This is a genomic window from Shewanella sp. AS1 (assembly GCF_021412565.1).
GTDB lineage: Bacteria > Pseudomonadota > Gammaproteobacteria > Enterobacterales > Shewanellaceae > Shewanella.
In genome coordinates, this window is sequence record NZ_JAKCLJ010000001.1 from 1 (window position 1) to 230,686 (window position 230,686).

At 50.1% G+C, this 230,686-nt stretch carries 197 protein-coding genes, 4 tRNA genes and 1 pseudogene (1 of these 202 cut by a window edge); 108 read left to right on the forward strand and 94 right to left on the reverse strand.

Features of this window, described 5'->3' with window-relative positions; all coding sequences use genetic code 11:
• Positions 1–238: transposase (locus LZP69_RS00005; protein WP_234198009.1), on the reverse strand; the 238-nt coding region annotated here is incomplete at its 3' end.
• A 441-nt stretch (positions 239–679) separates the two neighbouring features.
• Between LZP69_RS00005 and LZP69_RS00010 the strand changes: the two genes are divergently transcribed.
• Positions 680–982, forward strand: a complete 303-nt coding sequence (locus tag LZP69_RS00010; RefSeq protein WP_234198010.1) for a hypothetical protein — start codon at positions 680–682, stop codon at positions 980–982.
• 1,020 nt (positions 983–2,002) lie between these two features.
• On the opposite strand, the gene LZP69_RS00015 is transcribed toward LZP69_RS00010, so the two are convergent.
• Positions 2,003–2,746, reverse strand: a complete 744-nt coding sequence (locus LZP69_RS00015; protein ID WP_234198011.1) for a DUF481 domain-containing protein — start codon at positions 2,744–2,746, stop codon at positions 2,003–2,005.
• Between the two features lie 253 nt (positions 2,747–2,999).
• Between LZP69_RS00015 and rpsF the strand changes: the two genes are divergently transcribed.
• The 4 genes from rpsF to rplI are packed head-to-tail and all read left to right on the forward strand — an operon-like array spanning position 3,000 to position 4,446.
• Positions 3,000–3,413 carry a 30S ribosomal protein S6 gene (gene rpsF / locus LZP69_RS00020; protein WP_234198920.1) on the forward strand — a complete coding sequence of 138 codons (414 nt, stop codon included), beginning with the start codon at positions 3,000–3,002 and terminating at the stop codon, positions 3,411–3,413.
• Positions 3,414–3,421: 8 nt separating this feature from the next.
• Positions 3,422–3,727 (forward strand): primosomal replication protein N, encoded by a 306-nt coding sequence (gene priB / locus LZP69_RS00025; RefSeq protein WP_234198012.1) that lies wholly within the window; start codon positions 3,422–3,424, stop codon positions 3,725–3,727.
• Between the two features lie 11 nt (positions 3,728–3,738).
• Entirely contained in the window at positions 3,739–3,966 is a 228-nt protein-coding gene (gene rpsR, locus LZP69_RS00030; RefSeq protein WP_011867078.1) for a 30S ribosomal protein S18, read from the forward strand.
• Between the two features lie 27 nt (positions 3,967–3,993).
• Positions 3,994–4,446, forward strand: coding sequence for a 50S ribosomal protein L9 (rplI, locus tag LZP69_RS00035; protein ID WP_234198013.1), 453 nt, complete (start codon positions 3,994–3,996; stop codon positions 4,444–4,446).
• A gap of 182 nt (positions 4,447–4,628) precedes the next feature.
• Here the strand turns inward: rplI and LZP69_RS00040 are convergent, their stop codons facing one another.
• Positions 4,629–6,833 (reverse strand): S46 family peptidase, encoded by a 2,205-nt coding sequence (locus tag LZP69_RS00040; protein WP_234198014.1) that lies wholly within the window; start codon positions 6,831–6,833, stop codon positions 4,629–4,631.
• A gap of 121 nt (positions 6,834–6,954) precedes the next feature.
• Here LZP69_RS00040 and dnaB point away from each other — a divergent pair, with 121 nt between their 5' ends.
• From dnaB to LZP69_RS00065, 5 genes are all read left to right on the forward strand, one after another.
• Positions 6,955–8,361, forward strand: coding sequence for a replicative DNA helicase (gene dnaB, locus LZP69_RS00045; protein ID WP_234198015.1), 1,407 nt, complete (start codon positions 6,955–6,957; stop codon positions 8,359–8,361).
• A gap of 99 nt (positions 8,362–8,460) precedes the next feature.
• Positions 8,461–9,543, forward strand: a complete 1,083-nt coding sequence (gene alr / locus LZP69_RS00050; RefSeq protein WP_234198016.1) for an alanine racemase — start codon at positions 8,461–8,463, stop codon at positions 9,541–9,543.
• 101 nt (positions 9,544–9,644) lie between these two features.
• The gene (gene dusA / locus LZP69_RS00055; RefSeq protein ID WP_234198017.1) at positions 9,645–10,670 is read left to right on the forward strand and encodes a tRNA dihydrouridine(20/20a) synthase DusA; all 1,026 of its coding nucleotides are present in this window, start codon (positions 9,645–9,647) and stop codon (positions 10,668–10,670) included.
• Positions 10,671–10,983: 313 nt separating this feature from the next.
• Positions 10,984–11,274, forward strand: a complete 291-nt coding sequence (locus LZP69_RS00060; RefSeq protein WP_234198018.1) for a hypothetical protein — start codon at positions 10,984–10,986, stop codon at positions 11,272–11,274.
• A 203-nt stretch (positions 11,275–11,477) separates the two neighbouring features.
• Positions 11,478–11,684 carry a PspC domain-containing protein gene (locus tag LZP69_RS00065; RefSeq protein WP_234198019.1) on the forward strand — a complete coding sequence of 69 codons (207 nt, stop codon included), beginning with the start codon at positions 11,478–11,480 and terminating at the stop codon, positions 11,682–11,684.
• 45 nt (positions 11,685–11,729) lie between these two features.
• On the opposite strand, the gene LZP69_RS00070 is transcribed toward LZP69_RS00065, so the two are convergent.
• On the reverse strand, positions 11,730–12,467 hold the full coding sequence (locus LZP69_RS00070; protein ID WP_234198020.1) for an enoyl-CoA hydratase-related protein: 738 nt from the start codon (positions 12,465–12,467) through the stop codon (positions 11,730–11,732).
• A gap of 51 nt (positions 12,468–12,518) precedes the next feature.
• Between LZP69_RS00070 and LZP69_RS00075 the strand changes: the two genes are divergently transcribed.
• Genes LZP69_RS00075 through LZP69_RS00085 form a run of 3 tightly spaced genes read left to right on the forward strand, consistent with a single transcriptional unit; the run spans position 12,519 to position 14,717 of the window.
• A complete protein-coding gene (locus tag LZP69_RS00075; RefSeq protein ID WP_234198021.1) occupies positions 12,519–12,986 on the forward strand; it encodes a copper chaperone PCu(A)C in 468 nt (155 codons plus the stop codon).
• 12 nt (positions 12,987–12,998) lie between these two features.
• Positions 12,999–13,970, forward strand: coding sequence for a DUF2333 family protein (locus tag LZP69_RS00080; RefSeq protein ID WP_234198022.1), 972 nt, complete (start codon positions 12,999–13,001; stop codon positions 13,968–13,970).
• Positions 13,971–13,973: 3 nt separating this feature from the next.
• Positions 13,974–14,717 carry a TIGR04219 family outer membrane beta-barrel protein gene (locus LZP69_RS00085; protein WP_234198023.1) on the forward strand — a complete coding sequence of 248 codons (744 nt, stop codon included), beginning with the start codon at positions 13,974–13,976 and terminating at the stop codon, positions 14,715–14,717.
• Between the two features lie 65 nt (positions 14,718–14,782).
• Here the strand turns inward: LZP69_RS00085 and tolC are convergent, their stop codons facing one another.
• Positions 14,783–16,108, reverse strand: coding sequence for an outer membrane channel protein TolC (tolC, locus tag LZP69_RS00090; protein WP_234198024.1), 1,326 nt, complete (start codon positions 16,106–16,108; stop codon positions 14,783–14,785).
• Between the two features lie 290 nt (positions 16,109–16,398).
• On the opposite strand from tolC, the gene nudF reads away from it, so the two are divergent.
• The 7 genes from nudF (at position 16,399) to parC (ending at position 24,516) form a co-directional block, all read left to right on the forward strand.
• Positions 16,399–17,001 (forward strand): ADP-ribose diphosphatase, encoded by a 603-nt coding sequence (nudF, locus tag LZP69_RS00095; RefSeq protein WP_234198025.1) that lies wholly within the window; start codon positions 16,399–16,401, stop codon positions 16,999–17,001.
• Between the two features lie 27 nt (positions 17,002–17,028).
• Positions 17,029–17,475, forward strand: a complete 447-nt coding sequence (locus LZP69_RS00100) for a DUF1249 domain-containing protein (RefSeq protein ID WP_442800647.1) — start codon at positions 17,029–17,031, stop codon at positions 17,473–17,475.
• Between the two features lie 9 nt (positions 17,476–17,484).
• Positions 17,485–18,324: a 3',5'-cyclic-AMP phosphodiesterase gene (cpdA, locus tag LZP69_RS00105; RefSeq protein WP_234198026.1), complete on the forward strand. Its 840-nt coding sequence runs from the start codon at positions 17,485–17,487 to the stop codon at positions 18,322–18,324.
• Between the two features lie 209 nt (positions 18,325–18,533).
• Positions 18,534–19,112: a YqiA/YcfP family alpha/beta fold hydrolase gene (locus LZP69_RS00110; protein ID WP_234198922.1), complete on the forward strand. Its 579-nt coding sequence runs from the start codon at positions 18,534–18,536 to the stop codon at positions 19,110–19,112.
• A 48-nt stretch (positions 19,113–19,160) separates the two neighbouring features.
• Positions 19,161–21,047 carry a DNA topoisomerase IV subunit B gene (gene parE / locus LZP69_RS00115; protein ID WP_234198027.1) on the forward strand — a complete coding sequence of 629 codons (1,887 nt, stop codon included), beginning with the start codon at positions 19,161–19,163 and terminating at the stop codon, positions 21,045–21,047.
• Positions 21,048–21,087: 40 nt separating this feature from the next.
• Positions 21,088–22,224 carry a PQQ-dependent sugar dehydrogenase gene (locus LZP69_RS00120; protein WP_442800648.1) on the forward strand — a complete coding sequence of 379 codons (1,137 nt, stop codon included), beginning with the start codon at positions 21,088–21,090 and terminating at the stop codon, positions 22,222–22,224.
• A gap of 24 nt (positions 22,225–22,248) precedes the next feature.
• Entirely contained in the window at positions 22,249–24,516 is a 2,268-nt protein-coding gene (gene parC, locus LZP69_RS00125) for a DNA topoisomerase IV subunit A (protein ID WP_234198029.1), read from the forward strand.
• Positions 24,517–24,635: 119 nt separating this feature from the next.
• On the opposite strand, the gene LZP69_RS00130 is transcribed toward parC, so the two are convergent.
• The 7 genes from LZP69_RS00130 to rsgA all read right to left on the reverse strand — a co-directional run bounded on the left by LZP69_RS00130 (position 24,636) and on the right by rsgA (position 33,031).
• The gene (locus tag LZP69_RS00130) at positions 24,636–24,827 is read right to left on the reverse strand and encodes a bacterioferritin-associated ferredoxin (RefSeq protein WP_234198030.1); all 192 of its coding nucleotides are present in this window, start codon (positions 24,825–24,827) and stop codon (positions 24,636–24,638) included.
• A 230-nt stretch (positions 24,828–25,057) separates the two neighbouring features.
• Entirely contained in the window at positions 25,058–25,984 is a 927-nt protein-coding gene (locus LZP69_RS00135) for a D-2-hydroxyacid dehydrogenase (protein ID WP_234198031.1), read from the reverse strand.
• Positions 25,985–26,151: 167 nt separating this feature from the next.
• Complete coding sequence (locus tag LZP69_RS00140; protein ID WP_234198032.1) at positions 26,152–26,844, reverse strand: glycerophosphodiester phosphodiesterase; 693 nt, start codon at positions 26,842–26,844, stop codon at positions 26,152–26,154.
• Positions 26,844–30,023, reverse strand: a complete 3,180-nt coding sequence (locus LZP69_RS00145) for a mechanosensitive ion channel domain-containing protein (protein ID WP_234198033.1) — start codon at positions 30,021–30,023, stop codon at positions 26,844–26,846. Before LZP69_RS00145 ends, LZP69_RS00140 begins: the two co-directional genes overlap by 1 nt.
• A 151-nt stretch (positions 30,024–30,174) precedes the next feature.
• Entirely contained in the window at positions 30,175–31,047 is an 873-nt protein-coding gene (locus tag LZP69_RS00150) for a DMT family transporter (RefSeq protein ID WP_234198034.1), read from the reverse strand.
• 46 nt (positions 31,048–31,093) lie between these two features.
• Complete coding sequence (gene asd, locus LZP69_RS00155; RefSeq protein ID WP_234198035.1) at positions 31,094–31,954, reverse strand: archaetidylserine decarboxylase; 861 nt, start codon at positions 31,952–31,954, stop codon at positions 31,094–31,096.
• Positions 31,955–31,975: 21 nt separating this feature from the next.
• Positions 31,976–33,031 (reverse strand): small ribosomal subunit biogenesis GTPase RsgA, encoded by a 1,056-nt coding sequence (rsgA, locus tag LZP69_RS00160; RefSeq protein ID WP_234198036.1) that lies wholly within the window; start codon positions 33,029–33,031, stop codon positions 31,976–31,978.
• A gap of 110 nt (positions 33,032–33,141) precedes the next feature.
• Here rsgA and orn point away from each other — a divergent pair, with 110 nt between their 5' ends.
• The 6 genes from orn (at position 33,142) to LZP69_RS00190 (ending at position 35,295) form a co-directional block, all read left to right on the forward strand.
• Positions 33,142–33,687 carry an oligoribonuclease gene (gene orn / locus LZP69_RS00165; protein WP_234198037.1) on the forward strand — a complete coding sequence of 182 codons (546 nt, stop codon included), beginning with the start codon at positions 33,142–33,144 and terminating at the stop codon, positions 33,685–33,687.
• Between the two features lie 185 nt (positions 33,688–33,872).
• Positions 33,873–33,948 (forward strand) — tRNA-Gly (locus tag LZP69_RS00170).
• Positions 33,949–34,064: 116 nt separating this feature from the next.
• Positions 34,065–34,140, forward strand: a tRNA-Gly gene (locus LZP69_RS00175).
• 16 nt (positions 34,141–34,156) lie between these two features.
• Positions 34,157–34,232 (forward strand) — tRNA-Gly (locus LZP69_RS00180).
• A gap of 52 nt (positions 34,233–34,284) precedes the next feature.
• Positions 34,285–34,387, forward strand: a tRNA-Gly gene (locus LZP69_RS00185).
• Positions 34,388–34,839: 452 nt separating this feature from the next.
• Entirely contained in the window at positions 34,840–35,295 is a 456-nt protein-coding gene (locus LZP69_RS00190; RefSeq protein WP_234198038.1) for a hypothetical protein, read from the forward strand.
• Positions 35,296–35,339: 44 nt separating this feature from the next.
• Here LZP69_RS00190 and LZP69_RS00195 read toward each other — a convergent pair whose 3' ends face one another.
• Positions 35,340–35,564, reverse strand: coding sequence for a hypothetical protein (locus LZP69_RS00195; protein WP_234198039.1), 225 nt, complete (start codon positions 35,562–35,564; stop codon positions 35,340–35,342).
• Between the two features lie 147 nt (positions 35,565–35,711).
• Between LZP69_RS00195 and LZP69_RS00200 the strand changes: the two genes are divergently transcribed.
• The 21 genes from LZP69_RS00200 to LZP69_RS00300 all read left to right on the forward strand — a co-directional run bounded on the left by LZP69_RS00200 (position 35,712) and on the right by LZP69_RS00300 (position 59,463).
• A complete protein-coding gene (locus LZP69_RS00200) occupies positions 35,712–37,190 on the forward strand; it encodes an NAD(P)H-hydrate dehydratase (protein ID WP_234198040.1) in 1,479 nt (492 codons plus the stop codon).
• A gap of 102 nt (positions 37,191–37,292) precedes the next feature.
• The gene (gene tsaE / locus LZP69_RS00205) at positions 37,293–37,766 is read left to right on the forward strand and encodes a tRNA (adenosine(37)-N6)-threonylcarbamoyltransferase complex ATPase subunit type 1 TsaE (protein WP_234198041.1); all 474 of its coding nucleotides are present in this window, start codon (positions 37,293–37,295) and stop codon (positions 37,764–37,766) included.
• Entirely contained in the window at positions 37,753–39,072 is a 1,320-nt protein-coding gene (locus tag LZP69_RS00210) for an N-acetylmuramoyl-L-alanine amidase (protein WP_234198042.1), read from the forward strand. Before tsaE ends, LZP69_RS00210 begins: the two co-directional genes overlap by 14 nt.
• A gap of 12 nt (positions 39,073–39,084) precedes the next feature.
• A complete protein-coding gene (gene mutL / locus LZP69_RS00215) occupies positions 39,085–41,025 on the forward strand; it encodes a DNA mismatch repair endonuclease MutL (RefSeq protein ID WP_234198043.1) in 1,941 nt (646 codons plus the stop codon).
• Positions 41,026–41,044: 19 nt separating this feature from the next.
• Positions 41,045–41,935, forward strand: coding sequence for a tRNA (adenosine(37)-N6)-dimethylallyltransferase MiaA (gene miaA, locus LZP69_RS00220; protein ID WP_267961964.1), 891 nt, complete (start codon positions 41,045–41,047; stop codon positions 41,933–41,935).
• 92 nt (positions 41,936–42,027) lie between these two features.
• Positions 42,028–42,300: an RNA chaperone Hfq gene (gene hfq / locus LZP69_RS00225; RefSeq protein ID WP_234198045.1), complete on the forward strand. Its 273-nt coding sequence runs from the start codon at positions 42,028–42,030 to the stop codon at positions 42,298–42,300.
• Between the two features lie 20 nt (positions 42,301–42,320).
• A complete protein-coding gene (gene hflX / locus LZP69_RS00230) occupies positions 42,321–43,619 on the forward strand; it encodes a ribosome rescue GTPase HflX (protein WP_234198046.1) in 1,299 nt (432 codons plus the stop codon).
• 41 nt (positions 43,620–43,660) lie between these two features.
• The gene (hflK, locus tag LZP69_RS00235) at positions 43,661–44,797 is read left to right on the forward strand and encodes an FtsH protease activity modulator HflK (RefSeq protein WP_234198047.1); all 1,137 of its coding nucleotides are present in this window, start codon (positions 43,661–43,663) and stop codon (positions 44,795–44,797) included.
• A 2-nt stretch (positions 44,798–44,799) separates the two neighbouring features.
• Positions 44,800–45,678: a protease modulator HflC gene (gene hflC / locus LZP69_RS00240; protein ID WP_234198048.1), complete on the forward strand. Its 879-nt coding sequence runs from the start codon at positions 44,800–44,802 to the stop codon at positions 45,676–45,678.
• Between the two features lie 334 nt (positions 45,679–46,012).
• Positions 46,013–46,603 carry a ubiquinol-cytochrome c reductase iron-sulfur subunit gene (gene petA, locus LZP69_RS00245; protein WP_234198049.1) on the forward strand — a complete coding sequence of 197 codons (591 nt, stop codon included), beginning with the start codon at positions 46,013–46,015 and terminating at the stop codon, positions 46,601–46,603.
• The gene (locus LZP69_RS00250) at positions 46,603–47,817 is read left to right on the forward strand and encodes a cytochrome b (RefSeq protein WP_234198050.1); all 1,215 of its coding nucleotides are present in this window, start codon (positions 46,603–46,605) and stop codon (positions 47,815–47,817) included. Before petA ends, LZP69_RS00250 begins: the two co-directional genes overlap by 1 nt.
• Positions 47,817–48,554 carry a cytochrome c1 gene (locus tag LZP69_RS00255; protein WP_234198051.1) on the forward strand — a complete coding sequence of 246 codons (738 nt, stop codon included), beginning with the start codon at positions 47,817–47,819 and terminating at the stop codon, positions 48,552–48,554. The genes LZP69_RS00250 and LZP69_RS00255 overlap by 1 nt, the downstream gene beginning before the upstream one ends.
• A gap of 106 nt (positions 48,555–48,660) precedes the next feature.
• Positions 48,661–49,290, forward strand: a complete 630-nt coding sequence (gene sspA / locus LZP69_RS00260) for a stringent starvation protein SspA (RefSeq protein ID WP_234198052.1) — start codon at positions 48,661–48,663, stop codon at positions 49,288–49,290.
• Complete coding sequence (locus LZP69_RS00265; RefSeq protein WP_234198053.1) at positions 49,290–49,733, forward strand: ClpXP protease specificity-enhancing factor; 444 nt, start codon at positions 49,290–49,292, stop codon at positions 49,731–49,733. Before sspA ends, LZP69_RS00265 begins: the two co-directional genes overlap by 1 nt.
• 172 nt (positions 49,734–49,905) lie before the next feature.
• Complete coding sequence (locus tag LZP69_RS00270) at positions 49,906–50,481, forward strand: anthranilate synthase component II (protein WP_234198923.1); 576 nt, start codon at positions 49,906–49,908, stop codon at positions 50,479–50,481.
• A gap of 127 nt (positions 50,482–50,608) precedes the next feature.
• Positions 50,609–53,086, forward strand: a complete 2,478-nt coding sequence (locus LZP69_RS00275) for a S9 family peptidase (RefSeq protein ID WP_234198054.1) — start codon at positions 50,609–50,611, stop codon at positions 53,084–53,086.
• Positions 53,087–53,223: 137 nt separating this feature from the next.
• The gene (locus LZP69_RS00280; RefSeq protein WP_234198055.1) at positions 53,224–54,369 is read left to right on the forward strand and encodes an HDOD domain-containing protein; all 1,146 of its coding nucleotides are present in this window, start codon (positions 53,224–53,226) and stop codon (positions 54,367–54,369) included.
• A gap of 447 nt (positions 54,370–54,816) precedes the next feature.
• A complete protein-coding gene (locus LZP69_RS00285; protein ID WP_234198056.1) occupies positions 54,817–56,034 on the forward strand; it encodes an aspartate aminotransferase family protein in 1,218 nt (405 codons plus the stop codon).
• 121 nt (positions 56,035–56,155) lie between these two features.
• Positions 56,156–57,175: an arginine N-succinyltransferase gene (astA, locus tag LZP69_RS00290; protein WP_234198057.1), complete on the forward strand. Its 1,020-nt coding sequence runs from the start codon at positions 56,156–56,158 to the stop codon at positions 57,173–57,175.
• 10 nt (positions 57,176–57,185) lie between these two features.
• Positions 57,186–58,646 carry a succinylglutamate-semialdehyde dehydrogenase gene (astD, locus tag LZP69_RS00295; RefSeq protein ID WP_234198058.1) on the forward strand — a complete coding sequence of 487 codons (1,461 nt, stop codon included), beginning with the start codon at positions 57,186–57,188 and terminating at the stop codon, positions 58,644–58,646.
• A 16-nt stretch (positions 58,647–58,662) separates the two neighbouring features.
• A complete protein-coding gene (locus LZP69_RS00300; protein ID WP_234198059.1) occupies positions 58,663–59,463 on the forward strand; it encodes a DUF1338 domain-containing protein in 801 nt (266 codons plus the stop codon).
• Positions 59,464–59,572: 109 nt separating this feature from the next.
• Here LZP69_RS00300 and LZP69_RS00305 read toward each other — a convergent pair whose 3' ends face one another.
• The 4 genes from LZP69_RS00305 to crp all read right to left on the reverse strand — a co-directional run bounded on the left by LZP69_RS00305 (position 59,573) and on the right by crp (position 62,750).
• Complete coding sequence (locus tag LZP69_RS00305; protein ID WP_234198060.1) at positions 59,573–60,904, reverse strand: ATP-binding protein; 1,332 nt, start codon at positions 60,902–60,904, stop codon at positions 59,573–59,575.
• Positions 60,901–61,575 carry a response regulator gene (locus LZP69_RS00310; protein ID WP_234198061.1) on the reverse strand — a complete coding sequence of 225 codons (675 nt, stop codon included), beginning with the start codon at positions 61,573–61,575 and terminating at the stop codon, positions 60,901–60,903. The genes LZP69_RS00305 and LZP69_RS00310 overlap by 4 nt, the downstream gene beginning before the upstream one ends.
• A gap of 114 nt (positions 61,576–61,689) precedes the next feature.
• Positions 61,690–62,034 carry a PepSY domain-containing protein gene (locus LZP69_RS00315; protein ID WP_234198062.1) on the reverse strand — a complete coding sequence of 115 codons (345 nt, stop codon included), beginning with the start codon at positions 62,032–62,034 and terminating at the stop codon, positions 61,690–61,692.
• 80 nt (positions 62,035–62,114) lie between these two features.
• Positions 62,115–62,750, reverse strand: a complete 636-nt coding sequence (crp, locus tag LZP69_RS00320) for a cAMP-activated global transcriptional regulator CRP (protein WP_011864391.1) — start codon at positions 62,748–62,750, stop codon at positions 62,115–62,117.
• Positions 62,751–63,266: 516 nt separating this feature from the next.
• Here crp and LZP69_RS00325 point away from each other — a divergent pair.
• On the forward strand, positions 63,267–64,046 hold the full coding sequence (locus tag LZP69_RS00325) for a tetratricopeptide repeat protein (RefSeq protein ID WP_442800649.1): 780 nt from the start codon (positions 63,267–63,269) through the stop codon (positions 64,044–64,046).
• A 265-nt stretch (positions 64,047–64,311) separates the two neighbouring features.
• On the opposite strand, the gene LZP69_RS00330 is transcribed toward LZP69_RS00325, so the two are convergent.
• The 3 genes from LZP69_RS00330 to LZP69_RS00340 all read right to left on the reverse strand — a co-directional run bounded on the left by LZP69_RS00330 (position 64,312) and on the right by LZP69_RS00340 (position 66,565).
• Positions 64,312–65,199, reverse strand: coding sequence for a phosphoribulokinase (locus tag LZP69_RS00330; protein ID WP_234198063.1), 888 nt, complete (start codon positions 65,197–65,199; stop codon positions 64,312–64,314).
• A 105-nt stretch (positions 65,200–65,304) separates the two neighbouring features.
• Positions 65,305–65,568: a YheU family protein gene (locus tag LZP69_RS00335; protein WP_234198064.1), complete on the reverse strand. Its 264-nt coding sequence runs from the start codon at positions 65,566–65,568 to the stop codon at positions 65,305–65,307.
• Positions 65,552–66,565 (reverse strand): hydrolase, encoded by a 1,014-nt coding sequence (locus tag LZP69_RS00340; protein WP_234198065.1) that lies wholly within the window; start codon positions 66,563–66,565, stop codon positions 65,552–65,554. The genes LZP69_RS00335 and LZP69_RS00340 overlap by 17 nt, the downstream gene beginning before the upstream one ends.
• A 144-nt stretch (positions 66,566–66,709) precedes the next feature.
• On the opposite strand from LZP69_RS00340, the gene LZP69_RS00345 reads away from it, so the two are divergent.
• Both LZP69_RS00345 and LZP69_RS00350 read left to right on the forward strand, forming a co-directional pair.
• Complete coding sequence (locus tag LZP69_RS00345; protein WP_234198066.1) at positions 66,710–67,213, forward strand: TAT leader-containing periplasmic protein; 504 nt, start codon at positions 66,710–66,712, stop codon at positions 67,211–67,213.
• Between the two features lie 96 nt (positions 67,214–67,309).
• Positions 67,310–68,902: a GMC family oxidoreductase gene (locus LZP69_RS00350; RefSeq protein WP_234198067.1), complete on the forward strand. Its 1,593-nt coding sequence runs from the start codon at positions 67,310–67,312 to the stop codon at positions 68,900–68,902.
• Between the two features lie 12 nt (positions 68,903–68,914).
• Here the strand turns inward: LZP69_RS00350 and LZP69_RS00355 are convergent, their stop codons facing one another.
• On the reverse strand, positions 68,915–69,364 hold the full coding sequence (locus LZP69_RS00355) for a TIGR02444 family protein (protein WP_234198068.1): 450 nt from the start codon (positions 69,362–69,364) through the stop codon (positions 68,915–68,917).
• A gap of 75 nt (positions 69,365–69,439) precedes the next feature.
• Complete coding sequence (locus LZP69_RS00360; RefSeq protein WP_234198069.1) at positions 69,440–71,353, reverse strand: ABC transporter ATP-binding protein; 1,914 nt, start codon at positions 71,351–71,353, stop codon at positions 69,440–69,442.
• A gap of 171 nt (positions 71,354–71,524) precedes the next feature.
• On the opposite strand from LZP69_RS00360, the gene LZP69_RS00365 reads away from it, so the two are divergent.
• Positions 71,525–71,719, forward strand: a complete 195-nt coding sequence (locus LZP69_RS00365; RefSeq protein WP_234198070.1) for a YheV family putative zinc ribbon protein — start codon at positions 71,525–71,527, stop codon at positions 71,717–71,719.
• 143 nt (positions 71,720–71,862) lie between these two features.
• Here the strand turns inward: LZP69_RS00365 and LZP69_RS00370 are convergent, their stop codons facing one another.
• Positions 71,863–72,174 carry a hypothetical protein gene (locus tag LZP69_RS00370; RefSeq protein ID WP_234198071.1) on the reverse strand — a complete coding sequence of 104 codons (312 nt, stop codon included), beginning with the start codon at positions 72,172–72,174 and terminating at the stop codon, positions 71,863–71,865.
• A gap of 219 nt (positions 72,175–72,393) precedes the next feature.
• Between LZP69_RS00370 and LZP69_RS00375 the strand changes: the two genes are divergently transcribed.
• Both LZP69_RS00375 and dbpA read left to right on the forward strand, forming a co-directional pair.
• The gene (locus tag LZP69_RS00375; protein ID WP_234198072.1) at positions 72,394–73,815 is read left to right on the forward strand and encodes an MFS transporter; all 1,422 of its coding nucleotides are present in this window, start codon (positions 72,394–72,396) and stop codon (positions 73,813–73,815) included.
• 202 nt (positions 73,816–74,017) lie between these two features.
• A complete protein-coding gene (gene dbpA, locus LZP69_RS00380) occupies positions 74,018–75,424 on the forward strand; it encodes an ATP-dependent RNA helicase DbpA (protein ID WP_234198073.1) in 1,407 nt (468 codons plus the stop codon).
• 193 nt (positions 75,425–75,617) lie between these two features.
• Here the strand turns inward: dbpA and LZP69_RS00385 are convergent, their stop codons facing one another.
• On the reverse strand, positions 75,618–77,126 hold the full coding sequence (locus LZP69_RS00385; protein WP_234198074.1) for a DEAD/DEAH box helicase: 1,509 nt from the start codon (positions 77,124–77,126) through the stop codon (positions 75,618–75,620).
• A gap of 353 nt (positions 77,127–77,479) precedes the next feature.
• Here LZP69_RS00385 and LZP69_RS00390 point away from each other — a divergent pair, with 353 nt between their 5' ends.
• A complete protein-coding gene (locus tag LZP69_RS00390) occupies positions 77,480–77,815 on the forward strand; it encodes a DUF3622 domain-containing protein (protein ID WP_234198075.1) in 336 nt (111 codons plus the stop codon).
• A gap of 118 nt (positions 77,816–77,933) precedes the next feature.
• Here the strand turns inward: LZP69_RS00390 and LZP69_RS00395 are convergent, their stop codons facing one another.
• From LZP69_RS00395 to LZP69_RS00405, 3 genes are all read right to left on the reverse strand, one after another.
• Positions 77,934–79,667, reverse strand: coding sequence for an amidase (locus tag LZP69_RS00395; protein WP_234198076.1), 1,734 nt, complete (start codon positions 79,665–79,667; stop codon positions 77,934–77,936).
• Positions 79,668–79,680: 13 nt separating this feature from the next.
• Positions 79,681–80,793, reverse strand: a complete 1,113-nt coding sequence (aguA, locus tag LZP69_RS00400; protein WP_234198077.1) for an agmatine deiminase — start codon at positions 80,791–80,793, stop codon at positions 79,681–79,683.
• Positions 80,794–81,259: 466 nt separating this feature from the next.
• Entirely contained in the window at positions 81,260–82,192 is a 933-nt protein-coding gene (locus LZP69_RS00405; RefSeq protein WP_234198078.1) for a hypothetical protein, read from the reverse strand.
• Positions 82,193–82,584: 392 nt separating this feature from the next.
• Here LZP69_RS00405 and LZP69_RS00410 point away from each other — a divergent pair, with 392 nt between their 5' ends.
• Both LZP69_RS00410 and LZP69_RS00415 read left to right on the forward strand, forming a co-directional pair.
• On the forward strand, positions 82,585–82,827 hold the full coding sequence (locus LZP69_RS00410; protein WP_234198079.1) for a type II toxin-antitoxin system Phd/YefM family antitoxin: 243 nt from the start codon (positions 82,585–82,587) through the stop codon (positions 82,825–82,827).
• A gap of 40 nt (positions 82,828–82,867) precedes the next feature.
• Positions 82,868–83,089 (forward strand): type II toxin-antitoxin system RelE/ParE family toxin, encoded by a 222-nt coding sequence (locus LZP69_RS00415; RefSeq protein WP_442800650.1) that lies wholly within the window; start codon positions 82,868–82,870, stop codon positions 83,087–83,089.
• A 110-nt stretch (positions 83,090–83,199) separates the two neighbouring features.
• Here LZP69_RS00415 and LZP69_RS00420 read toward each other — a convergent pair whose 3' ends face one another.
• On the reverse strand, positions 83,200–83,418 hold the full coding sequence (locus LZP69_RS00420) for a hypothetical protein (RefSeq protein WP_234198080.1): 219 nt from the start codon (positions 83,416–83,418) through the stop codon (positions 83,200–83,202).
• Between the two features lie 573 nt (positions 83,419–83,991).
• Here LZP69_RS00420 and cydD point away from each other — a divergent pair.
• The gene (gene cydD / locus LZP69_RS00430; RefSeq protein WP_234198081.1) at positions 83,992–85,791 is read left to right on the forward strand and encodes a heme ABC transporter permease/ATP-binding protein CydD; all 1,800 of its coding nucleotides are present in this window, start codon (positions 83,992–83,994) and stop codon (positions 85,789–85,791) included.
• Positions 85,788–87,608, forward strand: a complete 1,821-nt coding sequence (gene cydC, locus LZP69_RS00435) for a heme ABC transporter ATP-binding protein/permease CydC (protein ID WP_234198082.1) — start codon at positions 85,788–85,790, stop codon at positions 87,606–87,608. The genes cydD and cydC overlap by 4 nt, the downstream gene beginning before the upstream one ends.
• 113 nt (positions 87,609–87,721) lie before the next feature.
• Here the strand turns inward: cydC and putA are convergent, their stop codons facing one another.
• The 4 genes from putA to LZP69_RS00455 all read right to left on the reverse strand — a co-directional run bounded on the left by putA (position 87,722) and on the right by LZP69_RS00455 (position 93,981).
• Entirely contained in the window at positions 87,722–90,901 is a 3,180-nt protein-coding gene (gene putA, locus LZP69_RS00440; protein ID WP_234198083.1) for a bifunctional proline dehydrogenase/L-glutamate gamma-semialdehyde dehydrogenase PutA, read from the reverse strand.
• Between the two features lie 330 nt (positions 90,902–91,231).
• A complete protein-coding gene (locus LZP69_RS00445) occupies positions 91,232–91,807 on the reverse strand; it encodes a TIGR04211 family SH3 domain-containing protein (RefSeq protein ID WP_234198084.1) in 576 nt (191 codons plus the stop codon).
• 200 nt (positions 91,808–92,007) lie between these two features.
• Entirely contained in the window at positions 92,008–93,276 is a 1,269-nt protein-coding gene (locus LZP69_RS00450) for an inorganic phosphate transporter (protein ID WP_234198085.1), read from the reverse strand.
• 24 nt (positions 93,277–93,300) lie between these two features.
• Positions 93,301–93,981, reverse strand: a complete 681-nt coding sequence (locus LZP69_RS00455; RefSeq protein ID WP_234198086.1) for a TIGR00153 family protein — start codon at positions 93,979–93,981, stop codon at positions 93,301–93,303.
• A gap of 254 nt (positions 93,982–94,235) precedes the next feature.
• Between LZP69_RS00455 and LZP69_RS00460 the strand changes: the two genes are divergently transcribed.
• Complete coding sequence (locus LZP69_RS00460; protein WP_234198087.1) at positions 94,236–95,720, forward strand: CYTH domain-containing protein; 1,485 nt, start codon at positions 94,236–94,238, stop codon at positions 95,718–95,720.
• 16 nt (positions 95,721–95,736) lie between these two features.
• Here LZP69_RS00460 and LZP69_RS00465 read toward each other — a convergent pair whose 3' ends face one another.
• The 8 genes from LZP69_RS00465 to LZP69_RS00500 form a co-directional block, all read right to left on the reverse strand.
• The gene (locus LZP69_RS00465) at positions 95,737–96,561 is read right to left on the reverse strand and encodes an ion transporter (protein ID WP_234198088.1); all 825 of its coding nucleotides are present in this window, start codon (positions 96,559–96,561) and stop codon (positions 95,737–95,739) included.
• Positions 96,562–96,700: 139 nt separating this feature from the next.
• Complete coding sequence (locus tag LZP69_RS00470; protein WP_234198089.1) at positions 96,701–97,033, reverse strand: hypothetical protein; 333 nt, start codon at positions 97,031–97,033, stop codon at positions 96,701–96,703.
• 66 nt (positions 97,034–97,099) lie between these two features.
• Positions 97,100–97,747 carry a DUF4178 domain-containing protein gene (locus LZP69_RS00475; protein WP_234198090.1) on the reverse strand — a complete coding sequence of 216 codons (648 nt, stop codon included), beginning with the start codon at positions 97,745–97,747 and terminating at the stop codon, positions 97,100–97,102.
• A 72-nt stretch (positions 97,748–97,819) separates the two neighbouring features.
• Positions 97,820–98,506, reverse strand: coding sequence for a PspA/IM30 family protein (locus LZP69_RS00480; RefSeq protein ID WP_234198091.1), 687 nt, complete (start codon positions 98,504–98,506; stop codon positions 97,820–97,822).
• A 62-nt stretch (positions 98,507–98,568) separates the two neighbouring features.
• Positions 98,569–98,982 carry a YjfI family protein gene (locus LZP69_RS00485; protein WP_234198092.1) on the reverse strand — a complete coding sequence of 138 codons (414 nt, stop codon included), beginning with the start codon at positions 98,980–98,982 and terminating at the stop codon, positions 98,569–98,571.
• Positions 98,983–99,071: 89 nt separating this feature from the next.
• Entirely contained in the window at positions 99,072–100,799 is a 1,728-nt protein-coding gene (locus LZP69_RS00490; RefSeq protein WP_234198093.1) for a polyamine aminopropyltransferase, read from the reverse strand.
• A 44-nt stretch (positions 100,800–100,843) separates the two neighbouring features.
• Positions 100,844–101,743, reverse strand: a complete 900-nt coding sequence (locus LZP69_RS00495) for a DUF350 domain-containing protein (protein ID WP_234198094.1) — start codon at positions 101,741–101,743, stop codon at positions 100,844–100,846.
• An 11-nt stretch (positions 101,744–101,754) separates the two neighbouring features.
• Positions 101,755–102,711, reverse strand: a complete 957-nt coding sequence (locus tag LZP69_RS00500; RefSeq protein ID WP_234198095.1) for a hypothetical protein — start codon at positions 102,709–102,711, stop codon at positions 101,755–101,757.
• A gap of 253 nt (positions 102,712–102,964) precedes the next feature.
• On the opposite strand from LZP69_RS00500, the gene glnE reads away from it, so the two are divergent.
• The gene (gene glnE / locus LZP69_RS00505) at positions 102,965–105,829 is read left to right on the forward strand and encodes a bifunctional [glutamate--ammonia ligase]-adenylyl-L-tyrosine phosphorylase/[glutamate--ammonia-ligase] adenylyltransferase (protein WP_234198096.1); all 2,865 of its coding nucleotides are present in this window, start codon (positions 102,965–102,967) and stop codon (positions 105,827–105,829) included.
• Between the two features lie 56 nt (positions 105,830–105,885).
• Here glnE and norR read toward each other — a convergent pair whose 3' ends face one another.
• The 3 genes from norR to LZP69_RS00520 form a co-directional block, all read right to left on the reverse strand.
• A complete protein-coding gene (gene norR / locus LZP69_RS00510) occupies positions 105,886–107,421 on the reverse strand; it encodes a nitric oxide reductase transcriptional regulator NorR (protein ID WP_234198097.1) in 1,536 nt (511 codons plus the stop codon).
• A 175-nt stretch (positions 107,422–107,596) separates the two neighbouring features.
• Entirely contained in the window at positions 107,597–109,888 is a 2,292-nt protein-coding gene (locus LZP69_RS00515; protein ID WP_234198098.1) for a nitric-oxide reductase large subunit, read from the reverse strand.
• A gap of 273 nt (positions 109,889–110,161) precedes the next feature.
• Positions 110,162–111,088 carry an LpxL/LpxP family Kdo(2)-lipid IV(A) lauroyl/palmitoleoyl acyltransferase gene (locus LZP69_RS00520; protein ID WP_234198099.1) on the reverse strand — a complete coding sequence of 309 codons (927 nt, stop codon included), beginning with the start codon at positions 111,086–111,088 and terminating at the stop codon, positions 110,162–110,164.
• Positions 111,089–111,190: 102 nt separating this feature from the next.
• On the opposite strand from LZP69_RS00520, the gene hldE reads away from it, so the two are divergent.
• On the forward strand, positions 111,191–112,621 hold the full coding sequence (gene hldE / locus LZP69_RS00525; protein WP_234198100.1) for a bifunctional D-glycero-beta-D-manno-heptose-7-phosphate kinase/D-glycero-beta-D-manno-heptose 1-phosphate adenylyltransferase HldE: 1,431 nt from the start codon (positions 111,191–111,193) through the stop codon (positions 112,619–112,621).
• Positions 112,618–113,460, forward strand: coding sequence for a hypothetical protein (locus LZP69_RS00530; protein WP_234198101.1), 843 nt, complete (start codon positions 112,618–112,620; stop codon positions 113,458–113,460). The genes hldE and LZP69_RS00530 overlap by 4 nt, the downstream gene beginning before the upstream one ends.
• An 82-nt stretch (positions 113,461–113,542) precedes the next feature.
• On the opposite strand, the gene LZP69_RS00535 is transcribed toward LZP69_RS00530, so the two are convergent.
• The 3 genes from LZP69_RS00535 to LZP69_RS00545 form a co-directional block, all read right to left on the reverse strand.
• Complete coding sequence (locus tag LZP69_RS00535) at positions 113,543–113,827, reverse strand: hypothetical protein (RefSeq protein ID WP_234198102.1); 285 nt, start codon at positions 113,825–113,827, stop codon at positions 113,543–113,545.
• A 208-nt stretch (positions 113,828–114,035) separates the two neighbouring features.
• Complete coding sequence (gene pntB, locus LZP69_RS00540; RefSeq protein WP_234198103.1) at positions 114,036–115,412, reverse strand: Re/Si-specific NAD(P)(+) transhydrogenase subunit beta; 1,377 nt, start codon at positions 115,410–115,412, stop codon at positions 114,036–114,038.
• Between the two features lie 11 nt (positions 115,413–115,423).
• Positions 115,424–116,953 carry a Re/Si-specific NAD(P)(+) transhydrogenase subunit alpha gene (locus LZP69_RS00545; RefSeq protein WP_234198104.1) on the reverse strand — a complete coding sequence of 510 codons (1,530 nt, stop codon included), beginning with the start codon at positions 116,951–116,953 and terminating at the stop codon, positions 115,424–115,426.
• Positions 116,954–117,598: 645 nt separating this feature from the next.
• Here LZP69_RS00545 and LZP69_RS00550 point away from each other — a divergent pair.
• From LZP69_RS00550 to LZP69_RS00565, 4 genes are all read left to right on the forward strand, one after another.
• Complete coding sequence (locus LZP69_RS00550) at positions 117,599–119,398, forward strand: assimilatory sulfite reductase (NADPH) flavoprotein subunit (RefSeq protein ID WP_234198105.1); 1,800 nt, start codon at positions 117,599–117,601, stop codon at positions 119,396–119,398.
• 80 nt (positions 119,399–119,478) lie between these two features.
• Positions 119,479–121,176, forward strand: coding sequence for an assimilatory sulfite reductase (NADPH) hemoprotein subunit (gene cysI, locus LZP69_RS00555; RefSeq protein WP_234198106.1), 1,698 nt, complete (start codon positions 119,479–119,481; stop codon positions 121,174–121,176).
• On the forward strand, positions 121,169–121,921 hold the full coding sequence (locus tag LZP69_RS00560) for a phosphoadenylyl-sulfate reductase (RefSeq protein ID WP_234198107.1): 753 nt from the start codon (positions 121,169–121,171) through the stop codon (positions 121,919–121,921). Before cysI ends, LZP69_RS00560 begins: the two co-directional genes overlap by 8 nt.
• A gap of 548 nt (positions 121,922–122,469) precedes the next feature.
• Positions 122,470–124,173: a hypothetical protein gene (locus LZP69_RS00565; RefSeq protein ID WP_234198108.1), complete on the forward strand. Its 1,704-nt coding sequence runs from the start codon at positions 122,470–122,472 to the stop codon at positions 124,171–124,173.
• A 93-nt stretch (positions 124,174–124,266) separates the two neighbouring features.
• Here the strand turns inward: LZP69_RS00565 and LZP69_RS00570 are convergent, their stop codons facing one another.
• Both LZP69_RS00570 and LZP69_RS00575 read right to left on the reverse strand, forming a co-directional pair.
• On the reverse strand, positions 124,267–124,800 hold the full coding sequence (locus LZP69_RS00570) for a peroxiredoxin family protein (protein WP_234198109.1): 534 nt from the start codon (positions 124,798–124,800) through the stop codon (positions 124,267–124,269).
• A 119-nt stretch (positions 124,801–124,919) separates the two neighbouring features.
• Positions 124,920–125,891 (reverse strand): phospholipase A, encoded by a 972-nt coding sequence (locus tag LZP69_RS00575; protein ID WP_234198110.1) that lies wholly within the window; start codon positions 125,889–125,891, stop codon positions 124,920–124,922.
• A gap of 315 nt (positions 125,892–126,206) precedes the next feature.
• Between LZP69_RS00575 and cobA the strand changes: the two genes are divergently transcribed.
• Positions 126,207–127,019 carry a uroporphyrinogen-III C-methyltransferase gene (cobA, locus tag LZP69_RS00580; RefSeq protein WP_234198111.1) on the forward strand — a complete coding sequence of 271 codons (813 nt, stop codon included), beginning with the start codon at positions 126,207–126,209 and terminating at the stop codon, positions 127,017–127,019.
• Here cobA and LZP69_RS00585 read toward each other — a convergent pair.
• Positions 127,012–127,856: pseudogene (locus tag LZP69_RS00585) on the reverse strand (TIGR03899 family protein). The gene cobA and the pseudogene LZP69_RS00585 overlap by 8 nt on opposite strands.
• Before the next feature lie 215 nt (positions 127,857–128,071).
• Between LZP69_RS00585 and hemG the strand changes: the two are divergent.
• Together hemG and LZP69_RS00595 are read left to right on the forward strand one after the other, a co-directional pair.
• Positions 128,072–128,593 carry a menaquinone-dependent protoporphyrinogen IX dehydrogenase gene (hemG, locus tag LZP69_RS00590; RefSeq protein WP_234198112.1) on the forward strand — a complete coding sequence of 174 codons (522 nt, stop codon included), beginning with the start codon at positions 128,072–128,074 and terminating at the stop codon, positions 128,591–128,593.
• 23 nt (positions 128,594–128,616) lie between these two features.
• Positions 128,617–129,141 (forward strand): cytochrome b/b6 domain-containing protein, encoded by a 525-nt coding sequence (locus tag LZP69_RS00595; protein ID WP_234198113.1) that lies wholly within the window; start codon positions 128,617–128,619, stop codon positions 129,139–129,141.
• Between the two features lie 210 nt (positions 129,142–129,351).
• Here the strand turns inward: LZP69_RS00595 and LZP69_RS00600 are convergent, their stop codons facing one another.
• Positions 129,352–130,014: a thiol:disulfide interchange protein DsbA/DsbL gene (locus tag LZP69_RS00600; protein WP_234198114.1), complete on the reverse strand. Its 663-nt coding sequence runs from the start codon at positions 130,012–130,014 to the stop codon at positions 129,352–129,354.
• Positions 130,015–130,180: 166 nt separating this feature from the next.
• On the reverse strand, positions 130,181–130,834 hold the full coding sequence (gene nfsB / locus LZP69_RS00605; RefSeq protein WP_234198115.1) for an oxygen-insensitive NAD(P)H nitroreductase: 654 nt from the start codon (positions 130,832–130,834) through the stop codon (positions 130,181–130,183).
• A 380-nt stretch (positions 130,835–131,214) separates the two neighbouring features.
• Here nfsB and LZP69_RS00610 point away from each other — a divergent pair, with 380 nt between their 5' ends.
• Positions 131,215–132,153 (forward strand): hypothetical protein, encoded by a 939-nt coding sequence (locus LZP69_RS00610; RefSeq protein ID WP_234198116.1) that lies wholly within the window; start codon positions 131,215–131,217, stop codon positions 132,151–132,153.
• Positions 132,154–132,155: 2 nt separating this feature from the next.
• On the opposite strand, the gene LZP69_RS00615 is transcribed toward LZP69_RS00610, so the two are convergent.
• The 3 genes from LZP69_RS00615 to LZP69_RS00625 all read right to left on the reverse strand — a co-directional run bounded on the left by LZP69_RS00615 (position 132,156) and on the right by LZP69_RS00625 (position 135,973).
• Positions 132,156–133,094 (reverse strand): DMT family transporter, encoded by a 939-nt coding sequence (locus tag LZP69_RS00615; RefSeq protein ID WP_234198117.1) that lies wholly within the window; start codon positions 133,092–133,094, stop codon positions 132,156–132,158.
• A gap of 278 nt (positions 133,095–133,372) precedes the next feature.
• A complete protein-coding gene (gene nhaD, locus LZP69_RS00620; RefSeq protein WP_234198118.1) occupies positions 133,373–134,848 on the reverse strand; it encodes a sodium:proton antiporter NhaD in 1,476 nt (491 codons plus the stop codon).
• A 270-nt stretch (positions 134,849–135,118) separates the two neighbouring features.
• Entirely contained in the window at positions 135,119–135,973 is an 855-nt protein-coding gene (locus LZP69_RS00625; RefSeq protein ID WP_234198119.1) for a pirin family protein, read from the reverse strand.
• 318 nt (positions 135,974–136,291) lie between these two features.
• Between LZP69_RS00625 and LZP69_RS00630 the strand changes: the two genes are divergently transcribed.
• Both LZP69_RS00630 and LZP69_RS00635 read left to right on the forward strand, forming a co-directional pair.
• On the forward strand, positions 136,292–137,764 hold the full coding sequence (locus tag LZP69_RS00630) for a protein adenylyltransferase SelO (RefSeq protein WP_234198120.1): 1,473 nt from the start codon (positions 136,292–136,294) through the stop codon (positions 137,762–137,764).
• A 201-nt stretch (positions 137,765–137,965) separates the two neighbouring features.
• On the forward strand, positions 137,966–138,328 hold the full coding sequence (locus LZP69_RS00635; protein WP_234198121.1) for a response regulator: 363 nt from the start codon (positions 137,966–137,968) through the stop codon (positions 138,326–138,328).
• Positions 138,329–138,442: 114 nt separating this feature from the next.
• Here the strand turns inward: LZP69_RS00635 and LZP69_RS00640 are convergent, their stop codons facing one another.
• A complete protein-coding gene (locus tag LZP69_RS00640) occupies positions 138,443–140,467 on the reverse strand; it encodes a S9 family peptidase (protein WP_234198122.1) in 2,025 nt (674 codons plus the stop codon).
• 319 nt (positions 140,468–140,786) lie between these two features.
• On the opposite strand from LZP69_RS00640, the gene mpl reads away from it, so the two are divergent.
• From mpl to LZP69_RS00665, 5 genes are all read left to right on the forward strand, one after another.
• The gene (gene mpl / locus LZP69_RS00645) at positions 140,787–142,160 is read left to right on the forward strand and encodes a UDP-N-acetylmuramate:L-alanyl-gamma-D-glutamyl-meso-diaminopimelate ligase (RefSeq protein ID WP_234198123.1); all 1,374 of its coding nucleotides are present in this window, start codon (positions 140,787–140,789) and stop codon (positions 142,158–142,160) included.
• Positions 142,161–142,200: 40 nt separating this feature from the next.
• Positions 142,201–142,860, forward strand: a complete 660-nt coding sequence (locus LZP69_RS00650) for a flavin prenyltransferase UbiX (RefSeq protein WP_234198124.1) — start codon at positions 142,201–142,203, stop codon at positions 142,858–142,860.
• A gap of 17 nt (positions 142,861–142,877) precedes the next feature.
• On the forward strand, positions 142,878–143,408 hold the full coding sequence (gene hpt, locus LZP69_RS00655) for a hypoxanthine phosphoribosyltransferase (RefSeq protein ID WP_234198125.1): 531 nt from the start codon (positions 142,878–142,880) through the stop codon (positions 143,406–143,408).
• Positions 143,409–143,489: 81 nt separating this feature from the next.
• The gene (locus LZP69_RS00660; RefSeq protein WP_234198126.1) at positions 143,490–144,428 is read left to right on the forward strand and encodes an ABC transporter ATP-binding protein; all 939 of its coding nucleotides are present in this window, start codon (positions 143,490–143,492) and stop codon (positions 144,426–144,428) included.
• A 14-nt stretch (positions 144,429–144,442) separates the two neighbouring features.
• Positions 144,443–145,213, forward strand: a complete 771-nt coding sequence (locus LZP69_RS00665) for an ABC transporter permease (protein WP_234198925.1) — start codon at positions 144,443–144,445, stop codon at positions 145,211–145,213.
• Between the two features lie 84 nt (positions 145,214–145,297).
• Here LZP69_RS00665 and LZP69_RS00670 read toward each other — a convergent pair whose 3' ends face one another.
• The 11 genes from LZP69_RS00670 to sfsA all read right to left on the reverse strand — a co-directional run bounded on the left by LZP69_RS00670 (position 145,298) and on the right by sfsA (position 158,203).
• Positions 145,298–145,759: a hypothetical protein gene (locus LZP69_RS00670; protein ID WP_234198127.1), complete on the reverse strand. Its 462-nt coding sequence runs from the start codon at positions 145,757–145,759 to the stop codon at positions 145,298–145,300.
• A 53-nt stretch (positions 145,760–145,812) separates the two neighbouring features.
• Positions 145,813–146,370, reverse strand: coding sequence for a DUF4124 domain-containing protein (locus tag LZP69_RS00675; protein ID WP_234198128.1), 558 nt, complete (start codon positions 146,368–146,370; stop codon positions 145,813–145,815).
• Positions 146,371–146,715: 345 nt separating this feature from the next.
• Entirely contained in the window at positions 146,716–149,520 is a 2,805-nt protein-coding gene (locus LZP69_RS00680) for an FAD-binding and (Fe-S)-binding domain-containing protein (protein WP_234198129.1), read from the reverse strand.
• A 70-nt stretch (positions 149,521–149,590) separates the two neighbouring features.
• Positions 149,591–151,240: an L-lactate permease gene (locus LZP69_RS00685; RefSeq protein ID WP_234198130.1), complete on the reverse strand. Its 1,650-nt coding sequence runs from the start codon at positions 151,238–151,240 to the stop codon at positions 149,591–149,593.
• A gap of 746 nt (positions 151,241–151,986) precedes the next feature.
• On the reverse strand, positions 151,987–152,832 hold the full coding sequence (panC, locus tag LZP69_RS00690) for a pantoate--beta-alanine ligase (protein WP_234198131.1): 846 nt from the start codon (positions 152,830–152,832) through the stop codon (positions 151,987–151,989).
• Positions 152,833–152,992: 160 nt separating this feature from the next.
• Positions 152,993–153,787, reverse strand: a complete 795-nt coding sequence (panB, locus tag LZP69_RS00695; RefSeq protein WP_234198132.1) for a 3-methyl-2-oxobutanoate hydroxymethyltransferase — start codon at positions 153,785–153,787, stop codon at positions 152,993–152,995.
• A 70-nt stretch (positions 153,788–153,857) separates the two neighbouring features.
• Positions 153,858–154,346 (reverse strand): 2-amino-4-hydroxy-6-hydroxymethyldihydropteridine diphosphokinase, encoded by a 489-nt coding sequence (folK, locus tag LZP69_RS00700; protein ID WP_234198133.1) that lies wholly within the window; start codon positions 154,344–154,346, stop codon positions 153,858–153,860.
• Positions 154,343–155,728, reverse strand: a complete 1,386-nt coding sequence (gene pcnB / locus LZP69_RS00705; RefSeq protein ID WP_442800658.1) for a polynucleotide adenylyltransferase PcnB — start codon at positions 155,726–155,728, stop codon at positions 154,343–154,345. The genes folK and pcnB overlap by 4 nt, the downstream gene beginning before the upstream one ends.
• Positions 155,729–155,940: 212 nt before the next feature.
• Entirely contained in the window at positions 155,941–156,819 is an 879-nt protein-coding gene (gene gluQRS / locus LZP69_RS00710) for a tRNA glutamyl-Q(34) synthetase GluQRS (protein WP_234198134.1), read from the reverse strand.
• 75 nt (positions 156,820–156,894) lie between these two features.
• Entirely contained in the window at positions 156,895–157,338 is a 444-nt protein-coding gene (gene dksA / locus LZP69_RS00715; protein WP_234198135.1) for an RNA polymerase-binding protein DksA, read from the reverse strand.
• A 160-nt stretch (positions 157,339–157,498) separates the two neighbouring features.
• On the reverse strand, positions 157,499–158,203 hold the full coding sequence (gene sfsA, locus LZP69_RS00720) for a DNA/RNA nuclease SfsA (RefSeq protein ID WP_234198136.1): 705 nt from the start codon (positions 158,201–158,203) through the stop codon (positions 157,499–157,501).
• A 218-nt stretch (positions 158,204–158,421) separates the two neighbouring features.
• Here sfsA and pepB point away from each other — a divergent pair, with 218 nt between their 5' ends.
• Entirely contained in the window at positions 158,422–159,699 is a 1,278-nt protein-coding gene (gene pepB, locus LZP69_RS00725; RefSeq protein WP_234198137.1) for an aminopeptidase PepB, read from the forward strand.
• A gap of 57 nt (positions 159,700–159,756) precedes the next feature.
• Here pepB and thpR read toward each other — a convergent pair whose 3' ends face one another.
• Positions 159,757–160,323 (reverse strand): RNA 2',3'-cyclic phosphodiesterase, encoded by a 567-nt coding sequence (gene thpR / locus LZP69_RS00730; RefSeq protein ID WP_234198138.1) that lies wholly within the window; start codon positions 160,321–160,323, stop codon positions 159,757–159,759.
• A 135-nt stretch (positions 160,324–160,458) separates the two neighbouring features.
• Here thpR and hrpB point away from each other — a divergent pair, with 135 nt between their 5' ends.
• Positions 160,459–163,020, forward strand: coding sequence for an ATP-dependent helicase HrpB (gene hrpB, locus LZP69_RS00735; protein ID WP_234198139.1), 2,562 nt, complete (start codon positions 160,459–160,461; stop codon positions 163,018–163,020).
• Positions 163,021–163,049: 29 nt separating this feature from the next.
• The gene (gene mrcB, locus LZP69_RS00740; RefSeq protein ID WP_234198140.1) at positions 163,050–165,383 is read left to right on the forward strand and encodes a penicillin-binding protein 1B; all 2,334 of its coding nucleotides are present in this window, start codon (positions 163,050–163,052) and stop codon (positions 165,381–165,383) included.
• 156 nt (positions 165,384–165,539) lie between these two features.
• On the opposite strand, the gene LZP69_RS00745 is transcribed toward mrcB, so the two are convergent.
• The 3 genes from LZP69_RS00745 to LZP69_RS00755 all read right to left on the reverse strand — a co-directional run bounded on the left by LZP69_RS00745 (position 165,540) and on the right by LZP69_RS00755 (position 168,304).
• Positions 165,540–166,364 carry a PepSY-associated TM helix domain-containing protein gene (locus tag LZP69_RS00745; RefSeq protein WP_234198141.1) on the reverse strand — a complete coding sequence of 275 codons (825 nt, stop codon included), beginning with the start codon at positions 166,362–166,364 and terminating at the stop codon, positions 165,540–165,542.
• Between the two features lie 155 nt (positions 166,365–166,519).
• Positions 166,520–167,053, reverse strand: a complete 534-nt coding sequence (locus tag LZP69_RS00750; RefSeq protein ID WP_234198142.1) for an FMN-binding protein — start codon at positions 167,051–167,053, stop codon at positions 166,520–166,522.
• 81 nt (positions 167,054–167,134) lie between these two features.
• On the reverse strand, positions 167,135–168,304 hold the full coding sequence (locus tag LZP69_RS00755; protein WP_234198143.1) for a porin: 1,170 nt from the start codon (positions 168,302–168,304) through the stop codon (positions 167,135–167,137).
• Positions 168,305–168,651: 347 nt separating this feature from the next.
• Here LZP69_RS00755 and LZP69_RS00760 point away from each other — a divergent pair, with 347 nt between their 5' ends.
• The 8 genes from LZP69_RS00760 (at position 168,652) to LZP69_RS00795 (ending at position 177,379) form a co-directional block, all read left to right on the forward strand.
• Positions 168,652–169,362, forward strand: a complete 711-nt coding sequence (locus LZP69_RS00760; protein WP_234198144.1) for a DUF3581 domain-containing protein — start codon at positions 168,652–168,654, stop codon at positions 169,360–169,362.
• 353 nt (positions 169,363–169,715) lie between these two features.
• Complete coding sequence (locus LZP69_RS00765) at positions 169,716–170,978, forward strand: efflux RND transporter periplasmic adaptor subunit (RefSeq protein ID WP_234198145.1); 1,263 nt, start codon at positions 169,716–169,718, stop codon at positions 170,976–170,978.
• An 8-nt stretch (positions 170,979–170,986) separates the two neighbouring features.
• The gene (locus tag LZP69_RS00770; protein WP_234198146.1) at positions 170,987–171,226 is read left to right on the forward strand and encodes a hypothetical protein; all 240 of its coding nucleotides are present in this window, start codon (positions 170,987–170,989) and stop codon (positions 171,224–171,226) included.
• A gap of 36 nt (positions 171,227–171,262) precedes the next feature.
• Complete coding sequence (locus LZP69_RS00775; RefSeq protein WP_234198147.1) at positions 171,263–171,985, forward strand: ABC transporter ATP-binding protein; 723 nt, start codon at positions 171,263–171,265, stop codon at positions 171,983–171,985.
• Between the two features lie 11 nt (positions 171,986–171,996).
• Positions 171,997–173,307, forward strand: coding sequence for an ABC transporter permease (locus tag LZP69_RS00780; RefSeq protein ID WP_234198148.1), 1,311 nt, complete (start codon positions 171,997–171,999; stop codon positions 173,305–173,307).
• A 10-nt stretch (positions 173,308–173,317) separates the two neighbouring features.
• Positions 173,318–174,517 carry an ABC transporter permease gene (locus tag LZP69_RS00785; RefSeq protein ID WP_234198149.1) on the forward strand — a complete coding sequence of 400 codons (1,200 nt, stop codon included), beginning with the start codon at positions 173,318–173,320 and terminating at the stop codon, positions 174,515–174,517.
• Between the two features lie 89 nt (positions 174,518–174,606).
• Positions 174,607–175,995, forward strand: coding sequence for a sigma-54-dependent transcriptional regulator (locus LZP69_RS00790; RefSeq protein WP_234198150.1), 1,389 nt, complete (start codon positions 174,607–174,609; stop codon positions 175,993–175,995).
• A gap of 34 nt (positions 175,996–176,029) precedes the next feature.
• Positions 176,030–177,379 (forward strand): sensor histidine kinase, encoded by a 1,350-nt coding sequence (locus LZP69_RS00795; protein ID WP_234198151.1) that lies wholly within the window; start codon positions 176,030–176,032, stop codon positions 177,377–177,379.
• 72 nt (positions 177,380–177,451) lie between these two features.
• Here the strand turns inward: LZP69_RS00795 and pyrC are convergent, their stop codons facing one another.
• The gene (pyrC, locus tag LZP69_RS00800) at positions 177,452–178,480 is read right to left on the reverse strand and encodes a dihydroorotase (protein WP_234198152.1); all 1,029 of its coding nucleotides are present in this window, start codon (positions 178,478–178,480) and stop codon (positions 177,452–177,454) included.
• 278 nt (positions 178,481–178,758) lie between these two features.
• Between pyrC and LZP69_RS00805 the strand changes: the two genes are divergently transcribed.
• From LZP69_RS00805 to LZP69_RS00815, 3 genes are read left to right on the forward strand one after another with little or no spacing between them, the layout of a single operon-like run.
• The gene (locus LZP69_RS00805; protein ID WP_234198153.1) at positions 178,759–180,411 is read left to right on the forward strand and encodes an FAD-dependent oxidoreductase; all 1,653 of its coding nucleotides are present in this window, start codon (positions 178,759–178,761) and stop codon (positions 180,409–180,411) included.
• Between the two features lie 27 nt (positions 180,412–180,438).
• Positions 180,439–180,915, forward strand: coding sequence for a YeeE/YedE family protein (locus tag LZP69_RS00810; protein WP_234198154.1), 477 nt, complete (start codon positions 180,439–180,441; stop codon positions 180,913–180,915).
• Between the two features lie 9 nt (positions 180,916–180,924).
• Positions 180,925–181,389, forward strand: a complete 465-nt coding sequence (locus tag LZP69_RS00815; RefSeq protein WP_234198155.1) for a YeeE/YedE family protein — start codon at positions 180,925–180,927, stop codon at positions 181,387–181,389.
• Positions 181,390–181,480: 91 nt separating this feature from the next.
• Here the strand turns inward: LZP69_RS00815 and LZP69_RS00820 are convergent, their stop codons facing one another.
• The 6 genes from LZP69_RS00820 to LZP69_RS00845 all read right to left on the reverse strand — a co-directional run bounded on the left by LZP69_RS00820 (position 181,481) and on the right by LZP69_RS00845 (position 186,634).
• Positions 181,481–181,960 carry a SufE family protein gene (locus LZP69_RS00820; RefSeq protein WP_234198156.1) on the reverse strand — a complete coding sequence of 160 codons (480 nt, stop codon included), beginning with the start codon at positions 181,958–181,960 and terminating at the stop codon, positions 181,481–181,483.
• A gap of 28 nt (positions 181,961–181,988) precedes the next feature.
• On the reverse strand, positions 181,989–183,203 hold the full coding sequence (locus LZP69_RS00825; protein ID WP_234198157.1) for an aminotransferase class V-fold PLP-dependent enzyme: 1,215 nt from the start codon (positions 183,201–183,203) through the stop codon (positions 181,989–181,991).
• Positions 183,204–183,304: 101 nt separating this feature from the next.
• Positions 183,305–184,345, reverse strand: coding sequence for an NADP(H)-dependent aldo-keto reductase (locus LZP69_RS00830; protein WP_234198158.1), 1,041 nt, complete (start codon positions 184,343–184,345; stop codon positions 183,305–183,307).
• Between the two features lie 108 nt (positions 184,346–184,453).
• Positions 184,454–185,419 carry a bifunctional helix-turn-helix transcriptional regulator/GNAT family N-acetyltransferase gene (locus LZP69_RS00835; protein WP_234198159.1) on the reverse strand — a complete coding sequence of 322 codons (966 nt, stop codon included), beginning with the start codon at positions 185,417–185,419 and terminating at the stop codon, positions 184,454–184,456.
• A gap of 202 nt (positions 185,420–185,621) precedes the next feature.
• On the reverse strand, positions 185,622–186,188 hold the full coding sequence (gene yjjX / locus LZP69_RS00840) for an inosine/xanthosine triphosphatase (protein ID WP_234198160.1): 567 nt from the start codon (positions 186,186–186,188) through the stop codon (positions 185,622–185,624).
• A 2-nt stretch (positions 186,189–186,190) separates the two neighbouring features.
• Positions 186,191–186,634 (reverse strand): GNAT family N-acetyltransferase, encoded by a 444-nt coding sequence (locus LZP69_RS00845; protein ID WP_234198161.1) that lies wholly within the window; start codon positions 186,632–186,634, stop codon positions 186,191–186,193.
• Positions 186,635–186,801: 167 nt separating this feature from the next.
• On the opposite strand from LZP69_RS00845, the gene LZP69_RS00850 reads away from it, so the two are divergent.
• Entirely contained in the window at positions 186,802–187,140 is a 339-nt protein-coding gene (locus tag LZP69_RS00850; protein WP_234198162.1) for a hypothetical protein, read from the forward strand.
• 300 nt (positions 187,141–187,440) lie between these two features.
• Entirely contained in the window at positions 187,441–188,745 is a 1,305-nt protein-coding gene (locus LZP69_RS00855; protein WP_234198163.1) for a dicarboxylate/amino acid:cation symporter, read from the forward strand.
• A gap of 134 nt (positions 188,746–188,879) precedes the next feature.
• Here LZP69_RS00855 and LZP69_RS00860 read toward each other — a convergent pair whose 3' ends face one another.
• Both LZP69_RS00860 and LZP69_RS00865 read right to left on the reverse strand, forming a co-directional pair.
• On the reverse strand, positions 188,880–189,290 hold the full coding sequence (locus tag LZP69_RS00860) for an META domain-containing protein (RefSeq protein WP_234198164.1): 411 nt from the start codon (positions 189,288–189,290) through the stop codon (positions 188,880–188,882).
• A 195-nt stretch (positions 189,291–189,485) separates the two neighbouring features.
• Positions 189,486–190,445, reverse strand: coding sequence for a GGDEF domain-containing protein (locus tag LZP69_RS00865; protein WP_234198165.1), 960 nt, complete (start codon positions 190,443–190,445; stop codon positions 189,486–189,488).
• A 350-nt stretch (positions 190,446–190,795) separates the two neighbouring features.
• Here LZP69_RS00865 and LZP69_RS00870 point away from each other — a divergent pair, with 350 nt between their 5' ends.
• Together LZP69_RS00870 and LZP69_RS00875 are read left to right on the forward strand one after the other, a co-directional pair.
• Positions 190,796–191,338, forward strand: coding sequence for a GNAT family N-acetyltransferase (locus LZP69_RS00870; RefSeq protein ID WP_234198166.1), 543 nt, complete (start codon positions 190,796–190,798; stop codon positions 191,336–191,338).
• A 34-nt stretch (positions 191,339–191,372) separates the two neighbouring features.
• Entirely contained in the window at positions 191,373–191,753 is a 381-nt protein-coding gene (locus LZP69_RS00875; RefSeq protein WP_234198167.1) for a hypothetical protein, read from the forward strand.
• Positions 191,754–191,855: 102 nt separating this feature from the next.
• Here the strand turns inward: LZP69_RS00875 and metK are convergent, their stop codons facing one another.
• Positions 191,856–193,010, reverse strand: coding sequence for a methionine adenosyltransferase (metK, locus tag LZP69_RS00880; RefSeq protein ID WP_234198168.1), 1,155 nt, complete (start codon positions 193,008–193,010; stop codon positions 191,856–191,858).
• A gap of 373 nt (positions 193,011–193,383) precedes the next feature.
• Between metK and tkt the strand changes: the two genes are divergently transcribed.
• The 4 genes from tkt to fba all read left to right on the forward strand — a co-directional run bounded on the left by tkt (position 193,384) and on the right by fba (position 199,165).
• Positions 193,384–195,378: a transketolase gene (tkt, locus tag LZP69_RS00885; protein WP_234198169.1), complete on the forward strand. Its 1,995-nt coding sequence runs from the start codon at positions 193,384–193,386 to the stop codon at positions 195,376–195,378.
• 149 nt (positions 195,379–195,527) lie between these two features.
• Positions 195,528–196,544 (forward strand): erythrose-4-phosphate dehydrogenase, encoded by a 1,017-nt coding sequence (gene epd / locus LZP69_RS00890; protein ID WP_234198170.1) that lies wholly within the window; start codon positions 195,528–195,530, stop codon positions 196,542–196,544.
• A gap of 216 nt (positions 196,545–196,760) precedes the next feature.
• Entirely contained in the window at positions 196,761–197,936 is a 1,176-nt protein-coding gene (locus tag LZP69_RS00895; protein ID WP_234198171.1) for a phosphoglycerate kinase, read from the forward strand.
• A 164-nt stretch (positions 197,937–198,100) separates the two neighbouring features.
• Positions 198,101–199,165 carry a class II fructose-bisphosphate aldolase gene (gene fba / locus LZP69_RS00900; protein ID WP_234198172.1) on the forward strand — a complete coding sequence of 355 codons (1,065 nt, stop codon included), beginning with the start codon at positions 198,101–198,103 and terminating at the stop codon, positions 199,163–199,165.
• A gap of 288 nt (positions 199,166–199,453) precedes the next feature.
• Here fba and LZP69_RS00905 read toward each other — a convergent pair whose 3' ends face one another.
• From LZP69_RS00905 to LZP69_RS00915, 3 genes are all read right to left on the reverse strand, one after another.
• Positions 199,454–199,651: a cytoplasmic protein gene (locus LZP69_RS00905; protein WP_234198173.1), complete on the reverse strand. Its 198-nt coding sequence runs from the start codon at positions 199,649–199,651 to the stop codon at positions 199,454–199,456.
• A 137-nt stretch (positions 199,652–199,788) separates the two neighbouring features.
• Entirely contained in the window at positions 199,789–201,204 is a 1,416-nt protein-coding gene (locus LZP69_RS00910) for a cytochrome C biosynthesis protein (RefSeq protein WP_442800651.1), read from the reverse strand.
• A gap of 224 nt (positions 201,205–201,428) precedes the next feature.
• Positions 201,429–201,866, reverse strand: a complete 438-nt coding sequence (locus tag LZP69_RS00915; protein WP_234198174.1) for a hypothetical protein — start codon at positions 201,864–201,866, stop codon at positions 201,429–201,431.
• Positions 201,867–202,182: 316 nt separating this feature from the next.
• Between LZP69_RS00915 and LZP69_RS00920 the strand changes: the two genes are divergently transcribed.
• From LZP69_RS00920 to chrA, 4 genes are all read left to right on the forward strand, one after another.
• The gene (locus tag LZP69_RS00920) at positions 202,183–202,629 is read left to right on the forward strand and encodes a MarR family winged helix-turn-helix transcriptional regulator (protein WP_234198175.1); all 447 of its coding nucleotides are present in this window, start codon (positions 202,183–202,185) and stop codon (positions 202,627–202,629) included.
• A gap of 33 nt (positions 202,630–202,662) precedes the next feature.
• Complete coding sequence (locus tag LZP69_RS00925; protein WP_234198176.1) at positions 202,663–203,898, forward strand: glycerol-3-phosphate dehydrogenase/oxidase; 1,236 nt, start codon at positions 202,663–202,665, stop codon at positions 203,896–203,898.
• 47 nt (positions 203,899–203,945) lie between these two features.
• The gene (gene rlmC, locus LZP69_RS00930; RefSeq protein ID WP_234198928.1) at positions 203,946–205,085 is read left to right on the forward strand and encodes a 23S rRNA (uracil(747)-C(5))-methyltransferase RlmC; all 1,140 of its coding nucleotides are present in this window, start codon (positions 203,946–203,948) and stop codon (positions 205,083–205,085) included.
• A gap of 107 nt (positions 205,086–205,192) precedes the next feature.
• Complete coding sequence (chrA, locus tag LZP69_RS00935; RefSeq protein WP_234198177.1) at positions 205,193–206,350, forward strand: chromate efflux transporter; 1,158 nt, start codon at positions 205,193–205,195, stop codon at positions 206,348–206,350.
• 45 nt (positions 206,351–206,395) lie between these two features.
• Here the strand turns inward: chrA and LZP69_RS00940 are convergent, their stop codons facing one another.
• Genes LZP69_RS00940 through LZP69_RS00955 form a run of 4 tightly spaced genes read right to left on the reverse strand, consistent with a single transcriptional unit; the run spans position 206,396 to position 209,577 of the window.
• Positions 206,396–207,616, reverse strand: coding sequence for an ATP-binding protein (locus LZP69_RS00940; protein ID WP_234198178.1), 1,221 nt, complete (start codon positions 207,614–207,616; stop codon positions 206,396–206,398).
• The gene (locus LZP69_RS00945; protein WP_234198179.1) at positions 207,616–208,353 is read right to left on the reverse strand and encodes a response regulator transcription factor; all 738 of its coding nucleotides are present in this window, start codon (positions 208,351–208,353) and stop codon (positions 207,616–207,618) included. Before LZP69_RS00945 ends, LZP69_RS00940 begins: the two co-directional genes overlap by 1 nt.
• Complete coding sequence (locus LZP69_RS00950; protein WP_234198180.1) at positions 208,338–208,733, reverse strand: DUF3019 domain-containing protein; 396 nt, start codon at positions 208,731–208,733, stop codon at positions 208,338–208,340. Before LZP69_RS00950 ends, LZP69_RS00945 begins: the two co-directional genes overlap by 16 nt.
• Entirely contained in the window at positions 208,723–209,577 is an 855-nt protein-coding gene (locus tag LZP69_RS00955; RefSeq protein WP_234198181.1) for a MipA/OmpV family protein, read from the reverse strand. The genes LZP69_RS00950 and LZP69_RS00955 overlap by 11 nt, the downstream gene beginning before the upstream one ends.
• Positions 209,578–210,130: 553 nt before the next feature.
• Between LZP69_RS00955 and LZP69_RS00960 the strand changes: the two genes are divergently transcribed.
• Entirely contained in the window at positions 210,131–215,476 is a 5,346-nt protein-coding gene (locus tag LZP69_RS00960; protein ID WP_234198182.1) for a S8 family serine peptidase, read from the forward strand.
• 183 nt (positions 215,477–215,659) lie between these two features.
• Here the strand turns inward: LZP69_RS00960 and fdhF are convergent, their stop codons facing one another.
• Entirely contained in the window at positions 215,660–219,874 is a 4,215-nt protein-coding gene (fdhF, locus tag LZP69_RS00965) for a formate dehydrogenase subunit alpha (protein ID WP_234198183.1), read from the reverse strand.
• Positions 219,875–220,103: 229 nt separating this feature from the next.
• A complete protein-coding gene (locus tag LZP69_RS00970) occupies positions 220,104–221,087 on the reverse strand; it encodes an ion channel (RefSeq protein ID WP_234198184.1) in 984 nt (327 codons plus the stop codon).
• Positions 221,088–221,318: 231 nt separating this feature from the next.
• On the opposite strand from LZP69_RS00970, the gene prfB reads away from it, so the two are divergent.
• The 3 genes from prfB (at position 221,319) to LZP69_RS00985 (ending at position 225,650) form a co-directional block, all read left to right on the forward strand.
• Positions 221,319–222,417 (forward strand): peptide chain release factor 2 gene (prfB, locus tag LZP69_RS00975; RefSeq protein ID WP_234198185.1). Its coding sequence is split into 2 segments (ribosomal slippage): positions 221,319–221,393 and positions 221,395–222,417, totalling 1,098 coding nucleotides; the frame shifts between segments, so codons are not numbered across the junction.
• 12 nt (positions 222,418–222,429) lie between these two features.
• Positions 222,430–223,932 (forward strand): lysine--tRNA ligase, encoded by a 1,503-nt coding sequence (lysS, locus tag LZP69_RS00980; protein ID WP_234198186.1) that lies wholly within the window; start codon positions 222,430–222,432, stop codon positions 223,930–223,932.
• A 764-nt stretch (positions 223,933–224,696) separates the two neighbouring features.
• Entirely contained in the window at positions 224,697–225,650 is a 954-nt protein-coding gene (locus tag LZP69_RS00985) for an IS110 family transposase (protein WP_234198187.1), read from the forward strand.
• Between the two features lie 9 nt (positions 225,651–225,659).
• Here LZP69_RS00985 and LZP69_RS00990 read toward each other — a convergent pair whose 3' ends face one another.
• From LZP69_RS00990 to LZP69_RS01010, 5 genes are all read right to left on the reverse strand, one after another.
• Positions 225,660–226,520, reverse strand: coding sequence for an HNH endonuclease signature motif containing protein (locus tag LZP69_RS00990; RefSeq protein ID WP_234198188.1), 861 nt, complete (start codon positions 226,518–226,520; stop codon positions 225,660–225,662).
• A gap of 36 nt (positions 226,521–226,556) precedes the next feature.
• Positions 226,557–227,234 (reverse strand): HNH endonuclease, encoded by a 678-nt coding sequence (locus tag LZP69_RS00995; RefSeq protein WP_234198189.1) that lies wholly within the window; start codon positions 227,232–227,234, stop codon positions 226,557–226,559.
• Between the two features lie 918 nt (positions 227,235–228,152).
• Positions 228,153–228,548 (reverse strand): DUF4019 domain-containing protein, encoded by a 396-nt coding sequence (locus LZP69_RS01000; RefSeq protein ID WP_234198190.1) that lies wholly within the window; start codon positions 228,546–228,548, stop codon positions 228,153–228,155.
• Between the two features lie 211 nt (positions 228,549–228,759).
• Positions 228,760–229,539 (reverse strand): CPBP family intramembrane glutamic endopeptidase, encoded by a 780-nt coding sequence (locus tag LZP69_RS01005; RefSeq protein WP_234198191.1) that lies wholly within the window; start codon positions 229,537–229,539, stop codon positions 228,760–228,762.
• Positions 229,540–229,611: 72 nt separating this feature from the next.
• Complete coding sequence (locus tag LZP69_RS01010) at positions 229,612–229,950, reverse strand: DUF2956 domain-containing protein (RefSeq protein ID WP_234198192.1); 339 nt, start codon at positions 229,948–229,950, stop codon at positions 229,612–229,614.
• Positions 229,951–230,092: 142 nt separating this feature from the next.
• Here LZP69_RS01010 and LZP69_RS01015 point away from each other — a divergent pair, with 142 nt between their 5' ends.
• A protein-coding gene (locus tag LZP69_RS01015) for an ABC transporter transmembrane domain-containing protein (protein ID WP_234198929.1) crosses the window boundary here: on the forward strand, positions 230,093–230,686 show its beginning. 1,239 nt of this gene lie beyond the right edge of the window; the window shows 594 of its 1,833 coding nt (coding positions 1–594); the start codon lies at positions 230,093–230,095; the stop codon falls past the right edge of the window.

Here is a 230,686-nt window from a genome sequence, read left to right on the forward strand (position 1 = left end):
CAATGCGGCGGATTTTCTTCTCCAGCTCGCGGATCCGCTGTTGTTCGGGGGTGAGCGGTGCGCCTTTGGGGGATACGCCTTGCTGCTCCTGTCGAAGCTGGTTTACCCATTTACGCATGGCTGAATTACTGACGCCCATCGCGCTTGCAGCCTCAGCTATGCTGTATCCCTGTTTCGTTACCAGCTGCGCAGCTTCTAATTTGAACTCTGCACTGAATGTCGGTCTTGTGTTCTTCATTTCTACCACCTTTTTTCTGGAAGTGAGTCTATCACTTCGTCTATTCAGGTGGCCAAATTCACTATGCCACTACAATCAAGATTATGAATGAAGGCTTTATGGCGATCATGGAATCTAGTCAAAAAAGCTCTGGGAATGACATGAAAATGTATTTTTTTGGTGTAGAGTCGGGCTTTGTATCCGGACGCCTTCATGAACTAGAGCGTTTGCATGGAAAGGATTCTGTGACAAAGCTTGTTTTTCAAAAGATTGGCGAGTCTTGCATTAAAATATAGATTGTTAACATTACAAAGCAATCTACCGGACGTCCACTGCGTTACTTAAAATGTGCTCTAATAGCACACTTTAAGTAACTCCGTTCCCGCCCGTAATTGCGGCGTTATTCTTTTCCATCTGGAATGTGCAAAGTTGTCACATGAAATATGAGTACAGAAATCAGCTATGGAGCTATTTGATGTAGTTACCGCTATTGCAGCTCTACTTGGCTTAGCTGTGCTCGCTTCAGTATTTTATCATGCTAGGCATCTGATTCTGTTGGTAATCGGTATCGCACTTATTAATAAATACACAATATACGCTTTTGTCATTGTTCTAATTTTAAGCACAGCAATGTGCCTATATGATCCTTTTAGTAAAGGCAGGAGGGTCAATATAAGGCTAGTTGATGCGGTTTTAGAAGGTTTACAGGTTACTTTTGGGATCATTGTTGCTGCATGGTTTGTCGGAATGATCCTTTCTGGCTAGAAAACTCCTATTTGTTAAGACAACATAACGAGGCACTGCAGGCAGATTTAAACCAGCCTGGCTCTTGCTCGTCGTTCCTAGCAGATTGTAGCCAGCCAACTTGCTCCTGCTGAGTGGAGTGTTAGCCCATAGAAATAGTAATCTGAAACTCACATATATAGAGCTAAAGTTCTAACACGTTTATGTCCAAAATTATTTTGCTTATGATTATCAGAGTCATACTCGTAAGGCTTAATCGGAGTGATGGATAGCTGAGTGTAGTTGCGGCTGAGGCCTTCGATTTCAGGGATGAAATCGTGGAGCGCCCAGGAATGGGTTTACAGCGTGCCTCAGAAGTAACTACACGTAAGCTCACTAGAGGTAATGAGCTCACCATCAAATTAAAGTTCAGAACTGCTTTTGTCCATAAATTATTTTGCTTCTGATTATCGGAGTCATACTCGTAAGGCTTAATCGGTGTGATGGATAGCTGGGTGTAGGTGCGGCTGAGGCCTTCGATTTCAGGGATGAAATCGTGGAGTGCCCAGGGATGGGTTTACAGCGTGCCTCAGAAGTAACTACACGTAAGCTCACCACAGGTAATGAGCTCACCATCAAGTTAAAGTTCAAAACTGCTTTTGTCCATAAATGATTCTGTGTTGATTATCGGAGTCATACTTGTAAGGCTTAATCGGAGTGAGGGGAACTGAGCGTAGGTGCGGCTGAGGCCTTGGATTTCAGGGCCAAAAATATTCCCGATATTTTTTGGCATTCCCTACATCCATGTAGGTCAGATGAAACCGTAGAGCGGCCAGGGAAGTACTTGAACAACATCCCTGTTTAAAAGCCAGTTCGGCATCCTTGCCTCTCGTTCGTAAGCTAGAAGCTGCGCTTCACTCACCGTGCCTCAGCAGTACCTGCGCGAAAGGCCTGCGGCAGGTAATTCATACACAGTGGCGTTTGGGTATTAAGAGCTTGCGAGAATCTAGAATCTAGAATCTAGATTCTCGAAGTCCGAAGTCCGAAGCTCGAAGCCCAAGTTTACTGAAAGGTATAGAGCAGGTTAAAGGTCGAGACGGTATCGGTATTCTTGCTGCCTTCGGGTACTACATCTGTGTATTTAACGTTGACGCCAATTTTAAACGCCCAGTCCTGGAACAGGGTGTTCTTGTATCCCATGTCTAAGGTAAAGGTGTTGGTTACCTGGCCTATCTCTGAGGTGAGGTCGGCGTTGAAGCTGGTGTACTCGTGGATCTTCTGCTCAAATCTTGCCGCAGTACGTAAGATGACTTCGCGATCGGCTTCTGGAAAGGGCTCGGTATCACTGGCATGGGGCAGGTTGTAACGATAACCCGGACCGACTTCTAAACTGAGTTTGGTTCTGTCGTTGCTGATGGCGTCGAAACCATAACCTGTTGATACCGTGATGATTTCTGTATAGCTACCGAATCTGTCTTTGGTGTATTCGCCCCGGCCGAAGATATAGCCACTGTAGACTTTGTAGCTGGATTGCAGCTGTGCATCATACTTTTCCGAGGTGGTTTTTTCTGAATCGGCGGCGTAATAACCTTTAAATACCCCTTCCTGCCTAAAGATCTTGGTATCGTATACCAGCTTGGTGCGGCCGTTGAAGCTACTGGACTCAGTGTTACCTGTATTGATCTGTAGACCTGTTTCAATTTCGGCGGAGAAATCGCTGGGGGGTTCCTGGTAGTCGGGCGGCACCAGGGCCCAGGCATTCAAGCTTAAAGCGGATGTGAGGATTAAAAGGATACGTCTTAACATTTATTCTTATTCTTGAGTTTTTCTTCTTGAAAGAACTGAGTGAATGACACTTTTAACAGCGGCTTATCATACCGTTTCACATCCCATTGGGCAAAGCCGAATGGGTCATGCCGTTCACAAAAGATATGGCTTGAATTTTGGCCGCTTCCCGTGTAATATTCCGCGGCTTAATTCAGTCACTTTAATTAGTTCCTTGCCTCCATTTGGTCTGACTGAGCCAACAACGAGGCTAGATAACCGTAAGGAGCAAAAAATGCGTCATTATGAAATCGTATTTTTAGTTCACCCTGATCAGAGTGAACAAGTGCCAGGTATGATCGAACGTTACACGGGTATCCTTACCCAAGCTGGCGGTCAAATCCACCGTTTAGAAGACTGGGGCCGTCGTCAACTGGCTTACCCAATCATTGAATTGCATAAAGCTCACTATGTTCTGATGAACGTAGAAGCCACTGCAGAATCGGTTGAAGAGCTAGAAACAGCTTTCCGTTTCAACGACGCTGTTCTTCGTAGCATGGTTATGCGCACTAAAGGTGCCATCACTGAAGCTTCTCCAATGGCTAAAGCAAAAGACGAGCGTGATTCACGTCGTTCTAACGAAGGTGAGCGTCAAGCTGCCGACGTTGAAGCTGAAGCAGAAGAAGCTACTGAAAACACAGCAGAGTAAGTTTTTCTGTGACCACCAATCACTTGGTGTTGTCTGGAACCATAACCCGTTCTAGAAGCTTTACCAGCCCAGCAGGAATCGCACATTGTGTGTTAATGCTGGAACATAAATCTCAGGTATATGAAGCAGAAATGCTGAGAAACGTATACTGTCAGATACAAGTGGTACTGAGTGGTGATCGCTTTGAAAGCATTACAGACAAACTGAAAACCGGTGTGGATATTCAGGTACAAGGTTTTATTGCACTGCAACAGGGTCGAAATGGCCAAAACCGCCTGGTACTACACGCTGAAAATGTCGAATTGAAAACTTAGGAGACTGTCACATGGCACGTTATTTCCGTCGTCGCAAGTTCTGCCGTTTCACTGCAGAAGGCGTTACAGAGATCGATTACAAAGATATCGCTACTCTAAAGAACTACATCACTGAAAGTGGTAAAATTGTTCCTAGCCGTATCACTGGTACAAACGCTAAATATCAACGTCAACTAGCTCGCGCCATCAAGCGTGCTCGTTATCTTTCTCTACTGCCGTACACTGACTTACATCAGTAATACCGCACTAATTTAGAGGAATATATAATGAACGTTATTTTACTAGATAAGATCGCAAACCTTGGCAACTTGGGTGACCAAGTTTCTGTAAAAGCGGGTTACGCACGTAACTTCCTTTTACCACAAGGCAAAGCTGTTGTTGCTAACGCTGCTAACATCGAAGTATTCGAAGCACGTCGCGCCGAATTAGAAGCTAAGTTAGCTGCTGATTTAGCCGCTGCTAACGAGCGCGCTGAAAAGTTAAGCGCACTGGGTACTGTTGTTATCGCTTCTAAAGCAGGCGACGAAGGCAAGCTGTTCGGTTCAATTGGTAACCGTGACATTGCTGATGCAGTAACTGCAGCAGGTGTTGAACTGGCGAAGAGCGAAGTTCGTTTACCACTAGGCGCTATCCGCGTTGCTGGTGAGTACGAAATCGATGTTCAAGTTCACACTGAAGTTAAAGCGGTTGTTAAGCTATCTGTTGTTGCAGAAGCTTAATTTCTTAGCTTAAAAGCTTTAAAGAAAACACCGCACTAAGCAATTAGGGCGGTGTTTTTTTATGGCTGAAATCATCGAGATGCGAGATGCGAGATGCGAGATGCGAGTGTAGAGTTAATAGGGAATAAAAAAACGGCAGCGCAATCAATTGTGCTGCCGTTAAGCTAATTAAAAGTGGTGAGTTAGTTGGTCACTAGCTCCAGCTCTTTTATTAAGTTATCCGCATGATCAACTTCATCCATCATCCAGAGGATGTAGCGGATATCCACATGCACGGCGCGGGTGATGGTAGGGTTGAAGAACCAATCTTTAGTGATAGCTTCGTAAGTCGAATCGAAGTTAAGACCCACTAGTTCGCCTTTACCGTTGAACACAGGTGAACCTGAGTTACCGCCTGTGGTATCGACGCTAGAGAGGAAGTTCACCGGCACCGAGCCAAACTGCTCAGGTTTGTCCAAGCAAGAGAACAGACGACATAGCCAGGAGGCGGGATCGCGATAAACAGATTCGACAACATGAGTGCCATAACGCTTAGCCTCGATGGCATCGAGCACTTTTTGCGGCGCATTAAAAGGTTCTATGCCAGTATGCTTGGCCACTATGCCCTCTAAGCGGGTAAAAGGCTGCTTATAAAGGGCATCGGCAGACTGATAGCCATCGACCATACCGTAGCTGATCCGCAGCGTGCCGTTGGCATCCGGGTACACTGGCCAATCGTTAGCCTTATAGTAAGCGATGATCGCCTGCATATAATCGGGACGCGCCTTGGATAACTTACCCGCTAAGATTTTCTGTGCTTTCTCGTTCGCCATGTTGGTGTCATACAGAGCAACTGCCAGACGGATAAAAGGATCCTTACTGGTTTCAAATGCAGTGACATCGGCATCCATCCAGGCAATCCGCTTGGCTTGGTCTGTCAGGCCTGTGAGCGAGTAGAAACCCTCTATTTTGTCCCTCAGAGACACTTTTTCGTCGCCGCTTTGTAACTGTTGATCGAACAGGGCTACTCGTTGATCTTGAGCCTGATAAGCCTCGAGATCTTGCATCCAGAGGGTTTTATCCACGGCAACGTTAAAGCTGGAATCGATACGCTTAAGGCGCGCCATAAACATCTTCATGTCGCGCTCTTGATAGCCTTCTTCACGCTCGCTATCTGGCTTGGTCTTCTCTTTGGCGAGTCGATAGAGCTGATTGGCCGTCGATAGCAGGGTGCTGGATTGGGCATTGTCGAAGTAATAACTGCTTTGCAGGTCTTCTTGCTGCTCAAGTAGCAAGGCTTCGAGTTGCTCAAATTGCTGCTGATACCCCTGATATTGGCTGTCTTTGGCTAACCAGTTGTTGAAATCATTTTCACGGCTCTGCTTGATACCGACAATATCTGTGGCCTTAAAGCCATCGAGCAGGCCATTGAGCTTTTTCATCCGGTTGGCCATGGAAGCCAAGGTGCCAGCATATTTAATGGCGGTATCTTCATCATTCTTACCCATGGCTTCTATGGTGTCGATACGCAGTTGATAGCGTTTCGCCTGAGTCGGATAGAGCCAGTCGCTGGCAAACTTAAGCTCGCTGGTCAAACGATAACGGCTAGTAGAACCGGGATAACCGGCAACAAAGACACCGTCACCGGCTTTCACGCCATCGGCATTAATCTTCAGGTAGCTCTTAGGCTTAAAAGGAACGTTATCGGCAGAATAGGCCGCAGGCTTACCATCTTTACCAACGTAAGCACGCAGGAAGGTGAAATCGCCTGAATGACGCGGGTATTCGTAGTTGTCGATATCACCACCGAAGGCGCCAACGCTTTTGGGTGGTGCATAGACTAGACGTACATCACGGATGATCAGCTGTTTAATCAGGTAATATTCGAGGCCGTTGTGGAAACTGCGCACAGAGCAGCGATAGTTATCATCGCTTTCACACTCTTTGATCAGCGCCTTGCGGTTCGCCTGAATGGCTTCATAACGAGCCAGGGGATCATCGCTCAGGCCGCTTCTCACTTTATTGCTGACATCGGTCACGGCTTCGGTAATATAGAGGCGCTCGTTAGGACCGGCAGAGGGCTCATCACTGAGTTGCTTAGCGAGGAAACCATCGGCAATATAGTTATGTTCTTGCTTGCTGTTATATTGGATCGCTCGGTAAGCACAGTGATGATTCGTGACAACTAACCCTTGGGGCGATACGAAACTGGCGGTACAATAGCCCAGGCCGACAACGGCATTCATAGGGTATTGGGTTAGATCGGCAAGTTGTTTTGCAGGAATTTGAATACCGCGTTCGCTGAGCTTGTCGGCGATCGACGGCATCTGATATGGTTGCCATTGCCCTTCATCGGCAACGGCAACGCCCGATGACAGCATTAAGGCTGCGACCAATGCTTTGCGCATGTTTCTTCCTTAATTATTATTGATTATTTATGGGCTCCCAATCTCGGGAACCCTGTTTGAGCTCTGCTTGCGACGGGGTTTATATCATATTTTGCCCAATTGATGGAAATTTGGAGATTTAATGGCACAGAAAGGTGGTTTTCAGACCAAGAATAAGCCGAGAGATACACAGCTCGATTCATTGAAAATGCCGCCTCATTCTATCGAGGCTGAGCAGTCTGTGCTCGGCGGCCTGATGCTGGACTCCAATGCCTGGGACAGAGTTGCCGAGGCCGTGGTGAAGGAGGACTTTTACTCCCGTTCCCATAAGATGATCTTTACCGCCATGGAAGCCCTAGTGGCAGCCGGTCAACCTATCGACTTAGTCACAGTCTCTGAGCAACTTGAGCTGGAAGACTGTCTTGAAGATGCTGGCGGTTTTGCCTATTTAGGCGAGATTGCCAAAAACACCCCTAGCGCCGGTAACATTCTCTCCTATGCCGCGATTGTGCGCGAACGCGCTGTGGTGCGCGAGATGATCAAGGTCGCCAACGAAATCGCCGATGCGGGTTTTAACCCCGAAGGGCGTAACTCGGGTGAGCTGCTCGACCTGGCCGAGAGCAAAGTGTTTAAAATTGCCGAGCAGCGCGCCAATGCTAACGAAGGCCCTGAAGGCATAAAAACGATCCTGGAAAAAACCGTCGATAAGATCGAGCAGCTGTATAACAACCCCCACAACGGCGTGACAGGTGTGTCCAGTGGCTTTAGCGATCTCGATAAGATGACGGCCGGTTTCCAGTCCGGCGACCTGATTATTGTCGCGGCGCGTCCCTCTATGGGTAAGACCACCTTCGCCATGAACCTGTGTGAACAGGCGGCGCTCAATGAAGATAAGCCTGTGCTCATCTTCAGTTTGGAGATGCCTTCAGAGCAGATCATGATGCGTATGCTGGCCTCCCTTGGCCGGGTGGACCAGACCAAAATCCGTACTGGTCAGCTGGATGATGATGATTGGGCGCGGGTCAGTTCGACCATGGGGATCATGCTCGAGCAGGGTAAGATGTATATCGACGATGGCTCGGGCCTGACACCGACCGAGGTACGCAGCCGCGCTCGGCGTATCGCCCGTGAACACGGCGGCCTGTCGATGATCATGATCGATTACCTGCAGCTGATGCAGGTGCCGGCGCTGGCGGACAACCGTACCTTAGAGATCGCCGAGATCTCCCGCTCATTGAAGGCCTTAGCCAAAGAGCTGGAGATCCCGGTGATCGCCCTGTCACAGCTTAACCGCTCGCTGGAGCAACGTGCCGACAAGCGTCCGGTAAACTCAGACCTGCGTGAATCTGGCTCTATCGAGCAGGATGCGGACTTAATCATGTTTATCTATCGTGATGAGGTGTATCACGACGATTCCGAATACAAAGGCACCGCCGAGATCATTATCGGTAAGCAGCGTAACGGCCCTATTGGCCGGGTGCGTTTAGTGTTCCAGGGGCAATATTCCCGCTTCGATAACTATGCTGGCGCCCAGTTTGAAGAGGAGTAGGAGTTAAAGGGATTCATGCTAGAGTCCATTTTTCCTTCTACGCTTTCTAGTTGATGGCGCCTGTTTGGCCGTTCCGTTTTTAAAAATTAAGGTTATTGTTTGAAACCCTTTCCCAGAGCCGAAATCAGCGGTCATGCGCTGCAATCCAATTTAGCGCGCCTGCGCGAGCTTGCACCCAAGAGCAAGGTGATGGCTGTGGTCAAAGCCAACGGTTATGGCCATGGCTTACTGAATGTGGCCAAGTGTTTAACCACAGCCGATGGTTTTGGTCTGGCGCGTTTGGAAGAGGCGCTCGAACTACGAGCCGGTGGCGTCAAAACCAAATTGCTGCTGCTAGAAGGCTTCTTTCGCCAGAACGATCTCAATACCTTGGTCGAGCACGATATAGATACTGTGGTACATCATGAGTTTCAGATTGAGATGCTCGAATCGGCTAAGCTGAGCCAGCCTGTGACCGTGTGGATGAAAGTCGATTCCGGCATGCACAGGCTAGGTTTTAGCCTAGAGCAGTTTGCCGCTACCTATGCTCGCTTGCAGGCGTGTCCCAATGTGGCTAAGCCTATTAATCTAATGACCCATTTCGCCTGTGCCGATGAGCCGGATAATCCGGCCACTGCCGAGCAGACGGCGCGCTTTAACCGACTGACGGCTAACCTGCCTGGCGAGCGCACCTTGGCCAACTCGGCAGGGGCACTCTATTGGCAGGAGACTCAGGCCGATTGGATCCGTCCCGGTATCGCCCTCTATGGTGTATCGCCCGTGGCGGGGGATCTTGGCCGCAATCATGGCCTGATGCCGGCCATGCAACTGATGTCGCAGCTGATAGCGGTGCGCCCCCATAAGGCGGGGGACCCTGTGGGCTACGGCAGTTACTGGTATGCCAAGCAGGATACTCAGCTTGGGGTCGTGGCCATCGGCTATGGTGATGGTTATCCCCGTAATGCGCCGGAAGGCACGCCGGTATGGATCAACGGCCGTCTGGTGCCCGTGGTTGGCCGGGTGTCTATGGATATGTTAACCGTGGATCTGGGCGTGGATGCCACAGATGCCGTAGGCGACGATGTGATCTTGTGGGGCCAAGAGCTGCCCGTCGAAGAGGTGGCCGAACATATAGGCACCATAGCCTATGAGTTAGTCACTAAGCTTACCCCAAGGGTTGCCGTCTGTTTTGAGTCTGCCTGATTTTGTCGTTATCTCAGCCTTTGATTCCCACTCGGGGCGAAATTGCCTAAAATGCCTGTATGCCATTTTGAATCTCGCCCGCTAGACAAGTAGTTAAATTAATGAATGTTACTGAAACTGGCGCCGCTCAATTGAATCCGAGCCCGTCACTTAACCGCACTTTCTCCATCGCGCCCATGCTCGACTGGACGGACAGACACTATCGTTTCTTCGCCCGGCTTATGTCACGCGAGGCGCTGCTCTATACCGAGATGGTGACCACGGGCGCGATTATCCACGGTAAGGGCGATTATCTGGCCTATAACCAGGAGGAGCATCCGCTGGCGCTGCAACTGGGCGGTTCGAATCCGGCAGACTTGGCGACCTGCGCTAAGCTCGCCGCTGAGCGCGGTTATGATGAAGTGAATCTCAATGTGGGTTGCCCCTCAGATAGGGTGCAAAACGGTCGCTTCGGTGCCTGTTTGATGGCTGAGCCACAGCTGGTGGCTGAATGTGTCGATGCCATGAAGAGCGTGGTGGACATTCCTGTTACCGTTAAGACCCGTATCGGGATCGACGATCAGGACAGTTATCAGTTTTTAACTCAGTTTATCGATACCGTCAGCGCGGCAGGCTGCGATACCTTTATCGTCCATGCCCGTAAGGCCTGGCTGCAGGGGTTGAGCCCGAAAGAGAACCGTGAGATCCCAGATCTGGATTACGAGCGTGTGTATCAGTTAAAGCGCGACTATCCCAATCTTAGTATCTCTATCAATGGCGGAGTCAAGTCTCTGGATGAGTGTGTGACTCACCTTAAGCAGCTCGATGGTGTGATGGTGGGGCGTGAGGCTTATCAGAATCCCTATATTTTGGCCAGCGTCGATCAGCAGTTGTGTGGCAGTTCGGCTCCGCTACTGAGCCGGGATGCTGTTTTAGAGAAAATGCTTCCTTATATAGAGAAACACCTTGAGCAGGGCGGCAGACTTAATCATATTACCCGCCATATCACAGGTTTATATCAGGGTGAGGTGGGTTCAAGAGCCTGGCGGCGTTATATCAGTGAAAATGCCCATCGACCTGGAGCTGGTATAGAGGTGGTTCGTCAGGCAAGAGCCAGCATGACACCAGTGTACATGTCATCAGAGTAAATGTTTTTGAATCACGCTGTTGATTTATAAAGTGTTTATAACTGACTAAGCCTAAACAGAATAAGCCTTCATCTTAGATTGAGGGCTTTTTTTGTGATATTTTTTTGTACATTTACCTCAAAGTAGTGAAATTCACCAGTGGGTGGTGAAATCAGCTATCTCTGCTCTATTCTCTAGTCGCTAATTTCTCATTTTTTTACTGAGTTAAAATATTATCTAATATTAATCAATTACTTATAATTTTATTTATAAGTTGGCACGTCCTTTGTATTTACCTTAATTGTCTTGAATCGGAAATTTAAAGGACAACCTCATGAACAAGCTAGTTAAGGTATCTATGGTAGCCGCTTTGTTGTTAGGTAGTAGTGCAGGAGCGAATGCCGACGAATTTATTCCTTCGAATATCAGTGCCACCCTTGAGCGTCATTTAGCAGCGCAGATGCAGGAGATGTTGAAAACTGCGCAGCAGGAGCTGAGCCTGTCACTGCAAGCCCAATTGTCTGAGTCGCTGTTTGACAGCAATATGGAAGCCAGCATGATCGCAGCCGAAGAGGACACTTCGGTAGACAAGCAAGTGGTTAACAGCGCACTGGTAAAAGAGTAATGGCAGTTTATCTAATTGAATTGGCTGCAATATTATTACTCCCGGTACTGAGCTTCGCGCTGTTTGCGCTACTGGTCAGCTCCCTGAGACTGGATAAGGTACTGTGAATTGTACCGCCTTATTAGACTCGGGAGTGCAGAATGCTAACCCGGACTTTACCCTTGTAGCAGTAGATTAGATGATTATTTTGATAGGAGAGAGTCATGAAATTTGAGCAGATGAGTGCAAGATTAAAGCGTCGCCCGCGGATTGTCTGTGGTGTCGCCGCGACCATGGCCGACAAGTTTGACTGGTCATGCTTCTGGACTCGCATCGTGTGGGCGCTTGCTATCATAATGAACCCGGCGATGAGCCTGCTGGTTTATTTTGTGCTGGCACTGCTGTTGCCTAAATGGAACGCCCAATATTAGCAGCAAGCCGATTAACATCAGCTTGCTGCCAGGATTGAAATCAGTTTAGCGACTCAAGAAAGCATGGAATTTGGCTTTGGCTTCATCACTTTGCAAACGGACGGCAAACTCTTTTAATTCAGCCTGCATCTGGGCCCGCAACGCTTCTTTATCGTGTCGCATCAGGCGGCGACTGGCCTGCAAGGCTTGCGGTGCTTGTTTCGCCAATTTAATGGCTTGATTGAGCGCATAGGTTTCCAGCTTCTCAACTTCAATAATGCGATTGACCATGCGCATCTTATAGGCCTCATCGCTTGAGAACACCTCTCCTAACAGTAAGAGTTCGGCGGCCTTGTGGGGGCCGACTAAACGGCTGAGCAACATACTGGAGCCAGCTTCAGGCACTAAAGCCAGATTCACAAAGGGCAGCTGGAACTGAGCATCGGGCGCGGCATAAATTAGATCGCAATGGAAAAGTAAGGTTGTGCCTATGCCTATGGCGGGTCCGCTGACCGCTGCGACTATGGGTTTGTTAAGATCGAGTAAGGTAAAAAGAAACTGAAATGCAGGATGTTGCGGACCTAAATTACTATTTTTTAAAAAGTCAGAAACATCATTTCCAGAAGTAAAACAATCAGTTTGTCCTTTAATCACAAAGGCATGAATTCCGTTGTCCCTCTCACCCTGGATAAGGTATTCTGTCAGGTGTGAATACATCTCGAGGTTAAGTGCGTTGCGTTTTTCTGGTCGATTAAGGGTGATGATGCGTACGCCTTGGTGATCTCGAATTTGAATACTACTCATAGGTTAGCTGTCCTTACCAATGGCCGGTGAGAATAAAGGGAGTTTAAGACATTGAAACAAATATTCAAACATGTGTTTAATTTCGTATTGCTATCATGCACCTCATTCACTGCCTTGGCAAATGTGATGTTAGTGGATGGCTATGTCAGAGCCATGCCGCCAAGTGTCCCCAACACAGCTGCCTACTTTACCTTGATGAACCATGGCGCTGCACTAAAACTTATTGGCGTGAACACCTCAGTTGCCCGTGAGGCGCAGCTGCATACTGTGATTGAGGAAGACGGTGTGGTCAAAATGCGCCAGCAAGAGAGTTTTGCCATCGCCGAACATGGCAATTTACAACTGATGCCGGCTGGGGAGCATGTGATGCTGCTTGGCTTAAATAAGCCGCTTGAGATTGGCGCTAAAGTGGATTTAACCTTAAAGTTTGATGATGGCAGTCAACAAGTGATCAGTCTGCCAGTGAGCGCGCAAACCATGGCAAACCAAGATGAGAAGATGGAACATCATCAGCATTAATGGAGTAGATATATGCAGATAACCTGGAAGCGGGGCGCCCTTGTCGCCCTTATCGTGCTATTTATCGGCTATCTTGTCAGTGTCTGGTGGAGCGTCGAGCCGGATCAGCTTAAGCCGCAGCAGCTGGAGAGCAGTGCTGGCAAACAAGTGGTGGGTTATGCAACCACCAGCTCATTGATTCTAACGATAGAAACTCTGCTGGATAAAAACGGCGGCTGGCTATCCAACGACATCATGCCGCCCTCTCTGCTTATGGATAATATGCCGGCATTCGAATTTGGTGCAATTGAGCAGGCGCGGGATCTCGCCTTGATCATGCGTAAAGAGTTCAGCCGTTCCCAGTCACAGTCCACCGCAGACAAAGATCTGCTGGCGGCACATTCAAAGCTTAATATCGAGCACACCAGCTGGCTGGTGCCCAGCGCCGAGAGTGAATACCGTGATGCGATTAAGCTGCTCAAAGTGTATCGAGCAAAAATCGCCGACAGCAATAATCCAGATGCGCAGTTTTATGCCCGTGCCGATAACCTCAATGAGTGGCTTAAAGAGGTGCAGAAACGCTTGGGCAGTATGTCGCAACGTCTGTCGGCGAGTGTGGGGCAGGAGCGATTAAATACCGATCTGGCCGGTGAAACCGAAGCCAGTCAGTCAACCCCTGGTCTGAGAAGCACAGAGATCAAAACCGGCTGGTGGCAAATTGATGATGTCTTCTACGAAACCCGTGGTGCCACCTGGGCCTTGTTGAATTTTATGAAGGCAATCGAAGTCGATTTTGCCGATGTGCTGAAAAAGAAGAATGCTGAAGTGAGCCTGCAACAGATCATCCGTGAACTGGAAGAGACTCAACAAGCGGTCTGGAGCCCTATGATCTTAAATGGATCTGGATTTGGTATTGTGGCCAATCACTCTCTGGTGATGGCAAATTATATTTCTCGCGCGAATGCTGCGGTGATAGATCTTACTAACTTATTGACTCAAGGTTAACTTATGAAAAAAACACTACTTGTATGTGCAATGCTAGGTTCTCTGGCAGCGACGTCCGCTCAGGCAGCGACCTTAGTCGGATTCAAACTGGGTGGCGATTACTGGAATGCCGATACCAGTGGTACTTTTGCGGAAAAGGGACAGAGCCAGCAAGATTTTGATTATGATTCATCCTGGCAAGGCAGTATATGGGTTGCGGTTGAGCATCCTATCCCTTTCGTGCCTAATCTTAAGATCCGTGAAAACCGTATTGAGGCCGATGGCGATGCTACCCTGACAGGTGGTTGGGACTTCAATGGCAACACCTTCAGCGCTGGGGATATAAGCTCGTCGGTAGATCTGAGCAATACCGATTTTGTGTTGTATTACGAGATCTTAGACAATGATGTAGTGTCACTGGATATCGGTGCATCTTACAAGTTGTTCCATGGTTCATATCGCGTTGCCGATGCAGGTCATCCTGAAACCAAAGATCTTAGTAGTGGTGTGACTATGGCTTATGCCAACGCCGAAGTCGGCCTGCCTCTGACTGGCTTGTTTGGTTTTGCCGACGTGATGCTAGGCTTAGATGAGAGCAGTGTTTACGACTATTCATTGGGCTTAGGCTGGCAGTTTGATGGTCTGGCCTTAGATACTCGGGTACGTCTGGGCTACCGTGACTTTAACTTCGATGTGAACAACTTCGATGGCATTACAGCTAATAATGAATTCAAGGGCGTCTTCCTTGGTGCTGAAGTGGTATTTTAAGGGTTAACTTAGTAATAAAAAACCGCCATTAAGGCGGTTTTTTATTGTTTAATCAATAAAATAGGTTACTGAGTGACTTCCGGTGTTTTAAGGCCATTGTTGATGGCGATAACATCATCTTCGTTCAGGGTGCCGGCCGCTTGTTTCAGCGCCAGGATAGAGTTGATGTAGCCATAACGGGCATTAGACAGCTGACGCTTAGAGTCGTAGAGATCTCTTGTACGGTTAAGTACGTCAACGATAGTACGAGTACCCACTTCAAAACCAGCCTGAGTAGCCTTCAGTGCACTCTCAGATGAGATTACCGATTGCTCGTAAGCACGAATCGAACTGATAGATGCGCCGACGTTGTTGAAGTTGTTGCGTACATCCTTAACCACTTTGCGGTAGGTCTGCTCCATCTTCTCGCTGGCTTCAACATATTGGTATTGCGCCTGATTGACTTTTGAACTGACCTTAAAGCCTTCGAAGATAGGAATGCTGAGGGTCAGGCCAACATTGGCGTTATCGAAATCATCCAGGCTGCCAGTTTCATCTTGTTGCTGCAAGTTGGTGGTGTAACCTGCATTGAGATTCAGCGAAGGCATATGTCCCGCTTTATAGAGCGAGATGGTTTTCTGGGCAATATCTTTACCAATGCGAGTGGTCAACAGATCCACACTGTTGGTCTCTGCCATCTTGATCCACTCGGTTGGCTGGGCTGGCGCCGGTGTTGCCGCCGAGAAACGCTCAGTATCCAGTACGTTGAGCGAACTGTGCTCAAGCCCCGTGATCTCGCGCAGTGCTTCGTAGCTGTTGGTCAGCTCATTTTCAGCCAGAATCTCAGAGGCGCGTGCCAGGTCGTATTGAGCCTGTGCTTCATGCACATCTGTGATGGCGGTTAGTCCCACGGCAAAACGCTGTTTAGTCTGTTCCAATTGGCGTTCGATGGCGCGCTTTTCGGCGCCTTTAAATTCGTAATTATCTTTAGCAGATAACACATCGAAATAGGCATTGGTCACGCGGATGATCAATGCTTGCAGTGACGAGGCGTAAGTGGCATCGGCTTGAGAAGCGGCCAGTTCGGCTAAGTCTAAGCCGACCCAAGCACTGTGATCGTACACCACTTGATTAAGTGATACGCCAGCATTTAAGCCTTGGTTATAGGTATCCTGATCGACATTCGACCAGCTTTTGCCATAACCAACACTGGCACTGATAGTCGGTAGGAGTGGGGCGCGATTTTCTTCAATCTGCTCATAAAGTCTATCGCGTTGAGATTGCGCTTGCAGGGCAACGGGATCATTGGTGAGCGCTTGTTGGTATATCTGAAGTAGATCGTCGGCGTGAACGACTGAACTGGCGGCCGCAAGAGTCAAGGCTGCACAGAGCGTGCTGATCTTAAATTTCATTACCTGTCCTTTTTTAGACATAAATTCCCCCATGCGTGGAGCAATTTACTTAATAACATTAGTGATGCTTTACTGTTATTTTTCCGTAAAGCGGTTTGCGCTTCCCGACGCTTCCCGATACATCTAAACTTGTAGAGTTAAGATATTAAGAAATTAACCAATTTTAAGTCAACTCCGAAGTGTAACAGTTTTTGATTTTATGTCTGCAATTTTTAGCCACTAGCATGCTATATTTGATCGTTTCTATTCTTTAATCACTATCGGCCAATAGGGCTGCGAGAAATTAAGCTATGAAGCAAAAATTCACCCGTGCGGATGTTGAGATGCTCAGCCAACGCACCTTATATAAAGGCTTCTTCTGCTTGGATGAGTATCGCTTTAAGCATCGCCTGTTTGCCGGGGGCTGGAGCGAGGAGATCACCCGAGAGGTGTTTGAGCGTGGCCATGCCGTGGTGGTCTTGCCTTACGATCCTGTCACCGACCAAGTCGTGTTAATCGAGCAGATCCGTATTCCCGTGTTTGGCGCCGACCAGCATCCTTGGTTGCTGGAGCTAGTGGCAGGTATGATAGAAGAGAATGAAACAGCACAGCAGGTTGCCGAGCGTGAGCTTAAAGAGGAGGCGGGGCTGACTGCTCGGAAAATCGAGCATATCAGTCGTTATTTCTCCAGTCCCGGAGGGACCAGCGAGCGATTTGAGTTTTTCTGGGCGCAGGTGGATGCATCTGATGCCGGTGGTATTTATGGTTTAATTGATGAGCATGAAGATATCAAGGTGCATGTGGTGCCCAGAGAGGAAGCTTATCAGGCGGTATGTGATGGCGTGATAAATAATGCGTCCACTGTGATTGGCTTGCAGTGGTTACAACTCAACTACCCCAGGTTAAGAGTCTAGATGGTGAGTAACTTAAGAGCATAGATAGTGACAGCGACCCTTAATAGAAAAAATGACCAATACCGAGTGAATGTGAGTCAGTTTTTGGCTCTCTGTTCACGAAATTATGTCAATATCTTGCGCTGGTTACCCCTAGGATGCGAGCAGGGGCAGAGTTGGCAGATAAAAGGTGATTTTGGCTGTTTAGATGTGATTTTGCTTGAAAACACTCAATATACACAATTAATTGAGATCTCCAGAGCAGTAAATAGATCGCAATTCGTTGATACCCCTAAAGTTGTAGTTCGAGTTTACCATGACGCTAAATTAGCAGAAGTGTTAACCAGTCGACAGATTTACCGTCTTAAAGCAGTTTATGATTACCCTAATATACGTATGTATCATAGAGATGAAAAGTATCAGGTGAATGCTTTTCTTGAAGAGTTACTTAAGATTGACAACCATACTCGAGTCGTTTGTCAGTCAGAATACTAGGGATTTAATGTGCTAAAAGAGGCTATCTCTTATTCAATTGGAGACAATGAGAGCGTTAGGCTAGTGCAGCTGACAGATCCTCACTTGTTTGCCGATCCCGAAGCCCAACTTTTAGGCGTTAATACCGCCCATAGTCTGGAGGCAGTATTAAATACCCTCCAGGCCGTTAACTATCCTGCTCATTTTATGCTGGCCACAGGCGATATCAGCCAGGATTATTCTAACGAGTCTTATCACAACTTCGTTAAGGCCATCACACCTTTGCAACTGCCTTGTCATTACCTGCCGGGAAATCATGACGATCCTCGTATCATGCATCTGCATATGCAGGGGCCTCGGGTCTATGGCGATCGCCGAATTCTGGCGGGTAACTGGCAAATCATCATGCTCGATTCAACCGTGAGGGGAAAACCCGGCGGTCATCTCAGTGAGAAAGAGTTTGAGTTAATCGAGGCCGCGATTGTCGCCGAGCCGGACAGGCATCTGTTATTGGTGATGCATCACAATCCGATTCTGGTCGAATGTCAGTGGCTGGATCAGCACTGTATGGATAATGGTGCGGATTTTATTGCACGTATGAGTAAATACCCACAGGTTAAAGGCATGCTGTGGGGACATGTGCATCAGAGGCTGGATAAAACCCAGCAGACTGAGTATGGCCAGATAGCGCTGATGGCGACCCCCTCGACCTGCATTCAGTTTAAGCCTAAATCTGCCTATTTCGCCTTGGATGCTCAGCAGCCTGGCTACCGCTTGCTCGAATTGAAACCCGACGGCAGCATCTTAACCAATGTCTATCGTGTACCCGGTAATAAGTTTGCGCCGGATCATGACTCCAAAGGTTATTAACTCCACTCTTTACCCCTGTTACTTGTCAGCGCTTGGCCGAAATGTGATTTAATGTAAATGCTGTGAAAGCTTTATTTGGCGAATTGTGTCGCCGATGTTAGCATCAGGTCAGATAAGCTACTGTATCCCGTTTTTTTGGTGTGCAAGCTGCCCGCATGGTTCAGATGGTTGTGTCTGTGTTTAGGGAAAACAAGGGTGAACGAGGAAATATGCTGCTCTATATCCATGGTTTTAATAGCTCCCCTCAGTCAGATAAAGGGGTGATCACGGCCGAATATATCGCGCATCGATTTCCCCATCTCAACTTCATACAACCTCAGTTACCTTCGACGCCGAAAGCGGCCATGAATATGCTCATCGAGATAGTTGAGCAGGCTCAAGCTAAAGGAGAAACCTTGAACTATATAGGTTCCTCTCTGGGTGGCTATTTTTCCAGTTATTTGGCTGAACGTTACGGTGGACGGGCTGCGCTGGTGAATCCAGCGGTAAGACCCTTTGAGCTGTTTGATGAGTTTTTAGGGGAACAATATAATCCCTATACGGATGAAACCTATCAAGTACTGCCTGAGCATAAGCGGGAGGTGGCCTGTTATAACACTGAGGTCATTCTGCATCCCGACCGATTCCTAGTCTTGTTACAGTCTGGGGATGAAGTACTGGATTATAAGCAGGCGGTAAATAAGTACCATTGTTGCCAGATGCAGATCCACGCTGGTGGCGACCATAGCTTTGTGGGGTATGAGCAAGAGTTAGATAGGATCAGCCAGTTTCTGTTGCTTGACAACTAGACATGTAGGGCCGCAACATGGCCTGAATAACGATATAAAAAATGCGCTATGACAAATCAATACACCTCTGATGCAATTGAAGTCCTCAATGGACTCGACCCTGTAAAACGTCGGCCCGGCATGTATACCGACACCACGCGCCCTAATCACTTGGGCCAGGAGGTGATCGATAACAGTGTGGATGAAGCGCTCGCGGGCCACGCGACTAAGATAGATGTCATCCTACATAAAGATAACTCCCTGGAAGTGATCGACGATGGTCGTGGCATGCCCGTGGATATTCACCCGGAAGAGGGGATATCCGGTGTTGAGTTGATTTTAACTAAGCTGCACGCCGGTGGTAAATTCTCCAATGAAAACTACCAGTTTTCAGGTGGTCTACATGGGGTGGGGATCTCTGTGGTCAACGCCCTGTCGAGCCGGGTCGAGATCAGTGTCAGGCGCGATGGCCAGGTGCATGAGATAGCATTTGAACATGGCGATAAGGTTTCAGACCTGATAGTTACCGGCACCTGCGGACGGCGCAACACAGGCACCCGAGTGCATTTCTGGCCCACGGCCAGCTATTTCGATTCGCCCAACTTCTCCATCCCTAAACTGGTTTATTTACTGCGAGCAAAGGCAGTACTCTGCCCCGGTCTGCGGATTAAATTTGTTAATAAACAAACCGATGAAACCCAGGAATGGTTTTACGAAAGTGGGCTGACTGACTATCTACAAGCCTCGGTCGATGGCGCCGAGATGCTGCCTAAGGAACCCTTTATCGGCAGCATGGCGGGAAATACCGAAGCTGTGGATTGGGCGATCACCTGGTTACCCGAGGGCGGTAACTATCTTAATGAAAGCTATGTCAATTTAATTCCAACGCCTCTCGGTGGCACCCATGTTAACGGTTTCCGTCAGGGGCTGCTGGAGTCGATGCGTGAGTTTTGTGAATTTCGAAATCTCATCCCCCGCGGCGTTAAGCTAACCCCAGAAGATATCTGGGATCGCAGCAGTTTTATCCTCTCAATTAAGATGCAGGATCCTCAGTTTGCCGGCCAGACCAAGGAGAAACTCTCTAGTCGTCAGAGCGCCGCTTTTGTGTCGGGCGTGGTGCGTGATGCCTTCAGTCTCTGGCTCAATACCCATACAGAGCAGGCCGAAGCCCTAGCCGAGATGTGTATCAGCAATGCCCAGAAGCGGTTGAAATCAGCCAAGAAAGTGGCCCGTAAGAAGGTGACTTCCGGCCCGGCCCTGCCTGGCAAACTGACCGACTGCAGCGGCCAGGATCCTATGCGCGGTGAGCTCTTCTTAGTGGAAGGTGACTCGGCGGGTGGCAGTGCCAAGCAGGCAAGAGATCGTGAGTTTCAGGCGATCATGCCGCTTAGGGGGAAGATCTTAAATACCTGGGAAGTGGATGCTTCTCAGGTGCTGGCATCCCAGGAAGTGCATGATATTTCGGTGGCCATAGGCTGCGATCCCGACAGCGATGATATTTCTGAGCTGCGCTACGGTAAGATCTGTATTTTGGCCGATGCTGACTCGGATGGACTGCATATTGCCACTTTGCTATGTGCCCTGTTTATGAAGCACTACAAGGTACTGGTCGAGAAGGGACATATCTATGTGGCTATGCCGCCGCTGTTTCGTATCGATGTGGGTAAAGAGGTCTACTATGCCCTGGAAGAAGCGGAGAAACAGGGGATTTTAGATCGCATCACAGCCGAGAATAAGAAAGGTAAGGTGCAGGTAACCCGCTTTAAAGGTTTGGGTGAGATGAACCCACTGCAGCTGCGCGAGACGACCATGGACCCTAACACCCGTCGTTTGGTGCAGTTAACCATAGACGATGCCGATGATACTATGGCACTGATGGATATGCTATTGGCCAAGAAACGGTCGGGAGATCGGAAAACCTGGCTGGAAACTAAGGGTGATCTGGCCCAAATATAACAGACTTCATTTACTGAGATTAGGTTTGACTCAAGATAATATGAATAATAATACGATGAGTTTTAAAGTTTATTGTGCGCTAATTCCTCTGCTGGCCTTGTTTACATCGTCAGGAACTCGCGCAGATAACGAACCCATAATGATCACTGTGACTAAGGGATTCGGTTTGTCTTTGTATGCTTCGGATTTGGGCGATGCAAAGCAGATGGCGATAGGTGACGAAGGCACACTTTTTGTCGGTTCCTATAAGTCAGGCACCATTCAGGCGCTGGTTGACAGCAACAATGATGGTCGGGTAGACAAACGCTACATGATAGACAAAGGTCTGGACTACCCCGAAGCGATCGCCTTTTACAAGGGCGATCTCTATGTCGCAGAAAATGAACGTATTATTCGTTATCTGGATATCGAAAATCGTCTGCGCCGTCCGGGTCGGCCTAAAGAGGTTTATGAGCATCTGCCAGAGCAAGTCAACAAGAGCAGCCGAGCCATGCACTTCGGCCCAGATGGTAGACTCTATGTGGCTATCGGATCTCCTTGTAATGTGTGTGAGCCACAGGCACCTTTTGGCAGCATCATTGCCATAGACACGCAGACGGGCAGTAGCGAACAGATAGCCACAGGTATGCGCACAGTAACAGGCTTTGACTGGTCACCTGTGGATAACAAATTGTGGTTTGCCGATCAGGGGCGTGACTGGATGGGTGACAGATTGCCGCCAGATGAGATTAACCGCATCGATCGACAAGGCGCCCATTATGGCTTTCCTTATGTCCATGCGACCAGCGTGTTAGAGCCCGCCTATGAGAAACCCAAAGGGCTTAAGGTCACGCCGCCTGTGTTTGAGTTGCCCGCCCATGTGGCGCCCATGGGGCTGCTTTTTTACCGGGGAGATCAGTTTCCGCAGCGTTACCACGACCAGCTTTTTGTGGCCGAAAATGGCTCCTGGAACCGTTCCAGTAAGATAGGCTATCAGGTCACCATGCTAAGTCTCGAAGGGCAGCAGGTGACTAAGCGTCAGACTGTGGTCAGTTTCCTCGACGGTGAGTTTCCAGTGGCTAGACCCTACGGTCTTACCATGGCGCCCGATGGCGCGATTTATATATCCGATGATTTAAAAGGCAATATTTACCGCCTGTATTACAAAGGGGGAAATGATGCCGATGAAAACGAATAGAGTGAACAACAGGATCCAAACTAAATGAGTGACGCGATAGAGCTAAGCCTTGATGGGGTCGAGCAGATCCCGCTAAGACGTTTCACCGAAGATGCGTATCTGAATTACTCCATGTACGTCATCATGGATCGTGCATTGCCTCATATCGGCGATGGTCTCAAGCCTGTGCAGCGTCGTATCATCTACGCCATGAGCGAGCTGGGCCTGTCGGCGCAGTCTAAGCATAAGAAATCGGCTCGTACCGTGGGTGACGTATTGGGTAAGTATCATCCCCATGGCGACAGCGCCTGTTACGAAGCCATGGTCTTGATGGCACAGCCTTTCTCCTATCGCTATCCCTTAGTCGATGGTCAGGGCAACTGGGGTGCGCCGGATGATCCTAAGTCGTTCGCCGCGATGCGTTATACCGAGGCGCGCCTGTCTAAATTCTCCGAAGTTTTGCTGAGCGAACTGGGTCAGGGCACGGTCGACTGGGGTGCTAATTTCGACGGCACCATGAAAGAGCCTTTGGTGCTGCCTGCGCGCTTACCTCACATCTTACTTAATGGCATTACAGGTATTGCCGTGGGTATGGCCACAGATGTGCCGCCCCATAACGCGAAGGAGCTGGTGAACGCCTGTGTCGAGCTTATCGATAATCCTAAGGCGGATCTGGATCGTTTGATGGAGCTGGTGCCTGGACCCGATTATCCCACAGAAGCGGAGATCATCACCCCTAAGGATGAGATAGCCAAGATCTACAGCACGGGTCGCGGCTCTATCAAGGCGCGGGCGGTTTACACCATAGAGTCGGGCGAAATCGTGATCACTGCGTTGCCACATCAGGCCAGCGGCAGCAAGATCTTAGAACAGATAGCATCTCAGATGCAGGCCAAGAAGCTGCCTATGGTGGTGGATCTGCGTGATGAGTCGGATCATGAAAGCCCTGTGCGTATGGTCATTGTTCCGCGCTCGAACCGGGTCGATTGCGATCAGTTGATGGCGCACCTGTTTGCCACCACAGATCTGGAGAAGAATTTCCGCGTTAATCTTAACGTGTTGGGGCTGAATGGTCGCCCGCAAGTGAAAGGGCTTAAGCAGCTGCTGACCGAGTGGTTAGAGTTCCGTTTAACTACGGTGAGAAAACGTCTGGAACACAGACTGGACAAGGTTCTGGCTAGGCTGCATATTCTCGAAGCTTTGATGACAGCCTTCCTCAATATCGACGAAGTGATAGAGATCATTCGTTTTCATGACGATCCTAAAGCCGAGCTGATGGCGCGCTTTAACCTTAGCGATGAGCAGGCCAATGCGATCTTAGATCTGAAACTGCGCCACTTAGCTAAGCTCGAAGAGTTTAAGATCCAGGCGGAGCAGAGTGAGCTGGAAGCCGAGCGGGAAAAACTCGAGCTACTGTTAAGCTCTGATCGCCGCATGAAGACGCTGATCAAGAAAGAGCTGCTGCAAGATGGTGAAACTTATGGCGATGACAGACGCTCACCTCTTGTAGAGCGCAGTGAATCTAAAGCCCTAAGCGAGCAGGAGCTGGTGCCGGCAGAGGCAGTGACTGTGGTCTTGTCTGAAAAAGGCTGGGTGCGTTGTGCCAAGGGGCATGATATCGACCCTAAAGCCCTGTCCTATAAGGCGGGGGATAATTTCCTGTGCGCCACATCGGGGCGCAGTAACCAGCAAACTGTGTTTATAGGCAGTACCGGGCGGGCCTTTGCGACAGACAGCCATACCTTGCCCTCGGCCCGTAGCCAGGGTGAGCCGTTAACCACACGTTTTCAGCTTTCCCCGGGTGAAACCATAGATCACGCTTTGATGGGTGAAGAGGGGCAATGTTATCTGCTGGCCTCGGATGCAGGTTACGGCTTTATCGGCGATTACAAGGACATGGTATCCCGTAATAAGGCGGGTAAGGCGCTGCTGAGTTTGCCGCAAGATGCCAAAGTATTGCCGCCTAAGCGGGTAGCAAAAGCTCAGGATGAATCGATTCTGGCGATCACCAATGAGGGGCGCATGTTGCTGTTTTCTGTCGCCGCTTTGCCGCAGTTGGCAAAAGGGAAAGGCAATAAGATCATAGGTATTCCAAGTGAGCGTGCCAAGAGCCGGGATGAGTTGTTGCTGCACTTGGAAGTCGTGCCGGCCGATACCTCTGTCACCCTGTGGGCCGGTAAACGTAAATTGACATTGAAACCCAGCGATCTGGAACATTATCGCGGTGAGCGTGGTCGTCGTGGTGCCAAACTGCCAAGGGGCTTGCAACGGGTCGATAAGGTGGAACTGGGGGAGTCTGAGACTGTGCTTTAAGTAGCAGATGAAGGCTTAAGTTTAAGAAAATAAAAAAGCTGCTTTAAAGCAGCTTTTTTATTGAGAGAAAACTTGTTTCAAGAACATCTTGTTGCTCAGGCAGCAACTGATCCGGGAAATCAGGCTACTTCGTAGAAGTTTGGTGTCACATCGAGGCGAGCCTGAATGATCTGATTGGCCATACGGATACATTTACCACACTGGTCACCTACACCTAAACGCGTTTTCAGCGCATATAGCGTGGTATCACCTTGATCGACAGCCTGTTTGATCTGAGTGTCGGTAATGGCATGGCATAGACAAACGTACATATAGTTACTCTCTCTACTAAGATGTTTGAGAGTATAAGTGATAATGATTCGCAATACCAATAACTCTAAGTTATAAGTTGAAACCGAGGGCGCTAATCTCAGATATAAAAAAGTGTGATCGGCATTGCGCTTTGGTGAAATACCCAGTCCAGGCCGCGATATTTACCGCTTTTACGCTTACCCGCTTTTTCCGCTTAGTCGTCTCAGGCCGTTATTTGGAGCGAGGGGGTTTAATAACCCCGTTCGAAGTTGACTGGATTGCTTAGGGGTTCGTTGTTGAGCAGCTTGTGATAATTATCGGCAAAGATCTCTACCACCTGCTCCGGAAAACTGGGGGCGGCGATATGGGGAGTGATAATGACATTGCTCAATGACCAGATAGGGTGCTCTTGGGGCAGGGGCTCCTGATTAAACACATCTAATATTGCATGTTGCTGCGGGTGCATTGCCAGTTGCTGATAGAGCGCATCGAGGTCCAGCACATCCCCCCGGCCCAGATTAAATAGGGTGGCATCGGGTTTTATCAGACTCAATACCTGCTGGCTTAATACGCCACGGGTTTCGGCTGTGCTGGGCAAAATGGCAGCAATGGCATCAGCCTGGCTGATATGGCGCGGCAAATTGGCCAAGATATCGACTGTATCAAAACCGCTTGTGGGTCTGGCGCCGCGGTTGATCCCTGTAACCTGCATACCGAAATGTTTCGCGGTTTTGGCGATATGTTGGGCGATACTGCCTGTGCCTAGTAGCAGTAGATGCTGGCCCTGCAGTGTCTTAAAGCTGCCTGGCAGCCAGATTTTTTCCGCTTGCTGACTCTTGTACTTCTGATGTTCCCGCTTGTGGGCAAGCAGGTAGCCAAACAGGTATTCGCTCATCAGTGGGCCGAAGATGTTTTTGATATTGGTCAGTTGATAATCCCTGCGCATACGCGGCTTAGTCAGCAGTTCTACTCCGGCATAGGTCGATTGAAGCCACTTTAAATTGCGTGCATGGCCGATTAAGGGGGCGGCCAGGGGCGGCTCGGCCAGCCAGATATCGGCTGCTAATATACTGTTAGGATCGTCACCGAGTAAATTGAGTCTCGGAAGATGGCAGGAACTGAGTAGATCTCTGTATCTCTCGTTATTGCTAGTTAGAAGCAGTAGCTTGTGTTCCATCGCGACTCCTTGCGCTTTATATTTATTGCTAAACAAGGTTATTACTTAGCAGCGTAATTAATAAACAGTCTAATTGAAGATCTTAGCGATAAAAGCGGTTCTTGAAAAATTAGATTATCCAGAGAGGCTTTAGGGCTTTATGACTGTTTATATCATTTTTAGGCTGATCATGATTGAATATACTGCCAGCTGAGATCGGGATAGTTGCTGAAGATGCCATCGACTCCTAACTCCCTGAGATAGTCTATATCATCGTGGTGATCGACTGTATAGACATAGACCTTGGCGCCGCGTCTGTGGGCATCGACCACAAGCTCTGAGGTGATAAAGCTTAGGCTAAGGTGCAAAGAGTAAGCATTCAGTTGGGTCACTATCGCGGCATCATCTCTGGGGATCCCTTCCAATAGCGGCGCGATTAAGGCGGCAGGAAACCGCTGTTTAACCGCTGCGATAAAGTGATGGTTAAAGGAGGAGATTAGCAGCTGCTCAGGCCTGTAGTGAAGTTCAACGAGGATCTTAGGGTAGAGTTCAAGGAAAGGCGTGAGGCAGTTCATCCCCTTCAGCTCGATATTAAGCAGGCACGCTTTGCCCTGCAGAAAAGTGAGCAGATCCCAGAGTTTAGGAATAGGTTCACCCCCGACAGTCACAGTGGCCAGATAAGCTTCACTCACCTCTTCGATGAGCCCAGTGCCGGAGCTTTTACTGTCTAAGCGCCTGTCGTGAAACACATACAGCTCGCCCTCCACATTGTGGATATCTATCTCTATGGCCTTGATCCCGAGATCAAGCGCCTTTTTTATTGCGGCTAAGGTATTTTCCGGGGCGTATCCGCTGGCGCCGCGGTGTGCAAAAACGCGCATTAGCTTCTAATGATCCCTTGAGTTTCTTTGGCGTGCCCACTCTTAATATGGACTTCCAGTTGTGGGTAGGCCAGTTCCAGGTGATTCTCTTTCAGTTTCTTGCTGACCTTATTGTGCAGCGTGTGGCGCAGTGGCCAGCGGGCGCTCATATCCTTGGCGTAGGCACGGATCTCGTAGTCCTGGGTATGCTTGCCAAAACCGGCAAACCAGACTTCGGGCTCGGGTGTGGTTAATGCCTCATCACACTCTTTAACCGCCTGATAGAGCACGGCTTCCACCTTGGCCGGATCTGAGTCTCTGGCCACAGAGACATAGACTATCACCCGGGTGATGGGATCGGACAGAGACCAGTTGATCAGTTGTTCTGTAATAAAGGCCTTGTTAGGCACGATAATCTCTTTCCTGTCCCAGTCGACAATGGTAGTGGCGCGGATCTGTATCTTACTGACGGTGCCGGTTAGATCTCGAATGGTGACTGTATCGCCAATGCGTACAGGCTTTTCAAACAGTATGATGAGGCCGGAGATAAAGTTGGCGAAGATCTCCTGCAGGCCGAAGCCTAAACCGACTGAGAGTGCTGCTACTAGCCACTGGAGTTTCGACCACTCCATGCCCAAAGTTGAAAAACCACTGAGCATACCAAAGAACACCACTAAGTATCGGCTGACCGTGGTTAAGGCGAATCCTGTGCCGGGAGAGAGTTCCAATCTTTGTAGGATCATCAGCTCCAGCAAACCGGGCAGGTTGGTGGCGATCATGAGAGAGAAACCCACGATAATCAAGCCGAGCAGCAGGGATTTCAGAGTGATGGGCAGGGATTGATTGATGCCGTCCACTAGGGTTGAGCTGGTCCAGAGCGTGATGCCATCCAGAAACGAGAAGATGGCGCTGTGGGTCTGGGTCCACAGGCCGATCAAACTGATCAAGAACGCCAGTGTCAGCAGAGAGCGCACTAATCCTAAAGACTGACTGGCGATTGTTTCTAAGTCGACCTCTCTCTCTTCAAAGGTATCGCCTTGTTCTGGTGTCGCCTCATCCTCTTTTTCCCGCTGAGCCAGTATATCGGCGCGTTTGGCCTTGGCGCGGTTAAAGGCGATGCGTCTTCGCTCGATTAGCATCCAGCGTTTGATAAGCAGATAGAGCAACATAAAGCTTAAGGAGAGCAGCAAAGAGAGCTGCAGCTGCAGCAGCATCTGAAATGCCGTGTAGTAATAACCCCTGAAAGCGAGGATAGCGCAGGCCAGGGGCAGGATAAGCAGCACGGCCCAGAGGGCTTTCTGTAGTAGACGTTTGTTCTTGTCATTCTGATGATAGAGGCGATCGCGTCTCGATAGCTGTAGCACATCCTTATAAAATCCAAATAGCATGATGGCGAAGAGGATAAAGGCGCCGCGTCCTAGGCTGTTTCTGACAAGCGAGGTATCAAACACCTCAGTAAAGCCAATGATGCCGACTATGGGCATAGTGATCAGGATAAAGTGGCTTAAGCGTTCCTGTACTGCCTGGATAAGCTTGCCATCGCCTTTGAAGTGGCCGATAAGAATGCCGTTATCTAGGGTAAGTAGACGACCTATCTGGTAGAGCCAATAGAGAGATCCTATGGCGAGCAGAGCCATACCCACGGACGAGACCAGATTTTGCTGTGACAGATAGAAGATCATCCCAGCGACAATCACAGGCAGCGGTTTGATGGCACTGTAAAAGAGAGTGGTGATAAGAGCCCAGAAAGTATAGATAAATTTATCCAGAGTCACCTTGCCAACGAATCCCGCATTATGGGACATGGTGCGGTGAAATCTTGGAGTCAGCAGATCCTGAGTCACCAAACAGAGCACCAGCAGGATCACCCAGGCAGACCAGAGTGAGCTCTGAACCGAGAAGGAAGCGGAGATCTGCTCCCAGGGTGCTTGAGTTAGCAACCAGTGACCGCTTTGCAGCAGATCTTTGGCCCAGAACCTATCTATGCTGTTGGCGTTCGCCACCCAAAACAGATGCTCATTCAGCGTGGTCTTAAGGGTGCGATATTGTTGATTGAGCTGCTCATAGGTAACCCTCAGCTCCGCCAGCTCACCGATATAGAGATCAAAGTTTTCCAGCAGCTGCTTTTGCAGCGTCTGTTGTGACGCCAGCAGTTTTTCTCTCAGCTCATTGACAGTCGCCCCATTGAGGCTGGCATTGGCCAGCACCTGCTCCTGCTCAATCTGATAGCGAGCCAGCCGGGCGTTAGCGATTTCATTGGCAACTTCATCCTGATTCGGTGGCTTAGGCAGGGAGGACAAAATACGTAAAAAGCGCTCGCCAAACGCCGAGTTCAGTTTCACTAAGGCTATTTGTTGCTGAATATTGGTCAGCTGCTTGGCCTGAAACTGATACTGCTTCTCCGCCTGCTCCTGTTTACTGGCCAGCTGGGTCATATCCAGAGTCAGCTGACTTAACTGCTCGCTGTAACCCTGATTTTGCTGATTGAGCTGCAGGGCGAGCGCATCATCTGTGACTAAGGTTTCCATCGTGCTGGCGGCTATGGCGGCGACCGTGGCCTTGTGGCGCTGCAGCGCAATGGCATTATTGAGCTTTTCGATCAGCAGTTCCTGCTGCAAAAGCTGCTTACGCACCAGGTCCATCTGCAGCTGACTCAGGGCTATCTGCTTCTGGCTGCTGGCAAGTTCAGCCTCAAGGGACGAGAGGCTTTGGGCAGAGAGTCGCTTTTGGGTATCGACTAATGGATCTTTATTGGCGGCTGTTTTCTGATATTGAGTCAGAGCCAGATTAGCTTGGGTGATCAGGCTCGGCAGCTGCTGTTGACGTTTAATCAGATCGTTAATCTGTTGGTTTAGATTGGTTTCAACATCTTTGAGTTCTGATAGGCGTAAATAGGCTAAGGATGCCTGCTGAGTCAGGTTTTGCTCCTGCTGCCAGCTGAGGGGGTGGCCGGCTTGCTCTATTTGCTGCTGCAGAGCCTGTTTGCGCGCCTGATATTGATGGCTTATGGCCTCAAAGGCCTTTTGCAGCGCCAGTTGCTGCTCATATTGTTCATCTAGGCGCTGTAACTGTTCTTCTGTGGTGATCTCTGGTTGTGACTCAGTTGTCGTTATGCCCAGATGCTTGTTGAGGGACAGAGGATTATTTGCGCTGACATGGAGAGAAAAAAAGCACAAAAAAAGCAGAAAAATACGAGACATAGTGGCTTATTCGCATCGATGCGTGAACGGACGAATTACAGTATACCAAGATTCTGTTATTTGTGAGCAGATCCCTTACACACAGAGATAAATTCTCCGATTAAGAAACTTGGTGAGCGATATCAATATATTGCCGCTAAATCGCTATGGGTTATTTTGCCGCCTTGGCAGCTCTGTGACTTGACTGAGTCTCATAGATGGCGGTGATCACCACTAAGGCGCCGCCGATGACAGTTTTCAGGGCAAGGGCCTCCCCGAGCAGAAGCAGTGCCAGCACAGCGCCATAGAGGGGTTGCAGGCAGGAGACCAGACTGACAGTTTTGGCACTGAGCTGTCTCAGCGCCGAGGTAAACAGGGCGTGGGGCATGGCGGTAAATACTATGCCTAGCAGTATGATTAGCCACCAGATATGACTCTCTATACTGGCGATCTCGGTTTGATGCCAGGGAGCCAGTACCAGTGCGGCGATTGCAGTCTGATAATACATGGCTTTGGCGCCACTATAGCTGGCAAAATAGCGTTTGTGCAGCAGGTTGCGGGCGGTAAACAGCATGGCAGAGAGAATGCCGATCATTATGCCCAGGGTAACATCGTTGCCTAAGCTGGCTTCTGGGATTAAAAGACTGACACCACAAAGTACGGTCACGCCGCTAAGGAGATCGCGCCCTTTTAGCTTCTCGCCGGTAAAAAACGGCTCGACTAGGACTGTCATCACAGGATAGGTGAAGAAGGCTATCATTCCTATGGCGACAGAAGAGAGTTGCATGGAGGCGAAATAGGTCACCCAGTGCAGACTAACGATGACGCCCAGACCCAAAGCGACATAATAGTCCCGCTGGCTATTGAGGCGCAGCCGAGTGCCGGAGGCTTTGACTATCAGCGCCAGGATGACAGCCGCCACGCAGCAGCGTAGCAGAGTGATATCGAGCGCGCTCAAGGGGATAAGCTTAGAGAAAAGCGCCGTACCGCCAAATAGCAGTACGGCACTGTGTAGTTCGAGTAAACCTGAGCTCTGTCTATTCAATCTGTTTACTGTCTATTCAATCTGTTAATCAAGCTGCGGCGGGTGATTATTTGATTTTAGCGAAGGCCTGACCCATACGAGTCACGGCTTTGGCTTCCACACCTTGGGCAAACTCATCCAGTGCATCTTTGGCGAACAGCATGACAACTGTGCTGCCAAGCTTAAAGCGTCCCATCTCATCACCCTTGTCCAAGGTGATAGCATCCTGGCCTTCGGTCGGGTAATCCCAGGTAAAGACCTTCTTGCCTGTTGGCGGTGTAACTGTGCCTGCCCAGATGGTTTCGATACTGGCCACTATTGTTGCACCGACCAGCACCATGGCCATAGGGCCGATTTCGGTTTCAAAGATGGCGACTACCCGCTCGTTACGGGCAAACAGGCCGGGGACATTCTCTGCGGTGAGTGGATTGACTGAGAAGAGTTCACCAGGCACATAGGTCATCTTAGATAGGGTGCCTTTAATCGGCATGTGGATGCGGTGGTAATCTTTCGGCGCCAGGTAGATAGTGGCAAAGTCGCCCTCTTCGAAACGCGCTGCATCTTTTGCCTGATTGCCCAGCAGGGTGAGCGCCGAATAGTAGTGACCTTTGGCCTGGAAAATACGTCCTGCTTCGATGGGGCCACATTGACTCACGGCGCCATCGACCGGATGAACTATGTAGCCGTCATCTTCACACAGGGGGCGGATACCTGGCTTGAGTGCGCGGGTGAAGAAGGCGTTAAAGCTGGCATAGGCCTCGGGCTGACTCTGAGCCGCCTCGCTCATGTCTATCTTATACTGCTTGATAAACCACTTGATCACACTTGTGGTTACCGCGCCCAGTTCGGCGGCGGCCAATTTACCCACTAATCGCGAGAGCAAGTGTTTTGGCAGTATGTATTGCAGGGCGATTTTCAGTTTGTCCACGTCTTCTATCCTTAAAAATAATTAATCATGCTCATTTCTGAAATGGCGGGCATGACGCTGCTCATCGAGGCTGTCGATGATGCGATGATAATTGTTGTACCTGTCGGTGGCTATCTGACCCGCTTTTACGGCATCAGAGATGGCGCAGCCTGGGTCATCTTTATGTTTGCAGTCTCTGAACTTACAGGTGCCGATATAGTCTCTAAATTCGACAAAACACCAGCCGACCCGCTCGGCGGGCAGATGCCACAGGGCAAACTCCCGCACGCCAGGTGAATCCACTAAATCACCGCCACTGGGAAAATGTAGCAGTTTCGCCGTGGTTGTGGTGTGTTGGCCTAATCCTGAGTTTTCTGACACATCGCCGGTAAGTAGTTCGGCTTCTGGCAGCAAGGCATTAATTAAAGAGGACTTTCCTACACCAGACTGACCAACAAACACGCTGACCTTATCCTTGAGCAGGGATTTTACTGTGTCAACGCCGTGACCATCAAGGCTGCTGACCTGATAAACCTGATAGCCAATCGCCTCATAACGCTTAAGTGCGGCTTCTATCTCGGGGGCATCTTCATCGCTGAGCAGGTCGATTTTATTGAGTATGATAACTGGCTCGATGCCGGTATCCTCGGCGGCCACCAGATAGCGATCGATGATCTGAGTCGTGAAGCTGGGAACCACAGAGGAGACTATAAGGATCTGATCTATATTGGCGGCAATGATCTTAATCCCATCGTAAAGATCGGGACGGGAGAGGGATGAATGCCTGGGGTGTACGGCCTCGACAACGCCGGCAATGGTGGCACTGGTTTCATTGGCTAGACGTACAATGACCTTGTCACCCGTGACTAAGCTTTGGATGTTACGGCGAATATTGCAGCGAACCAGCTGACCATCATGGGTCTCAATATCGGCATGTTGACCGAAGCGGGAGATCACTGTGGCTTCGAGTTCAGGCCCTAATGAGCTATCCTGTATTTCAGGCAAGGATTCGCCTGCTTCCTTCCGCTGTAATCGCTTTTCGTGGTTAGCCCGCATCCGACGGCGCTGACCTTGACTTAGAGGTTTCTTCTTACTCACAGTGTGTCATCGTCACAATAGGTTATTTTGTGTCATCTAAAAAAGCAGTATGATACACGCTCTTAAATAAAAAAGCCTGAATTTAGGCAAACAGAGAAAAAGGCAGAGCGATGGCTGCAGATGAAACTAACCTGATTTGGGTCGATTTGGAGATGACGGGGCTAGAGCCCGAGGTCGATAGGATTATTGAGATAGCGACCATAGTGACAGATAAACAGCTAAATGTGCTGGCGCAGGGGCCGGTTATCGCGATTAAACAATCCGATGAGTTGCTGGCGGGGATGGATGATTGGAATCAACGGCATCACGGCGCCTCAGGTTTGATAGACAGGGTTAAGGCAAGTCAGGTAAGCGAGCAGCAGGCGATAGCTCAAACCATCGCATTTTTAGCGCAATATGTGCCTAAGGGCGTTTCGCCCATGTGTGGTAACAGCATAGGCCAGGACAGACGGTTTCTGAATCGCTACATGCCAGAACTGGAAGATTACTTCCATTATCGCAATATCGATGTCAGTACAATAAAAGAGCTGGTCAGACGCTGGCAGCCAGAGGTAATGGACGGTTTTAAGAAGCTGGGCACCCATCAGGCGCTGATGGATATCCAGGAATCTATCGCCGAACTGCAGTATTATCGTGATAAAGTATTTAAAATTTGACCAAACGGTATAATCTTTTTAAAAAGGGGTTGCAGCCGGGCGAAATTCTCCTATAATGCGGCCTCATCTTTTCGCTAGCGGCTTAAGTTAGCAAGAAAGATTTACGCGACATTAGCTCAGTTGATAAAGGCAAGAGACGATACCTTTGTTGATGGTTAGAGTTAAAATAGCAGACTCAGATTTACGCGACATTAGCTCAGTTGGTAGAGCGATACCTTGCCAAGGTATAGGTCATCGGTTCGAACCCGATATGTCGCTCCAAAATTTACAGTATCACCAAAGCTGTAATACAGATTATGCGACATTAGCTCAGTTGCTAAAGGTGAAAGACGATACCTTTAGTTGACGTATAGTTAAGCTTGCACAAATAGATTTAAGCGACATTAGCTCAGTTGGTAGAGCGATACCTTGCCAAGGTATAGGTCATCGGTTCGAACCCGATATGTCGCTCCAATTTGATTAAAAAGATGCGACATTAGCTCAGTTGGTAGAGCGATACCTTGCCAAGGTATAGGTCATCGGTTCGAACCCGATATGTCGCTCCAATTTCTTTGTTTCCCCTCTTGAATATCTGAATCCTGACTCGTTGCAAGATTTGCGACATTAGCTCAGTTGACTTTCTATTAAAAGCAAGAGGGCGATACCTTGCCAAGGTATAGGCATAGGTTCACTATTGCTTCGAGACGGATATGTCGCTCCAATCTCTTTATTTCCCCTCAAACTTATAATCAAGCCTGTACGACATTAGCTCAGTTGACTTTTTGCTTAGAGAAAATGGGCGATACCTTGCCAAGGTATAGGCATAGGTTCTCTATTGCTTCGAGACGGATATGTCATTCTCACTTCTGGTTAGTTTCCCCGATTTTTATTTATCTTTTTTAGCCATCCTTTTAGGTATTCAGCGTGGAGAATATGGGGTGGTTTGATGGCAGGATAATATCCCCAGTACCCATTTGGCTTCGGCTACAACAAGGTTTAGAGATGCTTTGGGTCAGTATTGGATTATGTGACTTGCCTTAAAATTGTTTAACATTCTCTAATGTAGCTATGGGTCAAATGCATAAAGTATGATTTTGTTCAAAAAACAAAGCGAAAAATACTTCCATAATGAAATCAAATTAGCGTAACGCATCATCAAGTGGAGAAGTTAAGATGAGATTTCAGCAGCTCAACGAACAGTTAGAATATGTCTCTAAGTGTCGCTTAGAAATGTCCAAGTTATATCGTCGTTTACATAGCGGAGTCGATTCATCCCGAGCTAAGTTGATGCTTGAGTATCTGCAGCAACATGAGAAGGATGTTGCGACAAAGATTGATAATTATATCGAAGAGGCTCCCCGTCGTTTGCTGGAACTTTGGTATAACGATATTGTTTTTGAAGATTTCGTAAAGCGTTGCCAAGACATAGTCGTTAAGGCCGATATGGATGAGGAAGCGCTGCTGGAACTGCATTTAGAGCTGGATAACTGCCTCATCGGCCTGTTAGAGAAGACAGAAAGATCCTCAGTGCCAGGTGAAGTGAAAAGTGCATTAGCTGATCTGGTTCGGGTCGAAAAAATTCAGCAGCAGAGACTAGTTCACAGCTGCATCCGTATGGATGATATCTAACTCTCTGCTTACCGGCTAAGGGAGAATAGAATGAAAAAGGCACATCAAGTGCCTTTTTTTGTACCTGTTTGCTGGGGAGATTCATGCTTCTCTTCGGCTGTGTCGTTGCCGTGTTGCAGGGGCTGGTGCGAATCAAACGCCTTGTACAAGTTAATCACCACCAAAGCCACACTGAGTAACATCAGTGCCTGAAGTAAGAGGGGGGAGTGCATCGGAGACATTACGATTAAAGCCACTATCCCTAGCAAGAATAAGGTTAACATCCTCATTAGCCCATCCTATTTTTTTGTGCCAGATCAAACTTATAACAATTAGTGTAGATCCCAAGGAAACTTATTTCGAGTTTAGTCTCAAAGATTAAATATGCTAAACCTTATCCTATGTGTTGATTGAACACTTTTGTCGAGGAGAGTTTCATGTTGTGTTCTGATGCCAAGCTTCCCCAGGCGCTTTATGGTGCAAAAATAATCAGAGAAGCTGAGGCCAGCTTTATCGCTTCCGGCGAGGTCTCCCTAGTGGAGCTGATCGAGCGAGCGGGTCAGGCGGCATTTGATCTGTTAACTCAGCAACAGCGGCTGGGCGCTCCTATCGCCGTCTTTGCCGGATATGGTAATAACGGCGCCGATGCCTATATCTGCGCCACCTTGTTACTCGAAGCGGGTTGCGAGGTAAGACTGTATGCCTTTGACAGAGCGGAGATGGGAGAGGGAATTAGCCATGCCAAGTCAGACTATATTGCCGCTGGCGGGCAGATTTTAGAGGATCTCAACAAGGTACTCGATGGTGCGGGTGTCATTGTGGAAGGTCTGCTCGGTACTGGTTTTCATGGCGAGGTGAAGGCAGATTTTGTCGAGGTGATTGAGGCGATCAATCACCATGATGCCTGGACTCTGGCCCTGGATATTCCCTCAGGTATCTGTGCCGATACAGGTGCGGGTAAGTTAGCAATTCAGGCTGATGCTACAGTGACCTTTGGCGCCATGAAACAGGGGTTATTGACCGGATATGCCCGGCACTGCGTGGGTCAACTATGGTTTGCCGATATCGGGCTGATGCCCTTTTTGCCAGAAACCAACAGTTTTAATATCGCATTCAGGCAAAGTAAACTCGGTCTGCCAATCCGCGCGAAAAACAGCCATAAGGGAGCCTGTGGCAAAGTGACCGTTGTTGGGGGAGACTCGGGTATGGCTGGTGCTCCCCGTATGGCTGCAGAGAGCTGTTTGCGCTCCGGTGCTGGACTAGTGGCCGTTATCTCCCGTCCACAGCATCTGCCTGTGATCAACTTTGGTCGACCCGAATTGATGTTTTGTGGTTGCGAGTTGGTGGATATGGAGGTGTATCAACGTTTGGGCTGGGCCGATGTGCTTCTGATTGGTCCAGGTCTGGGGAAATATGACTGGGGTTATAACCTGTTTAAAGCCGTGGGCTTGAGTGACAGACCCTGTGTCATGGATGCCGATGCGCTTAATTTTCTCTCCCAGGATCCTTATCGGCAGGAGAACTGGGTACTGACTCCTCACAGTGGCGAAGCGGCGCGGTTGTTGGGCGTGAGTGTCGAGGTGATTGAGCAGGATCGCTTCGACGCCGCAGCGCAGCTACAGAAAAAATATGGCGGCGTGGTGGTGTTAAAAGGAGCTGGAACACTTATCCATGATGGGAATTTGTGTCATGTCGCCCCTGTGGGTAATCCTGGACTTGCCAGCGGTGGCAGTGGGGATGTGCTCGGGGGGATCATTGCCGCGCTGATGGCGCAAGGGATGTCCAACATGGATGCGGCCAGTGCCGGGGTGGTGGTTCATGGCGTTGCGGCCGACATGGCGGCAAAAGAGGGGGAGCGGGGTATGTTGGCCTGTGATCTTTTCCCCTATATCCGATTACTGGTCGATCGGATTTAATCTCAGCAGTTGAAAAAGCGGCCCAGTCTGTTTAGCTGTGGCTCGCTTTGGGGTAAAGTATCGGGTTCTGAGTGTTTATCCTTTGAGGCTTAGCGAAAATAAATGGTGCCTGTAAAAGTTTATCTTGAAAATGAGTCTGAAACCGTTAGCTTAGGACAGCAGTTAGCTCAGGCTATTCAGCCGCCGCTGACTCTCTATTTAAGCGGTGAGTTAGGCGCAGGGAAAACCACATTCAGTCGGGGATTGATTCAGAGCCTGGGTCATAAGGGGGCGGTAAAAAGCCCAACTTATACCTTAGTGGAGCCCTATGAACTCAATGGTATCGATGTGTTTCATTTCGATCTGTACCGTTTAAGCGATCCCGAAGAGCTGGAGTTTATGGGGATACGGGATTATTTTGCAGACACGAGTTTGTGTATTGTTGAATGGCCGGATAAAGGCGCTGGTATTTTGCCAAAGGCTGATTTGCTCATTGATATTCAATATCTTAATCAGGCGCGAGAGGTGACCTTAACACCACAGACGCCTGCAGGTGAGAAGTTGTTAGTTACTATACATAATAATGATAAGACTTGATTCAATCCTAAAATCAATACTATTACTGCTCTTGCTCTGTCTGTCGACAGGGGCACAGAGTGCTACACATTTAGATGGCGTGCGTATCTGGGCGGCGCCCGATTCGACGCGGGTGGTGTTTGATCTTAGCCAGCAGCCTAATTACAGCCATTTTACCTTAACCAATCCCTATCGTTTGGTGGTGGATCTGCAAGGCGCATCGACCAAGCTGGATCTGAACAAGATAGAAAATAACAGTAAGTTGGTGAAGCGGGTACGTATCTCTAAGCCACCTAAGAAGGGCATCTTAAGATTGGTTATCGACCTGACTACACCGGCGAAAGCCAACCTGTTTGCGCTCACACCCACAGCTCCTTATGGCAATCGCCTAGTGGTGGATCTCGATGGCGTCAGTGGCAATATTCAGGAACCCAAGACGCCATCATCGAGCGCGCTTAGGGATGTGGTCGTGGCTATCGATGCGGGTCACGGTGGTGACGACCCTGGATCTATTGGGCCATCGGGTCTGTATGAGAAGAGAATTACCCTGCAGATTGCCAAGAAAATCGAGGCTAAAATCAATGCGACTCCGGGCATGAGAGCCGTTATGACCCGCTCGGGTGACTACTTCGTTAATCTCAATCGCCGCTCGGAGATCGCCCGTAAGAATAAGGCGGATCTGCTGGTGTCGATTCACGCTGATGCCTTTACCAGCCCGCAGCCGAATGGCGCCTCGGTTTGGGTATTGTCGATGCGCCGCGCTAACAGTGAGATTGGTCGCTGGCTGGAGCAGAAAGAGAAGCATTCCGAGCTGCTTGGTGGTGCGGGTGAGATCATCCAAAACAGCGATAACGAGCAGTATCTGGCGATGACACTCCTGGACATGTCCATGGATCACTCTATGGCTATTAGCCATAATATCGCCGATGATGTGTTGTCCAACTTAGGCAAAGTCACGCGGCTACATAAGCATAAGCCCGAGGCTGCCAGTTTTGCCGTACTTAAATCACCGGATATCCCATCTATTCTGGTCGAAACAGGTTTCATCTCTAACCATAGAGAAGAGAAGTTGCTTACTCAGCGCGAACATCAGAATCGTCTCGCCAATGCCGTCTATGCAGGGGTATTACGTTATTTCGAAAAGCATCCGCCAGTGAATACCCTGATGGCCAGCAAGCGCTCTATCAGTCATAAGGTTGCCAAAGGTGAGTCATTGTCTGTGATCGCCCATCGCTATCAGGTGTCTGTCTCCAGCCTCAAGAAAGCCAACAATCTCAAATCCAATAATCTACGTATTGGCCAGACATTAGTTATTCCTCGCGCTTAACAAGGAGTCGAAATGACCATTAAAATTTTGCCTCCCCAGTTGGCAAACCAGATTGCTGCCGGCGAGGTGGTCGAAAGACCCGCCTCTGTGATTAAGGAGCTGGTGGAAAACTGTCTGGATGCGGGAGCGACCCGGGTCGATATTGAGATAGATAAAGGCGGCAGCAAATTAATTAAGATCCAGGACAATGGCTCAGGCATAGCCAAAGATGAGCTGGCCCTTGCACTCTCGCGCCATGCGACTTCTAAGCTTGCGACCTTAGATGATCTGGATGCCATCTTAAGTTTTGGTTTTCGTGGTGAGGCCTTAGCCAGTATCAGCTCGGTATCGCGTTTAACCCTGACCTCACGCACCAAGGAGCAGAGTGAAGCCTGGCAAGCCTATGCCGAAGGCTCGCAGATGGCGGTGAAAATTGTTCCCGCGGCTCATCCTGTCGGCACCACGCTGGAAGTGATGGATCTGTTTTTTAACACGCCCGCCAGACGGCGATTCCTCAAGAGTGATAAAACCGAGTTTACCCATATCGATGAGTGGCTAAAGCGGATCGCCCTGGTGCGCCGCGACATCCATTTTACCTTAAAGCACAATGGCAAGATGGTACGTAATTACCGCCCGGCCATGCAAGAAACTCAGTATCTACAGCGTTTGGCCCAGGTGAGTGGCCGGCAGTTTGCCGAACAGGCATTGAGTGTCGATTGTCAGCACAATGGCTTGCAGTTAACTGGCTATATTCAGTCGCCCCATTTTGAGGTTAGCTCAACAGATACCCAGTATTTCTATGTGAATGGCCGCCTAGTGCGGGACCGCCTGGTCAATCATGCGGTGCGCCAGGCGTTTGCCGATCAGCTCGACGGGGTTCAAGTGGGCTATGTGTTGATGCTGAGCCTAGACCCCCATCAGGTGGATGTGAACGTGCATCCGGCCAAACATGAAGTGCGCTTCCATGAAAGCCGTTATGTGCATGATTTTATTCTGCAAGCGCTGCAATCCGCTCTGGAGCAGGCCGAGCAGCTACCACTATCTACCGCATCTGATACCGCGCCGAGGCAGGGTAAGCAGACTGCAGTAGAGCAGAGTGGATATACGGCTGAGCAGGGCTCAATCCATCAAATAGATGCAATGAGTTTCTCGGAAAAGCATTCTGGCCGAGAGGCTGCTCATTCCCAAACCGGGGAGGGGCTGGCATTGCTCTCATCTGCCTCGGCGAGCCAGAACAGGGTGAGTGATAGAGCGCCAGGTAGCTACTCTGGGCACAGCCGATATAGCGAAGGCCGATATAACGAAGGTGGGCATAGCGGAGGAAGTAAGGAGAGTTATCGAGGCACAAATTTACCCTCCCAAGCGGCGATTGACAGTTATGCACAGCTGTTGAGCACACCGGCTAGTCAGGGGCGAGATGTGCAGTACAAGGATGATCAAGATGCAATGCCACCTCTGCTGGATGGCAAATTCTGGGTATTGGTGAAACACGACAGCCTGAGCCTGTTAAGTTTGGATTCTGTAGCCAGTGCCATCGTCCGTGAGCAAATTCAAAACAAACTGCCTTCAGGCTTGATTAGTCAACCACTGCTGATGCCTGTGTCGATAAAAGCGGCCGAGGATTGGCATGATACTTTAGTAGAGCGCGAGCTGCTGTTCAGAAGATTAGGTCTGGAACTTTCGATTCGTTTAGGGCAGTTGATTATCAAAAAAGTGCCCCCATATCTGAGGCAGAGCCAGTTAGCCGATGTTATCCCAGAGCTACTGCAATGGATAAGATTCGATGAGCCCTCCGATGAGGCATTAGTGACCTGGCTGGTGGCTCAAAGCCGCACTCAGTTCAGCTCGGCGGTGACGCTCTGGGATGAGTTTTGTCAGTTACCGCAAGATAAGCAACAACAGATTATTCAGCAGGCCAAGGTGCTGCCTTGGCAAACATGGTTAAGTGAGCAGATAAGTGACGAGCGACAATAGGCCGACAATATTGACCTTGATGGGACCAACGGCGTCAGGAAAGACAGCGTTAGCCATTGAACTTGTCGAACAGCATGGCTGCGAAATCATCTCTGTCGACTCTGCATTGATATATCGAGGCATGGACATTGGCACGGCTAAACCCACGGCCCAGGAGCTCGCCCGTGCGCCCCATAGACTGATCGATATTCGCGATCCCAGTGAGAGTTATTCGGCGGCGGATTTTCGCAACGACGCCATCAAAGAAATTGAAGCCATCTTGGCAAAGGGAAAAACCCCTCTGCTGGTGGGTGGCACTATGCTCTATTTTAAGGCGCTGCTGGAAGGCTTATCGCCTCTGCCTGCAGCCGATGAAACGATACGCGCTGAGATAGCCAAACAAGCTCAAGCGCTGGGCTGGCAGGCGCTACATGATCAATTACGCGAGGTGGATCCCATATCGGCCGAGCGTATTCATCCAAACGATCCGCAAAGATTGTCGCGGGCGCTGGAGGTGTACCGTATTAGTGGTAAAAGCCTGACCGAGTTAACAGAAATTAAGTCGGAAGTATTACCTTATAAAGTAGAACAATTCGGTATAGCCCCTAAAGATCGTAAAGTGTTACATCAGGCTATAGCGCAAAGATTTGATTTGATGTTAAATCAAGGGTTTGTTGCAGAGGTCGAACAATTAAGAAAACGTGACGATCTCCATCTTGATTTGCCTTCTATGCGCTGTGTGGGTTATCGCCAGGTGTGGCAATATCTCGAAGGGGATTATGACCATGCTACTATGGTCGAAAAATCTGTTGCCGCCACTAGGCAATTGGCTAAGCGTCAATTAACATGGTTGCGGGGATGGGCCGATTTAAATTGGCTGGAGAGTGGTGATGCAACAAATTTGGCGCGACTAATACAAGTTTGTGGCTAGCTAATTCATTCACTCTATATAATACTAAAATCAAAGCAGAAATTGTGTCACTGTTTGGTTTTATTCAATTTTAATAAAAAGGAAATTACATAATGGCAAAGGGGCAATCTCTACAAGACCCATTTTTGAACGCATTGCGACGTGAACGCGTTCCCGTATCTATCTACCTAGTGAACGGTATTAAACTTCAAGGACAAGTTGAGTCATTCGATCAGTTTGTTATTTTATTGAAGAACACAGTCAGCCAAATGGTATACAAGCATGCCATTTCTACCGTGGTGCCTGCACGTCCATTTAACGTGAGCAACCATCATGCACCGAATCAAGGCGGTTATAACGCCTCGCAAGATGACAGTGCCGAATAATTTCCTAAGGAGTTTGCTTTTTGTTTGAACGCTATGAGGCGGGAGAGGCAGCGGTCCTCGTCCATATCGACTTTTCAGATGAAGACAGTAGAGAAGATATCACTGAACTTCGTCTATTAGTAGAGTCGGCAGGTGCCCAAACCGTAGGTGTGATCACGGGAAGTCGGCGGTCTCCAGATAGAAAGTTTTTTGTTGGTTCAGGAAAAGCAGAAGAGTTAGCGGCTTTAGTGGCAGCGACAGAAGCCAATGTGGTGATTTTTAATCATCCCTTGAGTCCTGCGCAAGAGCGTAACCTTGAACAGCTTTGTCAATGTCGTGTGTTAGATCGCACTACTTTGATTTTAGATATTTTTGCCCAGAGGGCACGTACCTATGAAGGTAAGTTGCAAGTGGAGCTAGCGCAATTGCGCCACATGTCAACACGCCTGATCCGGGGGTGGACCCACCTTGAAAGACAAAAAGGGGGGATAGGTTTGCGTGGTCCAGGTGAGACCCAACTTGAAACCGATAGACGTTTATTGCGTGGTCGTATCAAGACGATTAATAAACGCCTAGAAAAGGTTGATAAACAGCGCGAACAGAGTCGGCGAGCGAGGCAGCGAAGCGAACTGGCGACTGTGTCGTTAGTGGGTTATACCAACGCAGGTAAATCGACCCTGTTTAATTCGCTGACCGTATCTGAGGTCTATGCAGCTGATCAGCTGTTTGCCACCTTAGATCCAACCTTAAGAAAATTAGAGTTACAAGACGGACCGGTGATTTTAGCCGATACCGTTGGTTTTATCCGGCATCTGCCCCATGATCTTGTCGCCGCTTTTAAAGCGACGCTGCAGGAAACGAGGGAGGCCGATCTCTTATTGCATGTTGTCGATTGTGCCGATGGCAACATGGGTGATAACTTCGAACAAGTTCAGTTAGTGCTCAAAGAGATCGGTGCCGATGCGATTCCGCAACTGGTGGTCTGTAACAAGATTGACCTGTTGGAAGATGTAGGTCCTAAGATCGATTACGATAGTGAAGGGGTCCCTACGCGTGTGTGGGTTTCGGCTCAACAGCGCAACGGCTTGGAACAGCTCAAGGAGGCGATCAACAAGATAGTTGGTAATGCCATCGTTGAGTTTACCTTGCAAATCCCAGCGACGGCTGGACATTATCTTGGTCAGTTTTATCGACTGAATGTGATACAGCAGAAAGAGTATGATGATTTGGGGAACTGTATCTTGTCTGTACGTTTATTAGAGGCCGATTGGCGTCGATTAACTAAGCAGAGCCAAGGAGAGTTGGAAACCTTTATTGTTGAAGAAGCTGCAATAGAGTAGTTTATTAACCTATTTTATTTCATACACCTACGGAGTATTAAATGGCTTGGAATGAGCCCGGTAACAAGGGACAAGACCCTTGGGGAAATAAAAATGGCAATGACAAAGGGCCGCCAGATCTGGACGAAGTGTTTAAGAATCTTTCTAAACGCTTCGGGGGTAAAGGATCGGGTGGTGGATTCAGTGCATTAGGATTCGTCATTGTTTTAGGTATCGCCATTGTTGTGTGGGGACTTTCCGGTTTCTACACAATCAAAGAAGCCGAAAAAGGCGTGGCGTTACGCTTTGGTAAATATATTGGTCAGGTCGAACCTGGCCTGCAATGGAAGGCCACTTTTATCGATGAGGTGCATCCGGTAAACGTGAGTAATGTTCGTTCAATTCCAGCGTCGGGCAGCATGCTGACCGCCGATGAGAACGTCGTGCTGGTCGAGCTGGATGTGCAGTATATCGTGGTCGATCCTTATCGTTATCTTTTTAGCGCCGTTGATGCCAATTCGAGTCTGCGTGAAGCCACCGACAGCGCGCTGCGCTATGTGGTTGGTCACAACAAGATGGATGACATCTTAACCACGGGACGTGACCAAATTCGTCGCGATACCTGGGATGAAGTCAATCGTATTATCGAACGCTATAACTTAGGTATCGAGATCCGTGACGTGAACTTCTTGCCTGCCCGTCCACCGGAAGAGGTGAAAGATGCCTTCGATGACGCGATTGCCGCCCAAGAGGATGAGCAGCGCTTTATCCGTGAGGCTGAGGCCTATTCACGTGAGATAGAGCCTAAGGCTCGTGGTACAGTGCAGCGCATGGAGCAACAGGCTAACGCCTATAAAGAGCGTGAGATCTTAGAAGCGCGCGGTAAAGTCGCCCGTTTCGAGCGTTTGCTGCCTGAATACCAGGCCGCACCCGAAGTGACACGAAATCGTCTCTATATTGATGCCATGTCTAAAGTTTATTCAGGTGCGAATAAGGTATTAGTGGATGCGAAAAGTAACGGCAATATGATGTATTTGCCGCTAGACAAGTTGATGGAACAGAATAAGACGCCGAAACAAACTAATGTGACTTCTCAAGACTCATCCAATGATGCAAAAAACAGCGTCGTGAATAGTGTTGGGATTCCCATGGATGGACGTCCTTCGCGTAGCGATAACATTCGCCAGGGGAGAAACTAATCATGGGTAGATTATCAGTAATTATTGCGGCTATCCTGATCGCAATCGGCCTATCGTCACTGTTAGTGGTGAAAGAGGGTGAGCGAGCCATAGTGTCTCGTTTTGGTAAGATCTTGAAAGATGATGGCGTGACCCGCATCTATAAACCGGGTCTGCACCTGAAAATGCCTCTGATCGACAACATTAAGTTCCTGGATTCTCGTATTCAGACTATGGATGGCGCGGCGGATCGTTTTGTGACCTCAGAGAAGAAAGACCTGATGGTCGATTCCTATGTGAAATGGCGTATCTTCGACCATGAAAAATATTACTTAGCGACAAATGGCGGTAATAAAATTCAGGCCGAATCTCTGTTGCAACGTAAGATAAACAATGATCTTCGCACCGAGTTTGGTCGTCGCACCATTAAAGATATCGTCTCGGGCAGCCGTGATGAACTGCAACAAGATGCACTTAAAAATGCATCCGAAAGTGCCAAAGACCTTGGTATCGAAGTGGTTGATGTGCGCGTTAAGCAGATTAACCTGCCCGCAAACGTGAGCTCCAGTATCTATCAGCGTATGCGCGCCGAGCGTACCGCGGTTGCCAAAGAGCATCGCGCTCAGGGTAAAGAGCAATCTGAAATCATTCGTGCGAAAACCGATGCCAGCGTCGAGATCCAGATCGCCGAAGCCGAGCGTAAAGCCCTGGCGGTACGAGGCGAAGGGGATGCTATCGCGGCTAAGATTTACGCCGATGCCTACAATAAAGATCCGGAGTTTTACTCTTTCTTGCGTAGTTTAGAGGCGTATAAGGCCAGCTTCGAAGGCGGCTCGAACGTCATGGTGATTGAGCCCGATAGTGATTTCTTCAAATATATGAAGCAAGCTAAAGGTAAATAACGCTTATCAAGCATTAAGGAAAAAGCCCGACTAGTTCGGGCTTTTTTGTATTTGATAAATCTAAGGTGCTAATTTAGCACGAGTTGTTATTGTCTTTTTTTCAGCTTTCGCTGTTAAATTGAGATTTATTTTCGACTTTTCCTTTAGGAATTATCTCCTTAATTGTAGAAATTAACGTCATAGTTAACTTTGTGCCTAGTTTTACTATGATCTGCATCTAGTTTTTGGATATAATGAGCCCCGCCTCAAATTTGAATTTTTGCGTTTTGGGGTAAACCCCCTTTATTTTTAAAAATTTAAAACAAAAATTCCAACACTCTCTGGAGATAAGTGGATGAGCAATGCGCCAGTCGATACCGGACGTCGCAGATTTCTGACCGCAGCCACCGCCGTAGTTGGTGGTGCTGGTGCCGTCGCTGTAGCGGTTCCTTTTATAAAGTCATGGAATCCGAGTGCCAAAGCGAAAGCTGCAGGTGCGCCGGTTGAAGTAAATATAAGTAAATTAGAGCCGGGTCAATTGATCCGCGTTGAGTGGCGTGGAAAGCCTGTTTGGGTTGTCCGCCGCACCGAAGCTGTATTAAAAGAGCTTGCAACGCACGACGATAAATTACGTGATCCAGCATCCAAAGAAGAACAACAGCCTGCTTATGCGCAGAATGACGTTCGTTCAATTAAGCCTGAATATTTCATTGCCGTAGGTCTATGTACTCACCTAGGGTGTTCACCAACTTATCTACCCGATAGTTTTGGTGAGCAGGTTGAAGGTGTCGCGTCTGGTTTCTTCTGCCCATGTCACGGTTCTAAGTTTGATATGGCTGGACGAGTATTCCAGGGCGTACCAGCACCATTGAACCTGGTTGTTCCACCGCATCAATATATCGATGACGGCAACGTGATCATCGGTGTCGACCAAGGGGCTGCGTAATGGTTAAGAATATTATTGATTGGATTGATGCCCGTATTCCAATGACGGCCACCTATAACCGTCATGTTGGGCAATATGCTACGCCAACCAACTTCAACTTCTGGTACTTTTTCGGTTCGCTAGCCATGCTGGTTTTGGTTAACCAGTTACTGACAGGTATCTGGCTGACAATGAACTACGTACCAACGGCAGAAGGAGCGTTTGCGTCTGTTGAGTACATTATGCGTGATGTCGAATATGGCTGGTTGCTGCGTTATATGCACTCCACCGGCGCATCGGCATTTTTCGTGGTGATCTATCTGCACATGTTCCGTGGCTTGCTCTACGGTTCCTATCAGAAGCCAAGAGAGCTGTTATGGCTGTTTGGTATGTTGATCTTCCTAGTGCTGATGGCTGAAGCCTTTATGGGTTACCTACTGCCTTGGGGACAGATGTCTTACTGGGGTGCTCAGGTAATTATCTCTCTGTTTGGTGCCATTCCTGTGATTGGTGACGATTTGACACTTTGGATCCGTGGTGATTTCGTCGTGTCAGGCGCAACCTTGAACCGTTTCTTCGCCCTGCACGTGATTGCGCTGCCACTGGTCTTAGTGGTTCTGGTGTTCCTGCATCTGATTGCACTGCATGAAGTGGGCTCAAATAACCCAGATGGTATCGAGATCAAGAAGAATAAAGATGAGAATGGCTGGCCAAAAGATGGTATTCCATTCCACCCTTACTACACAGTGAAAGATATCATGGGTGTCGCTGGCTTCCTGATCGTCTTCTGTTACGTCTTGTTCTTCATGCCTGAGGGCGGTGGTTACTTCCTTGAGAAGCCAAACTTCGAAGCCGCTAACCCGATGAAGACACCTGAGCATATCGCGCCTGTGTGGTACTTCACTCCATTCTATGCGATTTTGCGTGCAATTCCTGACAAGCTGTTAGGTGTCGTGGGTATGGGGCTGGCAATTGCCGTTCTCTTTGTTCTGCCTTGGTTGGATCGTTGTAAGGTTAAGTCGATTCGCTACCGCAGCGCGATTCATAAGCTGAATATTGCTCAGTTCGCCGTGTCTTTCGTTGTACTAGGTTACTTAGGTGCTGTCCCTGCGACACCAAGCTTAACGATAGCGGCACGTATCTTTACTCTGACTTACTTCGGCTTCTTCCTTGTGCTATGGATATACAGCAAAAATGAGAAGACTAAGCCTGTACCAGAGAGGTTGACCCACTAATGAAGAGATTACTAATTGCATTAGCCGCATTGGTTCCTACCCTGGCGTTCGCTGCCGGTGGAGCACATGTGCACTTAGAAAGTGCTAACGTTGACCTGCATGATAAGGCATCACTGGAGCGTGGTCTGGCAACATTCCAGCAGTACTGCTCAGGTTGTCATAGCACTCAGTACCAGCGCTACAACCGCGTTGCGGAAGACTTAGGTATTTCACTCGATGATATGCGTAATAAGTATATGCCTATCGGCGGTGCTAAAGTCGGCGACCTGATGGAAAACTCTATTCCTGATGCGGATGCAGCCAAATGGTTTGGTGCTGCGCCACCGGATCTGACTCTGGTTGCCCGTGTTCGTGGTGAAGATTGGGTATACACTTACCTCAAGAGCTTCTATCAAGATGATAGCCGTCCTTTTGGTGTGAACAATACTGTTTTCCCATCGGTTGGTATGCCTCATGTTTTGCAAGAGCTGCAAGGTCTAGCTACAGCTAAACTTGATGAAGCAGGTCGTCCAGTCATTCTTAAGGATGAACATGGTAATACAGTAACCACAGGTGGTAAGCTGACTGCTGAAGAGTATAATCAAGTCGTGCGTGACATCACAGGCTTCCTCGCCTATTCGGCGGAGCCAGTAAAACTTGAGCGTCAACGCTTAGGTTGGTGGGTCATGGGCTTCCTGTTTATTTTCTTCATCGTGGCTTATCTCTTGAAGAAAGAGTACTGGAAAGATGTACACTAACCCCCAATAAAGGTTAGAATGTATTATCCGCATATTCTAAACGGGGGGCTTTGCCCCTCGTTTGTTTATGCTTTTTCGCTTTTGATTTAAATTCTGGAGGGTATCAATGGCTGTTGCTGCCAATAAACGCTCAATCATGACCCTGTTTTCAGGTGCTGACGATCTATATAGCCACCAAGTGCGTATTGTCTTGGCTGAGAAGGGAGTGACTGTTGATGTTCTGCAAGTTGACCCTAACGAAATGCCTGAGGATCTCATTGAGCTAAATCCATACAACACAGTACCAACCCTGGTTGACCGTGAACTGGTTCTTTACAATTCACGTATCATTATGGAGTACCTGGATGAGCGTTTCCCTCACCCGCCTTTGATGCCGGTTTACCCTGTGTCTCGTGGGCAGGCGCGTTTGATGATGCACCGTATTGAAAACGACTGGTACACTCTGGTTGATCGTATCCGCAATGGCGATCGTGCCGATGCTGCCCGTAAAGAGTTGCAAGAGAGCCTGACCGCAATCGCACCTATCTTCAATGAGATGCCTTATTTTATGGCTGAAGAGTTTGGTCTGGCCGATTGTTATCTAGGTCCGCTATTATGGCGTCTACCTGTATTGGGTATTGAGTTAGACAGCCGCACGGCTAAAGAAGTGAAAGCCTATATGACACGCATCTTCGATCGTGATTCATTTAAAGCCTCACTGACTGAGGCTGAGCGCGAAATGCGCATGGGTATCTAATGAAATCTATGACACCTAATCGTCCCTATCTATTGCAAGCCTACTATGATTGGCTGATGGATAATGAATTGACCCCTCATGTAGTGGTCGATGCCTTTGTGCCAGGCACTCAGGTTCCACAGCAATATGTGAAAGATGGACAGATAGTGCTGAACATTGCCAGTGGCGCAGTCGGTAATCTTCAAATTGGTCATGATTTTATTGAATTCAATGCTCGTTTCGGCGGTGTGCCTCAACAAGTGATCTTACCTATGGCGTCTATCATCGCCATCTATGCCCGTGAAAATGGTGCAGGTACAGTGTTTGATCAGGAGGAAGCCTACGAGACTGAGCCGCAAGATGTTGGTCTTAGTGTGGTCGAGGATACTCCGGCCGCTGAGGAAGAGGCCGCAGCCGAAGAAGATAAGCCTAAACGCCGCGGTCATTTGACCCTGATTAAATAAATCAGAGCCAATCGGCGTCAATGCTACCAATATAGCCAGTCTATGACTGGCTATTTTTTTGCCTGGAAAGCGTGCTTTTACCTCTCGTCTGGGGCGACTTATGGGTGAATCCAACCCCGCTTTTGTGGTAGCATCGCGCCACCCATTTATCTCAGTTCGGATCCTAAGCCGCATGATCTTGATGATCGATAACTACGACTCCTTTACTTTTAACCTGGTGCAATATTTTCAGCAACTGGGGCAAGAGGTCATGGTTAAACGCAACGATGAGATAAGCCTAGATGAGATAGCGGCCTTGCAGCCAAATTTATTGGTTATCTCTCCTGGTCCTTGTACGCCCAATGAAGCTGGGATCTCCTTGTCGGCCATAGAACACTTTGCCGGTAAACTGCCGATTTTAGGTGTCTGTTTGGGGCATCAGGCCATAGCACAGGTATTCGGTGCTAGGGTGGTTAGGGCTCAACGTGTTATGCATGGTAAAACCAGCCTAATTGAACATAACAATGCTGGATTGTTCGCAGGTTTAAATCATCCGCTACGGGTCACTCGCTACCATTCCTTGCTTGTTGAGCAGCTTCCAGAGGGGTTTATCTTGGATGCCTGGTTTGACGATCCGCTGCACGGGCGCGAGATCATGGCGATGAGTCATAAAACCCTGCCTATTTATGGGGTGCAGTTTCATCCCGAGTCGATCCTGACCGAACAGGGGCTGGATCTGTTGAAGCATTTTTCTCAGCTCCACTGCTAAATATTCTCCTTTTCAATCTGTTACAAGATTATCCCAGAACATTTTCCGATCTATCGGTTTTATATGGTATAAAAGGCGCTGCTCTGCAGCACTTGCTGCCCCGAAAGGATAACGAGAAGGAAAAATGATGACGGGTAAGATTCGTGGTTTCGGTCTAAGTATATTGACCTTAGCTGTATTAAGCGGCTGTAGCACTACGCCTCAAGATACGACTGCGCAAGTAACTCAGACTGCGCCGACAGTACCTTTGGCAACCCCGCCGAGTGTCGATCAGGCGCTGACTCTTAACCAGGTGATGGCCGATCCAGACTGGATGGGGATTTTTGCCAAAGGGGAATATTGGAGTGATGACAGCAAATCTGTCTACTTTGCCCGTCAGTCTCACAGCGCTGCGATTCGTGATTACTACCAGCAGTCGCTGGATGCGACTAGCGCGACTCAGCTAGAGCTGGCCCAGCTGCATCTTGCCGATCAGCAGCGTGGTGTATATGACAAAGATCACAAGCGCAAAGCTTACATTTATCAGGGCAATCTGTTTGTTAAAGATCTGGCTACGGGGCAGGTTCGCCAGTTAACCCGTCAAAACAGCCGTATCGATGGGATTCGTTTCTTAGTCAACGGCGATCTTGCCTTCTGGCAGGGTGAGCAGGTTTTCAGGATCCATCAGGACAGTGGCATGGTGGAGCAGCTGGCCGATATCAAGATGGTCAAGGCGCCCGAGGGCGTGCAGCAACCTAAGAGCTATATCGCCAAACAGCAACACAGATTGATGGCCTATGTCGCGCTGCAGCAAAAAAATGCCGAGGATAAAGAGCAGTATCAGGAATCTCTGACTCGGGTCGATCCGACTTTCGCGCCCCAGGCCTGGTATTTAGGTGACAGTGAAAGAGTCTCAGAGATGAGCCTCTCTCCCGATGGGCGCTATCTCTTACTCTCGTTAATCGACAAGAATTATAGCTGGCGCAGCGAGCATGACATCATGCCTAACTACCTTGGCAGCCAGGGTTATGTGGATGCTGTGCCTGCCCGTGCTCGCGTGGCTGAGGATAATCATCCCGGTGAACGTTTTGTGTTGCTGGATTTGGCTCAGCATCAGCAGCGTGATATCAGCATCGAAGGCCTGACAGGTTTCGATGAAGATGTCCTGGCGGACGTTAAAGCGGAAAATGCCAAGGCGAAAGGTGAGTCTTACAAGAGCGAGAAAGCGGCCCGTAAGATTCAACTTATCCAGGATTGGGGCTGGTCTCAGAGCGCGATTCAGTGGCAGGACGATGCCGGTAAGCTCGCCCTCATGATTGAAGCTATGGATAACAAAGATCGCTGGTTAGCGACTGTGGATCTAAGCTCGGGTAGATTAACCACTCAGCATCGCCTGCACGATGATGCCTGGGTTAACTATGACTATAACCAGTTCGGTTGGTTGCCAGGCTCTGACACCCTCTATTATCTCTCAGAAGAGACAGGTTTTTCCCACATCTACCTTAAAGCTCAAGGCGAGAAAGCCAAGGCGCTGACTCAGGGTAAGTATGTGGTCAGCAATATCACCTTAGGCCCTAAGGCCCAGTATATTTATTACAAAGCCAATAAGGCCCATCCCGGTATAGACAATGTTTACCGGGTCGAGATTGCCAGCGGTAAGAGTGAGCAACTGACAAACTGGGATGGTCAGCTCGATTATACCCTCAGCCCTGATGGCACTAAGCTGCTGTTAAATGCTTCCCGCCGCACTCAGCCTAATGAGCTGTTTGTGCAGCCCATAGGTGGCGAGCTCAAGCAGTTGACTCACTATACCAGCGAGGCCTTTGCTAACTATCCCTGGCAAGCGCCGGAAGTGGTTAAAGTGCCATCCAGCTATGGTGCTGGGGATATCTATGCCCGCGTCTATCTGCCTCAAGGCTTCGATAAGAGCAAGGCTGATAAATACCCTGCGGTGATCTTTAACCATGGCGCTGGATACCTTCAGAATGCCCACTATGGTTTTTCTGCCTATTTCCGTGAGTTTATGTTCCATAACCTGCTGACCCAGCAAGGTTATGTGGTAATGGACATGGATTATCGTGGCTCTAAAGGCTATGGCCGCGACTGGCGTACCGCTATCTATCGCAACATGGGGCATCCCGAGGTTGAAGATTTAAAAGATGGCGTGAACTGGATGGCAAATAACGCCAATGTGGACGTAAGCCGTGTCGGGACCTATGGCGGTTCTTACGGTGGCTTCCTCACCTTTATGTCTATGTTTACTGAGCCCGAGTTGTTCCAGGCTGGTGCGGCCCTGCGCCCTGTGACGGATTGGGCTCATTACAATGCGCCTTACACATCTAACATTCTCAATACGCCGGATGTGGATGCGATAGCCTATGAGCGTAGCTCGCCGATTGAACACGCCCAGGGTTTGCAAAAGCCACTGCTGATTATGAGTGGTGTGCTCGATGATAACGTCTTCTTCCAGGATAGCGTTCGCATGGTGCAGCGTTTAATCGAGTTGGAAAAGCCTATGTTTGAAACGGCCATCTATCCGGTTGAGCCCCATGGCTTCCGCCAGCCATCGAGCTGGTTGGATGAATACCGCCGTATCTTCAAGCTGTTCGAGCAGGAATTAAAGTAATAGCTTAAAAAGACAACAAAAAGGGCTCACTATGAGCCCTTTTTTATGGGTAAAACCTTATTCACTGGTGGCCTTGCAGCAGATTTGTGTAATATAGGTGCATCTAACGAAAGGAAATTTTATGGGGAAGATTTTCTGTGGGCAATGCGAGTTGGGGCAGTGTGCGTCCCGGTATTATTATTGAGCTCGAACAAAGGTGCTTAAAACAGATGATAGTCGGCAAGCGCAAGGTCGCGCCGACCGCCTTTGATGAGATAGATAACGGGCTCGAAGAGGATGCCCATAAGCTGGCTGTTGAGCGTGAAGCCGCCCGCGAGCGTCTGGCAAAACAGCGTGAGGCCAGGGAGCTGTTCTCTTCAATTTCTGCCCAGCTGAGTGCGACTATTCATTCCACCTTAGATCATCAACTCGCGTCCCCTGAGCAGCTGCTAGCACAATCCGGGCTCAATGAGACTCAGTTTCTGCTACTGGATATACTGTACAAGCCGGATGTCGCCTTAGAGCGGCTTAGATTATTGATCACAGATCTGCCCTGGCTGAGCCGCGATCTCCTTAATGTGGTGAACAGCAGTGCCTTTCGGCATAGACGGCAAAATAGCGCCGAGATTAAAGTGACCGAGAGTAAACTCGTGCTTAATTTTATCGGTCTGGCTAACCTGCAAACCTTGATCCCCTATTTTTGTCTGCGTCACTGGTTACCCCAGGGGCAGGCGCACCTCTCTTGGACGACGCGCAAGGTATGGCGTTACACCCAGCAAAGTGGCATAGCCGCTAAGGCGTTAGCCGAACTCAATGGGCTGAATCCGGCGCTAGCCTTCAGTTGCACTCTGCTTAATCAACTCGGTCTAATCCAGGTGCTTAAAGCCAGTGCAAAGGTGTATGAGCAGGTCTGGTCAAACTGGCTTAAAGAGGCGAATCAGAGCCAGGACAGAGCTTTGTACGACGCGGTATTGGCGACTGAGTTTCCTGCCGAATATGTATACCAGCAGGTCGTCACCCATGGCGGTGGCTTAAATTGGCAACTGCCGCGGCTGCTGAACTTTGAGACAAGCCCTCTAACCCAAACCTTGGCCGAACTGGATAACAGCCTAAGTTACAAGGATCTTTCAGCCTATGCCGCTCTGGTAGCGCGGGCCAGTTGCTATGCCAAGGTCAGCTTGCTCGATGAGATGGAGGCTATATCTTTCAAAGAGAAGCGATTAATGTACGACTATCATGGGTTAACCGAGCAGGAGCTATTTCATCTGCAAAAGCAAAATTATCGCAAACTTCAGCTGATTTAACTTCAGCTGATTTCACTTCCGTTATCTCATTTCACTTTAATCATCCCACTTTCGTCATTTAAATTGGGCGTTTCGCAGTGATATGTAGAGTATAAAAAGTCAGCGCATTTCACAAAACTCTTTCAATATTCACAATCTGCTAATGTTTATATATGCAATATTGATGCATAGCTAATAAAAATGGTTGCAAATAAACTTTTTTATGACTAAATATGCCAGAAACCACTAGAGTAAACGCTTGTATAACTCTTAATCACAAATCTTTATGCATTAATCGTGCTTTCAACCTGAGGCTTGATTGTAAGAAACTGGTATTTTGATCACGTTTTCGCTATTAATGTCATTTAAGGTAACAAAATAACCGTCGTTCGCTAAGATGCCAACTGAGGTAATGAGCGGGCGGATAGGCATTCAAGCCTATCGAGTTTAATTGAAAGGATAACAGGAATGAGTGTGAATAATCAGCTAACCCGTGCCCAGTTTGATCAAGTTATGGTGCCTAATTATGCACCTTCTGCAGTGATCCCCGTTCGAGGGGAAGGAAGCCGCGTCTGGGATCAAGAAGGCAAAGAATATATCGATTTTGCCGGTGGGATAGCCGTTAACTGTTTAGGCCATTGTCATCCTGCATTAGTCGAAGCATTAAAAGCCCAGGGCGAGAAGTTATGGCACCTGTCCAATGTGATGACTAACGAACCCGCGCTGGCTCTGGCCACTAAACTGGTGAATGCCACTTTCGCCGATAAAGTGTATTTTGCCAACTCGGGTGCCGAGGCCAACGAGGCGGCATTAAAGCTGGCCCGTCGTTATGCCTTGGAAAAGTATGGCGCAGAGAAAGACCAAATAATCGCTTTCGACCAGGCTTTCCATGGTCGCACCTTCTTTACCGTCAGTGTCGGTGGTCAGGCGGCCTATTCCGATGGTTTCGGTCCTAAGCCTCAGAGCATCACCCATCTTCCATACAACGATATCGCCGCACTGGAAGCCGAAATATCCGATAAAACTTGTGCCATTATGCTCGAACCGCTACAGGGTGAAGGTGGCATTATTGATGCCGATATCGAGTTTCTCAAAGCGGTACGCGCCCTGGCCGATAAGCATAATGCTCTGGTGATTTTCGATGAGGTGCAAACCGGCGTGGGTCGTTTAGGTAAGCTTTATGCTTACATGCGCAGCGATGTCGTGCCCGATATCTTAACGACGGCCAAATCTTTAGGCGGCGGTTTTCCTATCGCCGCTATGCTGACCACTAACGAGATCGCCGAGCATCTTAAGGTGGGAACCCACGGTTCGACTTACGGTGGTAACCCATTAGCCTGTGCCATTGGTAATGCCGTACTCGATGTGGTTAACACCCCAGAAGTGCTCGATGGTGTAAAGCAGCGCGAGCAGTTATTCCGCGAGGGTTTGAATGAGATTAATGAAAAATATCATGTATTTGAGACAGTTCGTGGCCAAGGTTTACTGCTGGGCGCCGTGCTCAATGAGCAGTATAAAGGCCGCGCTAAAGAGTTTTTAGCTGCATCCGTCGATGAGGGGCTAATGACCTTAGTTGCTGGGGCCAACGTGGTCCGTTTTGCGCCTTCCCTGGTGATCCCAGAAGCCGACATTGCTGAAGGTCTGGTACGTTTTGAGCGTGCCGTTGCCAAGGTAATTGCTGGCTAAGGGGCAGATTAAGCATAACCCTCAAGGTTATGCTTTTTTGTCAGGAGACATATTTAATCTGCGAAGGCGGCTTGAGTGAAAGCAAGCCTTTGCAGCTTGAGTAAAACTAAGGAGAGCCAAGATGTTAGTTATCCGTCCTATCCGCTCAAGCGATTACGATGCCCTGTATCAGATCGCTGTCGAGTCGGGGCATGGATTCACTTCTTTACCCGTCAACGAAACCTTGCTTCGCAGCAAAATTGCCCGCGCCGAAGCCTCATTTGCTAAGTCGGTTGAAAAGCCTCTGGATGAGGGCTATTTGATGGTGATGGAGGATACGCTGATAGGGGAGGTGGTCGGCACTTGTGGTATTGAGGCCGCCGTTGGCATGGTGGATGCGTTTTACCATTACCGACTCGGTACAGAGGTCTACTACTCTGAGCAGATAGGGGTGCGCAACGAGGTGGAAACCTTGACGCTCTGCCATGACTACACTGGCTCTGCCGAGTTGTGCAGTCTGTTTCTGCGTGAGCCTTTTCGCAAAAACAATAACGGGCGCATCTTATCCCGCAGCCGTTTTCTTTTCCTCGCCCAGCACAGCGAACGTTTCGGGCAGACGGTTATCGCCGAGATGCGAGGCCGCTGCGACAGCGAAGGGAACTCTCCCTTCTACGGCTGGCTGCAACAACACTTTTTAGGGATCGACTTTACCCAGGCCGATTATCTCTCAGGGCTTGGACAGAAGGCTTTTATGGCGGAAATGATGCCTAAAAATGCCGTCTACGTTTGTCTCTTGCCCCAGGCGGCACAGAAAGTGATAGGCGAGGTGCATACCAACACCCGTCCAGCCTTGAGTCTGTTGCAGGCCGAAGGGTTTCGTTGTCGTGGTTATGTGGATATTTTCGACGGCGGCCCGACAGTTGAATGCAATCTGGAGGATATTCGCGGTGTCAGAGAGAGCCGCCTGCTGACGGTCAAAATAGGCGACATGCAGCCTTCAAAAAGCTGTTTTATTATCTCAAACACACACATAGCGGATTACCGTGCAACCTCTGCTTATCTTGCCATCGAAGAGGGGCAGACAGAGGTTTACCTGTCGGCGGAATATGCCGATGCGCTCAAGGTGGCGCAAGGTGATCAAATCCGCGTATTAGCCATGTAGGGACTGAGCTATGAGTCAATTAATCAACGGCCAATGGGTTGCCGGAGCAGGTCACGAGGTGATCTCAAAAAATCCAGCCAATAATGAGATCATCTGGCGTAGCCAAAGTGCCACGGCCGAGCAGGTCAATGAGGCGGTTAACGCCGCTCGCCATGCACAGTTTGATTGGTTCATGCTGGGATTCGAGGGCAGACTCGCTGTTGTCGAAGCCTACCGGGAACAGCTGGAAGCGAGCAAGGCTGAGCTGGCGGAAACCATAGCCCAGGAGACAGGTAAGCCCCAGTGGGAAACCGCTACAGAGGCGGCCGCCATGATAGGCAAGATAGGCCTGTCTGTGAGCGCCTATCAGAAACGTACCGGCGTGAGTGAGAATGAACTCCCCGCTGGCCGCGCTGTGCTGCGTCATAAACCTCATGGCGTGGTTGCCGTATTTGGTCCCTATAACTTCCCTGGTCATCTGCCAAATGGTCATATAGTGCCTGCACTGCTGGCGGGTAATACTGTGGTATTCAAGCCATCGGAACTCACCCCAAAAACAGCCGAGCTGATGCTCAAACTCTGGATACAGGCCGGTCTGCCTGCCGGGGTGATCAATCTGGTGCAGGGGGAAGTGGAAACTGGTAAGGCGCTGGCCTCCCACCCCCAGATAGACGGGCTTTTCTTTACCGGTAGTTCTCGCACTGGCCACCTGCTGCACCAGCAATATGCGGGTCATCCAGGCAAGATCTTAGCCCTTGAGATGGGCGGTAATAATCCGCTGATCGTTAAAGATGTTCAGGACATTCGTGCGGCGGTGCATGAGATAGTGCAGTCGGCTTATATCTCTTCGGGTCAGCGTTGTACTTGCGCCCGTCGCCTCTATGTCGCTCAAGGCGCTGATGGCGATGCCTTGTTGTCACAACTCACCGAGGCGGTGAAACAGATCAAGGTTGGCCCCTGGAACCAGGAACCTCAGCCCTTTATGGGGTCGATGATCTCTGTCGCTGCGGCCAAGGGGATGCTAGATGCACAGGCAAATCTCCTTGAGCTAGGGGCGAATATGCTGGTTGAGCTTAAGCATCTGGATAGCGAGACAGGTTTGGTTTCCCCAGGCCTTATCGATGTGACCTCTGTGAGCGAACTGCCCGACGAGGAGTATTTCGGCCCGCTGTTACAGGTGATCCGTTACCAGAACTTCGATCAAGCTATCACGCTTGCCAATGCGACCCGTTATGGCTTATCGGCAGGGCTTTTGGCCGACAGCCGTGAAGATTATGACTACTTCCTTGCCCGTATTCGCGCAGGGATTGTCAATTGGAATAAGCAGATCACAGGCGCTTCGGGCGCGGCACCATTTGGTGGCGTCGGCGCATCGGGTAATCACAGGGCGAGCGCCTTCTATGCAGCCGATTACTGTGCTTATCCTGTGGCGTCGGTCGAGGCGGATCAGGTGAGTATGCCGGGTAGTCTAAGCCCCGGATTAACCCTTTAATATGTCGAGGTAAAGAATGCATAAAGATATCAACGCACTGTTCGATGCTCTGTGGCAAGACTATGTGGCTATGACCCCCTCGGCGGCCAAGATCCATCAGTTGCTCTCTAAAGGAGAGCCCATAATCAATGACCATATTGCGCTTCGTACCTTTAATCTGGCTAAGGTGAATCTAAGCGTATTGGCTAAACATTTTGAGTCTTTGGGGTATGTCGCCTGCGGCGATTATTATTTTGAGGCGAAAAAGTTAAAGGCGAAACATTTCGAGCATCCGGACAGCATTCAGCCTAAGGTGTTTATCTCTGAACTCTTAGTCGAGGAGTTCAGTCCCGAGCTACAAACCATAGTCAAGCAGATGGTGGAGCAGGTGGATAGTGCTAGTACCACGGCCGATAACTTCCTCTATTCGGGGCGTCACTGGCAGATGGATCTGGCCACTTATGAGACTTTACTGGCCGAGAGTGAATATGCCGCTTGGGTCGCCGCCTTTGGTTATCGGGCGAATCACTTTACCGTTTCCATCAATCATCTGCCGGGCTTTGATACCTTGGCAGAGGTGAATGACACGCTCAAGCAAGCTGGGTTTGCACTCAATACCTCCGGCGGCGAGATAAAGGGCTCTGCGGCGGTATTGCTGGAGCAATCGTCGACCCTGGCCGACAGAGTGGAGGTGAGCTTTAGTGATGCTGTCGTGGCGATCCCAAGCTGTTTTTACGAGTTTGCCCTGCGCTACCCTAAGCCCAATGGTGACTTGTATACCGGCTTTGTCGCGGCCTCGGCGGATAAGATCTTTGAGAGTACCAATAATGCTATGTAATGGCTGAGGGCTCGAATTTACTTGATAGGCTAATCTTAAGCCTAATCTTTTCCCATAACGAAAAAGCCGATGTCATCATCGGCTTTTTGATTATGGGAAAGGTGTCAGATTAAACCTTGTTAAATTCAAGGCTCACCTTTAAGCCGCCTAATTCGCTGTGATTAAAATGCAGCGCTATCTCATACTGCTCGGCGATATCTTTGACTATCGACAGACCTAAACCATGCCCCATAGTGTCTTCATCCAGACGTTTGCCACGGTTGGTCAGTTGCGAAAGCTCTTCACTGGCTACCCCCGGACCATCATCTTCTATGATGAGGTGGATCTGTTTGTCATGATTGACCGCGCTGACCAAAACTCGGGTGCTGGCCCACTTGAAGGCGTTATCCAGCAGGTTTCCTATCAGCTCCATACCATCTTCGCGATGGATAGGCAGACGTGAGATGGACTCAGGCAGATTGAATTGGCAGTCAATCTGTTTGGCACCATGCACTTTTTCTAGGGTATGGGTCAGATCCTGCAGATCCTTTGGAAATTGCATCTGAGCCGCCGGTAGCATATCCCCTGTAATACGGGCTGCGGCCAGCTTACGCTCGATCATCTTATGAACCTGGTCCAACTGTTTCTGCATGGCGATGGCGGCGTCAGGATCCTTCAGGCCTAAGGCTTCCACCTGTTGCTGCATCACGGCCAGTGGTGTTTTTAGGCCGTGACTCAGGTTGCCAAGGTTATTGCGGCTACGCTCCATCTGCTTACTGGCGTACTGCAGCAGCTCATTGTAGGTGGTGGCCAATGGCGCCAGCTCTTCTGGGATACGGTTTACATCCAGATCTGTGATCTCGCCTTCTCTGAGTTTGACCAAGGCTTGTTGCATATCACTGATGGGTTTGAAAGATTGCCTGAGTACAATATAGATGCCGCAGACCATGGCTAGTAACATGGCTAGGTTTACCCCGAGTTTAGTGCCATACACCTGAGTAAATACCTGGCGGCCGATACTCAAATCCTGGGCGACGGTCAGGGTGGCATTGACCTGGGGATTTTCGCTGCTCAGCCCGACAGAGAGCAGTTGAATATCGTGGTTTTGTGGTCCTTTCGCCTGCCAGACGCGGGTTTGGCCCTTGTTCAGTGGTTTGATATTGAGTTTTTTGTCCCACAGTGAACGGGATCTGATCTCAAAATCGTTAACGTTTAGCTGATAGTAGCGGCCGGAGTACACCGGCTTATAGAAGTTAGACAGTTGGGTTGAATCGATATCAATCTCACCATTTCCGAAGGTCACAGCCAGCATGACTTGTTGTAAATCCTCTTCCAAACGGTCGATGATTGAGTCGTGAAAGGCCTGCCTTAACATAGACTCGAAGATGACAATCGCCACAACTGTTGTGATGATCACTAAGCCTGTAAGCCAGAGGTTAAGCTTAGTGCGGATCGATATCATTTTTGGATCCCGTGGAAAATATAGCCTTGGCCACGGCGGGTTTCGATCGCGGTTTTACCTAGCTTCTTACGCAGGTGAGTCACATAGACTTCAACCACATTGCTCTCTTTCTCATCGTCAAACTGATAGAGCTTATCTGTCAGTTGGGCTTTGGAGAGCAGTTTCTTGGGCGACATAAGGAAGATTTTTAACAGGCGAAACTCCATTGCGGTCAGCTCGAAATACTGATCGCCCACTGTCACGCTCTGTTGCCCCTCATCTAAGGTGACTCCCTCGAAGCTTAGCTCCTTGTTGGGGGTGCTGGCCTTACCATGGGCGCGATTAATCAGGGCGTGAATACGTGCGAGTAATTCTTGGGTATGGAAGGGTTTGCCCAGATAATCGTCGGCACCGGCATTGAACCCTTCGACTTTTTCATGCCACTGGCTGCGAGCCGTCAGCATAATGACAGGGGTATTTAACCCTTGGGTACGCCATTTTTCCAGCAGAGTGAGGCCATTGCCATCGGGGAGACCAATATCCAGAATGATACAGTCATAATTGGTCTCTTTTATCAGATAATCTGCTTCATTGGCCTTGTCGGTAATATCGGTGACATAGCCAGCTTGTTTAAGCTGTTTTTCCAGCTCTTCAACTAAAAGCGTGTTGTCTTCAACGAGCAGCAATTTCATAGCGTATTCTGCCTCTAATGGATTGTTAGTAGTGGTGCAGCAATCCAGCAAGATGCCAGATCAGTATTTATACCTGATATAACATAATACATGCTTTCATTTAGCTGATGTAGTTTAAGGCTGGATTTTGTCGACTAGGCAGGTTTTTGGCTGTATTTCATGCTGTTTTGGCTTGCCTGTGGTAGCATCGATCGTCAAAGAGATCAGGTCACCAAAGTCATTACGGATCTGCAGCGCGTAGAGCCATTGCCCCTCTTTATGATAGAGGTTGGCATCGAGCAGTTTACCCGGGCAATATTCATTAAGATTGTCTAGGGTAAAATCGAGGGAGAGAATTTTGCCTTCATCGACTAACTTTTGCGCCTGATAGTGCTCAAGTTCAATCAATGTAGAGGCATGAGTGACCGACGTCAATATAGGAATGAGCGATAATGCGCAAACAAGGTGTATCGGTTTCACAAACGCTGTCCTAAAAAAGTGGCCTGATATTACGTCAGGCCACTTTATAGAATAACTATTAAATCTAACTTAAAGTTAGATTATCTTGTACCGTATACAACAATAGTTTTACCGTGTGCTTGAATAAGATTCTGTTCTTCAAGCATTTTCAAAATACGGCCAACAGTTTCACGAGAACAGCCCACGATTTGCCCAATCTCTTGACGCGTAATCTTGATCTGCATACCGTCAGGATGAGTCATAGCATCAGGCTGTTTAGCTAGGTGCAGCAGGGTCTGTGCGATACGACCTGCAACATCGAGGAAAGCCAAGTCACCTACCTTCTGGCTGGTGCTTTGCAGGCGGTAAGCCATCTGTGAAGAAAGCTTCATTAAGATCTCTGGGTTAACCTGGATAAGTTGCTTGAACTTCTTGTAAGAGATCTCAGCGATTTCACAAGCCTGCTTAGCACGAACCCAAGCAGTACGCTCGGCTTGCTCTTCAAACAGACCTAATTCGCCGATAAAGTCGCCCTGGTTGAGGTAAGAAAGAATCATCTCTTTGCCTTCCTCATCTTTAATCAGGACGGCAACTGAGCCCTTGACTATGTAATACAAAGTATCTGAGTCTTCACCAGCATGGATCAGAGTGCTTTTGGCTGGATATTTGTGAATGTGACAGTGTGATAAAAACCATTCCAACGTTGGATCCGGTTTTGGCTTACCAATCAGAGCCATGCCTTTGTTCCTCAACTGATTTAATGTAAATACAAGAATATCCTAAATAAGCAGAATACGTCAATTGAGTGAAATGGCTTATTGGAGAACGCCATGCATGAAAGGTGGGCTGTCACGCAGCGACACTCAATATTGCTGCTTTTTAACTATGAAACAGTCGCTCGGATCTGTTTCAAATATGAAACTTTATTTTGATACAATAGTGCTGTATGTCAACAAATACTGTAAAAACCATACGTTATTTGCTTAACAATGTTGGCTAAATCACAACTCGATTAAATTATAGTGATTCGATGATCACGGCCTGCTTGACCTTGATGGCAATCGACTGCGCCTTGCCCACCCATAGCGCCTTTTCTAGGCAGTTCTCTCGCATTTTTATCGACATTTTTCTCGACATACTAGCCAAAATATTGCTAACGTTGTGCGATGCAAATTTGTACTCTGGCTAATCTGGCTAGGTAATATTTGCCCTGTTTAGGGGATTAAGGTTTTTTGGGTGTAGGAGCGTCGATAGTGAGATTAAATGCTTTAGTTGTTGTATTTGGATTATTGGTTGCCTCAACCATGAGCCAGAATGTGCAGGCATTTTCGCTTCCTCAGACACCAGAGGCAGTGACTGCCAGTAAGCTGGCTTATATTCAGTTAAAAGCGGCGCAAGGGGAGTCTGAAGCGGAGTTTTTACTGGGGCTTATGCACCTTTCAGGTCGTTTTGTTGAGACTGATGTTGAGCAAGGTGTGCTCTGGGTGCAAAAGTCGGCAGAGCAGGGACATGAGAAAGCGGCGAAAACCCTGGCAGATCTGGCATTCGACGGCAAGCTGATCCCCCGCAATCTGGCGTTAGCCGAGCACTGGTATCGCCAACTTGCGATTAAAGAGGATAAATGGGCTCAGTTTCGCTTAGGCTTTATCTATGCGGCCGGCGGACAAGGTGTGGTACGTAATTGCGGCAAGGCGGTTGATTACTTCACCTCTGTCGGCGATCAGGTTTCCCTTGGCAATGTGGTGTGGATCCTCTCCACTTGTCCTGAGTCTGAATATCGTAACGGCGATCTTGCCCTTGAGATTGGCAAAGGATTGGTGGCGGCAAATATACAAGACCCAACCTCTCTGGATAATCTTGCGGCCGCTTATGCCGAGGTAGGGGATTACACTGCGGCTGTCGATACACAGCAGAGGGCTATCGAGGCGTTAAAACAGACCGCCGAACAGAACAGGTTCGATGAGTTTGAGTCTAGGTTGCATAACTATCAGCAGCAGAAACCTTACCGAGAGGCTTTGTCTCTTAACGAATAAGCTGGGGATGACGAATAGATAAAGCTGACTTAGGTCGGCTTTTTTGTTAGCCAGCGGATGGAATATGATTGTGAGCGATAGGCTTGTGTAGATAGTTGGCTAACCGCCGGATGGAAGAAGTTAGGGACGCTAGCATACTCAAGGAAGCAAACAGATCAAGATGGGGGAATTCACTTCCAAGAGCATGCTAACTATCAGTCTTTCGCCTGAAATCCCGATGCCAAGAAGTCTACTTAGTTTGACTTAAATCAAACTTAACTCTCTCTTATTCGTTATCCAAATCGAGTAAATGCTGTCTTTTTTCCAAGAGATCGCGGATCAGTGGGGTCAGGATCAGCTCCATCGCCAGGGACATCTTGCCGCCTGGCACCACTAAGGTATTAATCCGTGACATAAAAGATCCATCTATCATCTTTAAATAATAGGGAAAGTCGACATTGTTGATGCCGCGAAAACGGATCACCACGAAGCTTTCGTCTAGGCTGGGGATCGTCTTGGCACTGAAGGGGTTAGAGGTGTCCACTGTCGGAACCCGCTGAAAGTTGATATGGGTGCGGGAAAACTGTGGCGTCATATGATTAATATAATCATCCATGCTGCGCACGATTGAGCCCATCACCTTCTCGCGGCTGTGGCCTCGCTCCGAGGTATCGCGGATGATCTTCTGGATCCACTCCAGATTGACTATGGGCACCATGCCGATCAGCAGATCCACATGCTGGGCCACATTACAATCCTCGGTCACCACTCCGCCGTGCAGCCCTTCGTAATAGAGCATATCTGTGTTTTCAGGCAATGGACGCCACTGAGTGAAGGTGCCTGGCATCTGGTTAAAAGGCACGGCCTCATCGAAGGTGTGCAGGTAGGAGCGGATCTCTCCTTTACCTGTGGCGCTATAGTCGCGAAAACATTGTTCTAAGCGGGCAAAGTCATTGGCCTCGGGCCCAAAATAACTGATATTACGATTCTCATTCTGCGCCTGACGTATCTTCAGCTCCATCTCGGGACGGGTATAGTGATGAAAGCTGTCTCCCTCAATCACAGCGGCATTGATCCCCAACTGACGGAAGATATGGCTAAAGGCTGTGGTCGTTGTTGTGGTACCGGCTCCAGAGGAACCCGTAACGGCAATAATCGGGTGTTTGGCTGACATTTTTTTACCTAAAAACGCTAAAAATAGAGGCCGTTACACAGACAGAGTCAAGCATTTACTGAGTATCGGTGGAGCAATAGTTATACGGCACAGACACCTGAAAGGTCAATCCCGCTCTTGTTGATAAGCATCAAATGAGAGTGTGTTGTTCTTGTGTCTGATGGCGATAGACTCATCATTTTCGCTGTACTCCACCACTAGCTCGCCCCTCGCCAGCGCCTGTTTACACTGCTTAATCGCCAGGGGGAAGCTATGGCTATCGAGTTCCTCGAAACTGCCATCCTCCATCTGAGTTAGCAGAAACTCTTTAATTAGGTTTTCAACTGTCGCCTCGGGTAGTTGCTGCAGGGCTTCATAGGGGACTAGCATAAGGCGCTTCCTGAGATGGTGATTCTCCCTGCTGGTCAAGCAGGAAATGGATAATGCGTTTTTCCAGATAGTATTGCGGCTTAAATGGGGTGCCGCCCTCGATAAAGCCCACGTGGCCGCCATAATTATGCAGCTCATAGGTGACCTGAGCCGAGAGTTGATCCAGAGTTGGTATCACCTCGTTATTCATAAAAGGATCGTCCTTGGCATGCATCACTAAGGTGGGCTTGGTGATATGGCGCAGATAGGGCAGGCCGCTGGCGCGATGATAATAATCTTCGACTCCGTTAAAACCATGCAGCGGTGCCGTGACCATGTCATCGAACAGATGAAAGGTGGTCAATTGTTTCACCTGTACCTGGGTGACTGGCATCTGGGCGCTTAGCGCAGGGATCGCTAACTTGTCATAGACCTTCTGTTGCAGCTGTTTAATCAGATAGCTCTGATAGACCTTAGAGAAGCCGTTTCTCAGCCGGGTAGCGCAGGCGGCTAATTGCAGCGGTGCCGACACCACAACGGCTTTCTCAATCAAGCTGTTATCGTTTTTTTCACCCAAGTATTTAGTCAGTACATTACCGCCAAGGCTGTAGCCGACCGCCAGTAGTGGGCTGCCAGGATACTGTGCGGCGATTGCGCTTAAGCTGGTGTGCAAATCCTGGGTGTCGCCGCTGTGGTAGCTGCGGGCGAGGCGATTGGTCACCCCGGAGCAGCTGCGATGATGATGCACCACGGCGCAGGTTTGTCTCAGGGATAAACTGTGCAGCAGACGCCGGGCATAATGGGATTCGGCGCTGCCCTCCAGGCCATGCACCAGCACGACTATAGGCTGATTCGCTGCGGGCTTACCGAGCCAGTCCAGATCGATAAAGTCACCATCATCCAATTCGAGACGCTGACGTTGCAGCTTTGGCGCGTTTACCTTAGTCAGTACGGGGAGTATGGTTTGGATATGGGGATTTCTGGCCCACCAGGGTGGGGAAAAAGGCGCTTGAGTCATGAAAGAGGCTGCTGAATTACTTATGTAGGTTAAGTTTATATTTTAGCGAATATCAAAGATATTTTAATTGAAATCTTTGTCGCTTGGCTTCAATGTAATACTGAATATTTATCTTTAGCCCGTCCGTTCGATTGAGGGAGGAGCATGAAAAGACGTACTTTTTTAATGACGGCACTGGCAGGAACCGGTGCGCTGGCCCTGGGGGTTAAGCTTTATACGCCGCCCCATGTGGGCATAGTCAAGTCATTGGATACAGAGCACAGGTTGCTCTTTAGTCTGCTCCTGCCCGTGTTTCTCGATGGTGCCCTGCCTCAGACCGAAGCGCTGCGAGTCGCGGCGCAAAACCGTACCTTAGATGCTATCGCCCTCACGCTACAGCAACTGCCCCGTGATGCCCGTGACGAGCTTGAACAACTGGTTGAGCTGTTAGAGTCTCGTTTGAGCCTACTGATCCTGACCGGCAGCATGACCCCTTTATTGCTGCGAACGCCAGTTCAGTTGGCTCAGATGCTGGAGCACTGGCGCCGCGGCTATCTCGATTTGATGGTGGCAGCCTATCAGGGCTTAAGAGAGCTGGTGATGAGCAGCTACTATGGCTGCCCGGATCACTGGAGCCAACTCAATTACGAAAGGCCTCTGATAGCTTAATTTTTACTTTCACCTTATGAGGAAATGGTCATTTATGGCAAGGATTTTCCAGTCGCTTTCTGCTTGTGTCACAGCTCCTGTACGGGAGAGTAAAACATGGCAATAGCCGATCCTATCGCAGAGGGCCTGGCGCGAGGCTGGAAACATATCAATGGCAGTCAATTAGATGCGCCCATTAGCCTAGAAGCCGATGTGGTGATTGTGGGCAGCGGCGCCGGCGGCGGTGTGGCGGCTGAGATCCTGGCGCAGGCGGGTTTGTCTGTGATTATCGTCGAAGGCGGGCCGCTTAAATCCTCCAGTAGTTTCGATATGGAGGAGCGTCACGCCTATCCTAACCTCTATCAACAGGCTGGCGCTTTAAAGACCAAAGACAAGGCGATCGGCATATTCCAGGGGCGTGCCGTGGGAGGCTCGACCACGATTAACTGGACCACGGCGATTCGCACCCCTGAGCCCACCTTGGCCTACTGGCAGGCAGAAAGATCAGTCTCTGGCCTCACGGCAGAAAGTTTATCGCCCTGGTTCGACAAGATGGAGCAGCGGCTCAATATCAGCCCCTGGGCTATAGCGCCTAATCGCAACAATCAGGCGCTGCTTCATGGCTGTCAATCTTTGGGGTGGCAATACAGCCAGGTCAGTCGCAATGTAAAGGGCTGCTGGAATACCGGCTATTGCGGCATGGGCTGCCCGGTTAATGCCAAGCAATCCATGCTGGTGACTAGCATTCCTGCCGCGCTGGATCTGGGCGCGACTCTGGTCAGCCATGTTAGAGTGACTAAGATAGAGCATCATAAGGATAAAATTTATGCCCTCAAGGGACAGACCCTGAACGAGTCGCTCAACTGGACGGGTGTCGAATGCTTGTTTAAGGCCAAACACTATATCTTAAGCGCCGGATCGATCCACACCCCTGTGCTGATGCTGCAATCCAAGCTGCCTGATCCTCATCAAATCATAGGGAAAGGGATATGTCTGCACCCCACCTTGCTCAGCGGCGGTCTGTTTAATGACGCCATCAATGCCCACAGTGGCGCGCCGCAGACAGTCTATAGCGATCAGTTTGTCTGGCAGGACGGAGCCGAGGGTGAGCTGGGTTATAAGCTGGAAGTCCCGCCAGTCCATCCTGTGCTTCTGGCCTCAAAAACTTTGGGTTTTGGCCTTAGTCATGCCGAGTTGATGGCGCAGTTTAATCAGCTGCAGGTAACTATCGCCTTGATTCGAGATGGGTTTCATCCCGACTCCCCAGGCGGACAGGTACACTTGACCGATCATGGTTTTGTCTTGGATTACCCCTTGGATTCCTTATTCTGGCGGGCGGCGAGACGCGCCTTCGCTAGCATGGCTGAACTGCAGTTTGCCGCCGGGGCGCAGAAAGTGCTGCCTATGAGTGACGGCGTGCCCTTTTTATCCAGCTGGAGTGAGGCAAAAAGGGCTATCGAGGAGATGAGTCTGGCACCGCTGAAAACTATTGTGGCCAGCGCCCATGTGATGGGCGGTTGTCCCATGGGGGATGACCCCAAAAAAGCCATGGTAGATGATAAGGGGCGCAGCCACTATTTCGAGAACCTGTCTGTGATGGATGGCTCGATATTTCCCACCAGTTTAGGAGCCAATCCACAGCTGTCCATCTATGGGATCACCGCCAGAAACGCCACTTTGCTGGCACAGGAGTTGACCCAGAACCCTTAAGCCTGCCCTTGGTTAAATAGGAGAGGGGTAATGGCCGCTATCGACCCCAAACAGGCTCAGGTAAAGGCGGGTGTTTTCCCCCTGGGAGCCTGATGCTTGGGGAGCAAGGGTTAACTGATTGAGTTTGTGTAGTATAAGCGCCTGGGATTTGCGCTCCAGCATTAACTCGACCTCTAGCATCTGTTGATATTCAGTATCGGCCAGATTGTATTTACTCAGCTTTCGCAGGCGGCGATAGGGGTGCAATAGCTTCTGTTCCCACACCTCCAGCTCGCTGGCCAGGTATTGCCAGTTCTCGTCGCTGAGCCCTTGCTGCTTTTGGTCGAGCCAGAGGGCGAGCAGAAGCAGATTGACATTGACCCCATACTCATCCTGCAGCATGAGAAAGTTCGCCTGCTGCTGGTGATAGAAGTTATCGCACTCTTGCCATAATGTATTGTCGAGCAATATCTTGCTTGTCATAGACACATCCTTGTTATTGATACCAACACTTATCTTATAGGGGCTTGCAGGCTGAGATTGAGCCTGCACTTTTTATCATCCCTGCTGGTTTTTGACACTCAGCTCAATGGCCTCAATCTCTTCTTGCAGGGTTAGCCACTCAAGCTCACTCTCTTCCAGCGCCTGTGAAAGCTGAGTACGCTCAGAGAGGATTTGAGTTAGTTTGGCTTTATTATCAGCTTCATACAAGCTGGTGTCAGCGAGCAGGTTCTCAATTTCGCTCAGGCGTTCGCCATGTTTTTCCTGATTGGCTTCCAGTTTGCTCTGAGCCTTTTTCAATGGTGACAGCTTCTGCCTGAGCTCGGCTTCGAGGCGCTTTTGCAGCTTCTTATCCTGTGCCGGGGTTGCCTCACTTGGGGCGTCGCTCTTGTTGTCGCTCTTGGCCGCATCCAGCAGCCATTGATGATAATCGTCCAGATCGCCATCGAAACTGCGTACTTCGCCCTGATCCACCAGGTAGTAATCGCTGCAGCTTAAGCGCAATAAATGTCTGTCGTGAGAGACGATGATCATTGCGCCCTCGAACGACTGCAGCGCCATGGTCAGGGCATGACGCATCTCGAGATCCAGGTGGTTGGTCGGCTCATCAAGCAGTAAGAGGTTAGGGCGCTGCCATACCAAGAGTGCCAGCACCAGCCGGGCTTTTTCGCCGCCGGAGAAAGGGCGCACCGGGGCAAGGGCCATATCGCCGTGAAAACCATAGCCGCCGAGAAAATCCCTCAACTCCTGTTCTCTGCGATCCGGCGCTAGGCGGGTCAGATGTTGCAGCGGCGATTCATCCAGGCGCAGAAACTCAATTTGATGCTGGGCAAAATAGCCGATATTCAGCCCAGGATTGGTCTCATAGTGGCCGCTCATGGGTTTAAGCTGCTCAGATAACAGTTTGATTAAGGTAGACTTACCCGCGCCGTTACGCCCCAGTAGTCCGATACGGGCACCGGGCACTAGATTGAGGTGTACATGGTTGAGGATCGCCTTATCGCCATAGCCGACAGAGACCTTCTCCATGGTGACCAGGGGATTGGGCAGTGCCTCGGGGGCACGAAACTCCATATAAAACGGGCTGTCGGCCTTGGATGGCAGCAGCTCTGTCATCCGCTCCAGCGCCTTTAAGCGGCTCTGAGCCTGCTTGGCTTTACTCGCCTTGTAGCGGAAGCGATCCACAAAAGATTGCATGTGGGCGCGCTCTTTCTGTTGGCGCTCGAAAGCCACCTGCTGCTGGGCCATCCGCTCGGCGCGAATACGTTCAAAGGCGCTGTAGTTGCCCTTGTAGTAGTTGAGTTTTTGGTGCTCCACATGGACGATTTCATCGACAATCCCATCGATAAAGTCCCTGTCGTGGCTGATTAAAATCAGTGTGCCCTGATAGGCTTTAATCCAGCCCTCCAGCCAGTACATGGTATCTAAGTCCAGGTGGTTGGTGGGCTCATCGAGCAGCAGAAGATCCGAGCGGCACAGTAGGGCCTGCGCCAGGTTAAGGCGCATACGCCAGCCACCGGAGAAACTCCTGACAGGATTTTGCTGCTCCGCCTCGCTAAAGCCCAGACCTGCCAGCAGGCTGGCGGCGCGAGACTGAATGCTGTAACCGCCTATGGCATCGAGCTTGCCGTGCAGCAGGGCGATGGCGTTGCCGTTGTCCTCAAGCTGGGCCTGATGCAACTCGGTTTCTAACTGACGATATTCGAGATCGCCGTCGATCACATACTCAATCGCGCTGGTATCCAGCGCAGGGGTCTCCTGCTTGACTGTGGCAATCTGCCAGCCGCCGGGTACATTGATCTCACCTTTATCTAGGCTTATCTGACCTAAGATCAACGCCAGCAACGAAGATTTTCCCGTGCCGTTGGCGCCGACTAACCCCACCTTATGGCCGGGATAGATGGTCAGTGAGGTCTCATCCAGTAAGGTCTTAGCGCCACGGATAAGCTGTGCTTGAGTAATGGTGATCATGAAAAATCGACTTGAGGTTTGCTTAGATAATGGCTGGGGATAATACCTTATTTTCGGTCATTCTCGCCATGAGATTTTTGCCACAGACAGGCCAAACAAATAGCCATTTTCGGCCTGTCTGTGGCAAAATGGTGTCATCATTAAGTAAAAGCGACACAGGTTAATCCCAAGGTGCAAAGAGTAAAGAAGCGTTTCGTAGCAGGCGCCAAATGTCCTAAGTGTCATGCCCAGGACAGTATTGTGCTATTTAAGGAGCAAGGCATTGAGACAGTCGAGTGTGTCGAATGTGATTATCGCGAGCAGCAGACTGAGCAGAAAGTGGCCGCCAAGGCCGGCGGCGAAGTGATAGGTGTCTTTAAGCCCTAAGTGGGTAGCTACGAGCTACGGGTTTCGAGCTACGGGTTTCGAGCTACGGGTTTCGAGCTACGGGTTTCGAGCTACGAGCTACGAGCTACAAGCTACAAGCTACAAGTTACAAGTTACAAGCTACGAACCTCGTTCCCCGAGCCTCAGTCCTTAAAACCTTGCTGCAAAAACAGGTGGCGGGTCTGGTTGAAACGCGACTCTTCACACTCGATAAAATCGATGGCCAACTGGGCATTTTCCTGACGAAACTTATCCAGCTTGGCAATCTCATACTCATTCATCACTATATTCATCGCTTCCACAGTCCACTCGCCTTCGCCGCGCCCAATATCCACCTCATCCGGGTCGTAATGGGTCACCATCCAGTCCTGTAACTGTTCGTTATCTATCTTGGCCTGCTGCCAGGCGCTGAGTTGCTCGATGAGTTGCTGTTTGCTGATGTTGGCTTTGGTCATCTTAATCACTCTGTCTTAGATGAAAGGAAAACTGGCGCAAGCATAGCGATAAAGCCGGATAAAAGCGATCTTCTCCGTGGAAAGCGCAGGTTCTTGAACTGGCGATTGGTATGTCGGTCAGAGGCTTTTGATAAAAAGAGATCTGCATCACCACATCCATATTGCGTTACGAGGCGGCTCAGGGTAGCTTGAGATGTTTTTTCGTCTGGAATAATAAAAATGAATAATAATACTCACTCTACCGCTGGGGCTGGCGCAACGTCAGGTTTCCCCAGAATTTTCTGGATCGCCAATGGTGTCGAACTGCTCGAACGCGCCGCCTATTATGGTGTATTCATCGTTATCACTCTCTACCTGTCACGTATCTTAGGTTTCAGCGATGTTGAAGCCGCCTGGCTTGCGGGTTCATTCTCCGCCGGTCTCTACTTCCTGCCCACCTTCAGTGGTGCCCTGGCCGATAAGATAGGTTTTCGTGGCGCCCTGTTGCTCGCTTTTGGTCTGCTGACCATAGGTTATGCGGCCCTTGCCGTCTTCCCGCTGCTGATTGAGACTCAGGGGCTGGTGGAATATGGCCGCGAGACTGTCTATCACGGCCTGAAAGAGGCTGACATCCGCTGGGCGATTGTGCCTATCCTTATTGTTATCATGATAGGCGGCTCGTTTATCAAGGCGGTGATCACAGGCACTGTGGCGCTGTCGACCACCACAGAGACTCGCGCCAAGGGCTTCTCCATCTTCTACATGATGGTCAATATCGGCGCCTTCTCGGGTAAGACAGTGGTGAAACCGCTGCGTGAGTCCATGGGGGATCTGGGGCTGATTAACCTCAATTACTTTGCCGCGGCCATGACGCTTATCGCGTTTTTCAGTATTTTGCTCTTCTTCAAGAGCACAGAGGAGAGCCGCTCTAGCAAGAGTATGGGGGAGATCTGGCAGGCCTTAGTTAAAGTGATCTGCAATGCGCGTCTTATCATGCTTATTCTTATCATCACAGGTTTCTGGATGGTGCAGCATCAGCTATACGCCACCATGCCGAAATATGTGCTGCGTATGGCCGGTGAAGGCTCATCGCCCTCCTGGTATGCGAACGTCAATCCGCTGGTGGTCTTCCTCTGCGTCAGCCTGGTGACTGGCATGATGGCCAAGCGCAGTGCGCTGAGCTCCATGACTGTGGGTATGTTTATCATGCCGGTATCGGCACTTTTGATGGCATCGGGCAACATGTTTGCTGGCACTGATACCATCTTGGGGATGCACCCAATCGCGGCCATGATGATCATAGGTATCGTCTTCCAAGGCCTAGCCGAGTGTTTCATCTCGCCGCGCTTCTTAGAGTATTTCTCCTTGCAAGCTCCTAAGGGCGAAGAGGGGATGTACCTTGGCTTCTCGCATCTGCACTCCTTTATCAGTTCCTTGCTAGGTTTTGGTCTGTCGGGCTACTTGCTAGAGGCCTATTGTCCCGATCCGCGCCTCTTTAGCGACCACGCCGCCTGGGTTGAGGCCTCATCCAATGCACACTATATCTGGTATGTGTTTGCCGCCATTGCCAGCATCTCGGCTCTTGCCCTGATTGTCTATGGCGCCGTGATCAAGCGTCTCGATGCCAAGAAAGAGACAGACGCCGAACTGGCTCCGGCTTAAGGCTCGACATCCTTGCCGCCGCAGTCGTTTGCGGCGGCAAGGATTAAACTTCCTCACCCTTAGCAGCATAGCCCTGCAATAACTGCTATAATCGCCGCCATATCCATGTAAGCCTTGATTCATCTTTATCTGGGCTGCCATCACACTGCATAAAGTGCGCCCTCAGGTCTGCAACCCTTGTGCGTATCATTAGGAAAATACCGTGAGTCAATCTGACAAGAATACCCCAAGTGCGGCTTTTGACAGCCTGTCATTAAAACCGGCTCTGCTCGATACCCTTAGAACCATAGGGTTTGAGACCATGACGCCCATTCAGGCTGCCAGTCTGCCCGCCATTTTAAATGGCGAGGATGTGATAGGTCAGGGTAAGACAGGCTCAGGCAAAACTGCCGCCTTTGGTCTTGGATTGCTCAATAAACTTGATGTAAAACGCTTTCGTATTCAATCCTTAGTGATGTGCCCCACAAGAGAGCTGGCGGATCAAGTGGCTGCCGATCTGCGCACCCTGGCGCGCGGTATCCACAACATTAAAATTTTGACTCTGTGTGGCGGCGTGCCCATGGGGCCGCAAATTGGCTCATTGGAACATGGCGCCCATATTATTGTGGGGACACCCGGGCGTATTATCGATCACCTGGACAGAGGCCGTTTAGATTTAGAAAACGTCAATATGCTGGTGCTTGATGAAGCGGATCGCATGCTGGAGATGGGCTTTCAAAAAGAGCTGGATGCCATCATGCTGGAAGTGCCCCGCGAGCGCCAGACTCTGCTGTTCAGCGCCACTTTCCCCGAGCAGATTAAGGTCATCAGCCAGCAGTTTATGATAGATCCTGTCATGGTGAAGGTGGAGCAGAAACATGATGGCAGCAGCATAGCCCAGCATTTCTACGAGTGCGGCAATAATAACGATCGCTTCAAGGCATTGCAGCTGTTATTGCTGGCCCATCGCCCCGAGAGCGCCGTGGTGTTTTGTAATACCAAGCGCGAGACCAAGGATGTGGCCGCCAAATTAGCCAATGCCGGTTTCAGTGTGGTCGCCCTGCACGGGGATCTGGAGCAGAGAGACCGCGACCAGATGCTGCTTCAGTTTGCCAATAAGAGTGCCAGCGTCATGGTGGCTACCGATGTGGCGGCTCGCGGTCTGGATATCGACGCCTTGGATATGGTGGTCAACTATCATCTGGCCCACGACACTGAGGTGCATATTCACCGTATCGGCCGAACAGGACGCGCGGGCAGTCAGGGCGCGGCCCATACCTTCTTTAATCAGGAAGAGATGCAAAAAATCCTGCTGCTGGAGGATGAGCTTGGCCGCGAGATTATCGCTGAGCCCTTGCCCGATGAGAGTCTGCTGCAAACTGCGCCGCCTCAACCTACCATGGTCACGATTCAGATTGACGGCGGTAAGAAGCAGAAGGTGCGCCCCGGTGACATCTTAGGCTGTCTTACCGGAGATAACGGCATTGCGGGCACTGAGGTGGGTAAGATCAAGATCACCGAGTTTCGCTCCTATGTGGCTGTGGATCGCAAGGTGCTGAAGAAGGCGCTCAATAAAATCGTTAAAGGTAAGCTCAAAGGCAAAAACTATCGCGCCTGGGAGCTAAAATAGCCTTAATCTAAGATCGCCGCCGCTATTAGAATCAGCCGTTATTGCAATCAGCCGCTATTCCAATCTGTCGCTATTAGAACCAGCCGAAATAACAAGAAAAAGGGAGCCAACCTAGGTTAGCTCCCTTTTGTTATTTAAGCCCACGGGGCTGGTGGGCTGGGGGGCAGAGGGCAAAGGCCTGAGGACTTATGCGTTAGCTCTTGGCCGTGGCTCCAGGCTTGGCGCGACGAGAACGACGACGAGCGGGCGCGTTGCCATCTCTGTGCTCACTCTTACCTTGGTGTGGTCGGCGAGCCTTATTCGGTTTAGATTTATCTGCCTGACCCTGTTTATCTTTCTCAGCCGCTTTTTGAGGCTCGATTTTGTCTGTTTTAGTGCCTGCTTTATTGCCAGCCTTGTTGCCCGATTTATTGCCCGTGTTATTGCCCGCTTTATTGTGATTGGCTTTGTCTGTGCTGGTTTGATTCGAGCGCGAAGCTGCACGGCGATTGCCTTGTTTAGCTGCGGCGTTGCGCGGGCCTTTATGTTGTCCGTGACGTTTAGGCGTCAGCTGGGTTTCGGGTAGGCTGTGAGTCGGCTCGAAACCTTCGACTTCACTGCGGGGCAGATTCTTACCTATCAGACGTTCGATATCGGCGAGCAATTTAGTTTCTTCGCTGCTCACCAAAGAGATAGCCTTACCATTGGCGCCGGCGCGGCCAGTGCGGCCAATACGATGGACATAATCTTCTGGCACATTGGGCAGATCGAAATTAACCACTTGGGGAAGCTGGTCGATATCTAGGCCACGGGCGGCAATATCGGTTGCCACCAAAACACGCACTTCGCCACTTTTGAAATTCGCCAGTGCTTTGGTGCGCGCGCCTTGGCTTTTATTGCCATGAATCGCTGCGGCTGTGATCCCTTTATCGTCCAGGCTTTTTGCCAGACGGTTGGCGCCATGTTTAGTGCGACTAAATACCAATACCTGTTGCCAGTCGTGCGCCTTGATCAACTTGATCAAGGCTGCCGATTTACGGGTTTTATCCACCGGGCAGATCAGTTGCTCGACACTGTTAGCCGTGGTGTTACGCGGCGTCACAGATATTTCAACGGGATGATTCACTAAGCTTTTTGCTAAGGTGCGGATCTCATCTGAAAAAGTGGCCGAGAACATCAGGTTTTGACGTTTGGGCGGTAAAATTTTCAAGACTTTTTTGATGTCATGGATAAAGCCCATATCCAGCATACGGTCGGCTTCGTCAAGGACTAAAATTTCTAGCTGGCTAAAACTTAAGGCGTTTTGGTTATAGAGATCTAACAAACGTCCCGGCGTTGCCACCAAAATATCGACGCCGCGACTGAGCTGTTTAATTTGCGGCACTATCCCCACACCACCAAATACCACGGCGCTGCGAAGGGGCAGATGCTTCCCATAAGTTGTTACACTTTCGGCAATTTGCGCCGCTAGCTCCCGTGTCGGTGTTAATACCAAGGCGCGAACCTGCTTGGTTCGGGCGCGTTCACCCCGGCTGAGCAGTTCGAGTAATGGCAAGGTAAAACCTGCGGTTTTTCCTGTTCCGGTTTGCGCTGCGGCCATCACATCTTTGCCTGCCAATACCGCCGGGATAGCCTGGGCTTGGATAGGCGAAGGGGTTTGGTAACCTTTTTGCTCGACAGCTTTTAAAATAGGAGCAGATAAACCTAGGGAGGAAAAACTCATAGATGGGTCTCTTGAGGCTGCTTAAACAGCGAAATTCAGGGGCCAAGTACCTTGGCGGGCGTGCAGCTTACAGGATCTGCCTGCTGAGCGCTAATTATTCGCGATTTCAGAGAATAAAACCGACACCAACCTATGCAGTTTAGCTTAAGCTTTACGGGTGGATCACATGATGTGAGCCACAGTTTTTGGGCTTGAGTAGCGATAATGTAATTTAATCACGTTATTCGCGCTATCATGATTGAGTTTTGTGCAAATGGGACTACAATAGCCGCCTTTCTCAGATTGGCAGCCAAAGTTCTGTCGATTGAGGCAATTAGCTACATTCCCACTCGAAGATCGAATTAGGAAACAAGATGACACAACAAAAGAAATACGGTCTTCGTGTGAGCGAAGATAACGGCAGCTGGACGGCGCAGATCATTCGTCGCATGACGGCCCGCAAAAACGTGGTGACTAAGACCCAGGCGGGCTTTGCCAGCGAAGCGGAAGCGACAAGCTGGGGCGAACAGGCGCTAAAGGAGCTGCTGGAAAACCTGATGGTGCGTAACGAGCGCCGTGCCAAGCAGCGTGCCGAGCGTACTCAGGCCACAGCCGATAAAGAAGCCGCCGCCCAGAAATGGCGCGACGAGCGTGACAGTCGCAGCGACAGCGATGACTTTGACTTCGATGATGATTTTGATGACGAATAGTCGTTAATCTTTGCAGTCATCAACAAGACGAATAAAAAGCCCGAATGTTACAAATAACATTCGGGCTTTTTTACGCTTATCGCTTATCGCTTATCGCTTATCGCTTATCGCTTACGGCTTATGGCTTAAGACGACTCAGCTGCGGGGTGCGCGGCGGAACCATGCGTCTATTACCCGTTGCCTCGAAGGCACTGGCAAATTTCAGCAGGTGATTGTCGTCATAGGCGCGGCCAGCGAAGGTCAGCCCTACCGGCATGCCGATATCGGCCATCACGCCCATAGGAACCGTTACCGTTGGCACACCTAAGTGGCGAATCGCCAGGTTACCGTTGGCGACCCAAACACCGTTGCTCCAGGCGATATCGGCAGAGGCCGGATTCACATGGGCATCGGCCGGCCCCACATCCGCCACAGTCGGGAAGAGCACGGCGTCGAGTTTAAGCTCATCCATCCAGTCTTCCAGATCCAGCTTGCGGGTCTTTTCTAAACCGCGCAGGCCATCGGGGATGCTGTCGATTTCGTCATAGGCTTTCAGGCCGCGTTTGGCCATATTGACATACTCTTCCATGCCCGCCGCCAGATCGCCCTCACGATTAGGCAGGGTGCCGAGATCGTGGGGGAAGATATGATAGCCGTTCACATCTTCCAATTTATTAAGCTTAGGGTCGTTGTTGGCGCGCAAAAACTCATCGAACGCCCAGCCAGACAGCTCCCACAGCTCATCTTCGAGAAACTCTGGCGTGACTATGCCTCGGTTGAACACTGTCGGCGCGCCAGGGCGGTCGCCTTCACAGTTAGATACCAGCGGGAAGTCCACTTCAATCACTTCTGCGCCAGCCGCTTCCAATGCTTCACGAGCTGTTTGCCAGAGATCGATCACTGACTCTCGGGTATGGATACGCTGCCCCGTCGGTCCGCCAATTCCTGGGTTCTCGCTGGTGCCCGCCAGTTCATCCTTATTGATGTACATGCGCGGCACGCCGAAACGCTTACCCTTGAGGCTGTCAGCTTGGGCTGCTAGCTCAAGATAAGACTCTGGGCGCACCTCGGAGGCTTTGGGGATACTCACCCAAGGTTGTAAGCGCCATAGATCGCCGCGGGTCACTGGGTCATCGGCCACGATCACATCCAGCACTTCGAGCAGATCGGTCATGGTGCGGGTATAGGGCACGACTACATCCATGGTTGGGGTCAGTGGCCAGTTGCCACGCACCGAGATCACCCCACGTGATGGCGTATAGGCGCACAGACCATTGTTGGATGCGGGCCCGCGGCCGCTCGACCAGGTCTCTTCGGCTAGGCCGAATGCCGAGTAGCTGGCGGCCGTGCCTGTGCCCGCGCCGTTGGATGAGCCGGACGCGAAAGGCGCGGTCAGGTAGTCGGCGTTGTAGGGGCTCTCGGCGCGGCCATAATGACCACGCTGCATGCCGCCATTGGCCATGGGGGGCATATTGGTCTTGCCTAAACAGATGGCACCGCCAGCGCGCAAACGCTCGACGGCGAAGGCATCATACTGGGCGACTAAGTCTTTAAAGGCCGGACTGCCGGAGGCCGCCGTCAATCCCTTCACCAGATAGCTGTCCTTGGCGGTATAGGGAATACCGTCCAGTGGGCTTAAGGTTTTACCGGCCGCGCGGCGCGCATCAGACGCCTTGGCTTCCTCTATTGCATCGGGATTAGGCACCACAAGCGCATTAAGCTTGGTTTGTGTCGCTGGGCCATCATAGGCTTCAATCCGCGCCAGATACGACTGCACCAGTTCGACTGCAGTGGTGCGACCCGATTCGAGGGCGGCGCGCAGCTCGGCAATAGACACTTCGGTCACTTCAAACGCTTTAGTCACTTCAATCATGAGTCGCTCCTGGTTACTTGCCTGCGGGGATCTGCTGGGTAATGCAGTGGATATTGCCGCCGCCCAATAAAATCTCCCGCGCAGGCACGCCGACTATCTCATAGTCCGGGAAGATGGCTTGTAACTTGTCTGCGGCAATCTCGTCGGTCGCCGGATCCAGCAGTGGGAATACGATGCGATTGTTAGTGATTAAAAAGTTCACATAGGAGCCGGCCAGACGCTCACCTGCGCTGCGTGGCACACCTGTGCCTTCGCTAACGCCTTTGGACTCCTCTTCGCTGCAATAGAGCGGCCCAGGTTGTGGCATCAGGTGTACCTTTAACTTACGCCCCTTGGCATCGACGCTGTTTTCTAAAATCTCTAAGGCGGCTTTTGAGCGAGCATACTGAGGATCGGACTCATCATCTGTCCAGTGCAAAATCACTTCACCTGGGCGGGCAAAGCAGCACATATTGTCAATGTGGCCGTCGGTCTCATCCATGAATACGCCATCGGTCAACCAGATAAACTGCTCGACATTGAGATACTCTTTTAGCAGGGCTTCAATCTGCTCTTTGCTTAAATCTGGGTTACGATTGCTGTTGAGCAGGCACTCGCTGGTGGTCATGCAGGTGCCTTCACCGTCCACATGGATTGAGCCGCCCTCTAGAATCAACGGCGCCTTGTAACGGGCAAAACCGTGCTGCTTGAGCATCTTAGCCGCTACTTGTTCATCTTTATCCCAAGGGAAATACAAGCCGCCGTTGTGGCCGCCCCAGGCATTAAAGCCCCAATCGACGCCGCGACATTCGCCTTCGCTATTGGTGACTATAGTCGGGCCTGTGTCGCGCGCCCAACAATCGTCGCTGTCGATCTCTACTAAGGTGACGTGGGAGGGCATTACCGCTTTGGCCTGATCTAAGAATGCTTTAGGCACGCCCATATACACAGGTGTCACCGCGCCAATGGCATCGGCCACCTTGGCAAATGTCGCCTGGGCATACTTGCCCGCTTCGCGCCAGTTGTCGGGGCGATAGGGCCAGATCATCCACACCGCTTGCTGCGCCGCCCATTCACCGGGCATGTGAAAACCATCTTGGGATGGCTTGGTCGATAAATCTGTGGCATTCACATTCGCGTTGGTCATTAATTTTGTCTCCAGTAATGCCGAAAAACGATAAAGGGGCGCCTTAACATTGGACGATAGAATAGGAATATACCGAACATCAATCAAATGAATTTAGAGGCTGACTAGCCTGGCGGCAGTATATCTTATCATTTGAGCCTGCTTGAACAGAATAGTGCTAAATCAGGGAAAGGTCAGAATGGACGAGAATTAGTCGGAGATGGGTTTATGAGGCCGAGGTGCGGATGATATTTGAGTATGGTTTCGACTTTGAGAATGGCTGACAGCCGGTGGTACGTTCGAATTGGTATTCATCTCCTCATGTGCAGGTACTGCTTCGACGCGCCGCGAGTACATCCATGTAGGCTCTGCGACAGCATCCATGCTGTCGAAGGTCTCAGCCGCACCTACACTGTGGAATTATTTTTAACTGCGTAGGCAAGGATACATCTTGCAGCAAATTGAGATACAGATTTGAAATGGTTATTCATACTTTATTTGGTGGGTATGTGGTTGTTTCAAATAAATGAAATGGAATAGTGAAAGCTTGCTTTTGGCAGATGTAATCAATGGTTCGTTTTATTCTTTTGAAGTTCATGATAATGCGTGTTTCACCCTCCTTTAGCTCATAATACTTTGATTCTGGAAACACATTAACTAGTTGGTCTAGCTTAGAGTAACTGTCAGCTATAATGCCCCGATATTCTTCTCTGTTATGTTCGTGGATTTTACCTATTGAGTACACGAATTCATCAATAACTTTATGTAAATCTACCCCTTTTTCTTGATAACAGTTTTTTTCAACGGCATTGAGCAGTCGATCGAGCGTAGCCTTCGATTGGCCACGAGCTCTAATAAATGTTGTGAACTTATTTTTGTCTAGGCAAGAGTAAAAAAGAAGTGTTTTTTCATGAAAGCCAAATGTAAATGAATCTATGAGCAATGAGTGGTGTTGAGCATAGTTGCGTAAAGATTCACCGATGGCATAGGCATCGCTTTCGTTAAAAAGCCTCTCTCGTATTAACTTAACTGACCGGTTATTCTGCTTATTTCCTGTAAGTTTAGATATAAACGACCGTTCTTCCTTGTAGCTTTTATCTAGATAAAATTTTGCAAAATTAAGAGTGGAGCAGAGTAGGCGATTAGCTTTTAGTTTGTAGTCATAGCTTTGATTTTCCAGTAAGCCGTTCATGCTCGAAAATTTGATAAGAGACTCATAAAGAAAAGTCTTGTACTCTAGATGTGATTGAACTATTTGGTCGTATAATTCTTCGAATTTGGAAATTTGGATAAGGTTAGTCAAACATTTTTTGTAGTCATTAAACTCTTCTCTATTAAGCTTGTGTACTTTATAGATAGGTGTGCGACTGACAAAGCTATAATCCGTCATAACATCCTCAGTAAAAGCAATCGTAGTCAATACATTCTCAGAATACTCTGTAGCATTAATAGAATTTGGTCAATTTGATAATTCCAAAAAGCGACTACAAATACGGCTAAATCGAAGAGGTGATAATACCCGAGTGTAGATGCTGCTGAGGGTATCGAAAACAGGGATTTTTTCGTTAAGCGGCCATGGATGGCGTAAAGCGCCCCGAAGCAGCGCCTACACAGAAGGTCGTTCATACATGTATCTGCGATCACGACATTGGTATATCCCTATACTGCACCCACCGCAGGTGATTCAAAACTCGATAAAACTGAGTTTCCAGTTGAACAAATCGCACGATTTAATCAAATTGACCATTTTGTGCGATACACATACACTTACTGAATATTGTATGCACTAAACACTCTGTTGGGGACTTGAACATGCAAACATTAACGGCCAATGATGCGAAGCGAAACTTTGGTGAGTTGCTGCTAAGCGCCCAGCGGGAACCGGTGAAAATTAGCAAAAACAGCAAAGATGCTGTGGTGGTGATGTCTATTAGAGACTTTGAAGCACTTGAGGCGATGAAGGCCGAATACCTTAAGCATTGCTTCGATTCGGCTAAGGACAACCTGAAAAAAGGTGCAGTGGTTGACGGGGAAAGTTTTCTGAAGTCGCTTTAGCGGGGCTTTGTGCTGATCGGCACGTCTCATGGAATAGCTCATGGAAAAGAGAAGCTATAAGCTCAGTCAGTTAGCGCAGGAGCACTTAACTAAAGTCAAAACTTACACAGTGGAAAACTTTTCCCAGTTGCAGTGGGACAAGTATAGAGTCACTCTGACGTCAGGTTTGCAGATGTTGGCCGAGAACCCTGATTTAGCAAGAAGCTGCAGTGACATAGTCCCAAATGGTTTTTACTTCCCTATAGGTAAACACATGAGGTAAACACATGGTTTACTTCACCAAGGAACAAGACTTCATTTTAGTTGTAGCCGTATTAGGCCAATCAAAGTCACAACAAAACCACATTAAATCAATAGTTTAAATAGTGGATCTTAGTTTCCTTTATTAGTCGTCTGCTCTTTTTTCGGGAAGTTGAGATCGACCTTTTCGTCTTCATCAGACTTCACACCAACGGCAATATAGCCCACATCTTCCTCCTGACCTGTCTCGGGGGAAATTCGGGTTTCTGTACCGTTCTCATGATATGGCTGCATACCGCTACAGGCTTGTAGCAATAGCAGTGCTGACAAGATAGACAAATAATTTTTCATACAACCCTATCCTTAGTTTATTGCGTTAATTGTTTGGGGGAAGATCAGTCACCTGCTCAACAAAGTAGCAGAAAGGGGGAACTGACATCAAGCTGAATCAATAGCGTTAAAAAGCATGACTTTGTTGCTCTTGGTTCTGGCACGACCAAGATAAAACCAAGCTCACCGTTTTTTGATCTAGCTCAATTTTGTGAGGTCGATAGCAATTAGCTGGCTCTTGATTTATTAGAGGTTTATTCCTGAATAAGAGCCTGCGATACTCAGCTTATCAATCGCTAGGGTCTGTTGACCTTTGCTGATGATTTTTGCAGCGAATTGTTGGGGTTTTATACAAGGCAGAGCCTTTGCGGTGTAGTTGTTCTACATAAAAAGGCGATAACGCGGTAGAAAGCCCCAACAAACGCTGCCCGAAGGGTTCGGCTAAAAGCGTTTTATGCTTCGTTAAGTGGTACTGACTTAGGCGACTAAGCTACATACAACTTGCCTCGCCTAAAACGCTTTTATCTCGAACAAAATTTAACCTTCAAAGGTCAACAGACCCTAATATTCTCGCCTTAAATCGCTCGGAGTTTCATGGATAAAAACCTCGAAAAAGTCCTGGAAAAAAATTTAGCTCGATGGCTTAAACAGCAAAAGTCGGCCTGTGGCGTTTATCTCAATTTAACTGTGTTACTGGGTGTGTTAACCGCTCTGGCGCTGGTGCTGCAGGCCTATCTGCTCTCGACCCTGCTGCAGGGGATGATTATCGAGTCGCGTCCCAAGGCGGAATTTATCACTCATTTTTATCTGCTCGGCGGCCTTATCCTGCTGCGCGCCGTGCTTGTGTATGCCCGCGAACGGGTGAGCTTTCGCGCCGGGCGTTTGCTGCGCGGCGCTATTCGAAAATCTGTCTTAGATAAACTCACCGAGCTGGGGCCTGTGTTTATCAAAGGCAAGCCAGCGGGCAGCTGGGCCAGTATCGTGCTGGAGCAGGTGGAAGACCTGCAGGATTTCTATGCCAAATACCTGCCGCAGATGCTGCTGGCGGGCTTTATCCCATTGACTATCTTGACCGTGGTGTTTCCTATCAACTGGGCGGCAGGGCTTATTCTGCTGACCACGGCGCCGCTCATTCCACTCTTTATGATCTTAGTTGGCATGGGCGCGGCCGATGCTAATCGCAAGAATTTCAGTGCACTGGCCAGACTGAGCGGCCACTTTATGGATCGCTTAAAAGGGATGCAGACCATCAAGCTTTTTTATCGCGGTGACAGCGAGATTAAGGCGATTGAAACCGCATCGGAGGAGTTTCGCAGTCGCACTATGGCAGTGCTTCGCATGGCGTTTTTAAGCTCGGCTGTGCTTGAGTTTTTTGCCGCCGTTTCCATTGCCGTGCTGGCGGTCTATTTCGGCTTTAGCTATTTAGGCCATCTGGATTTCGGCCATTATGGTGCCGGGCTGACCTTGTTTACCGGCCTGTTTGTGCTGATCTTGGCGCCTGAGTTTTATCAGCCGCTTCGGGATCTCGGTACTCATTATCACGCCAAGGCACAGGCCATAGGTGCGGCCGAGGCCTTGATGACGCTGCTTGAGCACGATCTTGAGGCTGATAGCGATAAAGCCAAAGCGCAAGCGTTTAATAGCCAGCAGCCGCTCACGCTAACCTTGCAAGAGGTGAGTGTGTTGAATCCAGATGGCGAGGTGTTAGCCGGGCCGCTGTCATTGACCTTAAGCCCGGGCGAGCAGCTGGCCTTGGTGGGGCCAAGCGGCGCAGGCAAAACCAGTCTGCTTAATATGTTGCTGGGTTTTCTGCCTTATACCGGCTCGGTACAGATCAACGGTATTGAGCTTAGAGAGCTAGACAGAGTCGATTATCGCCGTCATCTTGCCTGGCTGGGGCAGGAGCCGCAGCTGTTTTATGGCACCATCTTCGACAATGTGGCCTTAAGCGATCCCACTATGAGCGAAGCCGAGGTTTATGGGCTGCTGGACAGGGCCAATATCGGCGATTTTGTGCGCCAGCAGCCGCTGGGGCTTAACTATCCTATTGGCGAGCAGAGTGGCGGTTTGTCCGTTGGGCAGGCGCAAAGGCTCTGTCTGGCGCGCGCACTTGGGCAACAAGCTAAGCTGTTTCTGCTCGATGAGCCCACAGCCAGCCTAGACAGCATCAGCGAGCGGGCGGTGATGTCCGCGATTACTCAGGCAAGTGCGGGTATCACCAGCTTGATGGTGACCCACAGATTGGATGCCTTAACTGAGATGGACAAGATCTTGGTTTTAGATAAAGGCTTGCTGGTGCAGCAGGGCAGTTATCAGGAGTTGAGTCAGCAGCCAGGTTTGTTTAAGAAGATGTGTCATCAACTGCCCCACTCAATCGATGAGGTGAACCTATGAAGCCTCAGCTAACTCAGCTAACACAGCTAACTCAACTACTGCCATTTCTAAAACTGTTTAAGCGTCAGTGGCTGATGATGTCCATTGGTCTGCTATTGAGCGTGATCACTCTGCTGGCGGGGATCGGCCTGCTGTCATTGTCTGGCTGGTTTCTCTCGGCCACGGCCGTGGCGGGCCTGAGTGTGATAACCGCCCAGGCTTTTAACTATTTCACCCCGGCGGGTGGGGTGCGTTTTCTCTCGATCGCCCGCACGGTAAGCCGTTATGGTGAGCGTCTCGCCACCCATGAGGCCACCTTTAAGCTGCTGACGGAGCTAAGATGCTGGACCTGGCGACGACTCTTGCCCCTGAGCGCCCAGGACTTAAAAGGGCTGCGGGGCGGCGATCTGCTCAATCGTTTAGTGGCCGATATCGATACCTTAGATCATCTCTATCTGCGCTTGCTAACGCCTGTGGCGGCATCTTTGTTGATGATAGGGGCGCTCTACCTGTTTCTGGGCTGGTTCGACCCTCGTCTGGCGTCAATCCTCTGTGGGCTATTGCTGCTGTTTTGGTTGTTATTGCCTCTGCTGTTTTACCGTCTTGGCCACAGGCCGGGGATCGAGCAGCTGGAAGATAAGCGCAGGCTCAGAGTGACTATGCTGGAATACCTGCAGGGGCAAGCGGAGCTGACCCTGTTCGGTGCCTTGCCCCGTTATCGCCACGCGCTGGACGAGGCTCAGGCCAGGCTGTTTGCCAGTCAGGAGGCTATGGTGAAAGTGACGGCGCGGAGTCAGGCCATGCTGGTGCTCTGTCATGGTTTGGCGCTGCTGGTGCTGTTTTACTTGGCCGCCGATGGGGTGGGCGAGTCCCTGCCGCCCGGGCCTATGTTGGCGCTGGTGGTGTTTATGACACTGGCCTGTATCGAGATGCTGATGCCTGTTGCTGGCGCGTTTCAGCATCTGTCGGCCTGTGTCAGCGCAGCCAGCAGGGTGAGTGAGATAACCGAGCAGTCGCCAAGTATCCAGTTCGATTCATCAAGCACCCATAAGGTGAGCCGGGGTGAGTTGAGTATCAAGGCGCTGGATTTTAGCTATGGCGGGCAGGGTAGCAAGGTGCTCGATGGCATCGACTTTGAGGTGAAGGCCGGTGATAAGGTGGCCCTGCTGGGGCAAACTGGCTGCGGTAAATCCAGCTTGTTATCGCTGATTTTGCGTCAGTGGCAGGCGCAGTCGGGGCAGATATTGCTCGACGGTAAGCCGATTGAGGCATACAGCGAGGCCGAGCTCAGAGCCGGCATAGGGGTAATGAGCCAGCGTATCTATCTGTTTGCCGGCACCCTGAGGGATAACCTGACTTTGGCGCAAGCCGAACAAGTCGATACCGACTCGAAACCCTTGACGAGAGCTGAGCGAAAACAGGCACGGGAAGCCAATGATGCTAAGTTAATTGAGGTGCTAGAACGGGTGGGGCTTGGCAGTTTGACTCAAGGCGACAAGCCGCTGGATTGCTGGATAGGTGAAGGCGGTCGGCAGCTTTCTGGCGGCGAGCAGCGCCGTATCGGTGTGGTGCGTCTGCTGCTGCGTGATGCGCCGCTCTTGCTGCTCGATGAGCCAACCGAAGGGTTAGATCAAGCGACAGAGCGGGAGATCATGGTGTTGCTGCTGGAATTTGCCCAACACAAGACGCTGCTGATGATAAGTCATAGGCTCACTGTCATGTCACAGATGGATGAAATTCATCTGATGGAGGCGGGGAGAATCCGCGTCAGTGGCAGTCATCAGAGCCTGCTACAGCAGGATGACTATTACGCCAGTTTGCATCGTCAGCTGGGTTAATCCCTTAACACTATTCAAAAAGCAAAGCACAAAAAAGCCAGTTGCATTGCAACTGGCTTTTTAGGAGAGCGTTAAGCTAACTCAAGCAGTTATACCGCATTGTCGCTTATGGCTTATTCCTCGTTATCACCCAGAGACAAGAGGGTCGCATTACCACCGATAGCGGTGATGTTGTTGGTGCGTGTCTTCTCGGTCACGAAACGGGTCAGGTAGTGTGGGCCACCGGCTTTAGGACCTGTGCCCGACAGACCCTGACCGCCGAAGGGCTGTACGCCCACCACGGCACCAATCTGGTTACGGTTGATATAGACGTTACCCACATTTACCTTGCTGGCCAGCTCCATCGCATGGCTCTCGTTACGGCTGTGGATGCCCAGTGTCAGACCGAAACCTGTGGAGTTGATCTCATCAATCACCTTAGGCAGATCCGCCGCCTTGTAGCGAATAATGTGCAGGATAGGACCGAAATGTTCCTTCTCCAGCACCTTGATAGAGTCGATCTCTACTGCAGTCGGTGCCACAAAATGGCCATGTTCTGTGCCTGCTGGCAGTTCAAGCTGATTAACCAGACGACCGACCTGCTTGATATGGTCGATATGGGCATTCAGGTTGGTTTGGGCAGTGGCGTCGATCACAGGGCCCACATCGGTTTTCACCAGATTTGGATCGCCGATACTCAGCTCATCCATGGCGCCTTTGAGGACATCCAGCACTCGCTCGGCAACCTCTTCTTGCAGGAAGAGTACCCGCAGGGCCGAGCAGCGTTGGCCCGCGCTGGTGAACGAGGAGGAAACCACATCGTTAACCACCTGCTCAGGCTGAGAGGTCGAGTCCACTACCATGGCATTCTGACCACCGGTTTCGGCGATCAATGGAATGATGGCACCTTTACGCTCGGCCAGGGTCAGGTTGATTCGTTTTGCAGTCACGGTCGAGCCGGTAAAGCAGACGCCGCCGATGCGCTCGTCGCTGGTGATCGCCGCGCCTACTGTGGCACCTGTGCCAGGAAGGAATTGCAGCGCCTTAACCGGAATACCGGCTTGGTGAGCCAGCTGCACCGCGCGGTAACCTACGATAGAGGTCTGCTCGGCAGGCTTAGCCACGACTGTGTTACCCGCAGCCAAAGCTGCAGTAATTTGACCCAAGAAAATCGCCAGTGGGAAGTTCCAGGGGCTGATACAGACGAATACGCCGCGGCCTTGCAGGAACAGCTCGTTAAGCTCGCCAGTGGGGCCAGGCAGCAGCTCGGGTTTGCCCATCATCTTCTTGGCATGAACTGCGTAGTAACGACAAAAATCCACTGCTTCGCGCACTTCATCGATACCATCCTGAATGCTCTTGCCCGCTTCACGGGTACACAGGGCAATCAGCTCTTCGCGGTTCTCTTCTAACAGATCCGCCAGTTTTTGCAGGGCGTTAGCGCGTACTTCCACCGGCGTTGCACACCAGTCACCGAAAGCTTGATGGGCGCTGGAAAGTGCCTGCTCTATGGCCTGTGCTCCTGCGAAGCTGACCTGACCGACCACTTGGCGGGTGTCGTAAGGGCTGAGCACATCGACTGTTTCACCGCTTAGGGTCTCGCCGTCGACGATTGGGCCGGCTGTCCAGCTTGTGTCTTTATATTGCTCTAATGCCGCGAAGAAGGGGGCGGATTCCGAGATGATGTTCATGTTCATTCCCTTTGAGTTTTTACGTTCAGCACCGAAGATGTCGGCTGGCTGAACAATTTTGTTATTTGCCAGGGTTTTGTAGCTTTTCAGGGTCGTCAAAGGATGGACAACCAAAGAGTCTATTGGGGTCTTAGGATCCACCAATTTGTGCACAAATGAGCTGTTAGCGCCGTTTTCAAGTAGACGACGCACCAGGTATGGCAGCAGATCTTTGTGAGCTCCCACAGGGGCGTAGATACGCACCTTCTCCACGCCGCCCTCGGCGAGTAGCGTGTCGTACAGCTCTTCACCCATGCCGTGCAGACGTTGGAACTCATACAGACGATCGCCAGCCATGGCGGTGATCGCGGCTATGGTTTGGGCATTGTGGCTGGCAAATTGCGGGTAAATGGCACCGCGGGTCCAATCCGAGAGCAGGTAGCGAGCACAGGCAAGGTATGACACATCTGTGCTGGCCTTGCGGGTGTAGAGTGGGTAACCGCCTTCACCGGCGATCTGTGCCCATTTCAGCTCGCTGTCCCAGTAAGCGCCTTTCACCAGACGAACCGGGATCTCATCTCCTTGCTCTTTGGCGAGTTTTGTCAGCCAGCAGAGTACGGGTAGGGCGCGTTTCGAGTAGGCTTGTACCACTATGCCGAGCAGTCCCCAACCTTTAACGGCATCACTGCGGTAGAGTTTTTCAAACAGTTTAAGAGAGAGCTCTAAACGGTCGGCTTCTTCGGCATCGATAGATACACCTACATTTAGGCTGCGAGCCTGAGATACCAGTTTGACTAGCGTGTCGTACAGCTCTGTCATGGTGCGCTCTTCGTTGGCAACCTCGTAGCGAGGATGCAGGGCAGAGAGCTTGATAGAGATGGTGGGGCGCGGCGCCTCGGTTTCGTCATACTCCTGCTCGCCTAAGGCTTGGATCGCATTGGAGTAATCGTCGAAATATTTGAAGGCATCTTTCATGGTCAGCGCGGCTTCACCCAGCATATCGTAGCTGTGGGTGTAGCCGAGTTTGCGCTTATCGTTGCTGTTTTTCAGGGCTTCGTTGATGGTACGGCCAAGGACAAACTGCTTGCCCATGATCTTCATCGCCGCCAGCATGGCCTGACGGATAACAGGCTCACCTAAACGGTTGATCAGACGATTAAGCAGACTGCTTGGCTTACCGTCTATATTTTTGTCCAGCTTGATGATCTTACCCGTCAACATCAGTCCCCAGGTCGAGGCGTTGACTAAGGTTGAATCACTCTTACTCATGTGTTCGTCCCATTTCGCACCCGAGAGCTTATCTTCAATCAGTGCATCGGCGGTGGCGCCATCGGGAATACGCAGCAGGGCTTCAGCCAGACACATCAGGATGATCCCCTCTTGTGTGTCCAAACTGTACTGTTGCAAGAAAGCATCGATACCAACCATCAGACCCTTTTTATCGTATTGACGCACCTTAGTGACTAACTCATGGGCGCGCTGGGTGATCCGTTGGATTTCAGCCTCATCTGAGGGAACAAGCTTGATCAATTCACCGAGGTATTGTTCTTCGTCGACAATGTAGTTATCGGTAATTGCGTTAAAAAGCTCATCCAGGGTAGCTGAGTCATAACGACCAGTCAGAACTTCACTTGCTTTGAACATAGTAATTACTTCCACCTGACCTAAATTAGGGACAGTTTTGATAGGTAATAATGGCGCTTCATTATTTTTGTATACAATCTGGCGCCTTTCGCGCGCCGATTATACATACAAAATGTGACGAGGAACACTATTACAAGATCTATTGTGAACTTTGTTTGATTTCGATCCTGTTGGTATGGTGCAAACCCAGTGTTTATAAGGGTTTTCTGATGTTTGACTTGAGCCATTTGGGAGGGGTTTACTGGCAAAATAATAGCAAAAAGCCAGCGCTTGATACGCTGGCTTTCTTGGTGGTGAGCTTTTAATAACACTTGTTATTAAAAACGGATATCACCAACGATTCTTCTGGCGGCGACGGGGCCTTGGCAGATAGGCGATAATTACTCCGATCAGCAGACCTGCACCGGCAATCATACCGCCCTGCTTAAGCAGTTCATAGCGGTCATCGTTACGCAGTTTGGCCAATTCGCTGGTCGCCTTGTTGCGCTCGCTGGTGACACTGGCTAACTGCTTCTCGGCGTTGGCCAGTTGGGATTTCAGCTGGCTGATGAGCTGCTGACCATCACTGCTCTGGTTTTTCAGGTCGGCATACTTAGACTGAATTGACTCCAGTTTGGCTTCCACTTCTGGCAACTGAATACGGAAGCTTTTAGTGTTGCTGAGCATCTCGGTTTGTACCCAGCCTTCACGGCCTTTATGGTCGACTATCTTGCTGTAGTCGCCCTGGGTTTCGCCCAGGAAAGTAACAGGTTGACCGGCTTCGACACTGCCTACAATACGGTATTGAGTGCTGGGACCACCAAGGACATAGGTGAACACGTTATCGGAAATATAACGGTTAGGCTCGGCTGCCAAGAGATTAAACGACAGCGACATCATAGCTAGGGTAGATAAGAGTCTTAACACTTTGAGTTCTCTTCAACGAAATATTGCCACATGCTAGGGATTCAGGGCGCTTTTTGCAAGTGCTACTTGCGTGCTTCTTCTGGTCAATTTGTACAGACGGCTCTGATTCTAGGGGGCAGCAGTAAAAAATAGGGGAAGTCACAGGGCATAAAAAAAGGAAGTCCTGTGACTTCCTTTTTAGGGGGTAATTAACTCTAAGGTTAATTAAAAATGCCTTTGATCATAAAGAAGAAGATGATCGACAGGCCGGCACCTGCAGGCAGGGTAACCACCCAGGAGACTACGATATTACGTACCACGCCGATATTGATCGCTGCAATACCACGCGCCATACCCACACCCAATACCGCACCTACTAAGGTTTGTGTGGTGGAGATAGGCAGACCCGTACCCGAGGCGATGACTACAGTCGATGCTGCGGCCAGCTCGGCGGCAAAACCACGGCTTGGGGTTAGGTGAGTAATGTTCTTACCTATGGTTTGCATTACGCGCTTACCAAAGATAGCCAGACCCATCACAATACCGACGGCACCCAGAGGCAGAATCCACCAGGTGAGCGCGGCTTTACTGCTGATCACGCCACCACTTTCAACCACAGAAACCACGGCGGCTAAGGGGCCAATAGCGTTTGCCACATCGTTTGAGCCGTGAGCGAATGCCATACAACATGCGGTCACTACCATTAGGATGGCAAACACTTTTTCCACATTGAGGAACTGGGTTTTATGATCCGCTCTAGGGTCCATCTTCAGGCGTTTAATGGCGAAAATACCGCCAATACCCACCAGAACGGCAATCCCTACGGCAAGGGCATAGGCTTCACCGTTAGAGAAGTGCAAGCCTACGTGCTTAAGGCCTTTCTTGATGGTCACAAGTGACATCACAAAGCCAGCCAATGCCATGTAGAAAGGCACATAACGCTTGGCGTTATCCAGTGGTTTCTCTGTATTGAAGATCAGCTTCTGTACACTTTGGAAGATACAGAAAGCGATAAAACCAGAGATGGCAGGGGTGATAATCCATGAGCCAACAATACCTGTTACCTTGCCCCAGGCCACTGATTCTGGGTTAACACCTACGGCAGCAAACCCTACGATTGCACCCACAATCGAGTGGGTAGTGGATACAGGCCAGCCCAGTGCTGACGCTGCAACCAGCCAGATCCCAGCTGCAAGCAGCGAGGCGATCATACCGTAGACCAATAACTCAGGCACATCGATGAAATAGCTTGAGTCTATGATCCCTTTACGGATAGTGCTGGTAACTTCACCACCGGCCAGATAGGCGCCGGCGAATTCGAATATCATTGCGATAATGATTGCTTGTTTAATAGTAATGGCATTTGAACCTACAGAGGTTCCCATTGCATTGGCGACATCGTTTGCGCCAATACCCCACGCCATTAAAAAACCAAATGCGGCTGCAAAGGCGATAAGCCATGGCCCATTGGTGACTAATACATCAACCATGTTGATACCTTGATAACTTGTGTTTTAGACGCGAGCTAACATTAGCTCTAGGCGGGAACCGACACGCTCAGCAAGATCTGCTAAGTCTCCAACCCACTCAATTATCTTATAAAGGAACATCACATCGACCGGATTTAGCTCATTCTCAATGCTATATAACTGTCGACGTATCTTAATTTGTAAATCATCGGTATCTTCCTCAATGAGGTCGAGTTCACCGATCATCTTAGCGACAAGATCGACTTCACGCCCACGAAAGCCCGCTTCTAACAGATCTTCGAGTTCGTTGATGGCTTGTTTTGCTTGGGCAACAGCATCGAGACAACGCTGTAGATAAGCAGAAAAAGGATCTTGAATTGCTGCTGGGACAAGTAATTGACGGCCGATAATACGACCTGAAATGTCTTTCGCCTTGTTAGCGATCTTATCTTGCTGGGTAAGTAGCTCCAGTAAGTCAGTTCGTTCAACTGGCATAAACAGGCCACCAGGCAGAGTCAGACGGATCTCACGCTTGAGTTCGTCAGCTTCTCTTTCGGCTTGGCTGATCTGCTTACGAAGTTGAACCGCTTTGTCCCAGTCACCTGCGACAGTAGCTTCAAAAAAAGGCACAAGAATCGACGCACAGTCGTACACTTTGTCGATATGTTCTTGTAATGGTTTAATTGGCGATTTTGCAAACACGCCCAAAATAGAGTTTACTGGCATTGCCGTTTACCTATTTAGGTTATTCCACTGTTGGAAAATGCGGGCGCATGTTAACCCAAGCGACCGCGTATTGAAACTGTGTTTTTTTATAAAAAAACGTAGTTTTTATTCTAACGAGTTATATATAAACTCACCAAGCGTCATGGTAAAGGTCATTTATTGCAGAAATATGACATTATGAAGCTTTGGTTACCTTTGCATGATCTATTTATGACGACCACCCTAAAATTAATCAAAAAGCGAGCAATTGGCGAATGGAAGCCGAAATAGAACTTAAGCTATTTTTCCCCGAAAAAGAAAGAGAAGCCTTAATTTCGCTATTAGATAGTCTACCTCATAGTGAAACAAAAGGATCGAAACATCTCACAAATAGTTATTTCGATACTCAAGCATTACAGTTGCGAAAATGGGACATGGGTCTACGTATTCGAGGCTGCGATGGCCACTTTGAACAGACAATCAAAACCGCAGGCACAGTAATAGGCGGCGTGCACTCCCGCCCCGAATACAATGTTGATATCGATCAAGCAAAGGTGAATTTAGCCCTTTTCCCTGACACTATCTGGCCCGATAGCGCCGATTTGGCCAAAGTGGGCAATGAACTCCACTGCCTGTTTGATACCGATTTTACCCGTCAGACCTGGCATATCTATATAGAAGAGAGCCTGGTCGAAGTGGCGCTGGATATCGGCAGCATCAGCGCCAATGGTTTGAGTGAGCCTATTTGCGAACTGGAATTCGAGCTTTTGGCCGGTGAGACTCAGGCGCTCTTGAGCCTTGGGGAGCGAGTCACGGCGCAAATTCCGGCTCGTCTCGGCCAGGCGAGCAAGGCCCAACGCGGCTATCGGCTGGCGGCCATGTCCAGTCCTTTGCAGTTGGAGGCGCTCACCTTTATTCAGCTCGGTGAGGTAAAAGATCTTAAGCAGGCCTTTATTGCGCTTTTAAGCACGGGTCTTGAGCGTTGGCAGGGGCTGGAAGCCATGTTGCTCGATGCCAGCCTGGAGCAGCAACCCTTGCTGAGTTACCGTCTGCGCTCCTGTATTCGTCTGCTGCGCTGCTCACTGTCGCAGTTTAATCTGTTAACGCCTCAGCTTGAAGATGAGTTTGCTGGTCTCGAAGGCTATCTGGATTTTGTCGAGCAGGGGCAGAGTCTGGTGCAAGTGCTGCAAGATGATGAACTGCAGGGCGCCGATCTGCCAGACGCTAAGGCCGAGGGGCTTATCGAGCTTGCAAGGCAGCGGCTCGACTCTCTTAATATGCCAAAGGCGATCGACGCTATGCTGCAGGATATCCGCTATGGCCATCTGCAGCTGACCTTAGTGAAACTGCTGTTTCAGTGCCGCGCCGGTAAGCTCAACTTGACTAAGCAGCAGGACTTGCAGCAGTTTGCCGACGAGATGCAGGAAGCCTCATGGCTGCGAATCGTAAAATTGATGCCCTCGGAAGTGGCACTGAGTAGCGAAGATTATCAGCAGTTTGCCAAGGCGCTGGATGAGAGCATCTTAGTGGGCATGGCCTATGGCGAGCTCTATTCGTCCAAGTCGCGGGATCAGTTTAGGGCGCCCTGGCAGGATCTTATCTTAGGTATACGCACTCTGGCGGCCTACCGTCTACTGAGGCAGCTGGACGGCAGCGATAAGGCGCTGCAGCTTTGGCTGGATAATATGGAGCAGAGTCTGCTGTTTGCCATGGAACATACCCGTCGCAGCGCGCTCAAGGCGCAGCCTTATTGGCGCTAATTGCGGGTTAAACTCGTTATTCTTTGCTTTCAGATTTGGGCGCAGCCTGTGAGTCTTTCTCATCAAGCTGACGCTTAAGCTCGCTGATTTCTTGCAGAAGCAGAGCCTGATTGTTTTCCATGCGCGATAAGGCTGTCTCAATCTCACAGCGTAGCTCCTGGCGCTGGCTTTCCAGCTTTTCGCTCTCATCGGGGGAGATAAACAGAGACGCCATATAACCCGAGATCACCCCGAAGAAGCTGACGCCGCAGAGGATCACTATGCCGCCGATGAAGTGACCGATTGTGGTCACAGGGTAATAGTCGCCGTAACCTACGGTGGAGATGGTGACCAGGCTCCACCAGATGGCATGTTCGGCTGTGTGTATGTTGGCCTCGGGCACGCCATTTTCGACGATTAAGATCAGAATAGAGGAGGTGGCAAGTATGCCCACCATGGCCACAAGCAGGCTGGCCAGAGTGGCTTGGCGGCGCTGGCGCATCATGGGGATCAAGATAGAGCGGGTCATGCGCAGCAGGCGGATCACCCTTAGGATCTGGAACAACCTTGCCATACGCAGTGGTTCGATAGCGGGCACACTGGCGATAAGATCGATCCAGTTTTGTTTCAGGTAGGCACCTTTATCGTCGGCGCGAAACAGACAGGCAAAGAAATAGCTGATGAAGATGGTGCAGATGCCTGTGTCGATAAATAGCAGCAGTCGGCGGGTTTCCTGATCTAACTTGGCAAAGGTGAGCAGCAACACGATAATCACTGAGATGAAAGAGAGTATCATCATTGCTAACTGGAATGGCGTCGGTGACTGGGTCAGGGGGAGTTGCCAACGCTTTTTCTCTGCCATGAAAAATCTTCCTAAAAGCTAATGCGCTCGACCTAGCCAATTTGGTCTGCGCACTCAAATCAAATTGAATCTGTCTCTTTTTATCTCGCCGCTGTGCCTATTGCATAGAGCCAGCGAAAGCTAGGGTCTCAGGCTCAGTCTAATCTTTTCCTGTGACAAAATGAACCAAGTCATCGAGAACCCGGCGTTTTATCTCCAGTTGCTCGTTGGGATCCAGCTGATATTTTTCGGCCAGAAGCTGGTAATCCTCCAGACTCAGGGAGACAGTTAGTCGCGGCCGTTTGGGTCTTTTAGTGACAGATAGACCCAAGATATTGCGGATCTGATCCGAGGGGCTCACCCCGGCATCCAGCGCAGCCTTGCGGATAGAGTACTGAAACTTCTCGTCGAGGTCGAAGGCGACCTGGGTGGCTTTGGCGGCGTTCTGGTTTTGCTGCCACTGTTCTGGCAGTGGATTCTTGCTCTTGGTCATTGTCTCACCTTAGCTTAGTGCGCTCTTATACTCTACTAAGAGGCAATGGGCATCTGGTTTATCTGATCAGCTATTGCTAGGCCAGTATTCACGAATGTCACTCAAGGGGCGATAGAGACTCAGCAGCACATCGGTATCGCCATCTTCATACACCTCCACCTCGAGGGCAAATTGTTCCTCTTCATCGAGTAACAGATAGTGCTCAAAAGGCTCGCCCATAGTATGACCCTCATCCTGGGGTGGGCGCAGATTGCGGTAGTCTTCCCGGTGAAAATAGCCAAACTGGGCGAAATTGATCTGATGATATTGCTTGCCCAGCCACTGGGATAACGCCTCGGGCACTGGGGATTGAACCGCTAATTGCGCCTGAATGTCCTGCTCAAAAATGTCGCTGAAGGCGTCGAGATCGAACACTTGCTCCACCTGAGCGCGGTTGATTTTGAGTGAAAACACCAAAGCGGTATCGTCATCTTCATCCAGTGACAGATAAAGCGTGTCACTGCCATGGCCTTTAAGTACCCATTCTGTCAGTTGTTTGCGTTCAAACTCATAGGTATTCACTGCCTCGACGCGCAGCTGCTGTCCCCTGAGTTGTGGCGGCAGGGCGAAGCTGTCGTCCAGGGTGACCATATCGCCCGTTTGTAGCTGGTTTGGGTGATTAAGCTCACGGGGCGGGGGCGCTTTCTTACCAAACAGCCCAGATAAAAATCCCATGCAGAACTCCTGACACTGAAAATGAACTAAAGCACCGGCCTGTTAACTGGCCGGTGCTTTCAAGGGTGGTGATTACTTACGGGCTTTGATTCGGTCGAGCACGGCATTGGCAGTGGATTTCTGCTCACCAATCCCCGCTTCGGCCAGTTTTGCCTGTAGCGATTTATCGCTGTTTTCTTCGGCTAAGGTTTCAGAGGCCTTGAGGCGATCGTCAAACTGTTGCTGACGCGCCTTGATGCGCTCTAATGAATCTTTGGCATTGAGCAGCTTAGAGTTACTGCTGGCAAAGGAGTCAGTGATGCTGGCCGTGGCCTTCTGCACGCTTTCTGTGGTCTTGACCATAGAGAGCTGACGCTGGTAATCCGCCAACTGACGCTCGGTTTTACGCACTAACTCTTTTAGGCGAGCCGCGTGGGCGCTGAAGCTGTCGTTGGCCGTTTGCTGTTCGGCCAGCTCTTCGTCAAGTTGGGCAATCTTTTCGGCCACTTCCAGTGCCAGGGTTTCATTGCCTTTATCCAGTGCCTGAGTCGCATAACCCTCATGTTCGCTGATAGCACGTTTGAGGCGATCGATCTCACGGCTGGCCTGCATCTCTTTGGCCATCACGTCTGTCAGTTCGCGTTTGGCCTTGGTCAGATGCTTCTCGGCATCGCGGATCTCTTGTTCAAAAATACGGGTCGAATTGGCATCGACGATACTTTGGCCGACTTCGGTCGCGCCGCCGCGAAACGCGGTTAAAATCTTATTTAGAATGCCCATAATGAGACTCCTTCTAGTGCATCGGCCTGTCTGTCAGCCACTGCATGATTAATTCGGGATGATCAGTTTAAGAAATCGCTGAGTTCATCAATCACTTCGAGGCAGTTGTCCGAGAGTACAGACAGCTCCTGTTCTATCTCTTGCATGCTCGATTGCAGCGAGAGCGCACCGTAGACCACGTATTTGTCATCAATTTTTGCAAAGGATGACAGCGGCATAGGGATGTTCAGCTCCAGCATGGTTTCAAACATCTCGCTGCGACGCGCCTGCTTGACCTCATTTTCGCCCCACAGGTAGCTGATGCAGAGGATCTGGTTACCTGTGACCGACACGAAGAGTGGGATCTCTTCACGTCCGACGATATTGACCTGCAGTACCTCGACATCGCCGTCTATGGGATAGCAGTCAAATTGAAAGCCTGTGTGACCCTGTTCGCCCAGGTTGTTCAGGTGGTTAGCAATCTTGTGAATGTTCATACTTGTCCTTATGACATATTATGTCTGCGATTAAAGATAGCACTGAGACATAATATGTCAAGTGCATTTTTTGCATTTAACACTCTCTATCAGAAGAGGGGCACATTTTGTGTCTCCGACCAGGCCTGCTGATGGTAGCGATACAGCTGCATCGAGCCTATGGCATTGATCTCAACCTCATCGGCCTTGTCATAATAGTCGCCGGGGAACTCGAAACTGGCCTTGATAAGTCCAGGCGTTAACCAATTCTCCTCGATAGATAAATGAGTTAAGTGCGTCAATCGCTGTTTGGCATCTCGGCCTGAAAGCGTGGCTATGCTCCAGCCCCACTCGCCGAAGCTGGGCACATTATGATGATACTGCTGCACGGTAAAACCGCTGCTAGCCAAGGTTTTACCTATGGAGATGAAGGCCTTGGGCGCGTGATAGGGCGAGGTGGATTGCACCGTCAGTGCGCCATCGCTGCTGAGCAGTTCCTTGAGTTTTCGATAGAAGAGATCGGAATACAGCTTGTTTAGATCCGGATGACTGGGGTCGGGCAGATCCACTATGATGGCATCATATTTATCGCCGCGTTTAATCAGCTTATCCATGCCGTTGAAGGCATCATCGAAAATCAGCTCCAGGCGTTTGTCGTTAAGGGCATCAGCATTGAGCTGTTTCAGGGCATGATAGAGTCTCTGTGGCATGGCGCTTTCGCCAGCCTGAAACAGCCTGACTAAGTCGGCATCGAGATCCACTAAGGTGACCTGTTTAGGCTGCCATTTGAACACTTGCCGCAAGCCCAGGCCATCGCCACCGCCTATGATCAATATCTTATCCCGGCGTGCGCTGGCCTCCAGGGTCGGATGCACCAAAAATGAGTGGTAGATATGCTCATCCACACTCGAGAACTGCAGCCTGCCATTGATATACATGGAATAGACAGGTGGGAGATCATTGCCTCTGAGCCGCTCGGTAAAGGTGAGCTGCTGAAAACGTGTGGCCTTGGCAAAAATCACCTTATCTTTATAAAGCAGGTTATTAAAATCCTGCTCCCATTTGGGGCCATGACTGGCCAAAATTAGCAAGACCAGACTGGCTAGCAGGTGGCCTGCCAGCAGGAGTTTTACCCGGCGGATCTTGTGCCAAAAACGCCAGATAAACAGCAGGCCCGCTAACAGATTAAAACTGGCGGTGAGGGCGGCGGCCAACTGAATATCTATGGCCAGCATCAGGGTCACCCAGATGGCGGCGCCTATGCCTGCGCCAATATAGTCAGCGCCATAGATGGTGCCGGCATTGTGCAGCAGGTGGGCGTCGCACAGAGATTGTCTGACCCTGGCGATCAGCGGGATCTCCATGCCTATCATCAAGCCAAGCAGTATACCCCAAAAGTAAGGTAAGTATTCACTCAGTCGCTGCAAGGTGCCGATAAAGCCGCCCTGGGGAAGTTGATCCGGCGGCAATCCGACCGTATTGGCAATGATCATAGGCAACTGCTGGCCAAAACCAATTACCGCCGCGGCCACTAAGATGGCTAAGGCGCCGATCAGGGCGACGCTCAGTTCCAAAATGGCAAAGCCGGTAAAGGCGCAGCGGATCTTGCGGGCGGCAAAGGCGCCGACGCCCATGGAGACTATCATCAGGCCTATCATAGTGTAGATGGCCGCTTCTAATGCCCCTAGCACTCGCCCAGCATAGTGGGAGAGCAGGTATTCGTAGATAAGACCGCAGGCGGCCAACACTGCCATAATGCCCAGCAACAGGAAGTCGTCAAACCAGCTCAGTTTCTTGGCGCCAAGCTGAGTTGGCGCGGGGGCAGAGTTAGCTGTCATATTTCGCAGTTATCATCCTTAGCACCCATAGCAATGCGTGTCACCTAGACCATCAGGCTGGTCAAGATCAGGGCGATGGCGATGCTGATAGCCAGCTCCACCGTGGCGATGCCGATATTTTGCTGCTGCTCTACCTCGGTGGCGATATCGATGTGAGCAAGCACTAACTTCTTCACTAAGGTCTGCAGCAGCGACAGAGCGATAAGCATGATGACAGAGAAGACAAGCCAGCCCACCAGATTACTCAGGTAGGCTGCGGGCGAGTAGATGATGAAATGACTGGCGGCATTAAAGCTCAGCGCCATGGCCAGCATATAACCGCTGTGGCGAATGGCGAGGGCGGTTTCTCCCTGGACGAGAGCCTGCTGCATCGAGCCATTCTGCTGACGTTTGGCATAGCCTTTCTCACGCATGCGGATCAGCAGCACTAACATCAGCTGGGAGATAATAAAGGCGCTGAAGATGGCGATAAAGGTATCTAAGGTGAGATCTTCGACCCAAATCAGCACGGCGCGAATAATGATGGCGGTGGCAATAGCCGCGGTGGCATCCACTATGGCGACCGGGATATTACCTTTAAGGATCAGGGTATTTTTGTCTATCTCATTGAGGGCGATTTTATCGTGCAGCAAGCGGCCAAACTTAATCAGAATCAAGCCGAAGACGCCGTAAGCCGTCATACCCATGGCTTCAATGGCGTAGGATTGCGCCGCCTCGCCTGTGATAGCGCCGCTCAGCACTATGCCAAGGCCTGCGACCGCGCCGGCCGTACTGATGCCAAAGGCGAAATTATCCCGCTCCGCGAGTTCGTGGGTGCTGCTGACTTTGACGCTCCAGCCCTGTAGATAACGCATTGCTGTTAACAGGGCGATGGCTATCGCCAGATCGATACCGAGTATGATGGCAAGTTGCTGGCTGATGCCGAATTGTTCAAAAATGGTCATCTTAATTTCCTTTATTTGCCGCGACGAACACCGCGGGTAGTGCGGCTGCCTGAATTTCTAAAATTGCTGCTGTTGGCGTAGTTTGAGCGAAACTTGCTGCCTGAACTGCGCTTGCCGACCGTGCTGGCTTTGGGGGCGCTGCTGCTCTGTCTCGATAGGCTGGTTGAGCCTGCGCGGGACTTGGCATAGGGGCTGTCGAAACGCTTACCCTGGTTATTGAACTGCTTCTTGGTGCGCTCAAAGGTCTGGTTTTGCGCTTGTGCCTGCTTGGGTGAGGTGTAGCGATAGCGGCCAACATCATTGTAGTAGCTGTAATCGCGGCGACTCGACCAGCGATCGTAAGAGACTGGGCCACGGACTAAGTTAGAGAACATGGAGTACATGCCATACCAGGCCCAGAACGACATACCGTTAGAGCCGGTTTGCCAGCTGCCGTAGGCGGGATTGCCCACCAGTTGGCTGCCGGCGCCAAAATCCTCGGCGCCGTTAGCTAATACCGCCGCTTCGCGGCTGATGGCGTTGACTCTGGCCAGGGCACCGTTTGACATATCGGCGACCACATTGACCGGATCTGACAGCATATCGTTGTACAGACTCGGGTCGGCGGCCTGATAGAGGTTTTGCGCCTCTTCGAGCTGCTGATCCAGATCGACAAAATTACTGCTATTACCCAACTCTTCAAGGCGGCGCTTGAGGGAGTTATACATAGGCCCTTGGGTGGAAGCGTCTTTGGCCAGCTCCTCTAGCAGGGGAGTCAACTCAGGCTTTTGAGTTTGTAGCAGATTGGCGTATTGTTTAAGCAGGTTAGCATTACGTATCTCCCCCTTTTCGAGGGCCGAACCTAAATAAGCTACCCGCTCCTGTGCCAATTGCTGAAATTGGGCAATCCTTTCCGGTCTGTCATCGCCACAGCCCCCAAGGAGCAGGAGCAGCAACAGAGGAAACATTCGCATAAGCATAGCTGCCATGTGTTCTCCATAAAGTGCGTTGAGTGTTAAATCGGGCAATCTCGCTAGCCCGGTGACCCATATCTTGCATAATATCCTTATCAGATGGGTTATAGTAAAGCCTAGATGCGACCCGAGTGCTATCCATAGCATTTTCAGTTGGATAGCAAGGCTGATGATATTTATTGCGTTATGTTAGATGATTATGACAGATATCGAGTTTGACTCAAGACATATTATGTCGGTGTATTAATGGTTAGGAAGTGTTTGGGCAATGGAAAAAAATAGCAGTCAGGTTTTACCCCAAGAGATAGCACGAGTTGCCGAGCACTATTGGCAGCGCATGCTGCAGTTATGGCCAGATTCGGCAGAGCAGCTGACCCAGGAACAGGAAGCCGAGTTAAAGACCATCATGGGGCTCAGTGAATTTGTTGCCGAGCAGCTTAGCCGTTATCCTAACTGGGTCGTGCCTCTGTTTGAAGGGCAACTGGAAAGGTTAGATCGTGAGGTCTTCTCCCATGAGCTGGCCTCCCTGCTTGATGGGGTAAGTGATGAGGAGCAGGCCAAGGGCATATTGCGCCGTTATCGCAATCGGCAGATGGTGTGTCTGGCCTGGCGAGATTTCTTAGGTTATGTGGATCTGGAAACATCCCTGCTGGATCTCTCGGCCCTGGCCGAGGCGCTCATCATCGCCGCCCGGGACTGGATCTACCAGAAGCTGTGTCAGCAGTACGGCACTCCCTGTGACAGTGAGGGCAATCCACAGCCTCTGATGATCTTAGGCATGGGCAAACTCGGTGGCCGCGAGCTCAATTTTTCTTCCGATATCGATCTTATCTTTACCTTCCCCGAACATGGCGAAACCCGAGGGGGGCGGCGGGCTCTGGACAATCAACAGTTCTTTATCCGCATGGGCCAGCATCTGATTAACCTGCTGAATCAGGTGACCACAGATGGCTTCGTCTACCGGGTGGATATGCGCCTGCGCCCCTATGGCGAGAGTGGCCCACTGGTGGTCAGTTTCAGTGGCCTGGAGGATTACTATCAGGAGCAGGGCCGGGACTGGGAACGTTATGCCATGGTCAAGGCGCGCGCTCTCGGCCCCTGGAGTGGTTTCTCCGACGAGCTGCACGACATGCTGCGCCCCTTCGTCTACCGACGTTATATCGATTTCTCTGCCATCGAATCCCTGCGCAAGATGAAACAGCTGATCACCCAGGAGGTGAGGCGGCGGCAGCTGACCGACAATATTAAACTCGGCGCCGGCGGTATTCGCGAAGTGGAGTTCGTGGTGCAGAGTTTCCAGCTGATCCGCGGCGGGCGGGAACCGGCATTGAGGCAGCAGAGCCTGTTTGCCGCCATCGATACCCTCTACAACTTGGGGCAACTCGAGTATCTGGCGGTGGATGAACTTAAACACAGCTATCTGCTACTGCGCAGGGTCGAAAACCTATTGCAGGCGATAGCCGATCAGCAGACCCAGACCCTGCCTTCGACCCAGCTTAACTGGCAGCGCCTCTGTTACGGCATGGGAATCGCGAGCGAGAATGAGCTGCGCGCCGAGATAGAGTCTGCCATGACCAAGATCCACCGCTACTTTAAAGATACGGTCGGCGGACAGGAGAGTGATGAGGCCAATGAGCTCTGGACTCAGCAGCTCTGGAGCGTCAAAGAGGACGGCTATGGTCAGAGTCTTATTCAGGAGCATGGCATAGAGGATGAGTCCCTCTGGCCGGCGCTGAAAACCTGGCGCGACAGCGTGGCCAAACGCACCATAGGCCCGCGGGGGCGCGATACGCTCGACAAGCTGATGCCGCTCCTGCTGCAGGAGTTTACCCACCTGCCTAATCCCTCTAAGGCATTTGCCGATGTGGCCAAGGTGCTGGATCAGATCCTCACTCGCACCACCTATTTAGAGCTGCTGTTCGAAAACCCCGGCGCCCGGCAGCAGCTGGTGAGTCTCTGTTTCGCCAGTCCCTGGATAGGCCAGCAACTGGCGAAATTTCCCATGCTGCTCGATGAGCTGATCGATCCGGCGCAGCTCTACGATACCACTTCCCTGGATGATTACCCCAGTGAGCTGCGCCAGTATCTACTGCGGGTTCCCGAGGATGATATGGAGCAGCAGATGGAGGCGCTGCGGCAGTTTAAGTTGTCGCAGCAGCTTAAGATCGCCGCCGCTGATGTCACAGGCGTGCTGCCCGTGATGCAGGTGAGCGATCACTTAACCTTCCTGGCCGAAGCCATCATTGAGCAAGTGATCACCCAGGCCTGGCAACAGATCTCTGCCCGTCATGGGGTGCCGCCCCATCTTGAGAATGGCGAGCTGGGCTTTGCCGTTATCGGCTATGGTAAGGCTGGCGGGATAGAGCTGGGCTATGGCTCAGATCTGGATCTGGTGTTTCTGCATGACTATAGCAGTGAGAAATACCCTAACAGTCAGCAGACCAATGGTGACAGGCCGCTGGATATTGGCCACTTCTATCTGAAACTGGCACAGCGGGTCTTGCACCTGTTTTCTACCCGCACCACCTCCGGCGAACTCTATGAGGTGGATATGCGTCTGCGTCCCTCGGGCGCCTCGGGTTTGCTGGTCAGTGAGATAGAAAACTTCGGCATTTATCAGAAACAGGATGCCTGGACCTGGGAACATCAAGCCTTGGTTCGCGCCCGAGTCCTGTTTGGCGAAAACCGCTTAGCCGCGCGTTTTAGCGAACTGCGCGCCGAAGTGCTTGCCATGCCTAGGAACAAAGCTGAGCTGGCTAAACAGGTGCGCGAGATGCGCCTTAAGATGCGCGAGCATCTGCTCAAGGTCGATGAGGGCATGTTTGATCTAAAGCAGAGCCCCGGCGGCATCGCCGATATCGAGTTTATCGCCCAATATTCGGTTTTGGCCAATACCCATGAGCATGCCGAGCTGGCAACCTGGTCCGATAATGTGCGGATTTTTGAGGTATTAGCCGATCTGGCGTTGTTGCCAGATATGAGCGCCCAATACCTGACTCAGGCTTACTGTTATCTGCGTGATGAGAGTCATCATCTGACGCTGCAACAGACGAAAGCTGTGCTGCCCGTGGAGAGAGTCGGCCTCCATAGTGAGCGGGTCTTGACCATATATCAGCAGATCTTAGGGGAATAAGCGCCATAGGCAGATGCAGGCACAGAGATAAGGTTTTCGGTGCCTGAGGATAGGCGCTATTTTAGGCCTATCCGCTTTGCCAGGCGGTGTAAGTTTCCTGAGTCGAGCTCCAGTGCTCTGGCTGTGGCAGCCCAGTTGTTATCCTGTTGCTTCAGGGTTTGGCGTATATAGTCGGCCTGAAAGGCCTCAGTGGCCTGCTTGAGGTTACCACTAAACTCTGGTGCCGCTGACACCTTGCTGCGCGAGCCGCTGGGCGAGACAGCGTTGGCAAATTCGAAATGTTCTGGCGTGATAAGTCCATGACTGCCAGCAGATTGGGCTCTGGCGAGAATGGCGGCGCGATAGATGCTGTGTTCCAGCTCCCTGATATTGCCGGGCCATGGGTAGCTTTCGAGCATGGCCAGACTCGCAGAGCTCAGTCTCAGGGTCTGCAGTCCTAACTGCTGACGACAACGCTCGACAAAAAAACCGCTTAGCAGGGTAATATCCTGTTCTCTTTCCCTCAGTGGGGGAGCGACTAAGGGAAAAACGCTCAGTCTGTGATAAAGATCGGAGCGAAAGCGTCCGGCAAGCACCTCGTTTTTCAGGTTCTTATTGGTTGCCGCTATGATCCTCACATCCACCTTGAGGCTACGGTCATCACCGACGCGCTGGAGATCGCCATATTGCAGCACCCTGAGTAACTTGGCCTGTAGTGTGAGGGGGAGCTCGCCAATCTCGTCGAGAAACAGTGAACCCTTGTCGGCCATTTCGAACTTGCCACTGCGATTGCTAATGGCGCCGGTAAAGGCCCCTTTGACATGACCAAATAGCTCACTCTCGGCGACGGATTCCGGCAGTGCCGCACAGTTTAGGTAGATAAGAGGCAGGGCGGCGCGCCTGGAGGCTTGATGGATCTCATGGGCAATTAACTCTTTACCTGTGCCTGTCTCGCCCATAATTAAGACGTTAAGATCTGTCGGGGCAACAACGGCGATCTCCTGCTTCAGGCTGCTGATGATCTGTGATTGACCTATGATCTCCTTGTGACCTTCTTTGCTCTTGCCTGTGTTATCTTCCCTGTCCCATTTGGATTGTAGCGCTTGTTTTTCCAGTTTATCGATCAGCAGGGCGTTATTGAGTGAGGCTGAGGCGATGGCACTGATAGCTCTTAGCTGTTCATTGGTGAATGATTTAAATTGATCGGGATCGAAGCCATCTATGGTGACCGCCCCTATCAGGCTGCCATCGGCCAAGAGTGGCAGGCCGATACAGGCATGTACCGTAAGGTTATCGACTTGGTTAGGGATTAAGCCATCATAGGGATCGGGAAGATCACTATCGGTGGGAAAGCGCACAACATCGCCGGCGCGGGCGATCGCCTCCAGTCTGGGATGTTCATGCAGCACGAAGCGGCGACCCAGAACATCCGGGCTTAGGCCATTGATGGCCAGCGGCGTAAACTGTTGTCCCTTGAATTCCAGCAGTGCAGCGGCATCACACTGCATACTCTCTCTGATGGTATCGAGCAGACGCGAGAACCTGTCATGATTGGACAAGCCCGAGGTGATATCTAACGCCATACGCGTTAATTGGGTTTGACTTAATGCCATAGGAGCTCCGAAGCTCGGCGACTATACCAGATTAAATCCTGGTGATTTCGACAAGCAGTGACAGTAATAAGATTGATTATATGTCAACTTAACAATAAATTTCATTGTCAATTTAACACATATGTAGAGGGTGAAAAGGGGTCAATATGACCCCTTTGGTGAGTGATATTCAGCCTTATGTATTGGCTGGCAGTGACGCATCAGCAGGGACGTGTGCGCCTTTGGCATTGATTGCCTTTCTGATGATGTCTAACAGGAAGGCACCTAGGAATAGGCCACCAAAACTGAATATGACATCGCCAGGAACACGCATCCAGACTAAGGTTTCCACCAATGGGCTATGGATCACCTCAGGTGAGCGGGCAAACCAGTAACCATGTTCGATAACGGCGAAGAATTGGGTCAGGCCGACCGGCAGCAGTGACATGAACACCATGCCCGCTAGCCCGATATTTAAGCTCCAGAAGGCACCTTTCAATAACTTCTCATTCCATTGGATCTGGCCCGTGAGCCCTCGCAGGCAGAAGAGCATGAGACCCACACCTAGCATACCGTATACGCCCATGAAGGCAGCGTGACCATGGGTGGCTGTGGTATTCAGACCTTGGATGAAGTAGAGCGCAATAGGTGGATTGATCAGGAAGCCAAGTACCCCTGCGCCCACTAAGTTCCAGAAGGCTGTCGCCACGAAGAACATGATGGCCCACTTGTAACGTATCATCCAGGGACTGGCGTTACGCATACGATAGCTCTCGATGGCTTCGTAGCCGATAAGGGCCAGTGGAACCACTTCCAGTGCCGAGAATATCGCGCCCCAGGCGATCACACCTGTTGGTGTGCCTGTGAAGTACAGGTGATGCAGGGTACCGATAAGACCACCAGTTAAGAAGATCACAGTCGTAAAGAGTACCGCACCGTTGGCGCTGCGAGCACGGATCAGTCCCAGGCGAACTAACATCAGGGCGATCACCGAAGTTGCAAAGGTCTCGAAGAAGCCCTCAACCCAGAGATGAACGACCCACCAGCGCCAGTATTCTGCAATTGCCAGGTTGGTGTGTTTACCCATAAAGAGACCGGCACCATAAAAGAGGCCGATGGCGACACAAGAGGCGTAGAGTACCCAGATAACCGGGCGCATCTCACCTTGCACCTTAAGGGCTGGGCGCATAGCGGCGGTTACTAAGGCAAGCCAGATCAACAGGCCGACCAGTAGCAATATCTGCCAGACACGCCCGAGATCGATATATTCATAACCCTGATGACCGAAGAGGAAGTTAGTGTCCAGATCGAAATATTGTTGGACACCAATCCATTCGCCCGCCATTGAACCCAGTACCACTACTAGCAAGGCGACCCAGAGGACATTCACCCCTAGGCGCTGGAACTTAGGCTCATAGCCAGAAAGCGCAGGTGCGATATAGAGACCTGTGCCCAGCCAGGCGGTGGCGATCCAGAACACGGCCAGCTGTGTGTGCCAGGTACGGGTGACTGAGTAAGGCAGGATCTCTGCCAGGGGAATACCATAGAAATTCTGCCCTTCAACGGCATAGTGGGCCGTAATCCCCCCTAAGAGGATCTGCAATAGGAAGAGACCCACAGCGGTGATGAAGTATTTACCCACGGCTTTCTGTGAAGCGGTTGGTTTTTTAAGAAACAGAGGATCTTGATCTGCGGGTTTAGGCAGCTCTTCGTGTTTACCTGAGGCGTGATGCCATACCAGCGCTCCTATACCGGCGATTAAGGTGACGATACTTAAGATAGACCAGACTATATTGTCAGAGGTAGGGGTATTACCCAACTGAGGATCGAAAGGCCAGTTGTTGGTGTAGGTGTAATCTTGTCCATCACGTTCGGTTATAGCGGCCCAAGCGCCCCAGAAGAGGAAGGCGTTGAGCTGCTGGCGACGCCCAAGATCCGGTACAGTGCCTTCTTTCATCGCATATTGTTCGCGCAGAACGGACAATTGAGGATCGTCACCAAAGAGCGAAATATAGTGCTGAGAGACCTCTTCTATGGCCTGGATGCGAGTGTCAGACAGGCTGATGCGGATCTCGCCATTGGCGTTTGTGGTCAGGGTGTTGCGGCGTAAATCGTCACGCAGTAACTGTTCAAGGCCGGCACGTTTTATCGAGTCCAGCTCGCTGAAACTTCTACCAAATTGCGCCTTGGCAGTGATATCCAGCCAGGCCTGAGCCTCACGATGCAACCAATCCGCTGTCCAGTCAGGCGCAACGTAGGAGCCATGCCCCCAGATAGACCCTAACTGATGGCCGCCCATGGAGCGCCATACCAGCTGACCTCGTTCGATATCATTTTGAGTGAACAGAGCCTGGCCCTGTGTATCGACAAAAGCGGTGGGAACCGGAGGTTTTTCGCGATAGATCTCACTGCCTATGCTCAGCAGTACAGTGAAGGAAGCGATAAGTACTATCAAGAGTGCTATCGCCGTTAGCCGTTGTTTATTCATAGAGCCTCTCAGTGCAATATGTTGTAGATGGGGAGTAACCGGCTATAGCAGTTAATGTGCCATTATTTTATCTTATTGATTAATAATAGTTAAATTGAATTTTATGTCTTATTGATTTGTCATAATGACAACCATATATAAATGTTCAAATGACACTGATTGTCAAAATGACAATTGGTATCAATTAGGTGTCGATTTGATAGCTTTGAGATAGGTAGGGATAAAAAGAAAAAGCCAGCGCTGGTGCTGGCTCGATAGTCGAAAAGGGCATGGTTAGCGATACAAAGAGGGATCGCTCTTCTCTGGCCGGGTCTTGAAGCGTCTGTGTAGCCACATATATTGAGCGCGGTTGCGGTCGATCAGGGACTCGATGATCTTATTGCCACGAATGGCATCTTCCACTTCATTCTCGCCGGGGAAATTCTCCAGGGGGGGCAATACTTCTATGGTATAGCCCTTGTCGTCGTCATTACGCTCCACAAAAAAGGGCAGTACCTTGGCCTTGCCCAGTTTCGCCAGCGTGGTGCCACCCGTGATGGTTGCCGCCTGCGGCACCTTGAAGAAGGGGATAAACACCGCACTGGAGCGGCCGAAATCCTGATCGGCTGTATACCAGATCACGTCGGGATTGCGCAGGCTGCGCACCATCTGTCTGAGATCCCGCTTGGGCACCAGCCCCTTGTTGGATCGCAGTCGCCCCTTGACCTGCAGGTATTCCATCAGCGGATTGTTATGGGGGCGATAGACGCCTATGCCGGGCTGGAACTGGCCGAAGATGCGTGCGCCCATCTCCAGCGGCAGACAGTGCACCGCAAACAGGATCACCCCCTGGCCGTTACTCAGGGTCTGCTCTACATGCTCGCGGCCCTTGATGGTCATATGCGCTTGTATTCTCTCGTTTGACCACCACCAGGCGTTGGCGATATCGAAGATGGCCTTGCCAGTTTCCTCGAAGTTGTGCGTCAGCAGCTGCGCCTGTTCTGCCTGGCTTAGCTCGGGGAAACAGAGCTCAATATTGCGCTTGGCTGTTTTGACTCGGCCACCAGCAAACACTTTGGCTAAGCGGCCGATCGCCTTGCCCAGTTGCATCTGTAGCGGAAGGGGTAACACCTGAGTGAGGCGTAACACTGCGAAACCAAACCAGATGAGCCAGTATTTAGGATGGAAAAATCGCCAGGAGAATTGTGCTGTTTCGACCACGGTTTACTCAAATATTTAAACAAAAATTACTGCTTATTCTAACGCAAAAAATGGGTAAAATTAGGTATAATCAAAGATTAATTTTTTTACAGACAGCACAATATGAAGATTTCTTTACCCGCATTTGAAAAAGCTAAGGTCCTGGTTGTTGGTGATGTGATGCTGGATCGTTACTGGACCGGTGGCACGGGCCGCATCTCTCCCGAGGCGCCGGTGCCTGTGGTGCGAGTCGAACAGGTCGAGGACAGACCCGGCGGCGCGGCCAACGTGGCGCTCAATATCGCCTCACTGGGCGGTCGGGTGCATTTAGCCGGCATAGTGGGTAAAGATGAAACCGCCGAGGCGCTGACCAAGGGACTTAAGGCGCAGGGCGTCGAGCCCGCCTGGTCTTGTGTTGCCGATAAACCCACCATCACTAAGCTTAGGGTGATCTCCCGCAACCAGCAGTTGCTGCGACTGGATTTCGAGCAGCCCTATCTGCCTGAGCATAGTCAGGCGCTGCTCAAGGAGGCCGAAACCAAGCTGGATGATGTCAGGGTGGTGGTGCTGTCCGATTACGCTAAGGGCGCAATCGATCAACCACAAGATTTTATTGCTAAGGCAAAAGCCCAAGGGATCAAAGTGCTGGTGGATCCTAAAGGCAGCGATTTTTCCCGTTATCGCGGCGCCAGCCTGTTAACCCCCAATATGGCCGAGTTTGAACAGGTAGTGGGTAGGGTGGTGAGCGAAGCGGATCTGGTACAAAAGGCTCACGATCTGATGAAGGAGTTCGAGCTGGATTCACTACTGGTCACCCGCTCCGAGAAGGGGATGACACTCTTTACCCCCAATGCACCTGAGCTGCATATTCCCACAGTTGCCCGCGAAGTGTTCGATGTGACAGGCGCAGGTGATACTGTGATCGCGGCTCTTGCCGTTGCCTTGGCGGCCGGCAGTGAACTGCCTCAGGCCTGCGCGATTGCCAATACCGCCGCCGGTATAGTGGTAGGTAAACTGGGCACGGCCACAGTCAACCGTATCGAACTTATCGCGGCGCTTAATCTTAACCATGGTGAGACAGGCTTTGGCGTGCTGAGTGAAGATCAGCTGGTTTACGCCTTAGAGGAAGCCAAGCTCAGAGGCGAGCGGGTGGTGATGACCAATGGCTGCTTCGATATTTTGCACGCAGGTCACGTCAGCTACCTTAAGCAGGCCAAGGCATTAGGCGATCGCTTAATCGTGGCAGTTAATGACGATGAATCAGTGAAACGCCTCAAGGGCGAAGATCGCCCGGTCAATCCGCTGGACAGACGCATGGCGGTACTGGCTGGCCTAGCCTCTGTGGATTGGGTGGTGCCATTCAGCGAAGATACGCCTCAGCGTATTATCGCCCGTTTATTGCCTAACCTTCTGGTGAAGGGCGGCGATTATAAGGTGGATGAGATCGCCGGTGGCAAAGAGGTGATCGCCGCCGGTGGCAGCGTCGAAGTGCTGGGATTTGAAGATGGCGTGTCGACCACGGCCATTATCGAAAATATCATGGCTAAGCAGTGATCGCCGCCAGCCTACTGCTTGCGGGTGCGCTGTGGGCTCAGGTGGGTGAGAGTCAGGCGCTGGTGTGCCAAAGGGTGCAATTAGCCGAGTGTTTGCAGCATCTGCCTGAGGAGACGAGAGCCCAGCTTTCCCAAAATCTAAAGCAACTGACAACGCAGATGGGGCAGCGCGGCGCCATGGTAAGGCCGCTGCGCCAGAACCAGAGCAAGATAGCCGGTGTTGTCCTACTCGACAGTAGCAATATTCCTCACTCACAATCGATTCTGCTCGATGGCCGGGTCTACAGTCTGACGCTGCGTCAGGCCGAGGAGATGACCCTGAGACATGAGCTCGGGCATCTGGCGGTGACCCACTCCCGCTCATCTTATCTCACGCAAACTAAGCTCAGTGGTTATCAGCATGAATGGCTGGCGGATCTCTATCTGTTCTGGTCGCTGGCGCGGGATAAACAGGAGAATGAACTGGCCTGGCAGCAATATCACAGGCGCAATCTGGCAGTATTTGAGAGCGTTGCTGCCATCTCCCATTGGAGTACACCTATGCTGGCGCAGGTATTTGAGCAATATAGCTGGCAGCAGCTGGGGGAGTTTAGGGATTTCGATGCCTTAATCGACGCGATTTATCCAAAGCTTCGCCAATATAACCAGGATGAACTCAATGAGTTTGCCAGCCTAATTCAGCAACTATTTGGCGCGAACAAGCGCCATCATCTGCCGCGTTATATCTTCTGGCGTAGACCTGAGCTGGGGCGTTATATTCAGCCGACCTTAGAGCAGCTAATGGGCAAGTCCGGTGCTGAAGCCTGGCTTGAGCAACAGGCTCTGCTTGTGCAGGGTTAGTGTTGACGTAAGGCTAGCATCGAACCGACTCATTGTTTGCGACAGGCTTGCCTTTGTTGACAGACTTCCCATTGTTGACAGCTTACTCTTCGCGAGGGAATCGGCGTTGTCTTAAACAGATATCCGGATTGAAATCGATCTCACCCTCATCATCAATCGTGGCTAGATTGTCTTCCAGCTTAGCGATCGCCGTGCTGCTGTTGATGTCTCGTCTGACAAACAGCAGTTGATAGCCTAATTTGGCCAGAGTATAAAAGGCAAAGCGTTGTACCGGTGATAATCTACCCCAGTGTTCACCAGCTTTCGCACTCGCGACACGTCGCTCTTCAAATGTGAGTTCGGGATTTTCTGTCACCAGTGACAACATTATTTTGGCCTTTTTTCAAACAGTCAGGGGAAATTCGCGAGATAGTTAACCAAATGCGTTTTATTTATTCAAATTGGCAGTTCAAAACCTTTGAAGCGGTCACAAATACCTGAGCTTTCTTGTGCGTAAGCAATAAAAAGGGAGCGATATTCGCTCCCTTCATTCGTCACTGATGTTTACACTGCTTTCGTTTTGCAGCGCTGTGGTTTTACAGTGCTTTTAAAATTGCCTCGACACTGGCCTTAGCATCGCCGAACAACATCTGAGTGTTGTCTTTGAAGAAGAGCGGGTTCTGCACGCCGGCATAACCTGTGTTCATCGAGCGTTTAAAGCCGATGACGCTCTGGGCCTTCCACACTTCCAGTACCGGCATGCCGGCGATTGGACTACCTGGATCTTCCATGGCGGCTGGGTTAACTGTATCGTTGGCGCCTATCACTAACACTACGTCTGTATCATTGAAATCTTCGTTGATCTCATCCATCTCCAGTACGATATCGTAAGGCACCTTGGCTTCGGCAAGCAGTACGTTCATGTGGCCCGGTAGACGCCCTGCCACAGGGTGAATACCAAAGCGGACTTTAACGCCACTGTCACGCAGCTTTTGGGTGATCTCAGCAACCGGATATTGCGCTTGAGCGACCGCCATACCATAGCCTGGGGTGATGATGACTGACTTGGCATTTTTCAGCATGTCGGCCACATCTTCGGCGTTAGTCTCGCGGTATTCGCCCATCTCATCATCGCCGCTTGAGGCCACGCCATCGCTACCAAAACCACCTGCAATCACAGAGATAAAGGAGCGGTTCATCGCCTTACACATGATGTAAGAGAGGATGGCACCTGAAGAACCTACCAGGGCACCAACCACGATCAGCAGATCGTTTGACAGCATGAAACCGGCCGCCGCAGCCGCCCAACCCGAGTAGGAGTTGAGCATAGAGACCACAACCGGCATATCCGCGCCGCCGATTGAAGCCACTAAGTGCCAGCCAAAGGCGAAGGCGATTAGTGTCATGAGGATCAAGGCTGGCATGTTGCCCGCCTCTTGCACGAAGTAAACCATCAGAGCAAATGAGATCACAACCGCCAGCAGGTTAAGCTTGTGACGGTGAGGTAACATCATCGCCTTAGAGGCGAAAATCCCCCTGAGTTTACCGAAGGCGACCACAGAGCCGGTAAAGGTCACCGCCCCGATAAAGACGCCCAAGAAGATCTCCACTAAGTGGATATTAAGCATGGCACCGCTTAGGTGGTGCATGTCTATGTAGCTGTTGAAACCAACCAAGACGGCGGCCATACCCACGAAGCTGTGGAGGATAGCCACCAGTTCTGGCATCTCGGTCATCTCTACCTTGAGCGCCAGGCGCACGCCTATGGCGCCACCTATGACCATGGCGAGGATGATCCATTGTAAACCGCTGGTTTCCGGGCTGAATATGGTTGCGCCTAACGCGAGAACCATACCGATAATGCCGAATAAGTTGCCATTTTTTGCCGTTTCTTGCTTCGACAATCCTGCCAAACTGAGGATGAAGAAGATGGCTGCAACTATGTATGCTGCTGTTACCAGTCCTTGAGACACGTTAAACCCCCTTAATTCTTACGGAACATCTTCAGCATACGCTGAGTCACGGTGAAACCACCGAAGATGTTGATACTGGCAATGAGCACAGCGATAAAGGCAAGCACAGTGGTTAAGGTCGAGCCGTGACCAATCTGCAGCAATGCGCCAACAACGATAATGCCTGAAATAGCGTTAGTCACCGACATCAGTGGCGTATGGAGCGAATGAGATACGTTCCAGACCACGTAGTAACCCACCACGCAGGAGAGCACAAACACAGTAAAGTGTGATAAGAACTCAGGTGGTGCGACTGACGCCACGGCGCCAAAGCCAACAAGGCCTAAGGCACCTAGGATATATTTCAGCTTAGAAGGTTTTTTCTCCTCGGTCGTCTTGGGCGCTACCGGTTTGGCGGCAGGTTTTTGTGGCGCAGCAGAGACAGAAATTGCTGGTGGCGGGAAGGTGATCTCACCACCACGGGTCACAGTCATGTTACGCATGATCACATCGTCAAAGTCCAGCACGGCGTTACCGTCTTTCTCTTTGCACATCAGTTTCATCAGGTTAACTAAGTTAGTGCCGTAAAGCTGTGAAGATTGTACAGGTAAACGGCCGGGAAGGTCGGTGTAACCAATCACCTTCACGCCTCTGTCTGTGAGCACTAATTCACCTGTCTGAGTGTATTCACAGTTACCGCCGGTGGCGGCAGCTAAATCCACAATGACAGAGCCGGGCTTCATGCTGTCGACCATCTCTTTGGTGATAAGCTTGGGCGCGGGGCGACCTGGGATCAAGGCCGTGGTGATAATGATATCCACCTCTTTGGCCTGCTCGGCAAACAGGGCCATCTCGGCTGCAATAAACTCATCGGACATGGTTTTGGCGTAACCGTCGGATGAGCCACCCTCTTCGTTACCAAAATCCAGCTTGAGGAATTCACCGCCCATGGACTCGATCTGTTCGGCTACTTCCAGACGGGTATCGAAGGCGCGAACTATGGCGCCTAGTGAGCCTGCAGTACCAATGGCGGCCAGACCGGCTACACCGGCACCAATGACCAGCACTTTGGCGGGAGGTACTTTACCGGCGGCTGTGATCTGACCGGTAAAGAAGCGGCCAAATTCGTGGGCTGCCTCAACAACGGCGCGATAACCACCGATATTGGCCATGGATGACAGGGCATCGAGAGCCTGGGCGCGGGAGATCCTAGGCACCATGTCCATCGCCATGACAGTCACATTACGCTTTGACAGCTTTTCAACCAGCTCGGGGTTTTGTGCCGGCCAGATAAAGCTGACTAAGGTTGTGCCTGATTTTAATAACTCGACTTCATCATCTGTAGGGGCGTTTACTTTAAAAATAAAGTCAGCATCCCAAACTTGCTCGACGACTTTGGCGCCGACTTCTTCAAACGCGGCATTGTCGAAGCTGGATAGCAGGCCTGCACCTGATTCAACTATGACCTCAAAGCCGAGCTTGCCAAGTTGCACGACGGTCGCCGGGGTCGCGGCGACCCGGGTTTCTCCATTGAGACTTTCTCTCGGTATTCCAATCTGCATGATGGTTCCCTGATGGTTAATAACATAGCCTGGTGTATTGCTGAGAAGAGCACTCAGGTAAATACGCTATCTGATTATCTAACGATAATGGTTCTATCTTTCTAAAACGGTCTTACTTAGTGATGCTTTCCACTAATTTATTGTTTTTCTTTAATAACATTAAGCTTTGTTCTTATTGTGTTTTGTTATTAGCGTAAGATCCATCTTACCTGCCTAATGAGTGGTTTTTCAGGTCAACTTATTAAGCGGTTTATCTGAGAATAAGTGGTTTAATACCAACAATATCATCAGGTTAAAACTGTGTTAACAAAACTGGCTTAACACGATATCGGCGGATTAAAGACCATCAGCGACATCGGTCACTCATTGTGTCAATTATGCGACAAGACACAAGAGTCAAATTTTTATATTCATCGAATTAAGGCATGTGAGCATCAAAATTTTGCGCTAGGCCACACTTTTCTCATTGTTTTTTGGTGCCGTGATCTCCTATCGGGCACAAATTTCTACATCCCTCAAATTTGTAGCTCAAATTATCGACTTTGCATATTCCTAAAAAGAATTAAAAATTAGATTTTATTCTTTTTTGTTTCCTCTGTACCACACTAAGCTTAGCCTATATAAATGGTTACAGGGCTCTCTTTCATGTCGTTAAATGTGCTTTCATCCCAGGCTTCTCCTTTGTCCCAAGGACAGGTGGACAAGCTTAAGCAACTCTCCTCCGAATTCAATGCTATTCAACTGGCATGGTTGGGGGGATATTTCACGGCCAGCGCCGAGCTGGGCTTCGCGGCTCAAGGCGGTGAGCCTACCCTCGCATCGGCGAGTGCGCCCGAGCAAACCATTACCATCTTATACGGTAGCCAGACGGGTAACGGCCGTGGTATTGCCACAGAACTGGCGGAAAAAGTGCAGGCCCAGGGCTATAGCGTCAACCTTCAGTCTATGGCCGACTATAAGGTGCGTCAGTTGAAGCAGGAAACGCTACTGCTGGCCGTTGTCAGCACCCATGGTGAAGGGGAAGCCCCCGATGATGCCATCGAGCTGCATAAGTTTTTAGCCTCTAAACGAGCGCCAAGGCTGGAGAGCCTGCAGTACTCGGTTTTGGCGCTGGGAGACTCAAGCTATGAGTTCTTCTGCCAGACGGGTAAGGATTTTGAGCAGCGCCTGAGCGATCTTGGGGCGAAAGCCATAGTGCCACTGACAGAGTGTGATGTGGACTATGAATCCTCGGCAGATGCTTGGCAGCAGCAGGTATTGGAGGCTGTTAAGCCTTTGGTGGCGGCATCGAGCGCCAGCGTGGTCAATCTGGCCAGTGCATCCACCAAGTCCGCCACTTACTCCAAGCAAAAGCCCTATACCGCAGAGCTGCTGGTGAGCCAGAAATTAACCGGCCGGGATTCAGACAGAGATGTGCGTCATGTGGAGATAGACCTTGGCGAGTCGGGCCTGAACTATCAGGTCGGCGATGCTCTGGGGGTCTGGTTTAGCAATAGTGATGAGCTGGTCAAAGAGATCTTATCTGGCCTGAACTTAGAGAGTGAGCTTGAGGTGACCTTAGGTGAGCAAAATCTGCCTTTGTGGGATGCCTTAAAACACAAGCGCGAGCTGACTCAGCTCTATCCTGGTCTGGTACAGAATTGGGCCCAGCTGAGCGGCAGCGAGAGTCTGCAAACTTTAGTTGAGGATAAGGAGCAGACTCGTCAGTTTGTGCTTAACCATCAGCTTGCGGATCTGGTCAAGCAATATCCGGTGGACATCACAGGTTTCCAATTGGTAGAGCTGCTGCGTCCTATCACGCCTAGACTCTACTCAATCGCCTCAAGCCAAAGCGAGGTGGAATCTGAAGTGCATCTGACGGTCGCCTTAGTTGCACAGGAGCGTGACGGCGTTCAGCGGTTTGGTGGTGCTTCATATTTTCTTGCCAACGCCGAGGAAGGCAGCGAGGTAAACATCTATGTGGAGCCAAACCAACATTTTCGTTTACCCAAGGATCCGCAAACCCCTGTGATCATGATAGGTCCGGGCACGGGTGTCGCGCCATTTAGAGCCTTTATGCAGGAGCGTGCCCAGCAGGATAATGCCGGTGATGCCTGGCTGTTTTTCGGTAACCCCCATTTTGAGCAGGATTTTCTCTATCAGAGTGAATGGCAGCAGTACCTGAGTGACGGCACCTTAACGCGATTCGATTCGGCTTTCTCACGGGATCAACAGGAAAAAATCTATGTGCAGCACCGTATCGCCCAGCGTGGTGAGGCGATCTGGCAATGGCTGGAAAAGGGTGCCCATATTTATATTTGTGGTGATGCCGAGCGGATGGCAAAAGATGTACATCAGGCGCTTATCGAGTTGGTTAAACAATATGGTGACAAAGATGATGAGCAGGCGGAGCAATACTTAGACAGCCTGCGTAGCGATAAGCGTTACCAGAAAGATGTTTATTAATTGAAAAGATAAACACACAGATTCAATGACAGATACCTTGTAGCGGCAGCGCCGGTGCAACAAACAGTAGGGCAGTGGCCATGAGTGAAGAAAAATTATCCATCAATGAGCACATGAAAAGTGACAGTAACTATCTACGTGGCACCATAGAAGCGGGCTTGGATGCGTCACTGACAGGGGCATTTAATGATGCCGATCAGCAGTTGATCAAATTTCATGGCTTCTATCAGCAGGACGATCGCGATCTGCGCAACGAGCGTAAAGAGCAAAAATTGGAGCCGCTTTACAGCTTCATGTTACGTGCTCGCGTCGCTGGCGGCGTCTGTACCCCTAAGCAGTGGCTTGGGGTGGATAAGATAGCCTCCACCTTGACCAGTTCTAACAGCATACGCTTAACGACCCGCCAGACTTTTCAGTATCATGGCATTCCTAAGCGTAATCTAAAGTCCTTGATCCAAGACTTAGACAAAGAAGCACTGGATTCAATCGCCGCCTGTGGTGATGTGAACCGTAACGTCATGTGTAACCCCAACCCTGTAGAGTCCAAGCTGCATCAGCAGGCCTACTACTGGGCGAAAAAGCTCTCAGACAACTACCTGCCACGCACTAAGGCCTACGCCGAGATCTGGCTGGGTGACGATAAGGTAGCCGTGGGTGAAAGTGACGAGGTCGAGCCGGTTTACGGCAAGACCTATCTGCCTCGTAAATTTAAGATGGCCGTTGCCGTACCGCCCGATAACGATGTAGATGTCTATACCAACGACCTTGGCTTTATTGCCGTGGCTGAAGCGGGCGAACTGGTCGGCTTTAATCTGGTTGCCGGTGGTGGCATGGGCACCACACATGGTGAAGTGAAAACCTTCCCTCGATTGGGTGATGATTTTGGTTTCATTAAACCGGAGGACTGCCTTAAATTCGCCGAAGCCGTGCTTAAGGTACAGCGCGACTGGGGCAATCGCTCGGATCGTAAACAATCCCGTCTTAAGTACACCATAGTCAAACATGGTTTCGAGGCCTTTAAGGCCGAGGTAGAGAAACGTGCTGGAGTGAAATTTGAGCCTAAGCGAGAGGTAGTGATTGGCGATCGCGGCGATCGCTATGGCTGGATAAAAGGGGTGGACAATAAGTGGCACCTGACGCTGTTTATCGAAGGTGGTCGAATTAAAGATCTTCCCGATCAGCCCTTACAGACGGGCTTGCGGGAAATTGCCTTAGTGCATAAAGGCGATTTTCGTATGACGGCCAATCAGAACATCATCATAGCCGGGGTGGCCGAAGAGGATAAGGCGCAGATAGAGCAGCTCGCCCGCAGCCACGGTTTGATGGGTAAACTCATCTCTCAGACCCGGGGGCACTCTATCGCCTGTGTGGCGCTGCCTACCTGTGCCTTAGCCATGGCGGAGGCTGAGCGTTATTTCCCCGACTTTTTAACTAAGGTTGAGGCGCTGCAGCAGAAGCACGGATTTATCGATCAAGCCATAGTGGTGCGTATGACAGGCTGCCCTAATGGCTGCGCCCGTCCTTTCGCGGCTGAGATAGGTTTAGTGGGTAAGGCGCCGGGACGCTACAATCTATATTTAGGCGCCAGCTTCGAAGGCACACGTCTGAATAAACTCTATCGTGAGAATATTCAGGAAGCTGAGATCTTATCTGAACTTGATGCCCTGTTTGCTCGTTATGCCAGTGAACGTGAGTCGGGTGAAACCTTTGGTAATTTCACTGTGCGTGTTGGTGTAGTGAAAGCGGTGCTGGATGCCGCTAAGGATTTTCATGCTTAATTCGGTGATCTCCGCTGATGCGCTTTTGGCACTGTTACAGGCACCTAAGGCGCAGCAGCAATTAGAATTACAGCGGGTTAATGATTTTCTTGAAACATTAACTGCAAAGGAGCGTGTCCTCTGGGGACTGGCATTTTTGCCGGGTAATCACGCTCTGTCATCGAGCTTTGGGATCCAGGGGGCCGTGATGCTGCATCTGGTAAGCCAGATCCAGAGTGATATCCCTGTGATCCTGACAGATACAGGTTATCTGTTTCCTGAGACCTATCAATTTATCGATCAGTTGACCGAGCGCCTGCAACTGAATTTAAAAGTGTATCGTGCGTCTATGACAACCGCCTGGCAGGAGGCTAAATATGGCCGCCTATGGGAGCAGGGACTCGATGGGCTGGAACAGTACAATCGCATCAATAAAGTGATCCCCATGCAAAACGCGTTAAACGAGCTCAATGTGGAAACCTGGTTTGCGGGACTGCGCCGTTCTCAATCCAGTACCCGGGAGGATTTACCGTTTTTGGCTATCCATGGTAATCGCTATAAATTGCTGCCGATCTTAGATTGGGATAATAAAGGGGTACACGATTATTTGACCCAACATCAGCTGCCCTATCACCCTTTGTGGGAGCAGGGCTATGTCTCGGTTGGCGATACCCATTCCACTAGACCCTTGGAAGTTGGCATGACGGAGGAGGAAACCCGGTTTAACGGCCTTAAACGCGAGTGTGGTCTGCATTATGAGATTTAATTTCACTGGTGTTGAAGTGACTTTGTCATAGAAAATATGTCAGCTTTTTAGCGTGTTGATTAAAGTTGTTCACTTTTTTTACACTATTTTTGCACAGGGTTATGCACAGTGAGTTTAATTGTTCTATAGTAGTAAGTTCCCGTAGATGGTTTTGATAAATCGTTTGTATCGGATCTAATTTGGATCGCGCAGCTTCATCCCTATCCAGAAGTTGCAGGCAGAGGCGTCGATGTTATCGAAACATACTCGCAACCGCGAGAGCTTGATTGGTTTGCTAGCGCTTGCTAAATCGGCACAACAAATCCCTGGATAGCCCGCTGTGGCTATCCAGGGGGCTTCTGGTTCAGTGTCTCCTTGAGTTATCACTCTTTGTTCATCTCCTTCATATTTCTCTGTTTCCCATCCGTGTAGTAGTTTCTGCCGAGTTTGTGTAGGCTAGATACTTGATAGCTATCGATTGATAGCGGATTGCTCATGGATAGCGGATTGCTCATGGACTGTGGGTTGCTCATAGATACTGATTGCTCATGGATAAAAAGGAAGTGTTAATGAAAAAGGTATTGATGGTCGCGATGGTTTTGGCGGCGCTCCTTTGGGGCTATTTTGTATCCCAACAAACGACAGAAACTGCACCACCCACAAGGTTAGACTATGTACCCGAAGATACGCTGCTCTTCTCGGCGCAGTTCACGCCTTTTCCCATCAAAGATTATGTGGATGCCATTCCTGAGGTGCAAAAACGTAAGCCTGTGGAGTTAATCCTGTGGCTACACGAGGAGGAAGATCCTCAAGTGCGATTCTTTTTGAGTCTTCTTGACCGCTACATGACAGCACTCAAGGATGGCCAAACCTTTATCGACACTTTTGGTTTTCCCGACAAGATCACCAGTTATTTTTATACCTTAGGGGCTATTCCAGTCCTTAAGCTGGATATTGTCAATCCCGAACGTTTTTGGGCTTTGCTCGATAGTGTTGAGGCCAACAGTGGTCTTAAGCATATCGAGCGAACCCTTGATGATCTCAGCTATCGCGCTTATCCAGTGGTGGATTTTGGTATGCAGATGGACTTGATTTTCGCCATAGAGAACGGGGTCTTGACAGTGACTCTCTCGGGAGATCTTAGCTCGCCAACACTGCTGAAAACGGCCCTGGGACGCTTAAGGGCTGACTCTCCTCTCAGCGCGACCGACAAGGTGCCTAAGATGATAAGCGAGCATGGTCTGCTGGCCGATGGGCTGGGCTTTGTGAATCATCAGACTCTGATAAAAGGACTGACAACGACAGATGGCAATCTGCTTGCGCGCCAGTTAACTCAGCTGTTTGAGCAATACAGGCACGACCCCTTGCAGGAGCTACGCACCTCTGTCTGTCAGGAAGAGTTAACCACAATCGCCGAAAATTGGCCTCACACTGTGCTTGGTTACCGGGCGCTGGATGTGAATGACAACAAGATCACCATGGATCTGCGCACTGTGATAGAGAGTCATAACGGCACTATCTTAGGGGCGTTAAATCAGCTTCGTGGTTTTCTGCCCGCTTATACCCAGGCAGAGGACGGACTCTTTACATTCGGCCTGGGTCTTGACTCCAAAGAGTTGGCTCCAGCCTTGACTAAGGTATGGAATGAGCTGTTAACACCCAAATATCGATGCAGCGTCTTGCATGAGCTCCAGGGGGATATCCAGCGACACAACCCTATGATGGTGAGTATGTTCACCTCAATGGCAAACGGGGTGAAGGGGATCGCTATGTCGGTGCAGGATTATGAAGTAAACCTCACTGGCCAACTGATGCGTATCACTTCGTTAGACGGCTTAGTTAGTCTTTCTGCTGAGGAGCCTTTAGCGCTGTTTAATATGGTTAAGGTGTTTGATCCCACTCTGGCACAACTGCCGCTCAAAGATGATGGTTCGGCCATTGAGTTGAATTCATACCTGCCCTTACCTTCCCATCTTGGGGTAAAGATCTATATGGCCATTAAGGGTCAGCATTTGGTCGTATTCAGCGGTGAAAAGGGTAAGCAGTTAAGTCAGGAGTTAGCCAAAGAGAAGCTCAGCAGTAATGGGCTTGTGACCCTGAGTACAGATTATGGCAAGATGGCGGCACCACTGATGAATGTACTCGAGTTAAATGATCTGAGGCTGAGCCCAGAACGGGATGATCTTAAAGAGTATGATATGAAGATTAAACTGCAACTGGATGTCACCGCCAAAGGAATACAAGTCGATTCCTCGACCCAGATGGGCAAATGAATCGAGTGAAAAAGGCTGTTTCGATTGTTTTTAAGCAGCGAGCCCCGTTTTTGGTAGGGCTCATGTTATGTTTTTCAGATTACTGTTTTCAGATTACTTTTTTTCTACGCCAAGTGATGCCAAGGTGGTGGCGATATCTTCGGCTGCGGTTTTGGGGCTGATGTCATCATCGATTTTCAAAATCTTGCCATCTTTGCCAATGTAGAAAGTGACGCGACTGGCCACCCCGACCATATTGAGCACATCATAGGCCTTAGCGGTTTCTTTAGTGGGATCGCTCAGCATAGGGAAGTCGGCTTTCTGTTCGGTGGCAAACTTTTGGTTATCTTCAAGTTCATCCACGCTTGCCATCATATAGCTGACATTGTATTCACGGATCAGACTGCCTTTCTCCACCAGAGATTTACACTCTATGGTACAGCCGCGGGTATTAGCCATGGGATACCAGGCCAGGACTAAGGCTTGTTTTCCAAGATAATCGCTCGATTGGTAGAACTTTCCGTCAGTGGCTTGTAAGCGAAATTCTGGCGCTTTATCGCCCACTTTGAGATCGCTTGCTTGAACTGTGGTGCACAGTCCCAGGGCGATAGTGGCGCCGAGCAGCAGGTTTTTTAAACAGGGTTTCATAGTTAATGTCCTTTTATCTGTGTTGTTGGTTCTTGTTGATTCGTGTCTCATTCGGTTTTTGCTTAATTTCTAGCCTAGATAGCTGAGTCTAATTGACTAGATCTCTAAAATCCTTAGGCTCATAAAATATCATTTATCGATATGCCTATCGCTATCCTGTTGGTGTGTGCATTATAGTCAATAAGGCTCTCGCCATAACCGTTAAAGTATTGTGCATAAAAGCGTAAGTTACCCATGATGGGATAACTCCAGGTCAATTCTACCGCCCCATGATTATGCTTCTTCAGGTTGTTTCTCAGCATCATGCTAAACCTGTGTTCATTGTGGCCGTACACTGAGGTGAGTTCAAAATAGCCCATGTAATCAGTGATATCGGGATTATCATCTCCCTGTGCCGATGTAGGGGTTTCTTTCTTTTCCTCTGGAATGCGCCACCAAACCTTGCTGGCTATGGCAAAGGGACCATTATCAAACACCATGGTGCCATAGATACGGTTCCAGCTACGGGAAAGATCAGCTGTCTGGCCATTTGATTGATGCACGGCACCAATACTGATGAGCGAGTTGGTGAGCGGGCCTAGTTTCCAATCATTATTAAAAACCATAAATAGCTCTGGCGAATGATTGGTTTCCCTGAACGGTGAGGATGCCTCTTCGTTATAGACCTGCCAGTAAGATTGGTTGGTATAGGCAAAAAACAGATGACCATTGTCTCCAAAGATGTTGTACATCAAAGGCAATTTGAAACTGAACTGAAATTTGGCTTCCATCTTATCGACTTCGGCGTCGCCATTAGCTATGCGATCGGCAAAGGGCGCCATATTAGGTGAGCTGTTGTAGGTCACGGGTAAGAGGTAATTGACATTGTGCGGTGTGATCACAAAAGGAAGCTCAGCAGTGGCAGTCTCATCTTTGATGCGTTTATCGAGTAAAGAATCGGCCTCAGCGGGATTTGGTTCAGCAGGGGGAGTGGACTGAGATTGCTGCGACTCAGCTTGGTTGGCCTCAGACTCTGCGCCATAAGATGGCAAACTCAACATAATCAGGGTAAGGAGTAATACTGAGCTGCAACGGGAAAGGGGTGAATTCATCTACAGGATCCTTTTGTTATTCGCTTTACTCTATGCTGTGGCGATTTTAATGCCCAGCTAGCCTATTGAAAAGCAAACTCTTGTTATGAAAAGTGTCGCTTGTTATTGAACAGAGCCGTCATAGAAAAGGCTGGTCTACGACTAGTCATTTATATTAGTCACTTATATTTAGTTTCCAATTTTATGATTCGGATTAACTTGACTGCCATGCCAATTTTAATAACTAAAAAGAATAAATTTAAATAATTTTATATTTATTGTGGAATATGAAAAGCCGCTATATTGAACTTATTATCCATGTAAGAGATGCGGTTTATGGGACTATTCACTCTACCAAGAAGACCAAGCTTGGGCAAAGTCTGGCTTGTTGGGGCTGGGCCTGGCGATGTTGAGCTATTGACGCTCAAGGCTTATCGCATCTTGAAACAAGCCGATGTGGTGCTGTATGACGCCTTGGTTAGCGAGGCGATTCTGGCGTTAATTCCTGCAGGTGCAGAGAAAATTGCAGTAGGTAAACGTGCGGGTAAACACAGCGCAGCTCAAGATGAGATCAATCAACTGCTGGTCACTAAGGCTTACACCCGCAGCAATGTCGTGAGGCTAAAAGGGGGCGATCCCTTTATCTTTGGTCGTGGCGGCGAAGAGTTAGAAACCTTAGTGGAAGCAGGTATCGCCTTTGAGGTTGTACCGGGAATCACAGCAGCTAGCGGTACTGCCGCCTATGCAGGGATCCCGCTGACCCACAGAGATCATGCCCAGGGTGTCACCTTTATTACCGGTCATTGCAAGCTAGATAGCCGTCCAATGGACTGGCAAGCCTATGCAAATAGCCACAATACCTTAGTCATCTATATGGGAATATTAAACGCCGCCACTATCTCTCAGGGGTTGATGCAGGCGGGCAGAGGGGCAAAAACCCCCGTTGCTATTATCTCCAAGGCCACCACGGCAGATCAGCGCACCTTTGTCGGCACGTTAGATGAGCTCGATAGGCTTGCAAGCTTACCCGAACTTAAGATGCCTGCCTTGATGGTCATTGGGGAAGTGGTTGGGCTCTCCAGTCAGCTTAACTGGTTTAAGCCCGGGGAGAGTCACTCTGCTCTAGATGAAAACCTAATGTTCAACTGAGGCTAAAGTGTTTATTGAACAGAGCGAATATGGCCTTGAGATAGGCCTCTTCCGCTTTCGGCTTAACCAGCTGCGCGAGCTCATCACCAATAGGCGTCAGGCGATAATAACTCAGCTGCAGATGACTATGTTTGGGCTTTAATTGTTTTTGTACGCCACCTAGAGTCAATGGGATAGATGTTTTGGCCGTCAACGTGCCGGTTTCAAATTCGCTTCTGTGTAACAATCCCGCCTCAATCAGTGTCAGTATGGCGGAATAGGGCAGCCCAAACTGAGATAAGCCGAGATTGACCTGAGTCGTTTTTCTAAAGAGCTGTTCCATTCCGCCAGTGTGCCGATAGCCGATAAGCAGCTTGAGTCTATCGTCCTCCCCCAGTCTGACAGCCATACTTAAGGCTTTTTCAAACAACTGAGCCTCTTTGTGGGTTAACTGCTTGAGCGTACTCAGGCTGCGTAAACTGAACTGCCCAGGATTGGTGATCTCTCTGGCAAGAATCCGCCCCCACAGTGTTTGCATATTGTGATTGTGGATCTGCTCGGCCAGTTGATAGAACTGATGTATCCAATCAGGATCCAGATCCACGCCTGTAATATCTGAGGGGGGGGGGCGGCAATTGCGATATGATGAATCGCCTCGACATTCGCCTGATATTGACTGGCTAGCTTTTGAGCTCGAAAAGTGGCGCGCTGGGCGATGGAAGCATTAGCCGCCTGATAATTCCCTTCACTTCCCAGGCCGAATCTTTGTCCAAGCAATAACACCTTCTTGCGAGCCGAGACCTCCTTGACATTGCCTGAATGAGGCTTGGTGCTGCATACTCGTGTCGATTCCGCCATTATTCCATTCTCTTCGATTAGGGTTAATTAACGCGATGTCAGTGGATATCTTAAAGCGGATCCTAATGTGAGTGCTAATTTTACAGTGAGTTTCTCTCACACTAAATGGGGATGAACTAGGGCTTTGTGCTGAGCCTCGTGATCTGTTTCAATTAAATTAATCTGTTTTTAGCTTATTATCTATTTGTGTTATATCGATTTTGTTTGAGGTTACCGTGAGTAAAATTTTAATCGTCTATTCAAGCGTGCATGGTCAGACGCGCAAAGTCACAGACTTTATAAAACAACAGCTTGAGGCGTTAGGCGATGAGGTAACTTGCACTATGTTGGAAGATGCTCCAGAGTTGGGCTCATTTGACAAGATAGTGATAGGCGCCAGTATTCGACATGGGAAACATAATCCTGGTGTTTATCAATTTATTAGCCGTAATTTAGCCTTACTGAACGAACGGCCTAATAGCTTCTTTTCGGTAAGCCTAGTCGCGAGAAAAGCGGCGAAAAACACACCAGAAACTAACCCTTACATGCAGGCGTTTTTAACTAAGACTCCCTGGCAGCCTAAGTTGCTGGCCGTATTTGGTGGCAACCTGAATTATCAGGGCTACAATGCCCTGGACAGGAACATTATCCGCTTCATCATGTGGCTGACCAAAGGACCGACCGCTGCCGACACTCAGGTAGAATACACTGATTGGGAGAAAGTGACCCAATACGCTAAGGCGCTGCATCAGCTTTGATGAGGCTGAATTTGAGAGGCTATATGAATAAAGTGACAAAATTTGTAAGACACCTAGTTGATTATCAGCATCTTATATTAATTGTTCTGTCACTTTTTTTGGTAGCAACCAGCGGCTGGATCTTGATGGGGAGGGGGCTTAGCGCCAATGCTTCTATTTGGGATCTGCTGCATGTTTACCTCGGTCTTATCGCTGCCTGTTTTTCCCTGTCTATTCTGGTCACTAGCACAATCCACGGAGGCTGGCGTCAATATTATCCCTATCTGACAGGCGATCTGTCCCAGGTGGTGAGCGATCTTAAAGGTTTGGCGAAAGGGCGGATCCCCGCGGGGGGCGGCAAAGGGCTGTTCAGCCTGATTGAAGGCATTGGCTTGCTGCTCTTGTTGGGGGTGTCTGTTACAGGTCTACTCTGGTATCTGCAACAAGGCAGTAGTGATGCTTTAATGTGGCGCAGTTGGCATCACTTATTTGCCCAGGGGTTTATCGGTTTTCTGATAGTGCACTCCATCTGCGCCATCTCCCATCTGCTTGACTTTATCCGCAACTAACCGCGGGTTAGCTGGCCAGTGAGTCTCGGGTGGTGACCAGCCGCTCGAACTCGATTAAGGTTAAGGGTTTACTCAGGAAGAACCCCTGATAATAGGGAACCTGGTAATGTTTCAGAATTTCGAGTTGTTGCGAGTCTTCTACCCCTTCAAAACAAAAGCCCCATGAGGGGCTTTTGGGCTATTTAGCGCTTGTTAAACGGCTATTGCGGACTATTTATGCTCTACAGCAAGATAGTTAATAAGATCGATAAGCTCGCCTAGGGTGCGGATCTCACCCAAGTTAACTGCATATTTATCGTTGACGATAAATGTGGGTACGCTTTGAACCCTAAACTCTCTTTGCTGAGAACGCCACAGGTTGATCTTGTCTGTTACCACCTTGCTGTCGGCTACCTTGTCATAGTTGCTGATATCTATTCCTTTATCGGCAAACACCTTCTTGATATCGTCGCGACTGTTGATCTGGGGTTTTTCATGGGCGCTGTGGTCGTGATCATGGCTATGCCCGTGACCACCGGCTTCCCCCTGGATGGCAACAAACATGGCGTGGATCATCTCGTCCTGCACCTTCATCTCTTGAATAACGCCCAGTGAACGCATCACTTCGGTGCCAATCTCACTGTTCATAAAGTCAACATGTTTGCTGTCGAAGCTGACACCCGGCTTCAGATTGGCCTTAATATCGGCAAGGTATTGGGTTTCCATGTTGAAGCAGTTGTGGCAATAGAAGGAGTAAAACTCAGTCAGTTTGGGCTGAGCACTTGGTGCTTTGTCTGATACTGTAGTGAAATGTTTTCCTTCAACAAACTGCGCTGCAAAACTGCTTAGCGGCGCTATGGCTAAGGTAAGCGCTAAGGCGATATGTTTGATCATTGTGTCCTCGGTGACAGCCTGGCTGCCTAACATTAACAAAATTCAGTGAAATTTAAGATAATAGTAAAAGCTTAAGTATGTCTGAAAGCGGGCGGGCAAGCTGTGATGTGGATAGGGTTTAGCAAGTAAATCATGCCCATCCGTTCAGATGGGCATGGGTTCAGACTTAGATCTCGGTAAAGATTTCGCTGATAGGAAGACGAGACTTAGGCAGCTTGGCGTTGAAATCCTCTTCGCTGCGTTGACCCAAGGCAACAATGACAGATGCGCTGAAACCCTGAGCGGGTAGATTAAGCACCTGGTTCAGCTTAGTTGCATTGAAGCCTTCGATTGGGCATGCATCTATGTCCAGCAAACTGGCGCCTAGCAAGAGAGTGCCAAGGGAAAGGTAGACCTGTTTTTCCATCCAATGCTGGGCATCTTTTAATTCGACTCTGTGCATGTTAACGAAGAAAGAGCGGCCATTATGCTGTCCCTGCTTCGCCTCTTCATTCTGAAAGCGGCCATCTTGCTCCTCTTGTGCCAGCACTTTTTGCAGGTGTGCCTCATCCATACTGGTTTTTGTGCACAGCACCAGCACATGAGAAGCGTTGAGGATTTTCTGAGTGTTAAAGGCAAAATCTGTGGTTGCTTCGGCAATCTGCGCTTTACCACTTTCACTGCCTGCCAGTACAAAGTGCCAGGGTTGAGAGTTAGTGGATGAAGGGCTAAGTCTAAGTAATTGCTTTAGCTCCTCTATTTTTTCCTCACTGATTCTCTGACCCGCAGCGAAAGATTTGGTCGTATAGCGTTTGTTGGCATAAAAGCTGGCTGATTGCATGGTTGGCTTCCTGTATTTAGCTGAGCCTTGATTTTACGTGAGGCAGATGCAGGGAAAAACCGGCTGGAATCACAAATACTTTCAAAAATAAGTTGATAATGGCGCGTAATATCTGTGACAGGCGATCTTAGCATGAGACTGGCGGCTATATTGGCCGGGGGAGTTCGCCTTAGGGTAGGTTTGCTTTTTCGCCATAAGATTGAAATGATGGTGATGCTTAACTACGAAATATTTGGCTGCAAAATAATTGGCCGTAAAATGCGCTAATGGGACTGATATCCTCCTTCCATCGGTAAGCGGATAATCGAGAGGGTATTGAGTCTGTCTGAGCAATTACCCCATGTCATGGGGATAACCAGTTTGATGAGGGAAGCCCGGCTATGCTAGATGCGATTTATCGGGATGATAATAGCAAGATCACCTATTCGGTATTTAGGTTCCAATCTCTCGATGAGGCGCAAATAGAGCGTTTGCGCCAACAACTCTATTGTCCAGCCTGTGATGGTAAAGCCTATTATCGAAAGGCATCGCGCGATGGTAAAGCGGCCTGTTTTGGCTCGCGCTATCACAGCGCCGATTGCCCGGAGTTTAAACCCTCGTTAAGTCGTCAGCGTGAAGAGCAGGACGCCATCGAAGTCAATCAGATGCTGCAAGACAGTGAGTCTCTGGTCATAGACTTTTCTAAACCGCCTCGCCGCCGTGCAGGAAGCCAAGGTAAGGCGCCGACATCGAAACCTGCCTCACAGGCAAAGAAAGCGGCTGACTTAGTGGCCGAACCTGAAACCAACTATGGCGTAAAGAGCGCAGGGGCTAACAAAACCGACAGCGAGTCAAGCCAAGCCAATACAGCGCAAGAGAGCGGCGCAGGCGAGCAAAACACTCAGCCTAAAATGGGCTCAGAAGGGCTGGAGAAGCTGCTCAACAGCCTGCTTAGGGGCAGTGATCTTGCCAAGTCTGATCTCTGGGTCTACACAGATCCTAAGTATCGCTGGCGGGCGAAGAATCTGTTTGTAAATTTTAGCGATGCTGAGCCCACAGAGAAGGGGGCGCCGCGCATGTATTGGGGTACCATCTCCCATAGCGATAAAGCCATGATGTGGCTCAATCCGGCCGATTGTCAGGATGTGGGTATTCCCATCGACCTGTTTAAACCTGAGCTTTGTCAGCGTTTTGGCATTCAATCCCGGCGCGATCTGGAAGGCGCTGGGATCATCATCTTTGGCAAATGTTTCTACAACAAAGATAAGACGCGCAAGATCATCCAATTATGGAATCGCGATATCAGTCGTATGCACCTTTCTCTGCCAGAGGAGGCCTAGCTTCAGTCTTTCCCTGCGGTCGATAAACTCGCGGGTTTTGCCCTGTGCCTTATCAGTTTGTCGCCAAATTGATACAGACCCAGACCGCCTATTACGAGTCCTGCACCCATAATCAGCTCTTGAGTAATGGTCTCATTATTGAGTATCGCCCCTAAAATCATGGCAAATACAGGGGTGATCAAGGTGACCAGGGCGACCGTGCTGGCATTAAGGTGCTGCAAAATATAGAAGTAGCCGATAAAGCCAATCAAGGATCCGAAGATACCCAGATAGATGATGGCGGCCATAGAACGCAGCGACCAGGTATCGACAGGAAGGCTGGCGTCAAACAGCAGCCAGGCCAAGGCAAACAGGGGCGTAGAAACCAGCAAGGCGCCGACTGTACTGGCAATCGGATGAATCGCCAGCTCCACGGTTTTTATCAGTACGCCGCTTAAGCTGAACAAACACACGGCGCAGAGAACTAGGATGAGGCCTATCCAGCTATCACCATCGAGTGCCAGCTTGGCAGAGCAGACCACGGCCAAGCCGCTAAAAGCTATTACAAAGGCCAATATACGCATCTTGCTGAATTTCGCTTCGTTCAACAATTTTTGTGCCAGTAAACCCGACAGCAAGGGGGATAGGCCGAAGATGAGCGACATGGTACCTGAGGGAATAAAACGCGCGGCAAAATAACTGAGCAACATGCCGCCCACTATGCCGATAGCAGAATAGCCATAGAGCTTAAAGGCGGTGCGATTTAGTGGCAGACGTATGCTGCTGAACATAATTAGCAGGCCACCAATCAAGAGGGCGATCACCATACGCAGTAGCACGGCCATAGTCGGGTGAACCGATTCGCTACTCCAGACTATGCCAAGGGGGGTCGTCGACCAGATGATCACTACGGCTAAAAAGGAAACCGGCACTAATTTAGGAAGAGAGGGCTGCGCTGACATGATTAAGGGCCTTGACACCTGATGCTTGAACACCAAATAAAATTCGCGGGGATTTTGACTGAGTTTAGTCGCGATTGCTACGGGAAAATGAATCCAGCCGCAAAATAACTCTGTTTTCTTTATCGGACCCATTCAAGTTGATATAGAAGTCCCATAGCCTCAGAAGGGACAAGGCCCTTCAGCACCTGTCCCTTCCGTTTAAGTTTATAAAATTTATGGTATTTCAGCGCTTTGGCCATATCCACTAAAGAGTTGGCTACAGGCCTGCGATGGCAGACTTAAAACAAAGCCGAATTCAGCCAGAGATGGACAAGAATACTGGCGATATAACCCAGGGCGATTACCGGGGTCCACTTGAGGTGACCAATGAAGGTGTAATTGCCACGAGCCTGTCCCATCAGGGCAACGCCAGCGGCGCTACCGATAGAGAGTAAGCTGCCACCGACCCCAGCGGTTAAAGTCACCAATAACCACTGGCCTAATACCATATCCGGATTCATGGTCAGTACGGCAAACATCACAGGGATATTATCGACTATGGCCGAGAGCACGCCTACGGCGACATTGGCATAGGTGACATCCCATTGGCTGTACATGGCTTCAGACACTAGGCTCAGATAGCCCATAAAGCCCAGGCCGCCGACACAGAGCACCACGCCATAGAAGAATAACAGGGTATCCCACTCCGCCTGAGCGATCCGCCTAAAGACATCGAAGGGCACAACGTTGCCTAATTGACCTAGACGCTTGAGATCATTTTCCTGTTTGGCCTTTTCTTTGGCCAGCAATATCGCTTTAGGAAAGCTTTTACGCAGGAAGAAACCGAATAGCTGCAGGAAGCCAAGGCCCGTCATCATACCCAATACTGGGGGTAATCCCAGCAGGCTGTGGGTACACACGGCCGTGGTTATAGTGAGTAAAAACAGTACCACTATGCGCCTTGCTCCCCGTTTCAGACGCACCTTTTCTTCTTGAGTATCTTGGGTGGTGTTTTTGATGAAAAAGCTCATGATAGCCGCAGGCACCAGGTAGTTCACCAAGGATGGAATAAACAGGTGAAGGAATTCGCTGAAATGCACAGTGCCTTTTTGCCAGACCATCAAGGTGGTGATATCGCCAAAGGGGCTGAAGGCGCCACCGGCATTGGCGGCCACCACGATATTGATACAGGCGATAGAGATAAAGCCTTTGTTATCGCCGCCCACTTTCATTACTACGGCGCACATCAGCAGTGCCGTGGTCAGGTTATCGGCGATAGGGGAGATAAAAAAGGCCATAAAGCCGGTGAGCCAGAAAACGGTACGCAGACTAAAACCCTTGAGGATCATCCAGCTACGCAACGCATCGAAAAGATTACGCTCTTCCATTGCGCTGATATAGGTCATGGCGACCAGCAGAAACAACAGTAGTTCGGCATATTCAAGCAGGTTATGTTTAAAGGCGGCTTCAGACAGCTCAGACATGCCGTTTTGTACATAGATGTAGCCGATGACACCCCAGATAAAGCCGGCGGCGATCAGCACAGGTTTGGATTTTCTAAGGTGCAGTACCTCTTCCCCCATCACCAATAAGTACGCCAGGATAAAGATGGTGACACACAGATAGCCAGCAGTAGTGGCGGTAAGGTCAAGAATCGCATGGGTATTTTCAGCGTCACTCGCAAACACCCCAGGGGCAAAGAGTACACAAATAAGCGTGAAAAAACGGATTAGATGCGGGAGAAACTTTGCTGGTTTACGCTGTTGTGATCTCATTCAGTAAGCTCGATTCTTAAGGGAATGCTGAAAAAATTACCACAACTTACCTGGTTCAGAACTTGATATTTCTCAAAATTAGCAGATATTTTTATGGCATTCTTCGACATAGAGAACAAATAAAACTCAGTATGCAGGCTAAAAATACTAGTTTATCTAGGAAGATAAGCAAAATTCAGCAGAAAAAATACCGCAAATTCATAAAGAATAAGCGGTATTTTTTACTCTTGTACCAGTTTTTTCCTCGCGCCAAGTTAAGCGAGATTTGGGTCAGTTGGGGTTGATGGAGCCCAGTCGGCCGACCTGATAGTCGACAATCGCCTGTTGGATCTCGGCCTGAGTATTCATCACAAAGGGCCCCATATGGACTATGGTTTCCCTGATGGGCTGCCCTGCAAATAACAAGACGCCTGCGCTAGTCTCACCACTTTGCAGTGATAGCAAGATCTGACTGTCGACAATCAGGTATTCGCCCTCACCATACTTGTTGTCCGCTGTGTGCAGACTGCCTCGATAGATATAGAGCCCGGCATATTCTCTGTGGCTCAGCGAGAGTTGTGCGCTGCCCTTTGGCGCCAGCATGAGATCGGCGATCAGCGCCTCTCCTGCAAGTCCTTGAATGGGCGCGCTGATGCTCTGGCCACCGACAAATTGCCAGTCGCCTGCCAGTGCGCGAAGGGTTGCCCCAGTGTCATTGCTCATCTCGGGATTACGAACCTGAGTGCTGTCCTGGTAAATGGCTGGGCGCAGTTTATCTTTGGCGGGCATATTGACCCAGATCTGAAAGCCGTGCAGTCCATCGGCGGCATCGGCGAGTGGCATTTCTGAGTGCACCACACCATAACCTGTGCTCATCCACTGAACGTCTGTGGCGCGGATCGCTTTAACATTGCCCATCTGATCCCTGTGCTCGAAGCCACCCTTGCGGATATAGGTGAAGGTCTCAATGCCGCGATGTGGGTGAGGGGGGAAGCCGCCAATAAAGTCTTGCTCATCGTCGGACTTAATCTCATCTAACATGAGAAAAGGATCGAATTGAGTCCGAGTAAAATCGGCCACGCGGCGGATATTGACACCATCGCCATCCATCGCCGCTTGGGCGCTAAACTGGTTAATCACTTTCATATTGGGCTCCTCACATTGCATGAATGTCCTATGGATTCATTGAGTGCGCACTGAGTCGGTCGAGTCTCTATATGATAGTCAATCGCCTTTAAAACCTAACCCAAGCGCGAGTCTGTCGTGAGAGATTAACAACAAATGAATAGAACGAATATCACGAAATAGTGCATATTTGTTTCTATTTTTTAGAATGTTTTGTCCCTGCCAGGTCGTGACTCATCCGGCTTTATTAGCTGTTACTGTTTTTGAGCCCCCGGAATAAGGTAGAGTAGAGGGTATAAGGTTTCTGCCTACCTAATTTAACTCTTTATGGGACTGAATATGGGCTGTATCGATTTGGGTTTCAGGTTTGATAATAGTTTTGCCCGCGAGATGAGCTGGGCTTATGACGCTTGTTTGGGGGATCTCGCTCCCGCACCAAAGTTAATTAAGCTCAATAGCGAACTTGCTGCAAGTTTGGCTTTAGGCAATCGCGACAGTGAGCAACTCGCCAGAGTGCTGTCTGGCGGCGAGGCGCCTGTGGGCGCTGAGCCGCTGGCTCAGGTCTATGCCGGCCATCAATTTGGGGGCTTTAGTCCAAGATTAGGGGATGGTCGCGCCTTGCTACTCGGTGAGGTATTAGATGGATCAGAAAATCGCTGGGACATACAGCTTAAAGGCTCGGGCCCGACCTGCTTCTCTCGTGGCGGTGATGGTAAGGCTGTGATTGGCGCTGCACTGCGGGAATATATTCTCTGTGAGGCGATGCACGCACTTGATATCCCCACGACGCGCGCGCTCGCCGTGGTTACCACAGGCGAGGAGATCTTCCGCGATCGTCTCCTGCCCGGAGCCGTGTTTACACGAGTGGCCTCCAGCCATCTGAGAGTCGGTACTTTTCAATATTTTGCCGCCCGGGGCGAGATGGACAGGGTGAAACAGCTGGCCGATCACAGTATTGCGCGTCACTATCCTCAATTGCAGCAGAGCAAGCAGCCTTATCTGGACTTTATCTGCGCCGTGCGGGACAGGCAGGCAAAGCTGGTCGCTAAATGGCTGCTGGTGGGCTTTGTTCATGGGGTGATGAATACAGATAATATGACCATCAGCGGCGAGACTATCGATTACGGCCCCTGCGCCTTTATCGATCACTATGATGCCGATGCCGTCTTTAGCTCAATCGACCGTGAGGGGCGCTATCGTTACAGCGCCCAACCAGCAATTGCCCAGTGGAATCTTGCCCGCTTTGCCGAAACCCTGCTGCCTCTGCTTAATGATGATGAGCAGCAGGCTATCGACCTGGCGACAGAGGCTATAAAGGGCTTTTGGCCTGTGTTTAATCAGCACTGGCTAAGCGGCGCCTGCGCCAAGTTAGGCTTGTCAGAACCTCAGGAGCAAGATGGCGAACTCTGCGAGCAGTTGCTTGAGTTGATGGCTGACGATGGGGTCGATTTCACCCAGCTCTTCAGGCAACTGGCACAAGACATAGAGACTGCTGACAACCAGGCTCAGCAGCTGTTTGCTAAGGCTGAGGCTTTTAACGCCTGGCGTGAACGCTGGCTGGCGAGGCTCTCTAGCGATCCCCATTCGAAGGCGCAGCAGGTCGGCCTGATGAACAGGGTTAATCCGGTTTATATTGCGCGTAATCATCTGGTGGAAGCGGCCATTGCCGCTGCAGAGCAGGGAGATTATCAGCCCTTTGAGCGACTGACTGAGTTATTGCAAGATCCTTTTCAGGTGCGGGAAGGATTTGAAGAGTATGCCAAGGCTGCGCCTGCGAGTTTTGGCCCCTTTGTCAGTTATTGCGGCACCTGATTAGTGCCTATTCAGCCGATGAGTTCAGGTACTGTACTGAGAAATGTACTGAGGAATTATGGGGCTGACTTGATTACGCAATCCGGGCAATTCCATAATAAAATGAAGCAGTAAGTCGAGTGAGTCTCGTCTAGCTTTTCGTCACATATCAGATACAATGCTATTACGATTGATAAACAATGTTACCGATGAGGCCGATGGATGAATAGAGCAAAAATCTTAGTAGTCGATGATGATCCTGTATGCACAGGGGTGTTGCTTTCACTCTTAGGTGAAGATTATGAAGTGATCTCGGCTAACTCGGGTAGCATGGCCCTGGAACTGTTAAATACCTATACGCCAGAACTGATTTTGCTCGACATTACCATGCCGGAAGTGAATGGCTATCAGGTGTTGAAACAGCTTAAAAGCGAACAGCAGAGTAAGATCCCTATTGTGGTGATAAGTAACCTGAGTGAAGATTCGGATAAGAATTTTGCGTTAAAACTCGGTGCCGATGATTATGTGGCTAAGCCTATTATGCCTGCGGCCATCTACGAACTGCTGGATAAGTACCTCTCATAATCACAGCTTAGATATCGCACTGATATGGCTTAGCTATCAATTGGTAATTGCTTAGAAATAAAAAGGCTGATCTCATGATCAGCCTTTTTTTACATTTTACTGTGTAGACTAGGACTAGCGCGCACCAGGCTCGGCGAAGCGGGTCATCCAATCTTTCACCTGCTGATACCAGTAGATGGAGTTATTGGGTTTTAAGACCCAGTGATTCTCATCGGGGAAATAGATCATCCGCGACTCGACACCACGATTTTGCAGAGTACGGAACAGCTCAAACCCTTGGCCAACAGGGACTCGGTAATCCAACTGACCGTGGATAATTAAACTGGGCGTATTGAACTTGTCGGCAAAATAGTGCGGCGAGGTCGACTTATACAGCTCAGGATTTTCGTAGTAATGGCCAAAACGCGTGGCATGGGGTTCAAAGTCACCGGACATTTGCGAGTACATGTTGTACACGGCGGCATGGATCAGCAGCGCCTTAAAGGGCTGGTTTTCCTGACCTAAGATGATGGAGCTTAAATAGCCACCGTAGCTGCCGCCACCGGCCACCATGCGATCGCCATCGATCCAAGACTTTTGCTTGAACCAGTCGACCGCCTGCATTATGTCTTCCAGCGACTTATTCTTCCAATCTGGGTTGATGCTGTCAGTAAATTCCTGACCGAAGCCACTCGAGCCATGGAAGTTAGGCCAGGCGGTGACATAGCCCCAGGAGGCGAAGGTCTGTGCGTTCCAGCGGTAATGGAAGCCATCGGATATCGCATTGTGTGGGCCGCCGTGGATTAGCATAAATAGCGGGTATTTCTTGCTTGAATCGAATCCGGGTGGGTAGTGTATCCACATCTGGATATCATCGCCCTGGTAGCCCTTATAGGTCACAGACTCGTAAGTGCCTAAATCTACATCCTTTAAAATGTCATCATTGAAGCTGTCAAGGCGAGTGGTCTTGCCATTGCGGGCATCGACTTTCACTAAGCGTGCCGGATGGAGGAAACTCTCATTGGTGGCATACAGCTGACCATCCTTGGTGATGGCTGGCTGACCGAAGTTGGTCGCTTGGGTGATGGGCTTTACCTTGTCTTTTATGGCATCGATAGCATAGATGCGGCGTGTGCCAGCATCATCTATGGCGGCATAAAAGCCCTTGCTGTCGGCGGTCCAGCTAAAGCTGGAAACCGAGCGATCCCAATTATTTGCCAGTACACGCTCGGTGCGTTTGTTCATATCCAGTAACACCAGCTTGGCTGTGTCGGCATAGAAGCCAGGGATACTCTGACGCGTAAAAGCTAATGTCTTGCCATCTGGGCTGAAAGTCGGTCTGCTGTCTGGCGCGTTATTGCTTGGGGTTAAGTTAACCACTTTATCGCTGCCAATTTTGGTCAGGAAGATATCCAGTTTGATATCAATCTGATCGTCCCAGCCGTTAGCATTGAAGGCTAGCCATTGCTCTTTGGCGTCGACATCATAGTTGCTGGCACTCTGATAGTTACGTGGCAGCTGTTTGTCTAAGGGAAGGGTAATAGCCTGGATATCACCGCCCTTTGCTGGGATGCGAAACAGGTGTGCCTGACGCTCTTCATCTATCCAGTGGTCGAAACTGGCATAGGGCAGGGTGTTCCATTGGTGGGCAGAGACTTTGGTGTCTTTATCGGCTTTTAGCTGGGCTTTCATCTCTTCCCAGTTTTTGCCGGGGAAAACCTTGCTGATGAAGTAGAGGTGTTGGCCCACCCACTTGATGCCATAGACGCCGCCGGGGATCTCGGTCAGACGCTGTGCTTCACCAGGCTGGGATAGAGGCAGCAGGTAGATCTGGCCGGCATCGTCATCGTCGCGTTTGCTGACAAACGCAAGGCTCTTGCCATCGGGAGAGAATGTTGCCTCGCTGACCCTCAGGCCTTTTGCAGTAATGGCTCTCTGGCTTGAGCCATCCTCATTAAACAGATAGAGCTGGGTTGAGCCCTTATCTTCCGGCACATCATATTGGGTCACAGGCGCGATAATATACTTACCGTCGGGTGAGACGATTGGACTGCCGATGCGGCTTAATTCCCACAGGGTTTCGACCGTTAGCAGCTTTTGTGCAAATGCCGTAGAAAATGGCAACAGCAGACACAGTAAGAGTATCCCTATTTTCTTCACTCTTGCTTCTCCTTAGTGTTTTTGTTTTTCTTGTCGATTTTACATGCGCCCTTTACGGGAGCAATATTGGATCTTGGGGGTCATTGTCGGGGTTTTATCGCCCTGTGTCACATGTTATTTGTGATTAATTTCTTTATTTTTCCTAAACTTAAATCAAGCTTAAAATCTAGTTTTCCGGAGAGTTGAATGATTTTTCCCGTCTCAAACTGGGCGGGTATTTTAGACGGCTGAAACTTAAGGATAAAACGGGCGGATAACTGACAAAGGGGCTGTAACTGGTTAGAATACTCACTGATCATTTCTCATCAGAGCCAACTTAATGCATGTACATATTTTAGGGATCTGTGGCACTTTTATGGGCGGGCTAGCCCTGTTAGCCAGAGCCTGTGGTCATAAGGTAACAGGCAGCGACGCCAATGTTTATCCCCCAATGAGCACGCAACTTGAGCAGCAAGGTATCGAGTTGATCCAAGGGTTTGACCCCGATCAATTGGGGCAAAGTGAAGAGGATGCCCCCGATTTAGTGGTCATAGGCAACGCCATGAGCCGGGGCAACCCCTGTGTCGAGGCCGTGCTCAATCGGGGTTTAAATTACACCTCAGGCCCGCAGTTTTTAGCCCAGCATATACTGGCTAACCGTTGGGTATTGGCTGTTTCTGGTACCCATGGCAAGACATCCACCTCCAGCATGTTGGCCTGGATTTTAGAAGATTGTGGTTATGAGCCCGGCTTTTTGATTGGCGGCGTGCCGCAAAACTTCGGTGTCTCGGCGCGATTAGGGGGCTCACCCTTCTTCGTGGTGGAGGCCGACGAGTACGACAGCGCCTTCTTCGACAAGCGATCTAAGTTTGTTCATTACCAGCCTCGCACCTTAGTGATCAATAATCTTGAGTTCGACCACGCCGATATTTTCGACGATCTTAAGGCGATCCAGCGTCAGTTTAACCATCTTATCCGTACCGTACCGGGCCAGGGCAAGATAGTCTGGCCTGCAGCCAGCGATGCAGTGCGCGAGGTGATAGAGATGGGCTGCTGGAGCGAGCAGGAAACCTATGGCTCAGCGGAATCAGAGGGCTGGCAAACCAGGCTGCTGAGTGAAGATGGCCACAGGTTTGAGGTCAGCTTTAAGGGTCAGCCTCAGGGTGTGGTCGATTGGCAGCTTATCGGTCAGCACAATGTGGAAAACGCCACTATGGCGATAGCCGCAGCGCGTCATGTCGGGGTGCAGCCTCAGGCGGCTATCGAAGCATTAATGAGATTTGCACCGCCTAAGAGACGTATGGAGCTGATTGGCTCGGTCAAGGGCATAGAGGTGTATGATGATTTTGCCCACCATCCCACCGCCATAGCGACCACCTTACAAGGGTGCCGCGCCAAGGTGGGAGAGGGACGGATTATTGTGGTGCTTGAGCCACGTTCAAATACCATGAAGCGTGGGGTGCATAAGGCAACCCTGGCAGGCTCAATGGCGCTGGCGGATCGCGCCTTTCTCTATCAGGCGGACAATATCGCCTGGGATGTGAAGGCGGCGATGGATGCGGCTCCTCTGCCTGTATCTGTGCTATACCAGATCGATGAGCTGGTGGAACAGGTGGCCAGTGAAGCTAAGGTCGGCGATACCATAATCGTGATGAGCAACGGCGGATTTGGTGGTTTACATGGCAAGCTCCTCGCCCGATTATCCCAAAGCTAGCCGCTAACAGCTTAAGTTCAGCACTTGAAAAGAGAGGATTATGAATTATCCAAGAAAGGCTAAAGCCATCAGTCTGGCCTGGACAGGTGCATCCGGTGCGCCCTATGGCCTAAGGCTGCTTGAATGCCTGTTACGTGCCGATTATCAGGTGTTTTTGATGATATCCAGTGCGGCGCGTGTGGTATTGGCAACCGAGCAGGGACTGCAGCTGAGCAGCAATGGTGACAAGGCCAAGGATCAGCTACTCGAATTGTTCGAAAGCCAAGGCGAGCCTGTCACAGGGGAGCTGTTTGTATTAGGCAAAGAGGAGTGGTTTTCACCGCCCGCCTCAGGCTCGGCTGCACCCAAGCAGATGGTGATCTGCCCCTGCAGCACTGGGACTCTCGCAGCCGTCGCCACGGGTATGAGTAATAATTTGCTGGAGCGCGCCGCCGATGTGGTGATAAAAGAGCGCGGGCAACTTATTCTGGTGCCAAGGGAAACTCCCTTTAACAGCATACATTTAGCACATATGCTGTCGCTGTCAAAACTCGGCGCGACCATAATGCCTGCCGCTCCAGGCTTTTATCATGATCCCAAATCGATCCAAGATCTGGTAGACTTCATGGTCGCTCGGATCTTAGACCATCTGGGTGTCGACCACGCATTAACTCAGCGTTGGGGCTATGCCAAGCACAGTGCCAGCAGTAGCGACAATTAAGAAATTTTGAGAAGTATATGAAACACACCATCGAAGTGATGATCTCGGCAGATGAGATTGAGCAGCAACTGAATCGATTAGCAGAGCAGATCAATGCTCATTACGCTAACAGCGAGCGCCTGTTAATGGTGGGTTTGCTGAAAGGTTCAGTGGTCTTTATGGCCGATCTGTGTCGCCGAATTAAGGGTCACGTGGAGATCGACTTTATGTCGGTATCGAGCTACGGAAATGCGATGACCAGTTCACGGGATGTGAAGATTTTAAAAGATGTGCAATCTGATATTGCCGGTCGCGATGTATTGATCGTCGAAGATCTTATCGATTCAGGCAACACCCTAAATAAAGTGCGCGAAATGTTACTGCTGCGGGAGCCAAAGAGTTTGGCCCTCTGTACTCTGCTCGATAAGCCTGAGCGCCGTGAAGTGGACGTGCATGTAGACTTTATCGGTTTTACTATCCCGGATGAGTTTATCGTGGGTTACGGCATCGACTATGCCGAGCAGTATCGCAACTTGCCCTATATTGCCAAAGTTGTCCCTCTGGATTAATCGATTGCCGGTAAAATTTAAAACTCCTGCGTGCGCGGGAGTTTTTGTTTGTGGATTCTTGTTAGAAAATGGAAGTAATTAATGACCAAGCAGCCGTATGCGTTAACCATAGATTCCCTTAAGAAAACCTATAAGGGCGGTGTTGAAGCGGTAAAAGGGATCAGCCTCAAGGTGAAGGCGGGGGATTTTTTTGCCCTGCTGGGCCCAAATGGTGCCGGTAAGTCGACCACGATCGGCGTTATCTGTTCCCTGGTGCAGAAAACCTCGGGTAAAGTCAGCGTGTTTGAGCATGACATAGACATAGAGCTTGAGCTGGCCAAGATGGCGATCGGCCTAGTGCCCCAGGAGTTTAACTTCAACCAGTTTGAGACAGTGCAGCAGATAGTGGTCAATCAGGCGGGTTACTTCGGGGTTTCCCGGGAGCTGGCCTTCGAGCGTGCTAAGAAATACCTGACGCAGCTGGATCTCTGGGATAAACGTAACAGCCCGGCGCGAGCACTCTCCGGTGGGATGAAGCGTCGCTTGATGATCGCTCGCGCCTTGATGCACGAGCCTAAATTGCTGATCCTCGATGAGCCAACGGCCGGGGTAGATATCGAATTAAGGCGGTCGATGTGGACCTTCTTGACTGAGCTTAACAAGCAAGGTGTGACCATTATTCTAACCACTCATTATTTGGAGGAGGCCGAGATGCTGTGCCGCAATATCGGCATTATCGATAAGGGTGAGTTGGTGGAATGTACCAGCATGAAGTCCCTGCTCAGCCGTCTCAATATGGAAACTTTCGTGTTCGATCTTAAGGCTGATCTCAATGCCTTGCCAGAGCTCAATGGTATTACTTGCCGCTTAATCGATCCCCATACCTTGGAGGTGGATGTGGCCAAGGAGCACAGCATCAACAGTGTGTTTGCCAAGTTGAGTGAACAAGGGGTAGAGGTCTTATCCATGCGTAACAAGGCCAACCGCCTGGAAGAGTTGTTTGTTGCACTAGTGGAGCAGGGAAAAGGGAGCCGAGCATGAGCGCAAATATCAATATGAAGCAGGTTTATCTCACTGCATTTAAAAGCATTTTAATCAAAGAGATCACTCGCTTTACCCGCATCTGGGTGCAGACCTTAGTGCCGCCGGCTATCTCTATGACACTCTATTTCCTAATCTTTGGTAATCTGGTGGGCAAACGTATCGGCGAGATGGGCGGGGTGAGCTATATGGAGTTTATTGCGCCTGGCCTTATCATGATGTCGGTGATCACCGCCTCCTACTCTAACGTGGCCTCTTCGTTTTTCAGTGCCAAGTTTCAGCGTAATCTCGAGGAGCTGATTGTCGCGCCTGTGCCCCATTATGTGATGATTGCCGGCTATGTGGCCGGTGGCGTGGCTCGTGGCCTGTGTGTGGGTACCATAGTGACCTTAGTGGCCATGTATTTTGTCGATATCAGCCTGCATCATGTGGGGCTGGTGGCCATTACCGTGCTGCTGACCTCGGTCCTGTTTGCTCTGGGTGGCTTAATCAATGCGGTATTTGCCAAGAGTTATGATGATATCAGTATAGTGCCCACTTTTGTGCTGACGCCGCTGACCTATCTTGGCGGGGTGTTCTACTCCCTGAGTTTACTGCCCGGCTTTTGGCAGGGGGTGTCCCAGCTCAACCCTGTGGTCTATATGATCAACGTCTTTCGCTATGGCTTTCTCGGTTATGCCGATATCAGCATTCCGTTGTCGGTTGCCATCATGCTAGGTTTCTGTATCGGCCTTTGGGCTATCGCCTACTACCTTATTAGCCGGGGTATCGGCTTAAGAACCTGAAAACCTGAGAACTTAAAACTTGGAATAACATGAAAAACGGCAGCGATAGGCTGCCGTTTTCTATTTCTGGGACTGGATCTTTGGTTAGATCAACAGCTTTATCGCCTCACTTTCTTCCAGCCAGCGTTGACATTTCAGGGCGTTAAAGATCCCCTCTTTATCGTCGAGACCATGAACCAGACCATAGGCGTAACCTTTGAGATAGATAAGCAGGTATCGTCCCTGCTGTTTATCCTTATCCTGATTAAAGGGGGCAAGTTGCTTTTCCAGCCCCTGGTGCAATTTAGTGGCGTCGATTTCTATGCTTAAATCTGAGGCCAATTTTGCGCAGATCAGGGGTTCTATGATCTCGGTTCGGCGCAGCAGATGTTGGGAGTGACGCATAAACTGATAAGGGTCTAGCTGCTCACTGCCAGTGTTGGCCTCATCTTTTGGGCTCATTTGAGTGAATTGGGGGGATAATAGGTAACTCAGCACTAGGCCCAGAAGCAGGCCTGTCATCAGCAGGGTGTAGCGATTGAGTTGCCGTATCAGTTTAAGTTTCACTTACTCTTTTGGCCAGTGGTGAAGATTTAAGCTTAATTTTAGTTCTTTTTTACCTAGTTTATGTTTGTTTTTGGCAGCTGTGCCTGACTTTTGTCCGTATCTTCTTCTCCTATGGTCGCTTCAATTTTGTGTTTATGTTGCTCTAATAATGCCAGGGTATCTGCGTTTATCTTAATAAGATCATCGAAGTAACGATCCATCTTATCGATTTGAGCTAAAAACTCGGGGTCATCTTTGGCTTTTTTTTGCCAGTAACGTTTACGATCCAGCTTTTGCAGCTCGCTGGCACGGAGGATTTCATAGTAGCTGTTTTCCTGTTTGAGGCGATAAAGCTCGCCGTCGATCAGGTGCAGTAATTGCTCTTTTGAGAGCGACTCTTTAGCCAGGAGAGCTTTTAATGGGTCTTTGGTCTCTTTGGGTTTGTCGCTGTCGGTTTCGGTGACGACACCCAACTGATACTCTATTTCGTGTTGCCGAAACTCTTTCGGACAAGAGACCTGGCTAAAGACAATCTTGTCGCCTTTGACACACTTATATATGGTGCCTGCATGGGCGTTGAGGGGAAACGCCAGTGAGATAAACACCAGCGAAGTGAGCAATCGTTTGTCCATTGGGCGATACTGTCCTCTATCAGCCTAAAGTGTATGGATCACAGTCAGTTGTTGCGATCACCTTGTAGCAATAATGCGTTGCGTTAAATAGAAATTTTGGCACTGCATTAGATGACTCAGTTCATTACTATGCACATGACTAAGTTCATGACTAAGCACATATTCCCTGTCTTAGTTCTAACCTGTTAACTATGACGTAACTTAGAGTTTAACTCCAGCTTTTGTTTGTAAAACAAGCAATTTTACTGGCGAGAGGAAAATAAAAACGCCGTGACAGCAAGCTTGCTTATCACGGCGTTTTCGATTTATTTATACTGCTAAGGCGCAGTATGCATCACCTTTTGCTTAACGGCTGCACTCTTCGAGCAGGTAAGCCAGGTGGCGGTAAGAGATGCCACTGTGGTGGGTTAAGCCCACTTCACACATACGGTTGGCGTAATAGCCTTCCTTAATGTCGACAGGGATCAACTTCTTGATGTTGCGCAGGGCGCTGGCGTTGATCTCAGGCTTGTACAAACCTTTCTCACCTGCATAACCACAACACTCGATACCTTCTGGTAGTTTAACGCCGCCACTACAAGCCTCGGCAATCGCCTGCATCTTAGGCTCAAGCTTCATCTTGCGTGCGCTACAACCTAAGTGCAGTGCGATGTTGGCCTTCTTGGTCAGGGTAAGTTTTGGCAGGATCTTGTCGTGCATAAACTCAACCAGATCGGTGATCTCAACCTTTGGATTACCTGTCAGTGCGCGGTAAGTACAGGAGAGGGCATCTACAACCACAGGCACCTTGCCGTTGTCGCTTAGGCTGCTCAGAGCATGGATCAGCTCATCACGCTTAGCGTCGGCGTTTTTGAAGTCACCCTTAGATTCCCACATCTGGCCACAGCACAGATGACGGGTATTGTCTGGGGTCACCACATTGTAACCGGCACGCTCAAGCAGAGTGACCACGACATCAGGCAGGGTACGGTTGTCAGGATCTTTCGGTGTTGGACCGAAAGTTCGACCGCCACAAGCGGGGAAGTAGACCACAGTTTCCTTATTTGGTGAAGCAGGAGAAGGCTTAGGCAGATTGGCACCCTTGGCAAAATCAGGGTTCCAGTAAGGCACCTCTTTTGACACCATACGGCCCATCTTCATCAAGCCATTGGTGACGCTGTCGCCTGTGACTTTATGAATGATATTAAGCACGTTAAAGCCAGTGCTGATCGCCTGGTTTACGGCCCCGAAGTGCTTGGCCTGGAAGTCCAGTACCTTCTGCTCAGTCGTGGTAATATAAGGTGTACGTAGCTTACGCACCAGCTGACCCATGCTGTTATCGACAGGACAGGCGATGGTACAAAGCTGACAGGCGGTGCAGGTATCGACTACGTCGTATTTCGCTGCGGCGCGCATCTCTTCGGCAGCCTGAGTCTCACCGGCCGCTTCTAGGCGGGCGATTTCACGCAGGGTCGCGATACGCTGACGTGGGGTGAAGTTCAGTGCCGATGTCGGGCAGGTCTTCTCACAGAAACCACACTCGATACACTTATCGACAAAATCATCCACCACAGGGCAGGGCTTGATGTTCTTCACATGGATCTTGTCATCGTCGTTAAGGATAACGCCAGGGTTTAGCAGTCCTTGTGGATCGAAGATCTGCTTGATGCGTTTCATCAGGGTGTAAGCATCGGCGCCCCATTCCATCTCGACGAAAGGTGCCACAGCTCGACCTGTGCCGTGCTCAGCCTTCATCGAGCCGTCGTACTTGTTGATCACCATTTCGGCCACGTCCTGCATAAAGGCGTGGAAACGATCGATATCTTCCTGTGAAGCAAAGGTCGGTGTGATGATGAAGTGGAAGTTACCCGCCAGTGCGTGACCGTAGATCACGCCTTCAGGGTAGCCGTGCTTGTGGAACAGGTCGGTCAGATCGCTGGCAGCATTGGCCAGATGTTCTAATTCGAATGCCACGTCTTCGATGATAACCGAGGTGCCCTTTGGACGCTCGCCACCAATAATGGGGAACAGGCCCGAGCGCATCGCCCAGTATTTACCATAGACGGCAGGGTCGTCACTGAAGGTGATTGGACGTTCTGTCTCTATGTGAGAGAGTTTTCCGATCACATCTTGAGTATAACGATTCAGGGTTTCTTCATCGTTAGCGCGAGACTCGATAAGCAGGATAGCGGCGCCTTCTGGCAGCTCACTTAACCAGTCTGGCATGCCTGGTTTGCCCATCACTGACTTGATTGAAGCCCAATCTAGCAGCTCGGCAGCGGCAACGCTGTCACACTTGATAGGTGGGATCGCACGGGCGGCATCGACCATGTTAAAGAATACTGCCATGGCTGAGGCTTTAAATCTGGCCTCATCGACAGTGTTGTAGGTGACCTCTTCGACGAATGCGAGAGTACCTTCAGAACCCACGATCAAATGGTTGATCAGATCGAAGGGCTCTTCAAAATCCACCAGGGCATTGATGCTGTAGCCAGTGGTGTTTTTGATGGCGAATTTCTTACGAATACGATTGGCCAGCACATCGTTGTTACGGGTAAGCTGACCCAGCTCTGTCAGTTGATCCAGTAACTCTTTATGGCTCTTGGCAAAGGCTGCCTTAGACTTTTCACAGCCAGTATCCAGCTCAGTACCATCGGCAAACAGCAGCTTGGCTGAAGCTATAGTCTGGTAACTGTTTTGCGCGGTACCACAACACATACCAGAGGCATTGTTGTTGACTATGCCACCGATCTTGGCCGAGGCTAGGGTCGCTGGATCGGGACCGATTTTTTTATTGAAAGGTTTGAGTGCCAGGTTGGCGTCTCCACCGATCACGGCAACGCCGAGAGAGACCTTTTCGTGATCATCGCTGATGTCGATTTTTCTAAAGCCATCGTGACCTAAGATTAATAAGATTCCTTCACCAATCGCCTGACCTGACAGACTGGTACCAGCGGCGCGGAAAGTGACCGGAGCTTGGTGTTGACGAGCCACTTCGAGTGTCTGTTTGGCTTGTTCTAAGGTTTCGGCATGTACCACGACTTCTGGCACAATTCGGAAGTAACTGGCATCGGTAGACCAGGCAAAACGGCGAACGGGATCATCACTCACAGCATCCTGACCCAGTTTTGCTTTTAAATCTGCAACAACAGCTGAATAGTTAATCGACATAGCATTACTCTTTTTTCGGACAATAAAGCGAGTAGCTAGGCTACTCGCTTACTTGAGAGGGAGAATTTTACTAGAAGCCGCCCCAAAGAACTGCGACTGTACCTGCAACTAATGCATAGGCAATGGCAATTGGCATGGTCTTACGAATAATTTCTGATTCACGGCCGGCCATTCCCACAACAGTAGCAGCAGCAACCACGTTCATTACACACATCATGTTACCCGCGTTGGCACCAATACCTTGCAGTGCAAGCACGATAGCGTGGTTCATTCCTATGTTGTCAGCGACACTGTACTGCAGGCCGGAGAACATCATGTTAGAGAAGGTAGCAGAACCTGACAGGAAGGCACCGAAGATACCCACGATAGGTGCAACCCAATGCCAAATGGCGCCCATAGAGCTGGCTAACATCTCTGCCAGAGCAACAGGCATAGATTGCAGGCCTGATTCATTAGCGCCAGAGTTTAGGAAGATCTTCACCATAGGCACTGATGCACCTAGAGAGATGATGGTTGGCAGCATAGACTTGCAAGAAACAGTCAGTGACGACTTCATCGCTTCGCCTTTCATCTTGAACAGGAAGAAACCTAAGATACAGACGGCTACGAAGAAAGCACCTGGTGCATAGAAAGTAGCAAAGCCCGCTTTCAGTTCTGTGCCCATCAGGCCGGTCCAGCTTAGGTTAAAGCTGGTTAACCAAGCTTTAACTGGTGCCACGGTACGTGAGATAACCAGCAGCGCGGCCATAATGATATAAGGCGTCCACGCAGCAACTTGGCTGAATTTAGGCTTAGCGGTAATTGTTCCCTGCTCTTGTGGCATATCTTCGCTCTGGGCAAAGTCGTTCCAAGGAGTCTTAGGCAGTAATAGGCCTTTACGTGCAACAGGGATAACCAGTGCCATACCGATCAGCGCACCGATCACAGATGGAAACTCTGGGCCTGCAAGGTAGTTGATGCTCCAAGCTGGAACAGTGAAGGCTAAACCTGCAAACAGGGCGAATTTCCAGATGGCCAGACCTTCTTTGAAGGATTTGTTGCGACCAAAGAAACCGGTCAATACACAGACCATGGCTAGCGGAATTAATGAACCTGTGATCAAGTCGATTGTGATCATGTGCATTGCGATAAACTGAGCGTAATCAGCAAAAGTACCGCCGTGGTTAGCAATATGCTCTGCCGCCATGCTCACCCCACCTTCTGTCAGACCTTGCTCCATACCAAAAAGGACAGGTAGACCGATGGCACCGAATGACACACTGGTAGAGTCGGCGATCAGTGCAACAACCGCTGCGGCGACAGGAGGCACACCCAGCAGAACAAGCAGAGGTGCACCGATGGCAGCAGGTGTACCGAAGCCCGCTGAGCCTTCGATGAATGAACCAAACAACCAACAGATTATGATCACTTGTACGCGAGCATCGGCGCTGATGTTGGTGAAACCGGCGCGGATGGTATCCATAGCACCTGAATATTTCAGGGTATTAAGCAGGAATACTGCACCGAAGATAATGCTCAGTGGTGTCAGAGCGGCGAGTAAGCCCTCGACAACTGAAGCGGCCAAAATCGTGGTATCCATTTGCCAAATAAATAGTGCGGCTAGGCCCGTCACTATCATAGAGATTGGCATGGCTCGTGAAGCTGGCATCCTTAGGAGTACTAGAAACAGCATAACGCTGATCACAGGCGTTAAACTGGCGATAATTTCAAGAAAGGTCATCATTGCCTCTTACTGTATTTTACAGGTGGTGCTAATTATTATTCGGGCTGGTTTTTGACTCAGCTCACCGCGTTTAACTTAATAGGCAAACTGCCAGCCTGATTAAGCCAATGTGTGTACTAGACGCCAAATTCGTTCATTTACAAATGATCTAGATCATCTTGTAGAGATTATGAAAGAGAAGTTGAGCTGTGTGTGAGTCCTATCCTGTTACATAATGCTTAAATGTGACGTGGATCACCTGGTAAAGGAGTTTTTTATAACTGGATTATCTCTTTTTTAATATTTTTATCTAAAAAACAAATTTTATGCGATGAATTTGCTGAATTCGTCCTAAAAACTGCATTATTTATAAGTTTTATTTCATTAAAGAAAGTTAATCACAGAAACTGGATTCTGGATGTGGGTGATTAATATCACGTTATTGAGGTGTTTTTTACTACATTATCTGGTTTGACCATTTATTATTATGAAATTAATGGTTATTTTTGCGGGTGTTTATTTGGTGTCGTGTTTACTGTTTTACATCTTTGCTATTTTATTTGTGTCGTTTATTTAAATTTTCTTCTGAAAAATGTAACTATTTTCTAGAAAACGATAACACTTCACCAGAAATGGATGACGGGGGCGATTAAAAAAGCCTCGACATGAGGCTTGTCATCCACGGATTTGCTCAATCGAGCCAGAAAATGACCTCTAAATTGAGGGCCATCTGACAGGCTATTCAATCCGCTTATGATGTGTCGTCAGCGACTGAACTCCTGGTTATCGATAAGGCGGGTTTTGCCCATAAAGGCCGCTGCTAGGATCACCAATTTGGTATCCTCCGGGGTCACCTCGTAGAGGTCGGTGGCATTTCTGACGGCCAGATAATCGATCTTAAATCCTGCATTGGTCAGTTGCTGCTCAGCCTTGGCGAGTACCTCAGGCAGGGCGAGGCCTTGTTGTATCTGAAGCTCCATCGCATCCATAGTCTGTTTCAGTGTGGCAGCCTGCTGTTTCTCTTCACTGCTCAGATAGCCATTACGGGAGCTCATGGCAAGGCCTGAGGGCTCGCGTATGGTCTCTACGCCTATGACCTCTATGGGGAGGGATAAATCCACCACCATGGTTCTGATCACCATCAGCTGCTGGAAATCTTTCTTACCAAACAGGGCGATATCCGGTTGAACTATGTTGAACAGCTTGCAGACTATGGTGGCAACGCCGCGAAAATGTCCAGGGCGACTGGCACCGCACAGTTCATCTGAGATGTTCGGGACCTCGACATAGGTCTGTTTGTCCATGCCCTTGGGATAGATTGTCTCTGGCGTTGGAATAAACAGCAGCTCGGCACCGGCATCGATGAGCGCCGCCTTATCGGCTTCCAGTGTGCGGGGATAGGCATCGAGATCTTCATTTTCACCAAACTGCATCGGGTTAACGAAGATGGAGACCACCACATGATCGGCGCGCTTCTTGGCCTCTTTCACTAAGGTTATATGTCCTAGATGCAGATTACCCATGGTAGGTACAAACGCCACGGTTTCTCCCTGACGCTTCCATTGGCTGATCTGCGAGCGAATCTGCACTATATCTTGACTGCTTAGCATAACGACTGCGACCTTACTGATTAATGAAAAGGATTGAGAGGCGTTGTTGGCTATCACTCCTTGCGACCATTCCTACGACTCTGCCCTCTGGCAGAGTCTGAGCTTAGCTCAAGGAGAAAAAGATAGATAGCCAACCCGCTACGGCTTAAGTCAGCCGTGGTTAATTGAAGGTGTGTTCATCACTTGGGAAGATACCTTGCTGTACTTCCTCTATATAGGCACGAATCGCGCTGCGGATCTCACCAGTCTGTTTCAGATAGTTCTTGGAGAAGCGGGGAATATAACCGCTGGAGATCCCTAAGACATCATGCATCACTAAGATCTGGCCATCGGTATCGACACCGGCACCTATGCCGATTACTGGGATAGTCAATGCCTCTGTGATGGTTTTTGCCAGTGGCGCAGGGATGCACTCGAGTACGATCAACTGAGCCCCTGCCGCTTCCAGCGCCTTGGCTTCATCTAAGATCCGCTGAGCATTTTCGGCCCCGCGTCCCTGAACCTTAAACCCGCCAAATACGTGTACGGACTGAGGTGTCAGGCCGATATGACCGCAGACAGGAATGCCGCGCTCAGTCAGCTTAGTGACAGTTTCCAATAACCAGTGACCTCCCTCAATCTTGACCATATTGGCACCCGCCTGCATCAGCAAGGTAGCGTTTTCCATCGCTTGCTGTGGATTGGAATAGGTCATAAAGGGCATGTCTGCCATCAACAGGGCGCGCTTAATTCCGCGGCGAACGCAGCGAGTATGGTAGGCGATATCCTGGATAGTCACAGGCAGGGTGTCATCGTGACCCTGAAGCACCATACCTAAAGAGTCGCCAACGAGCAGTACGTCCACGCCTTCACTGTCAAATGCCGCTGCAAAGCTGGCATCATAGGCGGTGAGAGAGGTGAACTTTTTCCCTTCCTGTTTAAATTTGATCAGAGTAGAGCTGGTAATCTTGGACATAGCTGTGGTCTTAAATTGGTTTAAAGAATTCGGAACCTAGGGTGCTTTATAAGTCAACTGGTCGATAAGTTCAATGATCTGGGCTGAGTTGTTGGAGCTCGGTAACCATTTTCTCATCGATGAGACTCGCAACCGAGTTGCCACAGGGCAAGATGAGATCGGCGGCTATGTCCCTTAAAGGAACAAGTACGAAGCTACGCTGCTTCATACCATAATGAGGGACAATCAGCCTAGGATGGTCGATTACTTGGTCGCCATAGAGCAAGAGATCCAGATCTAAGGTGCGCGCGCCCCAGCGAATATCCCGTACGCGCCCCTGTTGCTGCTCTATGCTCTGCAGCGCATCCAATAGCGCCAGTGGCTCAAGACAAGTATAGAGGCTGGCAACGGCATTGACATAATCGGGCTGGGGCACATCGCCCATAGGCGCGCTGCGATAATAAGGGGAGACTTGTATCTGCTTATCCTGAGCCAACTCCTGCAGGGCGGTTATCGCCCTGTCGAGCTGCTCTTGGGGGGACGCAAGATTGGCCCCCAATGCGATAAAGACTTTGATCATTCCTGCGCCGGTTTATTGGTTTTCTTCGGCGAGCGGCGACGGCGATTATTACGGCTCTTGCTGGTTTTGGTGCTGCGGGCGATGACGCTGCGCTGCTCATCCGAGCCTTCCACAAAACTTCTCCACCAGGCGGCAGACTTGGCGGTATGCCCCCCTTCAGCCTCGGCGCGTAGCAGTAAAAGATCGTAGGCGGCGCGGAATTTAGGATGCTCGATAAACTTAAAGGCGCGTGTGCCTTGATTGCGTTCGAACCTGAGCTGTAACTGCCAGATATCTTTTGCTGGCGTGCTAAAGCGGCGCGGAATACTGATAGAGCGGCACTGCTGCTCCATCACATCGCCCATGGCGGCGTAGAAAGCATCATAGGTTGTCAGCCCGCTCTCTAACGCGATATCGTCGGCGCGTTGGCTGAGGGGATACCAGAGCATGGCGGCGTAGAAGAAGGCGGGTGTGACAGCCTTATCTTCGGCAACGCGCTGATCTGTATTGCGCATTATCGCCTTTATCATCTTAGCCGCTGGCCCATTTGGATCGTCCCTCAGAACGGCTTCCACTAAGGGGAACAGGGGCTCAAACAGGCCGAATTCGCGCATCAGCTCGTAGTTGTTCAGGGCATGGCCGTTGAAGAAGAGTTTCAGCACTTCCTCATACATACGAGCGGCCGGAATATCCTGCAGCAGCGGTGCCAGTTCATAGATAGGCTCGGCGGCAGCCGGATCGATATGCATATCCAGCTTAGTGGAGAAACGCACAGCTCTTAGCATGCGCACGGGATCTTCACGGTAACGCTTCTGTGGGTCGCCAATCAGGCGCAGAGTGCGTGAGTCCAGATCCTGCAATCCACCGCCATAGCTGTGGATAGAGAAATCGCTGATATCGTAATAGAGGGCGTTGACGGTAAAGTCACGGCGCTCGGCATCTTCATCGATAGTGCCATAGACATTGTCTCTGAGCAGACGCCCCTCGGCGTTGGTCTTAGAGACCTTTTCGCCGCTATCGACATGGTGGCCGCGCAGTGTAGCTACCTCGATGACATCGCGGCCAAAGACGATATGGGCCAGACGAAAGCGTCTGCCGACAAGGCGACAATTACGGAACAGTTTTTTTATCTGCTCGGGAGTGGCATCTGTCACCACATCGAAGTCTTTAGGTTCGAGGCCGAGTAAGATGTCGCGCACGCCGCCGCCCACTAAGTAGGCCTTAAAGCCGGCTTTGTGTAGTCGGTAGAGCACTTTGGTAGCGTTTTCGCTAATCTGCTTACGAGAGATTGCATGATGTTTTCTTGCAACTACCTCTAAGCTCAGTCCCGCTGGTGTGGTTTCTGTTGGGCGTTGATTGTCTTCAAACAGCTGCTTACAGAATTGACTAATACGGCGAAAAATAGGACACCTCGAACATGGATCTTTAAGTTATACCAATCTAATCGGGCCAGGAGTGGCGATTGTTTTAAGGCACTCGACTCGGGTCTGTTAGGCACCCTTAATGATTTAATTGATATCTGGTTTAAAATAAGGCCGCTATCATAACGCAAATAGTGGGTAAAGAGTATACCTATAGTAGCGGGACAAGCTGGGCTTAGTGATGCCGATAACGTTTATTGGGCAGGCGTAAGCATGATCTCCTGCTGTTTGGGGATGGCATCGAGCCGAAATTGCAGGATCGCCTGGGCTAACATGATCTCGGGCGCATCGATATCCACCTTGGGCTGACCCAGAAAGTCTAGCGCCGAAATAATACTAGCTTGGGGCGCCTTAAGGTCGATGGCCGGGGCGTGATTCTGTTTCGACAGCTTGTGTCCCGGCTTGTCACAGGCCAGCGGCAAGTGCAGCCACTGGGGAACAGCCTCATCGAAGAGGTTAAACAAGATGGCCTGTCTGGCGCTGGAAGTCAGCAGATCGCTGCCGCGCACCACTTCGGTGATCCCTTGGTAGGCATCGTCCATCACCACGGCTAGCTGATACGCGTAGAGACCATCGCGGCGCTTGATAATAAAATCTTCCCGGGCAAAATCGCTATCGACAACTATCTCCCCCAGCAATTGATCTTCAAAACGCTCAACAGCTAGGTTGTTATGGATTCGGATAGCGCCCTCTTTATGGGGGGGCGAGATGCTGGCGCAGTGACCATTGTAGCTGCCGTTCATGGCCTGGATCTGTTTGCGGGTGCATTGACAGTAATAGGCTTGTCCCCGTGCGAGCAGGGCATCCAGCCTGGCCTGATAGGCATCTAGGCGTGAGCTTTGATACAGCTCAGTCTCGTCCCAAAATAAGCCATAGGCTTCCAATGTTTTAAGGATTGCGCTGCTGGCTCCGGCTACTTCCCTGGGGGGATCGATATCTTCGATACGCACCAGCCATTTTCCCTGCTGTGAACGGGCACGCAGATAGCTGCCAAGGGCGGCAATCAAAGAGCCGAAGTGAAGGGGGCCTGAGGGTGAGGGGGCGAAACGGCCTCGGTATGCTGGGATTTGCACTGACTCGCCTTTCGGGATGACAAAGGGTGACAGATAAATAGCAAAAAGCGGGGAGAACCCCGCTTCTTTGGTCTGTTAACCCGCCATCTGCTTCTCTTTAATTTCGGCGAGTGTCTTACAGTCGATACAGAGATCGGCTGTCGGACGGGCTTCGAGACGGCGGATACCAATTTCGATACCGCAAGACTCACAGAAACCGAAATCATCGTCTTCGATCTTCTGCAGTGTCTTTTCAATCTTCTTGATCAGCTTACGTTCTCTGTCACGGGCGCGAAGCTCTAAGCTGAACTCTTCTTCTTGTGCGGCGCGATCCACGGGATCGGGGAAGTTAGCAGCTTCGTCTTGCATATGACTTAAAGTACGATCTACCTCTTCACGAAGTTGACCACGCCAAGCATCGAGAATTTTCTTGAAGTGATTCAGTTGAGCGCCATTCATGTACTCCTCACCAGCTTTCTCCTGGTAAGGCTCGACTCCTGCAATAGCGAGTACGCCAAGTTTTTTAGTGCCTTCAGGCATAACGCATCTCCTGTTAATCATTTGCGTTTTAGAGCGGCTTTCATTAAAGGCCGATATCTATATCAGAAACTTATATACCACGCAAATTTTTTCGGTGGATTGCATTTATCTTTTGATAATGTGCCCATTTTGACCTTAATTCAACCTTAAAGTGCTTATATTAAAATCTAACAGGGCAAGCTTGAGTGAGTATCGCCTTATCTGGCGAGAGTTCTGCGCGATAGGCCAAGATTTCCACTCCGGCCTGTTTGGCCTCATATAATAGTGTGCTGTAAGCCGGGTCGATATGGGTCGCCGCTGTGACACCTTGTATCCCTGTGTGCTGCACCACAAAAAGTAACACGGCGCGATGTCCCTCGCTGCGCATCTGCATCAGTTCGCGCAGGTGTTTTTGGCCGCGGCTGGTGACGGCATCTGGGAAATACCCCTGGCTCTCCTCTAATAGGGTGCAGCTTTTTACCTCAATATAGCAGCGGCCTTTAGCTTCATCTTCCAGCAGAATATCGATACGACTGTTCTCATTGCCATATTTCACTTCGCGGCGCAGGCTGGTATAGCCGCTCAGCTCAGTGATGACCCTATTATTGATCGCCTCTGTGGCCAATTCGTTGGCGCGGCCAGTGTTGATCCCTATGATATGGCCTTCATCGTTTTGGTGCTGTTCCCAGGTGTGGGCGTACTTGCGTTTGGGATTGTCTGAGGTGGAAAACCAGACCTTATGACCGGGAAACAGGCAGTTACGCATCGACCCCGTATTGGGGCAGTGGATGGTGATCTGCGAGCCATCATTTAATTGGATGTCGGCTAAGAAGCGTTTATAGCGTTTGAGTAAAATACCCTGTTCAAATGGTGGCGTAAAAAGCATGTTTTTATTTTTCGATTGATTCAGTCTGAAGAGCCGTCAGGTTAACAGAAAGCTGCGGATGAGACTAATTCCCCCTGGATCATAATACCTTGATGAGTTACAGCTATGAGTTTTCAGCGCCGAGTTACAGCCTCATTTTACAGTCGGTTAATAGACGTTATACTTGCGCAATATTAAAAGTGGGGTTCTCCCTGTAGCAGTTAAAACAAGGAATTAATATGAGTGATGCGATGAAGATCTATTTGACGAGCGAGGCACCGGTAGCCCACTGGGGTAATAGCGAGGTGACTTTTGCTCAGGGGCTGGCAAACATTCATCTTAAAGGGGGAGACCCACTGCTGCAGGTGCAACAGGCTGGTCGCAAGCTGCGTAGTCAGGGATTATCCGAGGTTGCGCTGGCAGGTGAAGGCTGGAGCCTGAGCCATCAATGGGCGTTTGCCTTAGGATTCTCCACGGCAAAAAGTCCTGGCACTATTCACTGGTGCGGCGATGAGGCCACAGTGCAGGCATTAAACTTCCGTCTCGAGAGTGCTGATTTTGCCCGCCATCTGATCAACGAAACCCCTGAAAATCTTTCCCCGGTAAAACTGGCCGAACAGGCCGCTAAGTGGCTGAGCCAGATAGGCGGCGACAAGGTCAGCTATCGCATTATCGAAGGCGAAGCCCTGCTAGAAAACAAGTGGTTTGGTATCCACGCGGTTGGCCGCGGTAGTGAGCGTCCACCTGCGCTGCTGGAGCTGGATTTTAATCCCCAGGGTGACGATGCCCAGGTAGCCGTAGCCTTGGTCGGCAAAGGGATCACCTTTGACTCAGGCGGCTACAGCATCAAGGCTTCTGAGGGTATGCTCGGGATGAAATGCGACATGGGCGGTGCGGCGACAGTGACTGCGGCTCTGGGTCTAGCGATGCGCTCGGGTTTGAACAAACGCGTAAAACTCTTCCTGTGCTGCGCCGAGAACCTGATCAGCGGCCGTGCCTATAAACTTGGCGATATCATCACCTACAAAAATGGCGTGTCGGTGGAAGTGGTCAATACCGATGCCGAGGGGCGTTTAGTGCTGGCCGATGGTCTGCAGGCAGCATCGGCAACCGGTGCGCCGTTGATCATCGATGCAGCAACCCTCACTGGTGCGGCCGTGATGGCGGTGGGCACTAACTATAATGCAATCTTCTCTCCAGACAGAGAGCTGCTGACTAAGACTCAGGAGAAGGCAACCGAGGTGGCCGAGCGAGTCTGGCCATTGCCGCTAGACTCTTGGCATAAAGAGATGTGCCCATCGGCCTACGCCGATACCGCCAACAGTCGTCCTATGAAGGGCGGCGGTGCTGGCGGCGCCTCCAATGCAGCAGGCTTCCTGTGGCGATTTGTATCTGATGAAGCCCAGTGGCTACACGTGGATCTGGCCGGTGCCTTTATCGACAATGCCACCAGTCTCTGGGCGGCGGGCGCCACCACCCACGGTGTGCTGACAATCGCCAGCTTGTTGCAGGAATAATGCATTTAAATCACCAGAGTGAATAAATAAAAATGCGTCCAGTGTGGCGCATTTTTCCTATGTTGAGGTCAGCGGCCAGCTGTGTAGTATGGGGTATCGCACCCCTGTTTCGCTGCTGATGGATTGATACAGGTGCAGGGCTGTGGGCTGTAACAGAAGCGGCGAGACCTTGACCTTATGGTAATTTTTCGCCTTGCGAAACAGTGTGATATGGGGCGTGAAATTGTGCTCGTCCCCTGCAATATCCAGCTGCTGACAGAGTGTCTGGCACGCCTGATACAGACTCGATAAAGCATGGTCGTTGGGCGACTGGTGATCCATTTTTCCACTGGCATCTCTTCTGGTATCCCCCTTGAGGCAAAGCACCCTAGGTTTTGGCCAGAGATCTAACTGGGTTAGAGCTAACTGAAATCGAGTTAACTTCTGCTGCTGACTCAATTGGTCTATGCCTCGAATTAAGCCCATTTCTTGCTCAAGCGTTAGCTGCCCGAGAAATTTAAGCGTCATATGAAAGTTAGCGGCAGGCACGGCGCGGCCATCACAGTCGCAGCTGTGTTGCAGCCGTAACAGCGCCTGAGCTTGCTCTGTGGTTGTGCCAAAGCCTAAGAACAATCTTTTAGTCATGGTGAGTATTGGTTTATGGGCGAGCCTTAGCACATCTTACGCTAATCTCTTGGCTTATCCTTAGTTTTTGCGGCATTTAGTTTTCCCCCTGTTCCTTGTACACTTGTGGCAGTTTTTCTTAGCAGCAAGTGACTTTTGAACGCCTTACCTATTCAAGCCTTATTCACCGATATCCGCCAGGCACTGGCCGACTCGACTCAGCTTATTCTGCAGGCACCAACCGGTGCGGGTAAATCCACCGCCTTGCCGCTGGCCATGCTGGACTGGAGTGAAATTGACGGCAAGATTCTGATGCTGGAACCCAGACGCATGGCGGCGCGTAACGTGGCGCAGTTTATTGCCAAGCAGCGCGGTGAACCGCTGGGGCAGAGCGTGGGTTTTCGGGTGCGCGGCGAGTCTAAAGTCAGTGCGAATACCCGGCTCGAGGTGGTTACAGAGGGGGTGCTGACCCGAATGATCCAGCAAGATCCTGAGCTGACAGGCTATGACTTAGTGATTTTTGATGAGATCCATGAGCGTCACCTTACAACGGATCTGGGGCTGGCTCTGGCGCTTGAGGTGCAGGGCTCTTTTCGTGAAGATCTGATCCTGATGGCCATGTCGGCCACTCTGGAGGGCTTGCCGATACAGAGCCTGATGCCAGAGGCTGTGTTCCTCGAAAGCCAGGGGCGCAGCTTTCCAGTCGAGATAACCTATCGCCCTCCAAGGCCAAACCATGACTGGCTGGATCATATGGCCAGAGTGATAGTCGAGCTGCTGAATCAAGATTTACAAACTCAAAACGCTGAGGGCTCTTTACAAACTCAGGACGCTGAGGGCTCTTTGCAAACTCAAAACGCTGAGGGCTCTTTACTGGCATTTCTGCCGGGGCAGAGAGAGATAATGCGTCTTGCGCAGCGACTCAGTGAGCGTCTCAGTCCAGATGAGTTTATTATTGCGCCCCTCTATGGCAGTCTGCCAGCCAAGGCGCAGGACAGCGCGATTGCCGCCGCGCCGCCCGGCAAACGTAAGGTGGTGCTCTCGACCAATGTGGCCGAGTCGAGCCTCACGATTGAGGGGATCACCTTAGTGGTGGACTCTGGCTATAAGCGTCAGGCGAGTTTTAATCCAAAAACCGCCGTGAGCCGTTTATCCCTCAAACGTATCAGCCAGTCGTCTGCCGCTCAGCGTGCTGGACGGGCAGGGCGCCTGTCGCCCGGACGTGCCATCCGTCTGTGGGGACAGGAGGAGCAGGGGCGGCTATTGCAGGCCGACGAGCCTGAGATTTTACACGGCGATCTGACCAGTGTGGTGCTAGACGCTGCACTCTGGGGTGTTAGCACACTGGGCGAGCTGCCGCTGCTCAGCCCAGCATCAATCGCCAATGAAGCCGTCGCCTGGCAATTGCTGACTCAGCTGGCGCTAGTCGATGCCAATCACAGGATCACAGAACATGGCCGTAAGGCTTACAAGCTTGGGTGTCATCCGCGTCTGGCCCATATGCTGCTTATGGCGGCGGAGCAGGAACAGCCGTCGATACTCGCTCAGGCCGCGGTCGTTGCCGGGATTATCGAGTCTCGTAGCCGAGTAAGGCGCGGCGCCGATATCCTCAATTATCTTGATGATGCTCGGCGGGGCGAGGCGGGCCAGCTGGCGCAGAGCTATTTACAACGCATGCAGGGCAGGTCACAGATGCAGCCGGGGCGTTTAGCAACAGAGGGCGCAGACGGCGATGCCATTGCGCTGCTGCTGGCCTGGGCCTTTCCCGATCGTATCGCCAAGGCGCGGGGCGCAAGTGGTTATCAGCTTGCCAGCGGCGCCGGTGTTGTGCTCAATGAGGATGATGCCTTGACCGGTGAACCTTGGCTGGTGGTCGCCGATTTTCAGGAGTCAGAGGGGCAGAGCAGCGGCCGGGTTCAGCTGGCGGCGCGTCTGGATCCAGCTCTATTCGATAATCAGCTCACAGCTTATCGCTTAAAGCAACTGGTGTGCGGCTGGGATGAGAAACAGCAGAAATTCTATGCCGAGGAGCAGAGCAGGCTGGGCGCAATCGTGCTGGACAAGCGCCCCGTGACTCAGCTCGATGATGGGCAGATAAAACAGGCTATCTATGCTCTTATTCGCGCCAAAGGGGTGGCGATACTGGGATTTGGTGATAAGGTGAACCAGCTCAGATTAAGGCTGGCCTTGGCACAAAGCTATCAGCTGCCGGGCAGTTGGCCAGCCCTGGATGATGAGGCCTTGTTAGACTCACTTGAGCAGTGGCTCGGCCCCTATCTGGACGGCGTGCGCCGTCTAAGTCAGCTGCAGGCGCTGGATTTCTACAGCCTGCTGCATAACCTTCTGCCCTGGGAGCAACAACAGGTCTTAAACGAGCAGTTGCCGACCCACTGGTTAATGAAAACCGGCACACGGGCGCAGATAAGTTATGAGCTGCCTGGGCGCGCCCTGCTTAGTGTGCGGCTGCAGGAGGCGCTGGGAATGGCGCAGAGTCCAATGCTGGCGCAGGGGAAATTGGTGGTTACCATGGCCTTGCTCTCACCGGCGCAGCGGCCTCTGGCATTGACCGCCGATCTGGCCAATTTCTGGCAGGGACCTTATAAAGAGGTGCAAAAAGAGATGAAGGGACGTTACCCTAAGCACTTGTGGCCTGACGATCCGGCCAATACCCTGCCGACTAAGATGACCAAGAAAAAAACATTAAATAGCGGCCAGTAGTGCCGTTGTTGACAGTTAATGGAATAGAAATGACAAGCAAAGCGCATGCGACTAAGCGGGCCGTAAGAAAACCTGCAACCCGATCCAAGAAGCGAAACCCTAAGGGCGGCAAGGGGGGATGGGGTAGAAAACTCTGGTCTCTCTCCTTGAAGCTGGGGATCATCCTCATCGCCGCCTTGACCATCTACAGCATCTATCTGGATCAGACAATAGCCCGTAAATTTGAGGGGCAGAAGTGGCACCTACCGGCGCAGGTATTCAGCCGCTCCATGGCACTTTATCCCGGCGCGGCAGTCAGTCACGAACAGCTGATCGCCGAGCTGAAACTCCTAGGTTACCGTAAAGTCGCTAACCCTCGTCAGGTGGGGGAGTTTTCTGCCTCCAGCACTAAGGTGGATTTGTGGCGCCGTCCTTTCCTACATCCCCAGGGATCTCAGAGCGAACAGCGGGTGATGATCACCTTTGACAGTCAGGGTGTGTCGGCGGTTGCGCGTCAGAGCGATAATCGTCAGCTGGCGGTATTCCATCTTGAGCCTGTGCTGCTGGACAGGATGATCACCAGCGATGGTGAGGATCGCCTGTTCGTGCCAACCGATAAGATGCCCAATGCCATAGTCAAGGCGCTGATCTTGGTGGAGGATCGCACCTTCTACCAACATCATGGTGTTAACCCGTTTGCCATAATTCGTGCCGCGCTGGTTAACCTCAGTGCCGGCCGAACCGTGCAGGGGGGCTCGACCCTGACCCAGCAGCTGGCGAAGAACTTCTTCCTCTCTAGTGAGCGCTCTATCATACGCAAGCTGCGCGAAGCCTTGATGGCGATCATTATCGATTTTCGCTACGACAAGGATGAGATCCTAGAGGCCTATCTCAATGAGGTCTATATGGGGCAGGATAAGAACCGCGCCGTGCACGGCATGGGCCTGGCTTCGCAGTTCTATTTTGGTCGCCCTATTGCCGAGCTGACGCTGGATCAGCAGGCATTCTTAGTGGCTGTGATTAAAGGTCCCTCTTACTACAACCCTTGGCGTTATCCCGAGCGCACACAGGAGCGACGCGACTTAGTGCTGCGCCTGCTGATGGAGGCAGATGAGATCTCTGTGGCTCAGTATAAGGCGGCGGCCAGTGCGCCGCTGGGACTGCGTAATTATAATAAATCTGTGCATCAGAAGCTGCCCGCCTTCTTTGCCGTGGTGAAAGAGGAGCTTAACCGCCGCTTCGGTGATGCCTTGCTGCAGCAATCTGGGATCAAGGTCTACACCACGCTGGATCCTATGGCCCAGGAGGCGGCCGAAAAAGCGGTGCAATCGACCATGTCTCGCCTGGGCGAAGGCAATAAGGCACTTCAAGTTGGCATGGTGGTGACAGATAAATACTCAGCCGGCATTGCCGCTATGGTGGGCGATAAAGTGCCAAGTTTCCAGGGCTTTAATCGTGCGGTTGAGATACGTCGTCCCATAGGTTCTCTTATCAAGCCTTTCGTTTATGCCACCGCGTTAGAAGAGGGAGATAAATATAACCTGGCGACGCCGCTCAAAGATGAGCCTATTACGCTGCAAAATGAGCAGGGCAAGACCTGGTCGCCCCAGAACGTGGATAAGCAGTTTTTGGGTGAAGTGCCGCTGATCAGCGCGATGAAAAACTCCATGAACGTACCCACGGTAAACCTAGGGATGGCCATAGGCACAGATGCGGTGGCCACAACCTTGGCGCGCTCGGGTTGGCAGGACAGGATCCCTGAATACCCCTCCATGCTGCTGGGGGCGGTAAATGGCTCGCCACTTATTGTGGCTCAGGTGTATCAGACCCTGGCGGATAATGGCCGCTACCGTGAGCTGAGCGCCGTCACCCATGTGCTGGATATGGATAATCATCCTCTTCAGGGCAGCGGTATCGCCAGTTCGCAGGCCATCCCAGTTGCCAGTGATTTTCTTATCCAACACGCCATGACAGAAGTGGTGCGCTCGGGCACGGCAAAACGCCTAGGGCAGGTCTTTCCTCGGGTGACGCTGGCGGGTAAGACAGGGACCAGTAACGATTCACGCGACTCCTGGTTTGCCGGTTTCGATGAGCGTAATGTCGCGGCTATCTGGGTTGGGCGTGATGACAATGAGAAAACCACCCTCTATGGCAGCAGTGGTGCCATGGCTGTCTATCAGGCTTTCCTGCAAGAGCGCTCGCCTATCAGTCTGCGCCGAACTCCGGTCAATGGGGTAGTGCAGGGCTATTTCGATGCTAAAGGGATCGCCCAGGAGCGAGGCTGTGGCGGCGTGACAGCCTTGCCCGCACTGACTGAGAGTTATCATCCGGCGAAAAACTGTGGTGAGCCACTCTCCTGGTGGCAGAAGCTGACCGGTGGATAATACTGGCCGATAGCGTCGAGTAATATACAAAGCAATACGCAGAGCTATAGCCAGAGGAATAAAACAGGGGAGCCGTGAGTGGCTCCCCTTTTTTACTGCACTTCTTTCTACTGCATTTTTTCTGACTGTATTTGCTCTTGGGTATTAAATGCTTTCTCAGTCGTTTTTGCCGCGTTTCTTGGGCTTAGTCTGTTGCCACAGATAGAAACCGGAGATCGCCATAAAGATCAGGCTAAGGGCGACCAGATCGAACACTAATGTGCCCGATAGCCCGAAGATGCGGCCGCTGTGCAGATCCAGTAATACCCGCTCCCAATTTAAGTAGCTTGAGCGCACATTAAGGCTGACTTGCTCTTGGGCACTGACTTGCGTTTTTGTAAGCTTAGCGCTGTCTGAGTCGAGTGGGCTTAGCCAGCTCAGACCCGCAGGCGGTGTGTCTACCTGCCAGTCGATAAGTTCAGGGTCGGCCAGATAATGCCCCTGCTCGCTATTGAGCCAGACCTGAGTCTTATCATCATGACTCACAAGTCCTAAAGAGAGCAGCTTGTCCGGCAAGCCTGTCTCTTGGCTTTGACGTTCGAGCAGCTGCCCATCTTTAGCGATAAGGTAGAGGTGGTGTCTGTCGATCGCCAGATACTGCTGTTGGTATTGAGCCACCGCGAGAATGGGGTTGTCTGCTTCGAGCACCAACTTATCGTCAATCCATAGCTGACCATGACTGGCGGCGATTAACGGGGTCAGATTAAATAGCTTGATATTTTCCGGTGCCTTGATGCCGTAATGATCCAGCAGCCAGGCCTGTCTGACCGGTTTTGCGCCCAGGCCAAGGCTGTGACTGTGATTAATCATGATGCCAGTGAGCGACACCAGAATCACCAATATGGCGCTGACTATGCCTAATCGTCTATGCCAGGGTCTGGAGAATTTCGCAAATTTCTGCCACAGGGGTTTGTGGTGAGGATGGCGAGGTTTGTTTGTCATTGATTATTATCTTTATTTGGCCGTTGGCTTATTCGTTTGCGACAGGTTTGGATGCATTACTCTTGTACTTAACATGCAAAATAGCATGCTAATTCTACATGCAAAAACAGCAGGTACTTACCTGCTGTTCGTTACTCTATAAGATACCCTATGATTTATCTATTATCAGCGGTTTTTTGGTTGATACGCTGATCTAGATAGAGGGCGATGCGAGATAATTTGTTTAAGGCTCGCACCGAAAGGGTGGCGCCGGTAATGCCATCGATGTGTCTGTCTAAGCCATGTGTATCTGTGAGTCTCGCCTGCTTGAATTGATCGGTAAAGAAATCGTGTCTTACCTCATCGCCTCGACTCTCTCGATATACTAAGACTTTGACTTTGACTATCGCCTGCTTGTTCACATGAATACCGACTGTGATGGGGGCCTCTTTGCCTATCTCCTCAAGAATCCAAACGCTTTCTTCGGCCTGTTGCCAGTAGCGTACTCGCATCTTATTGAATCTGTGGGCAAGAATATCTTCGATGATCTGTTTATCTTCTTCGGTCAGCCAGTAGACATTCGCCTTTGGAGCCGGGGCGTTAAAGGCTTGGCTAATAAAGTCAGCGTTGCTCTGGTAGACGTTAGCACTGTAGACACTCAGGCTGATACAGAGCAGAGATAAGAGTGTTGCAATCGATCGCGTTTTCATCGAGAAGCCCTAATTGAATATAACTGATTGAGGCTTTGTATCACTAGTGCTCAGCCGAGCACTAGTGATAAAGGGGCAAACTTAGAACTGGTAGCCAACCCCAAGATTGAAGCCATCTGAATCTTTAGCACCGCCTACTTTCTCGTAGTCAGCCTTAAAGACGACATTTTCATGTAGCCAGTAGTTAATACCTAGGTTAGTTTGGGTGATCTCAGTATCATCATTGTCACCAGCATTGCTGTCGTAGGCGTTGTAGCGAGCGAACACACCAAAACTTTCGTTGAAACGGTACGAAGGCTCAAGGTAGTAACCTTTTTGGACATCACGGCCTAGTGCCTCGGCTTCTTGGCCATCGATATCCCACTGAGCGTATAGCGCCTTAAGGGTAAAACCTTGAATGCTGTAGATGGCATGGGCCGTCATCAGCATGGCAGAGGCGGTATCGACAGTCGGCTCGCCCTGGGTCAGATCTGATTGATACTGCACTGTGGCAGCCAGTTCTAAACCGGGTACGCCTGTGTATTTGACGCGCGCCGTATAGGCGAGATCTTCGGCTTTTGCCTCAGACACCTTCTGACGGCCACCACGTATCTTATAGTCACTGCCAACATTCAAACCTGAGGTCACTGCAGCATCAATTGCTAGGCCGGGCGCGGCTTTAACATTAATATTCAGACCACCTTCCCACCAAGTTGCGGGCAGGATCTCTTTCTCTACTGGGTTACGTTCAACCCCATAGAAGGTTGGTGGCTCATGGGTTTCGTTGATGATACCCACGGGCATCAGGAACAGACCCGCCTTACCGGTAAACATCTCATTGAAGTCATGCTCAATATAAGCCTGCTCTAATTCCACTTCACCATTCTGGCCATCACCGGCAATTGAGTGTTCAACTTCCAATTCTGAGAAAAAGCGGGTGCTTGAGGTGAATTCGTGGCCGAAGAACAGCACGAAACGGTGGAAGTCGAACTCTTTCTTGTCAGAGCCCGATTGATTGTCTGTGATGTTGTTATAGTGAAGCTCACCATAACCACCGATAACTGTTCTGCTCTTTTCTGAACCTGTGCCTTCGACAGCATCGGCAGTTTGCTCAACACGTTGCTCGGTTTGTTCGAGACGCTTTTCGAGGTCGTTAAGGACTTTTTGTTGCTCTTCAATAACTTTACGTAAGGCGTCTGTTTCTTCAGATGCGATAGCGCTTTGGCTTGCCAGTAGGCTGACTAATGTCGCGGCAATGAGTGTTTTTTTCATCTTGTTCACGTCCTGATTGTATTGAAATTATAGAGAAGCCAGTTGCGGTCGTTATTACTAATGCGAACCATTATCATTATTTTTCACGCATAATAGCACTTGTAATTCGAATGTAAAGTTTTGTAATTAAGTTGCATCAAATTATTTAGCTTACCTGTGACCTGACTGTTATTTCCCGCGCTGAACGCCGCTTCAGGCGGCTTGGGAGAACTCAATTTGGCAGGTGAAATTGGGCAAGCAATAAAGCGGAAACTAGGAAATGGCTTGAGTCATCGGGTGAGTGTTTTGGCAAAAATAGAATAAACTAAATAGTTCATTTAGGTTTAATTCTGATCAATAGAGCTGTTATGTTTCTAACTCATTATTTTAAAAAGAATAATCAACTTATTTCAGTATCTCAGCAGCAGGCGAGTGATTTCGCCAAGGGTGTCGCCAAAGACTTTAATCCTATTCACGATGTGCAGGCGAAACGCTTTTGCGTACCTGGTGATCTGCTGTTCGCCCTGGTTTTAGGACAATATGGCTTGAGTCAGCAGATGCGCTTTAGCTTCGAAGGCATGGTAGGTGATGGGGTGAACCTAGTGTTCCCCGATGCGGTCGGTCAGGATTTTGCCATAGTTGATGATAAGGGTAAGCAGTATTTAAGTGTGAGTCGTAGTGGTGACTTCACCTTGTGTGATGTGCAGACCGAGTCCTTTATCCGCAGCTATGTGGCCTTTTCCGGTTTGAACTTTACCCATGTCTTGGTTCCCATGATGCAACAACATGGGGTGATGATAAATCCGGCTCGCCCTTTGGTAATTTACGAGAGCATGAGCTTCGATCTACAGACTTTAGCGTTTGATCATATTGAACTTTCGCTGGTAGAAAAGAAGCTAGTCGTCGACGGTAAACGTGGCGATGTTACCCTGAAATTTGAGTTGCATTGTGGTGATAAGCTCGTAGGTACAGGACTGAAAACCCTGGTCTTAAGTGGCCTGCGTCCCTTGGAAGAAGAGAGTCTGCAAGATATGGTGGATCGTTATGAAGCGCGCCGACTCGAGTATCAAGGTGCCTGAAATTAACGCCTTGTTTTATGATGATAAAGCCCGTAATCAACGGGCTTTTTTATAGTATTACCTCGCACCTCGCACCTCGCACCTCGCACCTCGCACCTCGCACCTCGCACCTCGCATCTCGCATCTCGCCCCTCGCATCTCGCATCTCGCATCTCGCCCCCATATTTGCCGGACACTTTCATTGAAAATCGGACACTTATTCGGTGTCCGCGGACACTTTATAAGTGGCCACTCATCACCTATTGTTTTTATTTTGTTGATTTTATTTGTTATTAATTATCTGGCACGCTAATTGTTATGTATCCCATATAGCAGCAGAGTTTTACGATAACGGACACCTTTAGGGATTGATAATGATTAAAGATACCAGCGGACAGGATACCGTCGTAGCGCCAAGTTTAGCTCGTCGAGCTAAGTGGCCAGTGATTTTAGGTGGGTCGGTATTATTGGTTTCAGGCCTGATCTGGGCCAGTGTCAGTGGCAGTCACGTCAGTCAGTCTATCGATCGTAGTGAACTGAAGTTTGCCACTCTGGAACGTGGCACTTTAATCCGCGATATCGCGACCACAGGTAAAATCGTTGCCGCTAATGCCCCGGTGCTTTATAGCCCTGAGCAGGGGACCGTCACCCTGATTGCTAATCCCGGTGACAGGGTGGAGCAAGGCCAGGTGGTTGCAACCATAGAAAGTCATGGTTTAACCAATAATCTCAAGCAGCAGCAAGCCTTACTCGAAGGGATGAAAAGCGCCTTGGAGCGCACTCGTTTAGATGCTCGTCGTCAACAACTTAAGGCACTGCAGGCGATCGATATCGCTAAGGTGGATTTAGAAGCGGCTGAACGCGAGAGTCGCCGTGGCGATCAGCTGATCGAAAACGATCTGATCTCGAAAATCGATTTTGAAAAACATAAAGATGATCTGCATAAGGCCAAGCTGCTGTTTGCTCACACCAAACAAGAAGCTGAGCTGATGAAAGATACGCTGGCGTTTGAACTGAAAAATAAAGTCGCCGAAGTGGATCGTCAGGCGCTGGTGGTGACAGAGCTGGAGCGACAGGTTGCCGCACTGAATATTACGGCACCTGTCGGCGGCATCATAGGTAACTGGTTGGTTGAACAGAAAGCCCGTATTGCCCAGAATCAGCCGCTCCTGACCGTGGTCGATTTGAGCGCATTTGAAGCCGAGCTAGCCGTGCCGGAGAGTTATGCCGATGAGCTGGGCTTGGGCATGGATGTGGAGCTGAATTTCGGTGGCGTGCTAGTGATGGGTGAACTGGCTTCGATTTCACCTGAGGTGAGCAATCGTGAGGTGGCGACTCGGGTACGTTTCGAACAGAATCCGCAGTTGCATCTACGTCAGAATCAACGTCTCTCTGCCCGCGTGTTACTGGAAAACCGTGCCGATGTGTTGATGGTCAAACGTGGTGCCTTTGTCACCAGCGGTGGCGGGCATATGGTGTACCGCATGCAGGGCGATATTGCCGAGCGTATCGAAATCCAACTGGGCGCTCGCAGTATGAGTCAGATTGAAGTATTGGAAGGTGGTGAAGCCGGTGATCGCTGGGTGATCTCCAATATCGATCTGTTTAAAGATGCGCAGCAAGTATTAGTTCGCTAGGAGGCATGATGAAAACTTCACGCACGTGGCTGGACTGGGAAAATGTTATCGCTGTGCTGGCTCTGTTACTGCTGGTGGTGGCGACCCAAAGCTTTACCCATGATGCCTCAAGCTGGTTCCTGTTTGGATTGCATATTATCGATGCTACCGAAAGCTATCGGATCAACTTCGATGCTCCTCAACTTCCCGACGTCGTCTCGATAGGCGCCGACTTAACCCTTTGGCTGTTAGAGCCATTGTTAAAATAATTGACTGAATAACGCCAAAATTAAGGAATTAACGCCATGTTAATAATGAACAATATCAACAAGGTATTTAAAACGGACTTAGTGGAAACCCATGCGTTACGGGATTTCAACCTGAAGGTCGAAGAGGGCGAGTTTGTCGCCGTGACCGGCCCTTCAGGTTCGGGCAAGACCACTTTTCTCAATATCGCTGGTTTGCTCGAAGGCTTTACCCATGGCGAATATCACCTCGATGGTGTCGATATTTCAAACTTGAATGACAATAAGGCTGCCGCGATCCGCAATGAGAAGATCGGCTTTATTTTCCAAGGATTTAATCTTATCCCAGATCTGAACCTCGCCGAAAATGTCGAGGTGCCACTGCGTTATCGTGGCTTTAGTGCTAAAGAGCGTCAACGCCGGGTGCAGCAGGCGTTGGAACAAGTAGGGCTGGGGGCGCGAATAAAACATTTGCCATCGCAGCTTTCCGGTGGTCAGCAGCAGCGTGTGGCCATTGCCCGGGCTCTGGCTGGTGAACCAAGGTTTCTCCTCGCCGACGAGCCAACAGGTAACTTGGACAGCCTGATGGCTCGTCAGGTGATGGAGCTTTTAGAAGATATCAATAAGTCGGGTACCACCATTATTATGGTGACCCATGATCCTGAGCTGGCGCGTCGTGCACAACGTAATATCCAGATTGTCGATGGTCAGGTGTGTGACTTTAGCCTGTATCAGGAAAAACAAGCTGACTCTATGGATGTGGTTGAGCAAGTGGCCAGCTAAGGGAGAGAACCATGTTTATTTACTATGTTGATCTTGCCTGGCGCAGCATTAAAAAAACGCCGATTTTATCGCTGTTAATGGTGTTGGCCATCTCGGTGGGTATAGGCATTACTATTACCACCCTCAATGTTTATAAGATGATGGTATTTAATCCTGCTGGCGATCGCACCGAGCGTTTAAATGCGGTGCAGCTATGGAGTCAGGGGGTGGATTCTTGGGATGAGTTTCACTCGCTAGTGACCTATCAGGATGCGATGAATCTGCGCAAGGGCGCAGTGGCTAAGGCTCAGGCGGCAATGTTTCGCAGTGGTATGGCGGTGCAGACCGATGATCCCGAGGTGTTGCCTTCGTTGTATGGTGTGCGTGTCACCGATGGCGATTTTTTCTCCCTGTTTGAGGTGCCGTTTATTTTCGGAAATCGCTGGGACAAATCGGTGGATAATCAATCTTCCTATCAGGTGGTGATAGGCAAGAAATTGAATCAGAAACTGTTTGGTGGTGATAACAGTGTCGGTAAAACCGTTTACCTTAATCGTAAACCTTATCAAGTTGTTGGCGTGATCGATGACTGGAGCCCTCAGCCGAAATATTACGACCCGACCAGTGGTGCATTTTCCTCTGCCGAGCAGATCTATATTCCGTTTTCATTGGCCGCCAGTGAAGAGTTTGCGGTGTGGGGCAATATGTCTGGCTGGAAGTATGAAAGGATCTCCAAGTACGGGGAAAGGTTGAACTCAGAAAAAGTCTGGTTGCAATATTGGGTGGACTTGCCGACCTCTCAAGACCGAGAAGCCTATAAAGAATACCTGACTCAGTATGTTGAGCAGCAAAAGCAACTCGGTCGCTTTACCGATAATAAAGCCGCAGTCGATTCATCGCAGCTGTCTGATGTCGATGCCTGGTTGGAATACAATCATGTGGTGCCAGAAGATAACAAGATTCTAGTAGGGTTAAGCGTGCTGTTTCTTAGTGTCTGCTTGGTGAATATCCTAGGCTTGATGCTGACTAAATTCCTTAAACGTGCACCAGAAGTCGGTGTCAGACGCGCCATCGGTGCCAGTCGGGCACAGATCTTTTCTCAATACATGGTTGAGGTGGGAGTGATTGGGCTGTTGGGTGGTTTACTGGGTCTCGCCTGGGCCTGGGGCGCGCTCTACGGTTTATCGGCGCGATTTGGTGTCAACGAAGGTTTGACTCAGATGTCGCTAAGCATGTGGTTTATCACCCCGGCGATTGCGGTGGCAACCGCTATGTTAGCGGGTTTATATCCTGCTTGGGTGGTGTGTCGAACTAAGCCAAGTGTGTATCTAAAGAGCCAGTAAGGGATTAAAAATGCTTAATATTAAACCGATTTTTAGTAGTTTACTGCGCGGCAAAAGTGGCCCAATACTGCTGCTAATGCAGATCATCTTATCTGTTGCGATTGTGGCCAATGCCAGTTTTATTATCCATGAACGCCTGAGCATGATGCAGCGTGACTCAGGGATAGATGAAGAGCAAGTGTTGACCTTTAATCTGTATAATTTCGACCCCGCCATAGATGCAACGACTCAAAATAAAGTCGATCAAGGTATCTTACGCAGTCTGCCCCATGTGCAAGCTGCGGTGTCGACCAATATGTTGCCCCTCAGTGGCAGTGGTTGGTCGAGCACTTTAAATCATAGTCCCGATCCTGAGACGTCCAAGACTACTCCGCAACTGGCCATGTACCTAGGAACCGAGCATACGATAGCAACATTGGGGCTTAAGTTAGTGGAGGGACGTAACTTTTATCCCGATGAGATCAGTGATGATGTCAATAGCCCGAATAAGCTGCTGATCATATCCAAGGCGTTAGCCGAAGAAACATGGCCAAATGAGTCAGCGATAGGTAAGCATCTATGGGTGGGTAAAGATGTTCAGGTGACAGTGATTGGTGTGGTCGAAAATTTGCAGGGTGCCTGGGTCGATAGCGATGATCTGGAATACAGTATTATTCAAAATGTTGACTACGGCGGTCGCTCCTACATGGTGCGTCTGCCAAAAGAGTATCACGGCGATGCCAAAGAGCAGATCATCTCAGCCTTGATGAAGGAGAATCCTAATCGGGTGATCGATGATTTTCGTTCAATTGCAGAGATTAAAAAAAGCACCTATCGCGACCATGAGCTGATGGTTACTGTGTTGTCTTTAATGGTGGTGTTATTACTAGCGATCACCAGCCTGGGGCTGACTGGTATGGTGATGTTTAATATTCAACGCCGTACTAAACAGATAGGCACGCGCCGCGCGTTAGGGGCCACCAAGCGCGATATCTTGAGTCTGTTTTTGGTCGAGAATTATATTATCTGTATCATAGGTGGCTTGGTAGGAGCTGTACTGGCAGTATTGCTGGGACAACAGTTGATGCAACACTACAGCTTGCCACAACTGGCGCCGATCTATCCTGTGATGACAGTACTTGGCATGTTGTTGGTGACTACCGTTGCGGTGGTATTGCCTGCAAGGAAGGCGGCTAATATTTCGCCCGCGATAGCGACTCGCAGCGTGTAAACTTTCAGACCCGTCAATGACTTCGACTTTATATCGGGGTCAGTTTCGGGTAGTTTGCTTGGTGTTTAAGGACTTTAATTTAACAAGATATGGATACGATTCTTATTGTCGATGACAATCAAGCCGTGTGCACTGCGCTGGCCTTGATGCTGGAACTGCAGGGCTATGCTGTGGTGACTTGCCTGTCTCCCGAAGCCGCGTTAAAAATCGTTGCCGAGCAAGAGATAGCTTTGGTGATCCAGGATATGAACTTTACCCAGGATACGACTTCGGGTGAAGAGGGCAAGCGGCTGTTTTTCCAATTGCGTCAGCTACAGCCGCAACTGCCAATCATTCTGCTGACGGCCTGGACCCAGTTAGAACTTGCGGTGGAGCTGGTTAAACAGGGCGCAGCCGATTATATGGGCAAGCCTTGGGATGACGATAAGCTACTCAATAGCGTCAACAATATGGTCTCTTTGCATGCATTGTCGCAGCAAAATAATCAGCTGATCCGTACGGAACATCAGCGCATGTCAGCGATTAAGGATGCCGATCTCTGTGGCATCATTTTTGGCAGCGGCGCCATGCAGCGTTGTGTCGATCTGGCATTGCAAATTGCCAAGTCTGATGTCTCAGTGTTAATTACAGGCCCTAACGGCGCGGGTAAAGATAAGCTCGCTGATATCATACATGCCAATTCGCCCCTCAAAGATAAGCCCTTTATCAAGGTCAATATTGGTGCTTTGCCGATGGACTTGCTTGAAGCTGAACTGTTTGGCGCCGAAGCGGGGGCATTTACCGGAGCCAATAAAACCCGCATTGGTCGCTTCGAGGCGGCCGATGGTGGAACGTTGTTTTTAGATGAAATCGGCAATTTACCCCTGTCGGGACAGGTGAAGTTGCTGCGGGTGTTGCAGACGGGAGAGTTTGAGCGCTTGGGCAGTCATCAGACCCGTAAAGTGAAGGTGCGGGTGATCAGTGCGACTAACGCCGAGCTGATGGATGATATTGCCTGTGGTCGTTTTCGAGAAGATCTCTTCTATCGTCTCAATGTGATTGAGCTGGCTTTGCCGCCTTTATCTGCGCGTCAAGATGATATTCTGCCGCTGGTGGAGCACTTCATTGGCAAAGAATTTTTAGTGCCTAAACCCACGCGGCAAAGTCTACTGAGTTATTCCTGGCCGGGTAATGTACGAGAGCTAGAGAATGCCTGTAAGCGAGCGGTGATTCTGGCATCCTCACCGCAATTGACCGTGGCGGATTTTGGCTTAGCCGCTGCCGTTACCCCTCCAGTAGAAGCTGCCCAGAGGAATACTGGTGAGGTTAATTGTGCAACTGTCGACGAAGAGAATAGTGCAAAGGTTGAAGTGAATAAACAGCAGATAGAGTCAGCATTGGCTCAGCATCAAGGGGTGATTGCTCGGGTCGCGAAATCTCTGGGACTGAGTCGCCAAGCGCTGTATCGGCGCATGGAAAAATATGGCATCGATAAGTGAAGCATCCAGCAGCCGGTAATACAGGGTATAGATAATGGAAATCGGACTTTCATTACGCGCTAAGCTTATTCTGGCAAGTTTACTCACCTGTATGTTGGGCCTAGGGTTGTTTATTGGTCTGCTATATTGGCTAGCGCCAGCCGCATTATCTCAGTTAGCTTGGCCTGTGCTACTCGCCATGATGGCGTTGGCTCTGCTGTGTGCTTTGGCGCTGAGCCGTTATCTTACCCGGGATCTTGCCAGCGGATTGAGTGCGCTGGAAGTGGGTTTACTCAATTTCAAAGATAATGATTTCAGCGTGCATATACCGCAGCAGGGGGATCGTCAGCTGCGCTCATTAGCCCATCTGTTTAATGAATCGGCTCAGGTGCTGCGCCGTGAACGTCAATATATCTATCAGCGCGAACTGCTACTGGATAAGGTGATTCAGAATTCGCCGAATGTGATGCTATTACTCGATGACCAGCAAAGGGTGATTTATGCCAACGATGCGGCGCGGCACTTATTCAATCATGGTGTACGTATCGAAGGTTTGAAATTAACTGAACTGCTTCAAGGCGTCGATGAAGAGTTAGCCGTTACCCTGAATAATCCCAAAGATGGTTTATTTACCTTAGCCGCAGCTAACGCTGACGCAGAGGAACAAACCTGGCACCTGTCCCGTGGACGCTTTCTGTTAAATGGTCAGTATCATCATCTTATCTTACTGAAACAGATGACCCGAGAACTGAATCGTCAGGAGGTGGCGGTGTGGAAAAAAGTGATCCGCATTATCAGTCATGAGTTGAATAATTCTGTGGCACCGATCGCATCCATGGTGAATTCGGGGCGTAAGATCACCGCTCCTCTTAACGATAAAAAACTGCAATTGATATTCGATACCATAGAAGACAGAACCAGTCATCTTAGTCAGTTTATCTTCAATTATGCCCGTTTTGCCAAGCTGCCATTGCCGAAGAAGAGTGTGATGGACTGGCAAAGATTTACCGCGCAGTTAGCACAACATTATCACTTTGAGCTGGTGGGTGAGCTGCCATTACAAGCGGGTCATTTCGATCTTATTCAACTGGAGCAAGTGCTACTGAACCTGCTCAAAAACGCCCATGAGTCTGGTTCCCACGCCGATGATATCTCGCTGCATATCTACTCGCATATTCAGGATCAAGACGCGGGAGTCACTATCGAGGTGAAAGATGCTGGCAGCGGCATGTCACCAGAGGTTCTGACTCAGGCACTGTTACCATTTTATTCTACCAAGCAATCGGGCACAGGGCTTGGTTTGCCTTTGTGTCGGGAGATCATCGAAGCCCATGATGGCCGCATCAGCTTGCATAACTGTGAACCTAAGGGACTGTTAGTTAGAATTTGGCTTCCGAATCGCTAATTTCTGATGGGGACAATAAAAACACCGCCCATTGGCGGTGTTTTGATAGGGGCGTTGAGGCTAAAGCTAAGATTAAGCTTCAAGCTGCCAGTCTATTTGTTCACCGGCGCGGATAGGCACCACAGTTGAGTCGCCTAGGGGGTAAGTCTCTGGCACATTCCAAGAACGTTTCACTAAGGTGATGGTATCGCTGTTGCGCGGTAGGCCATAAAAATCCGGGCCGTTAAAGCTGGCGAAGGCTTCCAGTTTATCCAGCGCATTGACCGACTCGAACGCCTCGGCGTAGAGCTCAATGGCGGCATGGGCGGTATAAGAGCCGGCGCAGCCACAGGCGGCCTCTTTGCGATCTTTAGTGTGGGGCGCAGAATCTGTGCCGAGGAAAAACTTCTTACTGCCACTGGCAGCAGCGGCTAACAGCGCCTGTTGGTGGATATTTCGCTTCAAAATAGGCAGGCAGTAAAAGTGTGGACGAATGCCGCCAGCTAGCATGTGATTACGGTTATAGAGCAAGTGGTGAGCGGTAATGGTCGCCGCCACATTGTCGCCAGCGTTGGTGACAAACTCTACCGCATCCTTGGTGGTGATATGCTCCAGCACTATCTTAAGATTGGGGAAATCTTTGACCACCTGCTTGAGGGTGTTTTCGATAAATACTGCTTCTCGGTCGAAGATATCGATGGCGGAATCTGTCACTTCCCCATGAACCAAAAACAGCATACCCACTTCCTGCATTGCTTCGAGCACTGGGTAGATATTCTTAACGTCGGTAACGCCTGAATCTGAGTTAGTGGTGGCACCTGCCGGATAGAGTTTGGCGGCCACGACTTTGCCAGAAGCCTTGGCGGCGCGAATATCGTCAGCTGTTGTATTATCGGTAAGATAGAGCACCATTAAGGGTTCAAACTCAGTGGTCGACACGGCTTTAATGCGGTCGTAATAGCCGAGCGCCTGCTCGGCATTGGTCACAGGTGGAACCAAGTTAGGCATTATGATGGCGCGGCCCATATAGCGGCCTGCATCTTTCACTGTATCGGCAAGTACCTCACCATCGCGCAGGTGAATATGCCAATCGTCGGGGCGGATCATTGTTATTGTGGTCATGGGGATCCCGTTATTTTGCGTAGAGTGGCTGGATCTTATGTGGCCAGGCTTGTGCTGTAAAGGGCAAACTGGTTCGCCGCCGGATTTTACTTAAGGGCGCATTATTGAGAGGGATCAAGTTTTCGCTATTTCATTAGAAAAATATAATAAATAAAATTTTAATGAATAGCGAAATATAATAGACTGCCGCATATTTTGTTGTTGATGGTTCTGGTTTTATGCTTAGGTTAATGCCTGTACCTGATGGGGCATAGAGCGGAAATGAATAGAGGCTTTAGATGAAAAGATTACTCATTATTGGTGGTGTAGCGGGTGGCGCTTCAACGGCGGCAAGGGCACGAAGACTGAGCGAAGATGCCGAGATCATCATGTTCGAACGCGGGGAATATGTCTCTTTTGCTAACTGTGGCTTGCCTTACCACATCAGTGGTGAAATAGCCCAGCGCAGTGCCCTGTTACTGCAAACACCAGAGAGCTTTAAGGCGCGTTTCAATGTTGATGTGCGGGTACAGCATGAAGTGGTGGCTATCGACGCCAGTGCCAAGACAGTGTCGGTGAAAGATCTGCTTAATAATCAGATTTATCAGGAAAGCTATGATGCCTTGGTGCTCTCTCCCGGCGCGGCGCCTGTTGTGCCCCCCATTTCCGGTTTAGATAATCCGCTGACCTTCTCACTGCGTAATTTGCCAGACATGGATAGGATCATGGCGGTGCTGGCCCAGAGAAAACCGGCCCATGCCACAGTGGTGGGGGGCGGTTTTATCGGTCTTGAGATGGTAGAAGCCTTGCAACATATAGGTATCAAGGTGACTCTGCTTGAACTGTCCAATCAGGTGATGATGCCAGTGGATCTCGAGATGGCCAACATGCTGCATCAGGAGCTGCTAGACAAAGGGGTTGAGCTGAAACTCAATTGCGGCCTGCAAGCCGTTGAACAGGATGGCGCGGAGTTGAACCTGTCGCTGAGTACAGGTGAGCAACTTAAGACAGAGCTGCTGATCACCGCCATAGGCGTGAAGCCAGAGATACGTTTAGCCGTGGACGCAGGACTGGCCATAGGCGAGCTGGGTGGCATAGTGGTGGATGAGCAGATGCGCACCAGCGATCCGGCGATTTTTGCCGTGGGTGATGCCATTGAGGAGACAGATCTGCTGACCGGAGAGAAGGTCCTTATTCCGCTGGCAGGGCCTGCAAATCGTCAGGGACGCATCGCTGCCGATAATATCTTCGGCCATGAACAGAGTTATAACAAGACTCAGGGAACGGCGATTTGTCGCGTATTCGATTTAGCCGTCGCGAGCACTGGCCTGAGCGAGAAACGTCTGCTTAAACTCAATATTCCCTATGACAAGGTGTATGTTCACGGCGCCAGCCACGCCAGTTATTTCCCAGGTGCACATCCGGTTTCCCTGAAACTGCTGTATAGCACAGAAGATGGTAAGATCCTGGGTGCCCAAGCTGTGGGCCGTGACGGCATAGATAAGCGTATCGATGTGCTGGCGGTGGCCATTCGCGCCGGTCTGACTGTCTATGATATGCAGGAGATGGAACTGACCTATGCGCCACCTTTTGGCTCGGCCAAAGATGTGCTGAATCAAGCCGGATTTGTGGCCTCCAATGCCTTGAAGGGGCTAAGCCGTTTGTGTCACACCCAGGAGATAGATGCCGTTAATGAACAGCAGATCTTGCTGGATGTGCGTAATCCTGGCGAGTTAGCCAAGATGGGCGCCATCGAAGGGGCGCTCAATATTCCTGTGGATCAGCTGCGTGACAGACTCAGTGAGCTACCAAAGGATAAAGAGATTTTGGTATTTTGTTATGTGGGGCTGCGTGGTCATGTGGCCTACCGCATGCTGGTCAATGCCGGATTTAAGGCGAAAAATTTAACCGGTGGCCTAAAGACCTATCAGATGGTTAAGGCCCGTTACTAAAAACTTGCTATTTTTAAGAGGTTTAGCATGGTTTCAGATTATCTCACTTCGCTTGCGGGCGGCGTGTTAATAGGCTTAGCCGCCATACTCCTTATGCTGTTTAACGGCCGAATTGCCGGCATCAGTGGCATAGTGTCGGGCGCGCTCTGGTCAAATACGGCAAAGGGGTCAAATACTCAAAAGGGATCGCAAGCGAAAAAGGCCCAATTTGGTGTGATCCGCTGGCAATGGTACTTTCTCGGCGGCATCCTACTCAGCGGCCTGCTGATGGTGACTCCTCTTGAATCTATGTTCAATGTGATGCCGGTCGAGCCGGCGAGTTTTGCCATAAGCCTGCCTGTGCTTCTGTTGTCGGGTTTACTGGTGGGACTGGGTTGCTGCCTAGGTAATGGCTGCACCAGTGGTCATGGGGTTTGTGGTATGGGGCGTTTATCGTTTCGATCCATAGTCGCCACCTTACTCTTTATGTTGGTGGCATTTGTTGTCGCCAGCTTGCTGCATTAGGAGGCGGAGATGAAAAAACTGATCGCCCTGTTATGCGGCTTTATCTTCGGCACAGGCTTATTGATGTCGGGCATGGCAAATCCAGATAAGGTGCTGAATTTCCTTAACCTGACACTGATCTCCAGTGGTGAGTGGGACCCTTCTCTGATGTTTGTGATGGTCGGCGCCATCGGGGTCTATCTGCCCTGTTATCTTTTGATTGTCAAACCCAGAGCAAAAGCAAAACTCTCGCCGGTATTGGCGAGCCAATATCATCTGCCGACCAAAACCACATTGGACGCGCCTTTGGTGATAGGCTCGATATTATTCGGCTTAGGCTGGGGAGTGGTTGGGATCTGCCCAGGACCTGGGATAGTGAATCTCTCCAATGGCGATTGGCATGTGGCATTGTTTGTCCTGGCCATGCTCTTGGGAAGCTTTATTGCTCACAGACTGAAAACGGCTATGTTTGCGACCAAGGCAGTGCAGGCCTAATCTGTCTCGGTAAAATGATTTTGTTTGAAAACATGCTGAAAAAAGCCCGCCCGAAAATACTCGGGCGGGCTTTTATATGTCTAAACATCCGCTAATGAGAAGCCGCTTTGATTGCCTGGGCGAGGGCGTATAAACCATTGGTGCGTGAAGGGCTTAACTGACCCGTGAGCCCGAGAGAATCAAAATAGCCGTTTATATCCAGTTGCTCTATGGTATCGCCGTCTTGTCCGTGTGTGACCGCCAGTAAGAGTGCAATCAAACCTTTTACGATACGGGCATCACTGTCGGCGAGAAAGTAGTGCTTACCTTCTATGCTGCTGTGATAAAGCCAGGCCTGACTTTCACAGCCTTTCACCTGTGCCTGCTCCACTTTTAGCTTGTCATCAAGGGGAGCTAAGGTTTTGCCCAGCAGCATGATCTCGCGGTAACGCTCTTGCCAGTTAGCCGCCTGCTTAAAGCGCTTGATGATCGCCTCGCTGTCGAAACTCTGCGCTAAAAATAGTGCTTCGGGGGGTTGTGCTGCATTGTTTGTTAAAGAATCGGTGTTTGAAGCATTCTTGATTGTAGCCATAGTATTCCTTGATATTGATAGCGTCTGCTTAAGGCTGCAATAATTCGATAACCGACTTTAACGCACAGATGAATCTGTCGATATCATCTTTGTTGCTGTAGACCCCGAGCGAAGCGCGGCAGCAGCCTTTTAAGCCCAACGTTTGCATCAAAGGCATGGCGCAGTGGTGACCACAGCGAACGGCCACCCCTTGTTGGTCGAGCAAAATGCCGACATCCTGATGATGCTCGCCTTTAAGATTAAACGCCACTGCACCTATATTATCCGGGTGGGCGCCAATCAGCTCCACCTCGTCGAGTGCCTTCAGGGATTGCTGCAGATAGTGTAGCAGCTCAGATTCCGCTTCCTGGATCTGAACCCGAGGTAACTCATTAAGAAACGCAATCGCTTCTCCCATGCCGATAACGGCGCTGATGGGCGGCGTACCCGCCTCTAAACGATTGGGCAGGGTGTTAAATGTGGTCTGCTCGAAGCTGACCTGTTTGATCATCTCGCCGCCCGTGAGCAGGGGCGCGAGGGTATCGAGCAACGCAAAGCGGCCATAGAGTATGCCAATGCCCGTCGGACCATACATTTTATGGGCAGAAAATAGATAGAAATCGCAGCCAAGGCGGGTGACATCCACCCTCAGATGGGCAATAGCCTGGGCACCATCGACAACTGTGATAGCGCCAGCGGCTCTGGCCTGAGCCAACATAGTCTCGATAGGGTTTCGCGTGCCCATCACGTTAGAGACATGAGTGAGACTGACTATGGCCGGTTTCTGGGCGAGCAGCTCCTGATAGGCGGCCTGATCCAGACGGCAGGTTTTATCCAAGGGAATGGGCTGGATGCGCGCGCCAGTTGCTTTGGCCAGCATCTGCCAGGGCACTATATTGGCATGGTGGGCGGCGCTGTCGAGCAGGATAAGATCACCCGGCTCTATTGTGGCGCTCAGGCCGTGAGCCAGAAGGTTGAAGCCTTCGGTCGTGCCGTGGGTAAAGATTATCTCATCGCGCCGCTCTGCCTTGATAAAGCCCTGAACAGCGTCACGCACCGCTTCATACTGGGCCGTTGCCCGGCTGGAAAGTTGGTGTGCAGCACGGTGTACATTGGCGTTATCCCTTTGATAATACTCATTTATGGCATCTATAACTCGCTGCGGTTTCTGGCTGGTGGCCGCAGTGTCGAGATAACAGAGCGGATGCTCGCCCAAGGTTTGAGCGAGTGCGGGAAACTGGCTGCGCACTGGGTTAAGGTCCATAGAAATCCAAAAGCTGATAGAGAAGAAAAAACGCTAAGATCTTGGGAGATCTTAGCGTTCATTGCAAGTGGCTTTTTAGCTTAATGCTACTTTGGCAAGGCCTAAGGGCATGGAATGCGATACAGCTGTGAGAGCTCATCGAGCCTGCTTAGCAGAGATGCATCCAGGGTGACTTTGATGCTGTCGATATTCTCTTTGAGCTGAGTTAGGTCGGTGGCACCGATAATATTGGAACCAACAAAGCGGCGACTGTTGACGTAGGCCAGCGCCATCTGCGCCGGGCTCAGGTTGAACTCCCGTGCCAGTTCCACATAGGCCTTGGTGGCATCCCATGCCATCTGTGAGCCTGTGTAGCGGGCGAAGCGTTTAAACAGGGTGAGGCGTGCGCCCTCGGGCCACTGACCATCTAGATATTTGCCGCTAAGGGCACCGAACGCCAGAGGCGAGTATGCCAGCAGGGGCAGCTCTTCACGGTGAGCAATTTCCGCCATGCCCACTTCGAAACTGCGGTTAAGCAGATTATAGGGGTTCTGCACGCTGATGATTCTGGGCAGGCCATGTTTCTCGGCCAGTTGCAGGTATTTCATCACCCCCCAAGGGGTTTCATTGGAGACGCCGATATAACGTATTTTGCCCGCTTTTATTAGTGCGGCCAAAGCCTCTAGCGTCTCAAGCAGCGGGGTGTATTGCTCGTTTTCTTTGGCATCATAATAGAGTTCGCCAAAGAAGTTGGTATTTCTGTCGGGCCAATGCACCTGATAGAGATCGATAGTCTCTATCTGCAAACGGGAGAGGGAGTCATCCACGGCCTGGTGGATATTACTCCAATCCAGCGCCATATTGGGGCGTATGCCATCACTCTTGCTGCCAGGACCTGCTATTTTAGAGGCGATGATGAGATTGTCTCTGTTGCCGCGGGATGTGAGGTAGTTACCTAAAATACGCTCGGTTTCCCCCTGAGTCTCGCCCCTTGGCGGCACGGGGTAGAGTTCGGCGGTGTCGATAAAGTTGACCCCTTGGCCTATGGCGTAATCCAGTTGTTCGAAGGCTTGGCTCTGGGTGTTCTGTTCGCCCCATGTCATGGTGCCGAGGCAAATTTTACTGACGTCCAGGCTGGAATGTGGCAGTCGTCTATAGTCCATTCATCTCTCCAGATGAGCAATAATGTTCACAGAGGCTAGCAAGCTTTATAAGTAAACTCTAGCGAAAAAAATGCTCGCTAGCTAAATGATTTTAGATGATTTTATTCTTTACAATTCGAGTAGCATAGGAATTTCACAGGCATCATGGCCAGTATTGCCTAGGGGGCTGCTCAAGCGCTGGAATCCTAACAGCTCATAGAGACTGAGTGCCTCTTTCAGGCTGGCGGTTGTCTCTAAATAGCAGGCGCTGTAGCCTTGCTGGCGGGCAAACTCAAGTGCCTGCAGTGCAAGGCGTTTGGCAAAGCCTCTGCCTCTTAGCTGAGGTAAAAAATACATTTTCTGCAGTTCGCACACCTTTGTCTTTCCCGCTAAGGGCGCGATCCCGGCGCCGCCGAGCAGCATCTCTTTATCCTCGATAACCCAGTAACAGGCACCGGGTTTGCCATAGATCTCAAACAGACTGTCTAAGGTGGGATCGGCAACGCTGTAGCCTTTATCGGCAGTCAGACCATATTCTGCAGATACTTCACGGATCACTTCAGCCACCCTGGGATTATCCTCAAGCGTCATGCAGCGTAGGGTAAAGCCCTGCTGCAGATTGGCATAACCTATGGCGCGGCTGTACTGCTGCAACGCCTGGTTTAGCTGAATTTTCTGGGAGGAGGAGAGCTGGGACAGAATCGTTTCATACATGCGGTCTTGCTGTTGGTTTAAACGCTTTAACATGCGTTTGCCCTGAACTGTGGGTTGGCATAGGTTGCTGCGGCTGTCGCGGGGATCATTACGACTCTGTACCAGGCCTTTTTCAATCAGTTGGCTGACGGTGCGACTGGCATTGGATTTATCTATATTCAGGATAATCGCTAACTGCTTTATCGAGAGCTCCTGAGATTGTAATTCGCTTAGGGCATGAGCCTGCACCTGTGATAAGGGCAGTTCACCACAGGATGAACTGAGTAATCCTAGCTGTCTGGCTAAGGTTCTTGAGATACTGCGAAGCTCGCTACAATCGTGAGTCGAGCCGGTATCCTGCTCGGATGTTTCATTCATATCGATAGGGTGATCGGTATTCATTTATAGGTTATTTATCTATTTATATTTGAGATTAATTTTTGGCGATTAATATTGTTGCGATATACATCCAAGCTAAACAGCTTACGCAATAAATGCAAGCCTTGGCTTGTTTTGAGTGGAGCTTGATGTCACAGAGATAGTGCTATCGAGATAGGCTTGTAAGCCGCCCGCATCAGGCACAGGCTGGCTCTTAAAGAAGGATTTAGCTAAAAAGAGTCGGATGGAGCAAGGGAGACATGGCCAGAATTAAAGCCTGGGTATAGACACTTTCCCGGTTGGTCTGATTATTGGTAAACAGGCCGATAGCGCCGCCTTTTTGTTTGATGTTGACTGTATTAAAGAGGGCATCCATTACATTCCCTAGCTCCTCTCCATGTTCCAGCGCCCGATAGACAGATTCGGGCAGAGGCAACTGGGCACTGCGGCCGATAGCGAGTTTATCTGCGTGGATAATCGCCATATAGGCGAAGGTTGCGGGGCCATGTTTGAAGCGATCCACTCCGCCCTCCATTGCAATATAGAGATCCGCGGTTAAGTTTGGATCCAGCTCGCCTCGTTGCTGGCAGTAACGTGCTCGATTGATGGCGCCCAGCCTAGTTTCCTCATCTGTCATAGGCTGGTCGGCCACGCCCGAAGGTGCCGCAACACCCTGGCAGTCCACTTTGGCGTCTGGGAATAATTGGCTGATGGCCTTTTGCGCCGCGCCGATCTTGACCGGGTTTTTCGAACCGACTGTGATGCGAATGAGCTGCTTGTTTGACAGAACCATGACTATTTTTCTTCGTACATCAGGTAATAACTCTTATCCATGCCCAGGGCCTGATAGGTCTGTTGGGCTTTACTGTTTTCCTGCTCCACATAGAGCCTGAAACTGGCGGCGCCGCCATTCTCATCGGCCAGATCTTTTACGCTCTGATAAAGCCGGGTGTAGATCCCCTGGCGACGATTCTGGGGACGAATGTAAACGCTCTGGATCCAGTAGTAATCTTTGGCGCGCCAATCGCTCCACTCAAAGGTGACCATGAGCGAGCCTAAGATCTCTCCGGCCTCTTCGGCAACCAGATAGAAGCCTTTTTCCGGCGTATTAAGCAGGGTCTCCACCCCTAAGCTGAGGGTCTGTTCATCCAGTGAGAGCCCCTCGGTTTCCTGGGCCATCGCCTGATTAAACTCGACTAAAGCCCGCAGGTCGGCGAGTTGTCCTTTTCTGATCTGCATTTATCTCTCCGGGATCAATTGCACAGGTATCATGATTCAACAGGGCGTCACTTTAACATGATTTTTTGTTAGCTGTTTGGCAGATTTTGCCCAAAGCGTTATTCGACCAAAGTCTAACTCTGCTATGCTTTTATTTAATCAGCACTTCATTATTTAACGGTAGGCTTATGAAGCAGGAAAGGCCACAGGACGTCGAGGAACAAGGGGAGGAGCCCCTCTACAATAGTATTGATAATTCAATCAATATCAATCGTTTAAACAATTCTTATCTAACCAATGATGAGGTGCATCATCTGTGGCATTTTCTGCTCACCCTGCTCACCTTTGGCCTGTGGGGAATAGTGTGGTGGCGGATCATCCTGAGATCTGAAGGGGAAGCTGGCAGTTTATTCCACGACTTTGATGATGCCTACTGGAGTCACCTTATCGAGCGCGAGCGTCCACCTGCGGCCCTGTATCATTTGCAGTTTGATGTAGAGCAGCCTTCGAGTCTGTTTGAAGCCTAATTTATTACGCTGGCAGCGACTTAGCCCCTCCCTGAAACCTGTGTTCTCGTTATTAAATTGAATAAATATTCATTTATTTGCAATAAAACGACGTTTGTCACAGTGTTTTAGATGATGCTTAGATAAAATAAGCGCAGTTAATCGGTCCACTCATTAAATTTTACTATGCTTATCGAGGCTCTGAAGTTATGAGCATTGATGGCGGTATAGCGCTGGTGAATGAGCAGCGCGTAAATTTATCATTTAAATTCGTTATTCAATCCGTTATTTAAATCCGTTATTTAAACTTAGGGTAAAAACATGTCTCAACAATCCTCGTCCTGGCTGGGGAAGGCCTGGTCTAGCTGGTGTTCTGTGCCGCTTTGGCTGCAGATCTTGGTCGGTATGCTGCTGGGCATGCTGACTGGAATTATACTCGGCGAACAGGCGGTAGTACTTAAGCCTGTGGGTACCCTGTTTGTGAATACCATTAAGATGCTGATTGTGCCCTTGGTATTCTGTTCCCTGATAGTGGGTGTGACCTCCATGCAGGATACGGCCAAGATGGGGCGTATCGGCTTTAAATCTTTCGTGTTCTATCTAGGCACCACCTCTATCGCTATTGCGTTAGGTCTTGGGGTTGGCGAGCTGTTACAGCCTGGGGCGGGCTTGAATATGACCCCAGATGCGGGTGCGGCGGCTGCCAAAGAGGTTCCCTCTGTGATGCAGACCCTGATCAATATAGTGCCAACCAACCCGGTTGCGGCCCTCGCCAGTGGCCAGATATTGCAAGTGATTGTATTTGCTGTGGCACTGGGGATCGCTCTGGTATTAATTGGCGAGCGTGGCCAGCCAGCGGTAAAGATGTTTGAAAGCCTGGCGGAGGCCATGTACAAGCTGACGGATATGGTGATGAAGCTGGCACCTTACGGCGTTTTTGGCCTGATGGCCTGGGTGGCCGGTGCTTACGGCATGGATATGCTGGCACCGCTGATTAAGGTGATCATTGCCGTTTACTTAGGCTGCTTCTTACATGTCGTGGGCTTCTACAGTCTGCTGCTAAGTCTAGTGGCTAAGCTCAATCCGTTGCAGTTCTTTAAGGGCGTACGCAGCGCGTTGGCCGTGGCCTATACCACCTCCAGCTCGGCGGGCACTCTGCCTGTCAGCATGAAGTGCGCCAACGAATCTTTAGGGGTGAATAAGAAGATCTCCAGTTTCGTCCTTCCTTTGGGCACGACTATCAATATGGATGGTACGGCGCTCTACCAGGGGGTCACGGCACTGTTTGTTGCTCAGGCCTTTGGTATCGATCTCACCTGGGTCGACTATGTCACCATTATCTTAACGGCTACCCTGGCGTCTATTGGTACAGCGGGCGTGCCGGGCGCAGGCCTGGTGATGCTGACTCTGGTGCTGACCACTGTGGGTCTGCCTTTAGAGGGTGTGGCTATCATTGCCGGTATCGACAGAATACTGGATATGGCCCGTACTGTGGTGAATGTGTCAGGTGATCTGGTGGCCACGACCATTATCGCTAAGTCGGAAGATGAGCTGAATGTCGAGCACTACAATGCCGACGAAGAGCAGTCACAGCTGTTAGCAGAAAAGTTAAATGCTGAGTCCTAAACGACTGAGACGATAGAGTAAAAAAAACCGCCCTTAGGCGGTTTTTTATTGCAAGGGATTTATAGCTAAGGGATTTATAGCCAATGGATTGATAGCTAAGCCATATACAGCTAAGCCATATACAGATAAGGGATTTACTGCTGACTTAAGATTAATTGCGTCTTGTTATCGGCATCTTTTAGTCTGAGCTTACCTTTGCTTATGCTGGCCTGAGTCACAGTTGTCAGCGCTTGCATCACTCTTTGTTCCTGATCCATTAAGGCTTCGACGCAGGCTTTCATCGTGCTGCCCGCCGGCGTTAAGGTTAATTGGTTGCCGTCGAGTTGATACTGACCGATAAACTGGTTACAGCTGTTATTGCCGCTTAGCTTGCCATCTTCGCCAAAGGTCAGCTGCGCTGGGCTGTAATCGATTACGCCCTTGTCTTGCACCTTTTCTATGTGCCAGGTGCCCATGATTTCAAGATCCTTGTGGTCGCTGGAAGAGGGAGACTGACATGCAGTTAATAAGGCGGCGCAAGCGACAAAAAGAAGTGATTTTGACATAAGAAGATCCATAAACAGTGAATATGGCTATTTTGACAAGCTTACAGCTAATTAAAAAGTATTTTGATGAGTTTTTCCGGTATTTCCCAGCTCAAGTCATCAAATAAGAACAATTGCCTCTAATCAACCCGCGCCACTCGATACTGACTGCTAATCGCTTCGTGAGATGAAACTCACTTCCCCAAATAGGCCTATTTAAAACTGCGGGGATTGCTGCACAGCCGCGTTTTGCAAGATAGTGGCCTTGTTGGCCAGCAAGTTCTGTTTTGCCACTTCCAGCATAGGCTCAATCGCCAGGTGAGATTGAGGGGCAAAAAAACTATCGCCAATGGCAATATCTCGTTTAAGTAACTCTTTTGCAAAATGCTTTCTAAGGCGTTGAATAAGTGCATCAAGATTAGCCTGGCTGTCCACAAAGGCGAGTACAGCAAACAGGCCGTCTTCGACCCTGGCACAGAGATCCGCATCGCGCATATTGTGATGGATTAATCTTGCCAGCTGTCTCTGTCCCTGGGTCTGGCTAGTTTTATCTGGATATTGCTTTAAATCTTCGATCAAAATAATGCCGGCATGGGAGCCAAAACGGCGGCTCAGACTTAGTTGTCTAGGTGCCATTAAATTAAAACCATAGGGGTTGAGCATGCAGGTCATTTCATCCTGCACCGACATCATCTGTATCTGCTGCATCAGATGCAGATGTTTCAGCTCAGCCTGGATCAGCGCCTTACTGGTTTCCAGTAGAGGATGCAGTCGATCATACTGCGCCGATTGGCTGCTGTTGCAGATGACAAACAGGCCGAAAAGATGGCCGTCGGCCCAATAGAGCGGGGCGGAAACCAAGGTTGAAAATTGGGTCAGCGGGCTTTGGGATGCGATGGGATGGGTCAGGTGTAGCAGCTCGTATCCCTGATGATCTTGCATCTGCTGGGCGATTTGAGGATCGCTGAACAGGGTACCGGCATAGAGATTAAAATTGCTGGCCTGACGAGAGCAGATGACTTGAAACTGCTCCTGATGATACTGCAATACCAGACAGGCATCGGCTTGATAACAATCACTGAGAAGATCGACTTGTTGTTGCCAGCGAGGTAGGGTGATCGCTGGATGATCTAATTCTCTTAGCCAGGATGTGCGCGTGGTGGACTGTAGCAGCATTTTTTGCTCTCTTTTAATTATTATTGTTCGGCATGGTTAAGGACGCATCTTATTAGCATACAAGGAAAAAATTAGCTTTCCCGTGATTTATATCATAATTAAAGTTCAAATGTTAATTAAATGTAGCTCATGATGCTTGAGCTCGCCTCTCCAACTAAGGTTTTATTTCTAAGCGGTTTTTTAGGGCCGTAATTCTTATCAAGTTAGCCCGTCAACTTGCGTCTACTCATGCTATGGCAAGTAAAGATTGCACTATGACAGATACAGATTGCTGCAGCGTAGTGACTGAGTTACCCTGCCTGCTAATCTTTCTTTCACTGATAGTCGTCCCTTGATATGCAGAGTAGCCCATGCAAATAAGACTCGCCCAGATCCACGATGCCAGCGCCATTGCTGCACTTGAGCAGAATCAATGGCAGGCGGAGCTGAGCCAAAGAGAGCGGCAGCAGATGCAGGGACAGACCTTCTCTTTGGCCGAGATAAAACAGCTTATTAGCGAGCACTGGATTATGATTGCCGAAATGGATGGCAAGATACGTGGCTATGTTATCGCGGGTCATTGGACTTTTTTTCAGGGCTGGCCGCTCTATCGGCACCTGTTAAGCCGTCTTAATCAGCATCAAATAGGTCATACCCGTCTGAGCCGGGATAACTGCTGTCAATACGGCCCAATCTGGATCGACGGGCGTTATCGTGGTCGGGGGCTGTTTGAAGCCCTAGTGACTGAGCTGAGTCGCCATCTGGCGAAAGAGTACGAATATATGCTGACCTTTATTGCCGAAGACAATGAGCGCTCATTTGCGGCCCATACCCGTAAAGGACAGATGCAGGTGCTGGATTTTTTTGATTTCGATGGTCGCGGTTATTACCTGCTTGCCGCGCCCACACACTAGGTTTACTTTGTAGAACAGACACTAGGAGTTAAGCATGCCGCCCTCTATTGAGCAGTTATTGCGCCCTTATGCTGAGATAAAGCTCAGTGCTTTCGATAATATGAAGCTCTTGGTCGCCCTGTTTCATGCCGAGCAGCTTCACGACGATCAGCTTAATGCCGAGCAGCAGGGCTGCGAATGCCTAAAGCTGTCAGGGATTTACCAGCAAGAAGCGCGGGATCGTTATTGCGTAAACTGGCAAGGGGTTTGGCTCGATTGTGGCTGGTGCAATGATTACAGCGCAGCCATAACGGCTATGGAAACCCCTGATGAGTCGCAGTTAGCTAACAGCGAGTCTGTGACTGTGCCACTGCTGACACTGGAGCAGGTTGGGTTTATGTGCATGCAGTACGCCCATTTCGATCACTGCGAATGAGGATTATTGCATGATTAATCCGTGGCTCAGCCATAAAAAAACCGCCTAGATGGCGGTTTTTTTATGCAGATGGCTAAAAAGCTAATGCTACAAACTTTAGCCTTAGATCTTAGCGTCTGCGCGCAGGATTTCGGCCTTATCTGTGCGTTCCCATGGGAACTGATTGCGACCGAAGTGGCCATAGGCTGCCGTTTCTTTGTAGATAGGACGAGCCAGATCCAGCATCTCGGTCAAGCCATAAGGGCGCAGGTCGAAGTGCTGACGCACCAGCTTAATTAAGACTTCTTCAGAGACTTTACCTGTACCGAAAGTCTCAACGCTGATTGAGGTTGGCTCGGCCACACCGATAGCGTAAGACACCTGGATTTCACAGCGGTCCGCCAGACCGGCTGCCACGATATTCTTAGCCACATAACGGGCTGCATAGGCCGCGCTACGGTCAACTTTCGATGGGTCTTTACCTGAGAATGCACCGCCGCCATGACGAGCCATGCCGCCGTAGGTGTCGACTATGATCTTACGACCCGTCAGACCACAGTCGCCCACTGGGCCACCAATCACGAAACGGCCTGTCGGGTTGATAAAGTATTTAGTGTCTTTGGTGAGCCACTGCTCTGGCAATACAGGCTTGATGATGGTTTCCATCACGCCTTCAATAAGATCTGACTGGTTTACACTGTCACAATGCTGGGTTGAAAGCACAACTGCATCGATACCGGCAATTGAACCATCGCTGTTGTAAGCGAAAGTGACCTGGCTCTTGGCATCTGGGCGTAACCAAGGCAGCACATTGTTTTTACGCACTTCAGACTGGCGCTTCACCAGCTTGTGTGAGTAAGTGATAGGAGCCGGCATTAATACGTCGGTTTCATTGTTGGCGTAACCGAACATCAGACCCTGGTCGCCGGCACCCTGATCTTTAGGATCGGCGCGGTCAACACCTTGGTTAATGTCTGGAGATTGTTTACCAATGGCATTGAGCACGGCACAAGAGTCGGCATCGAAACCCATGTCAGAGTGTACATAGCCTATGTCGCGTACTGTCTTACGTGTGATCTCTTCGATATCGACCCAGGCAGAGGTAGTCACTTCGCCACCCACCATCACCATACCGGTTTTCACATAAGTCTCACAGGCCACGCGTGCCTTGGGATCTTGCTCTAAGATCGCATCGAGTACCGCATCAGAAATCTGATCGGCGATTTTATCTGGATGTCCTTCTGAGACCGACTCAGAGGTAAACAAGTGCTTTGCCATTGTGGAAAATCTCGTCTTTAATCAATTCGAATGTGTAGAAGTATCTACATCTAGACGTCTATTCTAGATGAAATCGATTTGGATAACACCCCTTTACCACAAAATTGTGCAGTAAAGCGCAGTAAATCTTCCTATCCTATTGATTATTTTGCCGTGGCAACGCGCAAAATAATCCGCAGCGCGCACTTTCGCCTTGCGGGCTGAGGGTGAATATCTGCATTTTTCTCGGCTAATTAAAAGGATATGCAAAACATCGCCACAATTATTGCCATAAGAGGCAGATTTTTATTTGCGTCCCATGGCCGAGTAGGGGAAAATATGCCCCCAATGTTGCCTTATAAATCTCAATTATCAGCTACCAGCAGGAGAGAGCATGTCATCTCGTAAAGAACTCGCAAACGCCATCCGTGTGTTAAGTATGGATGCCGTTCAGAAGGCCAATTCTGGTCACCCAGGTGCGCCTATGGGCATGGCGGATATCGCTGAAGTGCTTTGGAATGACTTTCTTAAGCACAACCCGAGCAATCCGAAGTGGGCAGATCGTGACCGTTTCATCTTATCTAACGGCCATGGCTCTATGCTGATCTACTCTCTGCTGCACCTGACAGGTTATGCACTGCCGATTGAAGAGCTGCAAAACTTCCGTCAGCTGCACTCAAAAACACCGGGTCACCCAGAATACGGTTACACCCCAGGTGTTGAAACCACCACAGGGCCACTGGGCGCTGGTATCAGCAACGCAGTGGGTATGGCGATTGCCGAGAAGACCTTAGCGGCGCAGTTTAACCGCCCAGGTTTCGACATTGTTGACCACTACACATACTGTTTCTTAGGTGACGGCTGTCTGATGGAAGGTATCTCCCATGAGGCCTGCTCATTAGCCGGTACCTTAGGTCTGGGCAAGCTGATCGCATTTTGGGATGACAACGGTATCTCTATCGACGGTCATGTCGAAGGCTGGTTTACCGACGACACGGCTAAGCGTTTTGAATCTTATGGCTGGCACGTGATTGCCGGTGTCGATGGTCACGACAGCGATGCCATTCGCGCAGCTATCGAAGCGGCGAAAGCGGTAACAGATAAGCCAACTATGATCTGTTGTAAAACCATTATCGGTTTCGGTTCGCCAAACAAGTCAGGCAGCCACGACTGTCACGGCGCGCCGCTGGGTGATGCTGAAATCGCCGCAGCCCGTGAATTCCTCGGTTGGGAACATGCGCCATTTGACATTCCTGCAGACGTGTATGCCGGTTGGGATGCTAAAGAAGTGGGTTCAAGCCGCGAAGCGGCCTGGAACGAAAAACTGGCCGCTTATGCCGCTGCTCACCCAGAACTGGCTAACGAATACAAGCGCCGCGTGATTGACGGTGAACTGCCTGCCGATTTCGAAGCTAAGGCTCAAGCCTTCATTAAAGAGTGCCAAGAGAAGGGCGAGAACATCGCCAGCCGTAAGGCCTCGCAAAATGCCATCGGTGCCTTCGGTGCCATGCTGCCTGAACTGCTTGGCGGCTCGGCTGACCTTGCTGGTTCTAACCTGACTCTCTGGTCTGGTTCTAAAGGTATTCAGGATGATCCTGCCGGTAACTACATCTACTACGGTGTGCGCGAGTTCGGCATGAGCGGTATCATGAACGGTATCTCACTGCACGGTGGTTTCATCAACTACGGCGCGACTTTTATGATGTTCATGGAATACGCCCGTAATGCGGTACGTATGTCTGCGCTGATGGGTATTCAAAACATCTTCGTTTACACTCATGACTCAATCGGTCAGGGTGAAGATGGCCCGACTCACCAACCAGTTGAGCAGCTGGCTAACTTGCGTATGACGCCGAATATGCAAGTATGGCGCCCTTGTGATGCGGCAGAAACTGCTGTGGCCTGGAAAGCGGCTATCGAGCGTCGCACTGCACCTACGTCACTGATCTTCAGCCGTCAGGGCTTGCCAGCCCAAGGCCGCACTGATGCACAACTTGCTGACGTGGCTAAGGGTGGCTATGTACTGCAAGATTGCGCAGGCACGCCGGATCTTATCCTGATTGCTACAGGTAGCGAAGTACAGCTGGCGCTGGACTCAGCAGCGGCGCTGACAGAGCAAGGTAAGCAGGTTCGTGTGGTTTCTATGCCATCGACCAATGCGTTCGATGCACAAGATGCGGCCTATAAAGAGTCTGTACTGCCACGCGCTGTCACTAAGCGTGTTGCTATCGAAGCGGCCCATGTGGATTACTGGTGCAAGTACGTCGGCTTCGACGGCGCGGTTGTCGGCATGACCACCTTCGGTGAGTCTGCTCCGGGCGGCGCTTTGATGAAGCACTTTGGCTTCACAGTCGACAATGTTGTCGTAACGGCTAACGGCCTGTTTTAATCGGTCGCTGTAGTCTTGATGTCAGGACGGGTTAATTAACCCGCCCGGTATCATTTTTTGACGGCTTATCTGGTCAAGGGATCGGATAAGCCGTTATCATATAGATATAATTATTCTCCGCTGCTGAAGGTGAGGAGCACACCCTCTTAATGATCAAAGTCGCTATTAACGGATATGGCCGCATCGGACGTTCAATTCTTCGTGCTCTGTATGAGTCTGGTAAGCGGGATCGCATTCAAATTGTTGCCATCAATGAACTGGCCAAACCCCAGGCCATGCTGCACCTCACTCAATACGATACCACCCATGGCCGTTTTCAGGTGCCAAGCTCCCTTAATGATAATGTGCTAACCGTTGGCGATGACCGTATTACCTTGCTCAATGAGAGCGATGCCAGCAAGCTGCCCTGGACTGAGATGGGGATCGATATCGTCTTTGAGGCGACAGGAGCGCTAAATGACAGGCAATCCTGCGAGGCGCATCTTAAGGCCGGGGCCAAACAGGTGCTGATAAGCAATCCCTCCTCCAGCGATGTGGACGCCACCATAGTCTATGGCGTCAATCATGAAGAGTTAAAAGCAACCCATACCATAGTCTCTAATGCCTCCTGTACCACTAACTGTCTGGTGCCTATTATTCAGGTACTCGATGGCGCCTTCGGAGTGAAAAGCGGTGCCATTACGACTATTCACTCGGCGATGAACGATCAGCAGGTGATCGATGCCTATCATGATGATCTGCGCCGCACCCGGGCCGCTGGGCAGTCGATTATCCCTGTGGATACTAAATTAGCCAGGGGGATAGAGCGGATCTTGCCTAAGATGAAAGATAAGTTTGAGGCGATCTCTGTGCGGGTACCCACAATCAATGTGACCGCCATAGATCTGTCGGTCACGCTTGAGAAACGGGTGGATATCGACAGGGTCAATCAGGTCTTATCTCAGGCGGCGGATGGGTTATATAGCGGGGTTGTAGGCTATACTAATGCGCCATTGGTGTCCTGCGATTTTAATCATGATCCCCGCTCCAGCATAGTGGATGGCACCCAGACTCGGGTCAGCGATGGCCACCTGGTGAAATTACTGCTCTGGTGCGATAACGAGTGGGGCTTTGCCAACCGTATGTTGGACACTAGTTTAGAGATGATAAGGGCTGTACGAGCCTAGCAAGCGCCTGCGGCGGTTTGTAGCAAGAGCCTGGAGCGGCTAGTAGCGAAAAGCCAGTAGCGTCTTGAGTGAGAGTGATTAGCGAGAGTTTATAGCTGAATGTTTTTCCTGATGGCATAGCCGTCAGCAGGGCAGAGTGTCGAGGCGTGCTGCGTCACTTGCCGGTTGCAAGATTTTTATTTTTCTTTTTAACATTAAATAGTTAAGGAATCTATCATGGCAATTATCAATATGTCAGACTTAGATCTTCAGGGTAAACGCGTACTGATCCGCGAAGATCTGAACGTGCCTGTTAGCGGCGGCGTTGTCACCAGTGATGCCCGTCTGCGAGCCTCACTGCCAACGATTAAACTGGCGCTGGAAAAGGGTGCGGCAGTGATGGTGATGTCTCACCTTGGTCGTCCGACTGAGGGGGAATATAACAGCGAGTTTTCTTTGCAGCCTGTGGTGGACTATCTGACAAATGCGCTGGACTGTCCTGTGCGCTTAGCGACCGATTACCTCGATGGTGTTCAGGCTAATGTGGGCGAGGTCGTGGTGTTTGAAAACGTGCGTTTCAATGTCGGCGAGAAGAAAAATGACGAGGCGCTATCTAAGAAGCTGGCGGCCCTGTGTGATGTCTATGTGATGGATGCCTTTGGCACAGCCCACCGCGCCCAAGCCTCGACCCATGGTGTTGGTCTTTATGCCCCTATCGCCTGTGCTGGCCCATTGCTGGCCGGTGAGCTGGAAGCCTTAGGCAAGGCGATGGATAACCCTGCGCGTCCCTTGGTTGCCATAGTGGGTGGCTCTAAAGTCTCGACCAAGCTGACTGTACTTGAGAGTCTCTCTGGTATCGTCGATCAGTTGGTGGTTGGCGGCGGTATCGCTAACACCTTTATTGCTGCAGCGGGTCATCAGGTGGGTAAATCCCTCTATGAAGCGGACCTTATCGATGAAGCCAAGCGTCTGGTGGCTAATGCTCAGAGCCGTGGCGGCGACATTCCAGTGCCGACCGATGTGGTGGTGGCCGGTGAGTTCAGCCCAACGGCTAGCGCGACCTTGAAACAGGTGAGCGAAGTGGGCAGCGATGATATGATCTTCGATATCGGCCCCGACAGCGCCGAGGCCTTGGCCGATATCCTCAAAAGTGCCGGCACCATAGTCTGGAACGGTCCTGTAGGGGTATTTGAATTCGATCAGTTTGGTGAAGGTACTAAGCGTATCGCCCAGGCGATCGCCGACTCATCGGCATTTTCTATCGCCGGGGGTGGCGATACGCTGGCGGCCGTTGATAAATACGGTATCGCTGATAAAGTGTCTTACATCTCGACTGGTGGTGGCGCCTTCTTAGAGTTTTTAGAAGGTAAAGAACTGCCTGCTGTGGCTATGCTGGAAAGCCGCGGCGCATAACAAGCAAAGTATTATAAAAAATTATAAGAAACCGCTGACTATCAAAGCATTGCATGACGTAATTCATTGATAGTCAGCATTAAAATCCGTCCAAACGATAGTGACCTAGGTGACTAAGCTAATAATACAAAAATGGCTTATCACCCTATTATTGGAGTAAAAAAATGGCCTTAATTTCCCTACGTCAACTGCTTGACCATGCGGCCGAGCATGGTTACGGCGTTCCTGCGTTTAACGTCAATAACTTAGAGCAGATGCGTGCCATCATGCAGGCTGCGGAAGCAACCGACAGCCCTGTGATAGTGCAAGCCTCTGCCGGTGCGCGTAAGTATGCCCGTCCACAGTTCCTTAAATATCTGATGAATGCGGCGTTAGAGCAGTATCCAGATATTCCTGTGTGTATTCACCAGGATCATGGTACTCACCCTGACATCTGTCAGCGTTCAATCCAGTTAGGTATGTCTTCTGTGATGATGGACGGCTCGCTGATGGCCGATGGTAAGACGCCGGCCTCTTATGAATATAACGTCGATGTCACCCGTAAAACCGTTGCCTTTGCTCACGCCTGTGGTGTGTCGGTGGAAGGTGAGATTGGCTGTCTGGGCAGCCTTGAGACAGGTACTGCCGGTGAAGAAGATGGTGTTGGCGCTGCTGGCGTACTTAGCCATGATCAATTGCTAACTTCTCCAGAAGAGGCGGCCCAGTTTGTGCGTGATACCCATGTGGACGCATTAGCTATCGCTATCGGTACCAGCCACGGCGCATACAAGTTCAGCCGTAAGCCTACCGGTGATGTGCTGCGAATCGATCGCATCAAAGAGATCCACGCCCGTATCCCTAACACCCACCTGGTGATGCACGGTTCCTCTTCTGTGCCGCAAGAGTGGCTCAAGGTGATCAACCAGTATGGCGGCGAGATCCCTGAAACCTATGGTGTGCCTTTAGAAGAGATTGTCGAAGGTATTAAGCATGGTGTGCGTAAGGTGAATATCGATACGGATCTGCGTCTGGCCTCAACCGGCGCAGTGCGTAAGTTCCTGGCCGAGAACCCAAGTGAGTTCGACCCACGTAAGTTCCTTAAAGCCTCGATGGAAGCCATGGCCGATATCTGTACTACCCGTTACGAAGCTTTCGGTTGTGCGGGCATGGGATCTAAGATCAAGCCTAAGTCGCTGCAGGCCATGTACAAGGCGTATCAGTCTGGTGAGTTAGACCCTAAGGTTAACTAATTCATCGTTATAATCGATGCCAGTTTTTATAACTGGCATCGCTTTAAAAGGTTCACCGCCGTTTTGTAGCACTGTGTTTAAAGATATTTTAGAACAATCATTAAGCCCAGTAACATAAACTCAGTAACATAAGCTCAGTAAAACGTGCATGGGTGGACCTTTTTTTAATTCTCCGAGATACTCTGAGATAGCTCACTGAGAAAGTCAGACGAGTTCATCCCTCAAACAGGCTGTTTGCCTGAACAACCTCATCCTTTCCTATCTTGCTTTATGCCCTGGTCGCTGCTTTTATGCGGTAGTTGCAATGATATGGCCGCTGTTGCCAACAGGAGCAGGCGTAGCCGGCGCCGTAGTGGCTTCTATCAGCTGGAGTATCATCTCCCCCTCGGCTTGCTGTTGTGACTTGGCTATCTGGGCAACTTTTACCCCAACACTGCCGTGGCTCATGTTGGGCTGTAGATCGTGATTGGCGATTGAAATGGTCATCTTCTTCCCTTAAACAGCGAACACAGAACCTGTGTCCTTAAGTGGTGTATAGGGTTATCGGCAGGGGAGGGAGAAACTTGAGGATGGCTATGGTTCACCATCCTCAATTTTGCGTTTAAGCATCCTCAATCTTGCGTTTAAGCACGCTTGGCCAGCAGTTTTCTGCTAAGGGTGATGACAAACGTCAGGCCGATAGAAGCGGCGATAAGCCCGATAGCCAGGGTGACATTTTGCAGTGCGTTGGGCTCAACGGCCAATGTGCCACCGAGTCCAATCATCATGATGCCTGACATGAGTTTCAGGGTCTGCCCCTCTTTTTCTGTGAGTTTACGCTTGCCTAAGGTGGCGCTGAAGGCGATCACTATCGCGGCCAGGGGAATGACGTAAACCAGGTTATAGAATACCAGATACATGTAGCGTTCAACTGGCGGCAGCTCATGCATGGAGAGCACGCTGGTGTAGATCATAGGGAAGCCCGCTGTGCACAATAGCTCGTAAGCGTTAGCCAGGATCGCCAGCACGATAGTGCCTGTGATCATCGCGGCCATACTGCTGGCATTGGTGAGTTTCCCCATGCGCTTAATCAGTCCGGTGCGGTTTTCTGCCGACATAGAGAGGGTCACTTCCCCTTTGGTAAAGAAGTAGTCCTTGAGATTGATAGTGCCGGCGATCAACGCCAGCAGGCCAGCGCCTAAAATGATCCAGCCGCCGTCGCTGCCCGCGCCTAACAGCTCGAAGATATTGAGCCAGGCGATCATAAACAGGAAGTAGATAAAGCCAGAGAAGAACACGAATATGCCCCCGACGATCAACATGCGGCTACGGCTCTTAGCATTGACCATGATAGACAAGAGGAAGAGCAGGACGAAGAAGGCGCAGGGGTTAAAGGCATCGACCCCGGCCAGCACCACAGTGAGTACTGGCAGAGAGAGTTTTTCCGGCGCCACTACCCCGATAATGGGCAGATCCACAGGCTGTACACTGCTCATGGGGGTGGCCTCAAACGTGCTGGAGTCGAGGTCGCAGGTGCCGGGTTCGGCGCTTTCACTGCAGGTGGCAAATAGCGGTGGCTCCTGGCCAGCCGCTGGAGCATCCCCTGACTCAAGGCTTTGCATCTCAGTCTGACTCAGCTTGCCCCCGAGGGAGAGATAGCAGTTTTTCAGATTTTGCAAAATAAACTGCCCGGTCACTTCTTGGCTTGAGTAGCCCATGCTGGCTTGCTCGCAGGAGGCGAAATAGGGAACTGAGCGAGGGGGAGTGCCGGTTTGCTCGGCTATCTGTTGCCATTTCTCCATGGTGCCAGGTGCTGAGACCATGTGGGATTCCAGTTCAATCCAGGGGAATTTTTCCGGCAGTGAATCGATAAAGGGGTGCGCCTCGGCGCAGTGGGGACAGGTTTTAGACCAGAAAAAATAGAGCTTAATTTTTAGCTGTCCATCGGCATCGACATAATGCCAGCTACTGGCATCGGTAGGGGAGGTCTGAGCCGCCTGACTTAACACTGGCATGGCGCTAAAGAGTAGCATGAGACAGAAAACGAGCGATCGCAACATGGCTCCCTCCTTGGGAAGTAGTAGCTAAAAATGTATGTCGGGTGAGCCCCTATAGCTGAGTGTACCCCTGTGTTTCGAGCCGATTAAATTTATGTTCCGAAAATGTAATCTTAATCGTGAAACCTGATGGAAATGTTAACTTAGGCAGTGAATTATTCTGTGACCTGAGTGGAATTTACTTGTAAATGAGTAGATTGTTGGTGTGATAACCAGAGGTTGCTCAGTTACCTCAGGCTGGTCTGAACCGGATTTGCATCGGCCACAGCGGCGACTTGCTGACACCAATGCACTCTCAAAGCGCGTGAGTCGCTGCGACTGGCGGTCAGAATGCGGGTGACTATAGGTTGCTGATAATCGGCTTTGCTTAAATAGTCTTTGACTCGCTCGATACGGCGATTGGCCAGCCAGAAATCATACTCCCGCAGTTTCTTATCTGTCAGTGTATTGTCGATGGCAAACTCCAGCAGCAGGTAGCCTTTGTTGCTTTGGGTGGTGTTTATCACTTCTTGCAGCTGTTTAGTGTGTTCGCTGGCGAAATAGGAGCTATTAATGGCGAAGGGAATATCACCATAACTGATATTTTGAGTACAGCTGGCGATTGCATTGCTGCTGATTGATAATGAGGCTATGGCGGTTAATGCAGCCACGAATGCTGTTTTCATTATTGTTAACTCCACTGGATAAACCCTAAAACGTCCTTGTAAAGCTGCAAATTAGGGGAAGTGCCAACGAAAATCAACCCCTTTTTCTTGTTGATTTTGAATGATTTCATGGCGTTTTTAGCTGAGTTTCCGATGTCATAATTCAGTCACAATTTATCTCGATGGTTTTATTTGTTTATTCCAATTCCCCAGCATTAGACGACAAAATATTGACTGCACGGCAGCCACTCTGTTTGTTTGATTAATTTTCACTTTCCGTGACAGATGCAGTAAACTGAATAAACATTGTGTGCAATTAAATCTTGGAAAAATCTGTATGTCCCAAGTTCCCCATGATCCGCTGGCGTTGGAAAATCAGGTCTGTTTTTCCCTCTATAGCGCCGCTAATGCCATGATCAGAGCCTATCGTCCATTTCTGGAACAACTGGATCTGACCTACTCGCAATACTTAGCCATGTTGGTGCTGTGGCAGCATCCGGGGATCAGCGTCAAGGTGCTCGGGGATAAGCTGCATCTGGATTCAGGCACCCTGACCCCCCTGTTAAAACGCCTCGAAGCCAAGGGGTTAGTCAGCCGTGGCCGCAGCGAGAGCGATGAGCGGGTGAGGGTGCTTAAATTAACGGACCAAGGCGCCGAGCTTAAGGTGCAGGCGGCTAAGGTGCCCGAGTTGATGCGCTGTAAAATCGGCGGCGAGGCAGCTGAGTTTATCGAGCTAAAACGCCTGTGTGATAAGGCATACGGCTATTTAAACCAGGACAATTAACGCGCTAATTCTTGTCAATAGAGAGGATGCAGTATGGAAGCTGTGGATATCGTCATTATCGGCGGCGGGATCACAGGCGTTGGCATAGCCCAGCGTGCCCAGGCATCCGGCTATCGTGTCGTCTTGCTGGAGAGAGGGGCGCTAGGTGAGCAGACCTCGGCGAACTCAAGTAAGCTGATCCACGGCGGCCTGCGTTATCTTGAGTCGGGGCAGCTCAATCTGGTGCGTCAATCATTGGCCGAGCGCAGGGCACTCTTGTCACTGGCGCCGGATCTGGTCAAAGCGGTGCCTTTCTATATTCCCATCTATGAGGGCAACCAGCGCGGCCCGATGGCGATTCGCGCTGGGCTAAGTCTGTATGCGCTGCTCAGTGAGCTGGACCCCTTAGGTTATTTTAACCGCATCCATGAGTCGCAGTGGCCATCCCTGGGGATCAAATTAACCGGATTGCAGGCGGTATTTCGTTATTTTGATGCGCAGACAGACGATCATCAATTGACGCTGGCTGTGGCCCAAAGTGCCGCTGAGCTAGGCGCTAAGATAATGACCCAGGTCGAACTGCAGCAGATAGCGCACGATAGTAGCGGCTGTGTGCTGACTTATCTTCAGTCAGAGTCGAGTGAAGAGAAGCAGTTGTTTGCTAAATGCGTTATTAATGCCACGGGTCCCTGGGTGAATCAGACCCTCGCACGGGTCACTCCCACACCCGCACCTATCGAGATCTCTCTGGTTCAGGGCAGTCATCTCCTGCTGGATATCGCGCCGCCTCCGGGCATCCTCTATCTTGAGTCCATCTATGATAAGCGGGTGGTGTTTGTGATCCCCTGGGAGGGACAAACCTTGCTGGGCACCACAGAAACTCAGGTAGACTCCCCTGAGCAAGCCGGGGTCACAATGGAGGAAACCGACTATCTTTTGGGGATCTACAGCCACTATTTCCCCTACTACTCAATTGATCAGCTAAAACAGAAGCTGACTGGCACCTATTGCGGGATGCGGGTGTTGCCTAAACTGGGGGGGGCGGCATTTGATCGGCCCAGAGAGACCTTGATGCACAGCCTGGATACCCATCCCCAGCTGCTCAGTATTTATGGCGGTAAGCTGACCACTTTTCGCCATACCGCCAAGGAGGCAGTGCAGTGGGTTAAGGAGCGCATAGGTGCTAGGCCGATTAAGGCCGATGTGGACACACTCAGGCTAAAGCCGCCTGGGGGAGCAGAATCCATTAAATCTATCCCCAGAGATGATTTTTTAGTGGAAAACGGCTAAAGTGTGGCGCCATTTTTATCCAAATTCTTATCTGAGCCAGTGAGCCTATTATTGTGAAATGTCGCTATTTTGATGCCAAGCAATGTCTGTCGTGTCGTTACCTAAAAACGCCATTGCAACAGCAGTTAGAAGATAAGATGGCGACCCTAGAACAATTGTTACAGGGCATGGCGGTCGGGCGCTGGTATCCCCCTGTGTTTGGGCCGGAAACTGGCTTTCGCAATAAGGCCAAGATGGTAGTGCTCGGCGCCGCCCATCAGCCTATCTTAGGTCTGGTCAGCCCCAGCGGCGAGGCGGTCAGCCTCTGTGATTGCAGCCTCTATCCCGCCGATATGCAGCAGCTGTTACACCGTCTGGAGCTGTTTGTACGCCAGGCCGGCATTCCCCCATACCGGGTCGACAAGGCCAAGGGCGAGCTTAAATTTATCCTGCTGACCCGCAGTCAGGTGCGCGGCGAGTTTATGCTCAGGTTTGTACTGAGATCCCAAGAGGCGATTTTCCGTATTGAGCGGGAACTGCCAGCCCTGCTTAGCGAGTTTCCTCAGATCAAGGTGGTGTCGGTTAACCTGCAGCCTGTGCACATGGCCATTTTAGAAGGGGAGGAGGAGATCTTCCTCACCGAGGCAACGCGTCTGGAAGAGCGTTTCAACGATGTGCCTTTGTATATTCGTCCCAAAAGTTTTTTCCAGACTCACCCGCAAGTGGCGGAACGCCTCTATCAAACGGCGCGAGAGTGGAGCCGCGAACTGGCGCCTGATTCCATCTGGGATCTCTTCTGCGGTGTGGGCGGGTTTGGTCTGCACTGTGCAAACAAAGAGACGCTGCTCACTGGCATAGAGATAGAGGCGGAGGCGATTGCCTGCGCCAAGATGTCGGCCCAGACCCTTGGGTTAACCCAGGTGCAGTTTAGCGCATTAGATTCCACCGAGTTTGCCCATGGCGATGCGGCGCAAAATAAACCGGATCTCATCATAGTCAATCCACCAAGGCGGGGAATAGGCGAGGCCTTGTGCGACTCGCTTAGCGCCTTTGCGCCTAAGGCCATCATCTATTCCAGCTGTAATCCGGTTACTCTGGCGAAAGATCTTAAGCGGATCTCAGGATACCAGATCACTAAGGTGCAGCTGTTTGACATGTTCCCTCACACAGATCATTTTGAGGTGCTGGTGCTGCTGGAACGTGAGTAAGCTTTAGCTTGCTATAAAAGCTGCCCTTGTCATAAAAGGTTCGTTTTGCTGTCATACTCTAGGGTCAACAGACCCTAGGGGCAGTTAAGGTCAGGGAGGAAAACTCAGTGTGGGCTATATTCAGGCAATTTTTTCTGTTGGGTCTGGTCAGTTTCGGCGGCCCGGCTGCCCATATCGGTTACTTTAAGCAACGCTTTGTCGATGAACTGAACTGGCTCGATGAGCAGCGTTATGGCAGTCTCGTTGCCTTAAGCCAGGTGATCCCTGGGCCTAGCTCCAGTCAGGTGGGGTTCGCCGTCGGTTATCACAGAGGCGGATTGGGGGGCGCCGTTGCAGCCTTTTTCGGTTTTACCTTACCCTCCTTTATGCTTATGTATTTGCTGGCAGTCAGCAGCACCAATGCTCTGCAGCAGAGCTGGTTTCTCGGCCTTATACATGGTTTGAAACTGCTGGCGGTTGTGGTGGTGTTTGATGCTGTGCTGTCTATGGCGCGGCAATTTTGCCGCCAATGGCTCACCCGCGTCCTGATGCTGTTTGCCGCCACCTTGTCACTGTTTTTCCTCTCCTTATGGAGTCAGATCTTTATTCTGCTGGCCGCGGCGCTGGTGGGACGTACTTTTCTCACCGCACAGACGGAGGAGAGTCTTCCCTCTGGCGGATTTAGTTCCAGATTCAGTTTCGGCTGGCTGGGGCTGTTTGCCTTGCTGTTTCTGCTCTCGCTTTTCTGGCTGACGAGTCAAACTGAGCTGCTGCGGATCTTTGCCCAGTTTTTTCACACAGGGGCCCTGGTGTTTGGCGGTGGGCATGTGGTGCTGCCACTGCTTGAGATTTCTGTGGGCCAGAGTCTGGGCAGCGAACGTTTCCTGACTGGCTATGCCATGGCTCAGGCCGTGCCAGGCCCCATGTTTTCCCTGGCGGCCTTTCTGGGCGCCGAACTGCCAAGTCAATCGCCTCTGTTGGGGGCGTTAATCGCCACTCTGGGGATTTTTCTGCCGGGCTTTCTGCTTCTGCTTGGGGTGATAAAAGGCTGGCAGTCGCTTATGTATCACGGCCACTTTCGCGGGGTGATCAATGGGATCAATGCCGCTGTGGTGGGACTGCTTTTGGCGGCCTTGATCTCACCCGTTTTTAGCAGTGCGGTCGGCTCCTTGGTGGATCTGGTCTTAGTGCTGGCCGGGTTTATTATGCTTAAACAGTTAAAGTTGAGTATCTTGTGGGTGCTGCTGTTTTTTGCCTGTGCGGGCATGGCGTTAATGGCGTTTTAGCCTTTCTCTTTCTGTGATGAACCATCTGTTACAAGCTGAGTGAGCCTAGTCGGTTTGAGATGGCTGATTCTGCCACTGGATACTCAGGCTCGCGCCTTTAAGTTGTCTGGCGCTGCCCAGTTGTAATGTGCCTTTGTGCCAGATAGCGACCTTCCTGACGATATAGAGTCCCAGGCCATAGCCTGAGCTGTCATCCTGATTTTTGTCGCGCTCGAAGGCGGCAAGTAGCTGTTTTCCTTTGCCCTCAAATCCAGGGCCATCGTCTTCGACCGTGAGCTTGCACTTTTGCTCATCGCTCTCGAAGCTGACGATGATCCGGCTTTGGGCGAAACGCAGGGCATTCATAACTAGGTTCTGACAGGCGATGCTCATGGAGTGGTTATCGAGAAACGCAGTCTCGCCACTGCAATGAAAGTCGATGTGGATATTAGGCTGATAGAGAGAGAACTTCTCCTCCATTTGAGCCATAAAGATCTTGGGCGAGATGGGCTTTTTTTCTATCCTGTCTTCCCTGTGTTCCAGCTTGGCGAAGGAGAGATAGTTGTTGGCGAGCTGCTCTATCTCATCGATATCGGCATTGAGGCGCTGCCAATATTTCTCCGGCAGCTGGGCCTTACTCAGCTCCAGGGCAAAGCGCATCCTAGATAGTGGGGTTCTTACCTCGTGAGAGATGGTGCGCGACAGATCTTTTTGTATCTGAATAAGGTCGACCACCTCGCCACTGATCTCGTTATACACCTTAGCCAGGGGATAGATGGCTGAGCTAGTGCTGATCCTCTGTGGCATTTTTCTCGGATTGGCGCCAAAGTCGATGGCATCCGCCTGCAGGGTCGAGAGATCCTTAAACAAGGGCCAGATAAACAGCAGTGCCAGCAAGCCCAGGCTGGCGTAAAGGGCAAACAGGATAAGCTCGGTTGGCACAGCTGTCTTGCTGGGCACGAGTACTGGACCGAAGGCCAATATCTCATCCTCACTGGCACCCAGGCGGTAGTAGTAAGTTGCGTTATCGCTCAGGGTCAGGGCGATGATCTCGCCTTGTTGTAGCTTCTCCTGCAGATCCACTGGCAGGGCCAGCTCACTCCTGGCCAGGCGGCGAATAGGGCTGCTCTCCCCCTGCTGCGTGATACTTTGAAAAATGTTGCCGACATCCAGCTGATAGGACTCGCTATCTTGCTGCATGGCGGTGTGGATCTCGTTGAATGACCAGATGATCAGGGTGCTGCTGAGGATCAGCAGGGCATAGAGGCGATAAAACTGAAACTTCATCAGTCGCCTTGGTTTTTGTTGGGGGGGATGGGTTGGGTTCTGGGGTGATAGTTAAACAGGTAGCCTTTGCCATGCACGGTTTTTATCGTCAGGCCGCTTATCTGATAACTGTCGATTTTTTTACGCAGACGACTAACCTTTAAATCCACGGCGCGGTCGAGTCCGTCATAGGGGCGCCCCACATATTGCTCGAACAGAAACTCACGGCTGAGGATCTTGCTGTGATGATTGGCAAAGATCCACAGCAGGCTGAACTCCTGTGTGGTGATCTGCTTCTGCTCGCCCTGTATCGTGAGTTGCTGCTGGGCGTAATCGATAGTGAGATCGTGGAGCTTGATGATGTTGCTCGCGACTTCCGCCTGGGGTTTTCTCAGGTTTGCCTTGATCCGCGCCACCAGAAGTTCGGGGTTGATGGGTTTTACCAGATAGTCGCTGGCACCGAGGTCTAAGCCTTTTATCTGATCATGCTGGCCATCTCGCGCCGTCATAAAGATGATGACGCACCGGTAGCGTGCCTGTAGCTTGGCAAACAGGCTAAAGCCATCTTGATCCGGCAGCATGATGTCGCAGATGATCAGATCGAAAACCGAGTCGCTTGGCAGGGCCAATACCTCTTGCGCCGAGCCGGCGTGAGTCAGCTCGAAGCCCTGTTTCGACAGGTAAGTCAGGGTGAGCTCCGCCAGGTCGATATCATCTTCAATGAGGAGAATTTTGGGTTTATTTATAACAGGTTCCAATTGAATCCTCGTCGCTTTCGGCTATTTACTGGCTGGTAGATGGCGACCTGTATTGTGATGCTATCCAGCACTTTATTGTCGCTATTTTTGATCAGTATCTGGGTGTCCTGGGTGAGTGTCAGTGCCAGCTGGTGCGTTACATCTATGAGGTCAAAACATTGCTCTGGCTTTTCTCGCTGCTCTACCCAGATACAGGTCTGCTGCAGCTGGTCGAGTTTATAGTTCACCTTAAGTTGCAGCTGGCAGCTGTCGCCTGCTTCTAAAACGGCGCAGGTCTTAGGCGTCGCCTCTATCTCAGCTAAAGCGCAGAAGCCATTGATACTGTATATCAGGCAAAATACCGATAAGTATCTTATCAATACCAAGCAACTAGAAGGCATAGCTGACTCCAACGAAGCCGGATAGATAGCTATCCTTCTCTACCATCTGGTTTTCTGTTATCTCATTGCCTAACCAAGTGTAGGTGATAATGGTGACGAAGTTGAAATCCTGCCACAGGGGAAAGTTTACGACGCCACTGGCGTGATAGTTAATCGCCGCCTGGTCGGCTTGTAGTCCTTGGGTGATGGAGCGGCCCAGTTCGGCTGCTGTGTAGTGATAATAGTAGCTGACCAGATTCTGGCTCTTGCGTATCGCCCCCAGTTCAAAGCCCAGCGCCCCCCAGGCGAAGCCGAGGTTTTTCCTCAGGGTAAACTGGATCTCATTGCCCTGGTGGACGCCGCTGATGTCGTGAAAATAACCGAGATTCAGATCCAGATAGGGGGTGATCCAACTGCCCTTGAGTCCACCAAGGTAGGAGATATTCCGCTCTATCGGCACTGCCGGAATGTTACGGCCGAAAATCGGTTGCCTGTTGGGAACGAAGCCGAGAATGTCGCTAAGAAAAACCTTATTTATGCCATCAAATTCGAAGAAGATGCCATCTTCATTAAGCTTGGTCTGCAGATCCAAAATAAAACTGTCGGACTCGTACAGGCTGTAGCCTAGGCTGAAATTTTCCACATAGAAACGCTCACCATAGTAGGACCAGCTGGGGAGAATATAGGTCTCGATATTGTCTGATTTTGCCCTGGGGTTTTCGATTCCACCATAACCGAGTGCCAAAGACAGATGCAGCTCACCTGTGGTGATGCTGTCTATCTGCTGTGTTGGTTGAGCGGCGACCTGAAGAGTAAAGGTAGGCAGACTCAAGAACAACAGCGCACAGGATATTAGGGGCTTCATGGCAGTTATCTAAGTCCTAAAAACGAGTCGAAAATGGGTTGGAGATCTAAAACATATTCTACTTGAAAAGTCTGTCACATTTTTAACATCTGTACAAAATGCTACATGGCCTGTTATCGGGCGGCCGGGCTAAACCCAAATGGTCTAATCCAAAGATAGCGATATGACCTTTCAGCGATTGTTGCTGTTTTGTTGCTTGCCTGCCGATTTGAGGGGACTGCGCATTTTTTACAAGATTTTCAGCTGCTAAGGCACAGAAAATAGTCGGTTTTTTTGCCGAAAAGTGATTCCTGTTTATTAAGGTCTTAGTAATGAGTTTGTTCTCAAGTTATTGTTTTAATTTAGTAATTTTATTTTTGGTTTTATTCTGCTTGTGCCTTTCCTGCTCTTAGCACTATTTGATGTTGTTTTTATGTGAATTTTTAACAAATATACAAAATGCTACATCAAATTGCTGCAATTTTGCTCTCTTTGGATGCTTATATGTTACGCGCTGATGAAAGGTAATACAAAAAATTAACATCATCACGAATAACAACTGAAGGAAAAGCCAATGAGAGTGAAGACACTGGTAACCGCTGTCGCCGCGGCACTTTACAGTGCTGGTATGGCCCATGCAGCCGTTACGTTAAAAGATAAAGCTCATGTCATTCAGCCGCTTAAGTCGACTGCAGAGCAGATAGCTCAGTTCAATAATGACCTCAAAATACAAGCGCGCGCGAATCTGCTGCAAGATGATGGTTTGAACGTACAGATCAACCGACAAAGCCGTAAATTTGTTGCCGAAGAGGAGATCACAGGCGAGCAGGTTTATATTGTCAGGCTGCATCAACAGCCGCTTGCCCAGGTGGGCGCAGCGCTGTTAGATGAGGGAAGCTCCCTTGCCAGAGGTGCACATAAAAAGGGCGATGGCAAGCTGTTCGTGGCGGGTAAGCCGGTTAATAACGCAGTGATGAGCTATCGTAGCCAGTTGTTGCAAAAGCAGCAGCAGGTGATTGCCGATGTGGCTTCCAGACTGGGTCATCGCGAGGTTCGCCAGCAGTTTACCAATGCGGTTAACGGCTTCTCTATGACCATGACTCAAGAGGAAGCGCAGCGTGTTTCTCAGCTTGCGGGTGTGGCGTCTGTGCGCCGTTCCAAGACCTACGAGCTGTTATCGGATGCCGGTCCTGAGCTGATTGGCGCAGATAAAATATGGACCGGTAATGTGACCGAGTCAGTGCCTTATCAAGGTGAAGGGATTATTGTCGGTATCATAGATACAGGTGTAAATACCGACCATAGCTCGTTCGCCGATATTGGTGGCGACGGTTACGATCACAGCAACCCTTGGGGGCCGGGCCAATATGTAGGTGACTGTACTCTGTCTGGCTTCGAGAGCATGTGTAACGACAAGCTGATCGGCGTGCGCTCCTATCCTGTGATCACAGATTATTTCACCAGTGGTGAATATGGTGATACCCGTCCAGCAGTGGGTGAGGATTATCAGGGGCACGGTACCCACGTAGCCTCAACAGCTGCGGGTAACGTCTTGTATGATGTTGATTTCCTCAACCGTTCTACCGATGCGGTTTCCGATGGTGTCGTGGTCAAAGAAGATCTTTTCCCACGCCTAAGTGGTGTGGCGCCTCACGCCAACATCATCTCCTATCAGGTATGTCATCCATCCAATGAGATCAATGGCGGCTGTCCTGGCGAAGCTTTGATCGCGGGTATCGAAGATGCTATTAGCGATGGCGTTGACGTGATCAACTTCTCTATCGGCGGTCAGGATTCCCATCCTTGGTCTGATGATGTTGAGCTAGCTTTCCTCTCCGCCCGTGAGGCCGGTATTTCAGTTGCCGCGGCTGCGGGTAACTCGGGCCAGCCTCAAGGCTATCAAGAATACTTTGGCGCCATCGATCACGCCTCTCCCTGGTTACTCAACGTCGCGGCCTCGACCCATGCCCGTGAAGTCTTGGTTGAGTCCAAACTTATCGACCCTGTGGGCGGTCGAGAGATGCCGACATGGACTGAAATTGTGGGCGGCGCAATTAACACCTCCTCAGTGACGGGTCTGGTGGTTCAAGCGGCCGATTATGGTGACCGCTATTGTGGAACGCCATTCGCTGAAGGCACTTTCGATCTGACTGATGCCAGCGGTAATCCAACGGACGTTATCGTGGTTTGTCAACGTAACGACTTGAACGACCCTAACGGTATTGCCCGTACTGCTAAAGCCGACAACGTCAAGGCGGGCGGCGCCGATGGCATGATCATGTACAACTTCGCCAATGGTGACGCTATCGTTTCAACGGCGTCATACTCAGTCCCGACTGTGCATATCGAGAAAGAGGATTGGGATGGTCGCTGGGAAGATGATCTCAATGGTTATGGTCTGTATGACTGGCTCAGATATGGTAGCGATCATACGCTGACCATCACAGAAACGACCATTGCCCGTGATATCGATCCCGAGCGTGCCGATTGGTTAGCGGCTTTCTCATCGCGTGGCCCAAGCTCTTCGACTCAAGAAGCCTTGATCCCTGCGGTGGCAGCGCCGGGTGTCAGCATCTACGCGGCCTTTGCCGATGAGCATCCATTCCTGGCTGGTGCAGGTAGTGCCGACTTTGCTTTCCTCAGCGGTACGTCTATGGCATCGCCTCATGCGGCGGGTGCAATGGCACTGTTAAAGCAGGCAAAACCAACTTGGACAGCGACAGAGATCCAGTCTGCATTGGCGATGACGGCTGAAAACAAAGTCCAATACCATCGCTTAAATGATGAAAATGGTGATGTGGCGTTAGCTTCTACTTACCGTGCCGGTACTGGCCGTATCAATGTGGCTAACGCGGTGAAAGCAGGCTTCGTGATGGACGAAACTGTCGAGAACTTTAAGGCAGCCGATCCTGAAAATGGCGGCGCAGTACACAAGCTGAATATTCCTCAGCTAGTGAATTTCGAGTGTAAGCCTAAGTGTCAGTGGATCCGTACCATCAAGGCAACCACGGCTGGCAGTTGGAGCGTGACCCATGATGACGTCGTCAACTGGGCGTTCGATTCACGCAGCCAAATGTCACAAAATGGCGTGACCATAAATGTCACCCCAAGCGAGTTCACCTTAGAAGCGGGCGAAAGCATGGATATCCTGGTTGAAGCTTCAATCATGGATACCCAAGACTGGTTCAGTAACGCCGAGGTTGAGCTGCACTCTAACCTTATCTTCACTGAAACCAGCGGCGCGGCGTCAAAAGCCCACTGGCCTGTTGTGTTCAAATATGACATGAACGCTATGCCAGGTCGTTTAGGTGCAACGGCGCACCGTAACCAAGGCAATGCGGTTATCAAGGGTATTAACTTACCTGAAGGTGACAATATTCATGGTCGTATCTTCGAGCCTGTGAAAGCCGAGGTGAAAACCATCACTCTGACTAAAGATGATGATGGTAGCTTCCCATGGTCAAGCACGGCGGATCTAAGCGTTGCTATGAGCGAGCGTTTGGATGAGGCTACTCACGTTGAGATGATTGATGTACCAGCCGGTGCCCGTCGTCTGATTGTTGAATCATTTGGTACCACGCAAAGTGAGCTATCAGAGACCTTAGATAAAGGTAATCTCTTGGTTTATGTGGGTAAAGATTACAACGGTAATGGTGAGGCCGATCCGTTCGAAGAGTTGTTATGTGTCTCTAGCCACATTCAATACAACAACTTCTGTAACATCAACCAGCCGGAAGAAGGTCAATATTGGGCGATTTTCTACAACCCAAGAAAGGGTACTGCGCAGAATAATTACCTAAATTCTCCTACTGAAACCTTCCAGTTTGCAACCACAGTTGTGAGCGATACTCAAGCCTCTAATCTGAGCATTGATGTGCCAAGCAGCAATGGTAAAGACGCTGTTGATATCCAAGTGAACTGGAACATGCCAGAGATGGTTGCAGGGGACGTTTATTACTCGCTAATCGACTTCGGTACGTCTGATATCAACGCGGGTAACATAGGTAAAGTCGCCTTTAAGTTGACTCGTGGTGTAGACGATGTGCACTTAGATGTGCCGCAAACCGGTGCTGCATTGGGTGACCATGTGCCCTTCACCTTTGAAGTTCAACCGAACGACTCAGGCGTGGATCGTGCATTCACCATCACTGCGGATATCCCAGCGGGTCTGAGTCTGGATGTTGAAGATGTATTGGCTTCATCGAGTGAAATCGTCACTGGTATTACTCTAGAAGAGGGCAAGCTGACCATTAGCGGTATTCAGCCAAACACGGCCGATATCGAAGCCAGTTACAATGTGACCACTAACTTAACTGATGCTATGTGTCGTACGCCTGACTTTGGTAACTCCAACCCAGGCGGCTATGTGGACTTAGAAGAGTTCCGTATCTACCCGACCATGAGTGGTTTTGCACCAGTTGAGTATGATGCTAATGGTCGTGCTATCAATGGCAAAGACAACAATATCCTGACTCGTACCGGTATTGCGATTCCTGTGAGTGCCATCTTTGGCGGCACCTATGACAGCTTCCATCTGTACAACAACTCAGATGATCTGAACGTAGGGAAACAAAACTCGCTAGATATCCGCGCACACGGTTCGATCTCACTGTGGGAAGGTCAGCCTTTCTTCTTCCCGTACCATGATATCTACCCATACCAAAGCTTCCCATACGAATCTATCGGTATGATGTGGCGTGGTTTTGCGCCAACGGATCCAAGTGCTCCAAGAGCCATTATGGCGACGCCGCTAGTGAATACTTACGCCGAGCGTTCAGGTATCACTATCGCGAGCACGCAAACCGGTTGGGGTATTTTGGAGTATGACGGTGCCCGTGGTTATATTTCGGCAGGTCGTGATGCGAACCGTGTTTATCAGTGGGAAGAGCAAGATGATCGCTTCGATTTCGAGCTGATCTTCAACGTAAACACACGCCATGGCGACGGTGAGTATGAGCTGTTTATGGCCTATGACAACCTGGATTTCGGCAGCCAAGGCGGCCGTGGTTCTGTGGGTCTGCAAGGCTTCAAAGGTGGCATCTATTCACACGGCCCACTGAACAAGTACCTGGGTGAGCTGTATGCCTTCGATAACCTGGAACAAGCCCTGTCTGACGGTCTGGTGATCTGTTACGACTACGTGGGCCCTGAGTCTTCGCAGTTTGAAGTGACAGCTTGGACGAAAGTGAAACAGAGCTCTGCTGGCCAAAACCTAACGGTTAACGCGGTTAGCTCGGTAGAAGGCATGGCCGATATCAGCATGAGCCACACGGTTTCTGTTCCTTCAAACATCTCTATCGGTAGCATCATGGATCAAAGCGTTGATGAAAACACTCGTCTGGAAGGCATAGTTGTGATGTACGCCGATGAGCAAAACAGTGTTAATCAAATCACTGTTACTGGTGAAAACATCACGGCAGAAGTCAGCGGCCATACCTCAGGCAGCAGCTTCACCATCATTCCGAATACGGATTTCCATGGCGAAGTGGAAGTGACTGTGACAGTGAGTGATGTTGAAAACCCTGAGGATAAAGCCAGCACCAGCTTCATGCTGTCAGTGATCTCAGATGGCGTTGAGCCCTCGGATGATCAAGGCGAAGACCAGGGTGAAGATCAAGGTGAAGTTGACCAAGGCGAAGATGGCCAAGGTGAAGTTGACCAGGGCGATCAAGGCGAAGATCAGGGTGAGGATCAGAGCGGTGTCGATGCCGGCGATGATCAAGCAGGTGAAGATACTGACGACCAATCTGACGATCAATCTGACGATGAAGCCGACGATCAAGCCGATGAGCAGGCGAATCAAGGCAACGAGCTTATCGTTGAAGAGAAGTCCAGCTCGGGTGGTGCCTTAGGTGCATCGGCACTTGTGCTACTCATGCTTGCCGGTCTACGCCGTAAACTGCAGCTAAAGCGTAAATAGCATTAAGCGGAAGATAGGTTTGCTGGCGTAACAGGGAGGTCATGCCAGCTTTTTTAACACGAATTTCTCTAAGGAGATAATCAAGCTCAGCGACAAGGTGAGTCCTTGGGGAAATATAAAAAGGCCGCAACTGCAGTTATCCCATGCAGTTGCGGCCTTTTTTATTCCGCTTGCTTCTGAGGCTTAGACTTCTGCCAACTCAAGTTTAGTGACCTTAACGGCACAGATCTTAAACTCAGGAATTTTTGCCACAGGGTCGAGGGCATTATTGGTGAGTTTATTAGCCGCTGCTTCAGCAAAGTGGAAGGGTAAAAATAGTACCCCAGCCTGAGCCCGTTTAGTCACAAACGCGGCAATATTGATTTCGCCTCTGCGTGTAGCTAGGGTGAGCATATCGCCATTTTCGATACCTAATCTATCGGCATCGAAGGCCGACAGCATTACCCTTGGACTACCCAGTTGATTTAAGCCTTCTGTCTTACGGGTTAGCGTACCCGTGTGGAACTGCTCCAATAAACGTCCGGTAGACAGAATAAAGGGATAGTCCTCGCAGGGCATCTCAGCCGGTAAGCGATAATGAACTGGGATCATTACGGCTTTGCCACGGGTAAATTGCTGGCTATGCAGAATAGGCGTACCCGGATGGTCTTCACTCGGGCAGGGCCACTGGATCCCTTGATTGCCATTGACGCTATTGACATCGATACTCGCCCAACTTATACCACGGTATTGAGGTGTGACCTGAGTGATCTCATGCCAGATCTGCTTTTCATCCTGATAATGCCAGTTACCGCCTAGTTGCTTGGCAATATCATTGATAATTTGCCAGTCTAGACGGGCCAGACCCGGTGAGCTCAGTGCCGCCTGCAACTGCTGAACCCGTCGTTCGGTATTGGTAAAGTGCCCCTGTTTCTCGGCAAAGCTGGCCGCAGGCAAGACCACATCTGCAAGTTGAGCCGTCTCTGTCATAAAGATATCTTGTACCACTAACAGCTCGGCCGCTTCCAATCCTCTGAGTACGTGGGCCTGATCGGGATCGCTCAGTACCGGGTTTTCACCCATCACATACAGGGCTTTGAGTTTGCCATGAGCCAGTGCATGCATCATCTCAGTGGCTGAAATACCAGGGATGGAAGGCAGCTCGATTTGTCCCCATGCCTCTCTAAAGCGCTGTTGGATCAGCGGATCAGTGACTTTTTGATAGCCGGTAAAGTAGTTAGGAAGTGCGCCCATATCGCAGGCACCTTGCACATTGCTTTGGCCTCGAAGTGGATTAATCCCCGCACCACTCATACCAATATTGCCGCAAAGAAGTTGCAGATTGGCAATGGCGGTGACATTGTCATGCCCCGAGGTGTGCTGGGTGATCCCCATGGCGTAATAGATGGCTGTTTTCTTTGCTGTACCAATAAGTTGGGCTAGCTGCTGAATATCTTCGGCAGCGATGCCTGTGATGATGGTGGCATTTTCCAGACTGTAGTCTGGTTTCATCACCTCATCATAAAGTGCATCGAAGCCATCGACTCGCGCCTGAATATAATCGAGATCATGCCACTCGTTAATAATGATCTGCTGCATCACAGCGTTGAGCAACATCACATCAGTGCCAGGACGTTGACACAGATAAAGCTGAGCGCTGTCGGCGATACTGACTCGTTTAGGATCGACCACCACTAAGCGAGCGCCATGCTGCTTAATCGCCTGTTTGATTTTCGAGGCAATGATAGGGTGCGCCGCCTCGGTATCTGACCCTAGAATAAAGATTAAATCTGAGTCTTTTATCGAAGGAATATCATTGGTCATGGCGCCGCTGCCAAGAGAGTCTTGTAGGGCACTGACAGTTGATGCGTGACACAAACGGGCACAGTGGTCGACATTGTTGGTGCCAATCACACTTCGCATTAACTTCTGGAACAGGTAGTTATCTTCGTTAGTGGCCTTGGCCGAGGCTAAACCTGCAATGGCATTGCTGCCATGGTCGGCTTTAATTTGACTCAGTTTTTCACCAATAAATTGGATTGCTTCATCCCAACTGGCTGGGGTTAGCTCGCCATTTTTGCGGATAAGTGGCGTGGTTAAACGCTCTGTGCTGTTAATAAAGTCGAAACCAAAGCGGCCTTTGACACACAACATCCCTTCGTTGACTGGTGAGTCACTGTCGCCATTGACCTGAATGATCTTGTTGGTTAGCGGGTCGACACTGAGTTTAACCCGACATCCCACACCACAATAGGTACAGATGGTTGAGGTCTCTTCGAGCTCAATCTTGCGCCCCTGGGATTTATCACGGGCATAGGTGAGGGCGCCAGTCGGGCAGACCTGTACACAGTTACCACATTGTACACACTGACTGTCGGCCATGGAGGCATTAAAGCCAACCCGTGGCGCATTGCGGCGAATGTCGTTTTCGCCCTGGGGCAATGCCAGGTAGCTGTCTGACTCAAAGCTGATCACATTATGCCCGGACTGCTGGTGACACATGGCAACACAGGCGCCGCAGCTGATACAACGGTTGGGATCAAAATTGATAAAGGGTGAACTCTTATCTTGCACAAAAGCTCTGTGCTCTTGACCATCAATGGCTTTACCATCGACACGATATTCGCTGGCGTAATCTCTTAACTGACAATCGGTATTGGCCTGACAGCCACATTCCAGACAACGGGCGGCTTCGGCCAGGGCAATATCTTCACTAAAGCCCAGTTCAATCTCGTTGAAACTACGACGGGCGGCGAGGGCCAGTTCTGGCATCTTGGCTCTTGGTTGAGCGAATTTGTTCGGGAAATGGCTTAAATCTAAGGGTGCACTGGTGCGTTTTTCCGCATTGAAAGGCTTAGGATTGATATCGCAGCTTAGCTCGCCGTCGATCAGTTTTTGAATCGATTGAGCCGCTTTTTTACCATCGGCAACTGCAGCAACTGCGGTTGCTGGACCTGTGCGTGAGTCCCCGAGGACAAACAGCTTTTCAATACCGGCAGACATAGTGTATTCACAGCCAGAGAAGGTGTTCCAGCGAGTAAGGGCAATTTCACCCACGCTGAGCTGGCTGTCAGGATCCGTCATGAAGCTCATATCCGGTGTCTGGGACACGGCTGGAATCACAGTATCGAAGGCTTCGGTAAAGGTTTCACCCGTGGCTTTAGGCGAGCGGCGACCCGAGGCATCGGGCTCACCCAGTGCCATCTTCTCGAAGGTAACAGAGCCGACTCGGCCTGTGCCATCGCTGTGGTTTTCTATTGGATTGGTCAGGAAATAGAAGTGCACACCTTCGTGCTCGGCTTCTTCAATTTCATAATCTTCGGCGGGCATCTCATCCCGAGTGCGGCGGTAGACTAAGGTCACATCTGCGCCTTCACGTAGCGCGGTACGGGCACAGTCGATAGCCGTATTACCACCGCCAATGACGGCCACTTTCTTACCTGTGGTGTAGTGCTTGTCTGTGCAGTGATCTTTAAGGTAATCCACCCCAAGATAACAACCTTCGAGATCCACACCGGGATAGTTCATCGGTACCGCTTTCTGGGCACCGATGGCCAGACACACGGCATCGAAATCGGCCACTAAGTCATTGAGGTGAATATCTACCCCCAGACGCGTGTTGGTTTGAATCTTCATGCCGTTTTGACACAGGAGGTCGAGCTCTTGATCCAATATTGCCTTGGGTAGGCGATATTCAGGAATACCGTATCTTAACCAGCCGCCGGCCTTGGGCATGGATTCAAAGACGGTGACCTCATGGCCAGCATTAGAGAGAAAGAAACCTGCACTGATCCCCGCAGGGCCACTGCCAACTATGGCGATTTTCTTGCCTGTTGGCGCCTGTTTTTCTGGCACATAGCTGTCGCCTTGCAGATCGATATCGGCGGAATGGCGTTTCAGCTGACGAATGGCGATTGGCTCATCCAGTTCGCCGCGGCGACAGGCCGATTCACAAAACGCCGGGCAGACACGACCAATGGATAAAGGCAATGGCAGGGTGTCTTTGATGATCTTCACCGCTTCGCTATGGTTTCCCTGGGCAATTTGGTACAGATAAGATTGCACATCCACGCCCGCAGGACAGGCTTGCTGGCAAGGGGCTTCACAATCGGCAAAGTGATCGCTTAGTAAGTGCTTCAATGATGCCTGACGAATTTTACTCAGGGCGGCAGAATGGGTGATCACCTCAAGTGGCTCACTGACTTGAGTGTCGCAGGCTTTTACTGTCTTGCGCTGGCCAGTGCTGTCGCTTACCTCTACATAACAGAGGTTGCAGCTTTGTTTATGCTGAGTTTGCTCGCTATTTTGTGTGTGATGGCAAAGATGAGGGATGGCGACGCCAGCCTTGATGGCGCAGGTTAGCAAGTTTTCACCTTTTGTAGCCTGGGCGATTTGACCGTCAAAACTGAGTTCTATCATTATGGTGACCTTTTAGAATCGTTTATAAATCGCGATGTTCCATCATCTTGTGCTGTCTCGGATCTTAAGCATTTGCTTGATTATACTTTGCACCCTTTTCCCCACAGGTCTTAGAAGTGAGTATTTATCCCGTTTTTGTGGAGGGTTTCACACTAGTATCCCCAGCTGGGATCTTGTGCAACTTATTAAACTGAAAAGTGTGACTTGAAACGATTAACAGATGGGGCGATCAGCGGGTCATTTTCTTTACAAAAACAACCACGAACAGGGCGATGGTAAAACTGCCAGTAAAGGCCTCAAAGGCGGCAATAAGGCGTGAATAGCCTATGGGAGTATAATCACCATAGCCTAAGGTGGTGAAGGTGACGACCGAGTAGTAGAGACAGTTAAAAAACAGATTGAGGTTATTGGCCAGCCCTTGATGGATATCGAATTGATAAACTGTGTCATCGAAGCGCAGGCCGGTAAACAGATAGAGCACGGCGCAGCAGATAATCAACAAGATAGAAAACAGGATCACTCTGGCGGGGAGCTCACCGTAGCCACAAAACAGATCGATCACTTTCGAGAATATCCGCTGAAAACTGTATTTGGGCATCTGATGACGACGCATGGTCAGTTCTCGGCGCAGATAGTGACCCGCCATGGAAAATAGCCCCTCACGTTCGGCGGTTTTTCGTAGGTTACGATAGATCTCCTCCGCCTGCTGAAAGTAGTCATCGGCGAGGGCTTTCTCCCTTTGCTGCTGGGCTTGTTTGGCTAATTTTTCCTGCCTGATAATCGCGCCTGTGTGCATATTTTCGATCTTGGTGCCATTCCATTTGGCGCCTAATAAATTAGCATCCACTAAGTTCGCACAGTGTAGATTGGCCTCGCGCAGATCCGCCTTCATCAGGCTGGCCTGTTGCAAATTGATATTAAACAGGTGAGCGCCGCACAGGTTGGCGCGATACAGCTCGGCATGGGTCAGATCGAAGCCGGTTTTCTGATGATGGCGCACTAGATCTATGCCGGGCAGTTGGGCTTCTTTCAGGCAGATCCCCCTGAGCATACCGCCGCCGCGGGCAAACGCCTCCAGCCGAGCAATATCCTCGGGCTTGTCTTTGATGATGTCAGGATCGTGCCAATAACAAAGGCCCGAAGGCTCAGCCGCTTCGGTGCAGCGAAAGCCCCCGTCTTCGTGATAGCAACATTGAGAGGTTTTTTGTGTCATAGCAAAAAGTATAGCCAGCAAAAGGCAAATCGCCCTGCGGTTTTTCCGCTGTGAATCACTTGCAAACTCAGCTGAGAAAACAGCGTTTTATGATCTGGTTCGTTATCGTATGAAATTAGTCCAAATCAGAGGCTGCCGCCCCTATGCGAACCCATGTGATTGAGTTAAAATACGCGGTTTGCACTAGTGCCCATCATTTTAAGCTGAACACGAGTTTTTAAGTAGAGAGTCATGTTTGAAGTAAATCCGGTTAAATTTAAGATCAAAGAGCTGGCGGATCGCACCCAACTTCTTCGGGGGTATCTTTGACTATGATGCCAAGAGTGAGCGTCTAGAAGAGGTCAGCCGCGAGTTAGAGAGCGCCGACGTCTGGAACAATCCTGAAAATGCCCAGGCCCTGGGTAAAGAGCGTGCCTCATTAGAAGCCGTGGTCAAGACCATAGATGATATGGACACTGGCCTTGAGGATGTGGAAGGCTTGCTGGAGCTGGCTGTCGAAGAGGAGGATGAAGACACCTTCAACGACGCCCAGAGTGAGCTGCAGGATCTTGAGAAACGCTTAGAAGAGTTAGAGTTTCGCCGCATGTTCTCCGGCCCTCAGGATGCGTCAGACTGTTACCTGGATATTCAATCGGGTTCCGGCGGCACAGAGGCGCAGGACTGGGCCAACATGGTGCTGCGTATGTACCTGCGTTGGGGCGAGGCCAAGGGCTATAAGCCTGAGCTGATCGAAGTCACAGACGGCGATGTGGCCGGCATTAAAGGCGCGACCATTAAATTTACTGGCGAATATGCTTTTGGCTCGCTGCGCACCGAAACCGGCGTGCACCGCCTAGTGCGTAAGTCGCCCTTCGATTCATCGGGCAAACGCCACACCTCATTCTGCTCTGTGTTTGTGTACCCTGAGATCGATGATTCCATCGAGATCGATATCAATCCGGCGGATCTGCGTATCGACGTCTACCGCGCCTCGGGCGCCGGTGGTCAGCACGTTAACCGAACCGAATCTGCGGTACGTATTACCCACTTACCCACCAACACAGTAGTGCAGTGCCAGAACGATCGTTCTCAGCACAAGAACAAAGACACGGCGATGAAACAGCTTAAAGCCAAGCTGTTTGAACTGGAGATGCACAAGCAGAACGCCGAGAAGCAAGCCGCCGAAGATGCCAAGTCTGATATCGGCTGGGGCAGCCAGATCCGCTCCTACGTGCTCGACGATGCCCGTATTAAAGATCTGCGTACCGGTGTTGAAAACCGAAATACCCAGAGCGTCCTCGACGGCGATCTGGACAAGTTTATTGAAGCTAGCCTGAAATCTGGCCTTTAACGAGAGAAGAAGATGACTGAACAAACCCAAGATGAAAACAAGTTAATTGCAGAGCGCCGTGCCAAGTTAGATCACGTTCGTGCCTCTTGCCCTGCTAACGGTCACCCGAACAACTTCGATCGAAAACATAAGGCGGCCGACATTCAGGCCGAGTATGGTCAATACAGCAAGGAAGAGCTGGAAGGGATGAATATCCAGCGTTCTATCGCCGGTCGTATCATGGCCAAGCGTGGACCTTTCCTAGTAATTCAAGACGTCAGCGGTCGCATTCAGGCTTATGCCGGTAAAGATGTGCAGAAAGAGCTGAAAGAGAAATACCAAGGCTTAGATATCGGTGACATCATAGGTGTGACCGGCCAGCTGCACCTGTCAGGCAAGGGCGACCTGTATGTGAATATGGATGAGTACCAGCTGTTGACCAAGGCGCTGCGTCCTCTGCCTGAAAAATTCCACGGCCTGACTGACCAGGAGATGCGTTACCGTCAGCGTTATGTTGACCTAATCGTTAATGAAGATTCTCGCAACGCCTTCATCATGCGCTCTAAAGTGGTTACTGCTATCCGTAACTTCATGGTGAAAAAAGAGTTTATGGAAGTGGAAACCCCTATGATGCACAGCATCCCAGGTGGTGCGTCTGCGCGTCCCTTTATCACTCACCACAATGCGCTGGATATCGAGATGTACCTGCGTATCGCGCCTGAGCTTTACCTAAAGCGTCTGGTTGTGGGTGGTTTCGAGCGTGTGTTCGAAATTAACCGTAACTTCCGTAACGAAGGCTTATCGCCACGCCATAACCCAGAATTCACCATGATGGAATTCTATATGGCTTATGCCGATTACCATGATCTGATGGATCTGACCGAAGAGATGTTAAGCTCAATCGCCACTGAACTGCTGGGTTCTCCTCAGCTGCCTTATGGCGAGCAGGTGGTCGATTTTGGTGGCCCGTATGCCCGTATGACCATGCTAGAAGCGATTAAGCACTACAACCCGGATCACGCCGATATTCAGGCCATGTCTGTTGAAGATGTGCAAGACCGTGACCTGCTGGTGAAGATAGCAAAATCTGTTCACGTCGAAGTGGAGAAGTTCTGGACTTGTGGTCAGCTGCTGGAAGAGATCTTCGGTGAAACTGCCGAGCCTAAGCTTATCCAACCGACCTTCATCACTGGTTACCCAGCGGATATCTCGCCACTGGCGCGTCGCAGCGATGACAACCCTTTCTTTACCGATCGTTTCGAGTTCTTTATCGGTGGCCGCGAAGTGGCTAACGGTTTCTCTGAGCTTAACGATGCTGAAGATCAGGACAGCCGCTTTAAAGCGCAGGTTGATGCGAAAGACGCCGGTGACGACGAAGCCATGTTCTACGATGCCGACTACATCACAGCGCTGGAACACGGTCTGCCACCCACGGCAGGTCAGGGTATAGGTATCGACCGTCTGGTGATGCTGTTCACCAACACTCACACCATCCGTGACGTGATACTTTTCCCAGCAATGAGACCACAAGGGTAATCATGCTATTGCGGCACAGATGTGTCGCTTAATGAGCTATCGCTCAACAGTTGAAAACCAGCCCTAGGGCTGGTTTTTTGCTTATGGCCTAAGCCCTAAGCCCTAAGGCTTTGATGCTGGAGCTTTTGGCTATTTTTGTTGTCTAGCGAAGTTGCTTTGGCATCAACCAAATTTAGTTATTAATAGCCTGCGGTGGTGCTGTGCATGGATGCACGAATGTCGTGGTCACAAGGATGTGAAGGAACGACCTCTTGTGCAGGTACTGCTTCGGGACGCTTTACGCCATCCATGGCCGCTTAACGAAAACATCCTGTTTTCGATACCCTCAGCCGCACCTACACTGAGGTATTATCTTTCTTCGCCTTGACTGTATGGGAAGATCTTGGAGAAAAGCGAGTTAGATTTTTAATTTTTAACTCAATAGGTTCGGATTCATATTTATATGAACACGCCCAATTAAGCGGTTGCTAACGGCACGAAACTCAAACCTGGCTACCGTAAAAACCGCTGCCAGCCGGAATCAAAAGTGTCACAGGTCAGCAGTCCGACTTTAATTGCTTGTATGGTTAATCCTGTTCCATTTTAGGGTAAATTGGAGGCCCACCCTCAATGGCCGTTGAGGGTCTTTATGCAGTAGCTCGATTGAATAGCGGCTCCTCTTACGAGAGACCGGTAACAAGTGGGTAGCGCTGCATAACTCCTAGCAATAACTCGAACAGTCATTGGGGCCTCGAGCCCGTATAGCAAGGCAGAGTAAGCTTATAATGAACAACTATAAAAACCAAACTGAAATCAATGTCGGCGTTGATGTCGGTAAGTCACAACTCGATATCGTTCTACATCCACTCGACTTACATTTATCTATCCCAAATAACCCTGAGCATATCCAGAAAGTCATTCAGGTACTTAAGCAGCATCCGGTAAAACGTATCGTCACTGAGGCGACGGGCCGTTATGAACATGCCTTTGTCTTTGCCTGTGATAAGGCTAATTTACCTGTTGTTATCGTCAACCCAATCAAGGTTCGTCGCTTTGCCCAAGCTATCGGTGTCATGGCAAAGACAGATAAAATTGATGCTTCAGTCATCGCTCAATTTGCGGCAGTCATTAAACCTGAGATAAAACAACTTCCGGATGAACAGTCACAAATAATCAAAGACTTATTAATCAGACGAACCCAGCTACTTGAAATGGCAACGATGGAAAAAAATCGTCTCCAAATCATGCCCAAAGAGCTTCATAAATCAATTAATACTTTGCTTAAATCACTTAACCAGCAAATAAATAAACTTACGGAAAAGCTCGATAAGCTCGTAGCCCAGGTCAAAGAGTGGCGCGTCAAATCGGAAATATTGACGAGTGTTCCTGGGGTGGGGAAAGTGCTTTCCTACACCCTGCTTAGTGAAATGCCAGAATTAGGAAAACTAAACCGAAAAGAAATTGCCGCCCTAGTTGGTGTCGCTCCCATGAACCGCGAAAGTGGTTCTTACAAAGGTAAACGCAGAATCCGTGGTGGTCGCCACAGAATACGCACAGTCATGTTTATGGCGATGATGTCAGCCATACAATGTAATCCAGTCTTTAAACGCTATTACCAGCGTCTCAAAGCGGCTGGCAAAATGCCGAAAGTAGCACTGATAGCTTGCATGCGAAAGCTCATCGTAATCTTAAATACCATGCTTAAAAGCGAGGAGCTGTGGTGCACAAAAAATGGATAAATATATTGACTAAACACCACAGTCACTTGTTAAACGTTTCTTGTTGAGGGAATTCCTGAGAAATTTCCTTGCTTCTTTTCTATCAAACAAATAACGATTAATACCACCAATTACTATACCTGTACCACAATTAGGTCTTGGCTCACCAACTGCGATCCCTACAGCACAATTAACAGTGTTTATTGAACCAAAGAAATTGGAGTTATTTGTATTAAAAAAGTAATTTTTACCAACCAAAAATTCAACACCATTTCTTAACACTCGACCTTTGGAAAATCTTATTACACCAGGAGGTTCAAATTGAAGTTGAAGTAAAATTTTCCCTTTAGCTTCTCTGACAGTTAACTTCTGGGCAACCCACTCGACATCCCACTGAGTTGAATCATATACCAATTCATTATCAACTATATTTAGAATTGGTTTATTAAATTCATCAAATGCAACAAAGTTCATCAACAGTTTATCATCTTCAACGCGAAAACCTACCATTGCCAAACCATCGATTACTAAAGGAGCAAAAAAAGCATTATTAGGTAGCCCTTCAAATTTAAAGCAGCTATTTCCCAAATAGAACGCAACATCTTTACCTGAATAGTAAAGCATTACGTTTTTTGATACGCCTTTTTGTAAGTTATAAGGATTACTATTTGCCTTAAATACATCTTCTTTAGGCAGTAAGCCATTAGTCTTCATACCGTGATGTTCGCGACACAGAAGAGTTATTTCATCCGCGACATGACGCTGAACCTCTGCCCACTCCAGCATATGTTCATACTCATATAACGGAAATCCGCAGATTACACACCCAAACCCACAACGCTGTCTTACTTCTCGTTTAATTTCATCGGGTATTGCCGGTCTATTTTGCATGTTTCCTCCTGAAACGTTTAACGCCTTATTACACGTTTATTCATGTACGAGCCTCGATAGCTTTTTGTACATTGAACCAACCAAAGAAGCTTTATTAATTCCATAGTGCATTTCTCTGTGGCAGTTTGGGCATAAGGCCACAGCATTTGTAACTGTGTCTGAACCGCGGTCAGCTAAACGACGAAGGTGATGAACTTCTAGAAAAGGCTCACCTTCTGCTGTTGTAAAAGGTGCGTCAGAACCACAACACTCACATTTGCCGGATGCCTCTTTAAGAACCCATGCTTTAACTTTTGGATCTCTGTTGAAATTAGTTACTTGCGAATAGGTTTTCTCTGGCTCTTTTATACCACTTGGCTTGGGAAGGTTTTTCTTTGATTTATAAGAGATAACTTGAGTTTCAAACTCGGCGACTTTTGGTAGATTTAGCCCTTCAACTTCAGATATTAGCCTTTCAATTACAGCTGCGTTATTTGAACCAACATTTTTCGCAGGTATTAGACCAGAAATCCATTCTCGCCCCATAAGCGAATAGACATAAGAGATATTCTGCATTCGATATTCGAATGACTTCTCAGAGCGACCAAAACGATCAGCAAGTTCAGCGTAGATTTGCTTTTTAACAAATGGCATCCCCTTCGCTTCGGCAGAATGCATCTGAACATATGCTTCCACTGCTGCTCTTAATTCTTCATCTGTCCATTTATCGCTCAATCGTGATTCCTATAGACGTGTAATAGCTTACAAGCGAGACCATGCTACCTTGTAATGTTGGAGACCAAGCATGCATAGACACGCTAGTAAGGCTAAAAAAATTACTGTAAATCATACAGTAAAGTAAATGCTGCCTCAGCACAATGCGAACTGGGTGAAACGCCACCGTTGTTTTAGCCAAGTTAGCTTTAACGACTCCATTCGTCATAAATACCGTCAAGTTGCACAGATGGAATAACCGAGTGCTGATGCGGCTGAGGGTATCGAAAACAGGATGTTTTCGTTAAGCGGCCATGGATGGCGTAAAGCGTCCCGAAGCAGCGTCTGCATATAAGGTTATTGTTTAACAGCATCGACTCGCTGTTTTCACATTAGTTCATCTCATTAGCTCATCACATAAGTTCGTCACATTAGCGACCATCTAATTGGTGGATCTACATTCGGCATCATTAGTAGCTTAAGTTGACACCTTTAGGTATTTGCTACATTAACCTAGGTCAAACAATATTTAAGTTGTTGAGGTAGAGGCTATTTATTAGATTTATGTGTTTTACGTTCGAATATACTCTTGCCTGTTATGATCTGATAAATTAGGTGTAGGCCACTTAGGGTAAGTATTGAGCCAGCGGCCGCCCATAAATAATCGCCCTCCATTAAGCCGTTAATTAAACCAAATATGCCGATGACAAACGCAAACAATTGGCCAAACACAGTGAACCCCCTCAGATAGCTTAGGCATTAGAAAAATGGCTACCGCCCACCAAACTCATTAATCAGGTCTGAATTAAATCCAAGATATCAGGGTGTTGTGTAAATAACGAACAATTACGCGTGACAATTTGTATCAGGCAAGGCTTGGTTGGAATAGCTCAACGGGCTAAAGCCAGCTTTAGCCCGTTGAGGTTGGATAGGGTCTTGCTATTGAATAAAGTAACCGACAGGCAGCCAGTCGCCGCTGGCTTTGCTTAGGGTGAGGGTTTCAACGGCGGCTTGTTTATTCTCGAACTCGGTTTGGAACTGGATGATGAGATATTCCCCATCGGGGGCGCCGGGCAGCGCTGCGTGATTTTGCTGGTTCAGTTCAGTACGGGAAATCATTTTGCCAAAGGGCGGGCGCACAGCGGCGAGGGTTTCATCCCATTTACTCACGGAAACTTGCTCTTTAAAAAAATCGTCCGTCTGCTGCCAGCTCTCTGAATAGTTGCCTGCATCTACAAGCTCAAGCCATGCTTTGGCTGTGCTGGATGCGCTGTCATCTTGGGCGAATAGCAGAGGTGAAAAACATAAGCTCAGTATCAGTATTAACTTTCTCATTTTTAAGTCCTTTTATATTTGCAGTTGTGATGTTTAGCTTTCGTTGCCAAGCGGTCACAAAATATGAATGCGTTAAGCACTTTAGCAGGTTTGTTTGAAAAATAAACAGATAAAAGTGATGGCTTGAATGCTTTGCTTTGAAGTAAATCAGAAGCGTAAAGCCTATTATTATGGCATCTACACTTCTGATTTATTGAGGCTTTACTGCATATCAGCCTTTCGCTGGCGATTTTGCCCCATATTCTTTACCAATATTGCGTAGCATAAACAGGGCGAAGATAAGGTTAGGCAGATTGAGCAAGATGGGGGCATACAAGGCAAGGCCGGCTGGGTCTGCATCTGCTCCTTCGGGTCTGGCGGCCTGAGCAGCATGGCTGATAAGGAACAGCAGGCAATCCCAGAAGAAGTGGTAGATAATCGCTGGCCAGATAGAGCCTGTGCGCAGCAAAATCGCCAGAAAGACCAGACCACTCATGGTGGCGGCGATCGATTGCATGAGTGCTGGCATCAGGTCGCCGGTAATAAACACGTTGAGCGAGTGCACTGCACCGAACAAGACTGAGGTGATCAGGATGGCGGGCCAGATATTCATCGCCTTTTCAAAGGCGCGAAACAGTATGCCGCGAAACATGATCTCCTCGGAGAAGCCGACCATCAGAGTATTGAGGGCAATGAAGACGACAATATGAAAGGGTGGCAAACCAAGGAACACAGCACCGACGACAAACAGCAGCAGGTAAAGCGACGGAAACCACATCACGCGCAAGACAGAGTGGGGGCGGCTAAACTGCAAATCCTTCCATTTGAACACCAAAATGGCCGCCACCAGTAGGGCTATTGCAGCGGCAAAGTGCCAGCCTATTCCTCCGGTCACCATATCGCTAAGGGAGATTTCGCCACCTGTAACTATCTGTGCGCCCAGCAGGGTGACAGAGATCCAGATCAGGTAGATAACCAAGCTTATCCAGATGCGTTTTGATGTCTGACTCATTATGGGTTTCTCCCGTTGAAAACCTAATGTATTTGCCAGTGTACTTGGTAAAGTGTTTGATTAGTATAGTGCTTATTTCACAAGCAGATAGAGCGCAAATCCAATCCAGGAGAGCAGAAGCAGCAGCCAGGGGAGGCGGGAAGTGCTTGGCTGCTCAGCATGGTCAGAACCGCTATCTGATTCAGGCAAATGGCGCTGCTTGGCTTTTAGCTCTGACTTACGCGCCTTATCCCTATCCCGCGCTTTGCTCTTTTGTTGTTTCTTGTATTCGGCAATCCCTTTCTCTATTCCCTGGGCGATAAGCTTGGTCTGCTCTTTACTCTGCCCCGGTTTCTGGGTGGCCTTGGCCATTTTCAGGGCGTCCTGCCGAGTGGCTTCTGAGATATTTTTATTGGAACTGGCTTTACTCATAGGGAATAACTATCTGACTGTTTTAAAGTTTGTAATATAACATAAAGGCTGGAGCTATTTTCCTCAAGCATCACAAACGGGGCAGTGTCAGGTGGCGCTAACTTTGGTAATCTAGTCGGGTTTTATTTCAACAAGATGAGCGATCACAGTGTCTTTAATCAGTAAACGTGCTGTCTTGCCCTGGATAGGCAATTTCTTGAAACCCTATCGTGTCAGGGTTTTCGCCGCCATTATCTTCCTGTTTATCGGCTCGCTTGCCTGGCTTTCACTGGGGCAGGGGGTGCGTCTGATGGTGGATGAAGGCTTTTTACAGGATAACAGCGAGCGTTTAAACGAAATAATTCTGCTGGTGATCGGCATCACCGCCCTCAGTAGCTCGGCGATTTTCTGCCGTTTCTATCTGATGACCTGGCTGGGAGAGCGGGTCAGCGCCGATATTCGCCTGAAGGTCTATGACCATCTGCTGAAACTCTCGCCCAACTTTTACGCCAAGCTGCGAACCGGCGAGGTGATCTCCCGCTTTACCGCCGACTCGACCCTGCTGCAATCTGTGGTGGGCTCAAGTCTCTCCATGGCGCTGCGCTCCTTTGTCACTGTGATAGGCGGCATAGTGATGATGGCGATCACCAGCCTCAAACTCACCGCCCTGGTGCTGCTGGCCGTGCCCTTGGTACTCGGCCCTATCTTCATTCTTGGCCGCAAGGTGCGCGCGCTTTCTCGTCAGAGTCAGGACAGA

Bases quoted from the DNA above. Each gene is read 5' to 3' on its own strand.
- fba (WP_234198172.1), top strand. From the start codon at position 198,101: ATGGCCTTAATTTCCCTACGTCAACTGCTTGACCATGCGGCCGAGCAT.
- LZP69_RS00875 (WP_234198167.1), top strand. From the start codon at position 191,373: ATGCCGCCCTCTATTGAGCAGTTATTGCGCCCTTATGCTGAGATAAAG.
- LZP69_RS00595 (WP_234198113.1), top strand. From the start codon at position 128,617: ATGAATAAAGTGACAAAATTTGTAAGACACCTAGTTGATTATCAGCAT.
- hflK (WP_234198047.1), top strand. From the start codon at position 43,661: ATGGCTTGGAATGAGCCCGGTAACAAGGGACAAGACCCTTGGGGAAAT.
- LZP69_RS00830 (WP_234198158.1), bottom strand. From the start codon at position 184,345: ATGGACTATAGACGACTGCCACATTCCAGCCTGGACGTCAGTAAAATT.
- cysI (WP_234198106.1), top strand. From the start codon at position 119,479: ATGAGTGAAGAAAAATTATCCATCAATGAGCACATGAAAAGTGACAGT.
- nudF (WP_234198025.1), top strand. From the start codon at position 16,399: ATGAAGCAAAAATTCACCCGTGCGGATGTTGAGATGCTCAGCCAACGC.
- rpsF (WP_234198920.1), top strand. From the start codon at position 3,000: ATGCGTCATTATGAAATCGTATTTTTAGTTCACCCTGATCAGAGTGAA.
- parE (WP_234198027.1), top strand. From the start codon at position 19,161: ATGACAAATCAATACACCTCTGATGCAATTGAAGTCCTCAATGGACTC.
- LZP69_RS01005 (WP_234198191.1), bottom strand. From the start codon at position 229,539: ATGAGTCAGACATCAAAACGCATCTGGATAAGCTTGGTTATCTACCTG.
- LZP69_RS00120 (WP_442800648.1), top strand. From the start codon at position 21,088: ATGAATAATAATACGATGAGTTTTAAAGTTTATTGTGCGCTAATTCCT.
- LZP69_RS00760 (WP_234198144.1), top strand. From the start codon at position 168,652: ATGTTTCTAACTCATTATTTTAAAAAGAATAATCAACTTATTTCAGTA.
- LZP69_RS00060 (WP_234198018.1), top strand. From the start codon at position 10,984: ATGAACAAGCTAGTTAAGGTATCTATGGTAGCCGCTTTGTTGTTAGGT.
- orn (WP_234198037.1), top strand. From the start codon at position 33,142: ATGGCTGCAGATGAAACTAACCTGATTTGGGTCGATTTGGAGATGACG.
- LZP69_RS00780 (WP_234198148.1), top strand. From the start codon at position 171,997: ATGTTTATTTACTATGTTGATCTTGCCTGGCGCAGCATTAAAAAAACG.
- norR (WP_234198097.1), bottom strand. From the start codon at position 107,421: ATGGCATTAAGTCAAACCCAATTAACGCGTATGGCGTTAGATATCACC.
- LZP69_RS00600 (WP_234198114.1), bottom strand. From the start codon at position 130,014: ATGATCAAACATATCGCCTTAGCGCTTACCTTAGCCATAGCGCCGCTA.
- LZP69_RS00455 (WP_234198086.1), bottom strand. From the start codon at position 93,981: ATGCCAGTAAACTCTATTTTGGGCGTGTTTGCAAAATCGCCAATTAAA.
- LZP69_RS00785 (WP_234198149.1), top strand. From the start codon at position 173,318: ATGCTTAATATTAAACCGATTTTTAGTAGTTTACTGCGCGGCAAAAGT.
- LZP69_RS00775 (WP_234198147.1), top strand. From the start codon at position 171,263: ATGTTAATAATGAACAATATCAACAAGGTATTTAAAACGGACTTAGTG.
- dksA (WP_234198135.1), bottom strand. From the start codon at position 157,338: ATGCCTGAAGGCACTAAAAAACTTGGCGTACTCGCTATTGCAGGAGTC.
- LZP69_RS00145 (WP_234198033.1), bottom strand. From the start codon at position 30,023: ATGTCTCGTATTTTTCTGCTTTTTTTGTGCTTTTTTTCTCTCCATGTC.
- LZP69_RS00850 (WP_234198162.1), top strand. From the start codon at position 186,802: ATGAAGCAGGAAAGGCCACAGGACGTCGAGGAACAAGGGGAGGAGCCC.
- LZP69_RS00905 (WP_234198173.1), bottom strand. From the start codon at position 199,651: ATGACCATTTCAATCGCCAATCACGATCTACAGCCCAACATGAGCCAC.
- LZP69_RS00665 (WP_234198925.1), top strand. From the start codon at position 144,443: ATGAAGCAGGTTTATCTCACTGCATTTAAAAGCATTTTAATCAAAGAG.
- LZP69_RS00140 (WP_234198032.1), bottom strand. From the start codon at position 26,844: ATGCGCGTTTTTGCACACCGCGGCGCCAGCGGATACGCCCCGGAAAAT.
- LZP69_RS00015 (WP_234198011.1), bottom strand. From the start codon at position 2,746: ATGTTAAGACGTATCCTTTTAATCCTCACATCCGCTTTAAGCTTGAAT.
- cydD (WP_234198081.1), top strand. From the start codon at position 83,992: ATGGATAAAAACCTCGAAAAAGTCCTGGAAAAAAATTTAGCTCGATGG.
- LZP69_RS00940 (WP_234198178.1), bottom strand. From the start codon at position 207,616: ATGAAGTTTCAGTTTTATCGCCTCTATGCCCTGCTGATCCTCAGCAGC.
- LZP69_RS00805 (WP_234198153.1), top strand. From the start codon at position 178,759: ATGAAAAGATTACTCATTATTGGTGGTGTAGCGGGTGGCGCTTCAACG.
- LZP69_RS00275 (WP_234198054.1), top strand. From the start codon at position 50,609: ATGACGGGTAAGATTCGTGGTTTCGGTCTAAGTATATTGACCTTAGCT.
- LZP69_RS00625 (WP_234198119.1), bottom strand. From the start codon at position 135,973: ATGAAAGTGATTAACCAGTTTAGCGCCCAAGCGGCGATGGATGGCGAT.
- LZP69_RS00815 (WP_234198155.1), top strand. From the start codon at position 180,925: ATGAAAAAACTGATCGCCCTGTTATGCGGCTTTATCTTCGGCACAGGC.
- LZP69_RS00795 (WP_234198151.1), top strand. From the start codon at position 176,030: ATGGAAATCGGACTTTCATTACGCGCTAAGCTTATTCTGGCAAGTTTA.
- LZP69_RS00255 (WP_234198051.1), top strand. From the start codon at position 47,817: ATGAAGAGATTACTAATTGCATTAGCCGCATTGGTTCCTACCCTGGCG.
- dnaB (WP_234198015.1), top strand. From the start codon at position 6,955: ATGGCACAGAAAGGTGGTTTTCAGACCAAGAATAAGCCGAGAGATACA.
- LZP69_RS00395 (WP_234198076.1), bottom strand. From the start codon at position 79,667: ATGATTGAAGTGACTAAAGCGTTTGAAGTGACCGAAGTGTCTATTGCC.
- LZP69_RS00985 (WP_234198187.1), top strand. From the start codon at position 224,697: ATGAACAACTATAAAAACCAAACTGAAATCAATGTCGGCGTTGATGTC.
- LZP69_RS00870 (WP_234198166.1), top strand. From the start codon at position 190,796: ATGCAAATAAGACTCGCCCAGATCCACGATGCCAGCGCCATTGCTGCA.
- LZP69_RS00865 (WP_234198165.1), bottom strand. From the start codon at position 190,445: ATGCTGCTACAGTCCACCACGCGCACATCCTGGCTAAGAGAATTAGAT.
- astA (WP_234198057.1), top strand. From the start codon at position 56,156: ATGTTAGTTATCCGTCCTATCCGCTCAAGCGATTACGATGCCCTGTAT.
- lysS (WP_234198186.1), top strand. From the start codon at position 222,430: ATGACTGAACAAACCCAAGATGAAAACAAGTTAATTGCAGAGCGCCGT.
- miaA (WP_267961964.1), top strand. From the start codon at position 41,045: ATGGGACCAACGGCGTCAGGAAAGACAGCGTTAGCCATTGAACTTGTC.
- LZP69_RS00895 (WP_234198171.1), top strand. From the start codon at position 196,761: ATGGCAATTATCAATATGTCAGACTTAGATCTTCAGGGTAAACGCGTA.
- LZP69_RS00085 (WP_234198023.1), top strand. From the start codon at position 13,974: ATGAAAAAAACACTACTTGTATGTGCAATGCTAGGTTCTCTGGCAGCG.
- LZP69_RS00575 (WP_234198110.1), bottom strand. From the start codon at position 125,891: ATGAATTCACCCCTTTCCCGTTGCAGCTCAGTATTACTCCTTACCCTG.
- rpsR (WP_011867078.1), top strand. From the start codon at position 3,739: ATGGCACGTTATTTCCGTCGTCGCAAGTTCTGCCGTTTCACTGCAGAA.
- mpl (WP_234198123.1), top strand. From the start codon at position 140,787: ATGCATGTACATATTTTAGGGATCTGTGGCACTTTTATGGGCGGGCTA.
- LZP69_RS00755 (WP_234198143.1), bottom strand. From the start codon at position 168,304: ATGAAAAAAACACTCATTGCCGCGACATTAGTCAGCCTACTGGCAAGC.
- LZP69_RS00480 (WP_234198091.1), bottom strand. From the start codon at position 98,506: ATGGGCATTCTAAATAAGATTTTAACCGCGTTTCGCGGCGGCGCGACC.
- LZP69_RS00810 (WP_234198154.1), top strand. From the start codon at position 180,439: ATGGTTTCAGATTATCTCACTTCGCTTGCGGGCGGCGTGTTAATAGGC.
- LZP69_RS00200 (WP_234198040.1), top strand. From the start codon at position 35,712: ATGTTGTGTTCTGATGCCAAGCTTCCCCAGGCGCTTTATGGTGCAAAA.
- LZP69_RS01000 (WP_234198190.1), bottom strand. From the start codon at position 228,548: ATGAGAAAGTTAATACTGATACTGAGCTTATGTTTTTCACCTCTGCTA.
- LZP69_RS00420 (WP_234198080.1), bottom strand. From the start codon at position 83,418: ATGAAAAATTATTTGTCTATCTTGTCAGCACTGCTATTGCTACAAGCC.
- metK (WP_234198168.1), bottom strand. From the start codon at position 193,010: ATGGCAAAGCACTTGTTTACCTCTGAGTCGGTCTCAGAAGGACATCCA.
- yjjX (WP_234198160.1), bottom strand. From the start codon at position 186,188: ATGGTTCTGTCAAACAAGCAGCTCATTCGCATCACAGTCGGTTCGAAA.
- LZP69_RS00065 (WP_234198019.1), top strand. From the start codon at position 11,478: ATGAAATTTGAGCAGATGAGTGCAAGATTAAAGCGTCGCCCGCGGATT.
- mutL (WP_234198043.1), top strand. From the start codon at position 39,085: ATGACCATTAAAATTTTGCCTCCCCAGTTGGCAAACCAGATTGCTGCC.
- hflC (WP_234198048.1), top strand. From the start codon at position 44,800: ATGGGTAGATTATCAGTAATTATTGCGGCTATCCTGATCGCAATCGGC.
- LZP69_RS00685 (WP_234198130.1), bottom strand. From the start codon at position 151,240: ATGACCTTTCTTGAAATTATCGCCAGTTTAACGCCTGTGATCAGCGTT.
- fdhF (WP_234198183.1), bottom strand. From the start codon at position 219,874: ATGATAGAACTCAGTTTTGACGGTCAAATCGCCCAGGCTACAAAAGGT.
- LZP69_RS00635 (WP_234198121.1), top strand. From the start codon at position 137,966: ATGAATAGAGCAAAAATCTTAGTAGTCGATGATGATCCTGTATGCACA.
- LZP69_RS00475 (WP_234198090.1), bottom strand. From the start codon at position 97,747: ATGGGATTTTTATCTGGGCTGTTTGGTAAGAAAGCGCCCCCGCCCCGT.
- cobA (WP_234198111.1), top strand. From the start codon at position 126,207: ATGGGACTATTCACTCTACCAAGAAGACCAAGCTTGGGCAAAGTCTGG.
- LZP69_RS00360 (WP_234198069.1), bottom strand. From the start codon at position 71,353: ATGATCACCATTACTCAAGCACAGCTTATCCGTGGCGCTAAGACCTTA.
- nfsB (WP_234198115.1), bottom strand. From the start codon at position 130,834: ATGCAATCAGCCAGCTTTTATGCCAACAAACGCTATACGACCAAATCT.
- LZP69_RS00855 (WP_234198163.1), top strand. From the start codon at position 187,441: ATGTCTCAACAATCCTCGTCCTGGCTGGGGAAGGCCTGGTCTAGCTGG.
- nhaD (WP_234198118.1), bottom strand. From the start codon at position 134,848: ATGAGATCACAACAGCGTAAACCAGCAAAGTTTCTCCCGCATCTAATC.
- tkt (WP_234198169.1), top strand. From the start codon at position 193,384: ATGTCATCTCGTAAAGAACTCGCAAACGCCATCCGTGTGTTAAGTATG.
- epd (WP_234198170.1), top strand. From the start codon at position 195,528: ATGATCAAAGTCGCTATTAACGGATATGGCCGCATCGGACGTTCAATT.
- LZP69_RS00490 (WP_234198093.1), bottom strand. From the start codon at position 100,799: ATGACAGCTAACTCTGCCCCCGCGCCAACTCAGCTTGGCGCCAAGAAA.
- LZP69_RS00370 (WP_234198071.1), bottom strand. From the start codon at position 72,174: ATGACCAAAGCCAACATCAGCAAACAGCAACTCATCGAGCAACTCAGC.
- LZP69_RS00460 (WP_234198087.1), top strand. From the start codon at position 94,236: ATGGAAGCCGAAATAGAACTTAAGCTATTTTTCCCCGAAAAAGAAAGA.
- LZP69_RS00955 (WP_234198181.1), bottom strand. From the start codon at position 209,577: ATGAAGCCCCTAATATCCTGTGCGCTGTTGTTCTTGAGTCTGCCTACC.
- LZP69_RS00385 (WP_234198074.1), bottom strand. From the start codon at position 77,126: ATGAGTTTTTCCTCCCTAGGTTTATCTGCTCCTATTTTAAAAGCTGTC.
- LZP69_RS00910 (WP_442800651.1), bottom strand. From the start codon at position 201,204: ATGTTGCGATCGCTCGTTTTCTGTCTCATGCTACTCTTTAGCGCCATG.
- pepB (WP_234198137.1), top strand. From the start codon at position 158,422: ATGAGTGATGCGATGAAGATCTATTTGACGAGCGAGGCACCGGTAGCC.
- LZP69_RS00660 (WP_234198126.1), top strand. From the start codon at position 143,490: ATGACCAAGCAGCCGTATGCGTTAACCATAGATTCCCTTAAGAAAACC.
- LZP69_RS00195 (WP_234198039.1), bottom strand. From the start codon at position 35,564: ATGAGGATGTTAACCTTATTCTTGCTAGGGATAGTGGCTTTAATCGTA.
- LZP69_RS00135 (WP_234198031.1), bottom strand. From the start codon at position 25,984: ATGGAACACAAGCTACTGCTTCTAACTAGCAATAACGAGAGATACAGA.
- LZP69_RS00535 (WP_234198102.1), bottom strand. From the start codon at position 113,827: ATGTTGTCACTGGTGACAGAAAATCCCGAACTCACATTTGAAGAGCGA.
- LZP69_RS00565 (WP_234198108.1), top strand. From the start codon at position 122,470: ATGAAAAAGGTATTGATGGTCGCGATGGTTTTGGCGGCGCTCCTTTGG.
- LZP69_RS00270 (WP_234198923.1), top strand. From the start codon at position 49,906: ATGATCTTGATGATCGATAACTACGACTCCTTTACTTTTAACCTGGTG.
- LZP69_RS00915 (WP_234198174.1), bottom strand. From the start codon at position 201,866: ATGAAAACAGCATTCGTGGCTGCATTAACCGCCATAGCCTCATTATCA.
- LZP69_RS00610 (WP_234198116.1), top strand. From the start codon at position 131,215: ATGCTAGATGCGATTTATCGGGATGATAATAGCAAGATCACCTATTCG.
- LZP69_RS00330 (WP_234198063.1), bottom strand. From the start codon at position 65,199: ATGTCAGCCAAACACCCGATTATTGCCGTTACGGGTTCCTCTGGAGCC.
- LZP69_RS00040 (WP_234198014.1), bottom strand. From the start codon at position 6,833: ATGCGCAAAGCATTGGTCGCAGCCTTAATGCTGTCATCGGGCGTTGCC.
- LZP69_RS00390 (WP_234198075.1), top strand. From the start codon at position 77,480: ATGACACAACAAAAGAAATACGGTCTTCGTGTGAGCGAAGATAACGGC.
- sfsA (WP_234198136.1), bottom strand. From the start codon at position 158,203: ATGCTTTTTACGCCACCATTTGAACAGGGTATTTTACTCAAACGCTAT.
- folK (WP_234198133.1), bottom strand. From the start codon at position 154,346: ATGATCAAAGTCTTTATCGCATTGGGGGCCAATCTTGCGTCCCCCCAA.
- LZP69_RS00310 (WP_234198061.1), bottom strand. From the start codon at position 61,575: ATGAAATTGCTGCTCGTTGAAGACAACACGCTTTTAGTTGAAGAGCTG.
- LZP69_RS00305 (WP_234198060.1), bottom strand. From the start codon at position 60,904: ATGATATCGATCCGCACTAAGCTTAACCTCTGGCTTACAGGCTTAGTG.
- LZP69_RS00950 (WP_234198180.1), bottom strand. From the start codon at position 208,733: ATGCCTTCTAGTTGCTTGGTATTGATAAGATACTTATCGGTATTTTGC.
- panC (WP_234198131.1), bottom strand. From the start codon at position 152,832: ATGCTAAGCAGTCAAGATATAGTGCAGATTCGCTCGCAGATCAGCCAA.
- LZP69_RS00350 (WP_234198067.1), top strand. From the start codon at position 67,310: ATGGCAATAGCCGATCCTATCGCAGAGGGCCTGGCGCGAGGCTGGAAA.
- LZP69_RS00920 (WP_234198175.1), top strand. From the start codon at position 202,183: ATGTCCCAAGTTCCCCATGATCCGCTGGCGTTGGAAAATCAGGTCTGT.
- LZP69_RS00570 (WP_234198109.1), bottom strand. From the start codon at position 124,800: ATGAAACCCTGTTTAAAAAACCTGCTGCTCGGCGCCACTATCGCCCTG.
- LZP69_RS00545 (WP_234198104.1), bottom strand. From the start codon at position 116,953: ATGCAGATTGGAATACCGAGAGAAAGTCTCAATGGAGAAACCCGGGTC.
- LZP69_RS00265 (WP_234198053.1), top strand. From the start codon at position 49,290: ATGAAATCTATGACACCTAATCGTCCCTATCTATTGCAAGCCTACTAT.
- LZP69_RS00070 (WP_234198020.1), bottom strand. From the start codon at position 12,467: ATGAGTAGTATTCAAATTCGAGATCACCAAGGCGTACGCATCATCACC.
- LZP69_RS00770 (WP_234198146.1), top strand. From the start codon at position 170,987: ATGAAAACTTCACGCACGTGGCTGGACTGGGAAAATGTTATCGCTGTG.
- LZP69_RS00110 (WP_234198922.1), top strand. From the start codon at position 18,534: ATGCTGCTCTATATCCATGGTTTTAATAGCTCCCCTCAGTCAGATAAA.
- parC (WP_234198029.1), top strand. From the start codon at position 22,249: ATGAGTGACGCGATAGAGCTAAGCCTTGATGGGGTCGAGCAGATCCCG.
- LZP69_RS00190 (WP_234198038.1), top strand. From the start codon at position 34,840: ATGAGATTTCAGCAGCTCAACGAACAGTTAGAATATGTCTCTAAGTGT.
- LZP69_RS00615 (WP_234198117.1), bottom strand. From the start codon at position 133,094: ATGTCAGCGCAGCCCTCTCTTCCTAAATTAGTGCCGGTTTCCTTTTTA.
- aguA (WP_234198077.1), bottom strand. From the start codon at position 80,793: ATGACCAACGCGAATGTGAATGCCACAGATTTATCGACCAAGCCATCC.
- LZP69_RS00550 (WP_234198105.1), top strand. From the start codon at position 117,599: ATGTCGTTAAATGTGCTTTCATCCCAGGCTTCTCCTTTGTCCCAAGGA.
- LZP69_RS00410 (WP_234198079.1), top strand. From the start codon at position 82,585: ATGCAAACATTAACGGCCAATGATGCGAAGCGAAACTTTGGTGAGTTG.
- panB (WP_234198132.1), bottom strand. From the start codon at position 153,787: ATGTCCAAGATTACCAGCTCTACTCTGATCAAATTTAAACAGGAAGGG.
- astD (WP_234198058.1), top strand. From the start codon at position 57,186: ATGAGTCAATTAATCAACGGCCAATGGGTTGCCGGAGCAGGTCACGAG.
- dusA (WP_234198017.1), top strand. From the start codon at position 9,645: ATGAATGTTACTGAAACTGGCGCCGCTCAATTGAATCCGAGCCCGTCA.
- LZP69_RS00450 (WP_234198085.1), bottom strand. From the start codon at position 93,276: ATGGTTGATGTATTAGTCACCAATGGGCCATGGCTTATCGCCTTTGCA.
- LZP69_RS00990 (WP_234198188.1), bottom strand. From the start codon at position 226,520: ATGCAAAATAGACCGGCAATACCCGATGAAATTAAACGAGAAGTAAGA.
- LZP69_RS00825 (WP_234198157.1), bottom strand. From the start codon at position 183,203: ATGGACCTTAACCCAGTGCGCAGCCAGTTTCCCGCACTCGCTCAAACC.
- LZP69_RS00860 (WP_234198164.1), bottom strand. From the start codon at position 189,290: ATGTCAAAATCACTTCTTTTTGTCGCTTGCGCCGCCTTATTAACTGCA.
- hpt (WP_234198125.1), top strand. From the start codon at position 142,878: ATGAAACACACCATCGAAGTGATGATCTCGGCAGATGAGATTGAGCAG.
- LZP69_RS00630 (WP_234198120.1), top strand. From the start codon at position 136,292: ATGGGCTGTATCGATTTGGGTTTCAGGTTTGATAATAGTTTTGCCCGC.
- hldE (WP_234198100.1), top strand. From the start codon at position 111,191: ATGAAGATTTCTTTACCCGCATTTGAAAAAGCTAAGGTCCTGGTTGTT.
- LZP69_RS00650 (WP_234198124.1), top strand. From the start codon at position 142,201: ATGAATTATCCAAGAAAGGCTAAAGCCATCAGTCTGGCCTGGACAGGT.
- petA (WP_234198049.1), top strand. From the start codon at position 46,013: ATGAGCAATGCGCCAGTCGATACCGGACGTCGCAGATTTCTGACCGCA.
- LZP69_RS00820 (WP_234198156.1), bottom strand. From the start codon at position 181,960: ATGGCTACAATCAAGAATGCTTCAAACACCGATTCTTTAACAAACAAT.
- LZP69_RS00500 (WP_234198095.1), bottom strand. From the start codon at position 102,711: ATGGCAGCTATGCTTATGCGAATGTTTCCTCTGTTGCTGCTCCTGCTC.
- LZP69_RS00495 (WP_234198094.1), bottom strand. From the start codon at position 101,743: ATGACCATTTTTGAACAATTCGGCATCAGCCAGCAACTTGCCATCATA.
- LZP69_RS00560 (WP_234198107.1), top strand. From the start codon at position 121,169: ATGCTTAATTCGGTGATCTCCGCTGATGCGCTTTTGGCACTGTTACAG.
- LZP69_RS00465 (WP_234198088.1), bottom strand. From the start codon at position 96,561: ATGGCAGAGAAAAAGCGTTGGCAACTCCCCCTGACCCAGTCACCGACG.
- LZP69_RS00415 (WP_442800650.1), top strand. From the start codon at position 82,868: ATGGAAAAGAGAAGCTATAAGCTCAGTCAGTTAGCGCAGGAGCACTTA.
- rplI (WP_234198013.1), top strand. From the start codon at position 3,994: ATGAACGTTATTTTACTAGATAAGATCGCAAACCTTGGCAACTTGGGT.
- LZP69_RS00080 (WP_234198022.1), top strand. From the start codon at position 12,999: ATGCAGATAACCTGGAAGCGGGGCGCCCTTGTCGCCCTTATCGTGCTA.
- LZP69_RS00355 (WP_234198068.1), bottom strand. From the start codon at position 69,364: ATGACAAGCAAGATATTGCTCGACAATACATTATGGCAAGAGTGCGAT.
- LZP69_RS00835 (WP_234198159.1), bottom strand. From the start codon at position 185,419: ATGAATACCGATCACCCTATCGATATGAATGAAACATCCGAGCAGGAT.
- tolC (WP_234198024.1), bottom strand. From the start codon at position 16,108: ATGAAATTTAAGATCAGCACGCTCTGTGCAGCCTTGACTCTTGCGGCC.
- LZP69_RS00970 (WP_234198184.1), bottom strand. From the start codon at position 221,087: ATGACACAAAAAACCTCTCAATGTTGCTATCACGAAGACGGGGGCTTT.
- LZP69_RS00250 (WP_234198050.1), top strand. From the start codon at position 46,603: ATGGTTAAGAATATTATTGATTGGATTGATGCCCGTATTCCAATGACG.
- LZP69_RS00675 (WP_234198128.1), bottom strand. From the start codon at position 146,370: ATGGACAAACGATTGCTCACTTCGCTGGTGTTTATCTCACTGGCGTTT.
- sspA (WP_234198052.1), top strand. From the start codon at position 48,661: ATGGCTGTTGCTGCCAATAAACGCTCAATCATGACCCTGTTTTCAGGT.
- LZP69_RS00010 (WP_234198010.1), top strand. From the start codon at position 680: ATGGAGCTATTTGATGTAGTTACCGCTATTGCAGCTCTACTTGGCTTA.
- tsaE (WP_234198041.1), top strand. From the start codon at position 37,293: ATGGTGCCTGTAAAAGTTTATCTTGAAAATGAGTCTGAAACCGTTAGC.
- LZP69_RS00470 (WP_234198089.1), bottom strand. From the start codon at position 97,033: ATGACCAAGAGCAAGAATCCACTGCCAGAACAGTGGCAGCAAAACCAG.
- LZP69_RS00375 (WP_234198072.1), top strand. From the start codon at position 72,394: ATGAATAATAATACTCACTCTACCGCTGGGGCTGGCGCAACGTCAGGT.
- LZP69_RS00515 (WP_234198098.1), bottom strand. From the start codon at position 109,888: ATGAATAAACAACGGCTAACGGCGATAGCACTCTTGATAGTACTTATC.
- glnE (WP_234198096.1), top strand. From the start codon at position 102,965: ATGGAAAAAAATAGCAGTCAGGTTTTACCCCAAGAGATAGCACGAGTT.
- LZP69_RS00925 (WP_234198176.1), top strand. From the start codon at position 202,663: ATGGAAGCTGTGGATATCGTCATTATCGGCGGCGGGATCACAGGCGTT.
- putA (WP_234198083.1), bottom strand. From the start codon at position 90,901: ATGTTCAAAGCAAGTGAAGTTCTGACTGGTCGTTATGACTCAGCTACC.
- LZP69_RS00485 (WP_234198092.1), bottom strand. From the start codon at position 98,982: ATGAACATTCACAAGATTGCTAACCACCTGAACAACCTGGGCGAACAG.
- LZP69_RS00750 (WP_234198142.1), bottom strand. From the start codon at position 167,053: ATGAAAACGCGATCGATTGCAACACTCTTATCTCTGCTCTGTATCAGC.
- LZP69_RS00845 (WP_234198161.1), bottom strand. From the start codon at position 186,634: ATGCAGATCAGAAAAGGACAACTCGCCGACCTGCGGGCTTTAGTCGAG.
- LZP69_RS00680 (WP_234198129.1), bottom strand. From the start codon at position 149,520: ATGTCGATTAACTATTCAGCTGTTGTTGCAGATTTAAAAGCAAAACTG.
- crp (WP_011864391.1), bottom strand. From the start codon at position 62,750: ATGGCTCTGATTGGTAAGCCAAAACCGGATCCAACGTTGGAATGGTTT.
- LZP69_RS00300 (WP_234198059.1), top strand. From the start codon at position 58,663: ATGCATAAAGATATCAACGCACTGTTCGATGCTCTGTGGCAAGACTAT.
- LZP69_RS00345 (WP_234198066.1), top strand. From the start codon at position 66,710: ATGAAAAGACGTACTTTTTTAATGACGGCACTGGCAGGAACCGGTGCG.
- thpR (WP_234198138.1), bottom strand. From the start codon at position 160,323: ATGACTAAAAGATTGTTCTTAGGCTTTGGCACAACCACAGAGCAAGCT.
- LZP69_RS00210 (WP_234198042.1), top strand. From the start codon at position 37,753: ATGATAAGACTTGATTCAATCCTAAAATCAATACTATTACTGCTCTTG.
- hfq (WP_234198045.1), top strand. From the start codon at position 42,028: ATGGCAAAGGGGCAATCTCTACAAGACCCATTTTTGAACGCATTGCGA.
- LZP69_RS00745 (WP_234198141.1), bottom strand. From the start codon at position 166,364: ATGACAAACAAACCTCGCCATCCTCACCACAAACCCCTGTGGCAGAAA.
- cydC (WP_234198082.1), top strand. From the start codon at position 85,788: ATGAAGCCTCAGCTAACTCAGCTAACACAGCTAACTCAACTACTGCCA.
- LZP69_RS00765 (WP_234198145.1), top strand. From the start codon at position 169,716: ATGATTAAAGATACCAGCGGACAGGATACCGTCGTAGCGCCAAGTTTA.
- mrcB (WP_234198140.1), top strand. From the start codon at position 163,050: ATGACAAGCAAAGCGCATGCGACTAAGCGGGCCGTAAGAAAACCTGCA.
- pyrC (WP_234198152.1), bottom strand. From the start codon at position 178,480: ATGACCACAATAACAATGATCCGCCCCGACGATTGGCATATTCACCTG.
- LZP69_RS00960 (WP_234198182.1), top strand. From the start codon at position 210,131: ATGAGAGTGAAGACACTGGTAACCGCTGTCGCCGCGGCACTTTACAGT.
- LZP69_RS00335 (WP_234198064.1), bottom strand. From the start codon at position 65,568: ATGCTAGTCCCCTATGAAGCCCTGCAGCAACTACCCGAGGCGACAGTT.
- LZP69_RS00130 (WP_234198030.1), bottom strand. From the start codon at position 24,827: ATGTACGTTTGTCTATGCCATGCCATTACCGACACTCAGATCAAACAG.
- LZP69_RS00285 (WP_234198056.1), top strand. From the start codon at position 54,817: ATGAGTGTGAATAATCAGCTAACCCGTGCCCAGTTTGATCAAGTTATG.
- LZP69_RS00790 (WP_234198150.1), top strand. From the start codon at position 174,607: ATGGATACGATTCTTATTGTCGATGACAATCAAGCCGTGTGCACTGCG.
- LZP69_RS00340 (WP_234198065.1), bottom strand. From the start codon at position 66,565: ATGACTCAAGCGCCTTTTTCCCCACCCTGGTGGGCCAGAAATCCCCAT.
- LZP69_RS01010 (WP_234198192.1), bottom strand. From the start codon at position 229,950: ATGAGTAAAGCCAGTTCCAATAAAAATATCTCAGAAGCCACTCGGCAG.